This window comes from Syntrophales bacterium (genome assembly GCA_035363115.1).
Lineage (GTDB): Bacteria > Desulfobacterota > Syntrophia > Syntrophales > PHBD01 > PHBD01.
The window spans coordinates 1-177,773 of record DAOSEM010000008.1 but is presented as its reverse complement, the minus strand read 5'-3'; the positions used below and the strand labels follow the sequence as shown (position 1 = coordinate 177,773).

The window sequence follows — 177,773 nt, the reverse complement described above, 5'->3', positions numbered from 1 at the left end:
CACGAGGGCAAGCTGGTGGTCTACGGCGAGGAGAAGGCCGGCGGAAGCCACTGAGTTTCCGCGTCTGCAATGGAACGGCAACGGAGGGGGACGGATTGGAAATCCGTCCCCCTCTGGCTTGTGGACTGACTCACCATTTGTTCCCTTGTATCTACCTTGCACCTATGCTATCTATGCCATATGTCATTGTCCGCATATCAATTTGCCTGAAATTCCGGTTCTCGTGAAAGAAGGAGGCTCCTGCTGATGAGACGTTGCATTCTGAAATCCCGCCTTTTGTTTACCCTGTTCGTCCTCTTCGCCCTGCTGGGCACGGTTTCGCTGCCATCGCCGGTTTGCTCCGCGGAGCCCCTCCGCGTGGCCGTGGCGGCCAACTTCCAGCAGCCATTCAAGGATATCGCGGCAGCGTTCACCCGGGAGACGGGCATCCCCGTGGAAGGCGTGTTCACGTCCTCCGGGAGCCTGTATCACCAGATCACAAACGGCGCACCCTATGACGCCTTTCTCTCCGCCGACGAGACGCGGCCCCAGGATCTCTTCAAGAGAGGTCTCGGGGGGAAACCTTTCGTCTATGCCACAGGCAGCGTCGTCTTGTGGGCTGAGGGAAAGAAATTCTGCAGCGCCGCAAACTGGCGGGACGTCATGATGAGAAAGGACGTGCAGAAGGTCGCCATTGCGAACCCGGTGGTGGCGCCTTACGGAGCGGCGGCGGAGGCGGCCCTTCGCCAAGTCGGCATCTGGAACAGCCCCGACAAGAAGTGGATCATCGGCCAGTCCATCGCCCAGGCCTTCCAGTACGCCGCCACGGGCGGGGCGGATGTCGGCTTCTGCGCCCTTTCCTCCGTGCGGGCATCCAAAACCGGCGGTTGCCACTACGACATCGCCGAGGCGCCACCGATCCTGCAGGGGGCCTGTCTCTTGAACCGCACAAAGAACCGCGCCGGAACCGAGCGGTTTCTCCAGTTCCTCCAGTCCCCGACGGCCGACGTCATCAAGAAGAAATACGGATACCGATAGATGGAGCTTCTTCCCCTTTACCTTTCAGCAAAGCTGGCCCTGATCACGACGCTGGTGCTGATCGTGATCGCCGCTCCCTTGGCCTATGTCCTGGCCTGCTTCACCTGGCCGGGAAAGACCTTTGTCGATGCCCTCATCAACCTGCCCATCGCCCTGCCGCCCACGGTCATCGGGTTCTACCTGCTTTGACTCCTGAGCCCCCGGGGAGCCGTCGGCTCTCTCTGGGATAACCTCTTCGGCGGGTCTCTGCTTTTCACGTTTGCGGGAATTGTGGTGGCCTGCGCCACCTACAGCCTGCCCTTCGCCATCCAGCCGATCAAGGCCGCCTTCGAGAAGCTCGATCCGCGGCTCCGGGAGAGCGCCTCCGTCCTCGGCCTCTCCCCGCTGGCCACGTTCTTCCGGGTCGTCCTGCCCAACAGCAAAAGCGGCATCGCCGCCGCGGCGATCCTGGTCTTTCTCCACAGCCTGGGCGCCTTCGGGGTGATCCTAATGGTGGGAGGCAGCATTCCCGGAGAGACCCGGGTCGCCTCCATCGCCATCTACGAGGCCGTCGAGTCGTTCCAGTACGAAAAGGCCTGGATCCTCTCCCTGGCCTTCCTGCCCGTCAGTTACTTCTTCCTGCTCCTCGTGAACCGGCTGACCCGGAGGGAGGCATCGTGAAAGGACTGCACGTCCGCCTCTCCAGGCGGCTGGGGAAACTGGAGATCGACGTCGCCTTCTCCTGCCCGGAGGGGTCGACCTTGGCCCTGATCGGGCCATCGGGAGCGGGCAAGACCACGATCATCCGGATGGTGGCCGGACTGGAGCAACCCGATGACGGAACGATCCTCTTCCATGGCGAGACGTTTTTCGACCGGGCGAGTGGCATCTGCCTCTCCACCCGCAAGCGCCGGCTGGGGTACGTCTTCCAGGATTACACGCTCTTCCCGCACCTGTCGCTGTTCGGCAACGCTGCCTTTGCGGCGAAGGACCGCCGGGAAGTCGAGGACCTGTTCCGCTTTTTCGGCCTGAATCCGATGCGGGATCGCAGGCCCGGCCAGGTCTCCGGCGGAGAGAGGCAGCGGTGCGCCATCTGCCAGGCCATGGCGACCCGCCCACGGCTTCTCCTGCTGGACGAGCCGTTCTCCGCCCTCGACGTGGTCACGCGCCGAAAGCTCCGGGACGAGTTGAAGAAAATCAAAGAAGAGCGCCGGTTGTCCGTCCTGTACGTGACCCACGACATCACGGAAGCCCTGTACATGGCGGACGTCATCCTGCCCGTCGTGGACGGCAAGATCGACCGGGACTGGCTGGAAGAGATCACCGGCGCCTCCGGCTCGGGTGACCCGGTGTCGAAGGCCGTTCGGGAGCCGAAGCTGTCGCTTGCTTTTTAAAAGGTGGCAGGCCGGATTTGAAATCCGATCCGCATCAACCTGTTGTAAGACCGGATTCAAACCCGATCTGAGTCAACAGTGCTGGCTTGATTTGAAACCGTATCCACGTTAACAAGGAGACTCCATGCAAATCGGAACCTATTCACTGGAAGAGTACCTTCATCTTATCAAGTCGTTCCACGGGAGCATGGCCCCCGGCCTCATCATCGGCGGATTCATGGTGGACCTGGCGCAGCAGAACCTCCCGGAGGGGGAGTTCTTCGACGCCCTCTGCGAAACCAGGGTCTGCCTTCCCGACGCCGTCCAGATCCTCACTCCCTGCACCATCGGGAACGGCTGGATGAAGATTTTCGACACCGGCCGCTTCGCCCTGACCATGTACGAGAAGAGCACCGGAGAAGGCGTCCGGGTGTACATGGACACGGAGAAACTCAAAGCGTGGCCCCAGATCGATTCCTGGTATTTCAAGCGCATCCCCAAACGGGAACAGGACTTCGAAGCGCTGCTGAAGGAGATCCGGGAGGCCGCAACCTCCATCCTGAGCACGCAGCGTGTCTTTGTGAAACCGGAGTTTTTGGAGAAGAAACGCCTGGGGCCGACGGCCGTCTGCCCGTCCTGCGGGGAGGCCTACCCACTCCGGGACGGTGGATCCTGCCTCGCCTGCCAGGGCCGATCCCCCTATGCATGAGGAAAGGAGGGCAACCACACCATGAAGATCCGTCATAAGGTCTGGCTGGAGAGCGACGGCAAGGTCATCTTCGGACACGGCAGGCAGGAGCTGTTCCGGGCGGTCGAGGCCTGCGGCAGCCTGAACGCGGCTGCCAAGAAGCTCGGGATGTCCTACCGGGCGGCCTGGGGACGGGTGCGGGCATCGGAGCAGCGGCTCGGAATCTCCCTCATCGAAAAGGGGTCCCATGAAAAGGGCGGCCACCTGACGGAGGAGGCAAAACGTCTCCTGCATCAGTTCGAAGAACTGGAGGAACGACTCAACGCCTGTATCCGCGCAACGGAAGAGTGGTTCGACAAGCAGCACTATGTGAAGAAGTAGAAATCCCGTACAATCCTTCCTCGTAGCACGAAATACATACCAGTGACATCATTGCGCTTTTTGGATTTTTCCCCTTGACAGTATGTCTGATCTGACTTATGTCACCGGCGGCATATATGTTATTCCGGACATAACAATACCGCCAGGAATCTTTCCAGACCCCGTTCCGGGGCGGATATTCCGATCCAAGCTGAAAGGGGGAAGTATGGCACACCAGAAAAGCGCGCAATACGATCGTGTGGTGCGGAAGCAGTACCGCGAACTGTTGGACCGCTGCAACGTCCATCTGGACAGGATGGACCGCGAGCTGCCGCCGCCAGTGGAGGACTTTCAGGCTGTCCTGAAGGAGCGCGGCGTCACCCGCCGGTCGTTCCTCAAGTGGACGTCGATCATGACGGGCGCCCTGATGCTTCCGCCCGTCTTCAAGCCCATGGTGGCCCGGGCGGCGGAACAGTTCAGCCGGGTCCCCGTCGTCTGGCTTCACATGGCCGAGTGCACCGGCTGCAGCGAAGCCCTTCTGCGCACGTCCTATCCCAACATCGACGACATCCTCCTCGACACCATTTCCCTCGAATATCATGAGACCCTGATGGCCGCCTCCGGCTACCAGGCCGAGCAGTGCCTCGAAAAGGCCCTCCATGATTTCCCAGGGAAGTTCGTCTGCGTCGTGGAAGGAGCCATTCCGCTCGGGATGGGCGGCAAGTACCTGACCCTGGGGCCGAAGGGCAAGACGGGCCTCGAAGTGGCCAGGGAGGTGACATCCAAGGCGGCCATGACGATCTGCATCGGCAGCTGCTCCGCCTTCGGCAACGTCCAGGCGGCAAAGCCGAATCCGACCGATGCAGCCGGCGTCGGCCGGGCCCTGGGCCTCCAGACGGTGAACATCGCCGGCTGCCCCCCCAATCCGATCAACTTCGTCGGCACGATCCTGCACTACCTGATGTTCGGCGGTCTGCCGGCCCTGGACGGCCTCGGACGCCCGGTCTGGGCCTACGGCAAGCGCATCCACGACTACTGCGAGCGCCGCCCCCACTACGACGCGGGCGAGTTCGTCGAGGAGTGGGGCGACGACGGCGCCAAAAAGGGCTGGTGCCTCTACAAGGTGGGATGCAAGGGACCTTACACCTTCGCCAACTGCGGCCGGGTCCGGTTCAACGATGCAGTTTCCTGGCCCATCATGGCCGGGCATGGCTGCATCGGCTGCACGGAGCCGAATTTCTGGGACACGATGGCACCGCTGGAAAAGCCGATTCAGGATGCAACCATCGGCGGCGGCGAAGCGACGGTGGACCACATCGCCATGGGGCTGACGGTCGCAACCGTCGCCGGCATCGCGGCCCATGCCGGGGCAACGGCCTGGGTCCACCGGAACGACAACGACACCGCAAACAAGGAATAGGCGACGGGAGGTATTCTATATGGCCACGCGAATGATTATCGATCCCATTACCCGCATTGAGGGACACCTGAGAATTGAAGTCGAACTGGACTCCTCGAACACCGTCCGGGACGCCTGGAGCAGCATCACCCTGTGGCGGGGCTTCGAAACGATCCTGAAGGGACGCGACCCCCGGGACGCCGGCCTCATCACCCAGCGTTTCTGCGGCGTCTGCACCTACGTCCACTACGAAGCCAGCATCCTCGCCTGCGAGGACGCCTTCAAGGTCCAGGCGCCGACGAACGCCCGGCTCGTCCGGAACCTCATCAGCGGCGCCCAGTACCTCTACGACCACGTCATGCACTTCTACCACCTCCACGGGCTGGACTGGGTGGACATCACCAGCGCCCTTAAGGCGGATCCGAAGAAGGCCGTGGAGATGGCCCGGGCCTACTGCGCGAATCCCTACAACTGCTCCGAGACCCATTACAAGGCGGTTCAGCAGCGCCTGACCAAGTTCGTCCAGTCGGGACGCCTCGGTCCTTTCGCCAATGCCTATTGGGGCAACCCCTCTTACAAGCTGCCCCCGGAGGCCAACCTGATCATCACGTCCCATTACCTGGACGCGCTGCAGGTCTCCAAGGTCGGCTCCGCGATGACAGCCATCTTCGGCGGCAAGAACCCCCATCCCCAGAGCCTGGTCGTGGGTGGCGTCTCGTCGGTCATGGACGCCCTGGACGCCTCGCGCCTCGGCGAGTACCTGTTCCGGCTCAAGGAGATGAAGAACTTCATCGAGAACGCCTACATCCCCGACGTTCTCCTGGCGGCGGCCTACTACAAGGAGGAAGGCATCCAGGGGCTTGGCGGCGGCGTCAAGAACTTCCTGGCCTACGGCGGGCTCCCCCTGGATGACGGCTGGACGAGCCTCCTCTTCCCCCGGGGACTCGTCAAGGGCGCCGATGTGGCTCACCCGATGTCCCTGGACGAGGAAAAGATCACCGAGGAAGTCAGCCATGCCTGGTACCAGGACAAGGGCCCCCTCCATCCCTACAAGGGTTGGACGTATCCCGAATACACGGGGTTTGACAAGGAAGGGCATCTGAAGGGGAACGAGAAGTACTCCTGGTGCAAGGCCCCGCGGTACGACGGCCTCCCTTACGAAGTGGGTCCGTTGGCGCGGCTCGTCGTCGCCTATTCACAGGGACACACGGAGCTCAAGAACCTCATCGACGGGACCCTGAAGGCAGCGGGCCTCCCGGTGACGGTTCTCTTCTCGACCCTCGGCCGGACGGCCGCCCGGGCCATCGAGACGAAATACGTCGCCGATCACATCGAGGGGTGGGTGAACGAGCTGATCAAGAACGTCAAGGCCGGCGACACGCGCACCTGGACGAAGTGCGACGTGCCGAAGAAGGGCGAGGGACGCGGCATGACGGAACCGCCCCGGGGAGCCCTGGGACACTGGATCCGCATCGAGGACAAGGTGATCGCCAACTACCAGGCCATCGTCCCCTCCACCTGGAACTGCTCGCCCCGCGACAAGGGCGGGCGGCGAGGCCCCTACGAGGAGTCCCTGATCGGCCTGAAACTGGCCAAGGCCGACCAGCCGCTGGAGATCATACGGACGATCCACTCCTTCGATCCCTGCATGGCCTGCGCCGTTCACATCATCGACCCGCAGACCAACGAGATCCGCAAGTACCGGGTGGCATAGGAGAAAGGAGTCTGCCATGAAAAACATCGTCCCGAAAAAGGAATGGTCCGTGGCCATCCGCTACAACCACTGGATCATGGCCTTCTCCATCTTCGCCCTCATCGTGACGGGTTTCTACATCGCCTCCCCCTTTACGCTGACCCAGGGCGAAACGGTCAACAAGTTCTTCATGGGCAACACGCGAGGCGTCCATGTATTCTTCGGCGTGCTGCTCCTGTTCCTGTTCGTCTGGCGCCTCTACCTGGCCGTTTTCTCCCGGTTCCACGCCGACTGGAAGGACTTCTTCGCCTGGACGGATTTCACCAACACCGTCAAACAGGTCAAGTTCTACCTGCTGGTCTCCAAGGAGCCGCCGGACCACAAGTACCTGTACGGACCGCTCCAGTCCCTGGCCTACGGCGGGCTTCTCTTCATGGTGTTCCTGATCTGCCTGACGGGCCTGATCCTCATGGGGGCGGGATACCATGCCGGCTGGACGGCCCTGGTCTATCCGGTTCTCAAGCCTTTCGAGATCATCATGGGGGGGCTGGCCACCGTCCGATACATCCACCATGTCCTGACCTGGGCCTTCGTGCTCTTCATCATCGTCCACATCTACATGGCCTTCTGGTACGACGTGATCTTCAAGCAGGGCACCGTGTCCTCCATGATCAGCGGCGTCGTCTTCAAGAAGGGAGAACACTGATCGGACCGGAATGCGGCGGAGACAGGATCGCCGGATCTTGAAAACGTTCCCGGAAGGGGGAAGCCGTCAAGCGCTTCCCCCTTCCCTTATAAACAGCAGCATCACCATGATGGAAAAGAAGAAGCTCATCATCCTGGGGCTGGGCAACATCATCACGAAGGACGAAGGCTTCGGGGTTCACTTTCTCCACTGGTTCCTGGAGCGCCACCGTTTGCCCGAAGAAGCGGAGGCCGTGGACGGGGGAACCCTGGGGTACGTCCTCCTGGGCCTTTTCGATCAATGCGAGCGGATGATTGTCATCGATACGATCAAGCTGCCGGATCCGCCGGGATCGATCTACCGGTTCACCCATGAGGAGATGTCTACATATCTGCCCCCTCCCACGACGGCCCACGAGGTCAGCTTCTCCGACGTCCTGTGCAAGGCCGAGATGATGGGCGACCTGCCGGAAATCACTTTCCTGTGCATCGTCCCGCACCAGTGGCGGGACATGGGGTTGGAGATGACGGAGGAGATGACGAGGCGGTTGCCGGTGATGGAACAGCTTCTTCTGCAGGAGATGGACGCCCTGGGCATCCGGACGGAACCGGTGCGCGATGCATGAGCTGTCTCTCGTTCAGTCACTTCTGGAGATCGTGGAGGAACAGGCGCGGAAGACCCCTTTCGAAACGGTGAACAGCCTGCTTTTGTCCTTCGGCCGCCTGTCCTGCATCGATCCTCAGGCCCTCCGGTTCGCCTTCTCCGTCCAGTCGCAGGGCACCAGGGCCGAGGGGGCCGTCCTCCGGTTCGACATCCGTCCGGTGACCGTCTACTGCCTGAACTGTGAAAAGGAACTGTCGCCGCCCTCCTTCACGGGAGAATGTCCCGACTGCGGCGGCAGCGAGGTGCTGCTGACGGGGGGGACGGAGGAAATGAAGCTGATCGAAATGGAAGTGGACGGGTGCTGAATAGGGGCTGCCCGCTGCGTTGCTTTCATACCCCGACGCCCTGACGTACCCAAACGTACGACTCGCGGCTCGGTATTTCGGGCGCCTTGCATTCAACCCTTTTTGAACAGCCTGAAAACAGCCATTCCGCAGTCTGTCAGGAGTAAAAAACCATGTGCATCGGCTTTCCCGGGAAAATACTTTCCATCGACGAAGATAACTTCGCCGTCATCGAGATCGGCGGCACGACGCGGGAGGTGTGCCTCGACATCGTGGACGAGCCGGTCGGGCCCGGGGACTACGTCATCTCCCACGCGGGCTATGCCATCCATCGGATCGACGAGGCCCTGGCCGTGGAAAAACTGGCCTTCCTGAAAGAGCTGATCGACCATGAAATATATTGACGAATACCGGGACCCCTCGCTGATCCGCGGCATGCTTGCCCTGATCGGGGAGACGGCCGGCTCGCTCGGGGACCGGACGATCACCCTGATGGAGGTCTGCGGGACCCACACCCAGGCGATCGCCCGCCACGGGCTGAAGGCCCTTCTGCCCCGGAATCTCCGCCTGATCTCGGGCCCAGGCTGCCCCGTCTGCGTCACTTCCACCCGCGACGTGGATACGGCCCTCCATCTCGCCGGCAGGGAAAACGTGGTCTTTGCCACCTTCGGGGACATGCTGCGGGTTCCCGGCTCGGGCGGTCGCAGCCTGCAGTTGCTGCGGGCCGACGGCGCTGACGTCCGGGTGGTATCCTCCGCGGCGGACTGCCTGTCCCTGGCGGAAGCCGAGTCTTTAAAAGAGATTGTCTTCATGGGCATCGGCTTCGAGACGACCTCGCCCACGGTGGCCTCCGCGATCCTGGCGGCCCGGAAGCGCGGCCTGTCCAACCTGACCGTCTTCTCCGTCCACAAGGTCGTCCCGCCGGTCCTCCAGGCCCTCCTGGACGACCCGGATCTCCATATCGATGGCTTTCTCTGCCCGGGCCACGTCAGCACCATCACGGGAACCGCCGCCTACGAGCGGATCCCCGCCTCGGGCCGGGCGGCGGTCATTACCGGGTTCGAGCCGGCGGACATCCTGGAGGGGATCCTGATGCTTCTCCGGCAGATTGCGGAGGGAACATTCGACGTGGAGATCCAGTACACGAGGGGGCTCAAACCGGAGGGAAACATCCGGGCCCGGGAGGTGATGGAGCGGGTGTTCCGTCCCTCCGACGCCGAGTGGCGGGGCCTGGGAACAATCCCGGCAAGCGGTCTCGTTTTCCGGGATGACTTCGGGACCTGGGACGCCCGATCCCGTCATCCCGTCCCGGAAATGCCCCCGGAAGAAATCAGGGGCTGCTCCTGCGGGGAGATCCTCCGGGGCGTCCGCACCCCCGAGGACTGTCCCCTGTTCCGCCGCGTCTGCACACCCTCGCAGCCCGTGGGTCCTTGCATGGTGTCCTCCGAGGGGACCTGCGCGGCGCATTTCAAATATTCCAGAGCAAAGGGAGGAATTTCATGAAAGTCAGAGTCGTTCAGAACGTCCTCGACGCCAACGACCGGATCGCCGATGGAAACCGGGCGCTGTTCGACGAGAAGAACCTGTATGTCATGAACCTGATGAGCTCCCCCGGTGCCGGCAAGACCTCCCTGGTGGAGCGGACCATCCTGGCCCTCCGCGACCGGGTCCGAATCGCCGTCATCGAGGGGGATATCCAGGATACTTTCGACGCCGACCGCGTGGCCGCCCTGGGAATCCCGGCGGTGCAGATCAACACCGGCGGGGGATGCCACCTGGACGGCAACATGGTCCGGGAGGCCCTGGCGGACCTGAACCTGGACGAGACGGACCTCCTCATCGTGGAAAACGTGGGAAACCTGGTCTGCCCGGCGGAGTTCCGCATCGGGGAAAACGACAAGGTCATGATCCTCAGCGTCCCCGAGGGCGCCGACAAGCCGGCCAAGTACCCCCTGATGTTCCAGGAAGCGTCGGTTCTCCTCATCAACAAGATCGATCTCCTCCCGTACGTCGATTTCGACCTCGCCAAGGCCTGCCGGGACGCCCGGGCCCTCCATCCCGGGATCGAGATCTTCGAGGTGTCCTGCAAGACCGGAGAAGGCCTGGAGGGGTGGATCGCGTGGCTCACCAAACGGATGCAAAGCCGGCGGGTGGAATAGGCATGCCCGCGCCCGGCCGGAGCGCCGCCGGGGCGCCAGCAACGATGCGCCTCGCCTGGCATTTCTCCGGAATCGTCCAGGGCGTGGGATTCCGCCCCTTCATCTACCGGCTGGCCCGGGAACGGTCCCTGGCGGGATTCGTCCAGAACCGCACCGACGGGGTGATCGTTGAGGTGGAAGGGGCCCCCGAGGCGGTCCGCCGGTTCGGTGGGGACGTTCTCGATGCCCTGCCCCCGCTGGCGGAGGTCACTTCCGTTGCGTCCGCGGAGGTACCCCCCCGGGGAGACCGGGACTTCCGGATCGCTCCCAGCGAAGACACCGGGAAGGCGGGCGTCCGCCTGTCCCCCGACGTGGCCCCCTGCGCGGCCTGCCTGGCGGAGCTGGACGACCCCGGGGACCGGCGATACCGCTACCCCTTCATCAACTGCACCGACTGCGGCCCGCGGCTGACCATCATCCGGGACATCCCCTACGACCGGGAAAACACGTCCATGGCCTGTTTTCCCCTCTGCCCGGACTGCCGCCGGGAATACGAGGACCCGCTCGACCGACGGTTCCACGCGGAGCCGAACGCCTGCGCCGTCTGCGGGCCGTCCCTCCAGCTCCTGGACGCCGAAGGCCGTCCCGTCACTTCCGACGATGAGATCGAGCAGGCCATCGGCCTCCTGAAGGGCGGCCGCATCCTGGCGATCAAGGGTCTGGGTGGATTTCACCTGGGAGTGGAGGCGGGAAACGAGGAAGCCGTCGCCCGGCTCCGACAGAGAAAATACAGGGAGGAGAAGCCCCTGGCGATCCTCGTCCGGGACGTGGACGCGGCCCGCCGGCTGGCGGTCCTCAAACCGGAAGAGGAAAAGCTGCTTGCCTCCCCCGAGCGGCCCATCGTCCTGGTCCCGAAGCGCCCGGGCAAACTCCTGGCACCGTCGGTGGCGCCCGGCATGGCCACCCTGGGGATCATGCTGCCCTCCACGCCGCTGCAGCACCTGCTCCTGAAAGGGAACTTCCAGGCCCTGGTCATGACCAGCGGCAACCGGACCGACGAGCCCATCTGCACCGGCAACCGGGAGGCCCTGGCGCGTCTGAAGGGCATTGCCGACTGCTTCCTCGTCCACGACCGGGACATCCTGGTCCGGTGCGACGACTCCATCACAATGGTCGCCGCCGGCGGACCCGCCGTGATGAGGCGCGCCCGGGGCTACACCCCCCGGGCCGTAGCGCTCCGGAGGAGATACCCCTCCGTCCTGGCCCTGGGCCCCCAGGTCAAGGCCACCGTCTGTATCGTCCGGGAAGACGCCGCCTTTCTCAGCCCCCACATCGGCGACCTGGAAACGCCCCAGGCAAGGGATTTTCACGAGGAGAGCATCGCCCTCGTCCAGCGGATCACCGAATGCGACCCAAGCCGGGTCGCCTGCGACCTCCATCCCGGCTATCACACGTCGCGCCTTGCCGCCGGCCTGACGGACCGGCGGGTCTATCGTGTCCAGCACCATCACGCCCACATCGTGAGCTGCATGGCGGAAAACCGCGCCCATGGCCCCGTGATCGGCCTCGCCATGGACGGCACAGGATACGGTACCGACGGCCAGGCCTGGGGTGGTGAGTTCCTGGTGGCCACGGAGACGGATTTCACCCGTGCCGGGCACCTGAAACCCTTCTCCCTGCCTGGAGGCGAGAAGGCGATCCGGGAGCCCTGGCGCACCGCCGCGAGCCTGCTGAGGGAGGCCTTCGGCGCCACCTGGCCCGAGGCGGCCCGGCGGTCCGGCATCCTTCCGGACGGCACGGCACCGGACCTGCTGGAGCGGATCATGGACAGCAGCCTCGCCGGGCTTCCAACAACCAGTCTCGGCAGGGTCTTCGATGGCGTGTCGGCCCTCCTGGGCATCCGCCGCCGCGTCAGCTTCGAGGGACAGGCGGCGATGGAGCTGGAGGCCCTGGCCGGGACGGAAAAGGGGCGGCTTCTAGCCTTTGCCGTTAAAGAAGAAAACGGTGTGCTCGTCCTGGATCTCTTCCCGGCGATCCGGGAATTGATGGAGCGCCTTTTCCGGGGGGAAGGCCCGGCGTCGCTGGCGGCATCGTTCCACCGCACCCTGGCCTCGGCCCTCACGGGCCTGGCCGGACGCATTCGCGAGACGAGCCGGCTCGGCACGGCGGCCCTGAGCGGCGGCTGCTTCCAGAACCGCCGGCTCCTGGAGGAGTGCGCGTCCTCCCTGGAAGGGGCGGGCTTCGAGGTCCTGCGCCACCGCTTGGTTCCGGCCAACGACGGCGGGATCGCCCTCGGCCAGGCCATCATCGCCGCCGCACAGGCCCTGAAAGAAAAAGAACGGGAAGAAACATCACGGAGGCACGAAACATGAGCAACGACCGGATCCTGCTGGAGCACGGCGGAGGCGGCCTGCTGTCGCACGAGCTGATCGCCGCGCGGTTTGTCCCCCTCTTCCGGAACCCCTGGCTGGAAAGGCTGGAAGACGGCGCCGTCGCGGAGATCGACGGAGTGAAAATCTGCCTGACGACCGATTCCTACGTGATCCAACCGCCTTTCTTTCCCGGCGGCGACATCGGGTCCCTGGCCGTCCACGGAACTGTGAACGACCTGTCCGTCTGCGGCGCGATGCCCCTGTTCCTGAGCGCTGGCTACATCCTGGAGGAGGGGTTCCCCCTGGCGGACCTGGACCGGATTGTCCGCTCCATGGCGGAGGCCGCCGAAAAGGCGGGGGTCCGCATCGTCACCGGGGACACCAAGGTCGTCCCCCGGGGAGCCGCCGACGGGATCTTCATCAACACCTCCGGGATCGGTGTCGTCCGCTATCCCGCACCCCTCTCCGTCCGGAGCATCGCTCCGGGAGACGCCGTGATCCTGAGCGGGTTCCTCGGCGACCACGGAGCGGCGGTCCTGAGCGTCCGCAAGGACCTGGGCCTCCGGACGGAGATCCTGTCGGACTCGGCGCCCCTGAACGGGCTCGTCGCGGCGGCCCTCGGCGCCAGTTCACGGGTTCACTGCATGCGGGACGCCACGCGCGGGGGGCTGGGGGCCATCCTGGCGGAGATCGCCGGCCAGTCCTGCCTGGAAATCACGATCGAAGAAAAGAGCCTGCCGATCCGGGAAGAGGTGCGGGGGGTGTGCGAAATCCTCGGACTGGACCCGCTCTTCCTGGCGAACGAGGGCAAAATGGCCCTGTTCTGCCCACAGGAGGAAGCGGACCGGGTCCTCTCGGCCATGAAGGGACATCCCCTGGGCCGGGACGCCGCCGTCATCGGAGCCGTTGCAGAGGCGGGAAAAGGCCGGTTGATCCTGCACACCGCAGTGGGCGGCTCCCGGGTCGTCGACCTCCCCACGGGGGAGCTGGTTCCCCGGATCTGCTGAAGGATCGGCCCCCCCCCGGCAGGAACTCGCAGCCCATATCGCATTGACATGAAAGGCTTTTGCCTGATACATAGACCCGAAAAACACAGGAGGGTTTCGCCATGTCCGAACTGGTCCGCTTCGGAGTTTCCCTCGACAAGAGCCTCCTCGACAAGTTCGACCGCCTGATCCGGGAGCGGCGCTACACCAACCGCTCCGAGGCCCTGCGGGACCTCATCCGCGAGGAACTGGTGAAGAAGGCCTGGGCGGAAGACATGGAGGTGGCCGGGGCTGTCACGTTCCTGTTCGACCATCACCAGCGGGACCTGCAAAACCGCATCACCGACATCCAGCACGATTACCAGAAACTCATCATCTCCACCCAGCACGTCCATCTGGATCACGACAACTGCCTGGAGATCGTCGCCGTCCGCGGGAAGGCCGGCAAAATCCAGGAGCTGACGAACCGCCTGAAGGCGACCCGGGGCGTGCGCCACTGTTCCCTCTCCATCTCCAGCGCCGGAAAGGATGCCCGGTGAAGGCGGGAACCCACACAGGCAGAAAGGATGAAACCATGAATTCGGAAACAATCCGGAGAAGCCTGGATCGCGTTTCCATCCTTCTGGCACCGGTGCTTGTCCTGTTGTTTCTGTGGACGAACGTCTCCACCGGGGCCGAGTACTACCAGTGGACGGATGAAAACGGCACTCTGCACATCTCCAACATGCCTCCCGAGGAAACCCCGAAGAAACAGAGGCGGATGAAGACCACCCGCTTCCAGGAGCCGGCCCCGGAAGCCGGCATCTCCGGCGGTCCGTCCGCTTCCCCTGCGGCCCCCGGCGCCGCCCCGGTCGGCAAGGCACCCGGGGCGCCTCCACCTCCGGCGACGGTCGATGCGGCAAAGGCGGCAACCGCTCCCGGCACATCCGCCGCATCACAGGCCCCGGCAGGCGGCACAGCAACGGGGAGACCACCGTCCGCATCTCCAGCGCCATCCGGGACGGCACCCCCGTCTGAGCCCTTCCGGACCTCCCAGCCTCCCCCCGACAGCACAGGGCAGGATGGAGATTCCACCAGAGGCGCTGTGAATACACGGCAGCAGTAGGGTAAATTCAGGCTCCCCGAGGCATGCCGTCCCTGCAACAACCGGGCGCTCGCAGACGGCGGGAAGCCTCCAAAATCCGGGAAACGGCTTGCTTTTTTTTCCGGAAGCGAGTAGCATTCGGCGCGTTTGGAACATCCCGAGGGGGGTTCCGTTTCTTTCGCAGATCAAGTTGGGTACCGACAGTGTTGAGGTGCAAGGTAGACCGCCGCGGACCCCAAGAGCCTCGGCGGTTTTTCTTTCTGCCGCGGTCACTATCCGACTTTGACAAACCCGGGAAAGGAGGAAGTCAGACCATGCCAGAAGGAAAGGTGAAGTGGTTCAACGAGAAGAAAGGCTTCGGATTCATCCAGACGGACGAGGGGGAAGACATTTTCGTTCACTTCAGCGCCATCCAGGACAGTGGATTCAAGACCTTGCAGGAGGGACAGCGGGTCTCGTTCGACATTGAGAAGGGCCGCAAGGGTCTCGCAGCGGCCAACGTAAAAGCCCTGTAATGACCGTTTTCGGGAGAGGCGCATCTTCTTCGCGGGATCGCCTCTTTTGCGTTGCGGGGCATGTACCCACGAAAGGGGAAATCGCATGAGCAAAAAACTGTATGTAGGAAACCTGACGCAGAATGTTACCGAGGACGACCTGCGGTCCAACTTCTCGGAGGTTGGCAAGATCGTCTCCATCACGATCATCAAGGATCGGTACACGGGTTATTCGAAGGGCTTCGGCTTTGTGGAGATGGAAACCCCCGAGGAGGCCAAGGAAGCTATCGCCCGCTTCAACGGCGGCCAGCTTGACGGGAAAACACTGACCGTCAGCGAGGCCAAGCCGCGGAAGGACGAAGGTGGAGGAAGGCCGGGAGGAGGCTATCGCGGCGGCGGACGTCCCGGCGGCGGTGGCGGCGGCGGTTACCGAGGCGGCGGTGGCGGCGGACGCGGCCGTTACTAAGAAGAACCTGTCTCTCGACCCAACGAAACTTCAAAGGCGGCCTGCGGGCCGCCTTTTTTGCCTTTCCCGGCCGCATTCCCGTTGAAGCGGGTTGTCCCGGCGATGGCAGGTATGATAGGAAGGGCGGCGAAAAGAAAGGGGGAGCGGGCATGGATTTCCGGGAACTGCTCGGTCGGACGTTCAAGGGATTTCTGGCGGAGGAAGAAGCGAAACGGCTGTACGATCTGGCCCGGGAGGCCAGCCGCCTGGGCGCCTGCCTGGAGATCGGCAGCTACTGCGGTCTCTCCGCCGCCTTCCTCGGCCTGGGATGCCGGGAAGGAGGGGGTGTGCTTTACTCCATCGACCACCACCGGGGCTCCGAGGAGCAGCAGCCGGGAGAGGCCTATTTCGATCCGGACCTCCTGGACGCGAAAACCAGCCGCATCGACACGCTCCCTCTTTTCCGCGAGACCCTGGAGGAGCTTTCCCTGGTCGGAACGGTCATTCCCATCATCGGCCGCTCCGCCGAGGTCGCCGCCCACTGGCGAAGCCCCCTTGCCCTCGTCTTCATCGACGGCGGCCACACCTTCGAGGCCGCCTTCACCGATTACAACTCCTGGGTCTCACACCTGATTCCGGGCGGTTATCTCGCCATTCACGACCTCTTCCCCGATCCCGCGAAGGGCGGCCAGGCCCCCTGGTGCGTCTACAACCTGGCCCTTGCCTCGGGTCTCTTCGAGGCGCTGCCCACAATTGGAACGCTGGGACTCCTGCGGCGGGCCCCCTGCGGGACCGTGACGTCCGCTGCGGCGGCCGCCTGGGAAAAGCTCCGGCCGTAAGGCTACAGGCGGTCCAGCCGGTTGTTGTGGGTCCAGAACCACCCGTAACGGTCGCCCTGCCGCTCCACCTTCAGGAATCCCTTGTCGACGAACTCGCCGATCACCTTCTCCACCAGGGCCGGGCTCGCAGCGGATGCCTCCGTGATGCGGCAGCAAAGCTCCGGCCGGGTCTCTTTCGGATCCCCGGCGGCGGGGAACGATCCCAGGTTTTCAATCAGGTCCCCGGCGAGAATCTTATAAATCAGCTGTGTCCGGTAGTGCCCCTCCACCTTGAAATGGTCCGAGGGTGCGATGGTGCCGTCATGGTAGGCCCGGATCAGGCGCTGCCACTCCTCGTCGATGGTCCCCTCGAACTCCGCCACGAAGCCCTCGATGTCGGCCGGCCCCAGGGCGGAGGTCCGCGTCACGGCCCGGTTGGCGTCGTAAAGGGACCAGTCGCTGGTCAGGATCTCCAGGTCGTAGGATTCGATCTCCTCGCGGACGGTCGTTCCGGGAAACGGGGCCAGGATGTGGTAGCCGTACATGGCCCCGAGACCCTGGGCAAAGGCGTCCGTCTCCTTCAGCGTTTCCATGGTTTCTCCGGGCAAACCGGCGATGAACGAGGCGTGACATATCATTCCCGCGTCGTTGCACATCCGGACGGCCTTCCGCACCTGATCGAGCTTGATGCCCTTCTGGATCCGATCCAGCATCTCCTGGTTCCCCGACTCCACGCCATAGCTGATGCTGTCGCAGCCGTTCTCGCGCATGATCGCCAGGGTCTCCGGGTCCACCGTGTTCACGCGTGCGAAGGCGCTCCAGGCAAACTTCAGCCCCCGCCGCCGGATCTCGTCGCAGACCTCGCGCACCTTCCTTTTGTTCGAGACGAAGAGGTCATCGGCCACGTTGATCCGGTCGATGCCGTAGGACAGGATGTGCTCGATCTCGTCCACAACCCGCGCCGCCGTCCGCTGGCGCACCTTTTTCCCCACCATCCGCCGGCCCTGGCAGAAGATGCAGGAGTATGGGCAGCCCCGGCTCGTGATGATGCTGACCGGATAGCCCAGGGCCCGGTAACGCGAAAGGGGCAGGAGATGCCGCGCCGGCATGGGCAACTCGTCCAGGTCCGGGATGAAAGGCCTGGTTTCGGTTTCCACGATGGACCCGTTTTCGCGGAACGAGAGTCCCTGGATGCCTTTCCATTTCTTCCGGTCCCGGATCGCCCCGGCCAGATCGGCGATGGTTTCCTCCCCCTCCCCGCGAACGACGAGGTCGATGCCGGGATAGGCGTTCAGCGTGCCCGCGGCGTCGAAGGACACATGGGGGCCTCCCATCATCGTGATGATGTCCGGATTGTGCTCCTTGACGGTGGAGACGATCCGCGCCGCCGCGGGAAAATTCAGGGTTACCGATGTCCCGCCCACGGCATCCGGCTGGAAGGCATCCAACTGGGCCATCAGCTTTTCCGGGGTGTACCGGCTGACGATGTAGTCGAAAATCCGCACTTCCGCGCCGGCCCGCTCGAAGGCGGCGGCGACGTAGCTGACCCCCAGGGGCGGCGCCGGCGCCTCTTCCAGGGGATACGGCGGGGCGATGATGGCGATTTTCATGGTATCGGTTTTCCCTTTCCTGGCTCGACTGCCACGGATATTTCTGTTGTTCCTTCCCCAAACTCCCATCGAACCATCACGCTGCGGGGGCGCGGCCGGGAACCTCAGTCTCCCCGGCGGGGAAATAGCAGGGACCGGATCCAGCCGGTCCAGGTGTTTCCCTTCGTATGGTGCCGGTCGATGATTGCAAACTCCTCCGCCAGCCCCCGGGGATCGGCCATCCAGTCCGCCCGCGTCTTCATGGGCAGCGCGGGGTCCAGCTCCTTCACGAAGGAGGCGGGGTTTCCCGCCACGACCGTGTAGGGGGGAACGTCCCGGGTCACCACGGCGCCGGCGCCGACGATGCTGTGGTCGCCGATGGTGACTCCTTTGCAGACGATGGCGCTGTCCCCGATCCAGACGTTGTTCCCGAGTTTCACGGGGGCCACCGCCAGGGAGGAGTCGGAGCGGTCGTAGAGACCATGCCAGTCCGCGTCGGTGATATAGGCCCCGTGGGCCATCATGCAACTGTCGCCGATGGTGATTTCCCGGGCGGCGGAGATTCTCACGCCGGGACACAGGAGGCAGTAATCGCCGATGTCGATCCGCCCTCCCGTCTCCAGGGTGGACCAGACGGTGAGGCGGACCCTCTTGTCGGGGGCGGCGATGACGTGGGCGTAGTGGCCGAGTGTGATGGGCCCTCCGAAGACCTCCACATACCAAGGCTTCATGTAGGTCCCCCCCCGGCCCAGGCGGTCGAAATGGGGCCGGAGAAAGTAGTCCGCGTACCAGACCTGGAAGGCCTGGTCGAGGCGCTTGAGGATATACGGGCGGTGTTCTCTCAGCATGGGCCCCTCCGAACCGCCTGAAGACCTCCTCCCCTCAGCGTGGGCCCCCGTCTTCCCAGAAACCGTGCCGGAACAGACGGCCCCCCGGTGTCAGTCCGTAGAGCGCATCATAGGCCAGGAGCACCGCCGCCGCCGTCCACGCCGTCCGCTCCTCCGGCCAGATGACGGCATCGGGAAAGGTCACTCCCATCCAGTAGGAGCCATCGTCGTACTTCTTGTCCAGGATCCAGCTGAAGACGGCCTTGGCCCGTTCGTGTTCTCCCACCGCATCCAGGGCCAGGACCAGTTCCGACGTCTCCGCCATGGTCGCCCACGGCCGGTCGCAGACGCACCGGACCCCCCAGTCGGGGACAACGAACCGCTCCCAGTAGCGGTCGATGCGCCGGCGGGCATCCTGCCCCTGGAGGGCGCCGCAGAGAACCGGGTAATACCAGTCCATGGAGAAGCGGGATTTGATCATGTTGAAGTGGTTCGGCTTATGCTGGATGGCGTGGCCGAGCTTCCCGAGGGCTTCCTCCCAGCGGGGCATCTTCCGTCCCTGGCGCCCGGCCATGGCCAGGGCGCACTTGACGCTCATGAAGATCGAGCTGGATCCCGTCAAGAGGGCCATGGGATCGGCAACGCCCTCCTTGTTCCGGGCCCAGTAGATCTCTCCCGTCGGGGCCTGGAGGCCCAGGGCGTATTCGATCCCCCCCTCGACCATCGGCCAGAAGGAAAGCGCCGTATCCCAGTCGCCGGTCACCAAGCCGTAGTGGAAAACGCCAACGGCGACGTAGGAGGAAAAGTTGGAGTCCTTCGTCGGATCTTCCACGACACCACCCCGGACCGCCGACCACCAGCTTCCGTCCGGGAGCTGCGTATCCACAAGCCACCGGTACGCACGCTGCGCCTCTTCCAGGCGTCCGGCCACGACGAGCCCCATGGCGCTTTCCACATGGTCCCACGGGTCCGTCTTGCCGCCGACGGACCAGGGGATTTCCCCGTTTTCCTTCTGTACACCGGCGATGAATCCGGCGGTGGCTTCCACGTCCAGTCTCAGGTCCGGCTTCAGGGCCGGGCGGGTCGAGGTTCGCTCCATATCAGCAACCCTTCTTCAGGTAGAGTACGATGCTCTTGGCGATCAGCGGGTTCAGCATCCGGTCGAGGATGACCGTGAGCCTGGGTTTTTCCATGATGTCCCATTCCAGAAAACGCTTGTAGAGATTCACGGGCCGCGAGTCTTCCCGCTTGTGGCCCACAAGGCACTTGAGCCACCAGTAGGGGGCGTGAAGGCCGTGGCGATAATCGATCCCCCGGAAGGCGGCACCCGCATCTTCCAGGAGGCGTCGGATCTCCCGCTTCCGGTAGATCCGGATGTGGCCCCCCGGCTCGTTGTGGTAGGCCTCCGAGAGAGCCCAGCAGATCCGCTCCGGGAGCCAGCGGGGAACGCTCACCACCAGATCCCCGCCTGGCCGGAGAACCCGCATCAGTTCGGACACGGCCTTCCGGTTGTCCGGGATGTGCTCCAGCACCTCCGAACAGATGACGACGTCGAAGGCCCCGTCGGGAAAAGGCAGCCGCGTCACGTCGGACTTGATGGCCATGACGGCGCCCCGGCAGCCGTTCTCCTGGCTCATAACCCAGAGGGTGCCCCCGGCCTTGCGGAGGTCCTCTTCGCTCAGGTCAAGCCCGACGGCGGTGATATCGGCCCTCCGGAAGGCCTCACAGATATGCCGGCCTGTCCCGCAGCCGGCGTCGAGAACCCTCATTCCCGGCCGGAGGTCCAGGCGCTCAAAGTCGACGGTGAGCATTCATGGCCTCCCGGTAGACATCCACGCCCCGCTGGGCGGCATGCCGCCAGGTGAACGCTCCTTTGACGCGCTCCAGGCCGGCCCGCCCGAGTTCCTCCCTCTTTTTCGGGTTGTCCAGGAGATCCTCGATGGCTCTCTCCAGGGCCTCCCGGTCGGCCGGGGGAACCAGGATGCCAGCGTCTCCCACCACTTCCGGGAGCGCCCCGCCGGTCGTGCTGATGACGGGCACGCCGCAGGCCATCGCCTCACCGGCGGGCATTCCGAACCCCTCGTACAGGGAGGGGATGACGGCCATCGTGGCCTTGGCGTAATACCCGGCAAAAGCCTCCCAGGCGATGCGGCCGGTGAACGTCACCGTGTCGCCCAGCCGCAGCTCTTTGACGAGGCGTTCGATGGCCCCGTCCTTCTTGGGCTGGCCGATGACGGTCAGTTTCACCGGACGGCGCCGCCGTAGGGAATCGACGGCCTCCAGGAGGTATCGCAACCCCTTGAGGGGCGTGTCGGCGCTGTTGGTCACGAGGATCGTGTTCTCCGGGCGTCCGTTCCCGTTGGCGGGATAGAAGAAGTCCATGTTGATGCCGTTGGGAACCACCCGGAACTTATCCTCCGGCACCCCGAACGCCCGGCTGATGTCGCCTTTCGAACACTCGGAGACGGTGATGATCTGCGAGAAGAGCCGGGAGACCTTGATTTGCATGTCCAGGAAGGAGTACCAGCGGCGCACCTTGAGCCGCTTCAGCAGGTTCGGGGCGGCGTCGATTTCCGTATCGCGGTCCACCGTGATGGGATGGTGGATCGTTGCCACCGTCGGGTAGCCGAGCTTTTCCAGATCCAGGATGCCCCAGGACAGACACTGGTTGTCGTGGACGATGTCGTAGGCCGGCTTCCGATCGCGGAACCAGCGGTGGACGCGGGTCCCGAACGTCCTGGGCTCGGGAAACCCTCCCAGGCACATGTCCAGAAACTCCATGGTGTTGACCGGCGAAAGGAGATCCCGGTACCGGGTCGGGCGGAACAGGTGATCCGCATTGTACAGGTCGAGGCCCGGAAGCTTGTGAAGGGTGACCTCCTCGGGCACCTCCGGGTAGGGGGGACCGGAGATGACGTCCACCTTGTGCCCCAGGTCCCGGAGGGCGCGGCTCAGGTACTTGATGTAGACCCCCTGCCCGCCACTGGCCGGGTTGCCCCGGTAGGTCAGGAGGCAGATCTTGAGCGATCCGGTGGATCGTTTGGACTTCTTTCCTTTTGCTGCTTTTTTTGGTTTCATGACGCGTCTCTTCCAGGCAGGCGGCAACCGCGGGGAGGGGCGATGGCGGGTACGGGGCGCGGCCCCGGACGGAATCAGGACCCCCCGGCGGTGGCCCGCCGGACAATCTCCTCGGAATTTCTCATCATTTCTTCCACTTCCCGTAGGTTCATGCCGGCCCCGAGGGCCACGCGGACGGCCTGGTCGCGGGTGATGAGATCCTGCGGCCCGTGGCTGTCCGTGTTCAGAATCAGGGGAACTTCAAATCGGCGGGCCAGGCCAAGCACATGCCCGTTCGTGAGGCTGTGCCCCTTCCGGGCGGAGATCTCGAGGCACACGCCCTGCTCCCTGGCCCGCATCACGTCGGCCTCGGAAATCAGACCCGGATGGGCCAGGATGTCCACGGCCGCCTCGATGGCCGCCCGGTTCGTCCCCGGCAGCACGGGCTCGGCGATGGTCTCCCCGTGAACGACGACGATGCGGGCTCCCAGATCCCGGGCCTCCCGGACCAGTTCAGCGATGTATTCCGGCGGGACGTGGGTCAGCTCGATTCCCGGGATGACGGGCATTCCCAATGCACCCGAGAGCTTCCGGCACGCCTTTGCAATCCGGGGCACGATGAAATCCACGTTGGAGTGATCCCCATGATCGGTGACGGCCAGGGCGCGATATCCCCTGTCCTGGGCCCGCCGGGCCATTTCGGAGGGGATCAGCTCTCCGTCGCTGAAGATGGAATGGGTATGCAGATCGATCACAGAATCAACACGTTTCCCTGTAATATCGGTCAACTCCTGAACCGGAGCGGACTAATTAGCAGATTTCCGCAGGAAGGTCAACGAAATAACGCGTACGGTCAACCGAGACTCTTGAAGAGTTTCGATGGGATGGACGGAATCGCACCACCCGTGAGGGGCGGCTGCCGGTCCCGGGGATTCCGTCAGGAGGAGCGCTGGGGCAGATGGATTTGCCGCCGGTTCGGGTCCGGCTGCATCCGGTAGAAAATGGCCGTGTGTCCGATGAGCCCCACGAGGGACGACCCGGTGGCAGCCCCGATCCTCGCGGCGAGATCCTCCTTCCGGTCCTTTTCCTTGAAATCGTTGAATTTGACCTTGATCAGCTCGTGTTCGGCCAAGGCTCCTTCCGCAGCCGCCAGGACGCCCCCGGTGAGGCCCGCCTGTCCGATCAGGACCAGCGGCTTGATCCCGTGGGCGAGGCCGCGGAGGTATTTCCGCTGAAACCCCTGCAGCTCCATCAGCGCCCTCCCGGCCATGGCCTTGCCAGGCTCAACATGACCTTCCACTGGAGATCCGCGACCTCAAGGATCAGGCGGGAGAAGCGAAACCAGCCGTCGAACCATGATCGGCGGCAGAAGGACGGATCCCCGATGGTCGCGCCGTCCATCCCCGGAATGAAGCGGAAGAAGCCCGTCTTCCAGGCGTCCGGGCGGAAGGGACTTCCTGTCTCCGTCGACAATCCTTCCCGCTTTTCCGTTGGTGTGACCGGGGCTTGCGCCGCCCGTTCATCCGGTGCATTCGGTTTCCGGAGCGGCGTCTCAGGTTCCGGTGTCTTCTTTCCCCCTGCCGCTTTCACGGCGAACGCTTTCAACGGGGCGCCCTTCCTGCCGGCTGCGTCGGCCGTCTTCGCCCGATCCTTCTTCTTTCCCGCCGCACCCGGGGGAGAGGACTTCGATGCCGGCGTTTTCGCCCGGCCGGAGGATCTGCGTTTTTCGCTCGTCCCCGGAGACCCGCCGCCGGCCTTTCCTTTCGCCGGTTTCACAGACCTCGTGCGGGTCGGCGCGGACGGCTTCAGGGCGCTCAGTTTGTTGAGCAGTTCCTCGTTCTTCCTAACCATACAGTATCTCCTCCGTCAGGGCCTGGAAATCTTCGGCCCCGGCACTCCGGGGACCGTAATCGAAAATGCTTTTCTGGGCGATCTGGGCCTTCACCAGGTCCACGTTTACCCGGATGGCCGTGCGAAGAAGGCGCTCCCCCAGGTCGTCCCGGAGAACCTGCAGGATCTGGTCGGACAGGACCGTCCGCCGGTCGAACTTGGAAAGCAGGACTCCCCGGAACTTCAGGGTTCGGTTGTACTCCTTCCGGATCCCCTCGATCTCCTCCAGGAGCTGCTTGAGTCCAAGGATGGCGAAGAAACCCACCTCCACCGGGACGATGACCTCGTCCGCCGCCGCCAAGGCGCTCCGCGTGAAGATATTGATGCTGGGAGGGCAATCGTAGAGCATGAAATCGTAGGACCGCTCCAGGGGGGCGAGGAGCTTCTTCAGGCGCCGTACGCCGTCGTCACGGTGCAGGATGGGCTCTATGTCCTTGAGGGCGTTGTTGGCCGGCAGGACATCCGCCTCATCCGTGGGGACAATGAACTCCGATGGATTTCCGCCCTCCGCCAGGAGGTCCTTGACGGTCGGCTTTTCTCCCTCGATGATCAGTCCAAGGGAGGCCGAGGCGTTTCCCTGGGCGTCCAGGTCGACCAGGAGGACTCGCTTACCACGGCGGGTCAATCCGCCGGCGAGCCCCAGGGCGGCGGTCGTCTTGCCGACGCCGCCCTTCTGGTTCGTGAAGGCGATCTTTCTGGCCATGCTCCGCCTCCTTATCCGAGGGATGTGATGGAAGACAGGCAACCGACAGGCATTGATAATATCAATCGTCCCGCGGCGCAACCACTTTTCCTCCGAGCTTTTCCCTGAATCCCCGGAACCGGGACCCGTCTGCATTTCATGTCGCATTTCCGCATTGGCTGCTATCACTCCGGCCGTGAAGTGTAGTATGATCCGCCCCGATCATGTTGACCCGCGGGCAGGAATCCCGGCCGTTCGCAAGGACCGCCCGCACGGCCTTTCCGGGAGGACAGACGATGGAATACAGGATCCAGGAGAACTGCAAGGGAGTGGACTGGCACCAAATCCAGTCCACACTGCGGGAGGCGGGGATGGGTTTCTACGACCACGCCCGCCATCGACGGGCCTTCGAAAACAGCGAGGCCGTCGTCTTCATCTACGAGGGCGAGCGGATCATCGGCTTCGGCCGGGCCATCTCCGACGGGGCCTACCAGGCGGCCGTGTACGATATGGCGGTCGTTCCGGAACACCGGGGCAAGGGCGTGGGAAAGCTCATCATGGGGACGATCCTGAAAAAGGTCGGGGCCTGCAACGTCATCCTTTACGCAAGCCCGGGACGTGAAGGCTTTTATCAGGCCATGGGATTCGGCCGCCTGAAGACGGGCATGGGCCTTTTTCTCCAGCACGAGGAAAAACGGAAAAGGGGAATGGTGGAATAACTCTCAAAGTCCTGAGCCGCGAGTCGTACTGTTCGGTACGTCGAGCGGCAAAGGACGAGAGAAACGCAGCAGACGGCTCCTTTTCAGCGGCCGTCCGTCAGAATAGCCAGAGGTGGTCCAACTCCTCCCCCTCCCTCCCCTCCGTCTTCCTCATCCGGACGACCTGCGCGGGGATCCCGGCCACGAGCGAGTTGGCGGGGACGTCCTTGACCACCATGGAGTGTGAGGCCACGATTGCCTGTTCTCCGACGGTGACACCGGGGAGGATGACGGCACCGGAATAGATCTTCGCGTAATCCCGGATGATAACCGGCCTGTATTCCCGGACGATGTGCGACGATTCCGAGTGGCTGTGCGTAAAGATCCGCACGTCCTCCGTCAGCGCCACGTGTCTACCGATGGTGACTCCCCCCTTGGAATCCACGAACACGCCTCGGTTGAAAAAGACGAAATCGCCGACCTCGATGTTCTGCCCGAAGTTGAACCGGCAGTTTTCCTCCGCGATGAACCCGGCGCCGCACTTCTTGAACAGGCGCTCCGCGATCAGCCTCCGGAACAGGATCCCGAAATTCGCGTCCAGGGACACGGGGAGCCGGTCGAAGGCGTCCCACAGGAAGTGAAGACAGCGCTGCTCCGGCGTGAAAGGATGCTCGCGCCCCAGCGGGAGCATCTCGCTGTAGAGCGTCATCTCTTCCAGGAACGCCTTCGGATAGATCGGACCGTCGAGGATCCTGAGGATGTGGAGCGTTCCGTCCTCATCGAGGCCGCCCCGGATGATCCCGCCGATTTCGTCCAGCATCATGTCCGCCGTCTTGCCCATGATTTGCTCCTTGAAGGTTCCGATTCAGGACTTCTTCCAGTTTCGCACCATCTTTTCCAGGCCGATGGCCAGATAAACACCAAATGAAATCAACAATATGATACCCCAATCCCGGATGGAGACAGGGGCCGTCTGGAAGAGCCGGTTCATGACGGGGGTGTAGGTGAACAGAAGCTGGAGGACCACCATCACGGCCGATCCGACCAGGACCCAGGGGTTGGTGAAGAAGCCGATGCGGAAGGCGGAGCGGGTCAGGGACCGGCAGTTGAAAAGGTAGAAGAGCTCGATCATGACAAACTGGTTGACCGCCACCGTGCGGGCAACCTCGATGGGATATCCCTGTCCCTTCTGCCAGAGGAAGAGGGAGAAGACGGCTCCCAGCATGAGGATCGTCACCAGGAGGATCCGGCCGATCATCACCTTGTCGAGGAGCGGCGCCCGGGGGTCCCGGGGCGGACGCTCCATGACGTCCTTCTCCTGGGGCTCGAAGGCCAGCATCAGGCCCAGGAGGACCGCCGTGGTCATGTTGATCCAGAGGATCTGAACGGGAAGAATCGGCAGGGTCGTCCCCGTCAGGATGGCGGCCAGGATGACGAGCCCTTCGCCGCCGTTCGTCGGGAGCGTCCAGATGATGAACTTCACGAGGTTGTCGAAGACGCGGCGCCCCTCCTCCACGGCCCGCGTGATGGAGGCGAAGTTGTCGTCCGTGAGGACCATGTCCGCCGCCTCCTTGGCCACGTCGGTTCCGGTGATGCCCATGGCCACGCCGATGTCGGCCTGTTTCAGGGCCGGGGCGTCGTTGACGCCGTCCCCCGTCATGGCCACGATCTGCCCGCGGGCCTGGAGCGCCTCCACGAGGCGCAGTTTCTGCTCCGGCGCCACGCGGGCAAAGACGGAGACCTCCGCTGCGGCCCGGATCATCTCGTCGTCGCCGAGACGGGCCAGATCCTGGCCGGTCAACGCCGCCGGGGCGGCCTCCTCCCCGCCGTCCGGCCGCCCGATCCCGATCTGGCGGGCAATCGTCGCGGCTGTCAGGGCGTGGTCCCCGGTGATCATCTTCACCTCGATCCCGGCGGCCCGGCAGAGCCGCACGGCTTCCAGGGCCTCCGGCCGCGGCGGATCGATCATTCCCTGAAACCCGAGAAATGTCAGGCCGGAAAATGCATCCTCCCCGTCGATGCGGGTGCTTCCCGCCGGCATTTCCTTCCTGGCAAGGGCCAGCACCCGGAGACCCCCGGCGGCCATGTCCTCCGCAGCCTGCTGGACCACCGTGCGATCAACAGGCTGGAGGCCGCCTCCGGCTTCGAGAGTGTTTTCGCACTTCGTCAGGATACGCTCCACGGCCCCCTTGAAATAGACGATTCCGGCACCCCCCTTTCCGCCGCCGTGGAGGGTGGCCATGTACTGGCGCTCCGACTCGAAGGGGATTGAGTCGAGGCGCGGAAAGGCGCCGGCGGTCTCCTCCGCGTTCAGTCGTCCCTTGGCGGCGGCAACGATCAGGGCCCCCTCCGTGGGGTCTCCCTGGATCTTCCAGATGTCGTCCTCCCGGAGGAGCCTGGCGTCATTGCAGAGGAGACCCGCCCGAAGGCATTCCGCCAGTGCCTCCGGGAGCGGCGCCTGGAGATCCCTCCCCGTGATCGAGAACGAACCCTCCGGAGTGTAGCCGACCCCCGAAACGTCATAAAAATCGCCTCCCGCGTAGATCCGGCGGACCGTCATCTGGTTCTCCGTGAGAGTCCCCGTCTTGTCGGAGCAGATGACCGTGGTGCTGCCCAGGGTCTCCACGGCGGGAAGTTTCCGGATGATGGCCCGTTTCCGGGCCATGCGGCTTACGCCGATGGCCAGCGTGATCGTCACCGCCGCGGGAAGCCCTTCCGGGATGGCCCCCACCGCCAGGGCGACGGCGGCCATGAACATGTCGACGGCGCTCTCGCCCCTCCAGAGTCCAACGCCGAAGGTCAGGCCCGCCAGGACCAGGATGGCCCAGAGGAGGATCGTACTGAACCGGGCGATTTTTTTTGTCAGAGGGGTCGACAGGTCCGCCGCCCCCGCGACCAGCTCGGAGATCCGGCCCGTCTCCGTCTTGTCCCCAGTGGCGACGACGATCCCCCGCCCCTGGCCGTAGCTGACAAGAGTCCCGCCGTAGGCCATGTTCTTCCGGTCGGCGAGGATCGTATCGGGCGGCAGCTCCGCCTCCGTTTTCTCCACTGGCACCGACTCCCCCGTGAGGGCCGATTCGTCGATCCGCAGTTCCCGCGAAATGTGGAGGCGCAGGTCCGCCGGAACCTTGTCGCCCGACTGGAGGAGCACGATGTCGCCGGGCACGAGCTCCGCCGAGGGAACAGCGATGCGCTTTCCATCCCGTAGAACCGTCGAGGTGGTGGTCATCAGATTTTTCAGGGACTCGATGGCCCGCTCCGCTTTGTCCTCCTGGATGTAGCCGATGACGGCGTTGACCAGGACGACTCCCAGGATGACCGAGGAATCGACCCATTCCTGAAGGAGTGCGGTAATTCCCCCGGCGGCCAGAAGGATATAGACGAGGGGCTGGTGGAACTGTTTGAGGAATCGCATGAGGGGACCGGTCCGCTTCTTGACGGTCACCGTGTTGGGACCAAACTTTTCCTGGCGGTGCTTGACCTCGAAAAGCGAGAGCCCGCGCTCGGGGTCGGTGTCCAGGAAATCGGCCACATCCCGGGACCGGCAGTGGTGCCAGTGTTTGCAGAGCAGGGTTTCCATCGTCGGGTTTCCTCCTTTCTCGAATTCCGCCGGGTGTCTTTCCCCGCGCCGTTTGCCCCGCCTTGTTCAGCGGAAAGTCCGGAAGGCAGTCTATCGATTACGATCCCTCGCGTCAACGAAATGGGTCGTTTTCGGCCTCGGTGGGGGCAAGCCCGGAAGAGTTACAGGAAATACTTGATGACGGCAAAGCCGCCGACGAGAAGTACGGTGAAAAGGACGGCCAGCCAGTTGAAGTACCGGTCGATGAAGCTCTTGATGGGCCCCCCGAACTTCCAGATCAGGAAGGCCACCAGGAAGAACCGGGCGCCCCGGGAGACGACCGAAGCGATCAGGAACATGGGCAGGTTCACGTCGAAGGCCCCGCCGGAGACGGTGAAGACCTTGTAGGGGATGGGGGTGAAGCCGGCGGTGAAGATGATCCAGAAGTTCCAGGTCTCGAAAAGACCCTGGATGTAGCGGAACATGTTCACAGTGAATCCGGGGACGTTATCGAAGAAGAACAGGGCCACCGGGGAAAATACGTTCGGGGCGTCCCACCAGACGAAGTAACCGATCCCGTAGCCCAGGAGCGCCCCAAGGACGGAGGCGATCGTACAGTTGGCTGCGAAGCGGAATGCCTTTGACTGGGCGCCCAGCACCAGGGCGATGAGCAGCGGGTCCGGCGGAACGGGGAAGAACGACGCCTCCGCAAAGGAGAGAACGAACAGGGCCGGCGCCCCGTAGGGTGTTTCGGCCCAGTGGAGGACCCAATCGTATAGGCGTCTAAGGAGCTTCATCCGCTGGCACGTCCGTGAGTTGGCATGGCCGGCCCGCCATCGGGAGGACCGGCAGAGTTCCCTACCTCATTTCCCCGCTCCGGACAAGTCAATTGGCCATTTTTTTCAGGACCTGTTCCAGCTTCCGGATCTCCTCCCCGTAACCCGCCCAGTTGCCCTGTCGCTGCATCTCCAGGGCCCGCTGATAGTTCTTCATGGCCTCCGCCGCCAGGTCCCGGAGGGATGCCTGCCTGTCCGCCGCCGGGGGCGCTCCCGCCGCCGCGGAGGCGACCGCCGCCCTCCGTGCCCCGAAGAGCCGCTGCAGGGCCAGGTCGAGGTTCTCCTCCATGACCACTTCGTTCTCGTAGGCGACGATGACCCGCCTGAGCTCCGGCAGTCCAACCGCGTCCGAGGCGGCAAGGTACAGCGGCTGCACGTACAGGAGGGACCGCTCGATGGGGATGACCAGCAGGCTTCCCCGGATCACCCTGGAGCCGTGCTGGCTCCAGAGGGTCAGCTGCTGGGAAATATAGGAATCCTGGTTGATCCGCGCATCCACCTGCTTGGGCCCGAAGATGAGCCGGTCCCGGGGAAAGGTGTAAACCACGAGCTTTCCGTACTCGGGGGCGTCGCAGCGCGCCGCCAGCCACGCCGCCAGATTGTCCCGCTTGGCCGGCGTGTAGGGAAGGAGAAGGATGTACTCCTCCTTCTTCGCATCGGGCAGCCTCATGATGGTGTAGTACGGCTGCATGTATTTATCGTTGAAAACCGGGACGTCCCAGAGGTCTTCCTTGTTGTAGAACACCTTCGGATCCGTCATGTGGTAGGCCGTGTACAGGGAGGCCTGGAGCTGCAGGAGCGACTGGGGATACCGGATGTGGCGCTTCAGGACGGCGGGCATCTCCTCCAGGCTCCGGAACAGCTTCGGAAAGATCCGCATGTAGGCCTGGATGATGCTGTCACCGGGATCGCTGACATAGAAGAGAACGTTGCCGTCATAGGCGTCCACGGTGACTTTGACGGCGTTCCGGATGTAGTTGGCGTTCCGCACGAGGGGGTTGTTGCGGGGAGCCGGCTTCGAATACGGCATCCGGGACGAGGCCGTATAGGCGTCCACCATCCAGACCAGCTTTCCCTCCCCGTCGATCACCATGTAAGGGTCCGCGTCGAAGAGGAGGAAGGGGGCGATTTTCCGGATCCGCTCCCGGACGTTCCGGTAGATGAGGATCCGGCTCTCGGAGGTGATGTCGGAGGAAAAGAAGATCTTCTCCGTCTTGAACTTCATGGAGAAGAGGAGCCGGCGTGCCGGGGAACCCGTCTCCGTCCCCCCTTTCCCGGCATAGGAGGTATAGATGTTTCCTTCCGGCGTTGGGTAGCTGAACTCGGGGATCTTCGTCTTCACGACAACGTAGTCGTTGGACATCTCCCCGTAATAGATTTCCGGGCGTGTCACCTTCAGGTCCGTGCTCCCCACAGGCGGGATGTCCTTGATGAAGAACTCCGGCAGCCCCTCCCTGCTGATCCGGCTCACCGGCCCCAGGGTCAGTCCGTTGCCGTGGGTGAAGATGAGCCGCTCGTTGATCCAGGTTTTGCTCGGCAGGTCGGCGTAGGACAGCTCCCGCGGCGACAGCATGACCTGAAGGTACTTCCCGTCAACGGTGTAGCGGTCGTTGTCGACGTCCGTGAACCGGTAGTATGTCCGGATCTGCTGCAACTGGCTGTAGGTGCGCAAGAGCGGGGCATGGTCCCAGAGGCGGATGTTCCGGATGGTCGCATCGTTCCGGTCGATGTCACGGCCCGTGAGGTTGTAGGCGACATCGAAGGGAATCTCCTGGATACGGTCCAGGTCGTAGCCCAGCCGGGTCATGCGGATGTTGTTCTCGATGAAGGGAGTCTCCAGGAGCAGTTCGTTGGGGGTCACCTTGAATTTCTGCAGGACCGCCGGGTAGATCGCAATGCCCAGGAAATACACGACAAACACGAGCCCCAGAGGAGCCGCCGCCCACTTCATGTTTTTCCGGAAGATTCCCGCGATCACGCCGATGCCGGCCAGGGGGGTGAGCACCGTCAGGATCCGGTATCCGAGGAGCCGGGCGTGGACGTCGGTGTAGCTCGCCCCGAAGACGACCCCGTGGTCGGAGTAGAGCATGCGCAGGGAATCGAGGTAAAAGCCCAAGCCCATGTTCACAATCAGGAGGCCCAGCAGGACTCCCAGGTGCCGGGTGACCCGCGGATCGACATGGATCTGCCGCTGCGTAAGCAGGACACCGCCGCCCAGGAAGTAGAAAATCCCCGTCACGATGGCGGTCAGGATCAGGCAGAAATCCACGACCTGTTTGAAGGAATCGAGAAGGGAAAACTGAAAGAGATAAAACCCGATGTCGTTTCCGAAGACCGGATCTTTAATGCCGACGGTCCCGGCGTTCAGGAACAGCAGGATGTCGTCCCAGAGGGAGGCCCCCCACTTGCCCGCCACGACCATCGCAAACAGCAGAATCAGGCCCGTGATAATGAGGCGCACCCCCTTCACGGCCCCGGGAGGAATCGGGAGGGGGGCACCGCCGATCTGGTATGGGGTGTGCGGGGGAAACACAATCCGATTGGCAAGGAACAGGTTTGCCAGCGCGACGACGAGGAACAGCAGGGCGAGGACGGATCCGGAGGCGACCTGTGTCGCCAGGGTCTTCGTGAAGACGCTCGTGTACTCCGTCTCCATGAAAAAGAGCCAGTCGACGTACAGGTCGATGAGCGACGAGACCATCGGCAGGACGATCAGCACAACGGCGAACAAGGCAGCGACAATCCATCGATTTGTTCTCATGTTCGTTCCTCTCTTTTATGAAGGGTGGAGTTCCGGCGGCATGCGCCCGAAAGCCCGCGCCCTCAGACCGCACACGGAAACGCCCGCCCCTGGAGAAGCTCCAGGCGGGGACGTCGCCGCAGCAGCGTCGCGGTATCCAGTTCCTCTTTTATTTCCCCCAGGGTAGCAACACGGCATCCGGCGGACCGGATCCGTTCGAGAAGGTCCATGAAGGGCCGGTCCCAGATGCCCCCCTCCGCCTCGGCGTGAACGGGAAGCACGTGGCGGCCCCCTCCCCGGAGGGCCCGAAGGACCGTCTCCGTGGCCCCCTCGATGCCGGCCTCCTCGAAGCATGGAAGATTCGAAGGAATCTCGGGAATCCCCAGGGTATCGTACACGAAAGGCTCCGCCGCGCGGGTGCAGCTCAGGTAGTCGAACCGGTATCCGGCCAGGACGGAAAGGACCCGGTCGTCGACCCTCCATGACGGGGCGCCGAAGGCCTCCGGAAGCCGGCCCGTGAGGGACCGGAATCCCCCAATCCCCCGCTCGAACCAGTCCGCGATCCACTCCCGGGATTTCTCCGTGAGGTCGTCCTGCCAGCGCCGGTGGTCCCAGGCATGGAACTGGACCTCGTGTCCACCGTCCAGGATACGCCGGACGTGTCCCGGGAAAGACAGGGCGATCATGGGTGACGGCAGGAGCGTGCCGTAGAGTGCGGTCCGGAAACCATATAGCCCCGGAGCGTTCGTCCGGAGCATCTTCTTGAGGAACCGGGGATTCTTCAAGAGCTGGAGGACCGCCCGACCCGAGGCGTCGGGGCCGACGCTGAGAAAGAAGGTCCCCTTCAGGCCGAAGTCCCCGAGGATATCCAGGAGACGGGGTACCCCGTTCTTCATCCCCTGGTAGGTATCCACATCGATTTTCAGGCCCAGGACGGGATCCATCACCCTCCTCTTATCCTTACTTATCCATCCACCCTTCCGCTTCACAAGGAATCGAGACGGGTCGCACGACGTTCGAGCATTGCGGGAGAGAGGCTTCCCTCGCGCTCAAGAGCGTTTTTTCGACCCTGCAGCGTCTCGCTCCGCTGCAAAGTCATAACTCGCGCCCAGGGGCGCAGAGACGGATGGCTTTGCGGGTGCTACGTTGCGACGGCAGGGTACCCCGAAAAAGCCGCTATTCGCGCTCTGGAAAGCCCCCACTCCCCGACCAATGTTCGCGGGGGCGCGACCGGGGGTTTCCAGAGGAGCGATCAGGACTTTTTTCCCATCCCTCCAGCCTGACAGGTAGTCGACAAGGGAACGCGGGAAAAAACGTCCGCGACAACGGAAGCCCCCGTGGCAGCCCCCGTGCCCCGACCAATGTTCGTGGGGGTGCGACCGGGGGTTTCCAGAGGAGCAATTGGGACGCCCCTGCCGGAATTATGGGGCGGGCTGTTCAAAAATGCCCGGATGCAAGGCGCCCGAAATCCCGCGCCGCGGGTCGTACTCTCTCGTACGTCGAGCGGAGCGGGATGAGGGCAACACAGCAGACGCCCTTTTTCAACAGCCTGTTGATTGTCAGAGTTTGTTCTCTTCCAGGAACGAGTACAGCGTCCGCCGCATCGACTCCTCCAGGCTCACCTTCGGCTCCCAGCCCAGCAGGCGCCGGGCCTTCTCGATGCTGGGCTTGCGGGTGTAGATGTCCTGGTATCCCTTGCCGTAGAAGTCCTCCGCGGGCTTCTCGATGATCTCCGAGTAGGCCTCGTCGTTCCGGTGGTCCGGGTGCTCCGTGAAGATTCCCTTCAGGAGATGGGCCAGCTCCCGGACGGAGCACTCGTTCGTGGGGTTGCCGATGTTGATGATCTCGTTTTTGCAGGCGCCGTCCCTGTTCGCCAGGATCCGGATCAGCGCGTCGATGCCGTCGTCCACGTAGGTGAAGCAGCGCTTCTGGTGTCCGCCGTCGACGAGGGTGATGGGCCGTCGCATGAGCAGCTCCGCGATGAACTGCGTCACCACCCGTGAACTGCCCTCCTTGGCCGTGTCGAGGGAGTCGAGGCGCGGTCCCACCCAGTTGAAAGGGCGGAACAGGGTGAACTCCAGGTGCCCCCGGGTGCCGTAGGCATAAATGACCCGGTCCAGGAGCTGCTTGCAGCACGAGTAGATCCAGCGCTCCTTCTGGATGGGTCCCACCGTGAGAAAACTCTCGTCCTCACTGAACTCCGGGTCCGCACAGGCGCCGTAGACCTCCGACGTGGAGGGGAACACGACTCGCTTGTGGTACTTGACGCACTGCTTGACGACGTTGAGGTTCATCTCGAAGTCAAGCTGGTAGACGCCGATGGGATCCTCCACATAGAGTTTCGGCGTGGCGATGGCCACCAGCGGCATGACGACGTCGCACTTCTTGACGTGGTACTCGATCCACTCGCGGTTGATGGCGATGTCGCCCTCGAGGAACTGGAACCGCGGGTTGTTGAGGGCGCGGCCGAGCCGGTCTTCCGCCAGGTCCATGCCGTAGACCAGCCAGTCCGTCTCGTCCAGGATCTTGTTGGTCAGGTGGTGGCCGATGAAGCCGTTGACGCCCAGAATCAGGATTTTCTTCGCTGCCATGCCCTTGTCCCCTAAAAAACTGAAATGGTTTCCCGCGATTCCGTTCCGGCGGGAACCGCCTTCTACGATTTTTTACCGCTTTGCGCAACCCTTATCGGCAATCGCCCGGCAATCCGGCTACATCCGCTCCAGCCGGCATCTTCTCCCGGTTCGCCGCGGTCGACAAACGGAGCTTTGTTCGAGACGGGCTCTCCACCACACCGCCGCATGCCTGGAAGGGACCCCATCCCTTGAATATTTCATCATTTTATGGTATGAAACCACTGCTTTGCAGACCCGCCGGCAGAGCAATCCCGGGCGGACGGGGGTTCATGGCCCCCTTTACAAGAGGCCTTCAGCACAGAGACTCCGCCCCCGGGTGCAGGTGTGCGTTTTGCCCCGTCCGGCTGCCGCCCCGTGCTCCGGCGGCACCATTCCCCCGACATCCCGGAGAGATCCTCATGGATTTGAAACCCTACCCCCTGGAAACACTCTTCGGCCGCATCATGAGCCCCTTCGAGCGCTTTCTCAAGCAGACCACGGCGGGCGGAATCGTGCTCATCGGGACGACCGTATTCACCATCCTCTTTGCCAATACGCCCTGGGGCGGATGGATCCACCACCTTTTCGAGCAGACCGTCGGGATCACGGCGGGCAGAGAGGTTTTCCTTCGCCTCACTCTCCATCACTGGGTCAACGAGGGGCTCATGGCCCTGTTCTTCCTGCTGGTGGGACTGGAGTTGAAGCGGGAATTCCTGGTGGGAGAGCTTTCGAGCCCGAAAGACGCCGCCCTGCCGATGGTGGCCGCGGCCGGCGGGATGGCTGTACCCGCGCTGATCTACTTCCTGCTGAATCCGGCGGGACCGGCTGCAGCGGGCTGGGGCATCCCCATGGCCACGGACATTGCCTTCGCTGTGGGAATCCTCGTATTGCTTGCCTGGCGGGTTCCCCGGAACGTGATCATTTTTCTGACCGCCCTCGCCATCGTCGACGACCTGGGAGCGGTCCTCGTCATCGCCATCTTCTACACCCAGGCCATCGACGGGGCGAGCCTGGGCTCGGCGGGCGTCATGCTCCTGTTCCTGACGATGCTCAACCGGGGAGGCATCCGGCATCCGCTTCCCTATGTCCTGGCGGGGATCCTGCTCTGGATATTTCTTCTGAAGTCGGGTGTCCACGCCACCATCGGCGGCGTCCTGCTGGCCTTCACGATCCCCGCGAAGCCCGCCCACACGCCGGAACAGTTCGATCGCTCACTGGAAGAGCTGAAGGATGCCTTCCATGCCGAGACCTGCGATCCCGAATCCTCGGGAAATCCCCTGAGCAGCCTTCGCATGGCCGCCCTCGCGGAAGCCCTGGAGAAAGAGGCCATTGCGGTCCAATCTCCCCAGCAGAGGATCGAGCACACCCTCGCTCCCTGGGTCACTTTCGGAGTGATTCCTCTCTTCGCCTTCGCCAACGCGGGGGTGGATTTCTCAACCATCGAGGGCTGGGAGGCCCTGGCGGACCCGGTCACCCTCGGGGTGGTGCTCGGTCTTGTCCTGGGCAAGTTCGCCGGGATCAGCGGGGCAAGCTGGCTGGCCGTCCGGACCGGACTGGCCGTCCTTCCCAGGGGTGTCGGGTGGATTCACCTGTGCGGGGTCTCCTGGCTGGCCGGAATCGGCTTCACCATGTCGCTCTTCATCAGCCAGTTGGCCTTTCCCGGGGATCCGTCCCTCGCTGAAAAGGCCAAGCTGGGAATCCTTTCGGCGTCGCTTGTGGCCGCGGTGATCGGATTTGCCTGGATGTACCTCGCCGGGGGAACCAGGGAGAAAGGGAGCCGGCATCCAGGCTCCACCGCGCCGGACACAGGCTGCGCAACCGGCGGAGGAACCGCCGGGACCTCCTAAACCCGCTGGGCCTTCCTCTGCTTCTTCTGCTCGTACATGAGCGTATCCGCCCGGGTCATCAGCTCGTCGAGATTGCCGGACTCCTGCGGATCGCACCGCACCATGCCGATGCTGATGGATATTTTGTAATCCCGGCCCTCGCGGGCGTTGTGAACGCGGAGGCATTCCTCGAAGCGGCCGGTGATGGAAGCGGTGTTCTGCATGGACGCCCCCAGCGCCAGAACCACGAACTCATCCCCTCCCACGCGGGCGATGATGTCGGATTCCCGGAAAGCCTCCTTCAGGACCGAGGCGGCCTCGACGATCGCCTCGTCGCCCTTCTTGTGGCCCAGGTTGTCGTTGATCCACTTGAGGCCGTCCATATCGGCGAAGAGGAGCACGATCTCCATCCGGTTCCGGGCGGCGATCTTCATCTGCTTCTCCGCCAGCGCCACAAAGCCGCGCCGGTTGAACAGGCCCGTCATCGCGTCGGAAACGGACTGCCTGTGCAGCTCCTCCTCGAAGCGCTTCCGCTCCGAGATGTCGCGGACGATCCCGCTGAATCCGACGGCCTTCCCCGCCGGGTCCCTCCGCAGGTTCACGGACGTCTCCGCATGAACGGTGACGCCGTCCTTCCGGACCAGGCGGCATTCGAAGAGGCTGAGGCCGACGCCGGTCCGATAGACTTTCCCGAACGCCTCCGCGACCTCCGGAGCCGTCTCGATGTCCATGATTCGCTGATAATTCAGCCCCCGCAACTCCTCCGGGGAACACTTCAGCATCGCGCAGGCCGCCGGGTTGAAGAAGGTCAGGTTTCCGCGGAGGTCCGTCTCCAGGTAGCCCTCCGACATGTTTTCAAGGATCTCCCGGTACTTTTCCTCGCTCCGCTGGAGGGCATCCTCCGCCGCTTTGCGTTCGCTGACGTCGTCGCAGACGGCCACGACCTCGCCGGAGGGAAGCCTGTAGACGTAACTCTCGAGCCACAGGGAGACACGGTCGTCCCGGTACAGCGATGCCCCGTTCCGCTCCGGCTTCCCGGATCTCCAGACGCGCACGAACACGTCCAGGAGGCCCATCCCCCGCACGCCCGGGAAGACGTCCCGGACGCTCATGCCGATGACCGCCTCTTTTCGGACCCTGCCGATCCTCTCCATGGACCGGTTGAGATCGCGGACGACAAAATCCATTCCGTCGGGCAGGGCATCATACACGACCACACCGCTGCTCATGTTTCCGAAAAGCTCCCGGAACCGCTCCTCCTTGAACGCGATGTCCCGCCGGGACCGGCTCACCATGTGAACCATCGACAGGACGACCGTGAAGAGCAGAAGAACGGCGACCGTGAGCAGGACACCCGCCGTCCGGTAGATTCCGATCTGCCTCATCGAAGTGAAGAGAATGACGGACCAGCCGTCCTTGTTGAAGACCTTCCTCGAGACGAGGAATTCCTCCCCGTCCAGGGCGATCTCCGTCCCCTCGACAACCTCACCGTCAAAGACGGCCTCGAAGGACGGCTTTCCGAATTGCCCGGAGGCGGTGAGTGCCGCCGCCGATGGTGCGGGGATCGGCCACAGGGCCTTCAGAACCCGTCCTGGGTGGCTCGACAGAAAAATGATCCCGTTCGGATCGATCAGGTAACAGTGGGGATATTTGCCGAAGAAAGACTCCGTCGTGTCGAGGTTTTTTTGCATGGCGGCGACACCGACGATCGTTCCGTCCCGGTCCCTCACCGCCCGGCTGGCAAAAAATCCCCGTTTCCCCGATGTGAGGCCGATCCCGAAATACCGGCCGCCGAGGCCCCGGATCGCATCCTGGAAATAGGGCCGGGACTGGAAAGACATCCCGACGTAACGGTCCGGGGCATGGCGGTTGGAGGAAGCAATGGTCCGTCCCTCCCGGTCCATCAGGTAGGAAACGGAGGCGTTCAGGCTGGTGTTGAACCGGTCCAGGGCGGCGTTGGCCTGCTCGATGTCGGCATCCTTCCCTCCGGTCAGGGCGGCAACGACCAGGGGGGAACCGGCCATGGCCCCGACGGCACCCTCGATTCTCTCGCACTCGGAATCCAAGAGGACCGAGATGGTCAGGGCCGCGGCCTCGCCCTCCCGGACAATCTCATCGCGGGCCTGTTCACACAGGGTTTCCGTCGCAATCCAGCCGGCAAGAACAACCGTGGCCACCAGGAGAACCGACAGGATCGTCAGGCGAAACGGGGTCTCCAGCTGCCCTTTCTTCATGGTGAATCCTTTTCGCTCTGTAGATTGATGCGACAGAGAAAACGCTTTCCGCAGGCTTCCGGGAAGCATTGCCCGCCGTCCGTCCCGCGGTCAGGCTGCGGGCTCCCGGACCAGACAGAGACCCTCCAATGGATGGAGGCACTCCCGGATGGCGGCTCCCTTTATCCTGCGGCCTTCGATCTCGATCTCCAGCAACTCCAGCCGCCCTTCCCCGGCACTCACGAAGACGCGCCCGCCGTCGAGCCGGACCCGGCCGTGATCGGCGGTCGTGCCGCCGCCTCCAGGGTTCTCCGGCATCCCCCGCCAGACGATCATCTTCTGTCCCGCGGGGAGAAACGTGAAGGCCCCCGGCCAGGGGTCCGTCACGGCACGGACCAGGTTATAGACGCGCAGTGCCGGCCAGCTCCAGTCGATGAGGCCGTCGGCGGGCTTCCGGCCTCCATAGTAGCTTCCCAGGGAAAGATCCATGGGGATCCGGGGGGCCGTGCCTGCCGCGATCCGCGGGAGGACTTCCGCCAGGAGCTCCGTCGCCGCCCGGCACAGCTTGCGGTAGAGGGTGAGCGCCGTGTCCTCGAAGGCGATCTGAACGGCCCGCTGCCCGACGATGTCGCCCGCGTCGGGTTTCGCCACCATGTGGTGGAGTGTGACCCCGGTGCGGGTCTCTCCGTTGACCAGGACCCAGTTCACCGGCGCGCGGCCCCGGTAGGCCGGGAGCAGCGATCCGTGAAGGTTGTAGGCCCCCGCGGCGGCCAGGTCCAGGATCTCCGGGCGGATCATGTGGCGGTAGTAGAAAGAAAAGATGGTCTCCGGCGCAAGAGCGGCGATCCGCTCCCGCCACTCCGGCGTCCCCACGCTCTCCGGACACAGGACGGGGATGCCCCGCTCCTCCCCCCAGGCCCGGACGGAGCCGAACCAGACGTTTTCCCCCGGGTCGTCCTCGTGGGAAATAATGGTCCGGATCCCGAAGCCCGCCGCCTCCAGGGCGTTCAGTCCCGTGATCCCCATGTCGGAATAGGCGAAGACGACGGCGTTCACGGCTCGATCCCCCAAAGTGCTCCTAATCCAGTTTGTGCCTTGCCGGCCGAACCGAGTACAGTTCCTGGTCTTCCCTGACAAGCAGGGGGGCCTCCTGTCGGGCCTTCTCAAAGACCAGCCGGGCCGTCGAAAAAAGATCGGAACTCTCCGCTTTTAGATAGCGAGCCGACATCCGGCAATAGTCCGAATCGATCTCGACCCCGATGCTGTTCCTATCCGTCCTGAGTGCAGCGACCATGGTCGTTCCCGAACCGCAAAAAGGATCGAGCACCGTGTCCCCGACAAACGAGAACATGCGAACGATCCTCATGGCCAGTTCCAGTGGAAACGGCGCCGGGTGGCGTTTGGTCGATGCCCCGGGGATGTTCCAGATCTGCTGAAACCAGCGGTCAAAGTCATCCTTGCCGATTTTGCTACCACTGCGTTGGCTTTCCGTCGGCTTCCTGTAACCGCCGGGTTTGCGCTGCATGAGGATAAACTCCATGTCATTCTTGATAATTGCATTCGGCTCGTATGGTTTCCCAAGGAATTTCGAACCATTGTTAACTTCGTAGGATGCGTTGGCGATCTTGTGCCAGACAATCGGATTCAGGTTGTCAAAGCCGATGCGCCGGCAGGAAACGCAGATATCCGCATGGAGAGGAAAGACGAGATGACGGCCGTATTCACGCCTCGCCACACAGACATCACCGACGACACAGACGAGTCTCCCTCCGGGCACAAGAATCCGGAAAATATGCCGCCATACCCTTTCCAACTCTGAGAGAAAGTCCTCATAATCCTGAATATGTCCCAACTGCTGCGGATGTTCGTTGTAACGCTTCAGATTCCAGTAGGGCGGAGATGTCAGGACGAGATGCACGGACTCGTCTTCCAGAAAAGACAGCTCCCGTGAATCACCATGGATGAGTCTGTGCGTCGTTTCCATCATGTTACATGCGCCTGGATCTGGCCGGCAAGGGTCCGCAAAAAACGATCCATGGAAAGGTCCCCTGCAGGTTCCCGATAAGATCCTGCGGAACCTTCGGTTCGTGTCGAAGTGATGAACGCTGCAGTCGAGTAATGCCTTTCCAGCACGAGTTTCCTGCACAACAGTTCATAACGCTTCATATAGGAGGCGTTCACGAATTCCGGAAAGACCTTGAAATGCGGCTCTTCGACCCGGACCGGCCGATGGGAGGCGTCGCAATCCTCCAGGAGAAAGAAATAACCGAGAAAGGGAGCGGGACTGTCCATGTATGCACGCTCCCGGAAGGCGGTCCAGAGGTCGGCGGCGCTGCCGATGGCCTCTTCGGTCCGATTGTTGAAATTATTCCCGAAAGACGGTCCCACCTGCGATTTTGCCTCAATCACCGCAATGAGTTTCCGATCCCGGACAACGAGCAGGTCCCATTCCTTGGTAGCACGGAAAAATCCTGGAAGCTCGACCGCTTTTTTCCTGAAAACACATGTTTCCGGGATCCCTGCACGGATGGCGACCGTTGAAAACAGATCCATGAACCCATCCATCTGTGCTCCACCGGTCACGGCGCTTCGCGATCCCTGATCCGTTTTACCGCTACTTTTCTGTCTTTTCTGCTGTTCCGCACGGGTTCGCCAGAAATGGACGACAGCCTCTCTCGTCCTTTTATCCGCATCCAGAAACATGCTTCGCCGATTCACGAGAATCGCACCCCCTGCCTTTATCGATCAAAAGATAATCGTCTCTTTTATGTTCCTTCTTCCACCCCGTGGACCCGCTCGATGACGTATTCGGGGCGCTTCCTCACTTCCCGGTAGATCCGGCCGATGTACTCGCCGATGACGCCGAGGGCGAAAAACTGCATCCCCACGAAGACGAAGAGGATGGCGAAGAGGGTGAAGACGCCCTGGGCCGCCCAGAGGGCTCCGTATACAAGGCGGGCCACGGCGAGGAACAGGCCGAAAAGCACCCCCAGGACGGACATGGCGATGCCGCCGTACATGAGCATCTTCATGGGAAAGTCGGAGAAGGACGCCACCAGGTCGAACTGGAGGTTGATCAGCTTGCGCAGGGGGTAGTTGGACGCCCCGCCGTGGCGCTCCTCGTGGGCCACCTCGATCTCCGTTACCCGCTTGGCGAAGACGGTGGCCAGGGCGGGAATGAACGTTGCGTGCTCGTGGCAGGCGCTCATGCGCTCCACCACGGGCCGGCGATAGGCCCGGAGCATGCAGCCCCAGTCGGTCATGTGGACCCCGGTGATCCGGCGGGCCATCATGTTGACGATCCGGGAGGGAACCTTGCGGAAGATCGAGTCCTTCCGGGCCCTGCGGATGGTCCCCACGACGTCGTAGTCTCCCTCTTCCATGGTCCTGAGGAGCCGGGGGATCTCCTCGGGGGGATTCTGCAGGTCCGCGTCCATGGTCACGACGATCCCGCCCCGGAGAATGGAAAAGCCCGCCATGATCGCCGCGTGCTGCCCGTAGTTCCGGGTCAGCTCCACCACCCGGACGCCGGGCTCCTTCGCGAATCCTTTCAGGATCGTGAGGGAGCGGTCCCGGCTGCCGTCGTCGATGAGGACGATCTCGTACGGCCTGTCCAGGCCTTCCAGGACAGGCCGGAGCCTCCCGAGGAGGGCCTCCAGGTTCTTCTCCTCGTTGTAGACGGGGATGACAACGGACACCATCTGTTTCGGATTCACGGCCATCACTCCCTTCACGCCGGCTCCCGCCTTCTCCGGCTCCTCCGCCGGCCTTCTCATCGGCCCAGGATCTCCCGGACAGCCTCGCAGACATAGGCGATGTCACCCTCCGTCATGTCCGGGAACAGGGGGAGCGACAGGATCCGGTCCGCCGCCCGCTCCGTCTCCGGCAGGCGGGACGAGGCGTCGCCGAAGCGCTCCCGAACGAAAGCCAGCCGGTGCACTGCCGGGAAATGGAGGCCGTAGCCGATGTTTCGCTCCGCCAGGCCTTCCATGAACCGTTCACGCGGCAGGGCGGACACCTTGACCACAAAAAGGTGCCAGGGGTGCTCGTGGGGATAAGCCGGAACACCCGGCAGGTCGAGGCCGTCGATCCCGGACAGTCCATCCCGGTACAATCCCGCCAGCAGGCGTCGCCGGGCGTTGAATTCCTCCACCCGGTCCATCTGGACGACTCCGAGGGCCGCCTGGATGTCCGTCAGGTTGTACTTGAACCCGGGCTCCCGGATGTCGTAGGACGGATCCCCGCCCTTGCCGTAGCGCTTCCAGGCGTCCCGCTCAATGCCGTGGAAGCGCAGCAGCCGGATCTTCCGCTCCAGGGTCTCGTCGTCGAGGGTGACCATTCCCCCCTCGCCGGTGGTGATGTTCTTGATCGGGTGGAACGAAAAGATCGCCGGGCAGCCGAATCCCCCGGCATGGGTTCCCCGGCACACGGTGCCGATGGCATGGGCGGCGTCCTCGATCACGGCGACGCCCTTCCTCCGGGCAACGTCCAGCAGGGGGGCCATATCCGCCGGCGCACCGGCGAAGTGGACGGGAATCACCGCCTTCGTCCGGGGGGTGATCGCCCCCTCCACCTCGGACACCTTCAGGTTCAGGGTGTCGTAGTTCACGTCCACGAAGACCGGTACCGCACCGGCCAGGACGATCTGGTTGACCGTGGAGGCAAAGGTCAGGGAAGGAGTGATCACCTCGTCCCCCGGCCCGATCCCCAGGGCCAGGAGGAGAAGGTGCATCCCCGCCGTGGCGGAGGTCAGGGAAACAGCGCAGCGCGCCCCCGTCCGCTCCCGGAACCGGGTCTCCAGGTCCAGGCATTTCTGACCCGTGGTGATCCACCCGGACCGGAGGCAGGCGGTCACTTCCACCACCTCTCGATCCCCGATGCTCGGCCTGCTGAAAGGAAGAAACTCTTCGCGTATGTTCATTCGAACCCTCTTTCCGCCGCCCCGGGGCTGCGGTTCCATTTCCGCGATAAAAAACCTCTCCGGACCAAACCCTATGCGGAGCGCGCCCCTCCTGTCAATACCCGGGATCCGGCGGCGCCTCGCGTTGCTCCGGCATCGGCAGGCGGATCATGACGTAGTTCCCGTTCGTCCACAGGATCTCCATGGCGGGGACCTCCTTCCGGATGAAGTCCACGTTCTCCCGGTCCACCGTCACCAGGTAGATCTCGTGCCCCTGCCGGTAGAAGCGGAAAAACTCGAAGAACATCATGAACCATTTCTGGCGCTCGCTCTCGGGGATTTTGAGGGCACCGTAGAAAAGCTCGCCCACCTCGTCCACCACGGGCGTTCGCACTCCCGTATAAAAATCGATTCCATAGAGGTTGATCCGAAACTGGTAGAGCTTCTGCCCCGCCGGGAGATGCTGCGGCATCGCCTGGACGACCGGCAGGGCCGACTTATAGGGCGTCAGGAACCGCGCGGCGGGAAAGACCAGCGACACGAAGAGCATTGCCGAGACGAGGTAGATTCCCGGGAGCCGGCCGATCCGGCCATGACGCTGAAGTCGGTCCGGCAGGAAGGCCAGCAGGATTACCAGGAACAGGGACGGGGCGATCCACAGCAGCCATTCCGCCGGCGACACGCTGCGTTGCGGCAGGAAGACCGGCACAAAGAGGGCCGCTCCCAGGAGAACCGACTGGAAGATCACCGGCCCGCGCACCTTCCATCCCCCTGTCGCCTCGCCCTCCGACACCAGGAACAGCCGCCCCAGGAAGACCGCCAGGGGCGGGAACAGCGGGGTGACGTAGGGCACAAGCTTGGAGGATGAAATGGAGAAGAAGACCAGGATGAATCCGAACCACGTCAGGAGGAAGCGCTTCTCCTCCGCACCGAAGGATTCCAACCACTTGCGGCGGAACCCGCCCGAGACGGACGGCAGAAAGCCCAGCCAGGGGATGATCCCGCCGACCAGGACCGGCAGGAAGAACCAGAAGGGCTCGTGCCGCTGGTGGAACTTTGTTGTATAGCGCAGGAAATGCTCCTGGATGAAGAAGAAGCGGAAAAAGTCCGGGTTCCGCTCCTGGACAAGAATGAGCCAGGGGAGCGTCACCAGGAGGAACAGGAGGATGCCGACCGGCGAGAAGAACCTCAGGATGTCCCGCCAGCGCCGTGAGAGGACGAGCCAGAGCCCCAAGGTAGCCGCCGGGAATACGATGCCGATGAGCCCCTTCGTCAGGAAGGCCAGTCCGGAGAGGAGAAAAAACAGGTACAGCCAGCTCCTTCGGTACGCCCCCCCGGAAAAAAAGCGAAACCCCGCCCAGACGGCCGTGCAGACGAAGAAGGCCAGCGGCATGTCGAGGATGTTGATCCGCCCGATGGCGGCATGGAAGAGACAGGTCGTCAGGACGGCGGCGGCGCAGAGCCCCGTTTTCCGATCGTGGAAATACAGTCCCATCCGCCAGGCCAGGAGGATCAGGCCCCAGGCGCAGAGGGCCGCGGGCAGGCGGGAAGCGAACTCGTTCTGCCCGAAGACGTGGAAGGACAGGGCCGTCGCCCAGTACATCAGGGGCGGTTTCTCGAAGTAGACGACCCCCTTGAGGCGGGGGGTGATGTAATCGCCCGTTGCGATCATCTCGGCGGGGATGCCGCTGTAGCGCCCCTCGTCGGGCTCCATCAGGGGCATGAAGGGGAGCGTGCCGACGTAGAGAATCAGCGGGACAATGCAAAGAATCAGAATTTTTTCCCAGTCTTTCACGGTCTCCTCGGTGCCGAAAAAAGTGGCGAATCATATAAAGACCGCCCCCCCTTGTCAACGGACAAACGGGTTGTGACGGGAAAGCAGGACGGGCGGCCGCCATGCAGGAAACGCCGGCGGATCACTCCTCGCAAGGGTTCAAATCCATTGACAACCGACGGCTGTCTCCGCTACACACGGTGCCGGAACGGCCGGGGGAAATCCGGTTCGGCCCCGGGCATCCTGCCCGCTCATTCCCCCGTTTTCCCGGTGCCGGGGCAATCCGGCCGCTCCCATTATCCCGATGGAGGTACCACCATGGCTTTGATCGAATGGAAAAAGGACGAAACAGTGGCCATCCTCACCATGAACGGCGGCGAAAACCGCCACAACCCGGATTTCACGGCGGCGATTCTGAAGGCCCTTGACGAAATCGAGGCGGACCCGGAGATCACTTCCGTCGTCATCGCCTCCAGCGATCCCAAGAACTGGTCCCAGGGCATCGACCTGGTGTGGATCACCGGCGCCTTCAACGAAAAGCGCTTTCAGGACATCAAGGACTTCCTCCACGGCCTGAACAGGATGTTCGTACGGATCCTCACCTTCCCCATGCCGGTCATCGCCGCCATCAACGGCCACGCCTTCGGTGACGGCAGCATCATGGCCTGCTGCTGCGACTTCCGCTTCATGAAGTCGGGCCGCGGCTTCTTCTGCTTTCCCGAGGTGGACATCAGCATCCCCTTCCTGCCGGGCATGCAGGCCATCATCACGAAGGCCTTCCCCTACTACAAACTCCAGGAGGCGGCGTTCAGCGGAAAACGATACGGCGCCGACGAACTGGCGGCCCACCATGTCATCGAGAAGGCCTGCCCCGACGAGGAGACCCTTCTGAAGGACGCCGTCGCATTCGCCCGGACCTACCAGAAAAAACGGCCCATCTTCGGGGAGATGAAGAAGCGGTTCCACAAGGGCATTCTCGCCGCCATTGAGAACGAGGATCCGAAGTATATTGATTCCCTCAAAATCATGATGTAGCGGCCGCGGGAAACGCTCGGATGCTGCGTGAAATGAAAAACAAGGTATGATGTAGCGGCCACGGAAATAAAAGGGTAAAAGGGGACAGATTTCAATCTGTCCCCTTTTCCACATGCCCCCGTGACAGCCCCCGCGCCACGGAAAAACGTCATCCGCGGGGGCAAAGGCAGGCAGAATGGCCAGGATCATCAACCGCTACATATTCCGGGAAATCGCCGTTCCCTTCGGCCTGACCCTGTTCATCCTGACGTTCGTCCTCCTCATGGGGAAAATCGTTCAGTTGGTGAGCCTGATGGTCAACCGGGGTGTCGGCTTTCTCGACGTGATCCTGCTCATCCTCTACCTGATCCCGTCCTTCCTGGTCTACACCATCCCCGTCTCTCTCCTCGTGGCAATCCTGATCGGCCTGGGACGCCTTTCGGGGGACAACGAGATCACTGTTCTCAAGTCCGCCGGTCTGAGCCTGTACCAGCTTGCCGTTCCGGCGGCGGTCTTCGCCGGGCTGGCGTTCCTGTTCACCGCCGCCGTGACGTTCCACCTCGTCCCCAGCGGAAACTCGGCGGCGAAGCATCTCGTCTACCAGGTGGCCCAGCAGCGGGCCGCCATGGGCATCAAGGAAAAGGTCTTCGTGGACGACTTCCGGGGGATTCTCATCTACGCCGACCGGGTTGCCGACAAGGCCGAATTCCTGGAGGGGGTCATCATCTCCGACAACCGCATCACCGGCGAACCATCGACGATCATCGCCAGCCGGGCCTACCTGCTGGCGGACCCGGTCCGGATGGTGATCATCCTCCGGCTCTACCAGGGCAGCACCCACACGGTCGATGCGAGCCTCCAGAACTACCGGAAGCTGGACTTCCAGCTCTACGACGTAACCCTGGACCTGATGCCGGCCCTCGCCTCCGCGGCGGCCCAGAAATCGAGCACGGAAATGACCGCGAGAGAGCTGATCGAACGGATCCGCAAGGCCGGCGCCGATCCGGCAGCCCTGCGGGAACTGGCCATCGAGCTGAACAAGAAGATGACCATCCCCGTCTCGTGCCTCTGCTTCGGCCTCCTGGGCGTTCCCCTGGGGATCCGGGCCCACCGCTCCGTCAAGTCCCGGGGGATCACGGTCGGATTCCTGATCGCCCTGGCCTACTACCTGATCCTCATGGGCGGGGAAGCCCTGGCGGAACTGGGCCGGATCCATCCCGCCGTCGGCACCTGGACGCCGAACGTCCTCTTCGGCGCCCTGGGAATCGTCCTGTTCGTCCTGGCCGCCCGGGAGCAGCCTTTCCCGGTCCCCCGCCGGCTGAAGGAGACGATCCGGCGCTGGCGGGAAAAGCGGAGGCGGACCGAATGAGAATCCTGGACCGCTACATCACCAGGGAGTTTCTCCGGCTCTTCGGCACGATCGTGCTGTCGCTCCTTCTCCTGGCGCTCATGGTGGACTTCTTCGGGAAGATCCGCTACTTCATGAGCAACCACGCGCCGGTGCGCCTGGTGGCCGCCCACTTCTTCTACATGATCCCGATGATTGTCGCCCAGACCATCCCGGCGGCGGTCCTCATGGCCACCCTCATGACCTTCGGCACCATGTGCCGGCACAGCGAGATCACCGCCATCAAGGCCGGCGGTGTCAGCCTCTACCGGCTCGCCCGCCCGGTCATCCTGCTGTCGGTCCTGATCGGCATCGCGTCTTTCTTCATCAGCGAATGGATCGTGCCCTACACGAACACCCGTGCGGAGACGATCCGGCTGGTGGAGGTTCCAAAGAAACAGGACATGCCGGCCTTCAAGCAGAACCAGATCTGGTACCGGGGCAAGGACGGGGTCTACAATTTCAGGTTCTTCGAGCCGCAGACGAACACCCTGCGGGGAATCTCCATCTACTACCTGACGCCGGATTTCCGCCTCGTCCGGAGGATCGATGCGGAAAAAGCGGAATGGAAAAACGGAGCGTGGGTCTTCACGAAACTCCTCATCACCCGCTTCGACACGGGAGGATTCCCCACCCTGGAGTGGGTCCCGAAGCGCGTCGTGAACATCCCGGAAAAGCCGGACGACTTCAAGATCGTCCAGAAGGACACCGAGCAGATGGGATTCTTCGAACTGAGGGAATATGCCCGGAAGCTGCGCTCGGAAGGATACGATGCCACCCGCTATGAGGTGGACATGCACGGGAAGGTTGCCTTCTCGCTGGTGACGATGATCCTGGTGTTCATCGGGATTTCATTTTCTCTCCGGGAGGAGCGGGGAGGGGGGGTCAGCCGCAGCATCGGGGCGGCCATCGTGATCGGCTTCTCCTACTGGCTCGTCCACGCCTTCAGCCTGTCCCTGGGGCGGGCCGGCACGCTGCCGCCGCTGTTGGCGGCCTGGATGGCCGACATCCTCTTTCTCGCGGCCGCCGCGTTCATGTACTCCCGGATCCGCACCTGACCTCCCGGATAATGAAGTCCCGGGACGGCCGCTCCGGCCCGTTCAGATCCTGCCGAAATCCTCCGGCCCCAGGAACTCGAAGCCCTGCCCGTCGAGGACCGTCTCGGCGAAATCCGGGTTGTCCGCACGGAAGATGATGACGGCGCGGTTGTCGAGCTTGTCGAGGAAGGTGTACAGGTAATCCACATTCAGTCCTTCGGCGGCGAGCGCGGACAGGGCCCGGGCGAGTCCGCCGGGCCGGTCGGCGACCTTGACGGCCAGCACCTCCACTTCCTGGAAGCGGTACCCGCGGCTGCGAAGCCGCTCCGCGGCCGCCGCAGGATCGGGAACGATCATGCGCAGGACACCGAAGTCCCTCGACTCGGCAATGCTGAGGGCCCGGATGTTGATCCCGCTGTCCCCCAGGAACGTGGTCAGCTCCGCCAGGACGCCGGCCCGGTTCTCGATGAAAACGGAGAGCTGGACGATCTTCATGATTTCGCCTCCCCCTCCCGCCGGCGGATCTCTTCCGCCATCAGGACACCCAGGGCGATGGACGCCAGCCGCGCCGCCGGAGGATCCGACCGGGAGCTGATCAGGATGGGGGTCCGGACTCCGGCGATCACGTGGGCCAGGTCTTTCCCCCCGTAATAGACGAGGGATTTGCCGAAGATGTTTCCCGCCTCCAGGTCGGGCATGATGAGGATGTCCGCGGCGCCCGCCACGGGGGACTCCACCTTCTTGATCTTCGCCGCCTCGGCCGAAACGGCGTTGTCCAGGGCGAAGGGTCCGTCGACGACGCAGCCCGGGACTTCCCCGTAGGAGCAGATCTTCGCCAGCGCCAGGGCGTCCACGGTGGAGCGGACCTCCGGCTGCACCTTCTCCACCCCCGACAGGATCGCCACCCGGGGGACCGCGATGCCCAGCGCGTGGGCCACCTCGACGGCGTTCCGGATGATCTGGATCTTTTCCTTCAGGTCCGGTGCCACGTTGACACCACCGTCGGAGGTCATCACGATCTTCCGGACGCCTTCCCGCCGGTCCTCGAAGAGGGCGACGTCGCTCATGAGGCGGCCCGTCCGAAGCGACCGGGGCCCCCTCAGAACCGCCTGAAGAAGGCGGTTCGTCGAGATGCCGCCCTTCAGGAGGATGTCGACCTCCCCGGACGCCGCCATTTCGGTGCCCCGTTCGGCGGCCCGGTCCATGTCCCGCTCGTCGACGATCTCAAAGTCCGCGGGATCGGCGTCCGCCTGCCCCATCATCTGCTCGATCAGGGCGCGGTGCCCGATGAGGATCCCCCGGGCCAGCCCCTTCCGGCGGGCCTCCTCGATCGCCTCCATGGAGGAGCTCTCCTGGGGCGCAATGACGGCCACCCGTTTCGGCCCCAGCCCGGAGGCCCTCCGGATCATCGTCCTGAAATCACGGATCATGCTCGTTCCCTTTCCATCGCCGGAAGAAGCCGTCCGCCGGCGATCAGTCCCCGAGTACGAAGAGGGCGTCCGCCGCGACGGGCCGCGACCCGTCGAGAATCACCGGGTTGAGGTCGATCTCGGCGATCTCTGGATGCAGGACCGCAATCCAGCCAAGGCGCTGGATGACCTGCACCAGGGCCTCCCGGTCGGCCTCCGGCTGGCCCCGGAACGCACCGAGGAGGTTCTTGCCCCGGATGTCGTCGAGCATCTCCTCCGCCTCGGCATCGGAGAGGGGCGCGAGCCGCAGCGTGTTGTCCCGGAAGATCTCCGTGTAAACGCCGCCCAGGCCGAAGAGGATGCAGGGGTCGAAGCCGGGAAAGCGGGTCATGCCGACGACCAGTTCCCGCCCGCCGGGAATCATCTCCTGGACGAGAACGGGGACGCGCCGTCCCGCCGCCCGGCGGATGCCGGTGAAGGCCTTGCGGACGTCGGCCTGTTTTTTCAGGTTGAGGGCGATGAGCCCCTTGCCCGACTTGTGCATGATCTCCCAGGAGCAGGCCTTCATCGCCACGGCGCCTCCGATGGCCTTCGCGGCGGCCGCCGCCTCGGAGGCGCTTCGGGTGAGGATCTCCCGGGGAACCGGGATGCCGTAGAGAGAGAGGATGCGTTTCGACGCGTGCTCGTCCAGGGCCTTCTGTCCCTTTGCCACGGCCTCGCTGATGATCCGGTCCGCCTCAGCGGACATCTCCGGGGCTGCCGGGGGATTGCCCGTTTTCCTGCTCTGCGCCCGGAAACAGCGGTACAGGCTGATCATGGCCCGGGCCGCCTTCTCCGGGGCGTTGAAGACGGGGATGTCGTTGTCCTGGTACGCGGCGGCGAAGTTGTCCTCTCGGTCGAGGAACGAACAGACGATCACCGGCTTGCCGAACTTTTCCGGCAGGGCCATGGCCGGCGAGAGGTCGTGGACGACACCGCCGAGAAACTGGTCGAGTGTCATCTCACCCAGCAGGGGCTTGAAGTGCGGGAAGACCTCTTTCATCCAGCCGGTCATCATGGGACCGTGGATGAGGAGCCCGTCGACCTCGCCGCTGCCCAGGATGATCTCGGGGATCCGCACGGTCATGTACTCCGTGTCCAGGTTGAAGGTCATGTCGACGGGGTTGCCGCTGGCGGCGTGGGGCGGGATGAGTGGACGGATCTGCTGCTGCACGGCCTCCGAGAAGGGTACGACGTCCAGGCCGCCCTGGTCGCAGGTGTGCGACATGGCCGTTCCCGGACCGCCCGAGTGGGTCACAACGCCGATCCGGCGCCCCCGGAGCGGCGGCTGAGAGGCGGCGGCCCAGCCGTGGGCGTAGAGGTCCTCGATCGTCTGAACGCGGACAATGCCCGCCTGCTTGAAGATCCCCTCGTAGAGGAAGTCCGGCCCCGCCATGGCGCCGGTGTGGCTGAGCCCTGCCCTGGCTCCTGCCTCGGAGCCGCCGACGTACTGGGCGAAGACGGGCTTGTGTCGCGTGACCTTCCGGGCCGTCTCGACGAAGAGGCGCCCGTCGCGGATGGCCTCGATGTAGAGGATGACGGCCCGGGTCTGCTCGTCTTCTCCAAAATACTCCAGGGCGTCGATGATGCCGATGTTGGCCTCGTTCCCGGAGCTGATGGCCTTGCTCAGGCGGATACCCTGCCTGCGCAGGAAATAGAGGGTCTGGGTGACGTAGGTCCCGCTCTGGGAGGCAAGCCCCAGGAGGCCCGGCCGGTCGTCGAGGTGCATGACCGTCAGGTTCAGGTGGATCTCCGAGTTCAGGATCCCCATGCAGTTGGGGCCCAGGAACCGGATCCCGTACTTCGCGGCGATGTCATTGATCTGCTGTTCCAGGACCTTCCCCGCGGCCCCCACCTCGCGGAAGCCTGCCGTGCAGACGATGACCCGCTTCGTCCCGCGCTCGCCGAATCCCTCCATGAGACGGGGGACCTCGCCGACGGGCGCGACGATCATTCCCAGGTCGGGGGCCTCCGGAAGGTCGAGCGGAGTGGCATAGGCGGGCAGGCCGAAGACAACCTTGTCCCGGGGATGGATCGGGTAGATCGGCCCCTGAAAACCGTCGTGAAGGACACTCAGGGCCTGCATGGTCCCCATCTTCATGAGGTTGTTGCCGGCGCCGGCAATGGCTACGGATTTGGGACTCATCAGGGCATGAAGCGGATTTTCGGACATGAGCGACAGCCTCCTCGAGAAAAGAGCGTTTGTAAAGAACGGGCGAAACCATAGCACCCGCACCAGGCACTGTAAAGGCCTGACTCTTGCCGGTCTTGCCCGGGTCGCGTCCGCCCTGGGGAAGCGGCAGCCCGAAAACTCAACGATGAACGTTTCCCGAGGCTGCCATCACCATCTGCATGGCCGGAGGCGTTTCCCTTCTTGACATCGCCGGCCTTCCGAATCAGAATCGCTCCATCCCCTGTCAGACGCTGAAACGGTCGACGTTTTCTTCCCGGACACACCGGACACGCCGGATATGGTCGTTCATGGCCATCGATCCGGGCTCTTGCAGGAGGTTGCCATATGAAAATGCGGTCGATCTGGGAAATCGCGCGGAAATGGGGCATCCCGTTCCGGATCGGGATCACGAAAAAGGAGCTGATCCGGGAAATCCAGAATCGCGAAGGCTACAGCCCGTGCTTCGGGACAAAGGACGCCTGCGACGAGGACGAATGCCTCTGGAGGGATGACTGCCTGAAGCCCGGATGAGGGCGGGATCAATGCTTCCGGCAGGAACGTCCTGACTGCTCCTCTGACCCCCCCCGGTCGCGCCCCCGCGAACGTCAGCCGGGGAGGCGGGCTTCCCGGAGCGCGAATAGCGGCTTTTTCGGGGCACCCTGCCGTCGCAGCGCAGCGCCCGCAAAGTCATCTGTCTGAGCGCCCCCAGGCGCGAGTTATGACTTTGCAGCGGAGCGAGACGATGCAGGGTCGAAAAAACGCTCCTGAGCGCGAGGGAAGCCTTCTCTCCCACAAGCCAGCCTCCCATCCGCACCTGATTCTCTTTAAAAGAAAGGGAGAAAAAAGGAAGGGGGAACGGATTCGAGTCCGCTCCCCCTTGAGCCTGCATCGTGTTGCTTTTCAGTACCGGTAGTGGTCCGGCTTGAAGGGGCCGCTCACCGGGACGCCCAGGTACTTCGCCTGCTCCTTCGTCAACTTCGTCAGCTTCACCCCGAGACGACCCAGGTGAAGCCGGGCCACCTCCTCGTCGAGCTTCTTCGGCAGGGTGTAAACGCCCACCGGCAGGCGATTCTCCGCCAGTTCGATCTGGGCGAGGCACTGGTTCGTGAAGCTGTTGCTCATGACGAAACTGGGATGTCCCGTGGCGCAGCCCAGGTTGACCAGCCGCCCTTCCGCCAGGACAAGAATGGAGCGCCCCGACAGGAGCGTCCACTTGTCCACCTGCGGCTTGATGGTCTCCCGGCGGATCCCCTTCGTCGTCTCCAGGTAGCGCACCTCGATCTCGCTGTCGAAGTGGCCGATGTTGCAGACGATGGCTTCGTTTTTCATTTTCTCCATATGCCGGCCGGTGATGACGTTGCAGCAGCCCGTGGCAGTCACGAAGACGTCGCCGATCCCGACCACGTCTTCCAGCGTCTTCACCTCATAGCCTTCCATCGCAGCCTGGAGTGCGCAGATCGGGTCAATCTCGGTCACGATGACCCGGGCGCCGAAACCCCTCATGGACTGGGCGGACCCCTTGCCCACGTCGCCGTACCCGCAGACCACCACGATTTTCCCCGCCACCATCACATCGGTGGCCCGCTTGATGCCGTCCACCAGGGACTCGCGACAGCCATAGAGGTTGTCGAACTTGGACTTGGTGACCGAGTCGTTCACGTTGATGGCCGGGAAGAGCAGTTCCCCCGATTTCTGCATCGCATACAGGCGGTGGACGCCCGTGGTGGTCTCCTCCGAGACGCCCCGGATGCCCGCCGCGACCTTCTGCCAGCGCGACCGGCTCTTCTTCAGGCTGCGGCCCAGGCGGTCGAGAATGATAGCGAATTCCTTGTTGTCACAAGGATTTTCGAGAATCGAAGGATCCTTCTCCACCGCTACCCCCTGGTGGACGAAGAGGGTTGCGTCGCCGCCGTCGTCCACAATCAGGTCGGGTCCCGAGCCGTCCGGCCAGGTGAGGGCCTGCTCGGTGCACCACCAGTAGTCCTCCAGGCTCTCGCCCTTCCAGGCGAAGACCGCCGCCGAGCCGGCCTTTGCGATGGCCGCCGCGGCGTGGTCCTGGGTGGAAAAGATGTTGCACGAGGCCCAGCGCAGGTCAGCTCCCAGGATCTTCAGGGTTTCGATCAGCATGGCCGTCTGGATGGTCATGTGGAGGCTGCCCATGATTTTGAGCCCTTTCAGGGGCTTCCGGGGGCCGTACTTCGCCCGGACGGCCATCAGGCCGGGCATCTCGTTCTCCGCCAGGTCCATCTCCCGGCGTCCCCAGTCCGACTGGGCCAAGTCCGCCACCTTGAAGGGAAGGGCCGGGTCAATCTTCTGATATTTCATGGTTCGCTCCTTGAGGATTTTCATTTTGCCGGATCGGAGAAGGGAACCGCCGGATGTCTGTCTTCATGCCGTTTCGCTTCCGCTCACCGGTCGGCACCGGGGGGGCTCCCCCTGTCCGGGGGCGCCACCATACCACCCGAGACGATCAGTGTAAAGGCCTGTTCCACCGTCATCTCCAGCGGTACGAGGTCCCGCTCCTGGACGAGGAGGATGTAGCCCGAGGTGGGATTGGGGGCGGTGGGCAGGAAGACGCTGACGGCCTCCCCGATCCGCTCGCGGATCTCGCCCGCGGCCTGTCCGGTGACGAAGCCGATCGCATAGGTCCCCGGCCGTGGGAACTCCACCAGGACCACTTTCCGGAACCCGTTCCCCTTCTCCCGGATCAGGCTGTCCGAGACCTGCTTGCTGGCCCGGTACACGCCCCGGACAAAGGGGATCTTCTGGAGAATCCGGTCTCCCGTGCGGACGAGCCGGTGGCCCACGTAGCTCCGGGTGATGAGGCCGGACAGGAAGACGAGGATGGCCGTGAAGATGATCCCGAGTCCGGGGATGTGAACGCCCAGCAGCGTGTCCGGGTGAAAGCGCTGGGGAACGACCGAAAGGAGCCCGTCCATCAGGCGGACCAGGAACACGAGGACGTAAATCGTCACCACGACGGGGACAACCACCGCCAGTCCCGTCAGGAAAATCTGCTGGATTTTTTTCTTCACCTGCGGCCTCCCGGACCGGATCGGAGAATCACCACAATAGCCGGATTCCCCTCAGACGACACGACGGGGCAGTTTGTGGGCGTGCATGATCGTGGCGGCGATCTCCTCGATGGACATGCTGGTGATGTTGAGGAACGGGATGTCCTCGGAAATGAAGAAGGACTCGCACATGGCGACCTCCAGCCGGCACTGGCCCAGGGAGGCGTAGCGGCTCCCGGGCCGCCGCTCCGAGCGGATCTTGTGGAGCCGCTCCGGGTTGATGGTCAGGCCGAAGATCTTTTTCTTGTAAGGGGATATGAGGCTGTAGATCCGCTTGTCCTGCTGGGTGAAGTCCTCCTCCGTGACCGGGTAATTGGCGGCGTAGATCCCGAACTGGAGCCCCAGGTAGATGCACGTCGGCGTCTTGCCCGTACGGGAAACGCCCACGAGAATGACGTCCGCCTCCTCGAAATTCTTCGTCGAGATGCCGTCGTCATGGCCCAGGGCGTAATTGACCGCGTCGATCCGGACGCTGTACTGGGTGTCGTTCACCATCCCGTGATAACGGCCCACGGTGTGGGAGGACTGGGTTTTGAGCTCGCCTTCCAGGAGCGGAAGGAACGTCCCGATGAAGTCGAAGAAAACCCCCGTGCTTCCCATCATCACGTCCCGGATCCGGGGATTGATGAGGGTGCTGAAGACCAGGGGGCGGATGCCCTTGCGCTTGGTCGCCGTGTCGATCTGCAGGACTGCATTGGCGGCCTTGTCCAGCGTGTCGATGAATGGCAGGGTCACGGGGTCGAAGGGGATGTGCTCGAACTGGGTCAGGAGGCTCTGTCCCAGCGTCTCCGCGGTGATGGCGGTGCTGTCGGAGACGAAAAAAACGGTGCGGCGGCGGACCATGCATTCCCTCCTTTTGCTTTCCTGGGCTGTGAATAACACGAACCGCCGCCTCGTCCAAGGCCAAATCCCCGGGCAGAGCTCCGGCCGCCCTTTTCCCTTGAATTCACCCCCTTCCTGATATAGGAATTTCAATCCTTCCCATACGGGACAAAAGGAAGACCAGCCATGCAAACAAAGCAGATCCAGAAAGAGATCCGGCGTCTACTCGACCAGCGGGAAGCAATCCTCCTGGCCCACTACTACCAGCGCGACGAGGTACAGGAGATCGCCGACATCGTAGGGGATTCCCTGGCACTGAGCATCGAGGCAGCGAAAACGGCCGCCCGGGTCATCGTCTTTGCGGGCGTTCACTTCATGGCCGAAAGCGCCGCCATCCTGAGCCCGGAGAAGACGGTCCTTCTTCCACGGCTCGACGCCGGCTGCCCCCTCGCGGACACGGTGACCCCGGAGGCGCTCCGGGAGGCCCGGAAAGCCCATCCCGGCGCAGCCGTGGTGACCTACATCAACTCCTCCGCCGCTGTGAAGGCCCTCTCGGACATCTGCTGCACCTCCGCCAATGCCGTCCGGGTGGTCCAATCGCTTTCCGTGAACGAGGTCCTGTTCGTCCCCGACGGGAACCTGGCCCGCCACACGGCCCGGTTCACGGACAAGAAGATCATTCCCTGGGGAGGGGCCTGCCCGGTCCACGACGAGATCGACGCCGGCGCCGTGGCCCGGCTGAAAGAAGCCCATCCATCGGCGCCGCTGGCGGCCCATCCGGAGTGCCCGCAGGCCGTCCTGGACCTGGCCGACTTCGTCGGCAGCACCGCGGGCATCCTCCGCTTCGCCCGGGAATCGAAAGCGGACAAGATCCTGATCGGAACGGAGCAGGGGATCTTCCACCGTCTGAGGCTCGAAAACCCGGGGAAGACGTTCATCCTGGCCTCCCCTTCCCTTCTCTGCGAGACCATGAAAGTCACCACCCTGGAGGACATCCGGTCCTCCCTCGTGGAAAACCGGCACGTCATCCGGGTGCCCGGAGAGACGGCCGAAGCCGCCCGCCGAACCCTGGAGAGGATGACGGCCCTGTCCTGACGACGCCGACCCATGCGGAAAATCATCGATACAAAACCCCGGGAGGATCCCGCTTTCCTGGAGGTGCTGGCCCATCTCGAGGAAGGCCTGCGGGAAATCAACCTGGCTGGGCTTCACGGCGCAGCCCGGGCCCTCGTCCCCGCCCGCCTCCAGCTCCGCCTGCCCGGTACCGTGCTCGTCCTGACGGCGACGGAGAAGGAGGCCGAATCCTTCCGGCAGGATCTCATATTCTTCCTGGGAGAAGGCATGGTCCTCCCATTCCCCGCCTGGGACATGCGCTCCGTGGATCCACTGGCCCCGCAGAAAGCCGTCGAGCGGGCGCGGCTTGCCACGCTGGGCCGCATCCTGGAGGACGAGCCCGTCGTAGTGGTGGCCTCCCTGGCGGCGGTCCTCCAGCGGACGCTGCCGAAGGAGGTCCTCCTCTCCTGGAGACAAACCCTCTCCATGGGCGATTTCATCGACCGCGACGCCCTGGCGGCCCAGCTCCTGGAAGGAGGCTACGAGTCCGTCTCCCTGGTTGAGGAACCAGGCCAGTTCAGCCTCCGGGGCCACGTGGTGGACGTCTTCCCCCCGGCCCGGGAGCAGCCTTACCGGTTGGAGCTGTTCGGCGACGAAATCGAGGGGATCCGCGAGTTCGATCCCCTGAGCCAGCGCTCCCTTCGGGAGGTCGTATCATTCCCCGTCGTCCCGGCAAGGGAGATCCTCGCGAACGGCAAGGGACGGCAGCGGGCGGAGCGGGGCATCCGGCAGCGGGCCCTTGCCCTGGATCTCACCCGGTCCACCCGGGACCGCCTCCTGGAGGCCGTCTCCGGGGATGCCTTTTTCTCGCTCCATCCCATGTATCTGCCCCTCTTCTACGCCTCGCCGGACGACCCGCCGGACGACCCGCGGCCGGGGAGCCTCCTGGATTTTCTGCCCCCGGCGGCCCCCCTCATCCTGGAGGATCCGCCGGCCATCGAGCGGGCCTGCGAGGACCTGGAGAGCGGCATCGACCGGACACTCCGGAAGGCCCGCCTGGAAGAGCGGTTTTTCCTGGAGCGGGACGCCTTCCTTCTGTCCCCTGTGGAATATCGCCGGAAGATCGGGGAGCGCCGGAGGATCCGCCTGGAGAGCCTTCTCCTGGGCGCCGGGGAAGAACCGCCGGAGGGAACCGTCTCGTTCTCCACGGCCCCTCTTCCGGTGGTGCACCGCGCGGCGCCGGTGTTCCGGGACGATGAAGGCCGCTTCCGGGAGCTGGCGGACCGGATCCGCGGGCGCCTGGACGCGGGAGACCAGGTTTTCCTCCTGGCCAGCGGGCCGGAGGAGCGGGAGCGGATGGCCTCCATCATCCAGGCCGCGGGTCTCCCCTTCCGGGTCCCCGAAGAGCCCCTCCCCCTGGAGATGGACCGCCCCCGTCCCGGCGGAGAGCTGCTCCTGGCGGAGGGCAGGATCAGTGCCGGATTCTCCTGGAAGGCCCGCCGGCTGGTCGTCCTGACCGACGAAGACCTCTTCGGCAAGAAGGTCCCACGGCGCCCCCGGCGCCTGCCCCGGGAGGGGTTCTTCCTCAAGTCTTTCGGCGACCTGGCGGAGGGCGACCTGGTGGTCCACAAGGAGTTCGGCATCGGCCGCTACCAGGGTCTCCGGAGAATCGCCTTCTCGGGGATCGAAAACGACTTTCTCCTGGTCGAGTACGCCGAGGGGGACAAGCTCTACCTGCCCGTGGACCGCCTGGACCAGCTCCAGCGCTATATCGGTCCCGACGGCGAACACCCGCGGATCGACCGGCTGGGCGGTACCTCCTGGGAATCGACCAAGGAGCGGGTCCAGAAGTCCATCCGCGACATGGCGGAGGAGCTGGTGGCGGTTTACGCGGCCCGGGAGATCCTCGAGCGGAGGGCCTTCTCACCGCCCCGGGGGCTCGACGAGGAGTTCGCCGCCACCTTCGAGTACGAGGAGACGCCCGACCAGGCCCGGGCCATCGATGACATCCAGGCGGACATGAGCCTGTCCAAGCCCATGGACCGGCTCGTCTGCGGCGACGCCGGCTTCGGCAAGACGGAGGTGGCCCTGCGGGCGTCCTTCCGGTCCGTCATGGACGGACGGCAGGTGGCGGTCCTCGCCCCCACGACCATCCTGACGGAGCAGCACTACAAGACATTTCTCCGGCGCTTCGAGCCCTACCCGGTGCGCATCGAGACGCTCAACCGCCTGAAGACGAAGGTGGAGCAGAAAAAGATCGCGGAAGAGATCCGGAAGGGCTCCGTGGACATCGTCATCGGCACCCACCGGCTGCTGCAGAAGGACGTCGCCTTCCGGGACCTGGGCCTTGTCGTCATCGACGAGGAGCAGCGCTTCGGCGTCGTCCACAAGGAGCGCCTCAAAAAGCTCCGGACGCTGGTGGACGTCCTCACCCTCACGGCCACGCCGATTCCCCGCACCCTGCACCTCTCGCTCGTGGGCATTCGCGACCTCTCGGTCATCCACACGCCGCCGGAGGACCGTGTCCCCGTCAAGACCCGGGTCCTGGAGTTCGACGAGGAGATCATCCGGGACGCGATCCGGCAGGAGCTCGGTCGGGGCGGCCAGGTCTTCTTCCTCCACGACCGGGTCCGCTCCATTCACACCATGGCGAGGCTGGTGGAACAGCTCGTGCCGGAGGCCCGGGTCGCGATCATCCACGGCCGGATGAAGCCCCGGGAAATCGAAGACGCCATGGTGCGGTTCCTACATCGGGAGACGGACGTCCTGGTCTGCACGACCATCATCGGCTCCGGTGTCGACATCCCCACGGCCAACACGATCATCGTTAACCGGGCGGACCGGTTCGGCCTGGCCCAGCTCTACCAGATCCGGGGCCGGGTGGGCCGCGGCCGGGAGGAAGCCTTCGCCTACCTGATGGTCCCCAGGGGCGCCATGCTCACCCGCGACGCCGTCAAGCGCCTCCAGGTGATCCTCGATTTCTCCGAGCCCGGCAGCGGATTCCGGATCGCCACCAGCGACCTGGAGATCCGCGGGACCGGAAACCTCCTGGGCGCCTCCCAGTCGGGACACGTATCGGCCGTCGGTTACGAGCTGTATACCGAACTCATGGAGCGGGCCATCCGGGAGTTGAAGGGACAGGAACTGCCGGAGGAGGAGATCCGGCCCGAGATCAGCCTGGGCATCGCCGCGTACCTCCCTGCCGAGTATATCGGCGACGAGCACCAGCGGCTTGTCACCTACAAGCGGATCTCCCTGGCCGCCTCGGACGAGGAGCTGCGGGAGATCCGCGAGGGGCTGGAAGACTGCTGCGGCCCGCTCCCGGAGGAGGCGGACGCCCTCTTCGAGGCGATCCGGATCCGCAACCGGTTGAAGGAGCTGAAAATCCGGAAATTCACCTATGACGGGAAGCAGGCATCCCTGTTTTTGACCGCCGGGACGCCCGTCGATCCGAAAAGGATCCTGGCCCTGTCACGCGGCCCTTACCGGGGCATCGCCCTGTCTCCGGACGGCAGGCTGTCCGTACCCCTGCCGGATCGGAAAGGCGGCGGCATCATCGAGGGAACCCGCGAGATCCTGCGGGCCCTGAAGGCCTGAAAGGGGGTCCTGATCCCATGCGCAGCCATGTCCCGAGCCAGGCCTTGTCGCACCGCCCGGGCCCTGCCGCCCTGCCCTTGCGAAGCCTGCCGTTTTGCCTCCTTGCCTGTTTCTTCCTCGCGGCCTGCCTGGCTTCCTGCGGGGAATCCCCGAAACCCGCCGCCGTGGCCCTCGTGAACGGCGAGGCCGTTACCGCCGCGGAGTTCGCGGATCGCCTGGCCTCCGAAGCGGCGCGCTGGGGCGGGCCGGCCTCCGCCATGGGCAGCCGCCAGGCGGTGAAGGAAGAAGTCCTCCAGGAGATGATCCAGGAAAGGATTCTGCTCCAGCGGGCCCGCGCGCTCTCGCTGTCCGTCACGGATGAAGAGCTGGACCGGGAGGCGGCCTCCCTCGCCGACGGCGGACGCCCCGGTGCCCCGCTATCCCCGGCCTGGCGCGAATCCCTGCGCCGGCAGCTCCTGGTCCACAAACTGGTCCGGCAGGACCTCTACCAGGCCATCACGGTCGCTCCCGGAGAGGCGGAGGCATATTTCCGGAAGCATCGCGACGCTTACCGGCATGAAGCCCGCGTGCGGGTGCTCCAGATCGTCATCCGGGAACCCCGGAAGATCCAGGCGGTCCGGAATCGATTGAAGAAGGGGGAGGATTTTGGTAAGGTCGCCCGGGAAGAATCGGTCGGACCCGAGGCAACCCGGGGAGGAGACTTGGGATTTCTCTCCCGCGGCACCCTCCCGGATGCCATCGACCGGGTTGTCTTCACCATCCCGGTGGGAGAAATCAGTCCTCCCATCCGGACCCCATACGGCTACCATATCGTGAAGGTCCTCCAGCGCGAGGAAGGGAAACCGCCCGATTATCCCGCTGCCCGGGAGCAGGTGATCGAGGACCTCCGGAAAGCCAAGGCGGAAACGGCATACGGTTCCTGGATGGAAGGGCTTCAAAAATCCGCCCGGATTGAAATCCGGACGGATGTCCTCAAAAAAATACAGGTCCCCGAAAGTCGCCCCGCAACCCCGAATCCGGAGCCGACTCCCCTCCGGAAAACTCCATCCGAACGGAGGAAACCGTGAAGAAAATCAAGATACTGATCACTCTGGTCCTGGCGGGGATGGTTTGGATTCCCTGTGCTCCATCCGCGGAGATCGTCGACCGCGTCGCCGCCGTCGTGAACGGCGAGGTGATCACCCTTTCCGAATGGAACAACGCCTATGAGACCATCAAGGAACGGATCGAGAAAGGCTACCAGGGCCCGAACAAGGACCAGATCCTGGCGGAGGCCCGGGAGGCGACCCTCAACCGGCTCATCAACAGCAAGCTCATCGAGCTGGAGTCGAAAAAAGCAGGCCTGACCGTCAAGGAGGAGGAGATCAACGCGGCCATTCGCGACATGACCGCCCGTCAGAAGATGACCCTTGAAGACCTGCGCAAGAACCTCGCCAGGGAGGGGGCGACGCTGGAGCAGTACAAGGAGGACATCCGCGAAAACATGACCCGGCAGCGCCTCATCCGGCGGGAGATCGGCAGCAAGATCGCCGTCAGCGACGAGGAGATCGGGGAATACTACCGGGCCCACCGGGAAGCCTATGAGGGCACGGAAGCGGTCCATCTCCACATGATCCTCCTCCCGCTTCCCGGGGGCGCTGGAACGGAAAGCCGGGAACGTCTCCGCGACGAGGCCCGGAAGATCCTGGACCGCATCCGGCAGGGCGAATCGTTCGAAAAGATGGCGTATCATTTCTCCAAGGGACCGGCTCCCGAGCAGGGAGGAGACATCGGCTTCGTGGAGAGGGGATCCCTGGTCGCCGAAGTGGACCGGGAGGCGTTCCGCCTGAACATCAACGAAGTCAGCAATGTCATCGAGGCCTCCACGGGATTTTATATCATCAAGGCAGTCGACAAACGGGGGGCCGGAACGAAAGGCCTCGCCGACGTCCGAAACGAAATCAAGGCCAAGATCGAAGAGGAGAAGATGAACCGGAAGTTCGAGGAATGGATCACGGAACTCCGGAAGAGCGCCCTCATCGAGATCAAGTAGGTCCATGCAGGTCATTCGGATCAAGGGAGCTTCCCAGCACAATCTCCGGCACATCAGCCTGGACATCCCCCGGGACAGGCTGGTCGTCGTCACGGGGGTGAGCGGCTCGGGGAAATCCTCCCTCGCCTTCGACACGATCTACGCGGAGGGCCAGCGGCGCTACGTGGAGTCCCTGTCGGCCTACGCCCGCCAGTTCATCGGACAGATGGACAAGCCGGACGTGGAGTCCATCGAGGGGCTCTCGCCGGCCATCGCCATCGAGCAGCGCGCCGCCACCCAGAATCCGCGCTCCACGGTGGGCACGGTCACGGAGATCTACGACTACCTGCGCCTTCTCTTCTCCCGCATCGGCACTCCCCACTGTCCCTCCTGCGGCCGGGAGATCCGCTCCCAGACCATCGACCGGATGATGGAAGCCGTCTTGGACCGGCCGGAGGGGACCCGCCTCACGGTCCTGGCTCCCCTGGTCCGGGGACGGAAAGGGGAATTCCAGAAGGAGTTCCGAAAGCTCCAGAAGGACGGCTTCGTCCGTGTCCGGGTGGACGGCGGGATGCATGATCTGACGGATGCGATTCCCCTGGACAAAAACCGCCGCCACGACATCGACGTCGTGGTGGACCGTCTTGTGCTCCGCGAGGGAGTGCGAAAGCGGCTCCGGGACTCGCTGGAAATCGCCTCCCGCCTGTCCGACGGCCTGGTCCGGATCGCCCCCGCCGGAGAGGAGGAGATCCTCTTCAGCGAGAAGTACGCCTGCCCGGAATGCAACATCGGCATCCCCGATCTCCAGCCGCGCCTGTTCTCCTTCAACAGCCCCTACGGCGCCTGCCCCGACTGCACCGGCCTGGGAACCCGGATGTATTTCGACGAGGAGCTGGTGATTCCCGATCCGGAGCTTTCCCTCCGGGAGGGGGCCGTCGCCCCCTGGGCAGGACGACACTCCCTTTCTTTCCATACGACGCTGGACGCCCTGTCCCAGCACTACGGCTTCGACATCAACACGCCCTTCGTCGAGTTGCCCGTAAAGGTGCGGGAGGCGATCCTCCGGGGATCGGGCCGGGAAAAGATCCGGTTCTGGATGGACCGGGGAGGACAGCGCTTCTTCTACAACAAGCCCTTCGAGGGAATCCTGAACCAGCTGGACCGGCGGTATCGTGAAACCGCCTCCAACCACGTGCGGATGGACCTGGCGCGCTACATCAGCCTCCGCGACTGCCCGACCTGCGGCGGAACGAGGCTGAAGCCGGAGAGCCTGGCCGTCCGGGTGGGGGGAATGAACATCGACCAGGTGTGCCGCCTCTCCATCCGGGACTGCTTCGACTTCTTCCGCACTCTCCCGCTTTCTCACCAGGATGCGGTCATCTCCGAGCGGGTCCTCAAGGAGATCCGGGAGCGGCTCCGGTTTCTCCTGGACGTGGGCATGGACTACCTCAACCTGGCCCGCTCCTCCGGAACGCTGTCCGGAGGGGAAAACCAGAGGATCCGCCTGGCCACCCAGATCGGGTCGGGCCTGATGGGGGTTCTCTACGTTCTCGACGAGCCGACGGTGGGACTGCACCAGCGGGACAACCTCCGCCTCATCGCCACCCTGAAGCGACTGCGGGACATGGGCAACACCGTCCTGGTGGTGGAGCACGACGCCGACATGATGCTGTCGTCGGACCAGATCATCGACATGGGGCCCGGTGCCGGCCGCGAGGGAGGCAGCATCGTCTTCCAGGGAACACCCGGGGAGATCCTCCGTTCGGAGGACTCCCTCACGGGCCGCTATCTTTCCGGAGCGCTGTCGATCCCCATTCCCCGGAAGCGGAGGCCTGTCCGGGGGAGGTGGATCGTTTTGGAGGGGGCCTGGGAAAACAACCTGAAGAACATCGACGTCCGCATTCCCGTGGGCGTCTTCACCGCCGTCACCGGGGTCTCCGGCTCCGGCAAAAGCACCATGGTCATCGAGACCCTCCACAAGACCCTGTCCCGGCGGCTTTACCGGCACCAGGGCTCGGCCGTCAAGGTGCGGCGCATCGTGGACCTGGGCGGGATCGAGCGGGTCATCCTGATCAACCAGCAGCCCATCGGACGCACCCCCCGGTCCAACCCCGCCACCTACACCGGTGTCTTCAACCCGATTCGGGATCTCTTCACGGGGCTGCCGGAATCGCGTGTGCGGGGTTACAAGCCGGGCCGTTTCAGCTTCAACGTCCGGGGAGGGCGCTGCGAGGCCTGCGAGGGAAACGGGCTGATCAAGATCGAGATGCACTTCCTCCCCGACGTCTACGTCACCTGCGAGACCTGCCGCGGACGGCGGTTCAATGCCGACACCCTGGACATCCGCTACAAGGATCAGAGCATCGCCGACGTGCTGGACATGACGGTGAATCAGGCCATCGACTTTTTCACAAACATCCCGGCCATCCGCTCGAAGCTCCAGCTCCTGATGGACGTGGGGCTGGGCTACATCCGCCTGGGGCAGTCGGCCACCACCCTGTCCGGCGGCGAGGCACAGCGGATCAAGCTCTCCCGCGAGCTGGGCAAGCGGCCGGAAAGCAACACCCTGTACATCCTCGACGAACCCACCATCGGGCTTCATTTCGCCGACATCCAGAAACTTCTGGATGTGCTGATGCGCCTCGTGGACATGGGAAACACGGTCGTCGTGATCGAGCACAACCTGGACGTCGTCAAGTCCGCCGACCACATCATCGATCTCGGTCCTGAAGGCGGGCCCGGCGGCGGGGAAATCATCGCCGCCGGAAGCCCCGAGGATGTCGCCCGGGTCGCCCACTCCTTCACGGGTCAGTTCCTCAAGGACATCCTGAAAACCGCCGGCTGACCGGGAAGGGACGGCCCATCGGACAAAGGCCGATGCGGCCTCTTCGAACTTTCCCCGCGCCTCTCACACGGCATCTCCGATGCATCCCGCACCGGTCATCCTCACGGACATCCCTCCCTGCTCCGTAAGATAAATCGGATACCTCCCGATTGTTGTCTTGAGGCCGTTCGCTTATCCTGGCATCGAAAAAAAAGAGGAAAGGAAACGAGCCATGACAATGATTCTCCCCGAACGGATCGAGTTCAACCCGCAGAAAGACCTGCTCGGGAAGATGACCGGGCACGTCGAAAAAACCACCGGCAAGGGAAGGCTGGGTCGTCCGACGGGCGGATGGGCCTGAAACCCGGGACCGGTACAATAAACCATCTTGGAAAGAGAGACGGGAGGAAAGAGCCATGAAGAAGACGAAAGAGAGGAAAGTGAAAGGCTGGAAGGAGATCACAAAGGACTGGGTGGACCCGATGGCCACACCCATCCGCTGGACTCCGTAACGGAACGCACCCGGGCATCCGCCCGGCGGTCAGGAAAGAGAGGCCGTATCGAACGAACATGCACGAATTCCCTTCCTCTCTTTCCATGCGGGCGGGGTGGCGACACCCCGCTCGTTGCGGACCGTACCGCCGGTGATCCGGCGGAAAAGGAAACAGAAAAGGCAGAATAGAAGGAATTTCAGCGTAAGACAGCACGGAAGGCCAACAGAGATCGGACAAAGGCTGATCCAATGGTGGTTTTTTGTCCTGTTTTTTTGTTTTCGCATATCCGATGCCATCTTCGGACCCCACCTGATTGCATCCATCCGGACGAACCTGTACGTGAAGTCCACCTGCAGTCTGCAGCCGGGAAGAAGCGAACCATCGCCTTTCCCGGATGATCATATTTATCGGGCCACGGGAGACCCACCCCGCAGGAAACGGTCTCCCGGAACGGACCCGGGACGCCTTCCAGCCGCTCCGCGGCGGTGAGGATGCGGCCCGGCCTGATGGTTCCTTCTCCTGGATCGCAACAGGAGGGGGGTTGCTATGCGCCGACAGCCCGTCGAGCGCAAGGAGAGGCCCTCTATGAAAAAAACGGAATGGAACGAAGGATCGTCGGCCCGCCGGAAAACATCCGGCCAGGGAAAAGAAGGTAAAGGTAAGGGAAAAAAGGCGCTTGTGAAAGCCGTTGCCGAAATGACGGCCCGGAGGGGCCAGGCGGATTTCGCATCCGACCTGCACCGGGACGCCGTCCGGTGCATCGTCAACAATCAAGTCCCGTAATCCCTGTGGAACCGTACCGGTGAGACCCCCCCGTCGCGATTCACCGCGTCGGGGGTTTTCTTTTCAGATGCACTCCTCCAGGGGAAGAACGAAACACCGCACGCCGGCCCTGGGACGCTCCTCCTTCAGCTGATGGGCAATGCAGGTAACGACGTGGATCTGCTCGTCCGGAACGGCCAGGATCAGAACATTGTTCCCCCCGGGCCAGACGTGGGTCCCCAGCTTGGGCTCCGAATCGGGCCCTTCGCCGTGTACCGCCTCCATCTTCGTATAAGCCCGGATGCCCGCCTTCTTGAAGCGAGCGACGACATACTCATCGGCTTCCCGTGAATAGACGATCAAAAACATCTTCATGACGGAGCCTCCCCTTTTTCCGGACGGATCTGCCGGCGCTCCCGGATTTTCCGGGTCCAGTCGTCAAACAGGTCATAAGCGGCGGGAACCACCACCAGCGTCAGGAAAAGCGACGTCAGGAGCCCGCCGATGACGGTGATGCCCATGGGTGCACGGGTTTCCGCGCCTTCCCCGACCCCGAGGGCCACCGGGATCATGCCGAAGACCATGGCGAAGGTGGTCATGAGGATAGGCCGGAGCCGCACGGGCCCGGCCTGGAGGATCGCCTCCCTCCTGGACATGCCGCGCTCCCGCAGGGTGTTCGTGTAGTCCACCAGCAGAATGGCGTTCTTTTTCACCAGTCCCATGAGGAGGATGATCCCGATCAGGCTATAGATGCTGATGGTGTTCCCCGTCAGGAGGAGGGCGCCGAAGGCCCCGATGAAGGACAGCGGCATGGACAGGAGCACCGTGAAGGGGTGGATGAAACTCTCGAACTGGGCCGCCAGGATCATGTAGGCCATGATGATCCCGAGGATCAGCGCGAAGATCAGGTAGCGGAACGATTCCCCCATGGTCTCCGCCGGTCCCTTGTATTTCGCGGAGTAGTCGGACGGCAGGACCTTGCTCGAAATGGCATTCAGCTCCACCATGGCCTCGGCCAGGGGCTTTTTTTCGAGGCCGGCATAGACAATGGTCGCCCGCTGCCGGTCGACGCGCTGGATGGTGCTGGGCCCTCCCCCCTCCTGGAAGCTGGCCACGCTGGCCAGTTCCACGAGCCGGCCGTCCCGTCCCCGTACATAGATGTTTCCCAGATCGGAGGGATTCGACCGGTCCTCCGAGTTGAGGCGGACACGGACATCGAAACGCCGTCCCCTCTCCTCGTCCTTGTATTTCGTGATGTCCACCTCGCCGCTGACCAGGATGTTGACGGCCTCGGCGATGGAGCTCACGGATACGCCCAGGTCCGCCGCCTTGTCCCGGTCGATGAAGACCTTCACCTCAGGCTTCCCCGCCTCGATGGACGTATCCACGTCCACGATGCCCGGCAGCTTGGAGAACTCGGACGTGATCTGACGGGTATAGGTCTGCAGGTCCGCAAGGCTGGTCCCGCGGATGGCGTACAGGATCGGCACGTTGCGGATGCCGCCGCCGATGAGGGACACGTCCTCGGCGGTGCCCTTGAGGCCCGGGATTGTCCGCATGTTCCGGCGGATCTCCGCCTTGATCTCTTCCTGGCTCCTCTTTCGATCGGCCTTGGGATACAGGGTCACGAAGGCGACGGCCTTGTTCACCTCCCCGACGCCTCCCGCGCCCATACCCTGAATGTAGAAGAGGGACCGGACCTCCGGCAGCTTGCGGACCATGTCCTCGGCATTCCGGAACATTTCATCCGCACGGTCGACCGAGTAGTCGAAGGGAGCTTCCAATCGCACCAGGAACTGGCCCTGATCCTCGGGAGGGACGAATTCCTTTCCGATGAAGCGGGTGATGAACAGGCTGAAGACGAACAGGCCGAGGGCCAGCAGCAGCACCAGTCCCCGGTGGTTGATCGCCATCTCCAGAAGCGATCGATACCACGTTTCCGTCTTCTTGTAGCCGGTTTCCAGGATGTCCCCGGCCCTCCGAAACCATGCCAGTTTCGTTTTCCATCCAGCGAACCGCCCCGACGCCGGCTGCTCCTGCCGGTCCCGGGACCGATGAAGCTGCTTCAGGTATAGTGACGCCAGCATGGGGGTCATCGTGAAGGAGACGATGAGGGAGACCGAGACGGAGAAGACGACGGTCAGGGCGAACTGGAGGAAAAACCGGCCGATGATGCCCTTCATGAAGGCCACCGGCAGGAAGATGACGATGATGGCCAGGGTCGTCGCCATGACGGCCAGGCCGATCTCCGACGTGGCGAAAGCGGCTGCCTCCCGGGGCGGCATGCCCTCCTCCACATGGCGGTAGATGTTCTCGATGACGATGATGGCATCGTCGATCAGAAGACCCACGGAGAGCGTCAGGGCAAGCATCGTCATGTTGTTGAAGGTGAAGTCGAAGGCCCTGAGCAGGGCGAATGTGGCGATGACCGAGACCGGGAGGGCCACGGCGCTGATCAGGGTCGTCCGGACGTTCCGGAGAAACAGGAAAACTGCGAGAATCGCGAGAATCCCGCCGAGAATCAGGTGCCCCTGGACTTCGTTGATGGAACGCTTGATGAAGGTGGACTGGTCGAAGGCGTAGTTGAGCTGAAGTCCCGGCGGCAGGTTCTTGTTGATGACGGCGACTTCCTTCTTGATCCGGTCGATGACCTCCACCGTGTTGGTTCCCGACTGCTTCTGGATTCCCATGCCGACGGCGGGGACCCCGTTGAACCGGACGATGGACCGCTTCTCCTGCTGGCCATCCTCCACCCGGCCGATGTCCCGGATCCGGACAGGCGCCCCCTTGGAGTAGGCGACGATCAGGTCGCCGAAATCGGCGATCCGCGGGAATTCTCCCTTGATCTTGACGGCGTATTCCTTGGTTGCGGTCTCGATCCGCCCGCCGGGAAGCTCCATGTTCTCGCGCTTCAGGGCGGCGGCCACGTCGCCGGGGGCCACCTGGTAAGCCCGGAGCTTGTCGGCATCCAGCCAGATCCGCACCTCTCGCAACTGGAGCCCCCCGATCCGCAGGGCACCTACGCCGGGGATGCGCTGGATCTGGTCTTTCAGGACCTCGTCCAGGTAGGTGGAGAGCTCGCGGATGCTCTTCTGCCCGGAGAGGTTGACCCACAGGACGGGGTTCGCGTCGGGATCCACCTTCCGGATGATCGGTTCGTCGATATCCGAGGGCAGCTTGGAGCGGATCATCGAGACCTTCTCGCGAACGTCCTGAACGGCCAGGTCGATGTCGCGCTCCAGGACAAACTCGATGGTTACGCTGGACACGCCCTCGCGGCTCGCGGACGTGATGGTCTTGACGCCCTCGATGGTGTTGACCGACTCCTCGATCTTGTCCGTCACGTCGACATCCATGACCTCGGGACTCGCGCCCTTGAGGACGGTCGTCACGCTGACGATGGGAAATTCGACCTTCGGAAACAGGTCCACGCCGATTTCAACATAGGAGACCAGCCCCAGGAGCACCAGGGCCATGATGAACATGGTGGCGAAGACGGGACGCTTGATGGATGTATTAGCGAGCCACATTCACCTTCACTCCGTCCGCCAGGGTGTTCTGACCCACGGTGACCAGATGCTCGCCCCCCTGGAGACCTTCCAGAACCGCCATGGACTCGCCGTACTTCGCACCGATCTGGATCTTCACTTCCCGGGCCCGGTCGCCCTCCACGAGGAAGACCTTCTTCAGGGTGTTTTCATAGAGAATGGCCGTGATCGGGATGATGACGATGTCCCTGGGCGGTCCCGTGTAAATCGTTACCCGGGCGAAGAACCCCGGTTTGAGAAGCCCTTGGGGATTCGGGATCTGGGCCTCCGCCTGGAGGGTCCGGGTCTTCTCGTCGAGGCTCGGGTAGATGCTCATCAGCCGGCCCGTGAAGGTCTTGCCGGGGAAGGAATCAACACGGAAATCCACCTCCTGGCCGAGCTTGAGGCTGCTGACGTCCTTTTCCGGGACTGAAAAGGACAGCTTGATCGGGTTGGACTGGACGATCCACAGCATGGGCGTCCCGGTGCGGACGAAGTCTCCGGCGGTCACCCGCTTCTCCCGGACCGCACCGGCCATGGGGGCCCTCACCCGGCTGCGGCTGTAGCGCTGCCGGGCCAGGGACAGGGCTGCCTGGGCCCGATCGACATCACCCGTCGCAAGGGTGACCCGGGTGGTGACGTCGTCGAACTGCTGCTGCGTGACGAGCTGTTCTTTGTAGAGGGCCTCCTTCCGGGTGTATTCGACCTTCACGTTCGCCAGCGTGGCTTCCGCCTGCTTCAGGGCCGCCTCCGCCCGCTCCAGGTCCAGGCGATAATCGGTTTCGTTGATCTCCGCCAGGACCATACCCTTCGCCACGGAGGACCCCTCCTCCACGAACAGCTTCCGGACGATGCCGTCCACTTCGGGGCTGATGACCACCTCCTGAAACGGCTTCAGGTTCCCCACCGCTTCCACGAAGGGACGGAGAGACTTTTTCTCCACGGTCGCGGTTCGGACATTGATGACTTTTTCGACCGTTTTCGTCTCCTTCTTCTGGCAGCCCGCCACGGAAAACGCTGCCAGCACCAGGACCGCCAGCAGGATCACGCCCGGCCGGCCACCGTGCAAACAGAAGGGCATTCGCATTCCGGGTCCGCATGTCTTCATCCCGTTCATCTCATCCCGCCTCGATACGCCGGTTGGTCTCTGGAATCGGATCATCATTCCCTCATTGCTTCGCGAGCACCGACGGGAGAAGCTCCCCGGTGACCCGTTTCATGCGGAGCCAGGAAACCTGGTAATTGATGGACGCCTCGGCCAGCTTCTGCTCCGCCGTCACGAGCAGCGTATTCGCGTCGATGACGTCGAGGCTGGAGGCCAGACCGAATTCGAATTGCCGCGAGACCGCCTGGAAGTTGTCCCGTGCGAAGGCCGCCTGATCCTGCTGGAACTTGAGGACTCCCTGCTGGGTCACCAAGTCCAGCCGGGCACCTTCCACCTCGACCCCGAGAGTCTTCTTGAAATCCTCGATGGCCAGGTCCGCCTGACGGCTCCTGGCCATTGCCTCCTTGACCTCCGCCACCCGCAGTCCCCCTTCGAAAAACGGGAAGGTGAGCGAAACGGTGGCATAGGCGTTTTCGTTGAGGAAGGAGGCCGTTGCAGGGTCCTGGTAGTTTTTCTGGTAGACGCCGCTTACGGCCACCGACGGCCAGTAGCCTCCCCGGGCATACCAGACCTGCTTGTCCGCCGCGGCTTTCTGGATCTCCAGCGCCCGGAGCTCGGGCCGCCCGTCGAGAGCCTTCCGGAGCAGTTCGTCCACCGGCGGGATATCCCCTGCTTCACCGGTGCTTTCCTTCACTCCGACGGGCCCCTTGACTCCCAGGACTCTGGCCAGGACGGCCTTCGTCAGGTTCAGGCCGCTTTCCGCCCGGATCCGGTCGGCCCGGGCGCCCGACAATTCTCCCTCCGCCCGGAGCAGCGCCGTCTTGGTCACCTCTCCCAGACGGAGCCGCCTCTCCGCCAGGTGGCGGTATTTCGCCAGTCTCTCCAGATTGGCATCGGCGATTTCCAGCGTTTTCCCGGCCTTCAGGACGTCGAAATAGGCATAGGCCGTCTGGAGCAGCATTTCGTCCCGCGCGGCGTCCAGATCTTTCCGGCTCTTGTCGATGTTGTCCCCGGAGATGCTCAGGGCCATGAACTCCCGGCCGCTCAGGGAAAAGGCCTGGTCCGCCCGGACACCCCAGGTATTTGCCTCGTCCGGTTGCGCCAGCGCCCCGGAGGAGGTGGTCTTCCTTCCCGAATACCAGGTCTGTCCGCCGTAGGCCGTGAGTTTTGGGATCAGGACCGCCCAGGCCTTCTGCCGCGTCGTTTCGGCAATGACGACATTTTCCTCGGACAACCGGATCTTCTCAGAGTTGCGAAGGGCTGTGCGGAAGGCCTCGTCGAGGCTGTAATCGTCGGCGAAAACCGGGAAGGAACCGGCTGGAAGGAGTAGGACGGCCAGCAACATACAGACAAGACAGGCTCTTTTCTTCATCGCTGCCCCCTGGAAGATCACCCCGGAGCGTCCCGCCCCGATGCCCGCCGGAGCCGCATGCATGGCGGCCCCCGAGGATTCAAAATGAATTAGAGACCCTCATACAAGGGCACATTCCTTGTCAAGCGGAAATCACGCAAAGTCCCGGCTCCACGGGGTCCCGGACAGGCCCGAGACGGCCTATCTTGTAGTCTTTTTATTGACTTTTGGGCATTGAATTGATAAAGTAAACGTTCCAAAAAGAAGGTGACAGGTAAAGCAGCATGTTCAAGGTTGGAGACATCGCCGTGTACCCGGCCCAGGGGGTCGGAGTGATCGAAGCCATTGAAAATCGTGAGGTCATGGGTAGCAGGCAGCTCTTCTACGTCATGAAAATCATGGGAAATGGCATGAAGATCATGATTCCGCTCCACAGCGCCAAGTCTGTCGGTCTCCGGGAAGTGGTCCCGGCGGCGGACATTCCGAAGATCTACGCCATCCTTCGCAACAAGGACGTCTCCATCGACAAGCAGACGTGGAACAAGCGGTACAGGGAATACCTCGAAAAGATCAAGACCGGCTCCGTCTTCGAGATCGCCCGCGTACTGCGGGACCTCCTCATTCTCAAAACGGACAAGAATCTCTCCTTCGGCGAGCGGAAGATGATGGACACTGCGAAGAATCTCCTGGTCAAGGAGATCTCGGTGGCCACCAAAGCGGAAGAAACGAAAGTGGAACAGGATCTTCAACGGTACTTTACCCTTCAGTAGCCATGAACCGCATCGAGATGAGCAGACCATCCACAAGGCTGCCTGAGACTGCTTTGCATTCAGGCGTCACTGCCATTTCCGCACAGCGGACCGGGGTCTGGTCTGACCTTCCGGCCTCCGTCCCGGCCGTTATCCTGAAGACGATCATACCCCCGTTTACAGCGGGGAAACCGCACCGATGCCCTGAGGCCGGTGCAAAACCGGTTCCTCCTTATCCTCACGATCATTCCCGGGGAGGAGGAGTGTTCCGGGGTGTAAAAACCAGCCGGAAAGGAGGTGAACGCATTGATCACAAGGCTGTTTTTGATACTGGCGTGTTCTGTAAGCGGATATTTCATTGCTTATCTGTCATTCGACGGATTATGGCAATCATTCTTGGGAGTCATAGCAGGATTATTCACGGCCCTCTTTGTAATCAAGATCGAACAGGACATCCGGAAAGTATCCCTGAAGGTCATCATGGGCGGCGTGATCGGTATGGTCATTGGTTTGCTGATCGCGGTCATCCTCGCCTATGGACTGAATTTCGTGGGGAAAATCCAGGAAAATCAGCAGATACTCCCCTGGGTCTATGTGATTCTGACCGGAACGTTGGGATATCTGGGCCTTGTCCTTGGCTCCAAGAAGGTCGAAGAATTTTCCTTCATGGCAGGTGGTGCTGCGAAGGAGCCTGCTGACTACCGGATCCTGGACACGAGCGTCATCATCGACGGCCGGATCGCCGACATCGCCGAAACGGGTTTCCTGGAAGGACGGCTGGTCGTACCGCGCTTTGTTCTCGACGAGCTGCAGTACATCGCCGATTCATCCGACTCGCTGAAGCGCTCCCGGGGACGCCGGGGGCTGGATATCCTCAACCGGATGCAGCGTACCGGCGGCATCACCATCGACGTGGTGGACCAGGATTTTCCCAAGATCAAGAGCGTTGACGCCAAGCTGGTCGCCCTGGCGAAAAAGTCGGACGGCAAGATCATCACCAACGACTTCAACCTGAACAAGGTGGCCGAGCTCCAGGGCATCAAGATCCTGAACGTCAACGAACTGGCCAATGCCCTCAAGCCGGTGGTCCTGCCCGGCGAGATGATGACCGTCAAGGTGATCAAGGAAGGCAAGGAACAGGGCCAGGGCGTCGGATACCTCGACGACGGGACCATGATCATCGTGGACAACGGCCAGAGGCACATCGGATCCACGGTGGACGCGGTGGTCACGAGTGTTCTGCAGACAACCGCGGGACGCATGATCTTCTCGGAGTTGAAGGCCCCGGCTCCGGACAAGAAACCCTATCCGTCATCCAACCGGACGTAGAACCGGCCCGGGGAACTTCCCCGGGCTTTTCTTCGTCGTGAAGCCGGGCCCCCGGATGCCCCGGGATGCGGCCCGCAGCAGCACCTGGAAGGGAGGTCCGTGGCTCCCGGAAGACACCTGAAAGGCGGGATCGCACCGCCGCAGAAAACCATCGCCATCATCCCCGCCGGGGGTGCCGGGCGCCGGATGGCTGCCGGGCAGGCCAAGCAATATATCCGCCTCCGGGGGCGGCCCATCCTCGCCCATACGCTCCAGGCCTTTGAGGATTCCCGGCTCATCGATGAAATCATCCTGGTGGTCCCCGAAACGGACGTGCCCCGGGTCCGCCGCAATATCGTGGATGCCTTCGATTTCAAAAAGGTTACGGCAGTGATACCGGGAGGCAGGGAGCGGCAGGATTCGGTCCGCAACGGCCTCGGCTCCGTCGGGGATGACTGCCGGGTCGTCGTTGTTCATGACGGCGTCCGACCGTTCCCGTCATTCGGGCTCATCCGCCGGGTCGTCGAGGAAGCCCGCCGGGGAAGAGCCGCCGTCGCAGGCGTTCTCGCCAGCGACACGGTAAAGCGGGCAGACCCGGACGGGATCGTGCTGGAAACCCTGGACCGACAGGAGCTCTGGCTCATCCAGACGCCCCAGGCATTTCCTGTGGCCATGCTGAAGGAGGCTTACCGGAGAGCCTGCGACGAGAACTACTATGGTACAGACGACGCCTCCCTGGTGGAGCGAGCCGGCTACCCCGTCGTCATCATTCCCGGCGATTCCCGGAACATCAAGATCACGACCCGGGAAGACCTGGCCCTGGCGGAGCACATCCCGGCGCCTGTCCGGAGGAGGAGCGGAAGGTCATGAAGGTCGGCTGCGGATACGACAGCCACCGCCTGGTCGAGGGAAGGCGCCTCGTCCTGGGCGGGGTCGAGATTCCCTTCGAGAAGGGGCTCCTGGGGCATTCCGACGCGGATGCCCTGCTTCATGCCATCTGCGACGCACTCCTCGGGGCGATCGGGGGTGGAGATATCGGAAGGCTCTTCCCCGACACGGATCCGGCCTACCGGGACATCGCCAGCCTCCGTCTTCTCGATGCCGTCGCCGAAAAAGCCCGTGATACGGGGTACCGCGTCCACCACGTGGACGCCACGGTCATCCTGGAGCGTCCAAAGCTGGCCCCGTTTCTACCGCAGATGGCGGCCAACATCGCCCGGACACTCGAGATTCCGGCCGGAAGCGTCAATCTGAAAGCCAAGACGAACGAGGGGATGGGATTCATCGGCAGGAGCGAGGGAATCGCCGTCATGGCGGTCGTTACGGTCTCAGGGGGAGAAAGACCATGAACTCCGGAAGTCCCCGCGTCCGTTTCGCCCCTTCTCCGACGGGAGACCTGCACGTCGGAGGCGCCCGGACCGCCCTTTTCAACTGGCTCTTTGCCCGTCGACACCAGGGAACCCTTGTTCTACGACTGGAAGACACCGACGCCGTGCGTTCCACCGCGGAATTCGAACGGAACCTGCTGGAGGACCTGGAATGGCTCTCCCTCTCCTGGGATGAGGGACCCGGCGTGGGAGGCCCCTTCGGGCCCTACCGGCAGAGCGAGCGCCTGCCCCTCTACCGCTCCGTCCTGGACGGTCTCCTTCGGGAGGGACGGGTCTACCCCTGCTATTGCACCGACGAGGAGCTGGAAGCCGAACGGGCATCCCGGCTGGCACGCGGCCGACCACCCCGCTACGGCGGCCGATGCCGGGACCTGAGCGACGCGGAGCGCCGGCGGCTGGAGGACGCCGGGAGGCATCCGACCTACCGGTTCCGTGTCCCCACCGGAGAGATCGTCTTCGAGGACCTGATCCGGGGCACAATGCGCTTCCACGCCGGCGATCTCGGGGACTTCATCATTGTCCGGTCCAACGGGCTCCCGGCCTACCAGTTCGCCGTCGTGATCGACGATCACGCCATGCGGATTTCCCATGTCATCCGTGGAGAGGACCATCTTTCGAACACGGCCTCACAGCTCTGCCTGTATGAGGCCCTGGGGTATCCGCCGCCGATTTTCGCCCACCACGGCCTCGTCCTGGGAGAGGACCGGGCCAAGCTAAGCAAGCGGCACGGCTCCACGTCGGTCCGTCAGTTCCGGGAACGAGGCTATCTCCCGGAAGCCTTCTTCAATTACCTGGCTCTGCTGGGCCGCTCCATCGGGAGTGGCGGCGAGGTCATGAGCCGCGAAGCGCTGATCTCTTCCTTCGACCTGACAAGGGCCGGAAAGGGGGGAGCCGTATTCGACGAAGCGAAACTGCGCTGGCTCAACAGCCAGTACCTGCGGGAGTGCCGGGCGGAGCGGCTGGAGGATCAGTTCCGGCCCCTGCTGGAGAAAGCGGGCTATCGTCCAGAGAACATGCCGGACCGAAAGACGCTGGCGGACATTCTTGAGATTCTCAGGGACAACCTGGCCACCCTCGACGACGCCCTCCCCTATCTTCCGGTCTTTCTGGACGAAGACCCGCCCCTCTCGGCCGAGGCCGGATCACTCCTCTCGACGCCGGAAGGCCGGGAGGTCCTTATCGCCCTCCGGGAGGGCCTTCGGGAAGTCGCGGGCGAAGATCCCTGGTACGGGCCGCTCATTCACCGTATCCAGGAGCGGACGGGACAGAAGGGCCGAAAGCTCCTGCTTCCCGTCCGGGCGGCCCTGACGGGCCTTCTCAAGGGGCCGGAACTGGAGAAGATTCTTGGCCGGCTGGGCCGGGAGGCCGCCCTCCGGCGGGTGGATCGCCTTCTGGCATCCTGATGGTCCATACCCGACGGTATGGCTTGTTCCCGCCCGCGGGAACGGCATGATACCGAGAGCCCCTTCCGCATCCTCTCACGATAGATCGCAGATCCATACCTATTTCACATCCCCCTGTTATCGTTACCATATCACAAATCTCGCCCCATTCCTGCAAGACAGAACGTCAACAGCCATGCCTTCTCCCTTCCGCCATGGGCAAGCCCTGGAGACATTCGCTCCGACACAGGGTAGCAGGAACGGACAACAGCGTACCCCCCCTCCCCCTGTTCCCCTGATCGAAGGGATTTGCGGACCGGTACCCCCCCTATCACCCGCCCCATGCGATTTTCCCGATGCCGGCTCAATAATTTCTCTTGATTCTTGAGATTTTCTATGGTATCCGGTGCCATCCTTGATGGGTGGTGGCTTTCCCAATCCATCAGGATGAAGATCATTGATAACGTTTTTGTTTTCTGATCCCGGCTTGTCAAAGCCAGAGGCTGCGGGGTTCCGGCCCGCTTCGGACCGGGGGAAACGCATTTTCGTTGGGATGACGCTGCCGCGAAGGCAGCCTTAAAAAACCAAGAAAGGGGGATGTACAAGTATGACGAAAGCAGAACTGATTGGGGCGATTGCAGGTGAGGCAGGAATCACGAAGGCGGCAGCGGGCAAGGCGCTGGATGCGTTCATGGGCGCCGTGGCAAAGGAACTCAAGAAGAGCGGCAAGCTGGGTCTCGTCGGCTTCGGCACGTTTTCCGTGATCAAGCGGAAGGCCCGCGAGGGACGGAATCCGCAGACCGGCAAAGCCATCAAGATTCCCGCGAAGAAGGTCGTGAAGTTCAAGGCCGGCAAGGGTCTGGGAGACAAGGTGAAATAACGCTCCACCGTTCGAGGATCACAGAATGGAATCCCCGGGAGAATCGTCTTCCGGGGATTTTCATTTTTCATTCCCCCGCGGCAGCCTCCGGCACTCCGGGCGGACCCGCGGGACGAGGGACATGGATCGAACTCCCGCCGTCGCATTGACAGTCCCGCGGCATATCTGCTATAGGGCGGCAACCATTTAAAAATTGCAGAGGTTTTGACGTGACAAAGAAACGGATCCTGAGCGGTATGCGCCCCACGGGGAAACTCCACCTGGGAAATCTGCACGGGGCCCTGGATAACTGGGTTCGTCTCCAGGAACACGGAGACTACGAGTGCTTCTATTTTGTGGCCGACTGGCACGCCCTGACCAGTGAGTACGCCAGCACGGAGGAAATCCGCGCCAATTCCCTGGACATGGTGATCGACTGGCTGAGCGCCGGCCTCGATCCACAGCGGAGCACCCTGTTCATCCAGTCGTCCATCCTGCTCCACGCCGAACTGTTCGTGCTTCTCTCCATGATCACGCCGCTGGCCTGGCTCGAGCGAAATCCGACCTACAAGGAAATGAAGGCGGAACTGGCCCAGAAAGACCTTTCCACGTTCGGTTTCCTGGGCTATCCGGTCCTGCAGGCGGCGGACATCATCCTGTACAAGGCCTACGGCGTACCGGTCGGCGTCGACCAGCTTCCCCACGTGGAGCTGACGCGGGAGATCGCCCGGCGCTTTAATTTCCTCTACCGCGAAATTTTCCCGGTCCCGGAGCCCCTGCTCACGGAGATCCCGAAGCTGCTCGGCATCGACGGCCGAAAGATGAGCAAATCCTACGAAAACTCCATCTATCTGTCCGACCGGGGGGACTCGTTGAAGAAGAAGGTCATGGCCATGTTCACCGATCCGCAGCGACAGAGGAAGAAGGACCCGGGGCGCCCGGAACTCTGCAATGTCTTCACATTTCACCAGCTCTACACGCCGGAGGAGGAGGTGGAGGTCGTCGCCGCCGACTGCCGTGCCGCCGCGATCGGCTGCATCCAGTGCAAAGACCGCCTGGCGGAGCGGATCGCCCAGCGGATGGCCCCCGTCCACGAACGGCAGGAGCATTACCGCAGCCATCCCGAACAGGTGCGTGAGATCATCGAGGACGGCAACGGCCGGGCCCTCCGCGTCGCCTCCGCCACCATGGAGGAAGTTCGGGACGCAATCCGGATCGGCCTCTGAACATGGACCCGCGGGCAACATGAGTTACGAAGTCCGGCTGGACATCTTCCAGGGACCTCTGGATCTTCTTCTGTATCTCATCAAGAAGAACGAGATCGACATCTACAACATCCCCGTTGCCCTGATCACCCAGCAATACCTGGAAACCCTGGAATGGATGAAATCGCTGAACCTGGACCTGGCGGGGGAGTATCTCGTGCTGGCATCCACGCTCCTTTTGATCAAGTCCAGGATGCTTCTGCCGGACGAAACCCCGGAGGGGGGAACCGGCGACGAAGAGGCGGGGGAAGATCCGAGACAGGACCTGGTGCGGCAACTGCTGGAATACCAGGCCTTCAAAGAGGCGGCGATCCACCTGGACGGCCGGCCATGGCTGGAGCGGGACGTCTTCAAGCGGGGGGCCTATCCCGACCTGCCGCCGGTGGGCGTGGAGGAGGAAGAGCTCGCGGAGGTCGGGATCGTCGAGCTGGTGGACGCCTTCCGGCGAATCGTCTCCTCCCTGGAACGGGAGGAGTTGATGCAGATCAACTCCGAGAAGCTGTCCGTCACCGACCGGATCAACGAGATTCTCGAGAAGCTCCGCGAGGCGGGGCAGATCAGCTTCCTGGAGCTCCTGGAGGGAGCCCGGGACCGCCGGCGGATCGTCTATACCTTCCTGGCGATCCTGGAGCTGATGAAACTGCGGATGATCAAGGCCTACCAGACCGGTCCGTTCGGGCCGATCCGGATTTTCCCGGCCGTGGAGGAGGAAGCCGATGGAGCATGACAAGGCCCTGATCGAGGCCCTCCTGTTCGCCGCCGAGACTCCGGTCACCCTGGAGCGGCTGCGGGAGGTTCTCGACATGCCGAGAGAGGCCGTCCAGGCAGCGGTCCTCGAGCTGATGCAGGAATACCAGGAGCGGCGCGGCGGGTTCACCCTGGAGGAAGTCGCGGGGGGGATCCAGTTCCGGACCCTTCCGGAATACGGAACCTGGATCCGGAAGATGAAGGGGCGCGGCCCCGCCTCCCTGTCGCCGGCGGCCCTGGAGACCCTGGCAGTGGTCGCCTACCGGCAGCCCATCGTCAAGGCCGACATCGACCGGGTTCGCGGAGTCGATGCCGGTGGAACCCTCAAGGGCCTGGTGGAGAAGAAGCTGGTCCGGATCGTCGGAAGGAAAGACGTGCCGGGAAAACCCATCCTGTACGGGACCACCCGCAGATTCCTGGAGATCTTCGACCTCCAGGATCTCTCCGAGCTGCCGACCCTCCGGGAATTCGGCGAGCTGGCCGAGTAGACCCCATGGCCGAAGAACGCATCCAGAAGATTCTTGCCCGTTCCGGCATCGCCTCGCGCCGGAAGGCGGAAGAGATTGTCCTTGAGGGACGCGTCACCGTCAACGGCGAGGTTCGCCGTGAACCGGGATCCCGGGCGGATGCCGTGAAGGACGACATCCGAGTGGACGGCCGGAGGATCCTGCCGGAGGAGACCCTGGTCTACCTGATGCTCCACAAGCCGGCGGGAACCGTGACCAGCCTCAGGGATCCCGAGGGACGACCGGTCGTGCGGCACCTGCTGGAAGAGCGCTTCGAGCGCCTGTTTCCCGTGGGGCGGCTGGATTACGACTCTGAAGGTCTCCTGCTCATGACCAATGACGGTCAGTTCGCCCTGCGGGTGGCCCACCCCCGTTACCGTGTCCCGAAGACATACCGGGTCAAGGTGCGGGGCTCCCTGTCACCGAAGGCCATAAGGAAACTGGAAGCGGGCATCGATCTTCCCGACGGGCGGTTTGTCCCCGAAGCGGTGGCCATGGAGGGGAAGAATCCCAAGAGCACCTGGATCCAGATCGTCGCCACGGAGGGCAGAAACCGCGTCATCCGCAGGGCCATGGAGGAGCTGGGCTACCCCGTCCAGCGACTGATCCGCATCGCCGTCGGAGGAGTCCAGTTGGGAAACCTGGAGGCGGGAACCTCCAGACCCCTGAAGACGAACGAGATCCGTCAGTTGCTCTCCTATGCCGGAAAGCCCGCCGGGGCGGAGAGCCCCCCCGGGCCGGCCGGGCCGGTGAAGAAAGCCCCCCGCCCGCGGACCTCCCCCGGCCTGCGGGGAGGGACCGGACACCGGAGAGAAGGGGCGGGACGTACCGCGGGCGGACGCTCGCGGATTCGACGGACCGGCGGGACCGATTGAATGCGGAAAAACGAGGAAAGCGGGTGTGGCGGCGACACAAAATTCGCTTGACATTCCGGGAAAAATCAATAATAGTCGCCAAAAAAATAAAACATATCCCCAAGTTATTCAATTCATCCCACAATCTGCAAGGCTTGAGCACTCATCAGAAGGAGGTTTTATGAATAAGTCCGGTCTTATTGAGGCACTGAGCAAGAGGGAAAATCTGACGGAGAAAAAGGCAACCGACGTCATCAACCTGATTTTTAAAGGTTTTACCGATGAGCTGAAGAAAAGCGGCCGCATCGAGATCCGCGGGTTCGGCAGTTTCGTCGTGAGGAAGTACGAGGCCTATACCGGACGAAATCCCAAGACCGGCCGAAGCATCCAGGTGTCGCCGAAGAGATTGCCCTTCTTCAAGGTGGGAAAAGAGCTGAAGGAACGGGTGGACGAGCAGGAATAATATCAAATTTTCAAGGATTTCCAGCAATCCACGAATACTCGTATCAACGGGAGGGGGTCGTTCATCGATCCCCTTTTCTATTCCGGTATGCGACACGTTTCGCTTGTGCACATTCTGCTTTTCGTCGTCACCTTCGCCACGACGCTCCTGGCGGGCGCCCTGCAGCAGGGCGTGAATCCGCTGGAGGACCCCCTTTCCCTGTGGCGGGGCCTTCCGTTTTCCCTGACCCTGCTGTTCATCCTCGGTGCCCACGAGTTCGGCCATTACGCCATGGCACGGCGCCACGGCATCGACGTGACGCTGCCCTATTTCATCCCCGCGCCGTCCATCATCGGCACCTTCGGAGCCTTTATCAAGATGAAGACGCCCATTCCGGACAGGAGGGTCCTCCTGGATGTCGGTGCCGCCGGCCCCCTGACGGGGCTGATCGTCTCCGTGCCGATTCTCCTGGTCGGCCTGTATCTCTCCGAAGCGACCTCCGCCGCCCCGGAGGGCCAGGGCATCGCCCTGGGAAGCTCCCTCCTCTTCAGCCTGCTGACCTGGCTGGTTCACGGCTCGACGCCGGACGATCTGAACCTGATCCTCCACCCCGTGGCCTTTTCCGGCTGGATCGGCTTGCTGGTAACGTGCCTGAACCTGCTCCCGGTGGGGCAGCTCGATGGGGGGCACGTGGCCTATGCCGTCCTGGAGCGGAGGCAGAAGCACCTGTCCGCCGCCGTCGTGGCGTTTCTCCTGATCCTGGGTTTCACTGGGTGGATGGGCTGGCTTGTCTGGGGGGCGATTCTCGTCGTCCTTGGGATCCATCATCCGCCGGTCCTGTTCGACTGGATCCCCCTGGACCGGCGGCGCCGCGCCATCGGCTGGATCACCCTGGGATTGTTCGCGGCAACGTTTATTCCCATTCCATTTCGTGATTTCTAAGCCATCATTCCTTCTTCCCGAAAGCTGAAGAACCGATTCTCCCCCACAATCAGGTGGTCGTGGATGAGGATGTCCAGGGCCCTGGCCGTCTCCTGGAGCGTCCTGGTCAGCCGGACGTCCGCGTCCGAGGGCTGGACATAGCCCGACGGGTGGTTATGGACCAGAATCAGCGCCGACGCCTTTCGCTTGAGTGCATTCTCGAGGACTTTCCGGGGGTAAACGACGGCCTGGTTGACGATGCCCTCCTGGATCGTCTCGATGTCGATGATCCGGTTCCGGGCGTCCAGGTAGACGACGGAGAAGCGCTCGTCCTTCAACCCCCCCATGCTGGCCCGGCAGTAGTCCAGGAGTTCCGACGTGCAGGTGATCTGGGGCTTTTCGACGGCCTTCTGGCGAAGGTACAGGGAGGCCAGGTCCTTGACAAGCTTCAGGAGGATCGCCGTGTGGGGGCCGATGCCTTTCCGGGCCACCAGGTCCGCCGGATCGGCGTCCAGGATCGCCCGGAAACAGCCGAACTCGGCCAGCAGCTCCTTGGCGAGAGGCTTTACGTCCCCCTGGGGAATTCCATAAAAAAGGAGCAGTTCCAGCGCTTCGTATTCATGGAACGCATCGAGGCCCGCCTCGGCATACCGTTTCTTCAGGCGCCGGCGATGCTCTTTGTAATGGGGTTCGTCAGAGGAGAGGGGCATGAATACCAAAAACGCAAGGCCGTTTTCCGGCTGGGCCTCCACTCCGTTCCGCTTCGTGGATGGAAGCCGGCATCATGGTTGCGGAACGGCATCCCCCCTGCTGACGGAATGACTGCAGAGGGGATGCCCGTCCCTTCCGGTTCTCACTTCAGGTTTTCGTTCACGAAATCCCAGTTCACGAGCTTCTCGATGAAGGCCGCCAGGTAGTCGGGACGCCGGTTCTGGTAGTCCAGGTAGTAGGCGTGCTCCCAGACGTCGATCGTCAGGAGGGGCTTCTGGCCGTGTGCGACGGGTGTGTCGGCATTGGCCGTCTTCGTGATCTTCAAGGCCCCGCCGTCCAGGACCAGCCATGCCCAGCCGCTGCCGAACTGGGTCGCCCCGGCGTTCTTCAGCTCCTCGACAAACTTCTCATAGCTTCCCCAGGCCGCCATGATCCTGTCAGCGACGGCTCCCGACGGCTTCCCGCCCCCGCCGGGCTTCATGCACTTCCAGTAGAAGGAATGGTTCCAGGCCTGAGCGACGTTGTTGAAGATGCCCGCCTTGGCGGCGTCTCCGGCGATCTTGCGGATGATCTCCTCCGGGGCCAGATTCTCCAGCTCCGTTCCAGCCAGGAGCTTGTTGCCGTTGTCCACGTAGGCCCGATGGTGCTTTCCGTAATGGAATTCGAGGGTATTCGCGCTGATGACCGGCGCGAGGGCGTCTTTTGCATAGGGCAGATCCGGCAGTACGAGTGCCATGGGGAATACCTCCTTTCGTGATGGTGAATCCGATGGGCCGCTTCCGGGCCGGAAGCGGTGCGTGGATTTCTGTATAGCAGCGAATTCGGTTTCCCGCAAGAAATGGGAGGGAGCGCCGCTCCCCTGTGCATCACGTCTCCTGCATGGCCCGCTGACCCTCTTCCCGGCCTCGATGTTCCGCCTCTGTGAATGCTTCCTGCGGCGCCACGCCGCGTCGCTTCCTCCCGAGCCACATGTAATACAGGATCAGGAACAGGCTGCCCATGGCAGCCGGAAGGGCCGCCTCGCGGCCGAAGAGCGACAGGGCCAGTCCGCCGGTCAGGCCGTAGTTCTTGAGTGTCCCCAGGAGCACGAGGCTGATCCGTGTCTCTTCCTTCACGTGAAAGAGCCTGGCAACCCGATCTGCGAGGAATCCGAGCACGAAGGTGGTCGTGAAGAGAATCGCCGCAATCGGAATCAACACCTCCGGGTTCCGGAAGAGGATGTCCCGGTTTAGGCCCGTGATGGCGTAAATGACCAGGAAGAATCCCCAGTCGGTCAGTGGGCCCCGGACGGGACGGATCCGGAGGTGCCATCCTTTGATGAGGATCAGGCGCGAGACCGCCAGGGGGAAAACGATGAGAACCAGGACATGCTGAACCAGGACAGAGGGATCCGCAAGGCTTCCTCCCAGCAGTGCGCCGAGCATCAGCGGCATCAGGACAAGCCCGCCCAGGTACCCCCCGACGGTCCCGACCAGCGAGAGGAACAGGTCCCCCCGGAGGCTGGACGCAAAGGGAATGATCGCCACCGCCGGCGGGACGGCCGCCATGAGGACGAACCCCTTCCACAGCAGGTCCTCCTGGACCAGCCAGGCGGCCAGAAGGACGATGACGTTGCCGAGAACGAGGTAATTCAGGAATATGCCCGCCAGGGAGGGCGCGATCAGTTTCCCGGGCCGGCGAAACAGGTCGTTGGAGATGCCCAGCAAAGACACGGTGAGCACGACGGCCAGGGCCGGAAGGATCAGCGGCCGGATCCACTCCGACGGCCCCGGGACGGCCAGCCCGAAACCGACCGCGAGAGCGAAAATGACGTTCCGGTTTGCCAGGAGCGATCGAAGACTAGGAATGGCGCACCTCCGCATGTCAGGGGGACGTCTTCTCCCCGGCCCCTCCCTCGCGCCGGCGAAGAGCCAGACCCGCCGCCAGAAAGAGAATGTTGACGAAAACGATCGTGGCCCCCGAGGGCAGATCCAGGGCAAAGGAAACCAGGATCCCCGCCAGTACCGAAAGAACGGCAATCGCCGCCGCCGCCGCCATGGTGGCCCGGAAGCTCCGGGTTACCTGGAGCGCCGTCACGGCCGGCAGGATCAGAAGGGCCGAGATCAGAAGAACACCCACGACCTTCATCGACAGGACCACCGCCACCGCCGTCAGCAGGCCGAAGACCCGGTTGATCCATTCCACCCGGATGCCCGAGGCCCGCGCCGAGTCCTCGTCGAATGTCACCGAAAGCAGTTCCTGGTAGAACAGGGAAACCGCCGCCACGACGGCAACGGAGAGAACGACGGAAACGGCGACATCCAGGGGACCGATGGTCAGGATGCTCCCGAAGAGAAAACTGAACAGGTCCACGTTAAATCCCCCCGCCAGGCCGGCGATGAGTACGCCTCCGGCAATTCCAACGGCGGAGACGATGCCGATGGCGGCATCCCCGTACATCTTCGTCTTTTCCGCCAGTTTCAGGATCCCCAGCGCGGCGGCCATGACGACGGGAATGGAGACATAAAGCGGGTTCCACTGGAGCCAGAGGGCCAGGGCCGCACTGCCGAAGGTGGCATGAGCCAGCCCGTCTCCGATCAGCGACAGGCGGCGCAAAACCAGAAAGACCCCCAGGACCGCGCACAGGACCGCAATGAACGAACCGGCGAGGAGCGCCCGCTGCACGAATCCGAAAGACAGCCATTCCATCCAGCTCACGGTTTTCTTCCCTCCCGGCAGTTCATTTCCCGGCCTCCCCGAACCGGTGTTTCATCCCGGACCCGGCGGCCGTACCCGGCGAAACGGGATACGGCACCAGCCCGTCGCCTGCCGGAGCCCCGTGGCGGTGGCAGATGACATGCTGGGAGAAGGCCCCGAAGATGCGGGTCACGTCTTCGGAATGGCAGAATTCCTCATACGTACCGTAAAACACGATCCGCTTGTCCAGGTAAAGAAGCTTCGAGCTGTACCGGCCGATGGTCCCAAGGTCGTGGGTCACCATGACGATGGTCACCTTCCGTCCGGCGTTCAGGTCCGCCAGGAGTTGGAAGAAGCGGTCCCGAACCTCCGGGTCGAGGGCGGAGGCGGGCTCGTCGAGGATCAGGAGATCCGGATCGTTGACGAGGGCTCGGGCGATCAGGACCCTCTGCTGCTGGCCCCCGGAGAGCTCTCCCACAGGCCGGTCCCGAAGATCGGCGATGTCCAGCCGATCGAGAGCCCGTCCGACGGCCTCCCGGTCGGAGCGCCCGAGGACCCTGGGAAATCGCTTCCCTGCCAGCCGGCCCAGGGCGACAACCTCCCGCACCGTGGCGGGGAAGCGGGGCCCCACGAAGGCCGCTTTCTGGGGCAGATATCCCACCCTCATCCAGTCCCGAAATCCCGCGACAGACCGCCCAAAGAGCCGGATCTCCCCCTGCTTCGTATCGAGCAGGCCCAGAAGAAGCCGGATCAGGGTCGTCTTCCCCGAGCCGTTCGGCCCTACCAGTCCCACATAATCCCCCGTTCTCACGGAGAAATGAAGATCTTCCAGGATATCCGCACCGTTGTATCGGAACGTAAGGCCACGGACGTCGAGAACGTCTATGGACATGACAGGCCTCGCTTGAGGTTTTCCAGGTTTCTTTCCATCAGATCGAGAAACGTGACGCCCTTCTCCATATCCTCCCGGCTGATGTTGGCGGCCGGGTGCAATGTCAGAATAGCGGCTCCCGTTTCCCGGGACACGGCCTCGGCAATTTTCGGACTGACCAGTTCCTCCTGGTAGACAGCCGTCAGGCCATGCCGGCGGACCGTTTTGGCAAGCCGCATCAGGTCCCGGGGAGAAGGTTCCGCGTCGGCGGTGAATCCCGGGTAGGCCGTATGGTATTCCAGTCCGTAGCGATGGGCCATGTATCCGAAGGCAAAGTGGCCCCCGTGGGCGATGACCTTTTTCCGGCAGGACGAGAGCGTCTCACGGTATCTCCGGTCCAGGGCCAGGAGCTTTTCCCGGTACGATGCGGCGTTTCGGCGATAGAAGTCGCCGTTACCGGGATTCCCCTCTGCCAGGGCGGTGGCGATGGAGTCCACGATCCGGATGTCGTTTTCGAAGTCGAGCCAGACGTGGGGATCCACGTTCGCGTCGGCATGACGGTGCCCCTGTTGGGCACTCCCCTCGTGATGATCGTGATCCTCATGTCCTGATTCACCCCGCCGCAGGGTGATCCCCCGGCTCGCATCGACGATCCGGAGATGCTTCCGGTCCAGTCCCGCCAGAATTCGCTCCGCCCAGGGCTCCATGAACTTGCCCGTGTAGATGAAAACAGCCGCCTGCTGAATCCGGGCGACATCCCCGGGCCGGGGCTCGAAAGCATGGGGCTCCACCCCCGGGGGCAGGAGCAGCGCCGCGTGAACCCGGTCCCCGCCGACCTGGCGGGCGAAATCGTACAATGGGAACAGCGTCGTCACCACTTCCGGTTTTCCCGGTACCGGTCCCGTATCGCCGCCCGGACGGCAGGCAATCGTCAGCAGGAAAAGGGATAAACAGAGGATCCCGATGGTGATGACGGCGATCCGTCCGCGCTTTCCGACTGGTTTCATGAAATGTCCTTTCCTTCTTCTTTCCGGACCGTTCCCGCCGCCACCCGATCCGCCGGGTCCGCGGCGGGAAGCCCCGAAGGCTCCGGAGGCCCGGCTGCCAAGCGGCAGTCGGAGCACAGACCGAAAAACTCCAGCGTGTGATGCAGTATCTGAAAACCCTTGGTCTGGCCGATGTCGGCCTCCAACTCCCGCAAATCCCCCTCCAGGGCCACTTCCTCCGCCCGCTTGCAGTTCATGCAGATGACGTGGTGATGGTGCGTATCCGGACAGAGCCGGTACCGGACCGTCCCGTCGCCGAAATGGATCTCATGGACGATGCCGCGGCCCTTGAGGAAGGAAAACTCCCGGTAAACCGTGGTCTTGTTCACCCTGAGCCCCCGCGCGGCGAGAGCCCGGCGGAGGTCGTCCGCCGACAGGAGCACGCGGCTGGCAGACAGGATGTCCAGGACGGCCCTCCGGGTCCGGGTGATCCGGCAGCCGGAGTCCTTCAAATTTTCCAATAATGAAGCGGTTTCCATGGGGTGCACATTTAACGCAACCAGGTTGCGTTTGTCAAGATTCATTCGGAATTGACCCGGACCGGCTTTTCCCGTATTTGTCAGCCGTCTGATTTTCCAAGCCGAACAACCGGAGGAAAGGTGAAGAAACGGAAGCGTATCGGTCTTGCCCTGGGCAGCGGGTCCGCTCGCGGCTGGTCCCACATCGGTGTCGTCCGCTGCCTCCGGGAGGCGGATATCCCCATCGACATCGTCTGCGGCGCCTCCATGGGAGCCGTCGTCGGGGGATGCTGGGCGGCGGGTTTCCTGGGCGAGATGGAGACGCTGGTCCGGGAGCTCCGCTGGCCTGACATCTTCCGCTTCCTCGAGGTCCGGCTCCCCCGCTCGGGATTCATGGGAGGAGACAAGATCACCGCCTATCTCAAGGAGCGCCTGACGGACCTTCACATCGAGGACCTGCCCGTGGCCTTCGGCGCGGTTGCCTCGGACCTGTATTCGGGAAAAGAGATCTGGCTCCGGAAGGGATCCCTCATCGATGCCATGCGGGCAAGCATCTCCGTGCCCGTCATGTTCACGCCCTACCCGGAAGGCACCCGCTGGCTCCTGGACGGCGGGCTCGTGAACCCCGTTCCGGTCTCCCTCTGCCGCGCCATGGGGGCCGACATCGTCATTGCCGTCAGCCTGAACTCGGACATCCTGGGAAAGTCCCTCTTCACCCGGGAACGCCGCCGGCGAAACCAGGTGATCCAGGAAAAAGTAGCCGATTTTCTGGACGCCAGCATGCCCTGGACAAACCCTTCCGCCTGGCTGCGTTCCAATGGGAACTCGTCTCTCCGCGGTCCCACGCTGCTGGAGGTGATCACCCGGTCCCTCTACATCATGCAGGACCGGATCACCCGACAGAGGCTCCAGGCGGAGCCCCCGGACGTCCTGATCACCCCTCACCTGGCCGACATCGCCCTCTTCGAGTTCAACCGCGGGGCGGAGGCCATCGACGAGGGATATCGATCCGCCAGCCTGGTCATTCCCCTGATCCGGGACCGGATGACCTGAAACGGATCGACTGCGCACCCAAAATGCATTCAGAGCAAAGCAAGAGGAGAACATCATGGATCTTCATCCCGACCGGATTGCCGCCGCCCTCGACGAGGTTCGCCGACGCTCGCCGATGGTTCACAACATCACGAACTTTGTCGTCATGAACACGACGGCCAATGCCCTCCTGGCCTTGGGAGCCTCGCCGGTAATGGCCCACGCCCCCGAAGAAGTGGAGGAGATGGCGGGCCTGGCCCAGGCCCTGGTGATCAACATCGGCACCCTGAGCGGACACTGGATCCATGCCATGCTCCTGGCCGCCCGGGAAGCGGAGCGGAGGAAGATCCCCGTCATCCTGGATCCCGTGGGAGCCGGTGCCACATCGTACCGGACAAAGACGGCCCTGGAGATCATGGAGGCGGTGCCGGTGTCCGTGATCCGGGGCAATGCCTCAGAAATCCGGGCCCTCGTCGAGAGCGATGCGAAGACGAAAGGCGTGGACAGCCTGGTCGGATCGGACAGCGCCATAGCGTCCGCCCGGGAACTGAACCGGGCCCGGAAGAGCGTCGTCTGCATCAGCGGGGAGACCGACTACATCGTCGGCCCGGCGGAGACGGTCTGCATCCGGAACGGCCACCCGCTGATGCCCCGGGTCACCGGCCTGGGCTGCACGGCCACGGCCCTCTGCGGCGCCTTTGCCGCGGTGCTGGACGACCCGGTGCTTGCCGTGTCCGCCGCCATGGCGGTCATGGGGATCGCCGGCGAGATGGCGGCCGAGAAGGCCGCCGGACCGGGAACCCTGCAGCTTTATTTCCTGGACGCCCTCTGGCTCATGACGGAGCAGGACATCCGGGAGCGGCTGAAGGCGGAGACCCTCCAATGAAAGGCCTCTACCTCGTCACCGACCGGGATCTCTGCGGGCCGAGGGCCGTCGAGGAGGTCGTCCGGCTCGCCGTGGAGGGCGGCGCCGCCGCCGTCCAGCTCCGGGAGAAGGACCTGCCGACCCGGCCCTTTGTCGAGGAGGCGCTCCGGATCAGGAAGCTCCTGGACTCCTTCGGGATCCCCCTGATCATCAACGACCGCCTCGACGTGGCCCTGGCCTCGGGCGCCGCGGGGCTCCACGTCGGGCAGGACGACATGCCCTACGAAACCGCCCGGCGGATCCTCGGGCCGAAGGCGCTCATCGGCCTGTCCGTGGAGTCCTGGGAGGATGTGGAGCGGGCGGAATCGCTGGACGTGGACTACCTCGGCGTCAGCCCCGTCTTCGCCACGCCGACCAAGACGGACACGAAGGAGCCCTGGGGCATGGAAGGGCTGGCCCGGATCCGGGCCTTCTCGCGCCACCCCCTCGTCGCCATCGGGGGGCTGAACGCCGCAAACGCCGCCGATGCCGTCCGGGCGGGGGCCGACGCGGTGGCGGTGGTTTCCGCCATCTGTGCCGCGGAAGACCCCCGGGAGGCCTCGCGGGACCTTGCCCGGATCATCGCCGGCGCCATCGCGAATAGAAAGGACAGGCCTTGACGGAGAAGCTGGCCGTCCTGGATTTTTCCGGGACGCTGTCGCTCTCGGCACCTCGCTTCGCCGCCCCGGACGCCCTCCGGGAGGAACTGGAGACAAGCGGCCTCGCCACACTGGGCGTGACTCCCGACCTGTTCTGGATCGAGCTGGTCAACCCGACCTGGACCGAGGGGAGCACCACCCGGGCCGGTTACCGCCGGGTCCTTGCGGAACGCCTGGCGGCCCTCAAGCCGCAGGCATCCCGGGGAGGCATCGACCTGGCCGTCTCCCGCTTCTGCGATTCCTACTTCCGGGCCAACGCCGTCGATCCCCTGTGGACAGCCTTTCTCCGGACCTGCGTCCGGCAGGCGGGCCTGACCACCGTCATCGCCACGGATCATTACGCCGAGGCAACGGACGCCATCCTCAACTCCCTGGCCGGGCTGGGGATCCCGGCCCGGCCCATCGCGGAGAGTGCCTCACCGCCCGCCCGGCAGGCGATCCGAGTGGCGAACTCGGCCGATCTCGGGGCGCACAAGTCGGACCTGCCGTTCTGGAATGCCGTCCGCCTGGCCCTGGAGTGCCAGGAGTGGAAAGGGGTCCTTCTGGTGGACGACTTCGGGATCAACGAACCGGAGGGGGACGCCTACGGGGAGCGGGAGAAGATCGACCGGCGCAGGGCCGAGACGACGGCCCGCCTGGGGGAGGTCTTCCAGGCCCCCGTCTCCTGTCACTTCTTTTCGCTTCGGCCCGCTACCGCGGATCCCGCGGGAAATCCCGCCGCGGCCAGGATTGCCGGGGCCATGGAGGCGCTGGAGCGATTCCTGGCGTTCTGACGGCGCTGCATTCCCAGGAAGCCGCGTTCTACGCCATTCCGTCTTCCGCCGGCTCCGGCGTTTTCTCCCCGCGAAACGCCGCCTCCGCCTCCGCGAGGATCTCCCTTTCCTGGCCCCGGTACTTGGGGGAAAAGTGAAACAGGACCAACCGCCCGGCCCCGGCCAGCCGCGCCAGCCAACCGGCCTGGCAGGCCGTCAGGTGGCGCTTGAGGAAGGCCTTGTCCCGCTCTTCGTGCAGGAACGTGGCCTCGATGAACAGGAGGTCCGCCCCCGCCGCGACGGCCGCGATGCGGCGGACGTTTTCCCGTGTGAAGACAGCGTCGGTAACGTAGGAAATGATCATCCCGGGGGAGATCTTGACGGCCTTTTCCCGGAAAAGCCCCAGGGGCAGGGTCCGCTCCGCCGTTCCCCCCTGCCCGTCCTTCCACCAGGCCCGGACGAGGGTGTCGTCCGGCTCCCCGTCCAGGATCCTCTGCCTCAGCTCCATGAGCCACGGCCCCGTCGGCAGCTCCAGCTGATCCAGGACGTTGCGCTTGAAGTTGATCCGGTTCCTCTCCTCGAAACGGAACGCCAGGCAGGGGATGCCGTGATCGATCAGGTCCGCCCGCACCGAGAAGAGCCGCTCCTCCGCCAGGAACGTCTCGAAGAGAGGGTCTTCAAAGCGGGCGATCTCCTCCCCTTCGGGCTGGAAGCCGGTGCGGCACCGGTAGCGGCGGGTGACACGCTCCGACGGCCCAACCTCCGTCGCGGTCAGGGTGAAATCATCGGAATAGTTTTCCACGAGGTTCCACGTATAGGCCCGGAGCTTGTTCTCCAGGCGTTCCAGGAACCCCGGGGGGCCGAACAGGCTGAGGGGCCGCTCCCGCCCCAGGCGGACCCGGAGCAGGTGGTCGAAACCGATGAAGTGGTCCATGTGGGCATGGGAGACGAAGACGTGGCGGACCTTCAGGATGTTCCGGGGAACGAGGTTCCGGAGGTCCCCCAGGTCGAAGAGGATTCCGTCTCGCCGGTACTTGCTGTCCAGGTAGACAACAGGGTCCTCGAAGGGATCGTTGACGAGGGCGGCTCGAAACATGGCGTGGAAGGCTCCTCCGGTTTCGCGCCATTGTAGGCAATTTCTTGCCTTCCTGTAAAGCCTCCGGTAGATACGCCGGAAAGGATCGCACCGCGGAGGCGGGAAAGGACGGGAAAGAATGGACGAGCGCTCACGGCAGGACCTGCTGGAATCGGCGGAGGACGTCAGGCTGGCCGCCCTCTACCTGCAGGAGAGCCTCATGCGGGGCGGCGACGAGGGATTCCTGGCGGCAAGAGAGGAATACCGGCAACTGGTGGAGCGGTTCCGCCGGGACCACCCCGGGGCCGTCACGGAGCGGCAGTACCGGAACGCCCTGGAGGACCTGGAATACTTGCTCATCCTCATCGAGCAGGCCATGGACGGCTACCGCCGGGACGGCGGGTCCTGAGGCGCCGGATCCGGACCGTTCCCCTTCTCCCCCAGGTAAAGCCTCCGGACCTCCTCGTTGTCCAGAAGGTGCGCCCCCGTGTCTTCCAGGCGCGTAACCCCGAGGTCCAGCACGTACCCCCGATCGGCGACGGAGAGGGCCTTCCGGGCGTTCTGCTCGACCACGGCGAGGCTGACTCCCCCCCGGTTGATCTCCTGGAGCCGGTTGTAGATGTCTTCGATAATCCTGGGCGCCAGGCCGATGGACGGCTCGTCCAGCAGGATCAGCCGCGGCCGGGTCATAACGGCCCGTGCCAGGGCCAGGATCTGCTTCTCCCCGCCGGAGAGATTGCCCGCCTGCTGGCGCGCCCGCTCCCGGAGCACGGGGTAGTCCTCCAGGACCTTCTCCACGGCTTGCCGGACGGCTCTCGCGTCACCCAGGGACACGCCTCCCATCTGGAGATTCTCCATTACGGTCAGCGACGGGAACACGTTCCTCCCCTGGGGAATGTAGGCCATCCCCAAGCGGACCTTCTCCTGCGGATCCAGGCGTCCCACTTCCCGCCCGGAGAGGCGCACGGATCCCCGGGTGGGCTTGAGGAGGCCGACGACCGTCTTCAGGAGGGTCGACTTCCCGGAGCCGTTGGGACCGATGATGCAGACGATCTCCCCTTCCCGGACGCGGATGGACGTCCCGTGCAGGACCTCGATCTTGCCGTAGCCGGCGAAGACCTCCTCCACCTCCAGAATCACCGCCGGCCCGTTTTCCCCGTGTGACACGCTCATCCTCCGAGATAGGCCTCGAGCACCTTGGGATCGCTCTGGATCTCCTCGGGTGTTCCCTCGGCGATCTTCTCCCCGTGGTCCAGAACGAAGATCTTTTCGCACAACTCGACGATGACGTCCATGTTGTGCTCGATGATGAAAAACCGGCCTCCGGCCTCCTTCATCCGCACGATCGTATCGATCATCGTCCGGATCATGGAGGGATTGATGCCCGCCGCCGGCTCGTCCAGCAGGATCAGCTTCGGCTCCGTCATGAAGGCCCGGCCCATCTCCAGCAGCTTCTGTTGCCCGTAGGAGAGGTTCCCGGCAAACTCGTCCCGGAGCCTGGAAATTCCCAGGATCTCCAGCGTCTCCAGGGCCTTCTCACGATTGAGGGCCTCCTGCCGCCGGATTGCACCCCGCCTCCAGGCAAGGGACCGCAGGGATTCGCCGTGCTGTCCCCGGGGCGCCAGGAGCAGGTTGTCCAGGACGGTCATGCCGGCGAAGACCCGGGAAAGCTGAAAGGTCCGGATCAGCCCCAGGCGGACCATCCGGTGGGGCGGCCGGCCGTCGATCCGGACACCGTCGAAGAGAATCTGACCCCCGTCGGGCCGCAGCAGGCCCGAGATAATGTTGAAGAGGGTCGTCTTGCCGCTGCCGTTGGGGCCGATGAGCCCGGATATGGCCAGCCCCTCCAGGCTCAGGGTACAGTCCGCCACGGCCCGGATGCCGCCGAAGGCTTTGGTGACGCCCCGGATCTCCAGCATCACTTCCTCCTCTTTTCCCGCATGATGCCCTCGGGCCGAAACACCATCAGGGCCACCAGGAGCGCCCCGAAGACCATCTGCTGCATGGGGCCCAGGTATCGCGTCCACTCCGGGGGCAGCCGGAGGAAGCGCAGGGACTCCTGGAGAAAGATGAGGGCAATGGCGCCCACCACGGGCCCCGGACGGGTCCCCTTTCCGCCGAGAACCACGATCAGGAGCACCACGATCGTCTCGTTGAGCGTGAAGTCCGACGGGCTGATGAAAGAGGTGTAATGCGCCCAGAGAACCCCCGCCAATCCCGCGAAGACGGAACCGATGACGAAGGAGCGGGTCTTGAAGGCAAAGGCGTTCTTCCCGAGGATCTCCGCCGCCGTCTCGTCGTCCCGGACGGCCCGGAGGGCTCGGCCGAAGGGGCTCTCCGTGACCAGCCCCATGGCGAGGTACGTCAAGAGCGCCGCGACCACCGCCAGGCCCAGGTATTCCGGGAGGCTTTCGAACCGGACCCCCAGCATCTCCGGCTTCGGAATGCCCGGAAGTCCCATGGGCCCCTTGGTCAGCCACACCTCGTTCTGGAAGACGAGGCGGAGGATCTCCCCGAAGCCCAGGGTGGCGATGCCGAAGTAATCCCCCTGAAGGCGGAGGGCCGGGATGCTCAGGAGAAAGCCCGCCAGGCCCGCCGCGGCGAGGCCGGCCGCCAGGCACAGGAAAAAGGGAAATCCGGCGAGGCTGAGAAGGGCCGATGCATAGGCGCCGATGCCGAGGAAGGCCACGTGGCCGAAGTTGAACAGCCCCGTGTAGCCCACCTCGAGGTTGAGGCTCATGGCGAAGATCGAATAGATGGCGATGACGACGCACAGGTGCAGGAGCAGATCCATACGTTCACCCGTGAGGGCCCGGCACGATGCCGGGGGCGCAAAGGCCTCGCAAAATGGCCGCAGGCAAAGCGCACCCGCACCGAGAAGCGAGGCGTACCCTTGCGTACGCCGCAGCGACGAGGGGCGTGGTGCAACGCAGTATCCGGTCATTTTCCGAGGCTGCCATCAATCCATCCTCTTTCCCGTGACGATGTATGGACGTGTCAGCAGAATCACCACCATGATCGCGAAGGCCACGGCGTCCTTGTACCCCGGGGAGATGACCAGCACGCTCAAGTTTTCCGCCAGGCCGATGAGGAGACCGCCCAGGAGCGCCCCCCAGAGGTTCCCGACGCCGCCGATCAGCGTGGCGGCGAAGGCCTTGACGAGGTTGATGACGCCCATCTCGGGATTCAGGTTCGTGTCCAGGGCCAGGAGAATCCCTCCCGTCCCGGCCAGGGCCGCCGAGACGATCCAGGCCGCCCGGATGGAGCGCCGGGCGTTGATCCCGACCACCCGGGCCAGGTCCAGGTTGTCCGAGACGGCCCGCATGGATTTGCCGATGCTGGTCCGGAAGAACAGGAGATAGACCCCGATCACGCAGATCACCGTGACCACGATGATCAGGATCTGGTTCGCCGTCAGGCTCACCCCCAGGTATCGGTAGCCCCGTGTGATCTCGAGGCCGTAGGTCTGCACTTCGGCCCCCCAGAAGAACTGGGCGGCGTTCCGGAGCAGGAACGAGAGACCCATGGCGGCGATGAGGAGCGTCAGCCGGTCCGCCTTCCGGAGGGGACGGAAGACGGCGAAGTCCATGGCGATACCGAGGAAGACGGTGCAGAGGATCGCCGGGAAGACGGCCACGACGAGGGGCAGGGAAAAGGGCTCCGAGATGAAGATGTACAGGAAATAGGCCCCCCACATGATCAACTCGCCATGGGCGAAATTGACGAAGTTGAGGACCCCGTAGATCAGCGTCAGCCCCATGGCGAAGAGGGCATAGATGCAGCCCGCGAGAATGCCGTTGACGACGGATTGAAGGAGAATGTCCATGGAGTGCACAAAAAAGGCGGGTTCCGGCGCCCCGTGGACACCGGAACCCGTGTTTCGCGGAACCTTGCGGTGCTTCCCCGCCGGTGTGCCCGGAGGATCGGGCGGCCCGGGAGAAGATCCGTCGGGGGGTCTCCCTTACTTCTTGTAGTCGACGATCTTGCCGTCCTTGACGGTCCAGATGCCCATGTCGGCGTTCAGCATGCCGCGCTTCGCATCGAAGGTCTTGTCTCCCGTGACGCCCTTGTACCCCTTGGCCACGACGGGAAGCGCCCTGCGGATGCCATCGGCGGTGTAGCCGCCCTTCTCGATGGCCTTCGCGACGAGGTACACCATGTCATAGTTGTAGTCGCCGAAGATGGGGATCTTGTCGTCGCCGTACTTCTTTTTGTAGGCGTTCTTGAAGGCCTGATACTGCTTCGTATCCTGGGGAACGGAGGGATAGGTCCCGATGATGCCCTCGGCGGCCTTGCCGGCCAGCTCCACCATCTTCGGGGCCCGGGCAGCGGAACCGCAGAGCCACTGTGTCTTGATTCCCATCTCGTAGGCCTGCTTGAACTGGACGGCCCCCTCGTTGATGTAGGTCAGGTTGACGATGGCGGGGGGATTGCCCTTGCCGGCCCGGAGCAGCTCCGTCCGGTAGTCCGTTTTCTTCTCGTCGAAGGGGATGACGTCCGTCACGACGCCGCCCATCTGCTTGAAGCTCTCCACGAACCCGTCCTTCAGGTCCAGGCCCCAGTCGTTGTTGACGTACATGACGGGCAGCTTCTTGTAGCCCATGTCGAAGGCCAGCTTGGCCAGCCGCTGTCCCTGCTTCGCGTTGGACGGGATGATTCGGAAGATGAACGGTCCGGCCTGGGTCAGCTTCTCGGCCGTTCCCTGGGCGGAGACCATGACCGCCTTGCTCTGCTGGGCCACCGGCGCCGCCGCCATGAAGTTGGAGCTCCCGGCGGGTCCGAAGAGGACGGGGACCCTGTCGATGGTGATGAGCTTCCGGACGGCCGTCACGCAGTCCTTGGGCGTGCTCTTGTTGTCCTCGTAGACGATCTGGATCTTCTTGCCCTTGATTCCTCCCTTGGCGTTGATCTCGTCCACCGCCAGGTCCACGCATTTCCGGAATCCCTCGCCATAGACGGCGATGCTTCCGGAGAGGGCGAAGGCGGCGCCGATCCTGATCGTATCCTGGGCGGCCCGGACGGGCGAGGCGACAAAGAGTGCCAGGAGCAGGATTACGAAAAGCGCTTTGATTTTCGACATGTCTGCGTTCCTCCTCGGTAAAAGTATTTAGTACTTACCGGAGTACCGCAGAACGTGTCAATGAAAAAGCCGGGTTCGGGATCCGGATGGACACGGCACAATCAGCCATGTTTCTCAAGCCTGCGCTTTCGGCAAGGCCGCCCCGGCCGTCCCCCTCCCCCTATTCGTAGAGGGACCGGACCTCCGCGGGCATCCCGGCGAGCCGCTCCCGGACCTTCTCCGGCGCCATGGCCTCCAGGGATCCGTCGGGATTCTGGACGACACAGCCGCTCTCCACGACCATCCGGTGACGGCGCTTCCTCACCTCCTTGTCTGGATGGCACGCGATCTGGCAGTGGCCGCAGGTCAGGTACAGGGGATCGCGCATCAGCAGGTGATAATGGCCGCCGGCCATCCGGGGCCAGCGCCCGTACTTCTTCATGCCGGTCACGATGGCGGAGAGATAGTCCTCGTCCTTCTCCGGGACGGGGAGCCGCCCGGGGGACCAGGTGGACCAGCGGCCCGAGGGGTGCAGTCCCGTGAAGCCCCCGCAAACGTATTCACAGCGCAGGTAATTGCGGCGCTTCGCGTACTTGAATTCATGGCCGCCCAGGGTGACCGTCGCCTCCTCCTCCGGGTCCATCATGCCGGAAGCACACAGGGCCATGCAGAGGCGGCAGCGGTCGCAGTAGTTCTTCTCCGTCGGCAGGGGTTCCGTGGGCAGGAGTTCCAGCGAGGTCACGACCGCCCCCAGGATGACGGCGGCTCCGCGCTCCGGGTGCAGCACGTTGCCCGACAGCCCGAACAAGCCGACGCCCGAGCGGACCGCGAGATAGCGCAGGGAGATGTCGGGATGCATGTCGATGGCGCCGCGCCCCGCGTCGGCCCGATAGACCTCGTTGGCCGCCACGGGAACCGAGGGGAAGCCTTTCTGGGACAGGTTCTTCGCCAGTCCCAGGGCGATGCCGCCGACCTGGTTGTTCGTCCGGAAATTGTCCCGCTCGTGGGACAGGCGGTCCCTTTTGCTCAGGAACGGCTCGATCAGGGACGCGTCCAGGGGAACGGCAAAGGACACGGCGGACCTGGCCTCCGGAAGCACGTAAGAGAGGTCCGCCGAGGGCGGCCCGCCCCGCAGGGTCTCGACCGTCACGATGCCCGCGGCGCAGGCCCCGTCCTTCATCACGTAGTCCATCACGAAGCGGCTCATCTTCTCTTTCATCACCCTTCCTCCTTTCTCCGGCCGCGGATGTCAGCGGCCGGCCGGGCAGACGGCCAGGCAGCGGAAGCATTCGTACTGGAACCCGATGAAGGACGCCTGGTAAAGGTTCAGGAACTGCGGATTCATGAACATGGCCTTCTGCTCCTCCGGCGTCATGCCTGCCAGCTTCCGGAGAAAGCCGATGGCGGAGCCGATGCCGTAAGGCTGCGACACCCGCAGGCACTTCATGTCTTCCGTCCGGCCCTCCGTCTCGAGGGCCTTCGCCGGGCAGATCTCGACACAGAGACCACAGTCGTTGCATAGCTCGTCCGTCACGGGCGGATCGGAAGTCAGGGGCAGGTCCGTCAGGATCGCCGTGAAGATCAGCCGGGTGCCGAACGTCGGGTGGATCACCAGGTTGTGGCGGCCGAAGACACCCAGCCCCGCCGCCACGGCGGCATGGCGGAGCGACACGTCGGCCACGACGCCGAAATGCGGCGGTCCCATGTTCAGGGGGTAGGAGGGGGCCACCGCCGCCGCCTTTGCCTGGAAACGGTCCTCCAGCCAGCGGGCCATCAGGTAGTTGTTGCGCTGGGTCGTCCCCATGATGCCGATGCGCTCCATCATGCTGATCCGGGCGACCGGACTGTCCAGGGACCCGTCGACCTCCCGGTAGCCCAGGACGACCAGGGACTTCACGGAGGGAAGGAACGACTCGAGCGCCGGCGTCCGGGGCGATTTGTAATCCCCGGCGGCGGCGAAGCCGACCGCATCCGCACCCAGTTCCATGCCATGCTGCCTGATTTCTTCCTTGCTCATCGCTAGTCCTTTCCCGGGACTGCCCGCCGGAGGTCCATCTCCCGCCCCCGCGAGGCTCCCTCTTTAAATTTTTCTGCTGTCCGGCTGTTGATCGCGTCCGGCCCCGCCGGCCATGAATTTCGCGTACGAAATAATAGAGGAAAAATTTTTACGCCTGAAGGTCCCGGAGCATGCGTTTCAGGAGCAGGCGCTCTTCGGGCCGCAGGCATTCCATGATCTCGTCGTTGGCGCCGTCCCTGGCTCGGATGAGCTCGCCGGCGGCTTCCCTCGCCTTGTCCGTGAGGGAGATCCGGAGGGTCCGCCGGTCGTCGTCGGCGGTCTCCTTCACAATCCAGCCTGCCTCCGCCAGACGGTCCAGAAGCCCCGACAGCGTCGCGTAATCGAGGGTCAGGCGCCGCGCCAGTTCCCCCGCGGAGACCCCTTCCCCCTCGTTCAGCGCCAGGATCACCAGGCTCTGCGGGGGCGTCAGGCCGTGCTGCTGCAGCCTTTTCTTCAGCTTCCCGTGGGCGCGTTGGTAGGCCTTGGACAGGAGGAATACGATGCAGTCTTCATAAGGGGGTGCCATGGGATCGCCTCTTCTATTTCGTGTGCTAAATATCATTCCCAAAACGTCGTGTCAACGGGTTTTCCCGCCTGTCCCCAGCAAACCGGCCGCCTCGGACGGTCTTCCTTCCCGGGATCGGACGGCGCGGCGAACCCGGGGATGGATTTCCATGGTCGTCGGAGGGGATCTGTGCTACACAAACACGTCTGCCCTCCTCCGGGAGATGCAGGCTGGGAAAAGCGTCGCAGGGATCAGCCGGGTTGTTCCATTCATCTCAAAGGAGGTAGCGTATGGGAAGCATTTTTCAACTGAAGGTGGAGGACGGCATCGGAGTGGTCACTTTCGACGTGGCGGGCGATGCCATGAACACGTGGACGGAGCAGGCCTTCAAGGACTATTTCGCCCTCATGGACGATCTGGCGAAGGAGAAGGGTCTCAAGGGGATCCTCTTCCTCTCCGGAAAGCCCGAAAATTTTCTCGCCGGGGCCAATCTCAAGATGATCTCGGAGCTGGAGAAGCCGGAAGAGGTCCAGGAGGTTCTCGATACCTTCCACGGTGCGTTCAGCAAGATGAGCGCCCTGGGAATCCCCGTTGTGGCGGCCATTCACGGCCACTGCCTGGGGGGCGGCCTCGAGTTTGCCCTGGCCTGTACGGCCCGGATCGCCAAGGAAGGCAAGAACACCGTCATCGGCCTGCCCGAGTGCAACGTCGGGCTATTCCCGGGAGGCGGCGGGACCCAGCGCCTGCCGAGGCTCATCGGCTACGGCGCCTTCGAGCTGATCCTCAAGGGATCCATGCTGCCGGCGGCCAAGGCCCTGGAGCTGGGCATCATCGACCGGCTGATCCCGGCCACGGGTAACCTCCTGGCGGAGGCGAAGACGTTCCTGGCGGACATCATCGCCGGCAAGGCCGACCTGAAGCGGCCGGCCCAGGATTTCTCCCAGGTGGATGCCGTGGCCGATATGGCGAAACAGGGCGTCCTCAAGGCCACCAAGGGCCGCGAGATCCCGGGGCCCATGCTGGCCCTGGATTCCATGCACCGGGGGCTCAAAGTCTCTCTCGATGAGGGCCTGGAGATCGAAAAAGCCAATTTCGTCAAGGTGGTCATGGCGCCCCAGTCGAAGGGCAGCATCAACACCTTCTTCATCAAGGGCCTGACGGACAAGCCGAAGAACATGATGTCGAAGGGATTCCAGCCCAAGGCCCTCAAGAAGGCGGCCGTGCTCGGCTTCGGCACCATGGGCCGGGGCATCGTCATCGAGATCCTCCGGAACACCCAGATCCCTGTGGTCGTGAAGGACGTGGAAGCGGCCCTCCAGCCGGGGAAGGATTTCGTGCAGAAGATCCTCACCGGCATGGCGGAGAAGAAACGCCTCAAGGAGCCCGTGGACTCCATCATGAGCCGGATCATCACGGTTTCCGACTACACGGCGGACTTCAAGGACGTGGACATCGTCGTCGAGGCCGTCTTCGAGGACATCGGGGTCAAGGAGCAGGTCTACAAGGAGCTCTGTCCCGTCGTCCCGGCGGACTGCGTCATCGCAAGCAACACCTCGTCACTGGCCCTCGACAAGATGGCCCCCTACGTGACCAACCCGGAGCGCTTCGGCGGCCTCCACTTCTTCTCGCCCGTCTGGATGATGCAGCTCGTCGAGGTCATCCAGGGCGCGAAGACATCCCGGGAGACCGTGGACAACCTGCTGAATTTCGTGGCCCTCATCCGCAAGCGCCCCATCACCTGCAAGGACAACCCCGGCTTCGTGGTGAACGCCCTGATCTTCCCGTACATCCTCAATGCATTCCAGTACGTGGAGGAAGGGAACACCATCGAGAAGGTGGACAAGGCCATGGTGAAGTTCGGCATGCCCGTGGGGCCCATCCGGCTGACGGATGAAGTGGGGATCGACGTCCCCGCCAAGGTCCTGAAGGGCATGGGCGTGGACCAGAAGACCCTCAATGCCGTAGTGGCCGACGGCCGCTGGGGCCTGAAGAAAAACGGAAAGGGCTTCTTCGTGAAGGACGGCTCCGTGGACCCGACGGTTCTGCCCCTCATCGCGAAGGCGGCCACAACGCGCGAGCGCAACGATGAGCAGATTCAGGAAGGCATCATGGAGGCCATGGTGAAGGTCGGCAAGGACCTCCTGGACCGCAAGATCGTCGACGACGTCCGGATGATCGACGTCGGCATGATCTGGGGCGTGGGATTCCCGCCGGACAAGGGCGGCCCGATGAAGTGGGCGGACCTGACGGGCTTGAGCAAGAAGCTCTTCGGGAAGACCTTCTACTGAGACCGGGTGGCGTGATCTGCCCGTAACGAACGGGGCCGGCGGGAAACCGCCGGCCCTTTTTCGTTCCTGACCCGGACCGGAAAGGAACGGGTGACCGGGCCGAAGGGAGGACAGCCCTCTCCGTCATTTCCAGTGACCCGGCCGGGAAGAAAACAGGCCGGATCGTTGGTTGCAACGCAAAACCATCCGACCTTTTTCGGTTTGTTTCACGACCGGATCATGACAAGCATCATCTTGAAGGCCTTGACGGCCTGGAGCGCATGGGGCTCGCCGGCGGGCATGATGATCATCTCCCCGGCCTTCAGCCGGTGCGGTTTCCCCGAGATGGACACCTCCGACTCCCCGTCCAGGACCAGGACCAGGGCGTCGAAGGGTGCCGTGTGCTCGCTGAGCCCCTGCCCCTCGTCGAAGGCGAACAGCGTGACCGTCCCGGTCTTCCGGCCCAGGATCTGCCGGCTCACCACGGAGCCCTCCTGGTAGGCCGCCAGGGCCGCCGTCTCGAGCACCCTGCCCCGGAGATCCGCCTCTTTTGCATCGATTCGTTCCATGGTTCCACCTCCATCTGGAAACGGGAACGGACACGCCATCCGTCCCCCTGAATCGGGGGTGGTGGATGAACATCCACCCCGGAAAAAATTTGGGAAGGGGGCCGATGAAAAACCACCCCCTGCTTAATTCAGGATCGCCGCCAGGTCCGCCTCCGCCGTTGTGATGGGCATGAGGCCGAAGTCCTTCACCAGGACGTCCAGGACGCCCGGCGACACAAAGGCCGGCAGGGACGGCCCCAGGCGGATGTTCCGGATCCCCAGGTGGAGCAGCGTCAGCAGGATCGCCACGGCCTTCTGCTCGTACCACGACAGGACCAGGGACAGGGGGAGTTCGTTCACCCCCATGCCGAATGCCTCCGCCAGGGCCTGGGCGATCTTCACGGCCGAGTAGGCGTCGTTGCACTGGCCCATGTCGAGGAGCCGCGGGATCCCGCCGATGTCCCCCAGGTCGCGGTCGAAAAACCGGAACTTCCCGCAGGCCAGGGTGAGAATGACCGTGTCGGCCGGCGCCTTCTCGACGAATTCGGTGTAGTAGCTCCGCCCGGGCCGGGCACCGTCGCAGCCTCCCACGAGAAAGAAGTGCCGGATCTTCCCGGCCTTCACCGCTTCCACCACCGCGCCAGCCACGGAGAGGACCGCGTTCCGCCCGAACCCTACGGTGACGGACTTCTCCCCCGTCTCCTCCGTGAATCCCGGCAGGGACAGGGCCTTTTCGATCACCGCGGAAAAGGACTCCCGCTCCAGATGCGGGATGCCCGGCCACCCAACGGCTCCGGTGGTGAAGATCCGGTCCGCGTATTCCTCCCGAGGCCTCTGGAGGCAGTTGGTCGTCATCAGGATCGCCCCGGGGAAGGCGGCGAATTCCCGGTGCTGGTTCTGCCAGGCCGTCCCGTAATGGCCGTACAGGTGCGGGTGCTTCTTGAGTTCCGGATAGCCGTGGGCAGGCAGCATCTCGCCATGGGTGTACACGTCGATCCCCTTGCCCGCGCTGAGGCGAAGGATCTGATCGAGGTCCTTCAGGTCGTGGCCGGAAACGAGAATGGCCTTCCCCGGCCTCGTCCCCAGGGGTACCTTTGTCGGCACAGGATGGCCGTAGGTTTCCGTGTGGGCCGCATCCAGGATCTCCATGGCCCGAAGGTTGATTTCGCCGCACTTCAGGACGAGCCCCAGGAGATCCGGCACGCCGAGGCTTTCGTCGAGTGTCGCCGCCAGACCCTCGTGGCAGAATCCGTAGACGGCCTCGTCCTCCCGGCCCAGGATTCGGGCGTGGTCCGCATAGGCGGCAACGCCCTTGAGCCCGTACGTCAGGAGTTCCCGAAGAGAGCGGATGTTCAGATCGAGGCTATCCGCCGTCGGGATGCCGACCTCCTCCCCCTGGCGGACGAGCCCCTCCAGGGAATCCGCCGGGGCAAACGAGAAGGCCTTTCCTTCCGGCGGCGTGCCGCCCGCTTCAGGAAACTTCTCCCGGAGGGCGTCCCTTCTTTCCGCGCATTCGCGAACCAGCACGGCGATCCGTTCCGGATCGAAGTTGACGTTGGTCAGGGTCGCAAAGAGGGCCCGCACGGTAAATGGGCCGGATCCAGAATCGTCAAGGCCTGTCCGGCGGGCCGCCAGCACGGTCCCGGAATAGCCCTTCAGGGCATAAACCAGCAGATCCTGCAGGGCCGCCACATCCGGCGGTTTTCCACACACCCCGCCCTTTTCACATCCCGTCCCCTTCGCCGTCTGCTCGCACTGAAAACAAAACATGACTTCCTCCTGTCCCGGCGCATCGGGGGCGCCGTCCGTTTTCTGAACACATAACCCGCATCGACGCAGCGGTCCTTGACTTAAATCAAGAGTTCTGCTCTTTTCCTGCCATGATTTACAGAACAGAGCGTTCCGGGAGCGAGAGCACGCACGGCGGCCCCCGTCGGACAGGAGCTTTCCGCGAGACGCCTTCCCCCCTGAAGGCATGAAGGCGCATCGAACCATCGGCCTGCTTCGGAGCGGCCGGCCCGTCACCCTCGCCGCCCTGGGCGATTCCCTGACCCGGGGCTGGATGGTCCGCAAGGGCTACCTCGACTACCTGGCGGAGATGCTCCGCTGGGAGTACCCGGCCTGCAATCTCCGGGTCGTCAACGAGGGTCTCCCTGGCGACACGGCGGACTGCGGCCTGTACCGGCTCGAGACGGACATCCTGGACGTGAAGCCGGACTGCGTCCTCGTCCAGTACGCCATCAACGACGCCTCCCTGGGTTTCACGACGGGCCAGTTCAGGCGGACCATCCGGGGCATCATCGAAAAGATCCGCCGAGCCGGAGAGGCGGAGATCGTTCTCGTCACGTCGAGCTTTATCGGCGACAACCGTGAAAACGGCATCGTGGAAGAGTATTATAAAATGCTGGCGGACCTCGGAGCGGAGGAGGGTCTCCCTGTCGCCCCCGTCCACGAGCACTGGAAGCGGAAAGTCGAGGAGGGCGTGAGCTGGCGTTCCCTGGTCCAGTTCGATTTCGTCCATCCCACCACCGAGGGATACCGGTACATGGCCGAGGCCGTCATGGAGATCTTCCGGGAGGACACCGCAGAAGCGCTCCCGGACTCTGGGACACCCGGCCGCGAGGCACGTTGACACAACCGCACGGAAAGCTGCATTCGTCCCGCGACCGTCTGGAGGAAACAATGCCCGCAAGAGACATGATCTTTGCACCGGAAGACCGGAAGATCCTGCGGCGGGCCCTCTCGGCCCTGCAGAGCGTCTCCGGACGGGTCGACGGGGCTGGGCTTGCCGCCCGCGTGGGTCTCCGATTCCTCGGCGCCCCTTACGCTCCGGCACCCCTGGAAGGAAAAGGACCCGGCGAGCCCCTCGTGATCAACCTGCGGACCTTCGACTGCTTTACCTTCGTGGAGTCCATGACGGCCCTGGCCCTGACGATCCCCACCGGCGAGCGGACCCTGGAGGCGTTTGCGGGCATCCTGGAACGCCTCCGGTATCGCCGGGGGATTCGCGGGGACTATGCCTCCCGTCTCCACTACTTCACCGACTGGATGGGAGACAACCGGCGCCTGGGCATCCTCTGCGACGCGACCCGCGAGCTGGGCGGAAGGCCCCTTCTGAAACCGGTTCGCTACATGACGGACCACCCGGGATCGTATCCACCCCTGGCCGACGGGCTCCTGAGGGCGGAGATGCGCCGCGTGGAACGCAACCTGTCGAGGCGGAAACGGTATTATCTCGGGAAGGCGGCCATCGCGAACGCGGAGTCCCTGATCCGGGAGGGCGACGTGATCGGCATCACCGCTGCTGCGAAAGGCCTCGACGTGATCCACACCGGCCTTGCCGTCAAAAAGGAAGGCCGTGTCCATCTTCTGCACGCTTCGCGCCGTGCAGGCGCCGTCGTGATTACGGAGGAAACCCTGCACCGCTACGTCACCGACCGCAGCGACGCTACAGGGATTGTTGTCGGGTGGCTGCGGACGCCGCGTCCGCGTGCAATGCCTGCGGACTGACGCACGGTCCGCGCAAGGGACGGCATCGGCGAACCTGGATTGGGAGTCCTTGTCTGTTCCGTGAATCCGGTGAATGAGGGGGGCGGGAAAAACCGCGCCCTCAGGTCTGAAACCCCGGGGCATCCGGCTTCAGGCCTGAAGGAGCGGTTTCAGTTTGAAGAAAACGGGCGTTTCCGGACGGTTCAGTCTGCCGATTCCGACTCCGGCATGCCCGTGGACGTGGAGGTGTACATGCCCCGCTTCACTTTGCGGACTTTTCCTCTCTTCTCGGCGGCGTAAATCACGCCCCAGATCTGCTGCTCCGAGAGGCCCGTACCGGCCTTCAGCTCCGACGTTGTGACTCCCGAAGGGTTTTCCCGGATCATATCGAGCACCTGGTCCGTGTTGGAGGAACCGCGGGATCTTCTGTCTCCAGCCCGTGTGCGGCCGGACGCAGGCTTGCGCTCTTTTTTTGCATTCCGCGCTTTCTTCGCAGTCCCGGCCTTCTTCGCCTTCACGGTCTTTCCGGCTTTTCCGGCCTTCTTCTGCCTCCGGACCTTCTTTGTCCCTGGCTCGGCACGCACCTCCTGCGCCACCGACAGAATCAGACTCTGAATCTTGTCGAAGTATGTCTCGACAAAAGACTGACTCCCCTCGATCTCGATTTCCATGGAAGACGGATTGAACTTGATACGGTAGTTTCCGCCCATACTTACGCCTCCTTTTCGCTGCAAATTATTGCATGTGTTTTGAGAGAGTAAAGAACGGATTGAGTTTTGTCAAGACAATTATCTGATGATATTGATTATTTATAAAACTCAACGGCAATTTCGAGATTCCATCGACAACTCATAGACGAGAAATCAATCTCGCATCTCCCGCCGGATCGGCGTAACGAATCCCCAACTTACAAAAACATGTCTCGATCTGGATCCATGCATCCCCGATGCAGTTGTGCACGATGAAACTCAACCTGCGACGATGCGGATTCGCTTGACAGAACGACCATGGAGAAGTCAAGAATGCGTCCGGCATCCGGAGATTCAGCCGAATGCCTTCTTGCGGGGTGTGGAATTCATGAAGCGACAGGAATCAATTTTCGAGCAGTTTCTTCTCGGCGGCTCTCTACGGCATGACGGGTCTTCTTTGTCGTCGGTCCTGCGGACGGACCGTCATGCGGAGGGCTGGAACGGAATCCCTCACGGCGGCTTTGCCATGGGCGTCTTCGTCGAGCTGGCGCTTCGTGCCATGGGAGAATCGGCGTCTTCATTCCCGGATCCCTGGACGGCCGAGTTCCGGCTGGGAGGGGCGAGCCTGCGGCGCGGAGACCGGGCCGATGTGAAGGTTGAAGCCACGGAGACGGGCGCGGAGGGCGCCGTCACCGTTCCGTCGTCGGACGCGCCCTATATGACAGCCGTCCTGCGGCGCCGGGGGACCGACCAGGAGTCTCTGGCGGCTTTCCAATCTTTTCTTCCTTCGTCGCCTCCCGATCATGAACGGGACGGCATCCCCCTCCCCTTCTATCGGGACTGCATGGTCTGCGGCACGGAAAGGGAATTCCCCGGCCTCAAGCGGCGGTTCTATCTGGCGCCTCCCCCTGCAGTGAAAACCGTCATCACGCGGGCCGGATCCGAGGAGGAGGATAAAGAGAGTTTTGATCGCTTTCAGGTGGACGGGATCCTTCACCCGGTCGCCCCCCTGGCTCTCCTGGATGAAATCCTGGGCTGGGGCGGTTTCATGCTGGCGGGCCAGGGAGGCGTCACGGTCCGCATCCGGTTTTCGTTCCTGCGGCGGATCAGCGCCGGCGAAAAACTCATTTTCCTGGCCCGGGGCGACCGCGTGCGGGGCACATCCCCCTCGCGCATGCTCTTCTGGGCGTCCGGCGGTGCTGCGGCCGTCCGTCCCGACGGCCACCTTGAGCCCGTAGTGACTGCAACGGGCCAGTTCATGGTCGTCCCGGAATTGACGGACCAGATGAAAACGACACTTCTCCCCCGGGAATGGACGGAGCGGGCCTTCCGCCTGGCGGGTCCCCAAAAATAGGTCACAGAAAGAACTCTGTCCTATTGTCCTGCCCAAGGGCCGTTCAAAAATGCCCGGATGCAAGGCCCCCGAAATCCCGAGCCATGAGTCGTACTTTTTCGTACGTCGAATGGCGCGGGATGAGGGAAACGAAGCAGACGGGCGTTTTTCAACGGCCCGCCTACACTTTTTTGTCGAAGTGGTGAAGATCCGCATATGCGCTGAAATACCCCCCCCACCGCCAGCCCCGCTCCAGGAAGGCCCGGACGACGGGGTGGCCCTCTGAGAGCGTGCCCGGTGTCTCCGGACACCAGGACGCGCCGGGAGGACTGATCCGGCCGTCGCGGTAGAGCACGGGGTTCAGGAAGGGGTTGATGTCGACGGCCCGGCCGAAGGCATGGTTGGAGAGCCGGTCGGTCCCCTCGACGACGCGATAATTGAAGGCGGAGGAGTTGTTGTCCGCCATGGAGACGTCGTCGGACCAGCCATAGCGGACAATGGGCACGACACGGGCGACGGGGAAGCGAAGCGACTCCATGAGGCGAAATATATCCCGGATCTCCGCCTCCAGGTCCTCGTGGACGACCATCTGGCCCTGGTGGAGCCGTCCGTCCAGGCCGATGTATTCCACCTCCAGCAGGCGAAGGCTCCGCAGCACTTCCTCCGGCGCGGCCGTTCCCGCCACGGCCTCGTGAAACATCATGGCGCTGTCCACGATCACGCCGGCCGGCCCGCTTTCTTCCCGCATTATCGCCCCTCCAGGCATTTCCCGGCGCAGGAAACCGACGACAGGAAATGCTCCCGGAAGGAATCCAGGACCTTCTCCACGGCCCCGGCATCGGCGGACACGTCGCGATAGATCTGCCGGATCAGGGCCTCGTTCATCCGCAGGAAGTCCGCCTCCCGGGGAGTGATAATGGTCCCCGCCATCTCCACGGTTCCCGGGCTCACGAGGATCTGCTCCTCTCCTTCCCGGAAAAAGACCTCCGGTCGGCCCTGCCGTCGGGGAAACAGGAACAGGGTCCAGCGGCCGTCGCGGAAGCGGCCGAGCAGGTTCATCATGGGCTTTCCCGGCACCGGGGGGGCGCTCTCCAGGGCGTCGACGACCTCGGTGAGGATCCGGGAAAGCGGCTCTTCGCGGGCGCCCTCCAGCGTCAGCAGTGTCCTGCCGGCGTGGGTCCCGAAAGACAGGACGACCCCCTCCCGCTCGTGCACCGTCTTCAGGTTCCAGACGGACGGGGAGGCCGTCTCCACGGACAGCGCCCCCGACGGAACAGCCTGGAGGTGCAGATGGTCCGGAGCGGAGGCCCCTGACAGTGGTCCGTTGAAGAACACGGACCACACCGGGGAGAGCCTCCGGGCAAGACCCGGCAGGACGCCGAGAATCCCCCGGATATCCTGGAGGCGGTGTTCCCGGTGCACCACCGTCAGGTGGCGGGGGAAAATCGGGTAGGGGTTGCAGAGAATCCACCATTCACCGAGGTACAGGATGCTCTCCTGCTCCCGCGGCCGGTTCTCCGGACAGAGGAAGCAGGGCCGCCGGGCCACGGCGGCGGGATCCGTGTCCGCTCTGGTGCTGTTGATCCGGCCGGGATTGAAGACGACGTTCACTGTCCCGCCGTCAAGTTCAAACGCCCGCTCCCAGACGCTCGCCAGGGCCACGCTGTTCTCCGCCAGAAGCGGCCAGTTCATCATCTGCCCGGCGTGGAGGCGGAGGCACAGGTCGGGAAGGGATTCCCCGCCTCCGTCCCCGGGGTAGGCCATCGTCTCACTCGCGTCGTTCATTCGTTCCATCCATTCCTTTCCTTTCGCCTTTCCGCGGTCCGGCGGTTCTTCCGCCGGCGGGCCGTGATTTCGAGGGTCCGGAGCCGGTCCTTGTAGGCGTCGTTCCGGTTCGCCGCCTCCACGGAAAGCGCGGCGTCGGTGTTGCCGCCCCACCTCCGGCACAGGTAGAGGGATTCATAGATCCGCCCGATTTGATAATCCCGGGAGATTCGCAGGGCCACGGCGTAGTCCTCCCCGTAGCCCACGTCGGGAAAGCCGAAGCGCCGGATCACCGCAGTGTCGAAGGCCCGGGGCGCCCCCAGGCCGTTGATCCGGAGGGCATTGTTCCGGCCGTTGCCTGGCGTCCATTCCCGGTGATCGATGAGTCCCGGGGGGATTTCCCGGAGCCGCTCGTCCACCAGCCGGTAGGAGCCGACGGCCATAGCATAGGGCCCTTGCCGGAGGAGATCCACAATCCGCTGCAGCGCGTCCTTTCCCTCGTAGAGGTCGTCCGAGTCGAGCTGCACGGCGTAGCGCCCGCAGAAGGAGGTGCGGACCGCCTCGTTCCAGCAGCCGCCGATGTTCAGATCCGTCCGGGTCGGGACGATGTGCCGGAGCGCCCGGTTCCGCCGTGCCAGGCCCGCCAGGACCCCCGTTGTGCCGTCGGTTGAATGGTTGTCCACCACCAGGACATTGAAGGGGAAGTCCGTCTCCTGGCCCAGGGCGCTGGCGGCGGCCTCCGCCACCGTCCCTTTGCGGTTCTTCACCGGGATGACCACGCTGGCCTCGACCGGGAAGACCTCCCGGGACCGGGGAAGCGGACGGAAGGCCGGCGGAAGGTACGCCCCGAGCCGCTTCAGGTGGGCCGTCGCCACCGCTTCGAACTCCACTTGGGCCTCCCGGTTCCGCGGATCGACGTAATCGAAGTGCCGCTCCGCCGCCGCTCCGGTCTCCGCCGCCGCATCCCGAATCTGTTTCCTGGAAAAGAGAAAGCCATCCAACCGGCGGAGCCGGTGGTCCAGGGACAGCTTCAGCCGGAGGTCGTAGAAACCGGCGGCCCGGACGTCCGGGATAGTGCCGTATGTTTCGAGGACAGACCGGCAGGCTGCCATGGACAGGAGCACGGCCGGCCCGAAATCGAAGCCCTCCCGGATGCTCCCGGGCTGATAGGGGTTCACCGGATGGTCAACCCATCCGCCGGGGCCGGACTCCCGGTAACCGCCGTAGGCCATCCCGGTTCCGACCCGCCGCAGGGCCTTCCGTAGCGCCGCGATGCTCCCGGGAAGCGGCAGGACCTCCGCGTCCGGATCGAGGACCGCCAGGGTTTCCTCCGTCCGGACCGCTTCCAGGATCCGGCTCCAGGTCCCGCCGGCATGGAGGGACTCGATCCGCAGGGAATCGACACCCCGCTGTTTGAGGAGCGGTTGGTCCCCTCCGCAGAGGACGAGAATCCGCGCGACCTCCGGATCGGTGGAAAAGGCCTCGACCATCCGGCCGGTTGCTTCCCGGCTCCCCTGCGGCAGAATGACGGTGATTCCGTTCATGATCCCGATGCTCTCGTGCTGCGATCCCGGCCCGCCGTCAGCGGCCTCCGAAAACCGGGTGGCGGGCCGTGGCGAAGGACACGATGCGGCTCCCCAGGGCGCCGTAGGTATATCCCGCGGCCTCGGCGGAACAGGCCACGCTGGCATCGGCACTGATGTCGGCGTTGGGGTTCACGTCCAGGACGTAAAAGACGCCGTCCCGGAGGCGCAGGTCGATCCGGGCATAGTCCCGGCATCCCGTCGCCCGGTAGGCCTCCCGGGAAACCGCCGCCAGGATCTCCCGCTCCGCCGGTTCGAGGGGCGCCGGGAGCAGGGTCCGGATGGCCGTATAGTGGAACGAGCCGGGGACGAACTTGGCCTCGAAGGTGCAGAGACGGTCCTGGAGGCGGCCGATGTCCGAATAGTCCATCTCCACAGCGGGCAGCATCTCCACGGGGTCGTTTCCCCACAAGACGGCCCGGAACTCCCGCCCGTCGATGAATTCCTCCACCAGGGCGGGCTGGCGCCAGGTCGAAACGACGAAGTCCACCCTCTCCAGCAGCTCCCTCTCGTTCATGACGACGGCCTCGGCGGTGATCCCGGCGCTGCAGTGCTCCCGGAGGGCCTTCACGATGGCCGGGAACCTCCTCCAGCGCCCCCGCTCCGGCTTCTCGAACAGGGCACCCTCGGGCACGGGGACGCCGCGCTCCCCCAGGAGGTCCCGGACGCGGCCCTTGTCCTCGCAGAACACCAGGGCCTCCGGCGCCGCCCCGGTGTAGACGAAGCCCGCCCCGCCGATCCGCCGGGCCGCCTCGGCCTCGCTCCGTTCGATCCCCGGGATGGCCTCGCACCAGTTGAAGACGATCCACCCGGCCGGGTCCAGGCTCGACAGGGCATCAAAATCGTTCCCGCCCCGGATGGGAATCTCCCGTACCCGGTGGCCTTCGCCTTCCAGGGCGGCGGCAAGCCGCCGGGTCTCCCGGAGGACCTCCTCCTGCGCACCGGCGTCCCAGGATTCGTCGAGGTTGAAGACCAGGAGCACCGGTTCAGGCGGCGACATGGATCCCCCTTTCCAACAGGGCCTCGCGGCAGCGCGCGAGCAGGTCCTCCAGCCGGGGAAAGCCGCCTTGCCGCCGGGCGGCGTCGGCAAGGTTCAGGAAGCCCCGGGGGATGTGGTCCAGGAACTCCCGCTTTCCCTTCCGGAGCCCGAGAAACCCGTAGGCCCCCATGGCCTGGAGGAGTCGCTGGACCGAGGCCTCCCGGAAGCGGGACGCATCGTCTTCGGCAGTCTCCGGCAGCCCGCCGAGCGCGGCGTACCAGGACAGCATCTCCATTCTCTCCTCCTCGGCCAGCGGCACGTAGGGATCGTAGAGGAGCGATCCCAGGTCGTAGAGGGGATTGCCGAGGCGCATCCCCTGGAAGTCGATCAGAACCGGCTCTCCCCGGAGGATCATGACGTTCTTGGACTGGAAGTCCCGGTGGACGAGGCAGGGCGGAACCGCAAGCAGCCGCTCCGCCAGGGCCGACAGCTCCTCCTCCAGGGCCTCCCGCTCCCGGCCGCCCGGCCGGATTCCGCAGACGGCGGAAACGAACGATTCGAGAAAATACTCCCGCTCCCAGCGGTACAGGTCCGGCCCGAACGAGGCCATCAGGCCCAGTTCTACCGCGGTCTCCTCCGGCCGGGGATACCCGTGGAGACGGTGCACCGCCTCCAGGGCCTTTCCGTAGAGGGGGCGGCGGATCTCCCAGGGGGCGTCCCGGAACAACCAGAGATCGGCGTCGCCGGCATCCTCCAGGAGGACGAGTCCGTGCTTCGGGTCCTCGGCGAGGATATGCGGCACGGGAACGCCGATTCCCAGGAGGAACCGGGCCGTCACCGTGAAGATCGCGTTTTCCCGGCCCGCCGGTTCGTACTGCATCAGGACGGTCGAAGAGCCGCCGCCCCGGGCCACCCGGTGGAAGGACCGGTCCGATCCTCCGCCCGCCAGGAGCGTCAGCTCCACCGTCTCGTCCGCTTTCAGGGACAGGACTTCTCTCAGCCAGGATTCGGCTTCCGCGGAAATCGTCGTCATCGTCTCAGGAAACCTTCCATACCCGGGCGAACAGAACGAAGGGCCGTCCACCCCATCGAACCATGCATTATTTGCGGATCGCCCCGAAACCCCGGGCTGCAAACTCCGCGTCCAGCCGTCTGTACGCCTCGACCGTGCCGATGTCGTGCCACGAGCCCTCGTCGACGACCACCGAGCCGACGGATCCCGGCCGCCGGCGGATCATCTCCACGAAGACGGGTACCACCGATTCGATCCGCCCGGGCTCCAGGCGGTCGAGGAAGACCCGCTCCACCGCGTAGATCCCGGTGAACAGGCACTGTCGAACCCCGGCATTTCCCAGGATCCCCCGCATGTCGCAGATCCGCCCCTCCCCGTCGAGGCTGACGTTCCGGAGGCCGCCGTCGCTACGGAGCACCAGCGTCGCCTCCGGACGGCTCCGGAAATGGGCATCGAGGAGCCTTCCCAGGGGGAGGTCGCTCACCACGTCCCCGTTGTACACCAGGATCGTTTCGTCGTCCTCGTCCAGGAGGTCCTCGATGTTCTTCAGACCCCCGGCGGTGTCCAGGAGCACCGGCTCGTGGCGGAACAGAACGGGAAGGCCCCGCCAGGTCCCCTCCGGGAAGGCGCGGGAGTATGCCTCCGCCCGGTGGTGCGTGTTGACGATGAACCGCCCGACACCGGCCGCCCGGAGGTGCTCCATGGCGTACGTGATGATAGGCCTTCCACCCAGGGGAAGAAGGGGTTTCGGGCAGTCCTCCGTGAGGGGCCGGAGGCGGGTTCCCAGCCCGGCACCCAGGATGAATGCGGTCTTGACGACGGGCCGCTCAGTCATAAAGCCTCGTCAGGGACGTCCCCGGGAAATAGCGGGCCAGGATCTCCTCCGCATGGAATCCCCGGAAGGCCATGGCGGTGGCACCGATCTGGCAGAAGCCCACCCCGTGGCCCCAGCCGGCTCCGCGGAGGACGAAACGCTCCGGGAGGCCCGACGGCAGGCCGTGTTTCTCCACAATAAAGGCGCTGCTTAAAAGGTGGCTCCGGGAGAGCCAGCGGCGAATCTCCAACTCTTTTCCCACGATTACGGTCCGCCGGGAACCCTCGACACGGAGGCGGACGATCCGACCCGACGGCCCCCGTTCGAGGGGAACGAGATCCAGGAGATCCCCGAAATCCAGTCCCGATTTTTCCTCCAGGATCGCCTGCAGCTCCTCCCGGCCGTACTCGACCTTCCAGCGGAAGAAATCCGGCGTCTCGCGGTCGAAGTCGGGGAGGACGGTCTTCAGGATGTCCGGATCCCGGACCCGGCAGCATGCCTCCGGTTCCGAGCGGATCCAGCGCTCCGCCTCCTCCTCGGTCGAGACGACCGGGATGGAGGCCGGCCCGTCCGCCACCGAAACGATGTAGGGGACCGGGACTTCCTCCCAGGCGCTCTCGAAACGCTCCGTCCGGCCGCCGCAGCACTTGGAGTAGCGGGCGTCGCAGATCTCTCCCTGCCAGGTGAGAACAAGGCCCCGGGTCGCCACCACGGCCTCCCGGGCCTTCTCCGTCACGGCCCCGACGCCCTGGTAGCGCTGGCAGTGGTCGTCGGCGCAGACGTCGAAGTGCTCGTGGTCCTCCCGGCCGTACCAGCGCCTGATCTCGGCGATTCCGGCATCGTCACCGCCGGCGGCCACGTCCGCTTTCCGCTCCGGAGATTCCCGGAGCCGCCCCGCCTTCCGCTCCAGCATGGCCAGGAGCCAGCTCCGGGAGAGGACCGCGTGGGCCTTGAGAAACTCCGGCGGGGCTGAGGGGCTCATCTCCGAGGAGACAACGCTCTCCAGGTAGGCCTCCAGGGGAATTTCATTGATGGCGGAGAGAAGGCCGTCCCTGCACTCCAGGACGAGGTCGCCCCGGAAGGCCTGCTCCCGCGTGCGCTCCCAGTGGAACGCGACCCCGATGGTCACGTCCCGGAGGACGAAGGGGGAACCGCCGGGGATCCGGCACCGGATGCTGCTGGCTACAATCGGCTTACCGCCCCGCTCGCCGCTCAGGACCACATTCTCCCCGTCTGCAACGGCCCGGAACGGACCGGACGGAAAGTAGCGGCCGTTCACGGAAACCGTCTCCCGGAACACACCGGTTATGGTTTCTGTGCGGTCGATGATGCCGACGGTTATGGTGGGTTCCATCCGGATCATGTGGCCTCCCCGCTCCGGCCGCAGGCGGAATGCGGCGTCAGGCAGACTAGGGTCTTTTTGCGGGTCCGTCAAGGCTGGAAATGTAATGGACGCATCGTCCCCGATCAACTATAAGAAACGCGACCCCCGGCGGGGAGACGGCCTCGGGGTGGATGGAGACGACGGAAATAAAATTGGATTTGAAATCCGATTGATTTCCGCCGTCTCCCGGCAATACAGCAAACGCCCTATGCAAACACACTCTCTTCCCTGATCTTTTGGCGGCAGGCAAACGGAAAAAACCTGATTAACCGGTTGAGCGGGCTGTTCAAAAATGCCCGGATGCAAGGCGCCCGAAGTCCTGAGCCATGAGTCGTACCTTTTCGTACGTCGAATGGCTCAGGATGAGGGGAACGAAGCAGACGGGTATTTTTCAACGGCCCGCCGAAGGAATCCCCATGGAGAGCCAGCCTATCATCGGCCTCAACATGTCCGTCCTCGAGCAGGAAGGGGCGGACGTCCTCCGGGTCCACCTGGACTATCCGGATGCCGTCGCGGACGCCGGCGGCCGGCCCATCCTCCTTCCGCCGGCGGAGGACCCGGCCTTCCTGCGGGAGGTCCTGCCGATGCTGGACGGAGTTCTCTTCATCGGCGGCGCCGACTACGATCCGGGACATTACGGCGGGCACAGGCAGCCGCCGGAGGAGCTCGTCGCGCCCCGGCGTGACCGCTTCGACCTGGAGCTGGCCCGGCGGGTCCTGGAAGACACGGACCTTCCTGTCCTCGGCATCTGCGGCGGCTGCCAGCTCCTCTGGATCGCCTGCGGGGGCGGCCTCGTCCAGGACATCCGGACCGAATGGGCGGTCCCCGGCGGCGGCCCGCCGCTTCCCCACACAGGAAAAGACCGTACCGGGATCGATCCGGGCCCGTATCGCCATGACGTTCTCCTCACTCCGAACAGCCTCGCCGCCGCCGGTGTCGGGAATCCTTCCGGCAACAGGGTCGAGACCAACTCATTCCACCACCAGGCGGCCGACCCGGCCCGCCCGGCTCGCCGCCTTATCGTATCGGGGAAGTCGGAGGACGGTATCGTGGAGGCCGTGGAGCCCGGTCCCGACACGGACTGGGAGCGGTCGGGACGGTTCGTCCTCGGCGTCCAGTGGCACCCGGAGCGGATGCGGGACGAGGAGCCCCAGCGGCGGCTCTTCGAGGCCCTCGTTGCGGCGGCCCGGATCCGGAAGGCGCGGGCGCGGGGCGGGCGGTAGCATGCCAGGATCCGTCCACGCAGGCAGGCAGCGGAACTTCACACGCCGGGAGACACGACTCGTCCCATGATGAACCGCCTCCGCATCGCCCAGGTCTATTTCTCCCCCCGGATGCTCCTGATGCTCGTCCTGGGATTCGCGTCAGGGATGCCCCTGGCGCTCTCGGGAGGAACGCTCACGGCCTGGATGGTAGCGGAGGGCATCGACATCCGGACCATCGGCGTCTTTTCCCTGACGGGCCTTCCCTACGCCTTCAAGTTCCTCTGGTCCCCCCTGATGGACCGGTACGTCCCGCCCTTCCTGGGCCGGCGGCGGGGCTGGATGCTGGTCACCCAGATCCTCCTGGTCGTCACCCTGGCCGCCCTGGGCTTCTTCAATCCCTCGTCGAACCTGCCCCTGGTCGCCCTCCTGGCGGTGGCCATCGCCTTCTTCAGCGCCAGCCAGGACATCGTCCTGGACGCCTACCGGACGGAGTACCTTTCTCCACAAGAACGGGGCGCCGGCGCCGGCGTCTGGATCATGGGATACCGGATCGCCATTCTGGTCAGCGGAGCGGCGGCCCTGATCCTCTCGGACCACCTCCCCTGGCGGACCGTCTATGTCCTCATGGGCGGCCTCATGACCATCGGCTGCATCGCCACGCTGATCGCCCCGGAGCCCCGGCCGGAAGACCGGGAAGGACGGGCCGTCGTCCCGCCCGCGAGCCTGCGGGAAGCGGTGGTGAACCCTCTCGTGGAATTCTTCCGGAGGCCCGGATCGCTGGAAATCCTGCTCTTCGTCGTCCTCTACAAGATCGGCGACGTGGCGGCGGCCCAGATGACGACGCCCTTCATCCTGCAGCACGTGGGATTCTCCCGGACCGAGCTGGGGGCCGTCTACAAGGGGCTCGGCATGGTGGCCACCATCGCCGGGACGCTCGCCGGGGGTGCCTTGATGATCCGCTGGACTCTGCAACGTTCTTTATTCGTCTTCGGCATCCTGCAGGGGGTCTCGACCCTCTCCTTCATCCTGCTGGAGTTCACGGGCCGGCAGATCTGGGCACTGGGAGTCGTCATCGGCATCGAGAACATCACCAGCGGCATGGGCACGGCGGCCTATACGGCCCTCCTGATGGGCCTGTGCAACACCCGGTTCACCGCCACCCAGTACGCCCTCCTGAGCAGCCTGATGGCCGTGAGCCGCTACGTAACCGGCGCCCCGACGGGATACCTGGCCGCGGCTGTCGGCTGGCCCGCCTTCTTCACCGTATGCACCCTCTTGGCCGCCCCCGGCCTTCTCCTGCTCCTGCGCTACCGGCGCTGGGGCGTCAACTCCGAGCCGGACGCAGGTCTTCCTCCCGGCAACTGATTGCCGGATTTCTTCCGCTGATTTCCTATGGGATAGAAAGAATGAAATTGGGGGAAGTGTCCCTATTTTTTGGACAGGTCTTCCCGGGCGATGAGGGCGGCCCCGAGGGCACCGGTGAGCTGGCAGGAAGGCGCGATCCGGATCTCCGTCCTGAGCTCCTTCTCCAGGGCCAGGACGACGCCCCGGTTCTTCGCCACGCCGCCGGTGAGGACCACCGGCGGGCGGACGCCGAGACGGGAGACGAGCCCCGCAACGCGCTTCGCCACAGACTGGTGGATTCCCGCCAGGACATCCGGCACGGGCTCCCCTCGGGAGAGGTGGGAGATCACCTCCGACTCGGCGAAGACCGTACAGATGCTGCTGATGGAGACCGTGCGGGCGCTGGTCTCCGACACCTCCGCGAGCCTCTCAACCTCCAGCCCCAGGACCCGCGCCATCACCTCCAGGAATCTCCCCGTCCCGGCGGCACACTTGTCGTTCATGACGAAATTCCGGACAAAGCCCCGGTCCGGATCCACCTCGATGGCCTTCACGTCCTGGCCGCCGATGTCGATGATCGTCCGGGCCTCCGGCATCCGGTGGAGCACCCCCCGGGCGTGGCAGGTGATCTCGCTGACCTGCCGGTCGGCCCCCTGCCAGGTAACCCGTCCGTAGCCGGTGGCGACCGTTCGCGCCACGTCCCCCGGCGCGATTCCCGCCAGCCTGAGGGCCTCGTGAAGCGCCCGCTCCGGCCCGGTCGTTCCCGTTCCCACCGGAACGACGGCCTGCCCGGCCACCTCCCCGTTGTCTCCCAGGATGACCGCCTTCGACGAGGCGGAGCCAATGTCGATGCCCAGCGTATGCATTCAGATCATCTCCGCAAAAGACTGAAGACGGGTCCGGGCCTGCTCCAGGGACATCCGCGGCTCCACCTCCAGGTGGAGAACGGGAACGCCCGCGGCGTCAAGCTCCTTCCGGTAGAGGGGATAGTCCATCTCCTCGGGATCGCAGAACTGTATCATCAGGACGACGAGGCCCCGGGCCCCGGAATTCCGCACGAGGTCCAGGAGGATCCGGTTTCTCTCCTTTCCCGGATCGAAGGCCAGGGAACAGCCCTCGACGAGGGACCAGCGGCGGGCGAGGCGCTCCAGGGGATCGCCCCCGTCGGGCACGTCGGTCCGGAAGGCCCTGGATTCCTGGGCCAGGTCGTCCGCCGAGATTTCCAGGCCGACCTCTTCAAACAGATCGAGGAGGCCCTCCGGCTCCGCCATGATCCCCGTCACAACGACCCGCTTCCCGGCCCCGGACTCTTCCGGCAGCGACTTCAGGAGGCCCGTCAGCTCACCGACGAGAGCGCCATGGTCCGCCTTGTCCATGTAATAGGCGCTTTTCGCCACGGCGTGCCGGACACGGGGAGAGACGAGGGACGGATGCCGGGGCGCTTCCTCGAGGAAAGCCCGCATGGCCCGGCGATGGTCGTTGAAGACCCCGATGGCCCGGTCGAGGTCCGCCGCCGTGACCTCCCGCCCGGCAATCTCCGCCAGCCGGTCCCGGACCCTTTCGTACTCCGCCCGGAGATAGGCCACCCCCTCGGGAGTCCTGCGGTTCTGCGGGTGGACCACCGGCACGAAGGGGATGCCCGGCCGGGCGGCCCGGAAATTCTGGCCGAAGAAGGTCAGGCTCTCGCAGAGGGCCGGAACGATCATGGCGGCAAGGCCGTCGTAGACACCCCGGAGCGCCAGGTCCAGGGTCGACTTCACCAGGGGACAGGCGAAGGGCGGAAAATAGTGGCCCGCCATGGACGCATCCGCCGTCCCACCCCAGACGCCCACGGGAAGCATCCCCGCGGCATGAACGATCTCCTCGGGGGCGTAATAGGGCAGGACGCCGACCAGGGGCTTCCCCTTCTCCCGCTTCAATCTCTCTGCGGCCTCGCCGGGACGGGCGGCCACGGCGGCCAGCCCGGTCAGGATGGCCCGGATCCGATTCTCTCCGCTCATCGCTCCGACTCCTCCCGGGCCTCCATCATCTCGACGAGGGCCTGGATCCTCGTGTCGAACTGGGCGGCGACAAAGACCCGCGGGTCCGCCTGGTCCCCGTCGAAGGTGATGTAGGGCACGCCGGTCTCGGCGAAGACCCGGCGCTGCGCCTCGTAGGTCGTGAAGTCCATGACCTTGCAGCTCCGGTTCATGTGATAGACCGCACCGTCGCAGCGGCCCTGCCGGATGATCTCGACCCGCTTCTCCACCGCCTTCTCCAGGCTCATGTTGTTCGCGATGGAGGCGTAGGCCCGGGCCATGCCGTCCAGGTCGCCCGTCTCGTACTGGACGGCCCAGCCATCGGGGTAGTTGGAGCCGGTGATGTTGATGCCGTAAGAGCGGAAGGCCTTCGCCGTATGGGCGAGCTGCGGCCAGCAGGCGATGCCGTCGAACATGATCCGGAACTTCTCCGCGGCGTCCCGGAACGGCCCCTCGCCCCGGGCGATTTTTCCCTCCATCTCCCGGATCCACAGGCGGAGGACCTCCGTCGTCTCGGCGCGCCCCCGCATGAAGACCATCAGCGTCAGATAGTTGTAAAAGTCGAAGCCGTTCGCCGGCGACGGAACGTGGCCCACGAGCTCGAAGGCCCGCTTCCACAGCCGGGCGTTCTCCCGGGAGATCTCCATCACCCGGCGGAACCGTTCCCGGTCGAACGGGCGGCCCGTCAGGTCCTCCAGCCGGCCGACGAGGCGGTCGAACTGGGCCCGGATGTACCGCACCCGCGCCTCGTCCACGGCGCCCTCGGGGTTGTAGGGCATGTCGATCATGAACAGCGGCACCCCCAGCTCCTTCGCGAGGTTCTCGTACCACTTGACGATCATGGTGCAGTAGTTGTTGCAGCAGACCACGAAATCCGGGACCGGAGCCGGCGGCACGTCGTCGTCTCCCCGTGCCCCCTCCAGGAGGTAGCCGAAGTTGACCCGCATGTACCCGCAGACGTCGGCGTGATAGCCGTATCCCTCGGCCCGCTCCAGGAACCCGAGGGCCCGTTTCCGGGCCGAGATGACCGCCGAGTGGTTCTCCGGATAGACGAGGGGCAGGTCCATGGTCTCGAAGAACTCCTGGGGCACGATGGCCGTGGACCAGCCGACAGGCTTTCCGACGGCCTTGGCCGCCGCGGCGTCGGCGTAGACCTTCCGTGCATAGTGGTCCAGGAGCTGTTTGGAAGTGACGTTCCCGCTCATTCTTCAGCCTTTTCTTTCCGGACGGCCCGGCCTCCAGAGCGGGTGGTCCTTTTCATCCCGATCCTTTGCACCGTTCACTCCTGTTCCGGAATTGCAACATACAGCCGGGCTCCCTCGTGGAGGGCGCCCTCCAGGCCGATGACGAATCCGTTTTCGTCCCGGACCGCCGTGTCGCCGTCGAGCGCCGGCCGGTACAGGTCGCCTCCGGCGGCGATCATGGCGTGCTTCACCGTCAAACCCCGAAATACCGTCACGGGGCGGTCGTTCACGAAGACCTCGATTCGCTCCTTTTCCATGCCTTCCCCTCCCCGCCGCCTGCGCCAGGCAGCGAACCTCGATCCGGCTGCGGCGGAAGCCGCTCAGATTCCCCGGACCTCGATGCGTCCCTCGATCCGGGGCCGGACGGGGGAGTTCTTTTTCATGTAAGCCGTCGCGACGTCCCGGAGGTCGTCTCCGTAGGCGATGTTCTTCCCCTCCCGGAACCCGGTGAACTCGTCTCCCCCCGCCGCCAGGAAGTCGTTCGTGACGACCCGGTACGTCTCTTCCGCGGCGAGGGGCCGGCTGCCGATCTCGACGCCCACAATCCGCTGTCCCGCGGGCCGCGCCAGGTCCGCCGTCACCCGGAGTCCCGAGACCTGAAGGCATCCGTGGCTCCCGCGGGCGCTCTCCTCCAGGATCTGCAGCACTTGCCGCCCCGTCAGGTCCATGGAGACCAGGAGGTTGTCGAAGGGCAGGAGGGTGTAGAGCTGCTCCAGCGTGACGGCCCCCCGGGGGATGTCCGTCCGGATGCCGCCGCTGTTCATCAGGGCGATGTCGGCCTTGGCGGCCTCCCGCATGGCGTCGGCGACCAGGTCGCCCAGATTCGACTCGCCCCGGGAATTCCGCGTCAGGTCGACCTCCGTTGATCCCACGACGGCGGCGAAGCGGTCCCGGATCCGGTCGTCGTAGGACGCCACGATCGCGGCAATCGCCGGATCAAAGGAATCCTTCGGCCCGGAATAGACGGCCTTCAGCTCGCCCTTTTTCGTGAAGCCCGTGATCCGGCCTTCCTCCGGATCCACCTGCAGTTCGAGAACACCCAGGTACTGGCCGTAGCATCCCGCCTGGACGATCACTGTCTTCCCCACCACGACGGGATTCATGACGGCGGTGTGGCTGTGGCCACCGACGATGACGTCGATGCCCGCCACCTCCCCGGCTGTTTTCCGGTCCTGATCGAGGCCGCAGTGGGAAAGGACGACGACGAGGCGGGCGCCTTCCGCCCGGACCTGCCGGATCAGCCCCGGCAGGACGTCCTTCGGCTCCCGGAACGTCAGGCCCGCCACATTCCGGGGATTCGTCGTCCAGGCCGTCTCGGGGGTCGTGATCCCGATGACGGCGATCCGGATCCCCTTCCGTTCCGTGATGATCCAGGGATTCACGCCCGGCAGCACCTTTCCCTGCCCGTCGACGATGTTCGCCGCGAGCCAGGGGGTGCGGGCCGCCGTCCGGAGTTTCTGCAGGGTGTCCAGCCCCCAGTCGAATTCGTGGTTGCCGACGGCCATGGCGTCAAAGGCCAGGGCGTTCATGATCTCCGTCACGGGCGCCCCCCGGAAGACATTGGAGACCGGCGTCCCCTGGAACATGTCGCCTCCCGAGAGGAGCAGCGTCCCCTGCGGATTTTTCGCCCGCATGTGCTCGATCATCTGCGCCAGCCAGGCGGCCCCGCCGACAGGCCGCTCGGGGTCTACCGTCTTGACGATGCCGGGCAGGATGTGGCCGTGGGTGTCGTTGACGTGAAGGATGGTGATGGCGACGGACGGACGGGTGCCCGCCGTCGCAGCAGGATGGAAGACGGCGGTCAGGCAGAGAAGAAGGAACAGGAGCAGGGCCGTCCCGGGAAAAGAACGGATCCCGCCGGTTCCCCGTGCCGGTTTCTTCGAATTCATGGAACCTCCCTTGGAATCGACGTTTCTCAAGCCCGGCATGGCCGGCCGGTCGAACCTTTCACAGGACGATCCGGACGGCCGGATGGTTTTTCAGCATCTCGTAAAGGCTCGTCCGGACCGTCTCGTCGGCCACGGTCAGCTCGACGTTCAGGCAGCAGTACCGGCCGGTGGCGCTTGTGTTGGAGAGCGCCACGGTATGGGGTAGATCCTGGACCACCTGTGTCACCGCCTCCCGGAGGGCCGCCTCGTCGGGGCCGATGACCTTGTAGACCCATTGGCAGGGATACTCGATGACGGGCTTCCGGGGCTCTGCACTCATATCGAACCGTTCCTTTCTCCCGGACAGGCATGATTCCTGTCCGCCGGCCCCTTATCGCATGAACGGCGGTTGTTGGGAAGGGCCGGAATCGCTTCTTGACAGGCCCGGACATGCGCGATACAAATACCTGAAAGTGCGATACGGGAGGTATGAATCATGCCGATCAGTCTCAGGATTCCCCCCGAGCGGGAGGCGATGATCAGCGAAGCGGCCCGGAAGGAAGGGAAGACGAAGACGGCCTTCATCCTGGAGGCCATCGATGAAAAGCTGGGGATTCGCCGGGAGCGCGCCGCCAGGATCCGGAGCTTTGCCGGCTGGATGACCCGCGAGGAAGCTGACGATCTCCGGAAAGCAACGGAGACGTTCGAGCAGATCCGCGAGGGAGACTGGGAATGAAGCTCGTACTGGACACGAACGCCTACTCGGACTTCTCCGAGGGCCGCCCGGAGGTCGTGGACCTGATGGCGCAGAACGCCGACAGCCTCTTCCTTCCGACTGTTGTGATCGGCGAACTGATGTACGGATTCCGGAAGGGGAAACGGCAGAAGCGTAACGATGAAATGCTCGCCCGGTTCATCCGTGAATTCGACGTAACGGTTCTTCCCGTGGATATCGACACGGCCGGGCACTACGCCGCGCTTTACCTCGCTCTCTCCACCCGAGGAACCCCGATCCCCATCAACGACGTCTGGATCGCCGCCTGCTGCCGGAACATCGGAGGCACGCTCCTGACACGGGACCGACACTTCGAAGCGATTCCGGAGATCGAGAAGATTCTGGTTGCCTGAGATTCTGCTCGTTTTTTTAATGAACAGCGGAGCATCCTGGCCGAAGCGGCCATCGGGAAAAAGCGGACCATGGTCTGGCTTTAAAGGTCAGATTGAGGATAAATCACGCTCCGGCATGGAGACCATGTCTCGACCAAAGGACTTTTAATCCGTTGGTTTCGCTTCAATCCACGCCCCCGCACGAGGGGCGACGGCAAAAGCATCACCGACTTCAAGACCGTCGAGGAGTTTCAATCCACGCCCCCCGCACGGGGGGCGACGTAGTCAAGGCCCGCCCTCAGCTACAGTCAATCGTTTCAATCCACGCCCCCGCACGGGGGGCGACCCCCTCGCCGATTATCTCCAGGGCGGCCATCGCCTGTTTCAATCCACGCCCCCGCACGGGGGGCGACAGGGGTAGACCTCTGGTTCCGGCTCTCCGTCTGGGTTTCAATCCACGCCCCCGCACGGGGGGCGACACGATCCGGACACCAAGGATTTTAATGATGCCGTCGTTTCAATCCACGCCCCCGCACGGGGGGCGACTCACGCTTTTCTTCTCATGAGAACGGTATGCGGTGTTTCAATCCACGCCCCCGCACGGGGGGCGACTCAATTCTCAAAAAAGTCGAAAAAAGGCACCACGTTTCAATCCACGCCCCCGCACGGGGGGCGACAGACTTCCTCCACGAGGCGATCGCGAACTACGCGTTTCAATCCACGCCCCCGCACGGGGGGCGACGCCGGTTCCGGCAATATATTCATGGTATCGTCGGTTTCAATCCACGCCCCCGCACGGGGGGCGACATCTACAACGAGCTGTCCCTGGGGATGATCGGCCAGTTTCAATCCACGCCCCCGCACGGGGGGCGACTCCCTTTTCCTTGAGCTTCCGCACAGTCTTGTCGACGTTTCAATCCACGCCCCCGCACGGGGGGCGACTGGACAACTCCCGGGGGGACGACATCACGGTCCAGTTTCAATCCACGCCCCCGCACGGGGGGCGACCCACGAAAGCAGCGAACGAAGCCCGGTGGAACCTGTTTCAATCCACGCCCCCGCACGGGGGGCGACGAAAGAGGACGAACGCCCCCCAAGGTTCCTATCTGTTTCAATCCACGCCCCCGCACGGGGGGCGACGTTTCTGTGTCCACTGTGCGGTCAGAAATGCGACGTTTCAATCCACGCCCCCGCACGGGGGGCGACGGTTTCCAATGATGCACTTTGATGGACTGGATGGTTTCAATCCACGCCCCCGCACGGGGGGCGACTCCCCACAAGCGCGATCACCGCATGGTTGGCACCGGTTTCAATCCACGCCCCCGCACGGGGGGCGACCTGGAGGTGATTCTGGAGGATTACGAGCCCGACACGTTTCAATCCACGCCCCCGCACGGGGGGCGACCATCCGACGAATTATCAAGGTGTCTTTATGGAACGTTTCAATCCACGCCCCCGCACGGGGGGCGACCAAGGGGCCGGCTATCGCTGGCGGTCCCGCCGTGTTTCAATCCACGCCCCCGCACGGGGGGCGACGATATTAGCGATGTAGCCTTTATGGATACATCAAGTTTCAATCCACGCCCCCGCACGGGGGGCGACATCATCCCGACGATGACGGCCTCGACGGTCAGGAAGTTTCAATCCACGCCCCCGCACGGGGGGCGACCATTCGTGATGCCCATGGTCGATGTGTCCGCACAGTTTCAATCCACGCCCCCGCACGGGGGGCGACGGCTTCTCAACCTTCCCGCCAAGCTCACGCCACAGTTTCAATCCACGCCCCCGCACGGGGGGCGACTCTGGGGGCAATACACGGGATGCCTTCTGCCGGCGTTTCAATCCACGCCCCCGCACGGGGGGCGACCCGGTTCTTTGTCGAATACATCCGGGCCAGGCGCGTTTCAATCCACGCCCCCGCACGGGGGGCGACGGTAGTTTGGTCGGAATCCGCTTTCCCGGGTTTGTTTCAATCCACGCCCCCGCACGGGGGGCGACCTGAATCCGTCGTGGGTTAAGATCGAGGTCGGCATGTTTCAATCCACGCCCCCGCACGGGGGGCGACTTCACTGACTTCCCAGATCACGTCGGGGATGGCTGTTTCAATCCACGCCCCCGCACGGGGGGCGACTTATGCGTCCTTCACACTTGGACTGGACGCGATCGTTTCAATCCACGCCCCCGCACGGGGGGCGACCCGAGCCCGGCTTGCGACCGGCGATGTGTGGTGTTTCAATCCACGCCCCCGCACGGGGGGCGACCGTTTCGGAGATCCCCCATGTCTGTGATTGACACGTTTCAATCCACGCCCCCGCACGGGGGGCGACCCAAGCGATCACTGCACAATAGGCAACAATACAGTTTCAATCCACGCCCCCGCACGGGGGGCGACCCCTTGTGCGCCTTGATGATCATTCCGTCATAGGGTTTCAATCCACGCCCCCGCACGGGGGGCGACCTCGGCAACCCTGATGGTAGGGGCGATGATCAGGTTTCAATCCACGCCCCCGCACGGGGGGCGACATTCTGTGTCTCGTTGGTCGACCCCTTGCGATATCGTTTCAATCCACGCCCCCGCACGGGGGGCGACTGGGCATGTGTGTCATGGGCCGGGACATCGAGACGTTTCAATCCACGCCCCCGCACGGGGGGCGACGACGCTGGCGGGATTCCTGTTCAACCGATGGATGGTTTCAATCCACGCCCCCGCACGGGGGGCGACCCGGCGTGATTCCGAAATCCGTCACCCCCGTTCAGTTTCAATCCACGCCCCCGCACGGGGGGCGACGGTTAAGGATCAGGTAACCGGCACACAGGCCGAGGTTTCAATCCACGCCCCCGCACGGGGGGCGACAGATGTCCAGGTTCCAACCACGCCCGCTTACCGTTTCAATCCACGCCCCCGCACGGGGGGCGACGTGGCAGTTCTTTTGACTGGCTTGGGGATCGGCAAGTTTCAATCCACGCCCCCGCACGGGGGGCGACTATGCGACCCCGAAACTTCACTATCCGTTCGATAAGTTTCAATCCACGCCCCCGCACGGGGGGCGACCTCGCTTTCCGGCGACGCTGAAAGGCTGACAGGGGTTTCAATCCACGCCCCCGCACGGGGGGCGACGGATGGACAGTGCCCGCCGCTCGCCGCGGCGCAGTTTCAATCCACGCCCCCGCACGGGGGGCGACCACTTCCTGGACGTGACAGGTTTTCTCTTTCTTGTTTCAATCCACGCCCCCGCACGGGGGGCGACCTCGCTTTCCGGCGACGCTGAAAGGCTGACAGGGGTTTCAATCCACGCCCCCGCACGGGGGGCGACGGATGGACAGTGCCCGCCGCTCGCCGCGGCGCAGTTTCAATCCACGCCCCCGCACGGGGGGCGACCACTTCCTGGACGTGACAGGTTTTCTCTTTCTTGTTTCAATCCACGCCCCCGCACGGGGGGCGACAATCTGCTTGGCAACGGGATCACCCGCATTCTTGGTTTCAATCCACGCCCCCGCACGGGGGGCGACCATATCTTGCCATTGTCCATGTCGATAGCAATCATGTTTCAATCCACGCCCCCGCACGGGGGGCGACCAGGCCCAGTCGTCGGGCATGTGCTTCATCCACGGTTTCAATCCACGCCCCCGCACGGGGGGCGACAGTATATCTGCAACTATCTGCATCCACTCTGTTAATCGGCACACTTTCGCGAACGTGTCCCAATCCAAACTTTCAGCGATATTCTGTTTTCAAAGAACAACCCATAACAACCAATATATCGAATACTTACAATGCTCGCGAAGCTCCTGGTAAAACATGCCCGCTTCCGGTTCGCGGAAAGGTTCACACAATCAAAGGGCCTTCCTGGTCGATGGATTTCTTGGCACCGATGTGCTCCACCCGCCGCCGCCAATTGGATCCCAGGAAATAAAACCGCAGACTGTCCTCCTTCGGTTCGATCTCGTCGATCAACTCCTGCCGGAAAAGTGCCCACTGAGCCGGGTCCACGATACACTCGAAGACAGAATATTGAACCCGCTGGCCATGATTCCGGCATATCTTCGCCACCCGACGGAGGCGACGGGCACCCGCACCCGCAACATCAGCGACATCGTAGCTCACTACGACAAACATGATCCCTCCTGCCTTTCATCCGATGTCATGAGCGATCACTTCCAGATGAAGGGCGGATATCCATCCAGGTCCCCCCTCAGATAACGCGCCAGGAGAAGCGCCTGGACATGAAACAGCAACCCGATCGTCACTTTCTCTCCCAGGAACGGATGAAGGATCTCCTCCTGTTTCCGCTCCTGATAAGAAACGATGACCGTCTTCCGGGTTTCGTCATCCATAAGCACTGCCCCTGTCTCAGCTTTTCGGAAACCCCTGCCTTGTACTTTCCTCAGATTGATCAACGAAAGGGCAAGCCGGTCCGCCAGAAAAGGCCGGAACTCCTCCATCAGGTCGAGAGCGAGGCCCGGCCGCCCCGGGCGATCCCGATGGAGAAAACCGACGGCCGGATCCAATCCCACTCCCTCCAGTGCAGATCGGACATCATGCATGACCATGGTATAGACAAACGAGAGAAGAGCGTTGACGTTGTCCAGAGGCGGCCTGCGATTCCGATCGCTGAACGTGAACGATTCCTTTTGCGCGACGATCAGATGACTGAAGACGTCAAAATAAGCCCTGGCTGCATCTCCCTCGATCCCACGGACTGCATCAAGAGCCTGACCGTTACCGAGTGATGCGACACTGTTCCCAAGGTGGCTCACCACACGCTCCAAAGCGGCTCTGTCCACTTTCTCCCCGTGGTCCCGCAGAGTTCTCTGGATGACGGTCCGGCTGTTGGCTATTTTCCCCGCCACAATCGATCCGGCGATGTCGGCGGAGAATTTTAAATCATCCGCCCGCCGATACTGCTCGCGGCGCAGCAGGACATTTCCCGATACAGGCCCCTGTACCCTGGCCAGGAATCGTCCCTGTTCGGAGAGATAGCTGATCCCGACGCCGTTTTGCGCGCAAAAACCCATTAGGAACGGGCTCAGTGAGATATTGCCGAAGCAGACGATTCCCCCCAGGGTGTGAACGGGCAGACGCAGGCGAACCTCCTTGTCCACCTTGACGGCAATCGTCTCCCCCTCCTTGGCGAGATAGGCGCCCTGGGTGGTAACAAACAACGTGTTGAGATGTTTTTTCATGGCTCCGCCAGCATTCTCGACAAATATTTCTTCACCGATCGGCCTCTCCGGATGGATTTCGGCAAGCAGTCCGCCACGAGCGAGCAGCTATCACACTTCTTCGAATATTCCGGAGGCGGCGTCCGTCCGGAAGAAACCAATTCGTGTGTGCGACGCGCCGCTTCCTCCGTTTCCAACCGCAGTGCTCCGTCGAACGCGACATCAAGACGACGCCTGGTCCGGCCATAGAAGATCGCTCCTGCAGGGATGGAAACACCCAGCATCTCTTCCAGGCAGAGCGCCTGGGCGCAAAGCTGGACCTTGTCGCAGTCGTCCGGTTTGGGTTTTCCCCGTTTGTATTCCACGGGAAATGGCCGCCAGGAACCATCCTCCCGGCGATGAAATTCCACGACGTCGGCTTTTCCAATGAGGCCCAGCCGAAGCGAGCGAAGGGGAACCCCGTGTTCGATCCTCACGTCACCACGGGATTCCCTCCCCTCCTCGTGGACATGCTCGTGCATGATCCGTCCTTCGACGGTGAAGCGGTTCTCTGTCCACATCTGCTCAATGTGAATGAGAGCGCACTGGCGGGGACAGTACGCATAGTGCTGCAAGGCAGAGATCATAAGCAGATTGTCCTGCGCTTCGTCCGTCATTTCTTTCTGCCCTTGTTCCTGGAATCTTCGATCCGCCTGACTTCGCGAATAGCTTTCAGGCAATCACGCTCAACAATGGAAGGTTCGTTTATCCTTTCCCGCTGATAACGCTCATACTCTGCGGCTGCCTTCTCAATCGCTTCGTCATGGCTGATCGTGCCTCCATCCGTCAGAATGTCCCGCCCGCTGATTTTCAGGAAATCGTCCAGTTTCTCCAGCCAGTCCCGCATATGCATGGGCCTGCGATTCAAAGCCTGTAATTCCGCGAAATCCAGGTACATGCTGACAATCCGGTTCAGGATGTCCAATTCATTTTCATTCAAGTAATTCTTGGCAATGATAGCATCCGCTTTCCGTGGGGTGCTTCCCAGCCAAGACGTCAGGCCCATGAACGGCTTGTCCGCATCCGCCCGGCCGTGAATCACCTCCGCCGCCGTCTGACCATGGGCTGCCCAGTGCATCTTGTTCTGAACGGAGGCAAAGAACTGCCTGGAAAGTTCAGTGTTTGGCTCATAGTCAATGCTGGTGGCATAGATATCCAGGATCTTGCGCCAGAAGATTTTCTCCGAAGAGCGGATATCCCGGATACGGGCAAGCAGTTCGTCGAAGTAAGCACCGCCTCCCGCCTGCTTGAGGCGGTCATCATCAAGGGTAAAACCTTTTACGATGAATTCCCGGAGGCGTTGCGTGGCCCAGATGCGGAACTGCGTGCCGCGAAGGGACTTTACCCGATATCCAACGGAAATGATCACATCCAGATTATAATGGGAGGTGTCGTATTGCTTCCCGTCGGTAGCAGTTATCCGGAAATTCCGGATAACTGAACCCGGAGAAAGCTCCCCCTCCGTGAAAATGTGCTTAATGTGCTCATTGATGGTCCGAACATCCTTCTGGAATAACTCAGCCATAAGCCGTTGGGTTAGCCAAACGGTATCATCTTTAAGGCGCACCTCAACCTTGGTTTCACCATCCTCCGTCTGATACAGAATCAACTCACCTGTCGAAGGTGGTTCTCTCTTTCTTTTCATGTGTGTCGCCTTTCAAAGGCTCGTTGTTCATCGACGAAAATAGTTACTACAGTCTCACACCTTGACATCCAATGTCATACCGGTGGGCAGTCGGGTTTCATCAATCACAATTTCATAATCCCCAAATGCTCTTGCCGGCTTTGATGGATCCGTTTTTCGCCTAACCTGCACGAGTTCGAAAAGTCTGTGAGCCGGAGCCTTGCCAAGGGCGGTATCATGTTTGAAAACGATCAAACCACGGGTGGACATCAGCCCCCGGGCGGCAGACCGGTCATGCTCGAACATATTCGTCAGCGCATTCCAGAGTTTCTCCAGGTCCTCCTCGGAGAACTTCGTCTGAGCGGCAAGATGTGTCGAAACACAGTCATGGGCTATTGCGTTTCAAAAACCATCAATCTCTTCCGGTTTTAAACCTTCTAAGTTTTTTAGAGTGAAACTTCCATCAGGATTGACAGAAACCGTTTTATGTACTTTAGCTGAAGAATGTTGTCCGGCCTTACAGTTATGTTCCCACCAGATAACTTTCCTTACAGCCATGCTTCCTTCAGGACGCGCTGCTGAGGCATCATTTTCAAAAAGCTTTGGTAGGATGGTTTTGATCACATCCGCATCTTCATCGGAAAAACCAGTCCGTTCGGCAAGCTGTGGGTTCATGCTCCCGAATGTTACATAGATGACTTCCTTTCCGATGCGATGCTTCATTCCCATTTGGTCAGGTTGCCTTTTTATTCCATCACCTTCAAGGCTCGTAGATTTAATAATCTGTTCTGATATAATATTGCCGTTTATATCTTCTATACTAAAAGCAGGATGTATTGTAACAGGGCCTCTTATTCCTATTGAGCTACCAGTTGCACTTTCACCACTTTCTGAACTATCTTTAGACTCTCCTTTTTTTCTTTTCTTGTCAGACCCCTTAAAAGGGAAAATTTGACCGAAAGATCTAACATCAAACCATGTCTCACAGGCTTTATTTCGCATTGCTGATGTATTTTCTATATTACCAAGTACAGATTCTGCCCGCTTTCTAAGATTTGGATAGCCATCTATTTTATTGTCATCCGACTGTACAAATATTATTTCTCCTTTTTCAAGCAATCTATCCCGAATTTTCCTTTTTAAACAGACATCTGAGATCTCACCAAAGCCATCATAATCAGTTCGTGGACGATTGCCGTTTAAAGGATCGCCATTAGGGTTGGCATTCTTCACACTCATGATAACAGCAAAATCGATCTTTTTGCTTAAAGTCGCCATGATCGTTCCTCCTTTGCATTGTATTTATTCGTCTGATTCTTTTGCCTGATCGTCTTCATCTGTTGTCTTTGCCACCCATCGGCCTTTATCGCGCGCATGCTCATTGAGCCACTTGCGCTGACAGTGATAGGCAAGCAGGAATTCGCCGCTTAGTCTGCTGTCTTTCGTGAATTCGTCAGTGGTAATTTTACAACAAATCTGATCCATTAATTCGTTGTAGCCGTTCAGCAAGCCGGGTCTTTTTGCGTTCAGGCGCGCCTTATATGGTGCAAGACTTGTCTCGATCGTTCGCCATGTTGAATAAGGCCTGTCAGCAAACCTCTGCATCAACCGTGCTGCTGTGGTTTCGCGTTTTTCATTGGCAAAGTAGAGCGCCATGGACTCAACCTTTTCCGCTACCGCGAGCAGCCTGCCATACAAGTAATCCCGCGAACTCCTGTTTTCCTCAAGAGCCATTTTGTACCTCCTTTCCATATTACAACCTTTGAACAGCGAACATGCTATGCCAAGACACTTTTCAAAATCAGGTTGGCTTCCATCCTTTTCAAATTTAAACCCAGCGCGATTTAAGGCACGGCGGATACACCGTTCAACTAAATCACGGGGAACCGCCCTTCCGTCAATAATTGACGGCATCAGCCGTTCCACTGTTGCATTGAGAAACTTGACGCCGTTCTTACCCTCCACTTTGCTACCATAGGCACACCATGCAATATCTCTTGGTGCAGGCGCACCCTCAAAAATTATTTGCTTTTTCTTGTCCTCTTTATTCCGTCCGTAATTTTGAAACCATGCAAAATCAGTATGCCATTTTTCTATTCGTTTTAAAAATTCAGAACCGGTCAGCTCCCGGTAAAAAGTAATTGCCATCCTTCCCTGTGTTGCAGAATCCAAACCCATAACGACAATATCTTCCGAATCGGCAATACTGGCTTTATATCCGTCAAGCTTCTTTTGAAAACGCCTCGCAAATGACTGACCAACATCACCAATCGACGAAGGTAGGTTACCTTGTGGTTGGAACTCTTTCCCAAGAAAATCCCATGAACTTGCGCATGGATCGGGAATAGGCTTCCAATTTACAGCCCAGGCAACAAAACATCTTACGAACTCACCTTCGACTTTGTAATAACCTTGCCTGCGAATCAACCATCTCAATGCATTGTGTGCCATTTGACTTTCGATGTAACCAATTGTGCAAGCTTGCCTAGCGTAATCATCTTTTCCATCTGTAAAGCGTCCTCGAAAAGTAAACCCTCTATAATCATTTGATGAAATGAGTTTAGCACCATCATCAGATGTTCTTAAGTATTTATGATGACTTTTTGCAATCCTTACATTCTGTGCAGAAAGCATACAAAAAGTTTTATTGTGATGCTTATTTTGTCGCTCATCAAACTTTTTCCAAGCTTCTATCAACGATTCATCTTCCCACGTGCCTGAACATTGATTATCGGGCTCCACTATTCTCCATCTAACAAATATTTTACTGTCATCAACTGGTGTCTTCTTTCCTTTCGAATTCATCGTTTTAAAAGGCAACAATTTATTCTTAAATAATTCTCTATACAGATTACCATCATTCTTTAGATAATCTCGAATTGCTTTAACTTTTGGATGAGAGAAATCAGTGGATTTCGCCCAACAATCTAGCAAAGAATACATTAACTCAAATCTTTTCCTCTTACGATTCGGTAAATCTTTAGCGCAATAACTTAGTTCTTCACACAGTGGGTGAGGTTCATCTATGTTTGTACGATTAGCTGAAGATTCTGTAACTGGTATAATCGTGGCTGCATTTTTTCCTTCCAATTTGTCAATTCTTTTAAAATTTCCTTTAATGTCAATTGTAACTTCTACATGTGCTTTCTTGACCATGTGAGAAACTGGCCAAGGACGTTCATTTTGGTTTAAAGGCAACCCGTTGATCACAGCACATGTTTCATATAGTTTCTGCATCCAGCTCATACCGACACCTCCAGTTCCGCGGCTTCGAGTTCGACCGTTTTTACATTTTCGGTTCCGAACCTTTTCGCGTACATTTGTCGTACAACTTTCTTATACTTCTGCTTACAATCTTCAGGCCTTTCAAAAACCAAAGCCCCTTTCTTCAGCACGGGATACCAGAAACGTGCGACAAGTTTGTTCTCCCCAGTTTCATCAGGATAATCGAAACCATGGAACATCAGACCGTACGCAATTTCCTCTTCATTGTCATAAGCTCCTTTTCCTTCGCCAAATACGCATGGCTCAGCATAGCCTTGGCAATCACGCGTGCCAAGGAAGATATCCTGACGACCTCCGCGCTCCAGCATCCGTTTGGCGATGGCATAGTGCTTGCCATCAATACGGTCTTTTTCCAGTTTTTTTTGATTCTCATTCCATATGAAATGTGCCCTCACTTGATATTCGACATCTGAAAGGAAAGTATAGATTGCAAGGTCATAAAAGTTCTCTTGCTTTTTGCCGTGAGCTTTTTCACTTGGATAAACTCCACCATAATTGAGAGGCTTTGTGCCTTTCGTTTGCGTTCGTATGCGCTTTATTACCCTAACAGCATCCACCACCCAGGTTAAAGTTGGTTTCCAGTAAATTGATTTACAAACACCTTTAAGCGCCTCGTAAGTCGGCAGATGATAAGAACATTTCTCACCACCAATCTTTGTAAGAGGGTCAGTGAAAAGCGCGTATCTGCCCCACAGCCTGAATTCAATAGTGTTTTTAGGCAATGTATTCATTTTTGAACTGTTCCCCCTCTTCTACCGGTACCAAAGACAAACCGGTTTTCTTGCTGTAGTACTGGACATCGAGGTAATAAATTTCCATACCCTCCTGTACACGATAAAGGGCATTTTCTTGGACCAGTTTTTCAAATTCATGAGGATACAAGTTAACTGAATAATGCTGTGCTCTTTTAATAAGCGGATATTGCTTTTCAACATTAAAAGAGGCGCAGAGTTGACTGACAAGATTTCGTCCATCCTCGCCATATTGAATGATAACGCTTTGTGTCGGGGCCTCGATTGACTTGAAATGTTTAGCCGCTGTCATGAAAGATTGACGCAGATTGATTAAAGGCTTTGTTTTATTCGCCCGTTGGAAATCACCCACAGCATTCTCATTCGTAGATAACAGTTGTAGCAATGTGTCTTTCCGAAATTCATCGAATGGATAATCCATAACATTCTTGCGGTCGAAAAAATAATTCTGATAATACCATTTGAGCATTTCGGGTCCAATGATGTCGCCGCCGTATTTTTCCGGTTGCTCCCTATAATCGTCGAGGACACGATTTGATTTCTCCTGACCAATCCTAATTGCATCGAGATGTGTAAGGTTTTCTTCTATACAATTGATAATGAAAACTTTTCCGGTTTCCGGACTTCCCTGCCGATTGCAGCGGCCGGCAGCTTGCGTTATGGAGTCAAGCCCTGCTAACAGTCGAACAACTGAACGAAAATCTATATCTACACCGGCTTCAATTAACTGTGTGCTGACACATAGGATCGGCATTTCCTCTTTCAGCTTTTGGTGAATTACATCAAGCATTTGCTTTCGGTGCACAGGGCACATTCCCGTACTTAAATGAAATGCCTCAAAATATTCATTTCCCCCTTCCTTGAAAATTCTCTCTGCCGCTTTCTTTGTGTTGACCACGACAAGGCAATTCCCATCCGTCTTGACCCGTTCAACGGAAAGCGCTGCAATATCATGGTAAGTCCATCCGGTCGCATTTCGGCAATCATGAACAGAAACCCTCTTCAGATCGGTAAACAACCTGCTAACGTCGGGCATCAATTCATTCTTCTGGGAAAGGTTTAAGCTTCCTTTCTTTTTATCAACGGTCCCAAGAAGAGGCTGCGTGGCCGTGCAGAGAACAACCGTGCTGCCACATTGATCAACGAGAAAATTGATTGCATTGTTGAAAAGATGGACACAATGTAACGGCAGGGTCTGAATCTCGTCAAAAATTATTACCGACTTGGCCAACCGATGCATCCTTCTCGCACCTCGATTACCTGCCCCGAAAAGCACCTCTAGAAACTGAACCATTGTAGTAAATATTACCGGTGCATCCCAATTTTCTGTCAGCAGCTTTTCTTTCCAGCTTTGTGCATCGGATCCAATGTTCGAGTGATGCTCAAGCACGATTTTACCAGCATCTTCCGCAAACCCATCCGGCTCCAAAATCCTTCTAACGACTTGTGCGTTCTGATCAATGATGGTTGTAAACGGGATTATATAGAAAATTCGATCCATATCGTGCTTTTTTGCATGGAGTAACGCAAAACGAAGACTGGCGAGTGTTTTTCCCCCGCCCGTGGGGACTGTTAAAGTAAACAAGCCTTTTGATCTTGTTGCAGCGTGAAGACAATGTTCAGCTACGTCATTACGAACTTCATCAACACGCTTTTTTACTTTAAAAGTCTTATACTCTCTTTCAAGCCTCTTGATTAAAATATCCCAATTTTTATAATTTCCGCAGAGACGATACTTTTTATTCTTAGGATTCCCTGAATCGGCCGAATCCTGACGGTCGGCATCAATCAATGCACTGAACAAAAATCTTACAAGCAATCCTAACTGGAATTGAGCGATCACAGAAGTAGGACTTTTCTCTGAAGATAAGCACACGATATTGCAGCACATTTTCTCGAATGGCTTTGTGAAGGATTGATCCGCAAGCAGGTTGCTTATCCTATTCAATATCTCCTTATCGGACGACTTTGTACATTCGACTACGTGTGTTTTTTCATAATCCTTTGATAAGCGCTCGGAATAGGAATCCCATGTCCCTTTGTTGCCAGTCTTAATACAATCGATAAGTCCTGAGTGATGTGACACTAAGCAAAGGGAAAGGATTTGCCCGACGATTTTATGGGCATTGGATGAAGTATTCTTGTCATTAAGATATTGAGTAAGATATTGGGCACCGGCTGTAGAATGATCGATTTTCCCTCTCTTGCCTGTAGGATCTTCAAAATCTTCGTCTTCGTCAGGATTGAATTCGGGATCATTCTTTCTAATAGAATCTCCTATGTATTTCTGAAACTTACTACTGTATTTTCCGAAATCATGAAGAAGTCCGAGAAGTTCTCCATATTCTTTCATCCCAATTTTTTCAGCGTGCTTTTTTGCGAGTTTAGCAACACCTTCGAGATGATCTTTTAATGACTGCTTATCATGTGCGATGTAATCCATTGTGACCTCAATTATATATCACTTTAAATATATGAGATACTCTACCTTCCTAACGTGGCTTGCGGGCTCAATATCAGTCATGTTAACAGCAGGTCAGAGCGTCGTGTGAGCAGACGTGGACCTATAGACTTATCATAATAATATAATTACACATTCCCTGGACAAATTCCGAATATTCTTCTAATAGTATCTCTGCAGACTTTTGAAGCCCTCGTTTCTGCATGATGAGCTTATCTTTCTCCATGAAGAATCAGGGGCGGTTTGGTCTATTTTGAGGAGTTGCCGGACCATATCATGCAGAACCATCATTGTCATTACGTTTTCATCAGCATCATGACATCATTTCCAGATAATCGAATTCTCCCGCCATTCAGTCATGCAGTCCGCTTAATACTCTCTCCATAAATCTCTTCATTCAACATCGAGACGACGAGGGCTTGTCGCATTTTTTCATTGGGAAGTTTTTTATTGGAGAATTTCGCGACTGGACGGCCGGGGCCGGTTGTCGTAAAGGCATTCGGAACGAAGGAGAATTCCATGGCTGACATCCGCCCCCCTGCCACCCCCGCCTGCCTTGAGATGGAGCGTCTCGGGGACGCCTGGCCGTGGAAGTGCCGGCAGGCCCTGGTCGTGAGGACCGGGGGATGGAAAGCGACGGAAGGCACGCTCCGGCTCTGCTCCCGGGTGAATCCGCGCTCGGCCTGGTACGTCGAGCCCGGCGACATGCCCGTCATGCTTGGAAAGCACGGCCTCGCCTGGGGGCGGGGGATCCATCCCCTGGCGGAAGAGGAAGAGCCGCGGAAGCGGGAGGGCGACGGGAAAGCGCCGGCGGGGATTTTCCGCATCCATCGGGCTTTCGGATACGCGGAGCCGGAGGACGTCCCATGGATCCGGCTCCCCTACCGGCGGATCACGCCGGAGACCCTCTGCATCGACGATCCGGCATCGGCCTCCTACAACCTTATCTTCGACAGTTCTGGAGCGGTGCCGGACTGGAAGAGCCGCGAGGCGATGCTCCGGGAGGACGGTCTATACCGCCTGGGAGCCGTCATCGAGCACAACGCCGATCCCGTCCTGCCGGGGGCCGGCTCGTGCATCTTCCTGCACCGGCGGCGGGGGCCCGCTTCGCCGACGGAGGGATGCACGGCCCTGTCGGCGGAGGACCTGGAGCGGGTCCTGCGGTGGCTCGAATCGGATGCGCAGCCGGTCCTGATTCAACTGCCGGATGAGGAATACGAAAAAAGGCGCGCCCCCTGGAGCCTGCCCTGAATCAGTCGGCACACGCGCAGGACGCAGACGAAAAACGAATTACCCGATCCTTGCTTCCGCAGCCATAAAAAAAGGGCGCGGACCCATGACCCTCCGGCCACTCGCCCGCGCCCTTGTCTTTTTCTACCGAGCCGGCTTGCCTACTGGATGCTCCAGGTCGTCCCGGAGGGTCCGTCCTTCAGCACGACCTGCCGGGCCGCCAGCTCCTTCCGGATCTCGTCTGCCCTGTGCCAGTCCTTGTTTTCCCTGGCCTCACGGCGTCCGGCGATGAGCCGCTCGATCTCCGCCACGTCCAGTCCGCGCTTGGTGGCTTCCCGCTCCCGGTCCTCCAGGAGGTAGCGGTCCGGATCCACCAGGAAAAGCCCAAAGACCCGGCCGAGCCTGTCGAGGGTCTCCCGGGCCTGGCGCAGGACCGCCATGGAAGCCGGCGTGACGCGGAAGGCCTTGTCCAGCAGATAGCCGTTCAGGTGGCGGATCACGTCGAAGACGTAACCCAGCGCCCGGGCCGTGTTGAAGTCGTCGTTCATGGCCTCGGAGAACCGTTCCGGCAGCCGTGACAAGACCTCCGCCAGGTCCTTCTCCTTCCCGGCCAGCGAGGATGAGTCGGCCTCCGCCGTGCCCTCGCCCGCCTTCAGGGCGTCCTGAAGCAGCTTCAGTGTGCTGTAGCACCGGTCCATGCCCTGCCGGGCCTCCGCCAGCGACTCCTCGGAGAAGTCCACGGGGCTCCGGTAATGGCTCTGGAGCATGAAGAAGCGCAGGACCTCCGGGGCATAGCGCCGGAGCATCTCCTCGATGGTGAAGAAGTTCCCCAGGGACTTGGACATCTTCTCGGAGTTGATCCGGACGAAGCCGTTGTGGAGCCAGTAATTGGCGAAGGGCTTCCTGTAGGCGCCTTCGGACTGGGCGATCTCGTTCTCATGGTGGGGGAAGATCAGGTCCTCGCCGCCGCCGTGGATGTCGAAGGTCTCGCCGAGAAAGCGCTGGCTCATGACGGAGCACTCGATGTGCCAGCCCGGCCGGCCGGGTCCCCAGGGGCTGTCCCACCAGGGCTCCCCTTCCTTGCTGGCCTTCCACAGGGCGAAATCCAGGGGGTTTCGCTTCCGCTCGTTCACGTCCACCCGGGCACCCGCCAGCATGTCCTCCAGGTTGCGTCCCGAGAGTTTCCCGTAGCCGCGGAATCCCTCCACGGAGTAGTAGACGTCCCCGTCCATGGCATAGGCCAGCCCCTTTTCCTCCAGGGTCCGGATGAGGCGGATCATGCCGTCGATGTTCTCCGTCGCCTTGGGCGTCACCGTCGGCGGCTCGATGCCGAGGGCTCCCATATCGTCGTTGTGCCGGGCGATGAAGCGCTCCGAGATCTCCCCGATGGTCGTCTTCTCCCGGTTGGCCCGCTCGATGATCTTGTCGTCCACGTCGGTGAAGTTCTTGACGTAGGTGACGTCGAACCCGGCATACCGGAAGTAGCGGGTGATGACGTCGAAGACGACGGCGGAGCGGGCGTGGCCGATGTGGCAGACGTCATAGGCGGTGATCCCGCAGACGTACATGCCCACCTTTCCGGGCGCGATGGGTTTGAATTCCTCTTTCCGTCTCGTCAGGGTGTTGTAGAGTTTCAGGGACATGAAAACTCCTCCGTGTCCGTGGGCATGCGATCCGCCAGGAAACATTTCCAGCTCTTCGCCTGCGGGATATTCGAAACGTCCTGTCCTTGCGATCCGGGGAGCCGCTCCGCACGCCAGGCGGGCATCAGGGGAACACGGACAGCATGCCGAGCCCAGCGTCCTCCGGGAAACCGCACATCAGGTTCATGTTCTGGACGGCCTGCCCCGAGGCCCCCTTCACCAGGTTGTCGATGGCGGACAGCACGATGACCCGGCCCGTCCGCTTGTCCGCCACCACGCCGATGTCGCAGAAGTTGGTTCCCTTGACCGACGAGATGTTGGGGACGCTTCCCTCCCGGTAGACCCGGACGAAGGGCTCCCGCTCGTAGAAGCGGCGGAACAGCTCCGCCAGGTCCGCGGTGGACATGCTCCCTGTCAGGCGGGCGTAAAGAGTGCTCAGGATCCCCCGGTTCACCGGGAGCAGGTGAGGGGTGAATGAGAGGAAGATCTCCCGGCCGGCGAGGACACCCAACTCCTGCTCGATCTCCGGTGTGTGCCTGTGCTGGCCCACCTTGTAGGCCTTGAAACCCTCGTCGACTTCGCAGAAGAGCGAGCCGATCTGGGCCTCCCGCCCGGCGCCGCTCACACCGGACTTGGAGTCGGCGATGAGCGTCTCCGTGTCGATCAGGCCCTCTTTCAGGAGCGGAGCAAACCCGAGGATGATGCTGGTGGGATAGCATCCTGGATTGGCAACGAAGCGGGCCGACCGGATCTCGCTCCGGTACAGCTCGGGAATTCCGTACACCGCTTCCTTGATCAGGCCGGGGGCGCCGTGCTTCTCGTACCAGGCCTCGAAGGTTTCCACCTTCCGGAGTCGAAAGTCGGCGCTCAGGTCGACAACCTTCTTCCCGGCATCGAGAAAATGGGAGGCCACTTTCATCGCCCCGCCATGCGGAAGGGCCAGGAAGATAAAGTCCGCTGCTTCGGCCACCTCTTCCGGAGAAGCATCGAGAAAGGCCAGGTTTGTCCGGTCCGTAAAGACGGGATAGAGATCGGAAACAGCCATTCCCTTGTACTGCCGGGACGTGACGGCCGTGACCTCCACATGGGGATGGTTCAGGAGGATCCGCAGAAGCTCCTGGCCCGTGTATCCGCTGGCTCCGTAAATACCGACTTTCATGGATCGCCACCAGGAATCTCCGGCTTCGGTGGACGCCGGATTGAGGGATAAGAATGCCCGGAAGGGGCGGAAAAAAAAAGGGAGGCCCGAAAGCCCCCCTCTCCGTTAGCGCTTGGAGAACTGGAATCGCTTCCTGGCCCCCGGCTGGCCGTACTTTTTGCGCTCCTTGATGCGGGAGTCCCGGGTCAGGAATCCGGCCCGCTTCAGGACGGAGCGCAGATCGGCGTCGAAGTCGATGAGCGCCTTTGCAATTCCGTGCTTGACGGCTCCGGCCTGACCTGCGCTGCCGCCGCCGTTCACGTTGATGTAGAAATCGAAAAGACCCTTCTTTCCCGTGATCTCCAGCGGCTGCTGGATCAGCATCTTCAAGCTGTCCCGGGTGAAGTAGTCGTCGAAATTGCGCTTGTTGACGACCAGCTGGCCGGTGCCTTCCTTCATGTAAACCCTGGCGATGGCCGTCTTCCGCTTGCCTGTTGCGTAGAAGCGTTTTTCCATGTTTCTCTCCAGATCGAATCTTCCCTGCTGTTGCCTACAGATCGAGTGTCCTGGGGCTCTGGGCCTCATGGACATGGGTGCTGCCCTTGTAGATTTTGAGCTTTTTGAGCATCTGCCTTCCCAGGGTGTTCTTCGGAAGCATGCCCCGGACAGCGATGCGGAGCACCTCTTCCGGCCGGGTCTGCAGGAGTTTTCCCGCTGCAATGGACTTCAGTCCTCCCGGATAGCCGGAGTGCGAGTAATACATCTTGTCGGTGAGTTTCTTGCCCGTGAGAACCACCTTGCCGGCGTTCACAACAATGACAAAATCCCCTGTATCCACGTGGGGCGTATAGACCGGTTTGTGCTTGCCTCGCAGCCGCGATGCAATCTCGCTGGCCAGCCGGCCCAGCGTCTTTCCCTCGGCGTCCACGACGTACCAGTCCCGCTGTACGTCTTCCTTTCTGGCGCTGTATGTCTTCATTGAGTGATCACCAGCCATGTAAAATTGAAAGGTGGAACCTACGCAATCCGGGTGGGTTTGTCAAGGAAAAATCCTTGTCCGGAATGCTTGCGGAAACGCAGGCGGGCTGTTATCCGCGCTCCACGCACGGGGCTTAGAGGCCGTACAGGGAGAGCTTGACCGCATAGACCCGGTCCGGCTCCTCCACACCGTTCGCCAGATAGGTGACATTGTCGGAGAAACTGACCATGATCTCCCAGCATTGCCGCCTGTACTGAAGGCTGTACGTCCGCTCCACGTCCTTGTTATCCAGGCGATTCCGGCGATGGGTGTACATGATGTCCAGGGACGGCGTGATGACGGCCTTGATCGTCAGATTCAGCTCCTCCAGAGTGTCCTTCGTGTACCGGTATCCCGCCGTGATCGAATCCTTTCGTGCATCGGACAGGGTCAGATCGTAATTGGTCTGCGTCCATCCTCCCGTGTTGACGTCCAGCTTGTTCCGGGCGGCAAAGGTCAGATAGGAAACCGGCGTCAGGTCCAGTTCCATGTCCATCACGCTGAAGGGCCTGTTTCCCGCCGACCCCACCTCCATGGTCCGCCTCGCTTCGATGATGTCGAACGTCTGGGCCAGCTTCAGTCGGACCCATTCCTGATAGGTCGTCTTGCCGGTTTTCCTGTCCTTGCGGCGGGCCGTGAGGGTGTTCGTCACGGAATACGTGACGGCATTCATCTCGTTGACCGCGGTGGCAAAATCGGGAATGTCCGCCTGGGCCGTATTCGGGATATAGCCGTACGTCACCTCCGGCTTGATGGCATGGCGGATCTTGTCCACTCCCAGCAGGTTGACGGAAAATATTTTCTGCACTTCCGTCGACATGGTGGCTCCCATGTGGAAGAGTTGCCGCTCCCCCTGGCGGGTGTCCGTGGTCAGGCTGACGCTGTCGTCCCGGCTCCAGAACGTCCCCTCCCAGCTCATAAAGGGCTTGACCTGGAAACGCTGGAATATCGTCTTCGGCAGGCTGATAGTCGGTTTGACGTCCAGCAGGTGCCCCTTCTGCCCAGTGTTCCGGTAGAAATAGTCATAGATGCCGTTGAACTGGACGTACAGCGGCGTGTCCGGGATCTGCTGCTGCGTGGTGGTGAAAGTGATCTCCGGGTAGCGCTGCAGGGTCGCCGCGTTGGTCGACTTGGAAAAATCGTCGGTATAGCGGATGGCGGCAGTCAGGTTGGCGTTGGTCCAGTCCTTCACATAACGGATGCTTGAATCCAGCTGGGTCAGGGATTCATTCGCCAGGAAAGAGACTCTCCGGAAACGGTCCGACGGATCGCTGGCGTAGGAAGACAGGAAATAGTTATGGGATGAGAAATCCCGGAAGTAGAAAGCGTCGGAGACCTTGGCGATGTCCGCCCGGATGTAGCTGTTGTTCGCGAACCGGGTCTCATGATTCCACCACAAGGCCCATCTGCGCTGGCCCGATGACCAGTTCCGGCTTATGAAACCGAGGTTCTCGCTGATCTCCTTCCGGTCGCTGAGGACGTCGCCGTAAAACGTGCCGAAAGAGCCGCCCGCCGTAACATACCGCACCTCAAGCCCTTCCTGGACTCCCCGCTTGGTCATGGTGCGCGTGTAAAGCGTGGCGTCCATGTTCTTGGTCGCGGCCCAGTAGAACGGCACATCCACATCCACGCCCAGCTTGTCTCTTGAATAGCCGAAATAGGGAAGGAGAAAACCGGTCTGCCGCGTCGTCTTTGCCGGAAACATCAGGAACGGGGTATAGATCACGGGCTGGTTCCGCACTTCGAAACGCCCGTGATAGATCTTGCCGTACCCGTCGACGGTGACGTCAAGCTCCTGGCCGGTGAACCGCCAGTCGGGCCTGTCCCCGTCACAGGGCGTGGCCGAGACATTCTCCACCCGGTAGGTTGCCTCGGCCCGCTTTTCGATCCGGTCTCCCTGGACGTACATGTGATTCTTCGCCAGGAACAGGCGGCCCTGGTAGATGACCCCCGTCTTGGCCTCGATCTTGAGCGTCCCCCTGTCTCCCTCCAGGATGTCCCCGTCACCGAGGACCAGCACGTGCCCCTCCGCCGACGCCTCGTCGGTTGCCCGGTCGATGCGGACCTTCTCCGCCACGAGGACGGTACTGTCATAGGTTACAAAAACGTTGCCCGCTGCCAGATATGCCTCCGGGTCCTGTTCATATCCAAACCGGTCCGCTTCAACCTGGACCGGCCCACCCTTCCCGGCGGGGAGGGGAAGGCTCTCCTCGTCGGGGTACAGGATATACCGTGCAAGGTCGTCCGCTGCAGGAGCCCCGGGCTCCGGCCGCGAAATGAACAGGGGAAGAAATCCCGCCCGGGTGACCTTGAGAAGAAGCGGCTCGCCGGGCAAACCGGAGATGGAGAAACGACCGTCGTAGTCGGTTTCGACCCGGGTCTGGGGCCTGTGAACCATCTCCACCCGGGTTTCGGGAAGAGGCTTACCAAAAGGATCCGTTATGATTCCGGAGAGTGTCACAGAGACCTGCGCCGCATGGGCATCGCTTTCCACATCCGCTTTTTCCTGCCGGATGGGTTTCCCCACCGCCGGGTCATTCGCAACTTCCGAAATGGCACCGTTTTGCGTGGATTCCGTTGACGAAACCGTCGAAACAGGGGCCGCGGGCTCTACAGCAGCAACAGCGGTCAAAGGAATCAAAACCGGAAAGAAAAGAAATAGAAACAGGAAAAGCGTAATGATGCGGTTGTCTTGGCCTGCACCCATGGGTCCCGTTCCCGGTTGTAAGCGGATATCCTTAGTACATTCCTGAATTTACGGAGGGCTTTCCCTATCATATTCTGCCACGGGAGGGAACAGCTTTTTCACGGCACCGACAAGATAGAGCGAGCCGGTCACGCAGATCAGGCCGTGCTTTCCCACTTTTTCCCGGGCTCTCTGCAAGCCCTCCCGGGGATCCGGGCAGACGTCGATTGGAATGGACAGAATGCGGGAGGCTAGGTCCCGAAGTTTTTCCGGAGGCAGGCCCCTTTCCGAAAGGGTTTCGGTCAGAACCACATCCGATGCCACACCGCGTATTCTTTTCAGCATGGCGGCGGCGTCCTTGTCTTCCAGGACGCCGAACAGGAAAACCACCGGCCGGGTAGAGGCTTCCCGTTTGAGGTCCCGGCAGAGAACGGACATGGCGGCAGGATTGTGGGCTCCATCCAGGATGATCGGCGGATCTCCGGGAATTGTTTCCATCCGTCCGGCCCAATGCGTCATGGCCAGTCCGGTCCGGATCGACGCCATGTCCACCGGAAATCCACGCTCGGCCATCACCTCCAGGGTTGCGATGGCGACGGCGGCGTTATCGATCTGATACCGTCCCCGGAGCGGGCAGGGCAGGGATCGCTCCCTCCAGATCCGCCCCCGATATGAAAAGCTTTCCCTGCCCGTGGGACGGCCCTTGAAATCCCGCCCTAGCCGGAAGAGCGTTGCCCGCTTCCGCCGGCACTCCTCATCGAGAACATGCCGAACCGACGGCTGGTGTACGCCGGTGACGCAGACCCCCTCCTCCCGGATGACACCCGCCTTTTCACCGGCGATGTTCCGGAGCGTCCTGCCCAGGTAGGCCGTGTGCTCCAGGCCGATCGTCGTAATCACCGAGACCACGGGGTCCGCAACGACATTGGCGGCATCGAGCCTGCCGCCCATGCCGACTTCAAGGACGGCGACATCGGCACCGGCACGCCGGAATTCGAGAAACGCGATGGTGGTGAGAAACTCGAAATAGGTGAGGACGTCTCCGGAAAGTTTTCTTCTTATTTCTTCAACGTGACGGGAAAAATGACCCTTCCCGATCCAGTGGCCCGCAACCTGGATTCTTTCCCGCAGGTCCACCAGATGCGGGGACGTATAGAGGCCGACGCGGAGGCCCGAGGCCTGAAGAACGGAGGCCGTCACGGCAGCGACGGACCCCTTTCCGTTTGTACCCGCGATGACTACGGAGGGGCAGGCCTCCTGGGGGCTGTTCAGGCGGTCCAGAACACGCTTCAGGCGGTCCAGGCCGAACCGGATGCCCATTCCGCCGAGGCTGGAGATGTACTGAAGTGATTCCTGATAGGACATGATCGAAGCGCACCGACGAGGTCAATAAGAAAAAGCCATGGATCCGGCGGATTCAATACGCCAGCCCATGGCCTTCCCGAACTAGATGATGACGTCCTGCCCGGCTATTCGACCTTGAAGACCTCGTCTCCCGGCCGGACCCGATCGGGCACCTTGATCCCGATGTAATCGCCTGCTACAGCCGTTTCCACTTTCTGGTTGTTCACTTCCATGGAATCGATCACCAGCGTCAAATCCGTGGTATGGCCGAAAAACTTGATGGATTCCCCGACCTTGAGTTCCCCGTCCGTGATCTTGACGGCGGCGACGCTTGGTTTCGCAAAGAACTTCACAACTTCTCCGATTTTGATATCCGCCATGGTACCTCCTTTCGCCGGTTATCCTTTTCGGGATATGAACCCGTTTTTTCCCGTTTTGGTTACGTAGCTCCGAACCCGTAAAAAGACAAGAAAAAAGAGAGGCAGGCCTCATCGGCCTGCCTCTCGATGGTTCGCTGTACAGCCGGCCCGGCCGGCTGCGGATCTATGACGCCTTCTGCCTGGACTTGGATGCCTTCTTGGCCTTCTGAGCCTTTTCCTTCTCTTCCCCGACGAACTCGATGAGGGCCATGGGAGCATTGTCCCCCGTCCGGAAACCGGTCTTGACGATTCTCGTGTAGCCTCCCCTGCGATCCTTGAACCGCAACGAGATCTGCTCGAACAGCTTCTCCACGACATCCCGGTCCCGCACATAGGCCAGGGCCTGGCGCCGTGCATGCAGATCGCCCCGCTTTCCCAGCGTCACCATCTTTTCAGCGATGCGCCGCAGCTCCTTCGCCTTGATGTCCGTTGTCTCGATCTTTTCGTATTTCAGGAAGGAAGTAACCATGTTGCGGAACATGGCTTTCCGGTGGCTGGAGGTCCTTCCGAGTTTCGTTGTCAGTTTCCGGTGACGCATGAGTCCGGTCCTTTCCTCAACGGCTGGTTAACTGTCACGGCTTCCGCCGATCTCATCCGCATCGGCGGCCCGGTTCCAGGGTGGGAATTCGAGCTTCATCCCGAAATTCAGGCCCATTTCGTCCAGAATCGTCTTGATTTCGTTAAGCGATTTCCTTCCGAAATTCTTCGTCTTGAGCATTTCCGCTTCCGACTTCTGGACCAGTTCCCCGATGAGCTTGATTCCCGCGTTCTTCAGGCAGTTGGCCGAGCGCACGGAGAGCTCCATGTCGTCGACACTGCGGAGCAGCATTTCGTTGACGTCCCGCTCCGGTTCCTGCGCAGGCGCCTCTTCTTCCTCCACTTCATCGAAATTGATGAAGGTGTCCAGTTGATCCTTCAGGATTTTGGCTGCGTATGCTACCGCATCCTCGGGTAGAACGCCTCCGTCGGTCCATATTTCGAGAATCAGCTTGTCGTAATCCGCCACTTGGCCGACACGGGCGTACGTGACGGTGTAATTGATTTTCTTGATCGGCGAGAAGATGGCATCGATGTTGATCGTCCCTTCCGGCTGATCGACATCCCTCTCCCGCTTCGCCGGGACATAACCCTTTCCCGTCTTCACGACCATGGAGGCCGAAAACGGCGCTTCTCCCGACAGGGTGGCAATGTAGTGCTCCGGGTTGAGCACCTCCACGGTTCCATCCGTTACGATGTCCGCTGCCGTTACGGTTCCACTCTTCGTGCGGTCAATGGTTACCGTCCGGGGACCCTCGCCGTGCATCTTGAAACGTACGCCTTTGATGTTGAGGATGATGTCCGTCACATCCTCTTTCACCCCCGGAATTGTGTCGAATTCATGAAGGACACCGTCGAACTTTACGGAAACAACCGCCGCACCCTGAATGGATGACAGGAGCACCCTTCGCAGGGCGTTGCCCAGCGTGATGCCGAATCCTCTCTCCAGGGGCTGACACGTGAACTCTCCATAGGAACGGGTATGCGTGCCCTCATCGCACTCGATACGTTTGGGCCGTATCAGACTGCGCCAATTGCTTTGCATAGACGTGATTTCCTTTCCGCCACTCTCAAGCCGGGCCGTCAGCCGTTATTTCGAATACAGCTCGACGACCAGCTGCTCCTGCACGGGCATGGTGAGTTCTTCTCGGCTGGGAAGGGCCTTGACACCTCCCCGGAAGTTCTCCTTATCCAGTTCCAGCCAGGAGGGAACTCCCCGCCTGGCCACTGTCTCCATGGCCTCGATGATTCTTTCCACTTTCCGGCTCCCCTCTCGAATCTCGATCGAGTCACCGGTTTTCACCAGGTATGAGGGAATGTTGACCGGTTTGGAATTCACCAGGAAATGGTTGTGCCGGACCAACTGGCGGCCCTCCGTCCGGGAACTGGCAAAACCCATCCGGAAAACCATGTTATCCAGTCTGCGCTCCAGAAGAACCAGCAAGTTGGTTCCGGTGATGCCTTTCTGCCGATCCGCCATCTCAAAATAACCGCGGAACTGCTTCTCCAATACTCCGTACATCCTCTTCAGTTTCTGCTTTTCTCTCAACTGGACGCCGTAATCGGAGAATTTTTTCCGAATCTGTCCGTGCTCGCCCGGAGCATAACCGCGCCGCTCGTATGCGCACTTCTCACTGTAACAACGGTCTCCCTTGAGGAACAGCTTCAGTCCCTCTCTCCGGCACCGCCTGCATGCGGATTCCGTGTATCTCGCCAACGGTTCCTCCCTCAGCTCATCTGCAAATATTGTTGGAAATCTGCCCGGCCGAATCAAGCCCGGGTCTTACACGCGACGCCTCTTTGGCGGACGGCATCCGTTATGGGGAATCGGGGTGACGTCCCGTATCAGGCTGATATTCAGACCGGCAACCTGGAGCGCCCTCAAGGCCGACTCCCGCCCCGCACCGGGCCCACGCACATAAACCTGTACGGTTCTCATCCCGTGTTCCTTGGCCTTCTTGACAGCATCTTCCGCCGCCATCTGCGCCGCGAAGGGGGTACTCTTCCGGGAACCCTTGAAGCCCTGGACTCCCGCAGAAGACCAGGCGATTACGTTCCCGCTGAGGTCCGTAATGGTTATGATCGTGTTATTGAACGTCGACTGGATATGGGCAACCCCTTCCGCGATGTTCTTTTTTTCCTTCTTCTTGCCCGTCTTTCGCGCTGGCCTAGCCATGATTCCTCCGTAAGCGCTTGGTCACTACTTTTTCTTGGCTCCGACACCCCGCCTTGGGCCTTTTCGGCTCCGGGCGTTGGTTCGGGTACGCTGTCCTCGCACGGGCAGTCCTTTCCTGTGCCTCAAACCGCGATAGGACCCCAGATCCATCAGCCTCTTGATGGCCATGGATATATCCCGTCGAAGATCTCCCTCCACCTTGTGTTCTCGGTCGATGATATTCCGGATGGCGGTGATCTCCGCGTCCGCGAGGACATCCGTCTTCGTCTCGGGAGCGATCCCCGCTTCCTTGAGGATCTGCAGGGACTTCGTCCGACCGATGCCATAGATGTAGGTCAGGGCAATCTCCATCCGCTTGTTTTTCGGCAAATCCACTCCAGCAATGCGCGCCACTGAAAACCTCCTGGTACGAATTATCCCTGACGCTGCTTATGCTTCGGATTCTCACAGATGACCCTGAGCACGCCACGCCTCTTGACGATCTTGCACTTGTCACAGATTTTCTTCACGGAAGACCGTACTTTCACGACACTCCCTCCCTGCTGTCCTGCCGCCCCTTCCCTGCTTGATCCGGAGCGGCTCGCTGGCCGGGCTATTTTGCCCGATATATGATCCTTCCACGGGTCAGGTCATATGGCGAAAGCTCCACCGTGACCCGGTCGCCCGGCAGAATCTTGATAAAATGCATCCGCATCTTCCCGGAAATGTGAGCAAGAACGCGGTGACCGTTTTCCAGCTCTACCCGGAACATGGCGTTCGGCAGTGGTTCTACAACCCTGCCTTCCACCTCTATGGGCTCTTCCTTTGCCATGGCTCCGTACCGGCTCCTCCCAATCCCCTCCAGAAGACTCCGTTCTTAATGAACGCGGCTCAAGATCACGGGACCGTTTTTTGTGATGGCGATAGAATGTTCGAAATGGGCGGACAACCTTCCGTCCGCCGTCACAACGGTCCATCCGTCATTCATCACCCGAACCCGCCATCCGCCCTGATTTACCATCGGTTCGATGGCCAAGACCATTCCCGACTTCAACTCGATCCCGCGCTTCTCCACACCATAATTCGGAATCTGGGGTTCCTCATGCAGCGCCCTTCCAATTCCGTGACCGACGAAATCCCTGACAACGGAAAAGCCCGCATTCTCCACATGCTTCTGGACGGCAGCGGAGATGTCTCCCAGCCGCTGACCGCTTCTCGCCTGTTCAATTCCCTTGTAGAGGCACTCCTCGGTAACGCGTATCAGCCTTTTTGCCTCTTCGGAAACCTCGCCCACGGGAACCGTTATGGCGGCGTCGCCGTAATAACCCTTGTAAAGCGCTCCGAAATCCAGCCCCACAATGTCCCCGTCCTTGAGAACCCGGTCGGACGGCATCCCGTGAACCACTTCTGCATTCACGGAGGCACAGAGTGAAAAGGGATAACCCCTGTATCCCTTGAAGGCCGGCTTCGCTCCCTTTTTCCTGGCCAGCTTTTCCGAGTGCTGGTCCAGTTCCCGGGTGGTGATCCCCGGCTTCACCATGATCTCCAGTTCGCCGAGTATTTCCGCCACAATCCGATTGGCGTTGCGAATGGTTTCAATCTCTTCCGGCGATTTGAGGATAACCATGACAGCCGTCGAAGCTTTCCGTTTTCAACGCCGCTTTGCCAGGCGGCCTTTTTTAAGGAATCCTTCGTACTGCCGCGTCAGAAGATGTGTCTCAATCTGACCCGCCGTGTCCAGAGCCACACCAACCACGATTAATAAAGCGGTTCCACCGAAATAAAATGGAACGTTGAAGTTGCTGATCAGGATGCTTGGCAGCACACACACCGCTGAGACATAAATCGCGCCTCCGAAGGTCAGTCGCGACAGCACGGCGTCGATATATTCGGCCGTCTTCTTTCCCGGCCGGATACCGGGAATATAACCGCCATATTTCTTGATGTTGTCCGCCACGTCGACGGGGTTGAAAACAACCGCTGTATAAAAATAACAGAAGAAGACGATAAACCCTACGTATAGAAGTTCATAAGCCATCCTGCCCGGAACCAGCGAATCAGAAACTACTTTCATCCAGGGATGGGTAATGAAGTTGGCCAGCGTCGCAGGAAACATGATGATCGAGGATGCAAAAATGGGCGGAATGACGCCTGCCGTATTTACTTTCAGCGGGAGATGTGTTGTCTGTCCCCCGTAAACCTTTCTTCCCACAACCCGCTTGGCATACTGGATCGGAATTCGCCTCTGTGCGCTCTCAACGAAAACAATTACGCCGACAACGCCGATCATCAGAACGATCAAAATGATAATGAAGAATATTCCCATTTCTCCGCTGGAAAGCAGCCGGAACGTGTTGAAAATAGCCGCTGGAGCCCGGCAGACAATCCCTGCAAAGATGATCAGTGAAATGCCGTTTCCGATTCCCCGCTCCGTGATCTGCTCACCCAGCCACATAATGAAGGCTGTCCCCGCCGTCAGGGTGATCATGGTCATGAGGCGGAATCCCCACCCGGGTTCGAGGACGATCGATGCGCCGGTGGGCCCGGCCATGCTTTCGAGTCCTACCGCGATTGCAAACCCCTGGATGATGCTGAGCAGAACCGTACCGTACCGGGTATACTGGGTGATTTTCTTTCTTCCGGCCTCACCCTCCTTGGAAAGCCTTTCCAGGTGAGGAATGGCGATGGTCAGGAGCTGTAGTATGATGGAGGAACTGATGTAGGGCATAATGCCCAGGGAGAACACGGAGAAATTGCTCAGCGCTCCTCCCGCAAACATGTCAAAGAGCCCCAGGAGAGATCCCCTAGCTTGCTCGAAAAAAGCGGCCAGCGCCACAGAATCGATGCCGGGGGTTGGAACGTGGGCCCCGATCCGGTAAACCGACAACAGCAAAAAGCTGATGAGGATCCTTTTCTGGAGCTCCGGGATCTTCGGGATGTTTGATAACCCGCCTATCAAGTTCAGGCCCCCTCGACGACGGAGCCGCCGGCGGCAAGAATCTTCTCCCTGGCCCCCCGACTGACCATATCGAGTTTCACTGACAGGGGCCGGTCAAGCGTTCCTTTCCCGAGAACCTTGATCCCATCACCGGCGTGATGAACGAGACCGTTCTGGATCAGGATCGCTTCATCAATGATCGATCCCTCGGGAAAGCGGTTCAACTGGCCGATGTTGATGATCGCGATGTCCTTGCGGAACGGATTCCGGAATCCCCTTTTGGGAAGTCTGCGGTACAGAGGCATCTGGCCGCCTTCAAATCCCGGATTCCTGCTGCTTCCGGAGCGCGCATTCTGTCCTTTGTGCCCCCGGCAGGATGTCCCACCGTGACCGGACCCTTCGCCCCGGCCGACGCGTTTCTTTTTCTTTCGCGAACCCTCGGAGGGTTTCAATGATCCAAGATTCATGAGTTGCGAACCTCGATTTCTTCCACCGAGACCAAGTGGATCACCTTTTGTACCATTCCACGAATGGCCGGTGTGTCCTCCAGGACGACGGTCTTGTTCATCTTTCCCAGCCCGATTCCCTTGAGAACCTTGCGATGGGCCTCTGGCCGTCCTATATAGCTCTTGACCTGCGTAATCTTCAGTTTCTTATCCACGGCTGTATCCCCCGGTTCCTCAGGACTTTCCCCTAAGAGCCGCAATTTCCTCCGGCCGCTTCAATCGCGTGAGCCCCTCCAGCGTGGCCTTCACCAGATTGTGCGGGTTGTGGGACCCCAGGCATTTCGTCAGAATGTTGTGCACTCCGGCACACTCAAGGACGGCCCTCACGGCACCGCCGGCGATTAACCCGGTCCCCGCGGAGGCGGGCTTGAGCAAAACCTTTCCCGCTCCAAACTGACCAATGACCTCGTAGGGAATCGTCCCCCCGATAACTGCAACGGGAACCATGCTCTTCTTCGCCTGCTCCATCCCCTTGCGAATCGCTTCCGGCACTTCGTGCGCCTTTCCGAGGCCGGCTCCCACCGAGCCTTTGCCATCGCCAACCACAACAATGGCGCTGAAGCGAAACCTTCTGCCGCCCTTGACGACCTTCGCCGTACGGTTGATGGTAATGACGCGGTCGAGGAACTCCGACTCCTCCATGCCTCTCTTCTCCAAGGACCCCTTCCTTCCTTCAAACTCTCGGCTCATATTAGAAATCCAGACCGGCCTCCCGCGCCGCATCGGCCAGGGCTTTTACCCGGCCATGAAAGAGATAAGCCCCCCTATCGAATATGACCTGCCGGACACCCAGATCAACAAGGCGGCTTGCCACAAGCTTGCCGACCTCCCGGGCTGCGTCCTGCTTTTTCAGGTCCTTCACGCGGCCACGAAGATCCGCGTGCAGAGTGGAGGCCTCCACCAGCGTTCTGCCTTCCTGATCGTTGATGGCCTGCACGTATATGTGCTTCGAACTGCGGAACACGGAAAGCCTGGGCCTGGCACCCGTGCCGAAAATCTTGGCCCGAACCCTCTTCTTCCGCTTATCCTTGACCCGCTGAATCCTCTTGGACGACAATGGTTCACCTCTCTGTCGCGGCGCCTCGGCGTTTACTTGGAGCCGATGGATTTCCCAACTTTCCTGCGTACGGTCTCACCGACATACCGGATCCCTTTTCCCTTGTAGGGCTCCGGCTTTCGGAGCGCCCGGATCTCTGCTGCTACGCGGCCGACCAGCTGCTTGTCGATCCCCATGACGAGCAGGTTCACCTGCTTGTCTATTTTCACGCTGATTCCTTCCGGAATCGCATATTCCAGGGGTGTGGAGTAACCAACAACGAGCTTCAACCGGTTGTTGTCAACCATCTCGGCCCGGTAGCCGACCCCTGCAATCTCCAGCTTCCTCTCAAAGCCCGCACTGACACCCTTCACCATGTTGGCAACGAGCGTTCTCGTCAATCCGTGGAAGGATCGGTCAAAGCGATTGTCGGAATTTCTCTGGATTGTGATCTGATTGTCCTCCACGACCATCCGAACTCCGCTGGGAATCGATGCCGAGAGGCCCCCTTTCGGACCGTCCACCCGGACCGTGCTTCCCTCCTGATGGATCTTCACTCCGTTGGGAATCTCTATTGGTTTCTTACCAATCCTGGACATGGAATGCGTTCTCCTGCACCTTGCTTTCCGCTGCGCTTTTTACCAGACGCTGCAGATAACTTCACCGCCAACGTTCTGTTCCCTCGCCTCCCGATCGGTCATGAGGCCCTTGGACGTGGACAGAATCGCGATGCCGTAGCCATTCAGAACCTTCGGGATCTTTTCACAGCCTACATAAACCCTTCTGCCTGGCTTGCTTACCCTCTGTATACCTGTGATGACTGTCTTTCTGGGATCCGGATACCTGAGATACACCCGCAGGAATTCCATCCCTTTACTGTCCTTCTTCACATCGAATCCGCCAATGAATCCGGACCGCTTCAACACCTTGGCGATATCCAGGTTGATCCGGCTGAGCCGGACATCAACACTCTTGAAATGAACCCGGTTGGCATTCCTGATCCGGGTCAGCATATCCGCAATCGGATCCGTCATCCCCATCTTGAAGACTCCTCGAATACTGGGTTACCAGCTGGATTTGATTACGCCCGGGACATCGCCTTTTAGGGAGAGGTTCCGTAGACAAATCCTGCACATGTCGAATTTGCGGTAGTACGCCCGTGGTCTTCCGCAAATGGGACAACGGTTATACTGCCGGACTGAAAACTTCAACTTCCGCTTTGCCTTGGCAAGCAGGGACTTCTTCGCCACGCCGATCCTCCCGAACTACTCTAATGGTTTTTCTCAGTTTCTGAAGGGCATTCCCATGAGCTTCAACAGGTATCTTGCCTCATCGTCCGACTTGGCGCTCGTCACGATGACGATATTCATTCCCTTGATCTTATCGATCTTGTCGTAATCGATTTCCGGGAAAATGATCTGCTCTTTCAACCCCATTGCAAAGTTCCCTCTCCCGTCGAATGATTTCTGAGAAATCCCGCGGAAGTCGCGAACCCTGGGAAGCGCCACGTTGACAAGCCGGTCGAAAAACTCATACATTCGCTCGCTGCGGAGCGTCACACAGCAGCCAATGGACATCCCCTGCCGCAGCTTGAATGTGGCGATCGATTTTTTGGCCTTTGTGATAATGGGCTTCTGGCCGGTGATGAGCGCAATCTCCTGGGATGCACTCTCCAGAATCTTCACATTCTGGATCGCCTCGCCGAGCCCCATGTTCACGATGATTTTTTCAATCTTCGGAACCTGCATCCTGTTCCGGTATCCGAACTCCTTCATCAGAGCCGGGATCACTTGCTTGTCATAATGTGTTTTCAGTCTTGCCATCGCTATGACCCTATGCATCCAATATCTCTTGGCATTTTCGGCAGATACGGACTTTCTTTCCATCCTCCAGGATCTGGTGTCCGATTCGAACACCCGTGTTGCACTTGCTGCAGAGGAGCATCACGTTGGAGGCATGGATGGAGCTTTCCTTCTCCAGGATCCCGCCCTTGCCCTTCGCATCGGGTCTCTTGTGCCTTTTTACCAGATTCACTTTCTCGACAACGACCCGATCTTTTTCGCCGATCGTCTTCAGGATTTTGCCGGTTTTTCCTTTTTCCTTTCCGGCAATAACCTTCACCATGTCACCCTTCTTCAACAGCATATCTTGCATCGATCGATCCCCAGAATGTGCATACGGAGCCGCTTCAAAGAACTTCCGGAGCCAGCGATATGATTTTCATGAACTGCTTGGCCCTGAGCTCTCGAGCGACAGGTCCGAAAATACGGGTGCCGATGGGCTCCATCTGGTTTGAAATCAGAACGGCGGAATTATCATCGAATTTCAAATAGGAACCGTCCTGTCGCCGGACCTCCTTCACGGTCCTCACCACCACCGCCTTCATTACATCGCCCTTCTTCACTTTGGAGTTCGGAAGAGCCTCCTTCACGGAGACGACGATGACATCCCCCACCCGGGCATATCTCCTCCGCGAGCCTCCAAGCACCTTAACACAGGCAACCTTTTTGGCTCCCGAATTATCGGCGACATTGAGGATTGTCTGCATCTGAATCATGACTTCACCCCGCTGGACTTCATTCCGCTTCCTGCCGGTCGCAACTACTTGGCCTTCTCAAGGACTTCCCGCATGCGCCACCGTTTCCTCCGGCTCAACGGCCTGGATTCCACGATCAGTACCCGGTCTCCGATTCCGCACTCGCTCTTTTCGTCATGGGCCATGTACTGGGCATACTTCCGAATGTACTTTTGAAAGACCGGATGCTTGACCAGCCTTTCGGAACGGACGACGATCGTCTTGTCCATCTTGTTGCTGACGACGACCCCCTGAATGGTCCTCTTGTTATCCCGCTCCCCCATGCTATCCGATCGCCTCCTTCTCCCTCAAAACCGTCTTGATCCGGGCGATGTTTTTCCTGACATGGACCAGCGACGCAGGCGACTCGAGCTGTCCGGCCGCATGGCGCATCCGAAGGCGAAATTGCTCCTCCCGGAGGTCCTTCTCCTTATGCTTCAACTCGTCAACCGACAAGTCCTTGAAATTCCTATTTTTCACTTGATAACTCCCTCGTCAGGAACCGCGTACCGATAGGAAGCTTGTGAGCCGCCAGCCGGAATGCCTCCCGGGCCACGTCATCGGCAACACCCTCCATCTCATAGAGCACCGTACCGGGCTTGACCACTGCAACCCAATCCTCCGGTGCTCCCTTGCCTTTTCCCATTCGGGTTTCTGCCGGCTTTTTGGTGATGGACTTGTGAGGAAATATCCGGATCCAGATCTTTCCGCCTCTCTTCACGTGGCGTGTCATTGCTATACGAGCCGACTCGATCTGTCGGGCTGTAATCCAACCGCATTCCGTAGCCTGAAGACCGAACTCTCCAAAGGCCACAGAACTTCCGCGGGTTGCTTTTCCCGACATCCGACCCCGCTGGAGCTTCCTGTATTTTACCCGTTTCGGCATTAACATCTTGATTCTCTCCCTGTACCGCCCGGTCTCTCAGTACTTCCTTTTCTTTCGCGCTTGCCCGAAGGAACGTGTTTCTTAAACCTTCGGCTGTTCTTTTCTCGCCGGCAACACTTCACCATTGAAAATCAGTACTTTGACACCGATTTGACCATATGCGGTCCTGGCCTCGGCGAAGCCCCAGTCAATGTCTGCCCGCAGCGTGTGCAGGGGCACCCTTCCTTCCCTGTACCACTCGGAGCGGGCCATTTCCGCCCCTCCGAGCCGTCCGGCGCACATGACGCGGATTCCTTTGGCCCCGAACTTGAGAGCTCCTGTCACACATTTTTTCATGGCCCGCCGGAACGCGACGCGACGCTCAAGCTGAAGAGCAATGTTTTCCGCGACGAGCTGCGCATCGACTTCCGGTTTCCGGACTTCAAGGATATTTACAATCACCTCGCTCTTAGAGAGCTGCTGCAGATCTTTTTTGAGTTTTTCTACCTCGGCTCCCTTTTTCCCGATAATGATACCGGGGCGGGCCGCAAAAATATTCACCTTCGCCTTGCTTGCCGCACGTTCGATCTCGATTCTCGACACACCTGCCTGATATAGTTTCTTTTTCAGGAAGGTCCGGATCCGGATGTCCTCATGAAGGAGGTTGTGATAATGTTTATCGGCATACCACTGCGAACGCCATGTCTTGATTCCTCCCAGCCTGAAGCCGATCGGGTTTACCTTCTGCCCCAAAGGGTCACCTCCTTACTCTCTATCTCTCGTCGAGGACGACGGTAATGTGGCTCATCCGTTTCTTGATCCCGGCCGCCCTGCCCTGGGCTCTGGCTCGCCACCGTTTCAGGGAAGGTCCCTGGTCTACGAAAATCTTCTTTACGTACAGAACGTTCTCGTCGATGTTCGGGTTCTGCCTCGCATTCGCAAATGCGGAATTGAGAACTTTATCGACCATGCCGGCGGCGTTTTTCCGCGCAAACTTGAGAATTTTGCGAGCCTCTTCCACATTCTTGTCGCGGATCAGATCCACAACCAGCCGTGCTTTTTGTGGCGATATTCGAACGTATTTTGCAGATGCTTTCGCTTCCATGTATTGCTCACTCCCGACAACCGGCAACGACCGGCAGCGCTCACTTCTTCACTTTCGATTTCCGGTCCCCGGCATGGTTGTAAAATGTCCGGCTCGGGGCAAACTCTCCCAATTTGTGCCCCACCATATTCTCCGTCACGAAAACGGGGATAAACTTCTTCCCGTTGTGAACGGCGAATGTCTGGCCAATAAATTCGGGTGTGATCGTGGACCGGCGCGACCATGTCTTGATCACCGCCTTGCTTGCCGAAGCCTCCACCTGCCGGACTTTCCGAATCAGGCTCTCCTCGACGTAGGGACCCTTCTTGATTGATCGTGCCACCGCTCGCTAACCCCTTTTCTTGACGATGTACTTATCCGTTTGCTTGTTTTTTCTCGTCTTGTGCCCCTTTGTCGGTATTCCCCAAGGGGTACAGGGATGTCGGCCGCCGGAAGACTTGCCTTCCCCGCCGCCCATGGGATGATCGATCGGATTCATCACCACTCCACGAGTATGCGGGCGCCGGCCAGCCCAACGGGAACGGCCCGCCTTTCCAATGCTGATGTTCTCGTGATCCGTGTTCCCCACCTGTCCGATGGTCGCTCTGCATTCAAGGCGGATCTTCCTGACTTCTCCTGAAGGCAGACGGACCTGTGCATATCCGCCTTCCTTCGCCATCAGCTGACCGTATGTCCCCGCGGATCGAATCAACTGCCCGCCTCGACCGGTCTTCAATTCAATGTTATGGATCAGGGAACCCAGGGGAACGTTTTTCAGAATAACTGTGTTGCCGGGCTTCACGTCTGCCTTTTCACTGCTGACCACCGTATCGCCGACCTGAAGCTTATCGGGTGCCAGAATGTATCGCTTCTCGCCGTCAACATACTTCAGAAGGGCGATTCGCGAAGAACGGTTCGGGTCGTACTCGATCGTCGCTACCTTCGCGGGAATATCCGTTTTGTCCCTCCGGAAATCGACGAGGCGGTAACGTCTTTTGTGCCGTCCTCCGACGTTTCGACTCGTCATCCGCCCTTTGTTATTTCTTCCTCCCGTCCTCGGCAGCGGCTTCAAAAGAGACTTGTCCGGATCCGAGGCCGTGATTTCACGGAAATCCGAGCAGGTCTGGAACCTCCTCCCGGGTGACGTGGGTTTGTATTTAACGATTCCCATGCTTCCGTTCCTCTCCCCCTATACCCCTTCGTACAGTTCGATGCGACTGCCCGGGGCCAGAGTAACAACCGCCTTCTTCCAGGATTTCCGCCTGCCCATAATCCTACCGGTTCTCTTGCTTTTTCCCTGAATATTCATGATGTTGACGTCCAGAACCTTCACTTTGAACAATTTCTCAATGGCCTGGCCGATCTCGATCTTGTTTGCTCTCGGATCTACTTCAAAAACATACTTGTTGGCCTCGTCCTTTGCGACGGTGCTCTTCTCCGTCAGGATGGTCTTCTTTACGATCTCATAGTGTTCCATTATGAAAGCAGCGCCCCCTCTATCTTCTTCACGGAAGGCTCCAGCAGAACAAGATGCTGGTATTTCAGGATATCGTAAACATTCAGGCCTTCCGAACGGATCATCTTGATCTCCGGGATGTTCCGGGACGATTTTTCAAGGACTGCGTTGGCCTGGTCCAGAACAAACAGGGCCGTCTTCAGACCGAGACGATCAACAACCGCCTGGAACTTTTTCGTCTTGATCTCATCCAGGGGGAAATCACTCAGAACGATGATTTTTTCTTCCCTGATTTTCAGGCTCAACGCGGACCGCAGTGCTGATCGGCGCATCTTCTTGGGCATCTTGAAGGAATAATCCCGTGGATGGGGTCCAAAAACGACACCGCCTTTCCGCCACAGGGGAGAACGGATGTTTCCCACTCGCGCCCTGCCTGTTCCCTTCTGGCGCCACAGCTTGCGGCTGCTGCCGTGGACATCGCTTCGTTCCTTCGTCGATGCCGTGCCGCTTCTCCGCGCCGCCATCTGCATCCTGACCACTTCATGAAGAAGAGCTTCGTTGACATCCGCTCCGAAAACGACGTCATCCAGCTCGATTTCCGAGACCTTCTTAAATTCTATATTGTATACATTCACCAGCGGCATGGTTTCACCCCGGACCCGGCTAGCTCGCCATTTTTTTCGATTTCTTGATCAGAATATAACCCTTCCGACTTCCTGGAACAGGTCCCTTCACAAGCAGAAGATTCTTGTCAGGTCGAACCGCAACAACGATCAGGTTCAGGACGGTTTTCTGAATTCCACCCATCCGGCCTGGAAGACGCGTCCCCTTGAATACACGGGACGGATCGGCACTGGCCCCGATGGAACCCGGAGCCCGGTGAAACATGGAACCGTGGGTTGCCCTTCCTCCACCGAATCCGTGGCGCTTTATGACACCCGCGAAACCCTTGCCTTTCGTCGTTCCTACGATGTCGACGTGATCCCCGGCAGAGAAGAGATCCGCTTTCAGTTCCTGGCCTATCTCGCAGGGCTCCGGGAATGACCTGAATTCCCTGAGAACCCTGAAATATCCGCGGTCCGCCGCCCTGAAATGTCCCTGCAGCGGTTTCGTCAGACGGTTCTGCTTCACCCGGTCGAATCCCAGCTGAACGGCCTCATAGCCATCCTTCTCGATGGTCTTCTTCTGGACGACCACAGACGGTGTCACCTCGATGACCGTCACTGGAACAGCAACGCCATCCTCCGAAAAAATCTGGGTCATGCCCAGCTTCTTGCCAATCAGTCCTGCACTCATGTCCATCCCAGTCTTCCGCTGCCGAAACAATGCGTTGATCGCGCCTTCGGTTTCGGACAGTTACAGTTTGATCTCCACGTCCACACCGGCAGATAGGTCCAGTTTCATGAGGGCATCCACCGTGGACTGGGTCGGCTCGATGATGTCTATCAGCCGTTTATGCGTCCGGATTTCAAACTGCTCCCGTGACTTCTTGTCTACGTGGGGCGACCGGTTGACGCAGAATTTGTGGATGTCCGTGGGAAGGGGAATCGGACCCGCAACCCGGGCACCCGTCCTCTTCGCGGTTTCCACGATATCGCCTACAGACCGGTCCAGCAGCTTGTAATCGTACGCCTTCAGACGAATGCGAATTTTCTGGTCTTTCATTGCCGCTTCGTGATCCTTCACTTATTCAATGATCTTGCTCACCACGCCCGCGCCGACCGTCCTTCCGCCTTCCCTGATGGCGAATCGGAGCTGCTCTTCCATGGCGATGGGGGTGATCAACTGGACTTCGATGTTGACGTTGTCCCCGGGCATGACCATCTCCACGCCTTCCGGCAGGGTGGCAACACCCGTCACATCGGTGGTGCGGAAATAGAACTGGGGACGGTATCCACTGAAGAAGGGGGTATGCCTTCCACCCTCTTCCTTCGTCAGGACGTACACGGCGGCGTTGAATTTGGTGTGCGGCGTGATGGAACTGGGCTTGGCAACGACCTGGCCCCGCTCCACATCCTCGCGCTTTGTACCGCGAAGGAGAACACCGATATCATCGCCCGCCCGCCCCTCATCCAGGGTCTTGCGGAACATTTCAACACCCGTGCAGACGGTCTTGAAGGTCGGACGAATTCCGACGATCTCGACTTCATCACCCGTATGGATGATCCCGCGGTCCACACGGCCTGTGACGACCGTACCACGCCCGGAGATCGAAAAGACGTCACCGATGGGCATCAGGAAGGGCTTGTCCGTATCCCGCACCGGTTCCGGAATGTAGTTGTCGACTGCATCCATCAACTCCCAGATCGACTTGACGTCTTCGGAATCGATGTCATCGGACTCCAGCGCTTTCAGAGCGGATCCGCGGATGATGGGAATCTCGTCCCCGGGGAACTCGTAATTGGAGAGGAGCTCTCTCAGCTCCAGCTCGACGAGGTCCAGCAGTTCGGGGTCGTCCACCAGGTCCACCTTGTTCAGGTACACGACGATGCAGGGGACACGCACCTGGCGGGCCAGGAGGATGTGTTCCCGGGTCTGGGGCATCGGGCCGTCGGAGGCTGCGACCACGAGAATGGCTCCATCCATGTGGGCGGCGCCGGAAATCATGTTCTTGATATAATCCGCGTGGCCGGGACAGTCGACATGGGCATAATGCCGCTTCGCCGTTTCGTACTCCACGTGGGCGACGTTGATGGTCACTCCCCGCTCTTTCTCTTCAGGAGCATTGTCGATGGAATCAAAGGGCCGAAATTCAGCGAATCCCTTCCGCGCGAGATGCTTCGTCATCGCCGCGGTGAGCGTCGTCTTGCCGTGGTCAACGTGCCCGATGGTGCCGACATTGACATGCGGTTTCGTCCTTTCGAATTTCTTCTTAGCCATCTCGCTGTACCTCCTTATGCTCTGAATGGTTCGATTTATTTTTTCCGGATGCCCTAATGATCTTTCTTATCCTTCATGCCTGCTTGCCCTTACCTGATCTCACGGCGCTCCGTCAGAACCGGTAGTGGGCAAAGGCCTTGTTGGCTTCGGCCATCTTGTGGACCGCTTCGCGCTTCTTGATGGCTGATCCGCGGTTGTTTGCCGCGTCGATCAGCTCCGCCGCCAGCTTCTCGCGCATGGTTTTCTCGGCACGGTCTCTGGCGTTGGAAATCAGCCAGCGGATTCCCAACGCGAGGCGCCGGTTTGCCGGCACTTCCGTCGGGACCTGGTACGTGGAGCCGCCGACTCTCCTCGATTTCACTTCGATCATCGGCTTCACGTTGTTGACTGCCTTCTCGAAGACTTCGACCGGAGGAGCGTCTTTGATACGCTTTTCAATAATATCGAAAGCTCCGTAAAGAATGGATTCCGCCGTACTCTTCTTACCCCGTTTCATCAGACTGTTGACAAATTTTGCCACCAGCCGGTTATGGAATTTCGGATCCGGCAGGATCTCCCTCTTGGTTACTTCTCTTCTTCTCGGCATGAAACAGTCCCCGTGTTAGCTGGGTTTCTTGGATCCGTACTTCGATCTTCCCTGTCTGCGGTCCTGAACACCAACCGCATCAAGAGTACCCCGGACAATGTGATAGCGGACACCGGGCAGGTCCTTGACCCTCCCCCCCCGGACCAGAACCACGGAATGCTCCTGGAGGTTGTGACCGACACCGGGGATATAGGATGTCACTTCATAACCGCCCGTCAGGCGAACCCTCGCCACTTTGCGAAGAGCGGAATTCGGCTTCTTCGGCGTTGTGGTATACACCCGGACGCATACGCCCCGCCTCTGGGGAGAGCCGGCAAGGGCAGGGGAATTCGATTTTTTCTTCAGCTCGGTCCTTCCCTTTCGGATCAGCTGGTTGATCGTCGGCATGCTTCCCTCTCGAATGGTTGATGACCCTGGATTTGCGGGCCGTTCAAAAAGATCGCCTCAATATCAACTGACGACCTCTATGTCAAGCACTTTCTCACCTTCCGCGGCTTCTCCATCCTGGTTTTCAGGTCCGGGAAGCTCTTCCGCTGTCTTGATCCCGAGCTTCCTGTAGATTCCGAGCCCCGTACCCGCCGGAATCAACCTGCCCATGATCACGTTTTCCTTGAGTCCTCTCAGGTAATCGACCTTTCCCGCCAGGGCGGCCTCGGTAAGCACCCGCGTTGTTTCCTGGAAGGATGCCGCCGATATGAAGCTCTGGGTGGACAGGGAGGCCTTGGTGATTCCCAGGAGCAGGGCCTCCCCTGTCGCCGGACGGCCACCCTCCGCCAGAACCCTGGCGTTCTCCTCCTGGAAACGGAACCGCTCCACCTGCTCGTCCGCGATGAAGGTGGTATCGCCCGGATCGTTGATCCGGACACGCCGTAGCATCTGGCGGACGATGATCTCCATGTGCTTGTCGTTGATCTTGACTCCCTGGAGGCGATACACTTCCTGCACTTCATCCACCAAGTAGCGGGCCAGTTCCTTCTCTCCCTTGATGGTGAGAAGGTCGTGCGGATTCTGGACACCGTCCATGAGAGCTTCACCGGCCTTGATCCGGTCCCCTTCCTGGACGCTGACATGCTTGCCCTTCGGGATCAGGTATTCCTTCTCCTCCCCGATGTCGGGGGTGATGATCACCTTCCGTTTCCCTTTGGCATCCTTTCCGTACACCACCACTCCGTCGATCTCACTGATGACGGCGTATTCCTTTGGTTTGCGGGCCTCGAACAGCTCGGCGACGCGGGGAAGACCGCCCGTAATATCCTTTGTCTTGGTGGTCTCCCGGGGGATCTTCGCGAGGATGTCCCCGGCCCGTACCAGATCTCCCTCGTTGACGACGATGTTCACACCGACGGAGAGGAGATGACGCGCAACGGCACTGGTGCCTGGCACTTTCGCGGTTTTTCCCTTCTTGTCCTTGATGGATATTCTCGGCCTCAAATCCATGCCCTTGAATTCGACGATCACCTTGCGGGACAGGCCGGTCACTTCGTCGACCTGCTCCTGCATGGTCTTCCCTTCGATGATATCGCCGAATTTTACGGCCCCTTCCACCTCGGAAAGAATTGGAATCGAGAACGGATCCCACTCGGCGATCAGAGTCGGCTGCTTCTCCACTCCGGTTTTGGGATCCTTGCCCGGGCCGAAGACCTTATCGCCCTCCCTCACCTTGAGATGGGCACCATAGGGAACAGGATAGCGGCCCCTGGCCCTTCCCTGATCGTCCACGACATGGATTTCCCCGTTCCGGTTCATAACCACCAGGTCTGCGCGCCGCGCCTTTTTAACCTCTTCGCCCTGGTCCGGATCGACTACGTGAAGATCTTCAAAGCGGATCGTTCCGTCGTGCCGGGCCTCCAATGTGGAGTGTTCCTCGAATTTGGCTGTTCCACCGATGTGGAAGGTCCGCATGGTCAACTGCGTTCCCGGTTCACCGATGGACTGAGCAGCGATGATTCCGACCGCTTCGCCGATGTTCGCCAGATGGCCGTGGGCAAGATCGCGACCGTAACACATGGCACAAACCCCGTAGACGGATTTGCAGGTGAGAACGGAACGGATTTTGACTCTCTCGATCCCGGCGTTGTCGATCTTCTCGGCCAGGGCTTCGTCGATCGCCTGATTGGCCGGAATGATGACCTCGCTGGTGAAGGGATCCTTGACTTCTTCCAGGGTCACGCGGCCCAGAACGCGCTCGCCGGCAGTCTCAATGATCTCGCCCCCTTCCATCAGGGCGGAGACGAAGATGCCGTCAATGGTTCCACAGTCCGTCTCCGTGATGATGCAATCCTGGGCAACGTCCACGAGCCTCCGGGTGAGGTAGCCCGAGTTGGCCGTCTTGAGGGCCGTGTCGGCAAGGCCTTTCCGGGCACCGTGGGTGGATATGAAGTACTGGAGAACCGTCAGTCCCTCCCGGAAGTTGGCCGTAATGGGAGTCTCGAGGATTTCTCCGGAGGGTTTGGCCATCAAGCCGCGCATTCCGGCCAGCTGCCTGATCTGGACGGCGCTTCCGCGGGCTCCGGAATCGGCCATCATGTAGATCGGATTGAAGCTCTCGGCCTTTTTCCTGGCCCCCTCCTTGCCATCAAGGATCTCCTTTTCAATCCCGCCCATCATTTCTGAGGCGACCCGTTCGGTCGCCTGTGCCCAGATGTCGATGACCTTGTTGTAGCGCTCCCCGTCCGTGATCAATCCGTCCATATACTGCTTCTGGATCTTGAGGACTTCCTTGTCGGCCTTGGCCACGATTTCCCGCTTGTTGGCTGGGATCACCATGTTGTGAATCGCAATGGAGCATCCCGAACTGGTGGCGTACTTGAACCCGAGGTCTTTCAGGCGGTCCGCCAGAAGGACCGTCGTCTTGTCGCCCAGGGTGCGGTAGCAGTGGTCGATCAAGTTCGCCAGTTCCTTCTTGTTCATCACCTTGTTGATGAGATCGAAGGGAATTTCCTTGGGTATGATCTCAAAGAGGATGATGCGTCCCGCCGTTGTTTCCTTCAGCACGCCCTCCAGTCGGACCCGGATTTTTGCCTGGAGGTCGATCTCGCCGGCATCGAGGGCGCAGCGCACTTCTTCGGGTCCGGAAAAGGTCATTCCCTCTCCCTTGATCCCGGACCGGTCCCGCGTCAGGTAATAAATCCCCAGAACGATATCCTGGCTCGGGATGATGATGGGCTTGCCGTTGGCCGGGGATAGAATGTTGTTCGTCGACATCATGAGGACCCGGGCTTCCGTCTGGGCCTCGATGGAAAGAGGTACGTGGACGGCCATCTGGTCTCCGTCGAAGTCCGCGTTGAAGGCAGTGCAGACAAGCGGATGCAGCTGGATGGCCTTTCCCTCGATGAGGACAGGCTCGAACGCCTGAATGCCGAGCCGGTGAAGGGTGGGCGCCCGATTCAACATGACGGGATATTCCCGAACGACTTCGTCCAGGGCATCCCAGACCTCTGCGGATTCCCGCTCCACCATCTTCTTGGCACTCTTGACGGTGGTCACGTAACCTCGATCCATCAGCCGGTTGTAGACAAAAGGCTTGAACAGTTCGAGGGCCATTTTCTTGGGCAGGCCGCACTGGTGAAGCCTCAGATCCGGTCCGACGGTGATGACCGAACGGCCAGAATAATCAACCCGCTTCCCAAGCAGGTTCTGGCGAAACCGGCCCTGCTTCCCCTTGAGCATATCCGATAGGGAACGCAGCGGCCGCTTGTTTGTCCCGGTGATCGCCCTGCCTCTCCGGCCATTGTCGAACAGAACGTCCACGGCTTCCTGGAGCATTCTCTTCTCGTTGCGGATGATGATTTCCGGGGCGTTGAGCTCCTGGAGCCGCTTCAGCCGGTTGTTCCGGTTGATGACCCGGCGGTACAGATCGTTCAGATCCGACGTGGCGAACCGTCCCCCATCAAGCGGCACCAGGGGCCGCAGATCCGGAGGAATCACCGGCAGCACGGTCAGGACCATCCATTCGGGCCGGTTGCCCGACTTGCGGAGGGCCTCCACCACCTTCAGCCGCTTGACGAGCTTCTTTTTCTTCGTGTCGGAGACGGACGTCTTCAGTTCATCCCGGAGCTCTTCGTAAAGCTGCTCCAGGTCGATTTCCTCCAGCAGTTTCCGGACCGCTTCCGCTCCGATTCCCGCAACGAAGGATTCCGCTCCGAATTCCTCACACCTCCGGAAATACTCCTCTTCGTCGAGAAGCTCCTTCCTCTTGAGAGGTGTGTTTTTCGGATCCAGGACGATCCAGGATTCGAAGTAGAGAACCTTCTCCAGTTCCTTGAGGGTCATGTCCAGGATGTTGCCGATCCGGCTGGGCAGGCTCTTCAGGAACCAGATATGGGCCACCGGCGTCGCCAGGGTGATGTGACCCATGCGCTCGCGGCGGACCTTCGACTGAATAACCTCGACGCCGCACTTTTCACAGACGACGCCCCGATGCTTCATGCGCTTGTAACGCCCGCACAGGCACTCGTAATCCTTCACGGGACCGAAGATTTTCGCACAGAACAGGCCGTCCCGTTCCGGTTTGAATGTCCGATAATTGATCGTCTCCGGCTTTTTCACTTCCCCCTTGGACCAGGAAAGAATCTTCTCGGGAGAAGCGATGCGCATGCGGATCGCGCTGAAGCGGATGGGATCCTTCGGTTTTTCGAAATAGCTGAACACGTCTTCCACGGATTAATATTCCTCCGTCTGCCTGTTGGGGGACCGGCCCCTTCACTCTTCCTCGATCAAATCCACGTCGAGGCAGAGACTCTGCAACTCCTTCACGAGGACATTGAACGATTCGGGAAGCCCCGGTTCCAGCGTATGCTCGCCCTTTACGATCGCCTCGTAGATCCGGGTCCGGCCGGCCACATCGTCGGACTTGACCGTCAGGAACTCCTGAAGTGAGTAGGAACCGCCGTAAGCCTCCATGGCCCAGACTTCCATTTCCCCCAGGCGCTGGCCGCCGAACTGGGCCTTCCCGCCCAGAGGCTGTTGGGTGACCAGAGAATACGGACCGATGGAACGGGCATGGATCTTGTTGTCGACCAGGTGGTGGAGCTTGAGCATGTAGATCATGCCGACGGTGATTTCCTGGTCAAAGGGTTCCCCGGTGCGGCCGTCAAACAGAAGAGTCTGCCCCTTTTCGGGAAGGTTTGCCGACTTCAGCATGTCGCGGATTTCGACTTCCTCGGCCCCGTCAAAAACCGGTGTGGAGACGGCAATGCCCTTGCGGAGCCGGGCTGCGAACTGGCTGATCTCCTCGTCGGTGGCTCCGTCCACGAACCGCTCGAACTCGGGGGTGGAATAGATCGTCTTCATTTCCCGTTTGAGTTCATCGGCGGGGGCCTTGCTCCGGTAGAGGTCATAGACCTTCTCTCCCAACCCCTTGGCCGCCCAGCCCAGATGCGTTTCCAGAATCTGGCCTACGTTCATGCGGGACGGCACGCCCAGGGGATTCAGGATGATGTCTACGGGTGTCCCGTCCATGAAGAAGGGCATGTCTTCTTCTGGAAGGATGCGTGAAAGAACGCCCTTGTTGCCGTGTCGGCCGGCCATCTTGTCACCGACCGACAGTTTTCGCTTGATGGCCACATACACCTTGACCATCTTGATCACACCCGGCGGCAGTTCGTCACCGGCCTTGAGCCTTTCGATCTTGTCCGCGAAATAGGCTTCTACGAGGTCGATCTTGCGCTCCAGATTCGCCATCAGGACTCCGACCTTGCGCTCCGTCTCTTCATCTTCCGGCAGGGTGATCCCCTTCCAGAGGCTGAAGGGAGTACTCTCCAGGAATTCCTTGGTGACGGCTTCCCCCTTCTTGAGGACGATTTTCTTCTTTTTCGGATCCACGATCTTAGAGCCGGCTGTCTTTCCCTCCAGCATCGAAGCGATCTTGCCTCTCACGTTTTCCGTGATGATCCGGATCTCGTCATCCCGGTCCTTGAGGATTCCACGCACGGCCTCTTCCTCGATGTACTGGGACCGGGAATCCCTCTCCGCTCCCTTCCGGGAGAAAATCTTGGCGTCGATGACGGTCCCTTCCACGCCCGGCGGAACACGGAGGGAAGTGTCCCGGACATCGCTCGCCTTTTCTCCGAAAATGGCGCGCAGGAGCTTCTCTTCCGGAGACAGCTGGGTCTCACCCTTGGGGGTGATCTTTCCGACCAGAATATCCCCCGGCTTGACGGAGACACCCATTCTCACGATCCCGCTGTCATCGAGGTTTTTCAGTGCCTCTTCACCGACATTCGGGATGTCCCGGGTAATCTCCTCCTTGCCCAGCTTCGTGTCCCGGGCCATCGTCTCGAATTCCTCAATGTGGATCGATGTGTAGACGTCTTCCTTGACGATCCGCTCACTCACCAGGATCGAGTCTTCATAGTTGTAGCCTCCCCAGGACATGAAGGCCACCATCACGTTCCGGCCCAGGGCGAGTTCACCGTTGTCCGTTGCTGGTCCGTCGGCGATGATGTCGCCCGCCCGGACTTCGTCTCCCGGATGGACAATAGGCTTCTGGTTGAAGCAGGTGTCCTGGTTGGAGCGCTGATACTTGGTGAGATTGTAGATGTCGACGCCCGTGTCCGTTTCATCCTGATCGTGGACGCTGCAGCGGATCACGATGCGGGAGGCATCCACGCTCTCGACCGTTCCGGGCCGGCGGGCCGCTACAACGGCACCAGAGTCCCGTGCGACGACGGACTCCATGCCGGTCCCCACGAGGGGCACTTCCGGCTGCATCAGCGGAACCGCCTGACGCTGCATGTTCGACCCCATGAGGGCGCGGTTGGCGTCGTCATGCTCCAGGAACGGGATCAGGGCCGCGGCGACACTGACCAGCTGGTTTGGTGAGACGTCCATCATCGTCACGTCGGAGGCGGCCACCGCCATGTAGTTCCCACCCTTCCGGGCAGAGATCAGATCATCCTGGAAATTTCCCTGCGTGTCCAGATTGACGTCGGACGGGGCAATGATCCGGCTTTCCTCTTCGATGGCCGTCAGGAACTTGACGTCCTCCTGCACCTTCCCTTCATCGACGAGACGATAGGGGGTCTCGATGAAGCCGAATTCATTGACCCGGGCATAGGTGCTGAGCGAAACGATGAGGCCGATGTTCGGCCCTTCCGGCGTCTCCACCGGACAGATCCGCCCATAATGCGTCGGGTGAACGTCCCGCACCTCGAACCCCGCTCGCTCCCTCGTCAGACCGCCGGGCCCCAGGGCGGACAGGCGGCGCTTGTGCGTGATCTCGGAGAGGGGATTCGTCTGGTCCATGAACTGCGACAGCTGGCTGCTGCCGAAGAATTCGTTCACCACGGCCGAGACCGGCTTGGCGTTGACGAGGTCGTGGGGCATCATGGTCTCGATGTCCTGGAGGCTCATCTTTTCCTTGATGGCCCTCTCCATCCGGACAAGACCGATCCGGTACTGGTTTTCGATCAGTTCCCCCACCGAACGGACTCGCCGGTTTCCCAGGTGGTCGATGTCGTCCACGCTTCGGTCCTGAACCCCGTTTTTCAGGTCGATCAGGTATTTTACGGCTGCCAGGATGTCCTCGTTCCGGAGAACGGCCACATCCGTCGGCACATCCAGGCCGAGCTTATAGTTCATTTTCGCCCTGCCGACATCCGACAGGTCGTACGTTTCCGCTTCGAAAAAGAGGCTGCGGAAAAATTTGAACGCCGTTTCGGGGGTCGGCGGATTGCTGGGACGCAGCCTTCTGTAGATTTCGATGATCGCGTCTTCAGCCGAGTCGATCCGGTCCATGATCAGGGTATCCCGGATGGAGGCAGACGTCGTGTCCTCATCCAGGTGAATCAGACGGACATCCTGTACTCCCTTATCCCGGAGCAGCTCCAGTCCCTGGCTCGTCAGTTCCTCATTGCACTTGAGCAGGACCTCCTCCGATTGGGGATCGAGGACATTCGAGGCCAGGATCCGGCCCAGCATATCCGCTTCTTCGGCCGGGATTCTCAGGATTCCGGCCTCGGTCATCTTTCTGATCAGCTGCTTGTTGAGCTTCCTCCCTCTTTTGACGATGACATCACCGCTTTTCGGATCCTTGATATCCTCCAGCACCTTTTCCCCGATCAGGGATTCGTCCACGTCGATGAACAGATCCTGGCCTTCCAGGTGTACCGTTTCCACACTGTAAAAGTAGTTCAACAGGAAATCCGTGGAATTCCCCATGGCTTTCAGCAGAATGGTGACGGGCATTTTCCGGCGACGGTCGATGCGGACGTACAGGATGTCCTTGGAATCGAACTCCAGGTCAAGCCAGGATCCGCGAATCGGAATGAGCCGTGCGGAGTATATCAGCTTTCCGCTGGCCAGCGTCTTTCCCTTGTCATGATCAAAAAAGATACCCGGCGAGCGATGGAGCTGGCTGACGATCACGCGCTCCGTGCCGTTGACGATGAACGTGCCATTCCTCGTCATGAGAGGGATCTCGCCGAAGTAGATCTCCTGCTCCTTGATGTCCCGGATCGCTCTGTTGTCGCTGCTGCGATCCACGTCAAACACCCGGAGTTGGACAACGATTTTCAGGGGCGCCGCATACGTCATGCCCTTCTGGACGCACTCGTTCATGTCGTATCGAGCCTGCCCGATCTTGTAGCTGACGAATTCAAGAGTGCATTTCCCGCTGAAGTCGGAAATGGGAAAGACGCTCCGGAATGCGCCTTGAAGGCCGAAGTTTTTCCTCTGGTCCGGTTCGACATCCCATTGCAGGAACTTGTCATACGACCGCAGCTGGATATCGATCAGGTTCGGAATGTCGAGGATCTTCCTGATCCGGCCGAAACTCTTTCTGAATGCTCCCATAATTCCCTTTCAGAAGTCCGTGTTCCAGGGTGGCAGGCTGAAAAACGGGGGCGCAGGAAACCTGTAACCCCCGTCACAGTCAGGTTTCCTGCTACTTCACTTCCACGGTACCGCCGACTTTCTCGATTTTGGCTTTGATGTCCGCCGCTTCATCCTTGGAGACCGCCTCCTTGACAGGCTTGGGCACTCCTTCCACGAGATCCTTGGCTTCCTTCAGGCCGAGCCCTGTAATAGCGCGGACTTCCTTGATGACCTGGATCTTCTGATCTCCAAAGCCGGTCAGGATTACGTCAAATTCCGTCTTCTCCTCGGCAGGGGCTGCCGCCGCGGCGGGACCGGCGGCCACGGCCACGGCAACAGGCGCGGCAGCTGAGACGCCAAGCCGGCTCTCCAGTTCCTTGACCATTTCGGAAAGCTCCAGAACGGTCATATTCTCGATGAACTTGATTACGTCTTCCTTGGTGATGTTCGACATGTTCAACCTTCCTTCCTGTATGATGCGAGGTTTCTTTGTTTACGAAGCACTTTCCTTCTTGTCCCGGTATGCCGCCAGAACCTGGACCAGTCCGCGGGACACGCCGCTCAGCGCCGTCACCAGGCCTGTCTGGACGCCGATCATGACGGACAGCAGCTTCGCCTGCAGAACTTCCCGGCTGGGCAGTTCCGAGATGGCGCCGATCTGCTGAGCCGTCAGGACCTTGCCTTCCAGCATGCCCGTCCGGAGTTCCAACTCGGCATTCTTCTTCGCGAATTCAACAAGCACCTTGGTGCATTCAACGGCATCGCCGGCATTCAGGGTCATGACAAGGGGTCCCTTGACCTCCCCTTCCAGGGCGCTGAAAGGGGTTCCCCTGGCCGCAATGCGCCACAAGGTGTTCTTGATCACCTGTACATCCGAGTTGGTTTTTCGCAGGGCGTTCCTCAATTCCGTCATTTTCGCCACGTTCATCCCTTTGTAGCCGGCGAGGACGGCGAGTTTGGCCTCCTTCAACTGTTCGTGAAGGGAGGCGACCACCTGCTCCTTCGTTTTCCGATCCAATCTCCAACCTCCTTTCCTCTCAAAGTCACCTACGCCCGGGAAGCGATTTTCTTCACTTCCTCAGGAAAGTCGGAGACACGTATCATCATACAGGAAAAATGGACCAGCATGACCATTCGGTCATCCTGCACGGAACACTTGAACCTCGTCTCGGCAGGCCGGGCATAGCCCGATTAAACATCTCCTGTGCCTGCTGTCTCCGACTGTTTCTTGACCGGTCAGTGATTATGTTGCCTTAACATCCTGAGGATCCACCTTGATCCCGGGACCCATGGTGGTGGAAAGGGATATGCTCTTCAGGTAGGTCCCTTTGCTTGATGCAGGTTTCAGCTTGATGATCGTTTCGATAACGGCCTGAATGTTCTCCATCAGTTTTTCCGGCCCGAAGGAAACCTTTCCCACGGGAGTATGAACGATTCCGGCCTTTTCCACCCGGAACTCGACCTTCCCCGCTTTCAGCTCCTTCACCGTCCTTCCGACGTCAAACGTCACCGTACCGACTTTCGGATTGGGCATGAGCCCCCTGGGACCGAGGATCTTGCCGAGTTTTCCGACGCTTCCCATCATGTCCGGTGTGGCAATCACCCGATCGAACTCCAGCCAGCCGCCCTTGATTTTCTCAACGATGTCGTCCGATCCGACTACATCCGCACCGGCATCGGCGGCTTCCTTTTCTTTTTCTCCCTTGGCAAAAACGAGAACCCGCACCGTTTTCCCCAGGCCGTTCGGCAGAACAACGCTTCCGCGAACCATCTGGTCGGCGTGGGCAGGGTTTACTCCCAGGCGAATGGCGGCATCCACCGTTTCGTCGAATTTGGCGCGGGTGGTGCCAACAAGGATTTCAACCGCCTCCTTCAGGGCGTAACGCGTCCCCGGGGTGACCTTCTTTTTCACTTCCTGATAGCTTTTCCCTTTGCTCGGCATGACCGTAACCTCGTGAACGATTCTAACCCTTGATGTCGATACCCATGGATTTTGCTGTTCCCTCGATGATGCGAACGGCTCCCTCCATGTTGACAGCATTCAAGTCGTTGAACTTTAACTCCGCGATTTCCCGGACTTGCTTCTCTGTCACCGCGCCCACTTTTTCTTTCCTGGGGTTGTTGGATCCCTTGGCGATTTTCGCTGCCTGTTTCAGGAGAACGGAAGCCGGGGGCGTCTTGGTTATGAATGTGAAGGACCGGTCGGCATAAACCGTAATGATCACCGGCACAACCATGCCCTCCTGGTGCTGGGTCATGGCGTTGTACGCCTTGCAGAACTCCATGATGTTGACCCCGTGCTGGCCGAGGGCCGGACCGATGGGCGGAGACGGCGTCGCCTTCCCGGCCTTGATCTGCAGTTTGATGTTTGCGATGACCTTTTTTGCCATGTGGAAACCTCTTCCTGTGAAATACCCGGCAGGCATCGGGCCTCCGGGAACGGGCGAATCAGCTCTGCACCACCTGGACGAAATCGAGTTCCACCGGGGTAGAACGCCCGAAAATGCTGACGATGACTCTCAGTTTCCCCTTCTCCGGCTTCACTTCATCGATCACGCCGTCGAAGTTCGTGAACGGCCCGTCAATGATCCGCACATGATCCCCTTCCTCGAACTTGAATTTCGGCTTCGGCTTCAATGTGCCCTCGTCGATGCGGGTGCGCAGAAGCTCGACGTCGCTGTCGGGAATGGGAGACGGCTTGTCCTTGCTGCCGATGAAACCGGTTACTTTCGGCGTCTCCTTGACAATATGCCAGGTCTGGTCATTGAGCTCCATCTGGACCAGAATATAGCCGGGGAAGAATTTTCTTTTGGAGGTCCGCTTTTCTCCCGAGATCAACTCTACGATATCCTCCTCCGGAATGAGGATATCCGCAAACGAATCCTGCATGTTCGCCGCCTGGATCCGCTCCTGGAGGGAATGCTTCACCCTGTTCTCGTAACCAGAGTAAGTATGGACTACGTACCAGCGGAACGCCATCGAATTCAACCCAATATGAGCCGCAGGACTTTGACCAGGCCGAAATCCACCAGCCCGAGAAACAGGGACATGACAACCACTACCACAAGCACGACAGAAGTGGATGCCAATGCCTGCTTCGGGGTCGGCCATGTAACCTTCTTGAACTCCGCCTTGGCCTCCGCAAGGAAAACCTTGACCTTCTCGAAAGCCTCCTTCACTTTATCCATGAAAGGCTCCTGCCAGACCGCTCGCTAAACAGGGACACAAGAAATGGCAGGCCAGGAGGGACTCGAACCCCCAGCATCCGGATTTGGAGTCCGGCGCTCTATCCATTAGAGCTACTGG

Annotated in this window: 182 protein-coding genes and 1 CRISPR repeat array; of the genes, 60 read left to right on the top strand and 122 right to left on the bottom strand. The window is 61.6% G+C overall.

The genetic code is table 11. From position 1 onward, the window contains the following. Positions 1–246 precede the first annotated feature (246 nt). The 21 genes from modA to PLO63_14680 all read left to right on the top strand — a co-directional run bounded on the left by modA (position 247) and on the right by PLO63_14680 (position 16,499). The gene (gene modA / locus PLO63_14780) at positions 247–1,017 is read left to right on the top strand and encodes a molybdate ABC transporter substrate-binding protein (GenBank protein HOI75408.1); all 771 of its coding nucleotides are present in this window, start codon (positions 247–249) and stop codon (positions 1,015–1,017) included. Then, entirely contained in the window at positions 1,018–1,206 is a 189-nt protein-coding gene (locus tag PLO63_14775; protein HOI75407.1) for a hypothetical protein, read from the top strand. It begins immediately after the preceding gene. Positions 1,207–1,263: 57 nt separating this feature from the next. Beyond that, entirely contained in the window at positions 1,264–1,677 is a 414-nt protein-coding gene (locus PLO63_14770; GenBank protein HOI75406.1) for an ABC transporter permease subunit, read from the top strand. Further along, the gene (locus tag PLO63_14765) at positions 1,674–2,390 is read left to right on the top strand and encodes an ATP-binding cassette domain-containing protein (protein ID HOI75405.1); all 717 of its coding nucleotides are present in this window, start codon (positions 1,674–1,676) and stop codon (positions 2,388–2,390) included. The genes PLO63_14770 and PLO63_14765 overlap by 4 nt, the downstream gene beginning before the upstream one ends. Before the next feature lie 124 nt (positions 2,391–2,514). After that, positions 2,515–3,078 carry a formylmethanofuran dehydrogenase subunit E family protein gene (locus PLO63_14760; protein ID HOI75404.1) on the top strand — a complete coding sequence of 188 codons (564 nt, stop codon included), beginning with the start codon at positions 2,515–2,517 and terminating at the stop codon, positions 3,076–3,078. A 21-nt stretch (positions 3,079–3,099) separates the two neighbouring features. Next, complete coding sequence (locus PLO63_14755) at positions 3,100–3,438, top strand: LysR family transcriptional regulator (protein HOI75403.1); 339 nt, start codon at positions 3,100–3,102, stop codon at positions 3,436–3,438. A gap of 205 nt (positions 3,439–3,643) precedes the next feature. Then, positions 3,644–4,837, top strand: a complete 1,194-nt coding sequence (locus PLO63_14750) for a hydrogenase small subunit (GenBank protein ID HOI75402.1) — start codon at positions 3,644–3,646, stop codon at positions 4,835–4,837. A gap of 19 nt (positions 4,838–4,856) precedes the next feature. Beyond that, positions 4,857–6,530 (top strand): nickel-dependent hydrogenase large subunit, encoded by a 1,674-nt coding sequence (locus PLO63_14745; GenBank protein HOI75401.1) that lies wholly within the window; start codon positions 4,857–4,859, stop codon positions 6,528–6,530. Between the two features lie 16 nt (positions 6,531–6,546). Further along, the gene (cybH, locus tag PLO63_14740) at positions 6,547–7,215 is read left to right on the top strand and encodes a Ni/Fe-hydrogenase, b-type cytochrome subunit (protein ID HOI75400.1); all 669 of its coding nucleotides are present in this window, start codon (positions 6,547–6,549) and stop codon (positions 7,213–7,215) included. Between the two features lie 106 nt (positions 7,216–7,321). Then, positions 7,322–7,819: a hydrogenase maturation protease gene (locus PLO63_14735; protein HOI75399.1), complete on the top strand. Its 498-nt coding sequence runs from the start codon at positions 7,322–7,324 to the stop codon at positions 7,817–7,819. After that, positions 7,812–8,162 carry a hydrogenase maturation nickel metallochaperone HypA gene (gene hypA / locus PLO63_14730; protein HOI75398.1) on the top strand — a complete coding sequence of 117 codons (351 nt, stop codon included), beginning with the start codon at positions 7,812–7,814 and terminating at the stop codon, positions 8,160–8,162. The genes PLO63_14735 and hypA overlap by 8 nt, the downstream gene beginning before the upstream one ends. Before the next feature lie 152 nt (positions 8,163–8,314). Beyond that, on the top strand, positions 8,315–8,545 hold the full coding sequence (locus tag PLO63_14725) for a HypC/HybG/HupF family hydrogenase formation chaperone (protein HOI75397.1): 231 nt from the start codon (positions 8,315–8,317) through the stop codon (positions 8,543–8,545). Then, positions 8,532–9,644, top strand: a complete 1,113-nt coding sequence (gene hypD, locus PLO63_14720) for a hydrogenase formation protein HypD (protein ID HOI75396.1) — start codon at positions 8,532–8,534, stop codon at positions 9,642–9,644. The genes PLO63_14725 and hypD overlap by 14 nt, the downstream gene beginning before the upstream one ends. Continuing rightward, the gene (hypB, locus tag PLO63_14715) at positions 9,641–10,300 is read left to right on the top strand and encodes a hydrogenase nickel incorporation protein HypB (GenBank protein ID HOI75395.1); all 660 of its coding nucleotides are present in this window, start codon (positions 9,641–9,643) and stop codon (positions 10,298–10,300) included. The genes hypD and hypB overlap by 4 nt, the downstream gene beginning before the upstream one ends. 2 nt (positions 10,301–10,302) lie before the next feature. Then, entirely contained in the window at positions 10,303–12,651 is a 2,349-nt protein-coding gene (gene hypF / locus PLO63_14710) for a carbamoyltransferase HypF (protein ID HOI75394.1), read from the top strand. Beyond that, complete coding sequence (gene hypE, locus PLO63_14705; protein HOI75393.1) at positions 12,648–13,658, top strand: hydrogenase expression/formation protein HypE; 1,011 nt, start codon at positions 12,648–12,650, stop codon at positions 13,656–13,658. Before hypF ends, hypE begins: the two co-directional genes overlap by 4 nt. A 101-nt stretch (positions 13,659–13,759) precedes the next feature. After that, complete coding sequence (gene nikR, locus PLO63_14700; protein HOI75392.1) at positions 13,760–14,176, top strand: nickel-responsive transcriptional regulator NikR; 417 nt, start codon at positions 13,760–13,762, stop codon at positions 14,174–14,176. Positions 14,177–14,211: 35 nt separating this feature from the next. Beyond that, the gene (locus PLO63_14695; GenBank protein ID HOI75391.1) at positions 14,212–14,742 is read left to right on the top strand and encodes a hypothetical protein; all 531 of its coding nucleotides are present in this window, start codon (positions 14,212–14,214) and stop codon (positions 14,740–14,742) included. A gap of 293 nt (positions 14,743–15,035) precedes the next feature. Next, the gene (locus tag PLO63_14690) at positions 15,036–15,236 is read left to right on the top strand and encodes a cold-shock protein (protein ID HOI75390.1); all 201 of its coding nucleotides are present in this window, start codon (positions 15,036–15,038) and stop codon (positions 15,234–15,236) included. Positions 15,237–15,321: 85 nt separating this feature from the next. Next, positions 15,322–15,681 (top strand): RNA-binding protein, encoded by a 360-nt coding sequence (locus PLO63_14685; protein ID HOI75389.1) that lies wholly within the window; start codon positions 15,322–15,324, stop codon positions 15,679–15,681. A gap of 149 nt (positions 15,682–15,830) precedes the next feature. Next, positions 15,831–16,499: a class I SAM-dependent methyltransferase gene (locus tag PLO63_14680; protein ID HOI75388.1), complete on the top strand. Its 669-nt coding sequence runs from the start codon at positions 15,831–15,833 to the stop codon at positions 16,497–16,499. A 2-nt stretch (positions 16,500–16,501) separates the two neighbouring features. On the opposite strand, the gene PLO63_14675 is transcribed toward PLO63_14680, so the two are convergent. From PLO63_14675 to PLO63_14635, 9 genes are all read right to left on the bottom strand, one after another. Beyond that, on the bottom strand, positions 16,502–18,088 hold the full coding sequence (locus tag PLO63_14675) for a radical SAM protein (GenBank protein HOI75387.1): 1,587 nt from the start codon (positions 18,086–18,088) through the stop codon (positions 16,502–16,504). Between the two features lie 104 nt (positions 18,089–18,192). Next, positions 18,193–18,915, bottom strand: a complete 723-nt coding sequence (locus PLO63_14670) for an acyltransferase (GenBank protein HOI75386.1) — start codon at positions 18,913–18,915, stop codon at positions 18,193–18,195. A 34-nt stretch (positions 18,916–18,949) separates the two neighbouring features. Further along, on the bottom strand, positions 18,950–19,993 hold the full coding sequence (locus PLO63_14665) for a hypothetical protein (protein HOI75385.1): 1,044 nt from the start codon (positions 19,991–19,993) through the stop codon (positions 18,950–18,952). A gap of 1 nt (position 19,994) precedes the next feature. Further along, on the bottom strand, positions 19,995–20,705 hold the full coding sequence (locus tag PLO63_14660) for a class I SAM-dependent methyltransferase (GenBank protein ID HOI75384.1): 711 nt from the start codon (positions 20,703–20,705) through the stop codon (positions 19,995–19,997). Next, complete coding sequence (locus PLO63_14655; GenBank protein HOI75383.1) at positions 20,686–21,972, bottom strand: glycosyltransferase family 4 protein; 1,287 nt, start codon at positions 21,970–21,972, stop codon at positions 20,686–20,688. The genes PLO63_14660 and PLO63_14655 overlap by 20 nt, the downstream gene beginning before the upstream one ends. 74 nt (positions 21,973–22,046) lie before the next feature. Next, positions 22,047–22,706, bottom strand: a complete 660-nt coding sequence (locus PLO63_14650) for a histidinol phosphate phosphatase domain-containing protein (protein HOI75382.1) — start codon at positions 22,704–22,706, stop codon at positions 22,047–22,049. Between the two features lie 182 nt (positions 22,707–22,888). Beyond that, complete coding sequence (locus PLO63_14645; GenBank protein HOI75381.1) at positions 22,889–23,203, bottom strand: YhbY family RNA-binding protein; 315 nt, start codon at positions 23,201–23,203, stop codon at positions 22,889–22,891. After that, entirely contained in the window at positions 23,203–23,802 is a 600-nt protein-coding gene (locus tag PLO63_14640; GenBank protein HOI75380.1) for a hypothetical protein, read from the bottom strand. Before PLO63_14640 ends, PLO63_14645 begins: the two co-directional genes overlap by 1 nt. Then, positions 23,795–24,544: a ParA family protein gene (locus PLO63_14635; GenBank protein ID HOI75379.1), complete on the bottom strand. Its 750-nt coding sequence runs from the start codon at positions 24,542–24,544 to the stop codon at positions 23,795–23,797. Before PLO63_14635 ends, PLO63_14640 begins: the two co-directional genes overlap by 8 nt. A gap of 275 nt (positions 24,545–24,819) precedes the next feature. On the opposite strand from PLO63_14635, the gene PLO63_14630 reads away from it, so the two are divergent. Continuing rightward, entirely contained in the window at positions 24,820–25,242 is a 423-nt protein-coding gene (locus PLO63_14630; protein HOI75378.1) for a GNAT family N-acetyltransferase, read from the top strand. Positions 25,243–25,339: 97 nt separating this feature from the next. Here the strand turns inward: PLO63_14630 and PLO63_14625 are convergent, their stop codons facing one another. From PLO63_14625 to PLO63_14600, 6 genes are all read right to left on the bottom strand, one after another. Continuing rightward, entirely contained in the window at positions 25,340–26,062 is a 723-nt protein-coding gene (locus PLO63_14625) for an acyltransferase (protein HOI75377.1), read from the bottom strand. A gap of 24 nt (positions 26,063–26,086) precedes the next feature. Further along, positions 26,087–28,801 (bottom strand): cation-transporting P-type ATPase, encoded by a 2,715-nt coding sequence (locus PLO63_14620; GenBank protein ID HOI75376.1) that lies wholly within the window; start codon positions 28,799–28,801, stop codon positions 26,087–26,089. 161 nt (positions 28,802–28,962) lie between these two features. Next, positions 28,963–29,577: a YqaA family protein gene (locus tag PLO63_14615; protein HOI75375.1), complete on the bottom strand. Its 615-nt coding sequence runs from the start codon at positions 29,575–29,577 to the stop codon at positions 28,963–28,965. An 88-nt stretch (positions 29,578–29,665) separates the two neighbouring features. Beyond that, entirely contained in the window at positions 29,666–32,377 is a 2,712-nt protein-coding gene (locus PLO63_14610) for a UPF0182 family protein (protein ID HOI75374.1), read from the bottom strand. A 62-nt stretch (positions 32,378–32,439) separates the two neighbouring features. Further along, positions 32,440–33,300 (bottom strand): polysaccharide deacetylase family protein, encoded by an 861-nt coding sequence (locus PLO63_14605; GenBank protein ID HOI75373.1) that lies wholly within the window; start codon positions 33,298–33,300, stop codon positions 32,440–32,442. A 615-nt stretch (positions 33,301–33,915) separates the two neighbouring features. Continuing rightward, positions 33,916–34,947 carry a bifunctional UDP-4-keto-pentose/UDP-xylose synthase gene (locus PLO63_14600; protein ID HOI75372.1) on the bottom strand — a complete coding sequence of 344 codons (1,032 nt, stop codon included), beginning with the start codon at positions 34,945–34,947 and terminating at the stop codon, positions 33,916–33,918. A 440-nt stretch (positions 34,948–35,387) separates the two neighbouring features. Between PLO63_14600 and nhaA the strand changes: the two genes are divergently transcribed. Continuing rightward, the gene (gene nhaA, locus PLO63_14595; protein HOI75371.1) at positions 35,388–36,815 is read left to right on the top strand and encodes a Na+/H+ antiporter NhaA; all 1,428 of its coding nucleotides are present in this window, start codon (positions 35,388–35,390) and stop codon (positions 36,813–36,815) included. Here the strand turns inward: nhaA and PLO63_14590 are convergent. From PLO63_14590 to PLO63_14560, 7 genes are all read right to left on the bottom strand, one after another. Continuing rightward, positions 36,812–39,028, bottom strand: coding sequence for a diguanylate cyclase (locus PLO63_14590; GenBank protein HOI75370.1), 2,217 nt, complete (start codon positions 39,026–39,028; stop codon positions 36,812–36,814). The genes nhaA and PLO63_14590 overlap by 4 nt on opposite strands. A gap of 90 nt (positions 39,029–39,118) precedes the next feature. Continuing rightward, on the bottom strand, positions 39,119–40,063 hold the full coding sequence (locus PLO63_14585) for a formyltransferase (protein ID HOI75369.1): 945 nt from the start codon (positions 40,061–40,063) through the stop codon (positions 39,119–39,121). 22 nt (positions 40,064–40,085) lie between these two features. Continuing rightward, a complete protein-coding gene (locus PLO63_14580; protein ID HOI75368.1) occupies positions 40,086–40,994 on the bottom strand; it encodes a site-specific DNA-methyltransferase in 909 nt (302 codons plus the stop codon). Beyond that, complete coding sequence (locus tag PLO63_14575; protein ID HOI75367.1) at positions 40,991–41,710, bottom strand: PaeR7I family type II restriction endonuclease; 720 nt, start codon at positions 41,708–41,710, stop codon at positions 40,991–40,993. The genes PLO63_14580 and PLO63_14575 overlap by 4 nt, the downstream gene beginning before the upstream one ends. A gap of 62 nt (positions 41,711–41,772) precedes the next feature. Further along, positions 41,773–42,783, bottom strand: coding sequence for a glycosyltransferase (locus PLO63_14570; GenBank protein HOI75366.1), 1,011 nt, complete (start codon positions 42,781–42,783; stop codon positions 41,773–41,775). Continuing rightward, a complete protein-coding gene (locus PLO63_14565) occupies positions 42,780–43,928 on the bottom strand; it encodes an aminotransferase class I/II-fold pyridoxal phosphate-dependent enzyme (GenBank protein HOI75365.1) in 1,149 nt (382 codons plus the stop codon). Before PLO63_14565 ends, PLO63_14570 begins: the two co-directional genes overlap by 4 nt. Before the next feature lie 94 nt (positions 43,929–44,022). Next, complete coding sequence (locus PLO63_14560) at positions 44,023–45,702, bottom strand: glycosyltransferase family 39 protein (protein HOI75364.1); 1,680 nt, start codon at positions 45,700–45,702, stop codon at positions 44,023–44,025. A 297-nt stretch (positions 45,703–45,999) separates the two neighbouring features. On the opposite strand from PLO63_14560, the gene PLO63_14555 reads away from it, so the two are divergent. The 3 genes from PLO63_14555 (at position 46,000) to lptG (ending at position 49,140) form a co-directional block, all read left to right on the top strand. Then, positions 46,000–46,716, top strand: a complete 717-nt coding sequence (locus PLO63_14555; protein HOI75363.1) for an enoyl-CoA hydratase/isomerase family protein — start codon at positions 46,000–46,002, stop codon at positions 46,714–46,716. Between the two features lie 175 nt (positions 46,717–46,891). Then, on the top strand, positions 46,892–48,064 hold the full coding sequence (gene lptF / locus PLO63_14550; GenBank protein HOI75362.1) for an LPS export ABC transporter permease LptF: 1,173 nt from the start codon (positions 46,892–46,894) through the stop codon (positions 48,062–48,064). Then, positions 48,061–49,140, top strand: coding sequence for an LPS export ABC transporter permease LptG (gene lptG, locus PLO63_14545; protein ID HOI75361.1), 1,080 nt, complete (start codon positions 48,061–48,063; stop codon positions 49,138–49,140). The genes lptF and lptG overlap by 4 nt, the downstream gene beginning before the upstream one ends. A gap of 42 nt (positions 49,141–49,182) precedes the next feature. On the opposite strand, the gene PLO63_14540 is transcribed toward lptG, so the two are convergent. Genes PLO63_14540 through PLO63_14530 form a run of 3 tightly spaced genes read right to left on the bottom strand, consistent with a single transcriptional unit; the run spans position 49,183 to position 52,740 of the window. Then, entirely contained in the window at positions 49,183–49,614 is a 432-nt protein-coding gene (locus tag PLO63_14540; protein ID HOI75360.1) for an ACT domain-containing protein, read from the bottom strand. Beyond that, positions 49,611–50,549 (bottom strand): bifunctional enoyl-CoA hydratase/phosphate acetyltransferase, encoded by a 939-nt coding sequence (locus PLO63_14535; GenBank protein HOI75359.1) that lies wholly within the window; start codon positions 50,547–50,549, stop codon positions 49,611–49,613. The genes PLO63_14540 and PLO63_14535 overlap by 4 nt, the downstream gene beginning before the upstream one ends. A 43-nt stretch (positions 50,550–50,592) precedes the next feature. Beyond that, entirely contained in the window at positions 50,593–52,740 is a 2,148-nt protein-coding gene (locus PLO63_14530) for an acetate--CoA ligase family protein (GenBank protein HOI75358.1), read from the bottom strand. A gap of 345 nt (positions 52,741–53,085) precedes the next feature. On the opposite strand from PLO63_14530, the gene PLO63_14525 reads away from it, so the two are divergent. After that, a complete protein-coding gene (locus PLO63_14525) occupies positions 53,086–53,271 on the top strand; it encodes a hypothetical protein (protein HOI75357.1) in 186 nt (61 codons plus the stop codon). Positions 53,272–53,640: 369 nt separating this feature from the next. Here PLO63_14525 and ahcY read toward each other — a convergent pair whose 3' ends face one another. From ahcY to PLO63_14510, 3 genes are all read right to left on the bottom strand, one after another. Then, positions 53,641–55,065, bottom strand: a complete 1,425-nt coding sequence (gene ahcY / locus PLO63_14520) for an adenosylhomocysteinase (GenBank protein HOI75356.1) — start codon at positions 55,063–55,065, stop codon at positions 53,641–53,643. Between the two features lie 83 nt (positions 55,066–55,148). Continuing rightward, positions 55,149–55,775 carry a DUF502 domain-containing protein gene (locus PLO63_14515; GenBank protein ID HOI75355.1) on the bottom strand — a complete coding sequence of 209 codons (627 nt, stop codon included), beginning with the start codon at positions 55,773–55,775 and terminating at the stop codon, positions 55,149–55,151. Between the two features lie 51 nt (positions 55,776–55,826). Next, positions 55,827–56,657, bottom strand: coding sequence for a pyruvate, water dikinase regulatory protein (locus tag PLO63_14510; protein ID HOI75354.1), 831 nt, complete (start codon positions 56,655–56,657; stop codon positions 55,827–55,829). A gap of 165 nt (positions 56,658–56,822) precedes the next feature. Between PLO63_14510 and nadA the strand changes: the two genes are divergently transcribed. The 7 genes from nadA (at position 56,823) to PLO63_14475 (ending at position 67,398) form a co-directional block, all read left to right on the top strand. Continuing rightward, the gene (nadA, locus tag PLO63_14505; GenBank protein ID HOI75353.1) at positions 56,823–57,731 is read left to right on the top strand and encodes a quinolinate synthase NadA; all 909 of its coding nucleotides are present in this window, start codon (positions 56,823–56,825) and stop codon (positions 57,729–57,731) included. Between the two features lie 12 nt (positions 57,732–57,743). Further along, on the top strand, positions 57,744–61,286 hold the full coding sequence (mfd, locus tag PLO63_14500) for a transcription-repair coupling factor (protein ID HOI75352.1): 3,543 nt from the start codon (positions 57,744–57,746) through the stop codon (positions 61,284–61,286). Between the two features lie 17 nt (positions 61,287–61,303). Then, complete coding sequence (locus PLO63_14495; GenBank protein HOI75351.1) at positions 61,304–62,353, top strand: peptidylprolyl isomerase; 1,050 nt, start codon at positions 61,304–61,306, stop codon at positions 62,351–62,353. Then, positions 62,350–63,318 (top strand): SurA N-terminal domain-containing protein, encoded by a 969-nt coding sequence (locus PLO63_14490; protein HOI75350.1) that lies wholly within the window; start codon positions 62,350–62,352, stop codon positions 63,316–63,318. Before PLO63_14495 ends, PLO63_14490 begins: the two co-directional genes overlap by 4 nt. Before the next feature lie 4 nt (positions 63,319–63,322). Next, positions 63,323–66,142 (top strand): excinuclease ABC subunit UvrA, encoded by a 2,820-nt coding sequence (gene uvrA / locus PLO63_14485; GenBank protein HOI75349.1) that lies wholly within the window; start codon positions 63,323–63,325, stop codon positions 66,140–66,142. Positions 66,143–66,353: 211 nt separating this feature from the next. Further along, the gene (locus tag PLO63_14480; protein HOI75348.1) at positions 66,354–66,482 is read left to right on the top strand and encodes a hypothetical protein; all 129 of its coding nucleotides are present in this window, start codon (positions 66,354–66,356) and stop codon (positions 66,480–66,482) included. A 718-nt stretch (positions 66,483–67,200) separates the two neighbouring features. Next, the gene (locus PLO63_14475) at positions 67,201–67,398 is read left to right on the top strand and encodes a hypothetical protein (GenBank protein HOI75347.1); all 198 of its coding nucleotides are present in this window, start codon (positions 67,201–67,203) and stop codon (positions 67,396–67,398) included. A 63-nt stretch (positions 67,399–67,461) separates the two neighbouring features. Here the strand turns inward: PLO63_14475 and PLO63_14470 are convergent, their stop codons facing one another. The 4 genes from PLO63_14470 to PLO63_14455 all read right to left on the bottom strand — a co-directional run bounded on the left by PLO63_14470 (position 67,462) and on the right by PLO63_14455 (position 73,381). Then, the gene (locus tag PLO63_14470; protein HOI75346.1) at positions 67,462–67,752 is read right to left on the bottom strand and encodes a hypothetical protein; all 291 of its coding nucleotides are present in this window, start codon (positions 67,750–67,752) and stop codon (positions 67,462–67,464) included. After that, positions 67,749–70,907, bottom strand: coding sequence for an efflux RND transporter permease subunit (locus tag PLO63_14465; protein HOI75345.1), 3,159 nt, complete (start codon positions 70,905–70,907; stop codon positions 67,749–67,751). Before PLO63_14465 ends, PLO63_14470 begins: the two co-directional genes overlap by 4 nt. Continuing rightward, the gene (locus tag PLO63_14460) at positions 70,894–71,985 is read right to left on the bottom strand and encodes an efflux RND transporter periplasmic adaptor subunit (GenBank protein ID HOI75344.1); all 1,092 of its coding nucleotides are present in this window, start codon (positions 71,983–71,985) and stop codon (positions 70,894–70,896) included. The genes PLO63_14465 and PLO63_14460 overlap by 14 nt, the downstream gene beginning before the upstream one ends. An 88-nt stretch (positions 71,986–72,073) precedes the next feature. Beyond that, positions 72,074–73,381, bottom strand: a complete 1,308-nt coding sequence (locus PLO63_14455) for a TolC family protein (GenBank protein HOI75343.1) — start codon at positions 73,379–73,381, stop codon at positions 72,074–72,076. Positions 73,382–73,644: 263 nt separating this feature from the next. On the opposite strand from PLO63_14455, the gene PLO63_14450 reads away from it, so the two are divergent. The 12 genes from PLO63_14450 (at position 73,645) to PLO63_14395 (ending at position 83,802) form a co-directional block, all read left to right on the top strand. After that, positions 73,645–74,130: a CarD family transcriptional regulator gene (locus PLO63_14450; GenBank protein ID HOI75342.1), complete on the top strand. Its 486-nt coding sequence runs from the start codon at positions 73,645–73,647 to the stop codon at positions 74,128–74,130. Positions 74,131–74,505: 375 nt separating this feature from the next. Further along, positions 74,506–75,438 (top strand): PIN domain-containing protein, encoded by a 933-nt coding sequence (locus PLO63_14445; GenBank protein HOI75341.1) that lies wholly within the window; start codon positions 74,506–74,508, stop codon positions 75,436–75,438. A 99-nt stretch (positions 75,439–75,537) separates the two neighbouring features. Beyond that, on the top strand, positions 75,538–76,287 hold the full coding sequence (gene ispD / locus PLO63_14440; GenBank protein ID HOI75340.1) for a 2-C-methyl-D-erythritol 4-phosphate cytidylyltransferase: 750 nt from the start codon (positions 75,538–75,540) through the stop codon (positions 76,285–76,287). After that, entirely contained in the window at positions 76,284–76,766 is a 483-nt protein-coding gene (ispF, locus tag PLO63_14435; protein HOI75339.1) for a 2-C-methyl-D-erythritol 2,4-cyclodiphosphate synthase, read from the top strand. The genes ispD and ispF overlap by 4 nt, the downstream gene beginning before the upstream one ends. Next, a complete protein-coding gene (gene gltX / locus PLO63_14430; protein ID HOI75338.1) occupies positions 76,763–78,208 on the top strand; it encodes a glutamate--tRNA ligase in 1,446 nt (481 codons plus the stop codon). The genes ispF and gltX overlap by 4 nt, the downstream gene beginning before the upstream one ends. A gap of 586 nt (positions 78,209–78,794) precedes the next feature. Further along, positions 78,795–79,067, top strand: a complete 273-nt coding sequence (locus PLO63_14425; protein HOI75337.1) for an HU family DNA-binding protein — start codon at positions 78,795–78,797, stop codon at positions 79,065–79,067. A 209-nt stretch (positions 79,068–79,276) separates the two neighbouring features. Next, entirely contained in the window at positions 79,277–80,272 is a 996-nt protein-coding gene (gene trpS, locus PLO63_14420) for a tryptophan--tRNA ligase (protein ID HOI75336.1), read from the top strand. A gap of 19 nt (positions 80,273–80,291) precedes the next feature. Next, the gene (locus PLO63_14415; protein ID HOI75335.1) at positions 80,292–81,038 is read left to right on the top strand and encodes a segregation/condensation protein A; all 747 of its coding nucleotides are present in this window, start codon (positions 80,292–80,294) and stop codon (positions 81,036–81,038) included. Then, positions 81,028–81,546, top strand: a complete 519-nt coding sequence (gene scpB, locus PLO63_14410) for an SMC-Scp complex subunit ScpB (protein HOI75334.1) — start codon at positions 81,028–81,030, stop codon at positions 81,544–81,546. Before PLO63_14415 ends, scpB begins: the two co-directional genes overlap by 11 nt. Positions 81,547–81,551: 5 nt before the next feature. Next, positions 81,552–82,439 (top strand): pseudouridine synthase, encoded by an 888-nt coding sequence (locus PLO63_14405; protein ID HOI75333.1) that lies wholly within the window; start codon positions 81,552–81,554, stop codon positions 82,437–82,439. A gap of 160 nt (positions 82,440–82,599) precedes the next feature. Next, positions 82,600–82,881 (top strand): HU family DNA-binding protein, encoded by a 282-nt coding sequence (locus tag PLO63_14400; protein HOI75332.1) that lies wholly within the window; start codon positions 82,600–82,602, stop codon positions 82,879–82,881. Between the two features lie 105 nt (positions 82,882–82,986). Then, positions 82,987–83,802 carry a site-2 protease family protein gene (locus tag PLO63_14395; GenBank protein ID HOI75331.1) on the top strand — a complete coding sequence of 272 codons (816 nt, stop codon included), beginning with the start codon at positions 82,987–82,989 and terminating at the stop codon, positions 83,800–83,802. Here the strand turns inward: PLO63_14395 and radC are convergent. From radC to PLO63_14360, 7 genes are all read right to left on the bottom strand, one after another. Next, positions 83,799–84,491, bottom strand: a complete 693-nt coding sequence (gene radC / locus PLO63_14390; protein HOI75330.1) for a DNA repair protein RadC — start codon at positions 84,489–84,491, stop codon at positions 83,799–83,801. The two genes, PLO63_14395 and radC, sit on opposite strands and share 4 nt — an antisense overlap. A 143-nt stretch (positions 84,492–84,634) precedes the next feature. After that, positions 84,635–85,228 (bottom strand): superoxide dismutase, encoded by a 594-nt coding sequence (locus PLO63_14385; GenBank protein ID HOI75329.1) that lies wholly within the window; start codon positions 85,226–85,228, stop codon positions 84,635–84,637. A gap of 130 nt (positions 85,229–85,358) precedes the next feature. After that, on the bottom strand, positions 85,359–86,354 hold the full coding sequence (locus PLO63_14380; GenBank protein HOI75328.1) for a hypothetical protein: 996 nt from the start codon (positions 86,352–86,354) through the stop codon (positions 85,359–85,361). Between the two features lies 1 nt (position 86,355). Continuing rightward, positions 86,356–87,180 carry a metal ABC transporter permease gene (locus tag PLO63_14375; protein ID HOI75327.1) on the bottom strand — a complete coding sequence of 275 codons (825 nt, stop codon included), beginning with the start codon at positions 87,178–87,180 and terminating at the stop codon, positions 86,356–86,358. Between the two features lie 31 nt (positions 87,181–87,211). Continuing rightward, positions 87,212–88,060, bottom strand: coding sequence for a metal ABC transporter ATP-binding protein (locus PLO63_14370; protein HOI75326.1), 849 nt, complete (start codon positions 88,058–88,060; stop codon positions 87,212–87,214). Then, a complete protein-coding gene (locus PLO63_14365; GenBank protein ID HOI75325.1) occupies positions 88,051–89,046 on the bottom strand; it encodes a metal ABC transporter substrate-binding protein in 996 nt (331 codons plus the stop codon). The genes PLO63_14370 and PLO63_14365 overlap by 10 nt, the downstream gene beginning before the upstream one ends. Further along, entirely contained in the window at positions 89,043–89,546 is a 504-nt protein-coding gene (locus PLO63_14360) for a Fur family transcriptional regulator (GenBank protein HOI75324.1), read from the bottom strand. Before PLO63_14360 ends, PLO63_14365 begins: the two co-directional genes overlap by 4 nt. 138 nt (positions 89,547–89,684) lie before the next feature. Between PLO63_14360 and PLO63_14355 the strand changes: the two genes are divergently transcribed. From PLO63_14355 to PLO63_14340, 4 genes are read left to right on the top strand one after another with little or no spacing between them, the layout of a single operon-like run. After that, positions 89,685–90,596: a patatin-like phospholipase family protein gene (locus tag PLO63_14355; protein HOI75323.1), complete on the top strand. Its 912-nt coding sequence runs from the start codon at positions 89,685–89,687 to the stop codon at positions 90,594–90,596. A gap of 55 nt (positions 90,597–90,651) precedes the next feature. Then, on the top strand, positions 90,652–91,461 hold the full coding sequence (gene thiM / locus PLO63_14350) for a hydroxyethylthiazole kinase (GenBank protein ID HOI75322.1): 810 nt from the start codon (positions 90,652–90,654) through the stop codon (positions 91,459–91,461). After that, positions 91,458–92,099: a thiamine phosphate synthase gene (gene thiE, locus PLO63_14345; protein ID HOI75321.1), complete on the top strand. Its 642-nt coding sequence runs from the start codon at positions 91,458–91,460 to the stop codon at positions 92,097–92,099. Before thiM ends, thiE begins: the two co-directional genes overlap by 4 nt. After that, a complete protein-coding gene (locus PLO63_14340; GenBank protein HOI75320.1) occupies positions 92,096–92,911 on the top strand; it encodes a hypothetical protein in 816 nt (271 codons plus the stop codon). The genes thiE and PLO63_14340 overlap by 4 nt, the downstream gene beginning before the upstream one ends. Before the next feature lie 28 nt (positions 92,912–92,939). On the opposite strand, the gene PLO63_14335 is transcribed toward PLO63_14340, so the two are convergent. After that, positions 92,940–93,986 (bottom strand): MBL fold metallo-hydrolase, encoded by a 1,047-nt coding sequence (locus PLO63_14335; GenBank protein ID HOI75319.1) that lies wholly within the window; start codon positions 93,984–93,986, stop codon positions 92,940–92,942. A gap of 118 nt (positions 93,987–94,104) precedes the next feature. Here PLO63_14335 and PLO63_14330 point away from each other — a divergent pair, with 118 nt between their 5' ends. Continuing rightward, the gene (locus PLO63_14330) at positions 94,105–94,374 is read left to right on the top strand and encodes a hypothetical protein (protein ID HOI75318.1); all 270 of its coding nucleotides are present in this window, start codon (positions 94,105–94,107) and stop codon (positions 94,372–94,374) included. On the opposite strand, the gene PLO63_14325 is transcribed toward PLO63_14330, so the two are convergent. The 8 genes from PLO63_14325 to PLO63_14290 form a co-directional block, all read right to left on the bottom strand. Further along, entirely contained in the window at positions 94,350–95,138 is a 789-nt protein-coding gene (locus PLO63_14325) for an ABC transporter ATP-binding protein (protein HOI75317.1), read from the bottom strand. The genes PLO63_14330 and PLO63_14325 overlap by 25 nt on opposite strands. After that, positions 95,135–95,884 carry an ABC transporter ATP-binding protein gene (locus PLO63_14320; GenBank protein HOI75316.1) on the bottom strand — a complete coding sequence of 250 codons (750 nt, stop codon included), beginning with the start codon at positions 95,882–95,884 and terminating at the stop codon, positions 95,135–95,137. Before PLO63_14320 ends, PLO63_14325 begins: the two co-directional genes overlap by 4 nt. Further along, complete coding sequence (locus PLO63_14315; protein HOI75315.1) at positions 95,884–96,759, bottom strand: branched-chain amino acid ABC transporter permease; 876 nt, start codon at positions 96,757–96,759, stop codon at positions 95,884–95,886. The genes PLO63_14320 and PLO63_14315 overlap by 1 nt, the downstream gene beginning before the upstream one ends. A 165-nt stretch (positions 96,760–96,924) precedes the next feature. Continuing rightward, positions 96,925–97,791: a branched-chain amino acid ABC transporter permease gene (locus PLO63_14310; GenBank protein ID HOI75314.1), complete on the bottom strand. Its 867-nt coding sequence runs from the start codon at positions 97,789–97,791 to the stop codon at positions 96,925–96,927. 135 nt (positions 97,792–97,926) lie between these two features. Beyond that, the gene (locus PLO63_14305; GenBank protein ID HOI75313.1) at positions 97,927–99,045 is read right to left on the bottom strand and encodes an ABC transporter substrate-binding protein; all 1,119 of its coding nucleotides are present in this window, start codon (positions 99,043–99,045) and stop codon (positions 97,927–97,929) included. 160 nt (positions 99,046–99,205) lie between these two features. Next, positions 99,206–100,243, bottom strand: a complete 1,038-nt coding sequence (locus PLO63_14300; protein HOI75312.1) for a hypothetical protein — start codon at positions 100,241–100,243, stop codon at positions 99,206–99,208. Positions 100,244–100,273: 30 nt separating this feature from the next. Continuing rightward, positions 100,274–101,041, bottom strand: coding sequence for a 4Fe-4S binding protein (locus PLO63_14295; GenBank protein HOI75311.1), 768 nt, complete (start codon positions 101,039–101,041; stop codon positions 100,274–100,276). A gap of 148 nt (positions 101,042–101,189) precedes the next feature. After that, on the bottom strand, positions 101,190–101,606 hold the full coding sequence (locus PLO63_14290) for a MarR family transcriptional regulator (GenBank protein HOI75310.1): 417 nt from the start codon (positions 101,604–101,606) through the stop codon (positions 101,190–101,192). A 269-nt stretch (positions 101,607–101,875) separates the two neighbouring features. Between PLO63_14290 and PLO63_14285 the strand changes: the two genes are divergently transcribed. Continuing rightward, complete coding sequence (locus PLO63_14285) at positions 101,876–103,873, top strand: 3-hydroxyacyl-CoA dehydrogenase NAD-binding domain-containing protein (protein HOI75309.1); 1,998 nt, start codon at positions 101,876–101,878, stop codon at positions 103,871–103,873. A 206-nt stretch (positions 103,874–104,079) separates the two neighbouring features. On the opposite strand, the gene PLO63_14280 is transcribed toward PLO63_14285, so the two are convergent. Continuing rightward, entirely contained in the window at positions 104,080–104,421 is a 342-nt protein-coding gene (locus PLO63_14280; GenBank protein ID HOI75308.1) for a cupin domain-containing protein, read from the bottom strand. A gap of 123 nt (positions 104,422–104,544) precedes the next feature. Beyond that, on the bottom strand, positions 104,545–106,170 hold the full coding sequence (gene hcp, locus PLO63_14275; GenBank protein ID HOI75307.1) for a hydroxylamine reductase: 1,626 nt from the start codon (positions 106,168–106,170) through the stop codon (positions 104,545–104,547). A 205-nt stretch (positions 106,171–106,375) separates the two neighbouring features. On the opposite strand from hcp, the gene PLO63_14270 reads away from it, so the two are divergent. Then, positions 106,376–107,032 carry an SGNH/GDSL hydrolase family protein gene (locus PLO63_14270; GenBank protein ID HOI75306.1) on the top strand — a complete coding sequence of 219 codons (657 nt, stop codon included), beginning with the start codon at positions 106,376–106,378 and terminating at the stop codon, positions 107,030–107,032. 50 nt (positions 107,033–107,082) lie between these two features. Then, positions 107,083–107,910 (top strand): DUF1460 domain-containing protein, encoded by an 828-nt coding sequence (locus PLO63_14265; GenBank protein HOI75305.1) that lies wholly within the window; start codon positions 107,083–107,085, stop codon positions 107,908–107,910. 182 nt (positions 107,911–108,092) lie between these two features. On the opposite strand, the gene PLO63_14260 is transcribed toward PLO63_14265, so the two are convergent. Continuing rightward, positions 108,093–108,599 (bottom strand): hypothetical protein, encoded by a 507-nt coding sequence (locus PLO63_14260; GenBank protein HOI75304.1) that lies wholly within the window; start codon positions 108,597–108,599, stop codon positions 108,093–108,095. Positions 108,600–108,966: 367 nt separating this feature from the next. Here PLO63_14260 and PLO63_14255 point away from each other — a divergent pair, with 367 nt between their 5' ends. Then, positions 108,967–109,932, top strand: coding sequence for a hypothetical protein (locus tag PLO63_14255; GenBank protein HOI75303.1), 966 nt, complete (start codon positions 108,967–108,969; stop codon positions 109,930–109,932). Positions 109,933–110,092: 160 nt separating this feature from the next. On the opposite strand, the gene PLO63_14250 is transcribed toward PLO63_14255, so the two are convergent. From PLO63_14250 to PLO63_14220, 7 genes are all read right to left on the bottom strand, one after another. Continuing rightward, positions 110,093–110,659, bottom strand: coding sequence for a M15 family metallopeptidase (locus tag PLO63_14250; GenBank protein HOI75302.1), 567 nt, complete (start codon positions 110,657–110,659; stop codon positions 110,093–110,095). After that, entirely contained in the window at positions 110,659–111,705 is a 1,047-nt protein-coding gene (locus tag PLO63_14245) for a DUF4922 domain-containing protein (GenBank protein ID HOI75301.1), read from the bottom strand. The genes PLO63_14250 and PLO63_14245 overlap by 1 nt, the downstream gene beginning before the upstream one ends. Continuing rightward, positions 111,693–113,219, bottom strand: a complete 1,527-nt coding sequence (locus PLO63_14240) for a glycosyltransferase family 2 protein (GenBank protein ID HOI75300.1) — start codon at positions 113,217–113,219, stop codon at positions 111,693–111,695. Before PLO63_14240 ends, PLO63_14245 begins: the two co-directional genes overlap by 13 nt. Before the next feature lie 37 nt (positions 113,220–113,256). Beyond that, positions 113,257–114,258, bottom strand: coding sequence for a hypothetical protein (locus PLO63_14235; protein HOI75299.1), 1,002 nt, complete (start codon positions 114,256–114,258; stop codon positions 113,257–113,259). Next, positions 114,245–115,270, bottom strand: coding sequence for a phosphotransferase (locus PLO63_14230; protein ID HOI75298.1), 1,026 nt, complete (start codon positions 115,268–115,270; stop codon positions 114,245–114,247). The genes PLO63_14235 and PLO63_14230 overlap by 14 nt, the downstream gene beginning before the upstream one ends. Before the next feature lie 67 nt (positions 115,271–115,337). Then, the gene (locus PLO63_14225; protein ID HOI75297.1) at positions 115,338–116,084 is read right to left on the bottom strand and encodes a nucleotidyltransferase family protein; all 747 of its coding nucleotides are present in this window, start codon (positions 116,082–116,084) and stop codon (positions 115,338–115,340) included. Continuing rightward, the gene (locus tag PLO63_14220) at positions 116,077–117,426 is read right to left on the bottom strand and encodes a SpoIID/LytB domain-containing protein (GenBank protein ID HOI75296.1); all 1,350 of its coding nucleotides are present in this window, start codon (positions 117,424–117,426) and stop codon (positions 116,077–116,079) included. The genes PLO63_14225 and PLO63_14220 overlap by 8 nt, the downstream gene beginning before the upstream one ends. A gap of 437 nt (positions 117,427–117,863) precedes the next feature. On the opposite strand from PLO63_14220, the gene PLO63_14215 reads away from it, so the two are divergent. Next, on the top strand, positions 117,864–118,670 hold the full coding sequence (locus PLO63_14215; GenBank protein ID HOI75295.1) for a gamma-glutamyl-gamma-aminobutyrate hydrolase family protein: 807 nt from the start codon (positions 117,864–117,866) through the stop codon (positions 118,668–118,670). A gap of 66 nt (positions 118,671–118,736) precedes the next feature. After that, entirely contained in the window at positions 118,737–120,017 is a 1,281-nt protein-coding gene (locus PLO63_14210) for an MFS transporter (protein ID HOI75294.1), read from the top strand. Positions 120,018–120,079: 62 nt separating this feature from the next. Here the strand turns inward: PLO63_14210 and PLO63_14205 are convergent, their stop codons facing one another. From PLO63_14205 to PLO63_14180, 6 genes are all read right to left on the bottom strand, one after another. After that, positions 120,080–120,862: an acyl-CoA dehydratase activase gene (locus tag PLO63_14205; GenBank protein ID HOI75293.1), complete on the bottom strand. Its 783-nt coding sequence runs from the start codon at positions 120,860–120,862 to the stop codon at positions 120,080–120,082. After that, positions 120,863–121,996, bottom strand: coding sequence for a 2-hydroxyacyl-CoA dehydratase family protein (locus tag PLO63_14200; protein ID HOI75292.1), 1,134 nt, complete (start codon positions 121,994–121,996; stop codon positions 120,863–120,865). It abuts the gene before it with no gap. Then, positions 121,993–123,219, bottom strand: a complete 1,227-nt coding sequence (locus PLO63_14195; protein ID HOI75291.1) for a 2-hydroxyacyl-CoA dehydratase family protein — start codon at positions 123,217–123,219, stop codon at positions 121,993–121,995. The genes PLO63_14200 and PLO63_14195 overlap by 4 nt, the downstream gene beginning before the upstream one ends. Positions 123,220–123,293: 74 nt before the next feature. Next, positions 123,294–123,515 (bottom strand): hypothetical protein, encoded by a 222-nt coding sequence (locus tag PLO63_14190; protein ID HOI75290.1) that lies wholly within the window; start codon positions 123,513–123,515, stop codon positions 123,294–123,296. A gap of 63 nt (positions 123,516–123,578) precedes the next feature. Further along, a complete protein-coding gene (locus tag PLO63_14185) occupies positions 123,579–125,147 on the bottom strand; it encodes a bifunctional UDP-sugar hydrolase/5'-nucleotidase (GenBank protein HOI75289.1) in 1,569 nt (522 codons plus the stop codon). A 58-nt stretch (positions 125,148–125,205) separates the two neighbouring features. Continuing rightward, the gene (locus tag PLO63_14180; GenBank protein HOI75288.1) at positions 125,206–125,466 is read right to left on the bottom strand and encodes a DUF493 domain-containing protein; all 261 of its coding nucleotides are present in this window, start codon (positions 125,464–125,466) and stop codon (positions 125,206–125,208) included. Between the two features lie 156 nt (positions 125,467–125,622). On the opposite strand from PLO63_14180, the gene PLO63_14175 reads away from it, so the two are divergent. Together PLO63_14175 and PLO63_14170 are read left to right on the top strand one after the other, a co-directional pair. After that, positions 125,623–125,862 carry a DUF1778 domain-containing protein gene (locus tag PLO63_14175; protein ID HOI75287.1) on the top strand — a complete coding sequence of 80 codons (240 nt, stop codon included), beginning with the start codon at positions 125,623–125,625 and terminating at the stop codon, positions 125,860–125,862. After that, positions 125,859–126,254 (top strand): type II toxin-antitoxin system VapC family toxin, encoded by a 396-nt coding sequence (locus PLO63_14170; protein ID HOI75286.1) that lies wholly within the window; start codon positions 125,859–125,861, stop codon positions 126,252–126,254. The genes PLO63_14175 and PLO63_14170 overlap by 4 nt, the downstream gene beginning before the upstream one ends. A gap of 160 nt (positions 126,255–126,414) precedes the next feature. Beyond that, a CRISPR array of direct repeats spans positions 126,415–129,876; the repeat unit is 32 nt; unit sequence GTTTCAATCCACGCCCCCGCACGGGGGGCGAC. A 183-nt stretch (positions 129,877–130,059) separates the two neighbouring features. On the opposite strand, the gene cas2 is transcribed toward PLO63_14170, so the two are convergent. The 10 genes from cas2 to PLO63_14120 all read right to left on the bottom strand — a co-directional run bounded on the left by cas2 (position 130,060) and on the right by PLO63_14120 (position 140,078). Beyond that, entirely contained in the window at positions 130,060–130,350 is a 291-nt protein-coding gene (gene cas2, locus PLO63_14165) for a CRISPR-associated endonuclease Cas2 (protein ID HOI75285.1), read from the bottom strand. A 35-nt stretch (positions 130,351–130,385) separates the two neighbouring features. Then, positions 130,386–131,417 (bottom strand): type I-C CRISPR-associated endonuclease Cas1c, encoded by a 1,032-nt coding sequence (cas1c, locus tag PLO63_14160; GenBank protein HOI75284.1) that lies wholly within the window; start codon positions 131,415–131,417, stop codon positions 130,386–130,388. Then, positions 131,414–132,052, bottom strand: coding sequence for a CRISPR-associated protein Cas4 (cas4, locus tag PLO63_14155; protein HOI75283.1), 639 nt, complete (start codon positions 132,050–132,052; stop codon positions 131,414–131,416). The genes cas1c and cas4 overlap by 4 nt, the downstream gene beginning before the upstream one ends. Beyond that, positions 132,049–133,080, bottom strand: a complete 1,032-nt coding sequence (locus PLO63_14150; GenBank protein HOI75282.1) for a virulence RhuM family protein — start codon at positions 133,078–133,080, stop codon at positions 132,049–132,051. The genes cas4 and PLO63_14150 overlap by 4 nt, the downstream gene beginning before the upstream one ends. A gap of 54 nt (positions 133,081–133,134) precedes the next feature. Further along, complete coding sequence (locus PLO63_14145; GenBank protein ID HOI75281.1) at positions 133,135–133,455, bottom strand: type I CRISPR-associated protein Cas7; 321 nt, start codon at positions 133,453–133,455, stop codon at positions 133,135–133,137. Positions 133,456–133,461: 6 nt separating this feature from the next. Then, complete coding sequence (gene cas7c / locus PLO63_14140) at positions 133,462–134,337, bottom strand: type I-C CRISPR-associated protein Cas7/Csd2 (protein HOI75280.1); 876 nt, start codon at positions 134,335–134,337, stop codon at positions 133,462–133,464. A gap of 24 nt (positions 134,338–134,361) precedes the next feature. Continuing rightward, positions 134,362–136,305, bottom strand: a complete 1,944-nt coding sequence (gene cas8c / locus PLO63_14135; GenBank protein ID HOI75279.1) for a type I-C CRISPR-associated protein Cas8c/Csd1 — start codon at positions 136,303–136,305, stop codon at positions 134,362–134,364. Further along, positions 136,302–137,075, bottom strand: coding sequence for a type I-C CRISPR-associated protein Cas5c (gene cas5c, locus PLO63_14130; protein HOI75278.1), 774 nt, complete (start codon positions 137,073–137,075; stop codon positions 136,302–136,304). Before cas5c ends, cas8c begins: the two co-directional genes overlap by 4 nt. After that, positions 137,059–139,539, bottom strand: a complete 2,481-nt coding sequence (locus tag PLO63_14125; GenBank protein ID HOI75277.1) for a CRISPR-associated endonuclease Cas3'' — start codon at positions 139,537–139,539, stop codon at positions 137,059–137,061. Before PLO63_14125 ends, cas5c begins: the two co-directional genes overlap by 17 nt. A 374-nt stretch (positions 139,540–139,913) precedes the next feature. Next, on the bottom strand, positions 139,914–140,078 hold the full coding sequence (locus tag PLO63_14120; GenBank protein HOI75276.1) for a hypothetical protein: 165 nt from the start codon (positions 140,076–140,078) through the stop codon (positions 139,914–139,916). Between PLO63_14120 and PLO63_14115 the strand changes: the two genes are divergently transcribed. Further along, entirely contained in the window at positions 140,077–140,808 is a 732-nt protein-coding gene (locus tag PLO63_14115; protein ID HOI75275.1) for a L,D-transpeptidase family protein, read from the top strand. The genes PLO63_14120 and PLO63_14115 overlap by 2 nt on opposite strands. A gap of 140 nt (positions 140,809–140,948) precedes the next feature. Here PLO63_14115 and cysS read toward each other — a convergent pair whose 3' ends face one another. The 48 genes from cysS to secE form a co-directional block, all read right to left on the bottom strand. Further along, on the bottom strand, positions 140,949–142,430 hold the full coding sequence (gene cysS / locus PLO63_14110; GenBank protein ID HOI75274.1) for a cysteine--tRNA ligase: 1,482 nt from the start codon (positions 142,428–142,430) through the stop codon (positions 140,949–140,951). A gap of 124 nt (positions 142,431–142,554) precedes the next feature. Then, positions 142,555–143,589, bottom strand: coding sequence for an N-acetyl-gamma-glutamyl-phosphate reductase (gene argC / locus PLO63_14105; GenBank protein HOI75273.1), 1,035 nt, complete (start codon positions 143,587–143,589; stop codon positions 142,555–142,557). Positions 143,590–143,694: 105 nt separating this feature from the next. After that, the gene (rpsI, locus tag PLO63_14100; GenBank protein HOI75272.1) at positions 143,695–144,084 is read right to left on the bottom strand and encodes a 30S ribosomal protein S9; all 390 of its coding nucleotides are present in this window, start codon (positions 144,082–144,084) and stop codon (positions 143,695–143,697) included. A 34-nt stretch (positions 144,085–144,118) separates the two neighbouring features. Next, positions 144,119–144,547 carry a 50S ribosomal protein L13 gene (gene rplM, locus PLO63_14095; protein HOI75271.1) on the bottom strand — a complete coding sequence of 143 codons (429 nt, stop codon included), beginning with the start codon at positions 144,545–144,547 and terminating at the stop codon, positions 144,119–144,121. Positions 144,548–144,680: 133 nt separating this feature from the next. Beyond that, the gene (lptD, locus tag PLO63_14090) at positions 144,681–146,984 is read right to left on the bottom strand and encodes an LPS assembly protein LptD (protein ID HOI75270.1); all 2,304 of its coding nucleotides are present in this window, start codon (positions 146,982–146,984) and stop codon (positions 144,681–144,683) included. A 357-nt stretch (positions 146,985–147,341) separates the two neighbouring features. After that, entirely contained in the window at positions 147,342–148,637 is a 1,296-nt protein-coding gene (locus PLO63_14085) for a folylpolyglutamate synthase/dihydrofolate synthase family protein (GenBank protein HOI75269.1), read from the bottom strand. 104 nt (positions 148,638–148,741) lie between these two features. Continuing rightward, a complete protein-coding gene (locus tag PLO63_14080; GenBank protein ID HOI75268.1) occupies positions 148,742–148,996 on the bottom strand; it encodes a hypothetical protein in 255 nt (84 codons plus the stop codon). 163 nt (positions 148,997–149,159) lie between these two features. After that, positions 149,160–149,573 (bottom strand): 50S ribosomal protein L17, encoded by a 414-nt coding sequence (rplQ, locus tag PLO63_14075; GenBank protein ID HOI75267.1) that lies wholly within the window; start codon positions 149,571–149,573, stop codon positions 149,160–149,162. Between the two features lie 27 nt (positions 149,574–149,600). Then, positions 149,601–150,617, bottom strand: a complete 1,017-nt coding sequence (locus tag PLO63_14070) for a DNA-directed RNA polymerase subunit alpha (protein ID HOI75266.1) — start codon at positions 150,615–150,617, stop codon at positions 149,601–149,603. Positions 150,618–150,662: 45 nt separating this feature from the next. Beyond that, positions 150,663–151,289, bottom strand: coding sequence for a 30S ribosomal protein S4 (gene rpsD / locus PLO63_14065; protein ID HOI75265.1), 627 nt, complete (start codon positions 151,287–151,289; stop codon positions 150,663–150,665). A 66-nt stretch (positions 151,290–151,355) separates the two neighbouring features. Next, positions 151,356–151,748 carry a 30S ribosomal protein S11 gene (gene rpsK / locus PLO63_14060; GenBank protein HOI75264.1) on the bottom strand — a complete coding sequence of 131 codons (393 nt, stop codon included), beginning with the start codon at positions 151,746–151,748 and terminating at the stop codon, positions 151,356–151,358. A gap of 24 nt (positions 151,749–151,772) precedes the next feature. Then, entirely contained in the window at positions 151,773–152,141 is a 369-nt protein-coding gene (rpsM, locus tag PLO63_14055; GenBank protein ID HOI75263.1) for a 30S ribosomal protein S13, read from the bottom strand. Between the two features lie 20 nt (positions 152,142–152,161). Next, positions 152,162–152,275: a 50S ribosomal protein L36 gene (rpmJ, locus tag PLO63_14050; GenBank protein HOI75262.1), complete on the bottom strand. Its 114-nt coding sequence runs from the start codon at positions 152,273–152,275 to the stop codon at positions 152,162–152,164. Between the two features lie 65 nt (positions 152,276–152,340). Then, positions 152,341–152,559, bottom strand: coding sequence for a translation initiation factor IF-1 (gene infA / locus PLO63_14045; protein HOI75261.1), 219 nt, complete (start codon positions 152,557–152,559; stop codon positions 152,341–152,343). 45 nt (positions 152,560–152,604) lie between these two features. Further along, on the bottom strand, positions 152,605–153,354 hold the full coding sequence (gene map, locus PLO63_14040; GenBank protein ID HOI75260.1) for a type I methionyl aminopeptidase: 750 nt from the start codon (positions 153,352–153,354) through the stop codon (positions 152,605–152,607). Between the two features lie 24 nt (positions 153,355–153,378). Continuing rightward, positions 153,379–154,692 (bottom strand): preprotein translocase subunit SecY, encoded by a 1,314-nt coding sequence (gene secY, locus PLO63_14035; protein HOI75259.1) that lies wholly within the window; start codon positions 154,690–154,692, stop codon positions 153,379–153,381. Continuing rightward, positions 154,689–155,132, bottom strand: a complete 444-nt coding sequence (gene rplO, locus PLO63_14030) for a 50S ribosomal protein L15 (protein ID HOI75258.1) — start codon at positions 155,130–155,132, stop codon at positions 154,689–154,691. Before rplO ends, secY begins: the two co-directional genes overlap by 4 nt. Next, positions 155,129–155,326, bottom strand: a complete 198-nt coding sequence (gene rpmD, locus PLO63_14025) for a 50S ribosomal protein L30 (protein HOI75257.1) — start codon at positions 155,324–155,326, stop codon at positions 155,129–155,131. Before rpmD ends, rplO begins: the two co-directional genes overlap by 4 nt. Before the next feature lie 19 nt (positions 155,327–155,345). Continuing rightward, positions 155,346–155,813, bottom strand: coding sequence for a 30S ribosomal protein S5 (gene rpsE, locus PLO63_14020; protein HOI75256.1), 468 nt, complete (start codon positions 155,811–155,813; stop codon positions 155,346–155,348). Positions 155,814–155,862: 49 nt separating this feature from the next. Then, positions 155,863–156,228 carry a 50S ribosomal protein L18 gene (gene rplR / locus PLO63_14015; GenBank protein HOI75255.1) on the bottom strand — a complete coding sequence of 122 codons (366 nt, stop codon included), beginning with the start codon at positions 156,226–156,228 and terminating at the stop codon, positions 155,863–155,865. Positions 156,229–156,260: 32 nt separating this feature from the next. Beyond that, complete coding sequence (gene rplF, locus PLO63_14010) at positions 156,261–156,806, bottom strand: 50S ribosomal protein L6 (protein HOI75254.1); 546 nt, start codon at positions 156,804–156,806, stop codon at positions 156,261–156,263. A 39-nt stretch (positions 156,807–156,845) separates the two neighbouring features. After that, positions 156,846–157,247: a 30S ribosomal protein S8 gene (gene rpsH / locus PLO63_14005; GenBank protein ID HOI75253.1), complete on the bottom strand. Its 402-nt coding sequence runs from the start codon at positions 157,245–157,247 to the stop codon at positions 156,846–156,848. A 24-nt stretch (positions 157,248–157,271) separates the two neighbouring features. After that, positions 157,272–157,457: a type Z 30S ribosomal protein S14 gene (locus tag PLO63_14000; GenBank protein ID HOI75252.1), complete on the bottom strand. Its 186-nt coding sequence runs from the start codon at positions 157,455–157,457 to the stop codon at positions 157,272–157,274. Between the two features lie 33 nt (positions 157,458–157,490). Continuing rightward, positions 157,491–158,030: a 50S ribosomal protein L5 gene (rplE, locus tag PLO63_13995; protein ID HOI75251.1), complete on the bottom strand. Its 540-nt coding sequence runs from the start codon at positions 158,028–158,030 to the stop codon at positions 157,491–157,493. Positions 158,031–158,040: 10 nt separating this feature from the next. Beyond that, entirely contained in the window at positions 158,041–158,352 is a 312-nt protein-coding gene (gene rplX / locus PLO63_13990; GenBank protein HOI75250.1) for a 50S ribosomal protein L24, read from the bottom strand. A 43-nt stretch (positions 158,353–158,395) separates the two neighbouring features. Beyond that, positions 158,396–158,764, bottom strand: coding sequence for a 50S ribosomal protein L14 (gene rplN, locus PLO63_13985; GenBank protein ID HOI75249.1), 369 nt, complete (start codon positions 158,762–158,764; stop codon positions 158,396–158,398). A gap of 44 nt (positions 158,765–158,808) precedes the next feature. Beyond that, on the bottom strand, positions 158,809–159,066 hold the full coding sequence (rpsQ, locus tag PLO63_13980) for a 30S ribosomal protein S17 (GenBank protein HOI75248.1): 258 nt from the start codon (positions 159,064–159,066) through the stop codon (positions 158,809–158,811). Between the two features lies 1 nt (position 159,067). Continuing rightward, the gene (gene rpmC / locus PLO63_13975) at positions 159,068–159,262 is read right to left on the bottom strand and encodes a 50S ribosomal protein L29 (protein HOI75247.1); all 195 of its coding nucleotides are present in this window, start codon (positions 159,260–159,262) and stop codon (positions 159,068–159,070) included. Then, the gene (gene rplP, locus PLO63_13970) at positions 159,252–159,674 is read right to left on the bottom strand and encodes a 50S ribosomal protein L16 (GenBank protein ID HOI75246.1); all 423 of its coding nucleotides are present in this window, start codon (positions 159,672–159,674) and stop codon (positions 159,252–159,254) included. The genes rpmC and rplP overlap by 11 nt, the downstream gene beginning before the upstream one ends. A 75-nt stretch (positions 159,675–159,749) precedes the next feature. Then, positions 159,750–160,400: a 30S ribosomal protein S3 gene (gene rpsC / locus PLO63_13965; protein HOI75245.1), complete on the bottom strand. Its 651-nt coding sequence runs from the start codon at positions 160,398–160,400 to the stop codon at positions 159,750–159,752. Positions 160,401–160,419: 19 nt separating this feature from the next. After that, a complete protein-coding gene (gene rplV, locus PLO63_13960) occupies positions 160,420–160,752 on the bottom strand; it encodes a 50S ribosomal protein L22 (protein ID HOI75244.1) in 333 nt (110 codons plus the stop codon). Between the two features lie 40 nt (positions 160,753–160,792). Then, the gene (gene rpsS / locus PLO63_13955; GenBank protein ID HOI75243.1) at positions 160,793–161,074 is read right to left on the bottom strand and encodes a 30S ribosomal protein S19; all 282 of its coding nucleotides are present in this window, start codon (positions 161,072–161,074) and stop codon (positions 160,793–160,795) included. A 6-nt stretch (positions 161,075–161,080) separates the two neighbouring features. Beyond that, a complete protein-coding gene (gene rplB, locus PLO63_13950) occupies positions 161,081–161,902 on the bottom strand; it encodes a 50S ribosomal protein L2 (protein ID HOI75242.1) in 822 nt (273 codons plus the stop codon). Positions 161,903–161,920: 18 nt separating this feature from the next. Beyond that, entirely contained in the window at positions 161,921–162,208 is a 288-nt protein-coding gene (gene rplW, locus PLO63_13945) for a 50S ribosomal protein L23 (GenBank protein HOI75241.1), read from the bottom strand. Further along, positions 162,208–162,831 (bottom strand): 50S ribosomal protein L4, encoded by a 624-nt coding sequence (rplD, locus tag PLO63_13940; protein ID HOI75240.1) that lies wholly within the window; start codon positions 162,829–162,831, stop codon positions 162,208–162,210. The genes rplW and rplD overlap by 1 nt, the downstream gene beginning before the upstream one ends. Before the next feature lie 19 nt (positions 162,832–162,850). Then, positions 162,851–163,483, bottom strand: a complete 633-nt coding sequence (gene rplC, locus PLO63_13935) for a 50S ribosomal protein L3 (protein HOI75239.1) — start codon at positions 163,481–163,483, stop codon at positions 162,851–162,853. 60 nt (positions 163,484–163,543) lie between these two features. After that, a complete protein-coding gene (gene rpsJ / locus PLO63_13930; protein ID HOI75238.1) occupies positions 163,544–163,852 on the bottom strand; it encodes a 30S ribosomal protein S10 in 309 nt (102 codons plus the stop codon). A gap of 21 nt (positions 163,853–163,873) precedes the next feature. After that, positions 163,874–165,067, bottom strand: a complete 1,194-nt coding sequence (gene tuf, locus PLO63_13925) for an elongation factor Tu (protein ID HOI75237.1) — start codon at positions 165,065–165,067, stop codon at positions 163,874–163,876. 112 nt (positions 165,068–165,179) lie between these two features. Beyond that, on the bottom strand, positions 165,180–165,653 hold the full coding sequence (gene rpsG / locus PLO63_13920) for a 30S ribosomal protein S7 (GenBank protein ID HOI75236.1): 474 nt from the start codon (positions 165,651–165,653) through the stop codon (positions 165,180–165,182). A 15-nt stretch (positions 165,654–165,668) separates the two neighbouring features. Further along, positions 165,669–166,040, bottom strand: coding sequence for a 30S ribosomal protein S12 (gene rpsL, locus PLO63_13915; protein HOI75235.1), 372 nt, complete (start codon positions 166,038–166,040; stop codon positions 165,669–165,671). Positions 166,041–166,103: 63 nt separating this feature from the next. Continuing rightward, the gene (rpoC, locus tag PLO63_13910; GenBank protein ID HOI75234.1) at positions 166,104–170,312 is read right to left on the bottom strand and encodes a DNA-directed RNA polymerase subunit beta'; all 4,209 of its coding nucleotides are present in this window, start codon (positions 170,310–170,312) and stop codon (positions 166,104–166,106) included. Between the two features lie 42 nt (positions 170,313–170,354). After that, complete coding sequence (gene rpoB, locus PLO63_13905) at positions 170,355–174,446, bottom strand: DNA-directed RNA polymerase subunit beta (protein ID HOI75233.1); 4,092 nt, start codon at positions 174,444–174,446, stop codon at positions 170,355–170,357. A gap of 91 nt (positions 174,447–174,537) precedes the next feature. Further along, entirely contained in the window at positions 174,538–174,921 is a 384-nt protein-coding gene (rplL, locus tag PLO63_13900) for a 50S ribosomal protein L7/L12 (GenBank protein HOI75232.1), read from the bottom strand. Between the two features lie 39 nt (positions 174,922–174,960). Continuing rightward, the gene (gene rplJ / locus PLO63_13895; GenBank protein ID HOI75231.1) at positions 174,961–175,485 is read right to left on the bottom strand and encodes a 50S ribosomal protein L10; all 525 of its coding nucleotides are present in this window, start codon (positions 175,483–175,485) and stop codon (positions 174,961–174,963) included. A gap of 225 nt (positions 175,486–175,710) precedes the next feature. Beyond that, positions 175,711–176,409: a 50S ribosomal protein L1 gene (gene rplA / locus PLO63_13890; protein ID HOI75230.1), complete on the bottom strand. Its 699-nt coding sequence runs from the start codon at positions 176,407–176,409 to the stop codon at positions 175,711–175,713. A 22-nt stretch (positions 176,410–176,431) separates the two neighbouring features. Then, positions 176,432–176,857, bottom strand: coding sequence for a 50S ribosomal protein L11 (gene rplK, locus PLO63_13885; GenBank protein ID HOI75229.1), 426 nt, complete (start codon positions 176,855–176,857; stop codon positions 176,432–176,434). A 58-nt stretch (positions 176,858–176,915) separates the two neighbouring features. After that, positions 176,916–177,446 carry a transcription termination/antitermination protein NusG gene (gene nusG / locus PLO63_13880; GenBank protein ID HOI75228.1) on the bottom strand — a complete coding sequence of 177 codons (531 nt, stop codon included), beginning with the start codon at positions 177,444–177,446 and terminating at the stop codon, positions 176,916–176,918. A 5-nt stretch (positions 177,447–177,451) separates the two neighbouring features. Further along, positions 177,452–177,655 carry a preprotein translocase subunit SecE gene (secE, locus tag PLO63_13875; protein HOI75227.1) on the bottom strand — a complete coding sequence of 68 codons (204 nt, stop codon included), beginning with the start codon at positions 177,653–177,655 and terminating at the stop codon, positions 177,452–177,454. Positions 177,656–177,773: the final 118 nt, after the last annotated feature.

Excerpts from the sequence above, each read along its gene's own strand:
- PLO63_14670 (HOI75386.1), bottom strand. The coding sequence starts at position 18,915 with ATGCTGAGAGAACACCGCCCGTATATCCTCAAGCGCCTCGACCAGGCC.
- PLO63_14300 (HOI75312.1), bottom strand. The coding sequence starts at position 100,243 with ATGAAAGAGAAGATGAGCCGCTTCGTGATGGACTACGTGATGAAGGAC.
- PLO63_14665 (HOI75385.1), bottom strand. The coding sequence starts at position 19,993 with ATGGAGCGAACCTCGACCCGCCCGGCCCTGAAGCCGGACCTGAGACTG.
- PLO63_14755 (HOI75403.1), top strand. The coding sequence starts at position 3,100 with ATGAAGATCCGTCATAAGGTCTGGCTGGAGAGCGACGGCAAGGTCATC.
- PLO63_14565 (HOI75365.1), bottom strand. The coding sequence starts at position 43,928 with ATGAACATACGCGAAGAGTTTCTTCCTTTCAGCAGGCCGAGCATCGGG.
- hcp (HOI75307.1), bottom strand. The coding sequence starts at position 106,170 with ATGTTTTGTTTTCAGTGCGAGCAGACGGCGAAGGGGACGGGATGTGAA.
- nikR (HOI75392.1), top strand. The coding sequence starts at position 13,760 with ATGTCCGAACTGGTCCGCTTCGGAGTTTCCCTCGACAAGAGCCTCCTC.
- PLO63_14200 (HOI75292.1), bottom strand. The coding sequence starts at position 121,996 with ATGAGCGGAGAGAATCGGATCCGGGCCATCCTGACCGGGCTGGCCGCC.
- tuf (HOI75237.1), bottom strand. The coding sequence starts at position 165,067 with ATGGCTAAGAAGAAATTCGAAAGGACGAAACCGCATGTCAATGTCGGC.
- ahcY (HOI75356.1), bottom strand. The coding sequence starts at position 55,065 with ATGAAATATCAGAAGATTGACCCGGCCCTTCCCTTCAAGGTGGCGGAC.
- rplE (HOI75251.1), bottom strand. The coding sequence starts at position 158,030 with ATGGCAAGACTGAAAACACATTATGACAAGCAAGTGATCCCGGCTCTG.
- lptF (HOI75362.1), top strand. The coding sequence starts at position 46,892 with ATGGCCAGGATCATCAACCGCTACATATTCCGGGAAATCGCCGTTCCC.
- PLO63_14330 (HOI75318.1), top strand. The coding sequence starts at position 94,105 with ATGGACGAGCGCTCACGGCAGGACCTGCTGGAATCGGCGGAGGACGTC.
- PLO63_14600 (HOI75372.1), bottom strand. The coding sequence starts at position 34,947 with ATGGCAGCGAAGAAAATCCTGATTCTGGGCGTCAACGGCTTCATCGGC.
- PLO63_14205 (HOI75293.1), bottom strand. The coding sequence starts at position 120,862 with ATGCATACGCTGGGCATCGACATTGGCTCCGCCTCGTCGAAGGCGGTC.
- PLO63_14575 (HOI75367.1), bottom strand. The coding sequence starts at position 41,710 with ATGTTTCTGGATGCGGATAAAAGGACGAGAGAGGCTGTCGTCCATTTC.
- nusG (HOI75228.1), bottom strand. The coding sequence starts at position 177,446 with ATGGCGTTCCGCTGGTACGTAGTCCATACTTACTCTGGTTACGAGAAC.
- PLO63_14380 (HOI75328.1), bottom strand. The coding sequence starts at position 86,354 with ATGCGGAGGTGCGCCATTCCTAGTCTTCGATCGCTCCTGGCAAACCGG.
- cas2 (HOI75285.1), bottom strand. The coding sequence starts at position 130,350 with ATGTTTGTCGTAGTGAGCTACGATGTCGCTGATGTTGCGGGTGCGGGT.
- PLO63_14170 (HOI75286.1), top strand. The coding sequence starts at position 125,859 with ATGAAGCTCGTACTGGACACGAACGCCTACTCGGACTTCTCCGAGGGC.
- PLO63_14685 (HOI75389.1), top strand. The coding sequence starts at position 15,322 with ATGAGCAAAAAACTGTATGTAGGAAACCTGACGCAGAATGTTACCGAG.
- rpsL (HOI75235.1), bottom strand. The coding sequence starts at position 166,040 with ATGCCGACGATCAACCAGCTGATCCGAAAGGGAAGGACCGAGCTGAAG.
- PLO63_14725 (HOI75397.1), top strand. The coding sequence starts at position 8,315 with ATGTGCATCGGCTTTCCCGGGAAAATACTTTCCATCGACGAAGATAAC.
- PLO63_14070 (HOI75266.1), bottom strand. The coding sequence starts at position 150,617 with ATGCAAAGCAATTGGCGCAGTCTGATACGGCCCAAACGTATCGAGTGC.
- PLO63_14480 (HOI75348.1), top strand. The coding sequence starts at position 66,354 with ATGACAATGATTCTCCCCGAACGGATCGAGTTCAACCCGCAGAAAGAC.
- thiM (HOI75322.1), top strand. The coding sequence starts at position 90,652 with ATGGATCTTCATCCCGACCGGATTGCCGCCGCCCTCGACGAGGTTCGC.
- PLO63_14615 (HOI75375.1), bottom strand. The coding sequence starts at position 29,577 with ATGAAGCTCCTTAGACGCCTATACGATTGGGTCCTCCACTGGGCCGAA.
- PLO63_14640 (HOI75380.1), bottom strand. The coding sequence starts at position 23,802 with ATGGTTAGGAAGAACGAGGAACTGCTCAACAAACTGAGCGCCCTGAAG.
- PLO63_14775 (HOI75407.1), top strand. The coding sequence starts at position 1,018 with ATGGAGCTTCTTCCCCTTTACCTTTCAGCAAAGCTGGCCCTGATCACG.
- rplD (HOI75240.1), bottom strand. The coding sequence starts at position 162,831 with ATGCCGCTGGTGAATGTATACAATATAGAATTTAAGAAGGTCTCGGAA.
- rplC (HOI75239.1), bottom strand. The coding sequence starts at position 163,483 with ATGAGTGCAGGACTGATTGGCAAGAAGCTGGGCATGACCCAGATTTTT.
- PLO63_14270 (HOI75306.1), top strand. The coding sequence starts at position 106,376 with ATGAAGGCGCATCGAACCATCGGCCTGCTTCGGAGCGGCCGGCCCGTC.
- PLO63_14610 (HOI75374.1), bottom strand. The coding sequence starts at position 32,377 with ATGAGAACAAATCGATGGATTGTCGCTGCCTTGTTCGCCGTTGTGCTG.
- PLO63_14470 (HOI75346.1), bottom strand. The coding sequence starts at position 67,752 with ATGAAGATGTTTTTGATCGTCTATTCACGGGAAGCCGATGAGTATGTC.
- PLO63_14235 (HOI75299.1), bottom strand. The coding sequence starts at position 114,258 with ATGTCGCCGCCTGAACCGGTGCTCCTGGTCTTCAACCTCGACGAATCC.
- PLO63_14580 (HOI75368.1), bottom strand. The coding sequence starts at position 40,994 with ATGATGGAAACGACGCACAGACTCATCCATGGTGATTCACGGGAGCTG.
- PLO63_14605 (HOI75373.1), bottom strand. The coding sequence starts at position 33,300 with ATGGATCCCGTCCTGGGCCTGAAAATCGATGTGGATACCTACCAGGGG.
- PLO63_14540 (HOI75360.1), bottom strand. The coding sequence starts at position 49,614 with ATGAAGATCGTCCAGCTCTCCGTTTTCATCGAGAACCGGGCCGGCGTC.
- PLO63_14750 (HOI75402.1), top strand. The coding sequence starts at position 3,644 with ATGGCACACCAGAAAAGCGCGCAATACGATCGTGTGGTGCGGAAGCAG.
- PLO63_14660 (HOI75384.1), bottom strand. The coding sequence starts at position 20,705 with ATGCTCACCGTCGACTTTGAGCGCCTGGACCTCCGGCCGGGAATGAGG.
- PLO63_14630 (HOI75378.1), top strand. The coding sequence starts at position 24,820 with ATGGAATACAGGATCCAGGAGAACTGCAAGGGAGTGGACTGGCACCAA.
- PLO63_14460 (HOI75344.1), bottom strand. The coding sequence starts at position 71,985 with ATGCCCTTCTGTTTGCACGGTGGCCGGCCGGGCGTGATCCTGCTGGCG.
- PLO63_14570 (HOI75366.1), bottom strand. The coding sequence starts at position 42,783 with ATGAGAAGGCCGGCGGAGGAGCCGGAGAAGGCGGGAGCCGGCGTGAAG.
- lptG (HOI75361.1), top strand. The coding sequence starts at position 48,061 with ATGAGAATCCTGGACCGCTACATCACCAGGGAGTTTCTCCGGCTCTTC.
- rpsH (HOI75253.1), bottom strand. The coding sequence starts at position 157,247 with ATGGGGATGACGGATCCGATTGCGGATATGCTGACCCGGATCAGGAAT.
- PLO63_14220 (HOI75296.1), bottom strand. The coding sequence starts at position 117,426 with ATGATCCGGATGGAACCCACCATAACCGTCGGCATCATCGACCGCACA.
- PLO63_14450 (HOI75342.1), top strand. The coding sequence starts at position 73,645 with ATGTTCAAGGTTGGAGACATCGCCGTGTACCCGGCCCAGGGGGTCGGA.
- rpsJ (HOI75238.1), bottom strand. The coding sequence starts at position 163,852 with ATGAAAGACCAGAAAATTCGCATTCGTCTGAAGGCGTACGATTACAAG.
- cas1c (HOI75284.1), bottom strand. The coding sequence starts at position 131,417 with ATGAAAAAACATCTCAACACGTTGTTTGTTACCACCCAGGGCGCCTAT.
- PLO63_14675 (HOI75387.1), bottom strand. The coding sequence starts at position 18,088 with ATGAAAATCGCCATCATCGCCCCGCCGTATCCCCTGGAAGAGGCGCCG.
- rplA (HOI75230.1), bottom strand. The coding sequence starts at position 176,409 with ATGCCGAGCAAAGGGAAAAGCTATCAGGAAGTGAAAAAGAAGGTCACC.
- PLO63_14290 (HOI75310.1), bottom strand. The coding sequence starts at position 101,606 with ATGGCACCCCCTTATGAAGACTGCATCGTATTCCTCCTGTCCAAGGCC.
- PLO63_14690 (HOI75390.1), top strand. The coding sequence starts at position 15,036 with ATGCCAGAAGGAAAGGTGAAGTGGTTCAACGAGAAGAAAGGCTTCGGA.
- PLO63_14210 (HOI75294.1), top strand. The coding sequence starts at position 118,737 with ATGATGAACCGCCTCCGCATCGCCCAGGTCTATTTCTCCCCCCGGATG.
- PLO63_14150 (HOI75282.1), bottom strand. The coding sequence starts at position 133,080 with ATGAAAAGAAAGAGAGAACCACCTTCGACAGGTGAGTTGATTCTGTAT.
- PLO63_14405 (HOI75333.1), top strand. The coding sequence starts at position 81,552 with ATGGCCGAAGAACGCATCCAGAAGATTCTTGCCCGTTCCGGCATCGCC.
- PLO63_14385 (HOI75329.1), bottom strand. The coding sequence starts at position 85,228 with ATGGCACTCGTACTGCCGGATCTGCCCTATGCAAAAGACGCCCTCGCG.
- PLO63_14305 (HOI75313.1), bottom strand. The coding sequence starts at position 99,045 with ATGTCGAAAATCAAAGCGCTTTTCGTAATCCTGCTCCTGGCACTCTTT.
- PLO63_14375 (HOI75327.1), bottom strand. The coding sequence starts at position 87,180 with ATGGAATGGCTGTCTTTCGGATTCGTGCAGCGGGCGCTCCTCGCCGGT.
- cas8c (HOI75279.1), bottom strand. The coding sequence starts at position 136,305 with ATGAGCTGGATGCAGAAACTATATGAAACATGTGCTGTGATCAACGGG.
- PLO63_14265 (HOI75305.1), top strand. The coding sequence starts at position 107,083 with ATGCCCGCAAGAGACATGATCTTTGCACCGGAAGACCGGAAGATCCTG.
- PLO63_14495 (HOI75351.1), top strand. The coding sequence starts at position 61,304 with ATGCGCAGCCATGTCCCGAGCCAGGCCTTGTCGCACCGCCCGGGCCCT.
- nadA (HOI75353.1), top strand. The coding sequence starts at position 56,823 with ATGCAAACAAAGCAGATCCAGAAAGAGATCCGGCGTCTACTCGACCAG.
- rpsI (HOI75272.1), bottom strand. The coding sequence starts at position 144,084 with ATGGAAAAACGCTTCTACGCAACAGGCAAGCGGAAGACGGCCATCGCC.
- rplW (HOI75241.1), bottom strand. The coding sequence starts at position 162,208 with ATGGAACACTATGAGATCGTAAAGAAGACCATCCTGACGGAGAAGAGC.
- cas4 (HOI75283.1), bottom strand. The coding sequence starts at position 132,052 with ATGACGGACGAAGCGCAGGACAATCTGCTTATGATCTCTGCCTTGCAG.
- secE (HOI75227.1), bottom strand. The coding sequence starts at position 177,655 with ATGGATAAAGTGAAGGAGGCTTTCGAGAAGGTCAAGGTTTTCCTTGCG.
- rplL (HOI75232.1), bottom strand. The coding sequence starts at position 174,921 with ATGTCGAACATCACCAAGGAAGACGTAATCAAGTTCATCGAGAATATG.
- map (HOI75260.1), bottom strand. The coding sequence starts at position 153,354 with ATGGTTATCCTCAAATCGCCGGAAGAGATTGAAACCATTCGCAACGCC.
- PLO63_14465 (HOI75345.1), bottom strand. The coding sequence starts at position 70,907 with ATGTGGCTCGCTAATACATCCATCAAGCGTCCCGTCTTCGCCACCATG.
- rplQ (HOI75267.1), bottom strand. The coding sequence starts at position 149,573 with ATGCGTCACCGGAAACTGACAACGAAACTCGGAAGGACCTCCAGCCAC.
- mfd (HOI75352.1), top strand. The coding sequence starts at position 57,744 with ATGCGGAAAATCATCGATACAAAACCCCGGGAGGATCCCGCTTTCCTG.
- rpoB (HOI75233.1), bottom strand. The coding sequence starts at position 174,446 with ATGGGAGCATTCAGAAAGAGTTTCGGCCGGATCAGGAAGATCCTCGAC.
- uvrA (HOI75349.1), top strand. The coding sequence starts at position 63,323 with ATGCAGGTCATTCGGATCAAGGGAGCTTCCCAGCACAATCTCCGGCAC.
- PLO63_14240 (HOI75300.1), bottom strand. The coding sequence starts at position 113,219 with ATGAACGGAATCACCGTCATTCTGCCGCAGGGGAGCCGGGAAGCAACC.
- PLO63_14425 (HOI75337.1), top strand. The coding sequence starts at position 78,795 with ATGACGAAAGCAGAACTGATTGGGGCGATTGCAGGTGAGGCAGGAATC.
- PLO63_14510 (HOI75354.1), bottom strand. The coding sequence starts at position 56,657 with ATGGTCCGCCGCCGCACCGTTTTTTTCGTCTCCGACAGCACCGCCATC.
- PLO63_14185 (HOI75289.1), bottom strand. The coding sequence starts at position 125,147 with ATGAATTCGAAGAAACCGGCACGGGGAACCGGCGGGATCCGTTCTTTT.
- PLO63_14295 (HOI75311.1), bottom strand. The coding sequence starts at position 101,041 with ATGAGCAAGGAAGAAATCAGGCAGCATGGCATGGAACTGGGTGCGGAT.
- PLO63_14590 (HOI75370.1), bottom strand. The coding sequence starts at position 39,028 with ATGAAGAAAGGGCAGCTGGAGACCCCGTTTCGCCTGACGATCCTGTCG.
- hypD (HOI75396.1), top strand. The coding sequence starts at position 8,532 with ATGAAATATATTGACGAATACCGGGACCCCTCGCTGATCCGCGGCATG.
- nhaA (HOI75371.1), top strand. The coding sequence starts at position 35,388 with ATGGATTTGAAACCCTACCCCCTGGAAACACTCTTCGGCCGCATCATG.
- PLO63_14255 (HOI75303.1), top strand. The coding sequence starts at position 108,967 with ATGAAGCGACAGGAATCAATTTTCGAGCAGTTTCTTCTCGGCGGCTCT.
- modA (HOI75408.1), top strand. The coding sequence starts at position 247 with ATGAGACGTTGCATTCTGAAATCCCGCCTTTTGTTTACCCTGTTCGTC.
- rplP (HOI75246.1), bottom strand. The coding sequence starts at position 159,674 with ATGTTAATGCCGAAACGGGTAAAATACAGGAAGCTCCAGCGGGGTCGG.
- PLO63_14260 (HOI75304.1), bottom strand. The coding sequence starts at position 108,599 with ATGGGCGGAAACTACCGTATCAAGTTCAATCCGTCTTCCATGGAAATC.
- radC (HOI75330.1), bottom strand. The coding sequence starts at position 84,491 with ATGCCCCTCTCCTCTGACGAACCCCATTACAAAGAGCATCGCCGGCGC.
- ispF (HOI75339.1), top strand. The coding sequence starts at position 76,284 with ATGAAGGTCGGCTGCGGATACGACAGCCACCGCCTGGTCGAGGGAAGG.
- rplX (HOI75250.1), bottom strand. The coding sequence starts at position 158,352 with ATGCTGTTGAAGAAGGGTGACATGGTGAAGGTTATTGCCGGAAAGGAA.
- PLO63_14175 (HOI75287.1), top strand. The coding sequence starts at position 125,623 with ATGCCGATCAGTCTCAGGATTCCCCCCGAGCGGGAGGCGATGATCAGC.
- PLO63_14555 (HOI75363.1), top strand. The coding sequence starts at position 46,000 with ATGGCTTTGATCGAATGGAAAAAGGACGAAACAGTGGCCATCCTCACC.
- rplB (HOI75242.1), bottom strand. The coding sequence starts at position 161,902 with ATGGGAATCGTTAAATACAAACCCACGTCACCCGGGAGGAGGTTCCAG.
- cysS (HOI75274.1), bottom strand. The coding sequence starts at position 142,430 with ATGTCCCTGAAACTCTACAACACCCTGACGAGACGGAAAGAGGAATTC.
- PLO63_14635 (HOI75379.1), bottom strand. The coding sequence starts at position 24,544 with ATGGCCAGAAAGATCGCCTTCACGAACCAGAAGGGCGGCGTCGGCAAG.
- PLO63_14325 (HOI75317.1), bottom strand. The coding sequence starts at position 95,138 with ATGAGCGTGTCACACGGGGAAAACGGGCCGGCGGTGATTCTGGAGGTG.
- infA (HOI75261.1), bottom strand. The coding sequence starts at position 152,559 with ATGGCAAAGGAAGAGCCCATAGAGGTGGAAGGCAGGGTTGTAGAACCA.
- rplO (HOI75258.1), bottom strand. The coding sequence starts at position 155,132 with ATGAATCTTGGATCATTGAAACCCTCCGAGGGTTCGCGAAAGAAAAAG.
- rpsE (HOI75256.1), bottom strand. The coding sequence starts at position 155,813 with ATGGAGGAGTCGGAGTTCCTCGACCGCGTCATTACCATCAACCGTACG.
- hypF (HOI75394.1), top strand. The coding sequence starts at position 10,303 with ATGCCCGCGCCCGGCCGGAGCGCCGCCGGGGCGCCAGCAACGATGCGC.
- PLO63_14230 (HOI75298.1), bottom strand. The coding sequence starts at position 115,270 with ATGACGACGATTTCCGCGGAAGCCGAATCCTGGCTGAGAGAAGTCCTG.
- PLO63_14365 (HOI75325.1), bottom strand. The coding sequence starts at position 89,046 with ATGAAACCAGTCGGAAAGCGCGGACGGATCGCCGTCATCACCATCGGG.
- PLO63_14195 (HOI75291.1), bottom strand. The coding sequence starts at position 123,219 with ATGAGCGGGAACGTCACTTCCAAACAGCTCCTGGACCACTATGCACGG.
- PLO63_14250 (HOI75302.1), bottom strand. The coding sequence starts at position 110,659 with ATGCGGGAAGAAAGCGGGCCGGCCGGCGTGATCGTGGACAGCGCCATG.
- PLO63_14115 (HOI75275.1), top strand. The coding sequence starts at position 140,077 with ATGGCTGACATCCGCCCCCCTGCCACCCCCGCCTGCCTTGAGATGGAG.
- PLO63_14370 (HOI75326.1), bottom strand. The coding sequence starts at position 88,060 with ATGTCCATAGACGTTCTCGACGTCCGTGGCCTTACGTTCCGATACAAC.
- hypB (HOI75395.1), top strand. The coding sequence starts at position 9,641 with ATGAAAGTCAGAGTCGTTCAGAACGTCCTCGACGCCAACGACCGGATC.
- lptD (HOI75270.1), bottom strand. The coding sequence starts at position 146,984 with ATGGTTCACAGGCCCCAGACCCGGGTCGAAACCGACTACGACGGTCGT.
- rpsK (HOI75264.1), bottom strand. The coding sequence starts at position 151,748 with ATGGCTAGGCCAGCGCGAAAGACGGGCAAGAAGAAGGAAAAAAAGAAC.
- cybH (HOI75400.1), top strand. The coding sequence starts at position 6,547 with ATGAAAAACATCGTCCCGAAAAAGGAATGGTCCGTGGCCATCCGCTAC.
- PLO63_14225 (HOI75297.1), bottom strand. The coding sequence starts at position 116,084 with ATGACTGAGCGGCCCGTCGTCAAGACCGCATTCATCCTGGGTGCCGGG.
- PLO63_14215 (HOI75295.1), top strand. The coding sequence starts at position 117,864 with ATGGAGAGCCAGCCTATCATCGGCCTCAACATGTCCGTCCTCGAGCAG.
- PLO63_14475 (HOI75347.1), top strand. The coding sequence starts at position 67,201 with ATGAAAAAAACGGAATGGAACGAAGGATCGTCGGCCCGCCGGAAAACA.
- PLO63_14655 (HOI75383.1), bottom strand. The coding sequence starts at position 21,972 with ATGAAACCAAAAAAAGCAGCAAAAGGAAAGAAGTCCAAACGATCCACC.
- PLO63_14760 (HOI75404.1), top strand. The coding sequence starts at position 2,515 with ATGCAAATCGGAACCTATTCACTGGAAGAGTACCTTCATCTTATCAAG.
- PLO63_14645 (HOI75381.1), bottom strand. The coding sequence starts at position 23,203 with ATGGAGCTGCAGGGGTTTCAGCGGAAATACCTCCGCGGCCTCGCCCAC.
- PLO63_14625 (HOI75377.1), bottom strand. The coding sequence starts at position 26,062 with ATGGGCAAGACGGCGGACATGATGCTGGACGAAATCGGCGGGATCATC.
- rplM (HOI75271.1), bottom strand. The coding sequence starts at position 144,547 with ATGAAGACATACAGCGCCAGAAAGGAAGACGTACAGCGGGACTGGTAC.
- PLO63_14620 (HOI75376.1), bottom strand. The coding sequence starts at position 28,801 with ATGGAAACCCTGCTCTGCAAACACTGGCACCACTGCCGGTCCCGGGAT.
- thiE (HOI75321.1), top strand. The coding sequence starts at position 91,458 with ATGAAAGGCCTCTACCTCGTCACCGACCGGGATCTCTGCGGGCCGAGG.
- PLO63_14335 (HOI75319.1), bottom strand. The coding sequence starts at position 93,986 with ATGTTTCGAGCCGCCCTCGTCAACGATCCCTTCGAGGACCCTGTTGTC.
- PLO63_14320 (HOI75316.1), bottom strand. The coding sequence starts at position 95,884 with ATGCTGGAGATCCGGGGCGTCACCAAAGCCTTCGGCGGCATCCGGGCC.
- PLO63_14125 (HOI75277.1), bottom strand. The coding sequence starts at position 139,539 with ATGGATTACATCGCACATGATAAGCAGTCATTAAAAGATCATCTCGAA.
- PLO63_14280 (HOI75308.1), bottom strand. The coding sequence starts at position 104,421 with ATGGAACGAATCGATGCAAAAGAGGCGGATCTCCGGGGCAGGGTGCTC.
- rplF (HOI75254.1), bottom strand. The coding sequence starts at position 156,806 with ATGTCCAGGATTGGTAAGAAACCAATAGAGATTCCCAACGGAGTGAAG.
- rpsG (HOI75236.1), bottom strand. The coding sequence starts at position 165,653 with ATGCCGAGAAGAAGAGAAGTAACCAAGAGGGAGATCCTGCCGGATCCG.
- PLO63_14530 (HOI75358.1), bottom strand. The coding sequence starts at position 52,740 with ATGTCCGAAAATCCGCTTCATGCCCTGATGAGTCCCAAATCCGTAGCC.
- gltX (HOI75338.1), top strand. The coding sequence starts at position 76,763 with ATGAACTCCGGAAGTCCCCGCGTCCGTTTCGCCCCTTCTCCGACGGGA.
- PLO63_14120 (HOI75276.1), bottom strand. The coding sequence starts at position 140,078 with ATGGAATTCTCCTTCGTTCCGAATGCCTTTACGACAACCGGCCCCGGC.
- PLO63_14315 (HOI75315.1), bottom strand. The coding sequence starts at position 96,759 with ATGGATCTGCTCCTGCACCTGTGCGTCGTCATCGCCATCTATTCGATC.
- PLO63_14745 (HOI75401.1), top strand. The coding sequence starts at position 4,857 with ATGGCCACGCGAATGATTATCGATCCCATTACCCGCATTGAGGGACAC.
- rplK (HOI75229.1), bottom strand. The coding sequence starts at position 176,857 with ATGGCAAAAAAGGTCATCGCAAACATCAAACTGCAGATCAAGGCCGGG.
- scpB (HOI75334.1), top strand. The coding sequence starts at position 81,028 with ATGGAGCATGACAAGGCCCTGATCGAGGCCCTCCTGTTCGCCGCCGAG.
- PLO63_14525 (HOI75357.1), top strand. The coding sequence starts at position 53,086 with ATGAAAATGCGGTCGATCTGGGAAATCGCGCGGAAATGGGGCATCCCG.
- PLO63_14400 (HOI75332.1), top strand. The coding sequence starts at position 82,600 with ATGAATAAGTCCGGTCTTATTGAGGCACTGAGCAAGAGGGAAAATCTG.
- rpsQ (HOI75248.1), bottom strand. The coding sequence starts at position 159,066 with ATGGGGGAGCGGGATAACAAGAGGACCATTCAGGGGGTCGTCGTCAGC.
- PLO63_14285 (HOI75309.1), top strand. The coding sequence starts at position 101,876 with ATGGGAAGCATTTTTCAACTGAAGGTGGAGGACGGCATCGGAGTGGTC.
- rplV (HOI75244.1), bottom strand. The coding sequence starts at position 160,752 with ATGGAAGCGAAAGCATCTGCAAAATACGTTCGAATATCGCCACAAAAA.
- PLO63_14695 (HOI75391.1), top strand. The coding sequence starts at position 14,212 with ATGAATTCGGAAACAATCCGGAGAAGCCTGGATCGCGTTTCCATCCTT.
- PLO63_14455 (HOI75343.1), bottom strand. The coding sequence starts at position 73,381 with ATGAAGAAAAGAGCCTGTCTTGTCTGTATGTTGCTGGCCGTCCTACTC.
- hypA (HOI75398.1), top strand. The coding sequence starts at position 7,812 with ATGCATGAGCTGTCTCTCGTTCAGTCACTTCTGGAGATCGTGGAGGAA.
- PLO63_14680 (HOI75388.1), top strand. The coding sequence starts at position 15,831 with ATGGATTTCCGGGAACTGCTCGGTCGGACGTTCAAGGGATTTCTGGCG.
- argC (HOI75273.1), bottom strand. The coding sequence starts at position 143,589 with ATGAAAGTCGGTATTTACGGAGCCAGCGGATACACGGGCCAGGAGCTT.
- PLO63_14735 (HOI75399.1), top strand. The coding sequence starts at position 7,322 with ATGATGGAAAAGAAGAAGCTCATCATCCTGGGGCTGGGCAACATCATC.
- PLO63_14080 (HOI75268.1), bottom strand. The coding sequence starts at position 148,996 with ATGGCGGATATCAAAATCGGAGAAGTTGTGAAGTTCTTTGCGAAACCA.
- PLO63_14180 (HOI75288.1), bottom strand. The coding sequence starts at position 125,466 with ATGAGTGCAGAGCCCCGGAAGCCCGTCATCGAGTATCCCTGCCAATGG.
- PLO63_14535 (HOI75359.1), bottom strand. The coding sequence starts at position 50,549 with ATGATCCGTGATTTCAGGACGATGATCCGGAGGGCCTCCGGGCTGGGG.
- PLO63_14085 (HOI75269.1), bottom strand. The coding sequence starts at position 148,637 with ATGTCCTATCAGGAATCACTTCAGTACATCTCCAGCCTCGGCGGAATG.
- cas7c (HOI75280.1), bottom strand. The coding sequence starts at position 134,337 with ATGGCGACTTTAAGCAAAAAGATCGATTTTGCTGTTATCATGAGTGTG.
- hypE (HOI75393.1), top strand. The coding sequence starts at position 12,648 with ATGAGCAACGACCGGATCCTGCTGGAGCACGGCGGAGGCGGCCTGCTG.
- rplN (HOI75249.1), bottom strand. The coding sequence starts at position 158,764 with ATGATTCAGATGCAGACAATCCTCAATGTCGCCGATAATTCGGGAGCC.
- PLO63_14310 (HOI75314.1), bottom strand. The coding sequence starts at position 97,791 with ATGGACATTCTCCTTCAATCCGTCGTCAACGGCATTCTCGCGGGCTGC.
- PLO63_14245 (HOI75301.1), bottom strand. The coding sequence starts at position 111,705 with ATGGAACGAATGAACGACGCGAGTGAGACGATGGCCTACCCCGGGGAC.
- PLO63_14415 (HOI75335.1), top strand. The coding sequence starts at position 80,292 with ATGAGTTACGAAGTCCGGCTGGACATCTTCCAGGGACCTCTGGATCTT.
- PLO63_14190 (HOI75290.1), bottom strand. The coding sequence starts at position 123,515 with ATGGAAAAGGAGCGAATCGAGGTCTTCGTGAACGACCGCCCCGTGACG.
- cas5c (HOI75278.1), bottom strand. The coding sequence starts at position 137,075 with ATGAATACATTGCCTAAAAACACTATTGAATTCAGGCTGTGGGGCAGA.